The sequence below is a fragment of the Methylobacterium sp. WSM2598 genome (assembly GCF_000379105.1).
In the GTDB taxonomy this organism is placed as follows: domain Bacteria; phylum Pseudomonadota; class Alphaproteobacteria; order Rhizobiales; family Beijerinckiaceae; genus Methylobacterium.
The window spans coordinates 6,099,866-6,323,098 of the sequence record NZ_KB900609.1 but is presented as its reverse complement, the minus strand read 5'-3'; the positions used below and the strand labels follow the sequence as shown (position 1 = coordinate 6,323,098).

The window sequence follows — 223,233 nt, the reverse complement described above, 5'->3', positions numbered from 1 at the left end:
GCCCTCGGCGGCTGCCTCGTCACCGGCCTCGCCCTCGTGCTCCTCGGCCTCGCGGGCGCAGGCTCCGCCGCCCTGGCCGTGGCGCTCCTCGCCGTCATCGGCGCCGCCGGCCTCAGCTACGCCATCCTGATGGCCCATGCCCGGCGCTTCTTCCCGGCCCACCTGCTCGGCCGGGGCGTCTCCTTCATGAACATCCTGTTCATGGGCGGGGCGGGCGCCGCGCAGGGGCTCTCGGCCGCCTTCGTGCTGCGGGCCGAGGGGCTCGACCCGGCCGGGCTCTACGCCCGCCTGTTCGCCGGCTTCGGGGCGGCCCTGCTCGCCGCCACGGCCGTCTACGCCTTCGCGCCGCGGGCCCCCGCGCTCAGCGCGACGCTGCCGCCTCCGCCGCCTCCGCGGGCGTGCGCGCCCGCAGGGCGAGCGCGTGGAGGCCGCGCCTGAAGGCCTCGTCGAGCAGCGCGTTCACCATGCGGTGACGCTCGACGCGGCTCTTCCCCTCGAAGGCCTGCGACACCACATCGAGGCGGAAATGGGTTTCCCCACCCGGGGCGGCGCCGGCATGGCCCTCGTGCTGGTGCGATTCATCGATCACCGCCAGGGATTCCGGCCTTAACCGCTCCTCCAGCGTTTCCCTGATCCACTCCGCCAAGCTCATCGGGATTCTCCTCGCGCGCCGGGGTGATTCCCGGGGGGCGGATCCACCCGCCCGTGTCAATCCGTTCCGGGAGCCTGCGGCATCAGGCCCCCAGCCCTTGTGCCCCGCCCGGGCCCCCTCATAATCGCCCCGCCATGGATCTCAACTCGCCCCTGTTCGACCGCATCCGCATCAAGCCGACGTGCGAGGACACCACGACGGAGGGTCCGGTCTGCGAGCGCCCGGGCTGCACCCAGCCGGGGCTCCACCGCGCCCCCAAGGGTCGCAAGCAGGAGGGCCAGTACTGGCGCTTCTGCATGGCGCATGTCCGCGAATACAACGCCTCCTACAATTACTTCGCCGGCATGAACGACGCCGCCGTGCAGGCCTTCCAGAAGGACGCGGTGATCGGCCACCGGCCGACCTGGGCGATGGGCGTCAACGGCACCGCCCGCGGGGCGAGCCGGCCGGCCTCCGCGCCGCGCGACTGGGACTACGTCGATCCGCTCGGCGTCCTGCGGGCGGCGGGCGTCGCGCCCGAGGACGGGCGCGCCCGGGCCGAGCCGCCGCGGCCGCGCTACTCCGCCCCCGTGCGCAAGGCCTACGACGTGATGGGCCTGGAGGAGGGCGCCGACGCCGCCGCCATCAAGGCCCAGTACAAGGCCCTGGTGAAGCGCTTCCACCCCGACGCCAATGGCGGCGACCGCGCCTTCGAGGACCGCCTGCGCGACATCATCCGGGCCCACGACACCCTGCGGGCCGCCGGCCTCTGCTGAGGTCCGGCCCTCGCCGGGGCCGGGCACGGATCTCGCATCCGGGGGCCCGGCAGGGCTCGCATCCCGCGCGACCTCGCCTATATCAGGGGTGTTGGCACGTTTGCGCCGGCTCCCCCAGAACGATAAGGAAAGGCGGCGCCAGCCGGCACCCCCGCGCCGTCGCGACATCCGCAGGGCCGCCCTTCCCGAGGCACCCCTGCCCCGACGAGGCCCTTATGCTCGCTGAAGACACACCACCCGCTCTCCCGGACATGAAGGTGTCCGTGCGCCAGGTGTTCGGGATCGACTCGAACCTCGAGGTGCCGGCCTTCTCCAAGACGGACGAGCACGTCCCCGACCTCGACGCCGACTACATCTTCGACCGCGAGACCACGCTGGCGATCCTGGCCGGCTTCGCCCGGAACCGCCGGGTGATGATCACCGGCTATCACGGCACCGGCAAGTCGACCCACGTCGAGCAGGTCGCCGCGCGGCTGAACTGGCCCTGCGTGCGCATCAACCTCGACAGCCACGTCTCGCGCATCGACCTCGTCGGCAAGGACGCGATCGTCCTCAAGGAGGGCAAGCAGGTCACCGCCTTCCAGGACGGGATCCTGCCCTGGGCGCTGCAGAACAACGTCGCGCTCGTCTTCGACGAGTACGATGCCGGCCGCCCGGACGTGATGTTCGTGATCCAGCGCGTGCTCGAAGTGTCGGGCCGCCTGACGCTCCTCGACCAGAAGCGGGTGATCCGCCCGCACCCCGCCTTCCGGCTCTTCGCCACCGCGAACACCGTCGGCCTCGGCGACACGTCCGGCCTCTATCACGGCACGCAGCAGATCAACCAGGGTCAGATGGACCGCTGGTCCATCGTCACCACCCTCAACTACCTGCCGCACGACCGCGAGGTCGACATCGTGCTGTCGAAGGCGACGCACTACCGCGGCGAGGGCGGGCGCGACATCGTCAACAAGATGGTCCGGGTCGCCGACCTCACCCGCAACGCCTTCATCAACGGCGACCTCTCGACCGTGATGAGCCCGCGCACCGTGATCACCTGGGCGGAGAACGCCGAGATCTTCAACGACATCGGCTTCGCCTTCCGGGTCACCTTCCTCAACAAGTGCGACGAGCTGGAGCGGGCGCTCGTCGCCGAGTTCTACCAGCGCTCCTTCGGCAAGGAGCTGCCCGAGAGCGCGGTGAACGTCGCGCTGAGCTGACGGAGGCGCGCATGGCGGACCCGGCTCTCACGGAACGGCGCGGCGCGGCCGGTCCCGCCGGGGACCGGGCCGCGCGCGACCTCGACGCCCGGGCGATGCGGACGGCCCGAGCCGCGGGGACCAGCGCGACGCCGCGCGCGCCGAGGCCTGCGAGGAGGCCGGGCTCCGGGCAGCCGACGAGACCCACCGGCAGCCCGAGGCCATCCCGGACGCCTGCGCCGACTGCTGCCCCGACACCTGCCCCGACACCTGCCCCGACGCTTGGGACGATCTCCCGGAGCGCTCCTTCGATCTCGACGCGGTGAAGAAGTAGCCGGATGTCCATTTCCAACCGCAAGCCAGGCGAGAAGCGCGAGCCGGCCGCCGAGCCGCTGAAGCGCTCGCTCGCCGGAACGCTGCGGGCCATCGCCCGCAGGCCCGAGGTCGAGGTCACCTTCGCCTCCGACCGGCCCGCGCTGACCGCCGACAAGGCCCGCCTGCCCGAGCCGCCCCGCAAGCTCTCCGCCGCCGACGTGGCGATCCTGCGCGGCCACGCGGATTCGATGGCCCTGCGCCTCGCCTGCCACGACGCGGCGATCCACCGGCGGCTCGCCCCCGAGGGGGCGCCGGCCCGCGCGGTCTTCGACGCCGTCGAGCAGGCCCGGGTCGAGGCGATCGGCTCGCGGCGCATGGCCGGCGTGGCCGGGAACCTGACCGCCATGCTGGAGGACCGCTACCATCGCGGCGGCAAGTACGAGGAGATCACCGACCGGGCCGACGCGCCGCTGGAGGATGCCGTCGCCCTGATGGTGCGCGAGCGCCTGACCGGCCAGAAGCCGCCGGAGGCCGCCGGCCGCATCGTCGAGCTCTGGCGCGACTTCGTCGAGGCGCGCGCGGGCCGGAACCTCGACGGGCTCCTCGGCAGCCTCGAGAACCAGCGCGCCTTCGCGCGCGCGGTGCGCGACCTCCTCTCCTCCCTCGACATGGCGGACGACGCCCCCCTCGACCCCGAGGACGAGGAGAGCGAGGACGAGAACGAGGCGCAGGAGAACGAGCAGCAGGCCGGCGAGGGCGAGGCGGAGCAGCAATCCCAGGGCGACCGGGCCGAGGTCGACGTCTCGGACGAGGCCTCCGACGACCTCGACGAGGGCGCGACCGAGGCCGCCGACGCGCCCTCCGGCGAATTGCCGGACGATGCCGAGGACGCCGACTCGGAGGAGGCCTCCGAATCCTGGCGCCCGCCGACCCCGCGCCCCAACGAGGTGCGCGGTCCCGACTACAAGGTCTACACCGCCAGGTACGACGAGGTGATCCACGCCGAGGATCTCTGCGACGCGGACGAGCTCGGGCGGCTGCGCTCCTACCTCGACAAGCAGCTGGCCCACCTGCAGGGCGTGGTCGGGCGCCTCGCCAACCGCCTGCAGCGGCGGCTCCTCGCGCAGCAGAACCGGGCCTGGGAGTTCGACCTGGAGGAGGGCCAGCTCGACCCCGCCCGCCTGCCGCGGGTGGTCATGGACCCGTTCCAGCCCCTGTCCTTCAAGCAGGAGAAGGACACGAATTTCCGCGACACGGTGGTCACGCTCCTCCTCGACAATTCGGGCTCGATGCGCGGGCGCCCGATCACCGTGGCGGCGACCTGCGCCGACATCCTGGCGCGCACCCTGGAGCGCTGCGGCGTCAAGGTCGAGATCCTCGGCTTCACCACGCGGGCCTGGAAGGGCGGCCAGGCCCGCGAGGAGTGGCTGAAGGCGGGCAAGCCGCCCTCGCCCGGCCGCCTCAACGACCTGCGCCACATCGTCTACAAGGCCGCCGACGCGCCCTGGCGCCGGGCGCGCAAGAATCTCGGCCTGATGATGCGCGAGGGGCTGCTCAAGGAGAACATCGACGGGGAGGCCCTCGACTGGGCGCACAAGCGCCTGCTCGGGCGGCCCGAGCAGCGGCGCATCCTGATGGTGATCTCGGACGGTGCCCCGGTCGACGATTCGACCCTGTCGGTGAACCCGGGCAACTACCTGGAGCGCCACCTGCGCTACGTGATCGAGGAGATCGAGACCCGCTCGCCGGTGGAACTCCTCGCCATCGGCATCGGGCACGACGTGACCCGCTACTACCGGCGCGCCGTCACCATCATCGACGCGGAGGAACTCGGCGGCGTGATGACCGAGAAGCTGGCGGAGCTGTTCGACGAGGGCGGGGACGCCCCGCCGCGGCGGGCCGGGCAGCGGCGCTGACGCCCGCGGCGGCGATCCGGGCGATTGCGCCGGGCGCGGATCGGCGCGAGGATGACCTCGTCCGAACGGCGGGCGATCGGGTCCTGGCCCGCCGCCGGCCGCGGCGCTATGGTCGGCGCACGCGCCGGGCTCCCGGCGCGGCGGACGCATTCCTCAAGGTGAGGGTCACGCGGGGCCGAGCAGATCGCTCAGCCTTGCGTTGTAGGACGGAGATGGACCGGTGGTATCGATGACCAGTCGCCGCAGCCCCAAGTCCCGCGCCGCGTCCCGTGCTCCCTCCCGCGCCACTTGGTCGATGGGCGGCTTCGACCCGGTCTTCTACCTCGCCACCTATCCGGACGTGGCCGAGCACGGCTGCGATCCCCTGGAGCATTACCTGACCTTCGGGTGGAAGGAGGGCCGCGATCCCTCCGCGCAGTTCAGCACGTCGGGCTATCTCTCGGCGAATCCCGACGTGGCCGAGGCGGGCATCAACCCCCTGGTGCATTACCGCATGCACGGCCTCGCCGAGGGGCGCAGCGGCTGGCAGAAGACCCTGGATCCGGCCGGAATCGCGCTGCGGGCGCGCCGCGCGACCCGCAAGCCGGACTGACGGCCGCCCCGCCCGGGACGCCGCGCCGGCCGACCGCTGCCGGCCCTGCGGCGCGGCCCGCTGCGGTCCACTGCGGCACCGGGGCGGCCGCCGCCATTCCCCACGCCCTGAATTAAGCCGCGCGATCTATGCCGGTCGCCCGTGGCCCGGGCGCGACAATCCCAAGATCTTTGCCAGCACATCCGCCGGTGCCCCGCAGGTCATCGACCGGGCATTGACAGGGGTGCCGTCGCGTCACGGCGGCCGCAACACCTCGCCGCGCGCGCGCTTGGTGATTGGCGGGCCGTGTCCGCGTTTCGAGGTTAAAAATTGCTAAACCCTGTTAACCATTAATTAACCGCGCCCTCTCAAACATCGGCCCATCGCAAGCGCCTTGCCGCAATCGCTTTCCAGCCTCGATATCCGAGGCTGATCAGCAACGCGTGCAGCGAATGCGTGTGAACCGGCCGGGATCGAGAAGCGCCGAGCAACAGGCTTCGGTCCTGACCTTGCAAAACTGGCCAATGTCTTTTGGGGGCAAGGGCAGTGTATATCGTGATCGATGAGCGGCAGGGCGTCGCGGCCGAGTACGTGGCGGGCTTCAACGAGCATGGAGTCCCCTCCCGGAGCCTCGACGCGGACACCCTGCGGACCTGGCTCGACGCTCGGTCGCGCGATGACCTCGACCGCGTCGAGGGTTTCCTGATCGGCGACTACCAGCACCGCGCCGCCGACACCGCCATTCTGCGCAAGCTGTCGCGGGCACCGATCATCGCGCTCAGCGAGACGCGGTCCCTGGCGCAGACCCTGGACCTCTTCACTGCCGGCATCGACGACGTGGTCCGCCGGCCCGTCCACGTCCGGGAGATCCTGGCCCGGGCCGACGCGATCCGCCGCCGGATGAACAGGGGCGAGCCGCGCAGCGCGGCGCCCCAGCAGGCCGAGCGGCTCGTCGTGCACTTCGACGGCCGGGATCCCGAGATCGACGGCGAGAGCCTGATGCTGCCGCGCCGCGAGCGCCACATCCTCGAATACCTCGCCCGCAACCGCGGTCGCTGGCTCACCAAGACCCAGATCTTCGACGCGGTCTACGGCGATCACGCCAGCGACGTCGAGGAGAGCGTCGTCGAGGGGCACATCAGCAAGCTGCGCAAGAAGCTGCGGCAGCGCATCGGGCGCGACCCGATCGAGGCCAAGCGGATGGTCGGCTACAGCTTCGTCGGCTGATCCGCCGGATCGCGCCGGGCTCCCGAAGGATCCGGCGCGGACCCGCCTCGGATCCGCGAGGATCCGCCAGGGTCCGCCCCGGATCCGCGAGGATCCGACAGGAAGGCGAGGCCGGCGAAGTCGCCGCGCCGCCAGCGCAGGACCACCGTCACGCTGCGCAGGTCGTGTCCGGCGATATAGAGCGCGAAGCGCTCGGGCAGCGCGACCGCGCGGTCGATCCGGATCTTGGCGCCGCTGCGCGACAGGTCCCGCACCGTGCAGGGGACGAGTTGGTCGCTGCCCAGGACGATGCGGCCCTGCTGCAGCACCCGGTGCCGGCGGCCCGCGCCCGGATCCCGGTTCCGGCCCGCCGAGTGCTCCTTCGCGTCGTCCATTCCGACCTGTCCCCCCGGTCCCGCTGCGCGCCGGAACGCCGCTCCTCCCGAGCCTAGGGCGAGGCCGCGCCGGGGCAAAGCCCCTCCCGGGCGAGGCCCGGCGACCGAAGGTTAACGCGACCTTAACCAAATCCTTTCAAGTCTTGGCAACTGATCCTCGCCGAGCCGGTCATGCCCGTCGCTTCCCGCCCTCCCCGCCAGCCGCCGCGCGCCGCCAAGCTGCCGGCATCCGGGCCCCCGCCCTCCAGACCCCCGGCCCCGACCGGGACGAGCGGGCGCGCGTCCCTCATCCTCGAGTCCGGCCTGACCACCGCCGAGATCCGGCGCCGGGTGCGCGCGGCCGCCCTGGAGCGGGCGACCTTCGCGGCGGTGATCGGGCTCGGCATCGCGACGACCGGGTTCGCCGCCTACACCTTCGTCGGAGGACCGATGCCGGTCGAGCTCCGCCCGATCGTGCCGCCGACCGCCGGGCCGATGGCCTGGAAGCGCGGCATCACCGCCACGCCGCCGCAGGATCTCGACCCGCTGGTGACCGGCTCGCTGCCCGACCCGCGGACGCCGACGGCGCCCGGCCAGGGCGGCGCCAGGACCGAGCCGGCCGGGCGGGGCTACACGGTGCGGGGCGTGCAGGAGGGCGTCGCCCTGATCGAGGGGCCGAGCGGCCTGCGCCGGGTGGAGCCCGGCACCGAGCTGCCCGGCGCCGGGCGCGTCCTGTCGATCCTGCCCTCCGGCGGCGGCTGGATCGTCGTCACCTCCGAGACGATCATTCCCCCGGGCGGGTCGGTCGCGCGCCGGTAGCCCGGGTCGTCGAGCCTGACGCAAGGAAAGCGGTTTACCGGTTCCAGAGGATGCATGACGTAAGGTCGGGGCAGGCCGGGCAGGACCCGGCGGTGCCCTCCCGCATCCGCAGCCGGAGACGACGTCGTGACCTCGACCTTCACGAGCTATCAGCTCCTCACGCGCGACATCACCAAGACCCTCACGCGCAAGGCCAACGAGAAGACGGTCAGGCGCGACACCGACTATTTCACCGCCAATATCGGCAAGGTGAAGTCGATCGATGAGTTCATGAAGGATGACTGCCTCTACGCCTACGCCATGAGGGCGCACGGACTCGAGGAGATGATCTACGCCAAGGCGTTCATGCGGCGGGTGCTGACCGAAGGCGTGGCGTCGCCTTCGAGCTTCGCCAACCGCCTCGCCGACCAGCGCTACGTCGAGTTCGCGCGCCAGTTCCAATTCGCTACGGATGTCACGGCGCAGGGCGCCGACCCGGTGATGACCGGCAAGACCTACGCTGATTACAGGCTCGGACCGGCGATTCCGGCCCGGCTGAGCGGAGCTTTCCCGCTCGGCCAGGCGATGGACTTCTCGGACAAGGTCGAGGCCCGCTTCACGATCAGTTCGCGGGTCGATGCCACGACCACCAAGAGCGCCACCATCGTCCTCAACAAGTCCACGCTCAGGGACGCGGTGTCCGACCTCGCGCGCGTCACGCCCGCCGAGCTGGTCGCGGCGATCAACAGCCAGATCGCCGCCTCGGGCGAGGCGAACCTCGCCGGCGAGGTGTCGGCCAGCCTCGGCGCCAAGGGCGAGCTGTTCCTCGAGACGACCGCCTTCGCCTCGCTCGGGGCCGACGGCAAGCCCGGCGGCACGGGGGCCTACGCGGACGTCCTCTACGAGGGGGGCGGGCAGGTCCGCACCATCACGATCCAGAATCTGGCCCCGGCGGAGGGGCGGCAGTTGGCGGATGTCGGCTTCGGCTCCGCCCTGCCGATGAGCGCCCGGGCGCAGCGGGTCACGCTGGCCTACCTGAACCAAGCGATCGAGCGCGACGAGGGCGAGAAGGACACGGGCGTGCGCCTCGCGCTCTACTTCACGCGCATGGCCCCGACCCTCAGCAGCCCCTACGACATCCTGAGCGACCCGGCCCTGACCAAGGTCGCCAACGTGGTGCTCGGGCTCCCGGCGACGAGCGGCGCCGCGACGAGCGACGCGCTCGTGCGCCGCGCCGCGCTCATCAAGCAGAAGATCGACATCGCGAGCTTCCAGGACCCGGCCAAGGTCCAGGCCTTCGTCAAGCGCTTCGCGGCGATCTGGGACGCCACCAACGCGGACGCGGAATCCTCGCCGGTGCTGGGGCTGTTCCCGACGAGTCCGAACTCGCAGGCGGAGAACCTCGGCAGGCTGCAGCGCTCGCGCGCGAAGTTCTGACGCGGGGCGGGGCCGCGAGCCAGGAAGCCGCAAGCCAGGAGGCCGCAAGCCAGGGGCAAGCGTGCACCGTTACCAGTCCTTCAACCGCCACATCATAGGGTCGAGCGGGCTCACACCATGACACGTCGAGGCCATCCCGGCGGACCGCGCCGCCCTGCGCCCGACGCAGGAGACCGCGCCGTGACCTCGACCTTCACGAGCTACCAGCTCGTCGCCCGCGACCTGCCCAAGGCCCTCCAGCGCAAGGCCGCCGATCCCATCGTCGCCCGCGACACGGCCTATTACGAGGCCAATATCGGCAAGGTGAAGTCGGTGGACGACCTCATGGCCGACCAGCGCCTCTACGCCTACGCGATGAAGGCGTACGGGCTGGAGGACATGACCTACGCCAAGGCGTTCATGCGCAAGGTGCTGGAAGGCGGCGTCGCGGATGCGTCGAGCTTCGCCAACCGCCTCGCCGACCCGCGCTACGTCGCCTTCGCCCGGGCCTTCGACTTCGCGGCGGGCGCGGCCTCGGCGAGCGGGGCCGACGGCTCCATCTCCGAGAGCGGCGTCGTGCCCCCCCAGCCGGCGCAGCTCTCCGCGCCGGCCGCCCTGCCCGATTCCACCGACTTCTCGGGCGCCAACGAGGCGCGCTTCACCCTGACGAGCCGGCTCGACGCGACGACGACCCGCTCGGTCACGATCACCCTCAACGCCGCGACGCTGGCGGGGTCGGCGGCGGATCTCACCCGGGTCACGGGCGCCGAGATCGTCGCGGCGATCAACGCGCAGATCGCCGCCTCGGGCGAGGACGGCCTCGAGGACAGGGTGCAGGTCGGCCTGGGCGCGCGGAACGAGCTCTACTTCGAGACCACCGCGAGCGCGCCCGACGGATTCGGCACCGCGGTGGAGGCCGGGGGAACCGGCCGCACCCTCTCGGTCGAGAACGCCGCCCCCTCCGCCGCGGACCGCAGGGCGGTCGGCATCGGCTTCGGCACCGCGCTGCTCCCCGACGCGCAGGTCAGGACCGTCACGGACGCCTACCTGGAGCAGACGCTGGAATCCGACGCGGGCGAGGAGGATACGGGCCTGCGCCTCGCCCTCTACTTCGCCCGCATGGCGCCCACCCTCACGAGCGCCTACGACATCCTCGGCGACGCGGCCCTGTCCAAGGTCGCCAACACGGTCGCGGGCCTGCCGGCGACGAGCGGGGCGGCGACGAGCGAGGCCCTGGACGCCCGCGCGGCGTTCCTCGCCGCGAAGATCGACATCGCGGGCTTCCAGGACCCGGCCAAGGTCCAGGCCTTCGTCAGGCGCTTCGCGGCGATCTGGGACGCGCAGAATTCGAGCGGCGACTCCCCCATCCTGGCCCTGTTCACGACGGCCGGCGGCGGCGGCGCCGACCCGCTCGGCAGCCTCTACCCAACGAACGCGAGCAGCTGACGCACCATGCAGAACGGCCTCTACGTCTCCCTCTCGGCCCAGGTCGCGCTGCAGAAGCGCCTCGACACGGTCGCCAACAACATCGCCAACCTCGCCACGGTCGGCTACCGGGCCGAGGAGACGAAGTTCGAGGCGGTGTTCGACAAGGCCAGGACGGGGCCGGTGGCCTTCGCCAGCACCGGCGACACCTACATCTCGCGGCTCGCCGGGCCGACGATCAAGACCGACGCGCCCCTCGACGTGGCGGTGCAGGGCGATGCCTGGCTCTCGGTGCAGGGCCCCGGGGGCGCCCCGGTCTACACCCGCGACGGTCGCATGACGATGGACGCGAGCGGGCAGCTGCGCAGCGTGTCCGGCCAGCCGATCCTCGATCCCGGCGGGGCGCCCATCCTCCTCGACCCGAATGCCGGGCCGCCGACGATCGGGCGCGACGGCAGCATCCAGCAGAACGGCAGCCTCGTCGGCTCCCTCGGGGTGTTCACCCTCGATGCCAAGTCCCGCATCACGCGGGCCGGGCCCGGCGCCGTGACGTCGAACCTGCCCGCCCGCCCGGTCCAGGACTTCACCAAGATCGGCGTCGTGCAGGGCCATCTCGAGGGCGCGAACGTCAACCCGATCCTGGAGATGACGAAGCTCATCGCGATCCAGCGCGCCTTCGACAACGCGGTCGCGACGGCGAGCGAGGCGGATTCCTCGCTGCAGAGCGCGATCCGCACGCTCGGGCCGACGGGCTGAGCGATGACGGACGCGCTCGCGCGGCTCGACGCGGCCCTCGCGGCGGGGCTCGAATCGCTGCCGGTGGTACGGGTCGGCGGGCCGGTCCGCGAGGTGACGGCGAGCGCCTGCCGGGTCGCGGGCGTCGCCCCCTTCGTCCGCCTCGGCGACCGGATGGGGATCGAGGCGGACGGGCGCGTGCAGATCGCCGAGGTGGTGCGGGTCGACGCCGCCGGCGCCACCCTCAAGCCCTTCGAGGCGCGGATCGAGGCCGGGATCGGCACCCGCGCCTTCCGGATCGGCCCGGCGCGGGTGCGGCCCGCCCCGTCCTGGAAGGGGCGCGTCCTCGACGCGCTCGGGCGCCCCCTCGACGGGCTCGGCCCGCTGCCGCCCGGCCCCGACCTCGTTCCCCTCGACGCCGACCCGCCGGCGGCCCTCGGCCGGGCGCGGCTGCGCGCGCCCCTGCGCACGGGGGTGCGGGCGATCGACCTGTTCACGCCCCTCTGCGCGGGCCAGCGCATCGGCATCTTCGCGGGATCGGGCGTCGGCAAGTCGACCCTGCTCGCCATGCTGGCCGGGGCGCGGGGCTTCGACAGCGTGGTGGTGGCGCTGGTCGGCGAGCGCGGCCGCGAGGTGCGGGAATTCCTCGAAGGCCCGCTCGCGGCGAGCCGCGGGCGCGCCGCGATCGTGGTCTCGACCGGCGACGAGAGCCCGATGATGCGCCGCCAGGCGCCCCGCCTCGCCATGGCGGTCGCCGAGAGCCTGCGCGACCGGGGCGAGGCGGTGCTGCTGATCGTCGATTCGGTGACGCGCTACGCCCACGCGGCCCGGGACGTGGCGCTGGCGGCGGGGGAGCCGGCCGTCGCCCGCGGCTTCCCGCCGAGCGTCTTCTCGGACCTGCCCCGCCTGCTCGAGAGGGCCGGGCCCGGGCAGGACGGGCGCGGCAGCATCACCGGGATCTTCTCGGTCCTGGTCGACGGCGACGACCACAACGACCCGGTCGCCGACAGCATCCGCGGCACCCTCGACGGGCACGTGGTGCTCGATCGGGGCATCGCCGACCAGGGCCGCTACCCGGCGATCGACCTCCTCGGCTCGATCTCGCGGCTTTCCGACCAGGTCTGGACGCCCGAGCAGCGCGACGTCGTGCGCCGGCTCAAGGGCATGATCGCCCGCTTCGAGGAGACCCGCGACCTGCGGCTGATGGGCGGCTACCGCGCGGGCTCCGACGCGGAGCTCGATCAGGCCGTCGGTCTGGTCCCGCGCATCTACGAGTCCCTCCGGCAGGAACCCGGCCAGCCTCCGAGCGAGGACGCCTTCCTGGAACTCGCCCAATCCTTGCGCGGGTGACCCACAGCCCAGCCCCGCGCAAGCGTGCCCGCGTCTAGTACCCCGCAACCGGAATCTTCGAGGTCACACGATGAGTCTCCTTGGCGCCCTGCGCACCGGCATGTCCGGCATGAATGCCCAGTCCAACCGGATCAGCACCGTTGCCGAGAACGTGCAGAATGCCGGCACGACCGGGTACAAGCGGGTCTCGACGGAGTTCTCATCGCTGCTGCTGTCCTCGAGCGCGACCGGCGACTACAATTCGGGCTCGGTCGAGACGGTGCAGCGGCGCGCGGTCAGCGACGAGGGCGCGCGCGTCAGCACCTCCTCGAAATCCGACCTCGCGATCGCCGGCAACGGCTTCTTCGTGGTCAAGGACGCGAGCGGCGCCTCCTACCTGACCCGGGCCGGCAACTTCGTGCCCGACGGCTCGACCGGCACCTTCAAGAACGCCGCCGGCTTCACCCTGATGGGCTACAGCCTCAAGAACGGCCAGGCCAGCCCGACGCTCAACAGCCTCGACGGCATGGTGCCGGTCAACATCTCGGCGCTCGGCATGAAGGCGAGCGCCTCGACCAAGGGCGCCCTGACCGGGAACCTCGATTCGACCGCCGCCGCGGTGACCTCCGGCGCGGTGCCGGCCGGGTCGAACTACTCCAAGAAGACCTCGCTCGTCACCTACGACAATCTCGGCAAGGCGGTCACCCTCGACATCTACCTGACCAAGACCGGCGACAACGCGTGGTCGGCCTCGGTCTACGACGCGAGCAACAGCGCGAGCTTCCCGGCCTCGCCGCTCACCACGATCCCGCTCGGCTTCGTGAACGGCAAGGTCACCTCGGGCGGGACGGGCAGCGTGACGGTCCCGAACGGGCAGCCCGTCTCCCTCGACCTCACCGGCATGACCCAGCTCGCCTCGGCCACCGACATCAAGGGCAGCGCGGACGGCAGCAAGGCCAGCGCCGTGACGGGGGCCGAATTCGCCGCGGACGGCACGGTCTACGCGGTCTACGAGGACAACTCGAAGGTCGCCGCCTTCAAGATCCCGATCGCCGACGTCGACAGCCCGGACAACCTCAAGCCGCGCGCCGGCAACGTCTACGAGACGACCCTCGAATCCGGCGCGCTGCAGGTCGGCTTCGCCAACCAGGGCGGGCGCGGCGGAATCGTGTCGGGCGCCCTCGAACAATCCAACGTCGACGTCAGCACCGAACTCACCTCGATGATCGCCTCGCAGACCGTCTACACGGCGAATTCGAAGGTGTTCATGACCAGCAACGAGATGCTCGACACGCTGATGCAGCTCAAGCGCTGAGCCGACAGGGGCGCGGCCGCTCCCGGCGGGGGGCGGCGGCGCCCGGTTCCCGATCCCGGCGCGGGCTCGACCACGCCCCGGCCCACCGGCCGGTCCTTGCGCCAGCGCCGCCATCGCCTCTCCCGGCGCGGGCGTCGCGTCCCGCGCGTCTCCTCCGGAGCCTCCCGATGGGCCTCTCCCTCGCGCTTGCCACGGCGCGCTCCTCGCTCCTCGCCTCCTCGACCCAGATCGCGGTGTCGTCCCGCAACGTCGCGGGCGCGTCGAGCGCGGGCTATTCCCGCAAGATCGCCACCCTCGTGCCGGGCACCGGCGGCGTCACGGTCTCGATCACGCGGGCGAGCGACGCGGCGCTCTACGCGCGCATGATCTCCGCCACCTCGGACCTCGCGGGGTCGCAGCAGCTGCTCAGGGGCCTGCAGTCCCTGCAGCAGACGGTCGGCGACCCGCAGAGCACGACCTCGGCCGCCGCCCGCCTCTCCGCCCTGGCCGCCGCGCTCCAATCGGCGGCGAACAGGCCCGACGACGCCACGCTCGCCCGCGCGGCACTCGACAAGGCCCGGGACCTCGCCGCGAGCCTCAACCAGGCCGCCGGCGCCGTCGCGAGGACCCAGGCCGACGCGGACGCGGCCATGGGCGAGTCCGTCACGCGGATCAGCGATCTGCTGTCGCAGTTCGACCTCGCCAACAAGGCGGTGATGCGCGGCACCGCCCTCGGCGCCGACGTCACCGACGCGCTCGATTCCCGCGACCAGATCATCGCCAAGCTCTCGGAGGAACTCGGCGTCACCGTGGTGCCGCGCGAGGGCGGCGACGTCGCGCTCTACACCGACAGCGGCGTGCCCCTCTACGACCGCATCCCGCGCAAGGTCAGCTTCGCGGCGACGCCGACCTACCAATCCGGCACGACCGGCAATGCCGTGATCATCGACGGCGTGGCGGTCACCGGGCCGAACTCGCCGATGCCCCTGCGCTCGGGCACGCTCGCGGGCCTGAGCCAGCTGCGCGACGTGGCCGCCCCGGCCTACGCGGCGCAGCTCGACGAGATCGCCTCCGCGCTGATCGCGACCTTCCGGGAGACCTCGTCCTCGGGCGGGGCCGACCTCGCCGGCCTGTTCCGAAACGGCAGCACCTCCGCCCTGCCGAGTTCCAAGGCGGGGCTCGCCGCCGCGATCACCCTGAACGCCGCGGTCGATCCGCAGAGGGGCGGCGACCCGGCGCTCCTGCGCGACGGCGGCATGAACGGCGCCGCCTACCGCTCCAACCCGGCCGCCGCCGGCAGCGGCACCGCCTATGCGGGCCGGCTCACCGCCCTGGTCGCGGCCCTGTCCGTCAAGCAGAGCCTGGGCAGCGCCCCGGGCCCGACCGGGTCGATGGCGCTGGCCGAGTACGCGGGCGCCTCGGCGGGCTGGCTCGAATCCCAGCGCAAGGTCGCCTCCAGCACCGTCGACCAGCAGACGACGCTGCTCGGGCGCGCCTCCGACGCCCTCTCGAACGTCACCGGCGTCAATACCGACGACGAGACGGCGCTGACGCTGCAATTGGAGAGGTCGTACCAGGCCTCCGCCAAGCTGGTCACGCTGATCGACGAGCTGTTCAAAACCCTCATGAACGCGGTCTAGACACCATGCAGACGAGCTACATCTCGACGCAAAGCCTCTGGAACGCGCCGCGCAGCGCCACCGCCCGGCTCCAGGCCGAGAGCGCCAAGGCGACCCAGGAGGTCGCGTCCGGCCGCTACGGGGATGTCGGCCTCGAACTCGGGTCGCGCGTGAGCGTCTCCCTCGCGCTGCGCGGGCAGCAGGACCAGCTCGCCGCGCTGAAGCAGGACAACGGCCTCACCGCCCTGCGCCTGGACCAGACCCAGGCGACGCTCAAGCAGCTCCAGGCCGCGGCCGACGACACCCTCAAGCAGCTGCTCGGCGCCTCGATCGACAAGAAGGTCTCGACCATCTCGACGCTGGCCGCCACCCAGCTCGCCGCCCTCACCTCGGCCCTGAACGGCGCCGCCAACGGCCAGTACCTGTTCGCCGGGCTCAACACCGACAAGGCGCCGCTCACCGCCTATGCGGGCAGCCCGACCTCGCCCGCCAAGGCGGCGGTCGACCAAGCCTTCCAGGCGGCCTTCGGCAGCGCGGATCCCGCCACGATCACGCCGGCCCAGATGACCGCGTTCCTGAATGGGCCCCTGGCCCAGCTGTTCGACGAGGCGCACTGGACCGCGACCTGGTCGAGCGCGTCGAGCGACGCGCTGACGAGCCGGATCGCCCCGGACGAGACCGCCCGGACCTCCGTCAGCGCCAATGCGGAGCCGATCCGCAGCCTCGCCATGGCCTACGTCCTCGCCTCCGCCCTGAAGGCAGACACCATGTCGGCGGCCACGCAGACCGTCATCGCCGACAAGATCACGTCGCTGCTCAGCCAGGGGAGCCAGGGCCTCGTCGGCCTCCAGGCCGATCTCGGCACGGTGCAGGCGCGCATCAAGGACGCGAACACCCGCATGGACGCCCAGAAGAGCCTGATCGCCAGCCGGATCGACGATCTCGAAGGGGTCGATCCCGCCGAGGCCAAGACCCGGCTCGACCGGCTCAACGCTCAGATCCAGATGTCCTACTCGCTCACGTCGCAACTTCGGCAGCTCAGCCTCGTCAATTATCTGTAGTGATCGCCGGTTGCGGATCATCTTCCGCAGCTGCACTCAGCTTGGTTCTCCTTGCATGGGAAGGTTTTCACGGGCGCAGGCCAGGTCCCGCGCGCGTCATGGGCTCCCAAGAAAGGCCGCTCAGGAGTTTGTCGGTGTTAACCTTAAGCACAAACTCTCCTGAGATACTTCGCGACGGCCGCCCGACCCGGCGCGGATGGGGCTCCCGGGGCCCCTCCGACCGGCGGGCGGCCGGTTCGACGGTCCGGCTGACCGGGCCCGAGTCACACGAGGCATCAGCGACGATGTACCGTTTTTCCTACAACGAGATCCTGGAAGACGCGCCGGACCTCTGCCGCGAGCGGGAGCGCGCGGCCTTCGACAGGGCGCTCGCCCTGCTGCGGAAGGCCGATGCGGCGGACGCGAAGTTCGAGGATCGCGGCGAGGCGGTGAGCTTCCTGCAGCGACTCTGGGACGTCCTCATCGAGGACCTCCTCAACCCGGAGAACGGGCTGCCGGAGCCGTTGCGCACCGACCTCGTCTCGATCGGGCTGTGGAGCATGCGCGAGGCGAGCGAGGCCCTGCGCCTGCCCGAGCGCAGCCTCGCGCCGCTGATCGACGTGAACACGGCGATCCGCGACGGTCTGCGATGAGCCGGCGCATGCGGCTGTCCCTGCGGGCCGGCGAGCGGGTCTACGTGAACGGCGCGGTCCTGCGCGTCGACCGTCGGGTCTCGCTCGAGCTCCTGAACGAGGCCACCTTCCTGCTGGAGCAGCACGTGCTCCAGCCCGAACAGGCGACGACCCCCCTGCGGCAGCTCTACTTCGCCGCCCAGGTGCTGCTGATGGACCCGGCCGGGGCCGAGCCGGCCCGCAAACTCTATGAGGAGTTGCATGCCGGCCTGATGGCGGCGCTCACCAACGCGGAGATCCGGGAGGGCCTGATGGCCGCCTCCGCCCAGATCGCGGCCGGGCGGCCCTACGAGGCCCTGAAGCTCATCCGGAATCTCTACGCCGCCGAGGCGGCCGTCCTCGACGGCGGCGCGGCCCAGGCCGAGCTGCCCCCGCCGCGCCGGGTCGTCCGGAGCGCGGGCCGCGCGGCCTGAGGCCCGAGCGGCCCGAGATCCAACCGGCACGAGAGCCAACCGGCCCGGATCCAAGCGACACCGCGCCGCCGGCGCGGCAGCGGCGCCGCGGCGCCAGAGGAGAGACCAGCGATGAGCATCACCGGCATCAGTTCGTCCACGGCGGGGGCGTCGAGCGGCGCGACCGCGACGGGCGGCAGCGCTGCGCCCACCACCTCGAAGACCGCGACCTCGCTCAACACGGACGCCTTCCTGCAGCTGCTGCTCACGCAGCTCAAGAACCAGGATCCGACCAAGCCGATGGATTCGACGGCCTATATGGGCGAGCTCGCCACCTTCTCGGAGGTCGAGCAGAGCACCAAGATGAACAACAAGCTCGACGCGCTCCTGTCCTCGAACTACCTGGCGCAGGCCGAGAGCGCGATCGGGCGCACCGCGACCTCGGACGACGGCAAGATCACCGGCGTGGTCGCCTCCGTGAAGATCACCACGGACGGTCCGCTCGCCACCTTGAAGGACGGCCGGCAGCTGCTCCTCGGCAACGGCGTGTCGCTGTCGTGAACGAGGTCGACGCCCTCGAACTGGTGCGCACCGCGATCTGGACCATCCTGATCGGGGCCGGGCCCGCGGTCGCGGCCGCCATGGCGGTCGGCATCGCGGTCGCCCTGCTCCAGGCCCTCACGCAGATCCAGGAGGTGACCCTCACCTTCGTGCCGAAGATCGTCGTGATCCTGCTCGTGATGCTGATGACCGGCTCCTTCGTCGGCACCCAGCTCTACATGTTCACCGAGAACGCCTACGGGCGGATCACCTCGGGCTTCTGAGGAACGCGGAGAGGGCCCGGATGGCCGTCGCGCGAGGGCCGGCCCGGCCCTGGCGGCGCGGTCTCGCGCCGGCGAGACCCTCGGGGGCGGGCCGAACCGGGGCCGCGAGGGGAAGGGCGACCGCGCGCGGCGATCGCCACCACTTCACCGCCAGGTTCTACGCGAAGATGAAATCGCTCGCGTCCATCGCGGTCGGCGTCACCCCGGCCAGGAGCGCGTAGGTCGAGCCCCCATCGAACCTGAGCAGCGCGTTTCCATTATAGTTGAGCACGTCGACGGATGAGAGCGAGGGTCCGACGACGATCTTGTCGGTGCCGTCCTGCCAATCCATGATCAGGTCGATGCCTTGACCGGCCTCGAAGCGGAATTGATAAATCCCGCTGCCGCCGATCAAGGTGTCGTTGCCCTCGCCGCCGTCGAGCCTGTCGCTGAGATCGGAGCCGGTGAGTTCATCGTTGCCGCCGTATCCGGTGATCGTGATGCCCGTCCACGTGCCGGTCGCCTGGTGGTACACGCGTTCCCCGGTCAGATAATTGTTGCCTGCGCTGCCATTCAGCGCATCGATATCGACCAGTTTGACTCCTGTGAGATCAAGTGACAAATTTGGTTTTGATTGTTGTCGGGACGCTCGTGAGATTAATGATCGCCTCGATCGAAGTCATCGAGCTGATGCCGATCTCGACGTAATTCCATACATAGCTGACGCCTTTGAGAAAAATACTATCGGATCCGCTGCCGCCCTCGTAGAAATCGTTACCCTCCGATCCACTCAGGAGGAACACGTCGTCCCCGTCGTCGCCTTGCAGGACATCGTCACCGTATCCACCGTAGATGGTGTCATCGCCACCTTTTCCCTGGATGAGATCAGGTCCAGAGGTGCCCCCAAAGAACGTCGCGCCCGTCAGTTCCAACGACATTCGCCATCTCGGATCTCCTCATTGGAAAGCTGCAGATTCTCACCTGCGAAGCAGGCCTAGCGGCCTTCGATGCGGCGTCCTCTCCACGCCGCAGCGCCAACTCCTTTGAGTCAGCGACTAACCCTAGCGGGAACATATCGATCCAACTACCGACCGAAGGTTGTTTAAAGCCGCTTTGGTAATTCCTGTAATTCGTTTCCAGTTCGCTCTGTAGCAATAATTCAGGAATATATAAAATATTCACCTATAGCAATTTCAGTGCTACAGATCGAATTTGTACGCAGAAACAAGATAAGTGATTTCCATATATACAAAGTTCGTGCTGATATTTTTCTTTGTTTTACACAAACCTTTCTGGCTTGCTGAGTATCAAAAATGCAAGCATCGTTGAATTTCGGCGCTAAGAATGTCGTACAGAAATGATAGTATACTGGAAATATATTTGAATTCAGCACAAAGATCGGATCTCTCGGTGGAACGAGGAGATTTGTACTGGGCAGAAGTATGCAGATTGACATAATCTTAATCATCTTGCCCGAGCGTAACAGGGGCTTTCCTCGCAGCCATGGGCGAGCCCAACGCGCGTGCTCCGCAAGACCTCACCCGCGGCCAAACAGGTGTTCATGCCATGACGACCGTTTCTCTCACCAGCAAAACTCCGGTGCTCGCTTTGCTGCGCGGGACCGGAGCCGCAGCAAGTTCTCCCTCATCGCCGGCCGACGATCTCATCAAGACCGCGACCGGTATATCCAACAAGCCGAGTTACGCGACGAGACAGGCCGCGTCCGCGGCAGCGGGCCTCGCGATGGCCGCTGCGCTCAGCGACGGCAAGGTCATCTATGCGACGAAGATGATCACCATTGCGGATCTTGGCTCTTTCGATACATTCGATGAGGCCTTCGATTATGTGAGAAACAGCCCTGATGTGCCGAAGGAGAAAAAATCTGATTGGATTGAGACACTGCAAATTCATGAGAAGCTTTTTAAATTCGTAGCTGAATTTAGAGAGTCTGATTTGTACAAGAAGACAAAGTCCGGAGAACTGCAACCTCCGAAAGCCGAGACTCGGGCGTATTCGGTCGACGAGGCCTTTGCCCAACTGGATGCCGCGACGCGCTGATCCGACCGCGGAGCGAAGGTCACGGCGCGGGGCCGCCGCCCCGCCTGCCCGTCCGCGCCGGACGATTCCCCGGCCCTCCCGGCAGCCGACGATCGCACCGGACGCGGCGCCGCCCGTCCCGGGACGACCCGCCGCCCAGGCCGGGTCCGCACCCCCGGGCCGATCCGGGGTGCGGGCCTCGCCCCCGCCCGCACCGCCGGCGAGGCCCCGCCACCCTCGCGCAAGCTTCCGCGCCGACAAGGACCGGCGTCACCGGAGAGCGGGGAGCCGCGATGGCGTTGGTCGAGGCAATCGGGCTGGAGCGCAGGACGCAGCGGGATTTCGGCTTCGCGGCCGGCATCGTCGCCATCCTGGCCGTCCTCTTCCTGCCGATCCCGGCGGTCCTGATCGATGTCGGCCTCGCCTTCTCGATCGCGCTCTCGGTCCTGATCCTGATGGTGGCGCTCTGGATCCAGAAGCCGCTCGAATTCTCCGCCTTCCCGACCGTCCTGCTCATCGCGACGCTGCTGCGCCTCGCGCTCGGCATCGCCACGACCCGGCTGATCCTGGCCAACGGCCAGTCCGGCGTGAACGCCGCCGGCCACGTCATCCAGGGCTTCTCGCAATTCGTGATGAGCGGCGACTTCGTGATCGGGATCGTGGTCTTCGCGATCCTGATCACGGTCAACTTCCTGGTCATCACCAAGGGCGCGACCCGCATCGCCGAGGTCGGCGCCCGCTTCACCCTCGACGCCATCCCCGGCAAGCAGATGGCGATCGACGCCGACCTCAATGCCGGGCTCATCGACGACAAGGAGGCGCAGCGCCGCCGCCGCGAGCTGGAGGAGGAGAGCGCCTTCTTCGGCTCGATGGACGGCGCCTCCAAATTCGTCCGCGGCGAGGCGGTGGCGAGCCTGATCACCATCGCGGTCAACATCTTCGGCGGCATCATCATCGGCACGACCCGCCACGGCATGCCGCTCGCCACCGCGGCCGACGTCTTCACCAAGCTCTCGGTCGGCGACGGCCTCGTCTCGCAGATCCCGGCCCTGATCGTCTCGCTCGCCGCGGGCCTGCTCGTCTCCAAGGGCGGCACCCGGGGCACCGCCGAGCAGGCGGTGCTCGGCCAGCTCGGCGCCTATCCGCGCGCGCTCACCGTCGCGGCCGCCCTGATGGGCCTGTTCGCCCTGGTCCCGGGCCTGCCCTTCGTCCCCTTCATGGCCCTCGCCGCCCTGATGGGCTTCGTCGCCTACGCGATCCCGCGCCGCCTCGCCGAGAAGAAGGCCGCGGAGGCCGCGCAGCGCGCCCTCGAGGAGGAGCGCAAGGCCGCGGCCGCCAAGGATTCGGTCAAGGAATCCTTGAAAACCCCCGAGATCGAGCTCTGCCTCGGCCGCCACCTCTCGGCCCAGGCCAACACCGCCCGGATCGAGCTCGGCCACCGGGTCTCGAAGATGCGCCGCAAGTTCGCGCTGCAGTACGGGTTCGTGGTTCCCGACATCAAGCTGACCGACAGCCCCTCGCTGCCGCCCAAGACCTACCAGATCCGCATCCACGGCACCCTCTCGGCGAGCCAGGAGATCCGCCCCGGCGAGTCGCTCGTGGTGGTGGGCGACGGGCCGCGGCCCGACGTGCCCGGCGAGGAGGTGCGCGAGCCCGCCTTCGGCATGAGGGCGATCTGGGTGCTCGACGCCTACGCGGCCGAGGTGCGCCGCGGCGGCTTCGAGCCGGTGGACGGCACCTCGGTGCTGCTGACCCACCTGTCCGAGGTGATCCGCAACAACCTGCCGCATCTCCTCTCCTACAAGGACATGCGCAACCTCCTCGACCGGCTCGACCCCGAGTACAAGCGGCTCCTGGAGGAGATCTGCCCCTCCCAGATCTCCTATTCGGGGCTGCAGGCGGTGCTGAAGCTGCTGCTGGCGGAGCGCGTGTCGATCCGCAACCTGCACCTGATCCTGGAGGCGATCGCCGAAATCTCCCCCCACGCGCGCCGCTCCGAGCAGATCGCCGAGCACGTGCGGATGCGCATCGCCCAGCAGATCTGCGGCGACCTCGCCGAGGACGGGGTGCTGGCGGTGCTGCGCCTGGGCAGCCGCTGGGACCTGTCCTTCCACCAGAGCCTCAAGCGCGACGCCAAGGGCGAGGTGATCGAGTTCGACATCGACCCGCGCCTCGTCGAGCAGTTCGGCACCGAGGCCTCCGAGGCGATCCGGGCGCGGCAGAAGGAGGCGCACGTCTTCGCCCTGGTCACCGCCCCGGATGCCCGGCCCTACGTGCGCATGATCATCGAGCGGCTCTTCCCGACCCTGCCCGTCCTGTCGCACCTGGAGATCGCCCGCGGGGTCGAGATCCGCTCCCTCGGGACGATCTCGTGAGCGGGCCGGGCCCCTTCCTGCCCGGGCCCGACCTCTTCCTCGGGATCTTCCTGATGTTCTGCCGCATCGGCGGCTGCCTCCTGGTGGTCCCCGGCGTCTCCAGCGCCCGCATCCCCGTCCAGGTGCGCCTGTTCCTCGCGCTCTCGGTCACCTTCGCGCTCAGCCCCCTGATCCTGCCCCTGTTCAGGGGCCGGCTCGGCGCGCAGGAGCCGGCCGTCACCTTCCTGTGGATCCTCTCGGAGAGCCTGACGGGCTTCCTGATCGGGCTCCTGGGCCGGGTCTTCCTGTTCGTGCTGGAGACCGTGATGACCGCCGTGACCATGGCGGTGGGGTTCGGGACCATCCCGGGCACGCCGATGGAGGGCAACGAGCCCCAGGGCGCCCTCGTCTCCCTGGTGATGGTGGCGGCGACGGCCCTGCTCTTCTCCGCCGGCCTGCACTGGGAGCTGTTCCGCGGCCTCGTCGACTCCTACGCCCGCCTGCCGCCCGGCGAGGGGCTCGGCTCCCAGGCGGCGCTGGTGCAGATCGTCGATCAGATCACCAGCGTGTTCGTGCTCGGCCTGCGCATCACCTCGCCCTTCATCGTCTACTCGATCGTGGTGAACCTCGCCGTCGGCTTCGCCAACAAGCTGACGCCGACGATCCCGGTCTACTTCATCGCCACGCCCTTCGTGATGGTGGGAGGAATCCTGATGCTCTACCTGATCTCCGGGGAGGTGCTGATGCAGTTCCTCGGCTCCTACGCGATCTGGCTGCGGCAGGGCTGAGGCGTGCGCGCGCCCGACCGCCTCGCCCGCGCCAAGCGCCTGATGGCCCTGCAGGAGCAGATGCGGCGCGCCGCCGAGCGGGACCTCGCCGAGACCCGGCGCCGGACCGAGGCGGTCGGCGCCTCCGAGGCCGCCCTCCTCGCCGCCCTCGGCCAGGACGCCGCCGCGGGCCTCTTCCTCGAAGCCGCCGCGCGCCGCGTGAAGGCGCTGGCGGGCGAGAAGGCCGCCCTCGCCGCGCGCGCCGGAGCCGAGCAGGAGACCCTGCGCGAGCGCGCGCTGGCGCAGAAGCGCAGCGAGCGCCAGGTCGCCCGGCTCGACGCCGAGGCCCGGCGCGAGGCGGAGCGGCGCGACCTCGCCGAGCGCATCGAGGGGCTGGTCGCCCAAGGGACTGTCGCTCAAGGGACGGTCTCCCGCGGCGACGCAAGCCTCCCGTAAGCCAGCGGGGCTATCGCTCGCGCATCCTCTCCCGCAACGGCAGGATCCCCGGCAGTCGCCATGAGCATCAAGCCTCCCTCCGACATCGTGCTCGACGTCGCGCGGGCCGCCGACCCGACCCGCCTGCAGGAGGCCGCCGCCAAGCTCGGCACCGCCGGCGGGGCGGTGGACCCCTCCGCCTTCGCGGACGCGATGGCCTCGGCCGGCCTCTCGACGCACATGCCCCTCGACGCGCAGGGCGCGCTCACCGCGGCCAAGTCCGACACCGCGCTCTCGGCCAAGAAGGCGGCCGGCCCCTACCGGCAGTTCGAGTCCTTCGTGCTGCAGCACTTCGTCGAGACGATGCTGCCGTCGAAGGCAAGTTCCGTCTACGGCAAGGGCATGGCGGGCGGCTACTGGAAGTCGATGCTCGCCGAGCAGATCGGCGGCCAGATCGCCAAGGCCGGCGGCCTCGGCATCGCCCGGCTGCTCGCCAACGCCCACCCGGTCCAGACCGGCGAGACCAAGAAGTCCCAACTCTGACCGCGAGGCGCCCCATGCTGATCGCATCCCTGACCCGGCTCGAAGCCACGATCGACGAGGAGACGGAGGCGCTGCTGACGCGCCGGCCGATCGACCAGGACGAGGTCAACCGGCGCAAGAGCCAGAGCCTGCTCGAACTCACCCGCCTCGCCCGCCACCGGGACGAGCCGGCGGATCCCGACCTCGCCGCCTGCCTGACCCGCCTGCGCGACAAGCTCGCCCGCAACCAGGAGGTCGTCGCCCTGAACCTGCGGGCGGTGGAGGAGGTGTCCGAGGTGATCGCCGGCGCCCTGCGCGCGGCGGACTCCGACGGCACCTACGGCCCCGACCACCGCTGAGGCGCCGGGCATGCGCATCGTCGTCACGGGCATCTGGATCTGCGTCGTCACCCTGCTCTCGTGCTACGGCGTCGTCACCTGGGGCGCCGGCCTGTTCGCGCAGAAGACCGAGCCCTACCTCGAAGGGCTCCAGTACCAGAAGCTGCGCGCCATCAACGTGCCGGTCATCGCGGACGGCGCGCTCCAGGGCTACATCGTCACGGTCCTGGTCTTCACCGCGGATGCCAAGCTGATGCACACGGTCGCGGTGCCGCCCAATTCCTTCGTCATCGACGAGGCCTTCCGCCAGATCTACGGCGATCCGAGTCTCGATTTCCGCAGGATGGCCAAGTACAACATCAGCAAGCGCCTCGACGAGATCCGCGCCAAGGTCAACGAGCGGCTGGGCGCCGAGGTGGTCAAGGACGTGCTGGTGGAGGACTTCAACTTCGTGCCGCGCAAGGACCTGCGCTCGTGACGCGGGCTGATCCGGGATCCGGTTGATCGCAGCGGATCCCGGATCACGCGCCCGCGCGGCGCCTGAGCGAAGCCCGGATCCGCGAGACCCGACCCGGGCCGGTTCACGCCTCCCCGAGCAGCCGCTTCACCGCGGCGAGGGTCAGCCGCCCCGCCAGCGCCCTCTCGCGCCCCTCGTCGAGCGCGATGGCGACCCCGCCGCAGACCGCGCCCTGCCCGTGGAAGACGTAGCGCAGCGTGCTCGACGGGTGCAGCACGCCGGGCTTGAGCGAGAGGTAGCCCTGCAGGCCGCCCGGGCGGTCGCTGCGGCCGCTGACCAGGGCGAGGCCGCCGCGCTTGCCGTCCACGAGGCGCGGCACGACCCGCAGGCGCTGCGCCTCGCGGCTCGCCAGCACGAGGCGCGGCCCGGCGAGCGCCACCAGCACGTCGGGCGGGAAGTGCAGGAGCCCCTCGACCGAGAGCGGCCGCTCCTCGGTCTCGAAGCGGTCGAACACCGCCAGCGCGGTCAGGTCGTCGAGGGTCACGATCACCCGGCGGTGGCGGTAATCCGGCCCGTGCACGCTGGTGCCGATCGCGTAGGCGGTGGCCCCGTCGAGGCGTTCCACCTCGGCGAGCCAGCCGGTGCCCGCGCCGGGCTCGCGGCCGTCCGGCCAGGCCACGTTGTGGGCGCGCGCCGAGGTCAGGTAGTGGCGCACCAGCCCGCTCTCGACCTGGCCCGAGCCGCCGGCCTCGACGATCCAGCGCACCCCCTCCGCCGCGAAGACGAAGGAGGTGCAATCCGCGTGGCCGTGGGCGTGGCGCTGCTCGCCGAAGGCGCAGGCGAGGTGCGCCCGGCTCGCCCCCGGCCCCTCCGCCCGCGCGGCGATCAGGCCCGGCCCGCCCCGGGCCGGCACGAGGCTGCCGCGCGCGGCCGTCGCCCGCTCGCCGGGGCCGAGGAGGCGCCCGATCCAGGCCCGGTGGTCGATGCCGTGCGGCGCGTCGCCGAAGGGCGGCAGCCGCCCGCCCGGATCGAGGAGCCCCGCGAGCATGCGCAGGGCGGGCCCCACCCGCCGGCCGATCGCCGGCCCGGGCGCCTCCTCGCCGAGCGCCTCGGCCAGCAGCCGCCCGAGGCTCGCCAGTTCCAGCCGCTGGTGCAGGGACGGGTCCGTGAAGGTGCCGTCCGGGGCGCTGAGCGCCGCGAACCCCTCCTCCAGGGCGTGCCGGGCGAGCGAGAGCCAGAACGGCGAGAGCGGCAGGCGCGGCAGGGCGAGGGCGACCGCCCGCAGCGCCACGGCGGCCTGGACATGGTGCAGCGTGCGCGCCACGGCGTTCTGGCCGATGATCTCCGCGAGGGCGAAGCCGTGCCGCACCGCCTCGCCCGCCAGGGTGCGCAGGGGCTCGACCCGCATCGAGCCGATGCTGAACGGCGCGAGCAGGGCCACGAACACCTCGGCCCGGGCGGCGAGCGCCGCCGGATGCAGGCTGAGCCCGTCGGCCGGATTGCCCCAGGGATTGGCCCGCGACCACGACAGGGCGATCTCGGTCGCCCTTGCGGCATCCGCCGCGGCGAGGGGCAGGAGCCAGCCGAGGGATTGGTACTCGAGCCGCCACGCGGGCGACTGGAACGGGTCCTCGCTCCAGCTCGGCCCGGGCGGCAGGTCCCAGGCGGGGGCCCGGCCGAGGCGGAGCGCGGTCCCGGCCGGGTCCGGCGCCGCGTCCGGGCCGGCCTCGCCCGGCCCGGCGGGCCCGGATTGCAGCCGGCGCAGCCGGTCGAGGAGGAGCGGCACCCCCTCGGCGGGGGCGGGCGAGCCGCGCAGGCCCAGCGCCGCGTCGACCCGGTCGAGGAAGGTGCCGGCGTCGATGACCTCGTCGCCGCACAGGGCCTCCAGGCGCAGCCCGTCCTCCAGCCCGATCTCGACCGGGCCGGTCAGTTCCACCTCGGCCCCCGCCTCCCAGGTGGCGAAGCCGACCCGCACGGCGGCGGCCTTCGGCGGCGGGGTCAGGTCGAGGGTGAAGCGCCGGGCCTGCCGGTGGGCCGGCAGGTTGATGCCGGCCCCGAAATCGGGCGTCGAGACCGTGTCCGGATAGGGCGGCGGGATCGCCTCTCCGGCCGCGTTCCTGTAGGCGACCCGCGCCAGCGCCCCTTCCCGGCCGGTCCGCGCGGCGTGGATCTGCCCGCGCAGCACGAGCGGCCGGCCCGGCACCAGGGCGAGGTCGAGCCAGTCCGGTTCGAGGCCCAGGCGCCGCCGCCGCCGCGGGATGCGGGCCGGCCCGCCCTGGCGCAGCTCCGGCCGGATCACGCCGAAGGGGGCGGCGTTGCGCCAGGAGCGCACGCTCACCGTGGCGTGGCGGGCGGGATCGGGCACCAGGAAGCCGAGGCGCACCATCGCGGCGCGGGTGCCCTCCCCGGCATCGAGGTAGGCCGGCCCGGCGATCCAGGCGCTCTGCGGATCGAGGAGCGTGCGCGACAGGCCCGGCACGTGCTCGAAGTCGAGGCTCGACCTGTCCTCCGCCAGGAAATCCACCCCGACGAGCGCGAAGTCGAGGCTGGCGCCGGCGGTCTCGGCCTCGTCCCAGGCGAGCAGGAAGGCGAATTCCACCCAGGTCTCGGGCCGGAGGTCGGAGAAGGCGAGCACCGCCCGGGCGAAGCGGTTGTTGGCCGCCACGACGTGCTCGTCCGGGCGGGCGCCGGCCGCGGCGCCGCCGGCATAGCTCACCGAGACGGGCAGGAAACGGGGCGCGGCGGGCATGCTCGCGGGCGGGTGGAGGCGGGCGGGTGGAGGCAGGCGGGCGTCCTGGGGACGGGAGACCGCACCTGCCGGCTGGGCCGCCGGCCTGTCAAGCCGGCGCCGCCCTCCCGTCAGGCCGCGCGCCCCGCCACCGCCCGGTCGCGGATCTGGGTCAGGGTCTGGCCGGGCGTGATCGCGTCGGTGGCGATCTTGAGGTGGATGATCGCGGGCCGGCCGCAGGCGCTCGCCTCCCGGAACGCCGCCGGGAAGTCCTCGGTGCGCTCGACCGTCCAGCCGAGCCCGCCGAAGGCCCGCGCATAGGCGGCGAAATCCGGGTTGACGAGGTCGGTGGCGACGACGCGGTCGGGGAATTCGCGCTCCTGATGCATCCGGATCGTGCCGTAGCTGGCATTGTCGGCCACGATCACCACGAGCGGCAGCCGGTACTGCACGGCGGTCGCGAATTCCTGGCCGTTCATCAGGAAATCGCCGTCGCCGTTGATCGACACCACGGTGCGCTGCGGCCACAGGCGCTTCATCGCCACCGCGGCCGGCACGCCGTAGCCCATCGAGGCCGAGGTCGGGGCGATGTGGGAGGCGAGGCCGCGGAACCGGTAGAAGCGGTGGATCCAGGCCGCGTAATTGCCCGCGCCGTTGCACAGGACCGCGTCGCGCGGCAGCACCTCGCGCAGGTGGATGATCACCTCGCCGAGATTGACCCCGCCCGGCTGCGGCGTCGCCCGCTCGCCCCAGGCGAGGAACTCCGCGTGGGCGGCCCGGGTCTCCTCCCGCCACGGGATGCGGGCCGGGGCCGGCAGCCGCGCCAGGGCGGCGGCGGTGCGCGCGGGCGAGGCGTTGATGGCGAGGAAGGGCTGGTAGACGCGGCCCAGCTCCTCCGGGCCGGCATGGATGTGGACGAGGCGGGTCCGCGGCCCGGGCACGTCGAGCAGGCTGTAGCCCTGCGAGGGGATCTCGCCGAGGCGCCCGCCGAGCAGCACGAGCAGGTCGGCGGCCCTGGCGCGCGCCACCAGCTTCGGGTTGGGGGCGAGGCCGAGATCGCCCGCGTAGTTCGGATGCAGCGCGTCGAACAGGGGGCTGCGCCGGTAGCTGGTGGCGACCGGCAGGTCGAAGGCCTCGGCGAAGCGGGCGATGGCCGCGCAGGCGCCCTCGCTCCAGCGGCTGCCCCCGAGCAGCAGGAGCGGCCGCTCCGCCGAGGCGACGAGGTCGGCGAGCCGCGCCACGTCCTCCTCCCCCGGCGCCGCCTCGACCGGCCGGAAGGGCGGCGCGAGCGGGGCCGCCGTCGCCTCGGTCAGCATGTCCTTGGGCAGCGCCACCACGACCGGGCCGGGCCGCCCGGCCGTCGCCGTCGCGAAGGCGCGGGCCACGAATTCCGGCACCCGGTCGGGGTCGTCGATCTCGGTCGCCCACTTCGCCATCGGGCCGAACACCGCCCGGTAATCGAGCTCCTGGAACGCCTCGCGCTCGCGGAAGCGCCGCTCGATCTGGCCGACGAACAGGATCATCGGGGTCGAGTCCTGCTGCGCGACGTGCAGGCCCGCCGAGGCGTTGGTGGCGCCCGGGCCGCGGGTGACGAAGCAGATCCCGGGCATCCCGGTCGCCTTGCCGTGGGCCTCCGCCATCATGGCGGCCGCCCCCTCCTGGCGGCAGGTCGTCACCGCGATGCCGGAATCCCGCAGCGCGTCGAGGACGGGCAGGAAGCTCTCGCCCGGCACCGTGAAGACGTGGCGCACCCCGTTCGCCACCAGCTGATCCACCAGCACCCGGGCGGCTGTGCGCCCCGGCCTCGCCTCGTCCATCGTGCGGCTCCATGCGGTTGCGTCGTGTGGGCGCCCGGCGCCCGGGCGGGGCCCGTGCGGCGGCGCGGGCGGGCGGATCCCGGCCCGGTCAGGGCCGAAGGCCTCGTCAGGGGCCGAAGATCGCGCCCTCCGTGTAGGGGATCTCCCCCGGCCGGGGCGGGTTCGGGCCGCGGAAGTACCGGGTCTGCTGCCGGGCGAGCGACAGGCCGACGAGGCCCGGCAGCGGCCCGTCGGCGTCGATCAGCACGGTCGGATGGCCGCGCCCGAGGAGGTGGCGCCCGAGCGGCCCGGCGAAGCGCGCGAACTCGGCGAGGTCGCGGCAGTAGATCAGGTGGCGCGTCGGCACCAGCCGCTTGAGGATGCGCCGGGGGGCGAAGACGAAGGGGTGCAGCCCGTCCTGCGCCTCCGCCACCAGGCAGGTGCAGCCGTAGCCGGCATGGGCCTCCAGCAGGTCGCGCTCGGGCAGGTCCGCCAGGCATTCCGGCGCCCGCTCGCCCACCCGGTGGATGCGCACGCGCTCGTGCGGGTCGGCGAGCCAGGGCAGGCTGAGGAACAGCCCGCGGCCGAACGGCTGGAAGCCCTGCCGCTCGATGATCGGCTGGGTGTGCGGGGCCGGCGAGAGATTGAGGTAGGTGACGGTGGGGTCGCGCAGGACCGCGCCGACGAGCAGCGCGGCGTGGCCCGCGAAGGCGGGCTCGGACGACCAGCTCGACAGGTTGCAGCGCACGACCCGGCGCCCGTCCCGCACCGCTTCGGAGAAGATCGTCAGCAGCACCGCGACCGGCCGCCCCCCGGCCTCCAGCAGGTAGCCGAAGCGCGGATAGCCCTCCGGCACCGGCCGCGCCGCCTGCCGGGCGAGGCCGAGCCGCCAGTAGCTCTTCGGCCGGAACCGGAAGCCGCGGCTCAGCAGCCCGGCCACGGCGTCGAGGTCCGCTTCCGTGATCTGCCGCCGGCGCACCGGGCCGCGGACATCTGTAACCATTCCGTTCACCCTACGGAGGCGAAAACCTTGCTGGGCTTTCACGGCGGCTGGTATAGCGGATGAAGAGAACAGGAGATACGCCCGCATGTCCGTAAGGTTAACGATTCTCGATCAAATGAAGAAGATCGCCGAAGAGCAGCAGCGCAAGCTGGCTCCACTGTCGGACAACACGGCTCTGGTCGAGACCGGGCTGGATTCGCTGTGCTTCGCGATCCTGGTGGCGCGGCTGGAGGGCGAACTGAACGTCGATCCATTCACGATGTCGGACGAGATCACCTTCCCGGTGACGGTCGGCGAGTTCATCGCGCTCTACGAGGGCGCCGCCGTCGATGCCGCGGCCTGACCCGGGCTCCCTGCGCGAGGCGCTGGCGGGTGCCGGCGAGACCGGCGGCCGCCTCCTCGGGCGCGAGGCCGCGATCGACTTCGCGGCGCTCACCCGCGCGAGCGCGCTGGGACCGGCCCGCGACGGGCTCGCCGGGCGCGCCGTGCTGGTCGCGACCGCGGACCAGTTCGCGGCCGCCCTGGCGCTGATCGACCTCGACGGGCTCGCCCGCCGGCTCCTCCTCGCCCCGCCCGACCTCGACCCCGCCCACCTGCCGACCCTGCTGGACCGCGCCGGGATCGAGGCCGTGGTAACGGACCTCGCGCCCGCGGCGCGGCCGGATGTCGGCGGCCGCCCGGTCCACGCGATCGGCGCGCCCCGCCCCGCCGCGGCCCCGGCCGCGCCCCGGCTCGCCACCGAATGGGTGCTCCTCACCTCCGGCACCACGGGCGTGCCCAAGATGGTGGTGCACGACCTGGAGGGGCTCGCCGGCGCGATCCGCCCGCGTCCCCCCGGGGAGCCGGCGCCGGTCTGGTCGACCTTCTACGACATCCGCCGCTACGGCGGGCTCCAGATCTTCCTGCGCGCGGTCCTCGGCGGCGCCTCGCTGGTCCTCTCGGCCAAGGACGAGCCGGTGGCGGAGTTCCTCGCGCGCCTCGGGCGCCACGGGGCGAGCCACGTCTCGGGCACGCCCTCGCACTGGCGCCGGGCGCTGATGAGCGCGGGGCTCGGCGCCTTCCGCCCCTCCTACGTCCGGCTCTCCGGCGAGATCGCCGACCAGGCGGTGCTCGACGCCCTGCGCGCCGCCTTCCCGCAGGCCTCGATCGGCCACGCCTACGCCTCCACCGAGGCGGGGGTGGGGTTCGAGGTGACGGACGGGCGCGAGGGTTTCCCCGAGAGCTTCCTCGGCCCCCGCGCGGGCGGCGTGGAGCTGCGCGTGGTCGAGGGCGCCCTGCGGATCCGCTCCGGCCGCACGGCCCGCCGCTACCTCGGCGAGGGCGCGCCGATCCTGCTCGACGCGGAGGGCTTCGTCGATACCGGCGACATGATCGAGATCCGCGACGGGCGCTGCGCCTTCGTCGGGCGGCGCGGCGGCATCATCAATGTCGGGGGCCTCAAGGTGCACCCGGAGGAGGTCGAGGCGGTGATCAACCGGCATCCGCGGGTGCGGATGTCCCTGGTCGAGGGCCGCCGCAACCCGATCACGGGGGCGCTCGTCACCGCCACCCTGGTGCTCGATCCCGGGGAGGCCTCCGTCGAGGCGGTCAAGGCCGAGATCCTGGCCGCCTGCCGGGCGGCCCTGCCCGCCCACAAGGTCCCGGCCGTCCTGCGCGTCGCCGAGGCGCTGCCGGTGACCGGGGCCGGCAAGCTCGCCCGGGGACGCGGTGCGGGCGCCCAGGCCCCGCTTGCCCAGGCTCCCCTTGCCGAGACGCCCCTTGCCGAGACGCCGCCGGAGAGCCGCCATGCGTAACGTCCTCGTCACCGGGGCGAGCCGGGGCCTCGGCCTCGCGATCGCCGTCACCCTCGCCGGCGCCGGCTTCCGGGTCGCGGCGGTGGCCCGCCGCCCGAGCGAGGCGCTCGAGGCGGCGATGCGCGCGGCCGGGCCGGGCGAGCTCCACTTCGCGGCCGCCGACCTCGCGGAGATCGGGGCCCTGCCCGACCTGGTGCGGCGCCTGCGCGAGGCGCACGGGCCGCTCTACGGCCTCGTCAACAATGCCGGTCTCGGCACCGAGGGGCTCCTGGCGATGATGCCGCTCGCCGACATCGAGGCGCTGGTGCGGCTCAACACGCTCGCGCCGATCGTGCTCACCAAGCACGCGGTGCGCGCCATGATGGCCGAGGGGGCCGGGCGCGTCGTCAATGTCAGCTCGATCATCGCCTCGACGGGCTACAACGCGCTCTCGGTCTACGCCGCCACCAAGGCGTCGATGATCGGCTTCACGCGCTCCCTCGCCCGGGAGGTCGGCCCGCTCGGCATCACGGTGAACGCGGTGGCGCCGGGTTTCATCGACACCGAGATGACCGCGGGCCTCGGCGAGGCGGAGCGCCGCAAGATCGCCGGCCGCGCCGCCCTGCGCCGTCTCGCCGAGGCGCAGGACGTGGCGAACGCCGTCGCCTTCCTGATGGGCGAGAGCGGGCGCAACATCACCGGCACGGTGATGACGATCGACGCCGGCAGCACCGCCTGACCGCGCCGCGACGCAACCGCGCCCCTCCGGCTGGGTTAACGCACCGGAAGAGTCCGCGGGGCGCGGGAGGAGCGTGATGGGTCTGCTCGATCAGGTGATCGGTTCGGTGCTCGGCAACGTGCTCGGGGGCCAGGGCCGGGCGGGGGGCGGCGCCTCGGCCATGTCGCCCCTCGTCAAGGCGCTGCTGATGCTGCTCGCCTCGCGGGCGCTGCAGGGCGGCTTCGGCGACATCCTCGGCGGCGGCGCCCGCCCGGCGCCGCGCCCGCGCGGCGACGAGGGCTTCGCGCCGCGCCCCGGCCCCGCCGCCGATCCGAACAACCCCTTCTCCGACTTCTCCGGCATGCTCGACGGGCCGGGCGGCCCGGGCCCGCAGGCGGGCGGCAGCGTGCCCAACCCCTTCGACCAGCGCGCCGACCAGTATTCCGGCCTCGACCGCGAGATCCCGGACAATGCCGGCCCGGCCGGGCTCGACCAGCTGATCGACCGCTTCCGCCGCGGCGGGCTCGGCGAGGTGATCGAGTCCTGGATCGGCCCCGGGCAGAATCGCGGGATCGCGCCCCAGCAGCTCGCCCAGGCGCTCGGCCCCGACACGGTCGAGACGCTGAGCCGCGAGACCGGCCTCGAGCGCGACACCCTCCTGACCCAGCTCGCCGCCGTGCTGCCCGGGGTGATCGACGGGCTCACCCCCGGGGGCCGCCCGCCGAGCCGCGACGAGATGCGGAGCTGGTAGGCGGTGGCCTACGAGCTGTTCTACTGGCCGGGCATTCAGGGCCGGGGCGAGTTCGTGCGCCTCGCCCTGGAGGAGGCGGGGGCCGCCTACCGCGACGTCGCCCGGACGCGGGGCTTCGGCGCGCTGCACGACCTCCTGGCGGAGGACGGGCCGCGCCCCTCCTTCGCCTGCCCGATCCTGCGCGACGGCGACCTGATGATCGGCCAGACCGCCGCGATCCTGCTCTATCTCGGCCCGCGCCTCGGCCTCGTCGGCGAGGGTGAGGCCGAGCGGATCCGCACCCACCAGCTGCAGCTGACCGTGGCGGACGCGGTGAGCGAGGTGCACGACACCCATCACCCGATCGCCAGCAGCCTGTTCTACGAGGACCAGAAGCCCGAGGCCGCGCGCGCCGCCCGGATCTTCCGCGAGGCGCGCCTGCCGGCCTATCTCGGCTTCTTCGAGCAGGTGCTCGCCCGCAACCCGCGGGGCCCCGCGCAGCTGGTGGGCGAGCGGCTCAGCTACGCCGACCTCTCGCTGTTCCAGCTGGTCGAGGGCCTGCTCTACGCCTTCCCGCAGGCCGCCGCGCGGGGGCTCGCCGGCGCGCCCAAGCTGGCGGCCCTGCACCGGGCCGTGGGCGAGCGCCCGCGGATCGCCGCCTACCGGGCGAGCGACCGCCGGGTGCCGTTCAACGAGGACGGGATCTTCCGCCGCTATCCGGAGCTCGACGGGTGACGGCGCGGCGGCGCGCGGCCCGCCTCACCCCGCCAGCGCCGCCCGCTCCGCCTCGTAGGCCTCCCGCACCCGCTCCTTGCCGTAGCGCCGCTCCAGCCGCCGCACGGTGAAGTGGGCCCGGGCGATGGCCTGGAAATGGTCCATGAAGGCCGCGTTCACCGCCGCGCCGCCGAGGGCGCCCACCACCGGCACCGCCTGGGCGGCGGCCTTCTGCGACACGACGAGGCCGAAGCGTGCGGCGACCTGCGCCACGAAGCGCATCACCGCCGGGGCGCTCTCGTCGAGGAGCCCGCGGCCCGCCGCGTAGCGCGCCACCTCCGACATCGTCTTGGCCAGCATGCCGCGCACCGCGAAGTAGCCGCTGTCGGTGGGGCTCGGCTCCGGTCCGCCGCGGCCGCCGAGCGCGAAGACCTGCAGGCAGGCCAGCGCCGCCTCGGGCTCGCGCAGGTCCTCGCCCTCGCGCTGGGCGATCTCCGCGATGGAGCGCAGCATCAGGGTCGTGGTGAGCGGCAGCTCCACGGGGATCGTCGCCAGCCCGAAGGCGCCGCCGACCGCGCCCGACACCGCCGCCAGCGCCTTGTGGCCGAAATCCCCCGGCGGGTAGCGCTCCAGCAGGTCGAGGGCGCGGCTGCGCAGGGAGGGCCGCTCGGCCGCCTCGGCCGGCACCACGGCCTGCGCCTCCCCCGCCCGCGGCAGGGTCGCGACCGCCACCCTCAGCGCGCCCCGCATGGCGCCCTCGGTGGCCTGCGTGATGGTCTCGGTCACCGCCTCGGGCAGGGCCCGGCCCAGCATGTCGAGGGGGGCGCCCGCCATGGCCGAGAGCCGGGCCGCGAAGCTCGGACGCTCCAGCACCGCCACCGCCGCCCGCAGCGCCGCGCGGTCCGCGTCGCTGAGCGGTTCGGGCGCGGGAGGGGGGGCCGGCAGCGGGGCGGTCTCGACGGCGACGATCTCGGTCACGGCGCGAACCTCGGGATGGGACCAGGACGGATGAAAGCTGGCGATGCCGGGGCCGGTTCCGCAAGGGCCCGACGGCCGCCCCGCACCCCCCTCGGACGCCGGGGCGGTCGCCCTCGCGGCCGAGGTCGGTTACGAAGGGGCTCCTCACGCAGCCGAGAGACGCGGTCCCCATGGCCACCGACCCGCCCGCCAGCGTGCCCGATTGGGGCGCCCCGGTCATCCGCACCATCGCCATGCCGGCGGACACCAACCCGGCCGGAGACATCTTCGACGGCTGGCTGATGGCCCAGATGGACCTCGCCGCCGGCAACGTGGCGGCCCGCCGGGCGCGGGGGCGCTGCGCCACCATCGCGGTCGAGGGCATGACCTTCCTGCAGCCGGTCCTGGTGGGCGACGAGGTCAGCCTCTACGCCCGCATCGTCGCGGTGGGCCGCTCCTCGATCCGCATCCAGATCGAGGCGTGGCGCCGCGCCCGCGAGAGCGAGGAGACGACCAAGGTCACGCAGGCCCTCTTCACCTTCGTGGCCATCGACGAGAGCCGCCGGTCGCGGCCGGTGCCGCCCGAGCCGCCCGCCCCCGCCGATGACGGCAGCTTCGGCCCGTGGTCGGTCTGATCCGACATCCGACGGCTTGCGTCGCCATGCGGATGTCGGCTTCGCTCACGCCCGCTCACGCCCGCTCACGCCCGCTCAGGCGCGCAAGGTGACGCCCCCGCCCCCGAGATCCGCCTCGGGTGCGGCGGACGGCTCCTCGGGCAGGAAGCGGAGCGCGAGGCACAGGGCCACGACCGGGATGCCGGTCGCCGAGGTGAGGATGAAGAAGGTCGGGTAGCCGACGGCGTCGACGGCGAAGCCCGAGAGGCCGCCCACCCACTTGCCCGGCAGCGCGTAGAGCGAGGAGAGCAGCGCGTACTGCGTCGCCGCGAAGGCCGGCGAGGTCAGGCTCGACATGTAGGCGATCAGCGCCGTGCCCGCGAAGGCGCCCGCGAAGTTCTCGACGCTGATGCTGCCGATGAGGAGCGGCAGGTTGTGCCCGGCCACCGCCACCCAGGCATACATCAGGTTCGAACTCGCCGCCGCGATCCCCCCGATCAGGAGCGCGTTGAGGAGCCCGAGCCGGCTCACCGCGATCCCGCCCGCGAAGGCCCCGGCGATGCCGATCCACACGCCGTAGACCTTCGACACCGTGGCGATCTCGCTGAGCGAGTACTTCATGTCGATGTAGAGCGGGTTGGCCATGATCCCCGACACGATGTCGGGCAGGCGGTAGAGGGTGATCAGGAGCAGGATCAGGGCGAGCCCCGCGCCCTTGCGGGCGGCGAGGTCGGAGAAGGGCTCGACCACCGCCTCGCGCAGCGCCGCGCGCCAGCCGCGCCCGGCGGGCGGGTCGGCCGCCTGGACCTTCGGCGCGGCGAGGCAGCCGGCGATCGCGATCAGCATCAGGAGCGCCATGGTGCCGTAGGCCGGCTTCCAGCCGAACGCGTCGGCGAGGTAGAGCGCGCCCGCCCCCGCGCAGATCCGCGCGAGGCTGTAGCCGAGCTGGTAGGCGGCGAGCATCATGCCCTGGCGCTCGGGCGGCGCCGAATCGATCCGCCAGCCGTCGACCACGATGTCCTGCGTCGCCGACGCGAAGGCGATGGTCAGGGCGCAGACCACCATGTAGCCGAGGGAGCGCGTGGGATCGCCCTGGCTCATCGCGAGGAGCGCGCCCGCCACGGCGAGCTGCGCGGCCAGCATCCAGCCCCGCCGCCGCCCGAGCAGCCGCGCCAGGACCGGCAGGTCGAAGCGGTCGATGACCGGCGCCCACAGGAATTTCAGGGTGTAGGCGAGCGAGACGTAGCTGAGCAGGCCGATGCTGGAGCGCTCGATCCCGGTGCTGCGCAGCCACGCCGACAGGGTCGCGAAGACGAGCAGGATCGGCAGCCCCGCCCCGAAGCCGAGGAGCAGCATCAGGGCCATGCGGCGGTCGCGCACGACGTCGCGCAGGGTCTGGCGGGTGCCCTCGAGCCAGCCGGTGGTCATCGCAACCTCGTCCTCAGCCTTCGCGCCGCACTCCGCCAGAGGAGTGAGGCTGCATGATGGTTGCTGCGCCGTTAACGCGGACCGGGGGCGGCGGGACCATCCGGCCCGAGAGGCCGTCGGCGAAAAACCGTTGGCGAAAAACCGTTGGGAAGAGGCCGCTTGGCCCTGGAACCGAAGGTTGTCCGGGTGGTTCGCTCATGGAACAGTCGTGTTTCCGGAGGCGGCCCGCTCCGGATGGCGGGGCGCCGCGGCGCCGGGCAGCGCGGGCGGAGCGAGGCGATGGCCGGGGCGGCCCGACGATCGACCAGGGGTGCGGAGAAGCGGCCCGGGGCCGAGGCGCCCGGGCTCGACGACGCGTTCGCGGCTGCGATCCGCGCGAGCGGCGTGCCGATGGCGCTCGTCGAGGCGACGACGCCCGGCCACCCGATCGCCTTCGTGAACGAGGCCTTCTGCCAGCTGACCGGCTACGCGCCCGACGAGCTGCTGGGGCGCGGCTGCGGGCTGCTGCGCGGCCCGGGCACCGGGCGGCTCGCCGCGGCGCGGCTGCGCTCGGCGGCGACGCGCGGCGTGCGTGCGCGGGCGGAGGTGGAGGGCCTGCGCAAGGACGGCGCGCGGCTGCGCCTGTCGGTGGCGGTGAGCCCGGTGCGGAACGCGGCGGGGGCGCGCCACGCCTTCGCGGTGGTGAGCGAACTCGCCGCCCCGGTCCCGGCCGAGCGGCTCGCCGATCTCGAGGCGGCCCTGGAGCGGCGCACCGCCCTGCTGCACGAACTCGACCACCGGGCCAAGAACACCCTGCAGGTCGTCGCCTCGCTGGTGCTGCTGCGCGCCCGCCGGGCGCCGGACGCCGCCTCGCGGGCCGTCCTCGACCGGATGGCGGAGCGGATCGGCGCCCTGGCCGCGGTGCAGCGCCACCTCGCCGGCCCGGACGAGGACCGCCGCCTCGACCTCGGGGCCCTCGCCGAGGAACTGGCGGGCGAGGTCGCGGCGGGCGTCGAGCGGGACCGCGTGACGGTCGCCGCGGAGGTCGCGCCGGTGCTGGTCCCCGCCGTCCAGGCCGTGCCGGTCGGGCTCCTCCTGCACGAACTGGCGAGCAACGCCGCCCGCCACGCCTTCCCGGACGGCCGGCCCGGCCGGGTGCGGATCCGCGCCGCCCGCGAGGCGGACGGGCTGGTGCTGGAGGTCGCCGATGACGGGATCGGCTTCTCGCCCGAGGGCGACGGGCGGGAGGGTTTCGGGCTCAGCCTCGTCGCCATGCTGGTGCGCCAGCTGCGCGGCACGCTCACCTGGGACGCGACGCCGGGGGGTACGCGGGCCCGGATCGTGCTGCCGGACGGCGGATAGCTGACCCTGGATCGCCGCGCGGGTTCGAAGCGCATCGCCCGCGCGGCGCTTGAGCGACGCCCACATCCGTCATCCCGAAGGGATCAATCCAATTTAAAGACTATGTTCTGGCGATCCGATCAGCGCAGCCGAAATCGTGGCCGGCCCTGGCCGGATGCCATGCCGGACCGATTGCCAGCTCTCCGTCCGACGCCCACCCCGCGCACATCGAAACAAGACGCCGGAGGCCGAGATCGTGCCCAAGCGCGGCGCATGTCCGAACGGATCAGGCGGATGCCGGATCACGCCTTCCGCGCCGCCTTCAGCCGGTAGAGGGCGTCGAGCGCCTCGCGCGGGGTGAGCCCGTCCGGATCCAGGCTGTCGAGGAGGTCGCGCAGGGGATCGGCCTTCGGGGCAGGGGGCGGCGCGGGCGGTGCCGGCGGCAGCGCGGAAAACAGCGGCAGCTCGGCCGGGGGCCGCCGCCCGCGCCCACCCTCCCCCTTCTCCAGGTCGGCCAGGATGACCTTGGCGCGGGCGATCACCGAGGCCGGCAGCCCCGCGAGCCGCGCCACCTGCAGGCCGTAGGAGCGGTCCGCGGCACCCGGCACCACCTCGTGCAGGAAGACCACGTCGCCCTCCCACTCGGTGACCTTGAGGGTCGCGTTCGACAGCCGCTCCAGGCGCTTGGCGAGGCCCGTGAGCTCGTGGAAATGGGTCGCGAACAGCGCCCGGCAGCCCGTCACCTCGTGCAGGTGCTCCAGGCAGGCCCAGGCGATCGACAGCCCGTCGAAGGTCGCGGTGCCGCGCCCGATCTCGTCGAGAACCACGAGGGAGCGCCGCGTCGCCTGATTCAGGATCGCGGCGGTCTCCACCATCTCGACCATGAAGGTCGAGTGGCCCCGCGCGAGGTCGTCGGCCGCGCCGACCCGCGAGAACAGCCGGTCCACCAGCCCGAGATGGGCCGCGCGCGCCGGCACGAAGGCCCCCATCTGGGCCAGCACCGCGATCAGCGCGTTCTGGCGCAGGAAGGTCGATTTGCCGCCCATGTTCGGGCCGGTGACGACCAGGATCCTGCCGGCCTCGCGGCCGGAGCCGGCCTCGCGGCCGGGGCCGGCCTCGCGGCCGCCGCCGGCCCTCTCTCCCGACAGATCGCAGGAATTGGCGATGAAGGGTTCGCCCGCCTGGCGCAGGGCCGCCTCCACCACCGGGTGGCGGGCGCCCTCGACCCGGAAGGTCAGGCTCTCGTCGAGGACGGGCCGGACCCAGTCGAGTTCGACCGCGAGCTCCGCCTGCGAGGCCGCCACGTCCAGCGCCGCGAGCGCGGTCGCCGCGGCGGTGATCGCCTCCGCCCGCCCCATCACGGCGGCCGCGAGCGCCTCGAAGGCCGCGAGTTCCAGGGCCAGCCCCCGGCCCGCCGCGTTGGCGATCCGCGATTCCAGCTCCCCGAGCTCCACGCTGGTGAAGCGCATCGCGTCGACCATGGTCTGGCGGTGCACGAAGGTGCCGCGCCAGGGATCCTTGAGCAGGGTCTCGCCGACCGCCTGCGGCACCTCGATGAAAAAGCCCAGCAGGTTGTTGTGCTTGATGCGCAGGGTGCGGCAGCCGGTCTCCTCGGCGTAGCGGGTCTGCAGCCCGGCGACGAAGCGGCGGGAATCGCTCTGCAGCGCCCGCGCCTCGTCGAGTTCGGGCGAGTGCCCCTCGCGCACGAAGTTGCCGTCGCGCTTGGACAGGGGCAGGTCGTCGGCGAGCGCCCCCTGCAGGGTCTCGACGAGCCCGTCGCCGACGCTGGCGAGGAGCCGCGCCGCCTTGCCGATCTCGGCCGGCAGCGCGCCCGCCCCGGCGAGGCGGGTCGCGATGCTGCGCGCCGCGTCGAGCCCGTCGCGCAGGGCGGCGAGGTCGCGCGGCCCCGCCCGCCCGACCCCGACCCGGGACAGCGCCCGCGCCATGTCGGGCGCCCGGGCGAGGTCGGCGCGCAATTCGGCGCGCAGGCCGCCCTCGGCGACCAGGAAGGCCACCGCGTCCTGGCGGCGCCGGATCAGCGCGAGGTCGGTCGAGGGGCTGGCGAGGCGCTCGGCGAGGAGCCGGGCGCCGGCCGCCCCGACCGTGCGGTCGATGGCCGCCAGCAGGCTGCCGGCGCGCTCGCCCGAGAGCGTGCGGGTGAGTTCGAGATTGGCCCGGGTCGCCGCGTCGATCAGCAGGGTGCCGCCCGCGGCGTGGCGCGCGGGCGGGCCGAGCGGCACCTTGGCGCCGAGCTGCGTGCGGGCGATGTAGTGCAGCACGGTCCCGGCCGCTGCCACCTCGGCGCGGCCGAAGGCGCCGAACCCGTCCAGGGTGGCGACGCCGAACTGCACCCTGAGCGCCCGCTCGGCCGAGGCCGGGTCGGCCTCGCCGCGCCCGAGGGGCGTCACCGAGGCGGAGGTGTCGCGCCACAGCCGCGCGAGGTCGGGATCGGCGTGGATCGCCTCCGCCACCACGATCTCGCGGGGGTCGAGCCGGGCGAGTTCGGCGGCGAGCCCGGCGCCGTCCACCTCCGAGAGGGTGAAGCGGCCGGTCGAGATGTCGACCGCCGCGATGCCGTAGGTCCAGCCGGTCTCGGAGGCGCGCCGCCGGGCCAGCGCCACCAGCAGGTTGGCGCGGGCCGGGTCGAGCAGCCGCTCCTCGGTGATCGTGCCGGGGGTGACGAGGCGCACGACCTCGCGCCGCACCACCGATTTCGCGCCGCGCTTCTTCGCCTCGGCAGGGTCCTCGGTCTGCTCGCAGACCGCGACCCGGTGGCCGAGCGCGATCAGCCGCTGCAGGTAATCGTCCGCCCGGTCGATCGGCACCCCGCACATCGGGATGTCCGCCCCCGCGTGCTTGCCGCGCCGGGTCAGCACGATCCCGAGCGCCCGCGAGGCGATCTCCGCGTCCTCGAAGAACAGCTCGTAGAAATCCCCCATCCGGTAGAACAGGAGCGAGCCCGGATTGGCCGACTTGATCTCGATGTACTGCGCCATCATGGGCGAGGCCGCCGCCTCGGCGGGCGGCGGCGCGCCGCGCCGCCCGCGCGGGGGCGGGGCGTCCTGCGCCGGCTCGTGGGGCTCGTCGCGGGTCGGGCGCCGGCCGAAATCGCTGTCCATCGTCATCGGCCCGGACTCTAGCAGACGGTCCCGGTCCTTCCAGGCGAGGCCCGAGTTCTCCCCGGGGATCATCGGGTCCGCCTCAGTGCCGGGCGCCGCCCGCGATCTCGGCCTCCACCTCCGCCGGATCGAGGTCGTAGTGGCGCGAGCAGAACTCGCAGGTGATGCCGATGCGGCCGTTCTCGCCGACCATGTCGCGCCGGTCCTCGTCCGAGAACCGGCGGATCATGGTCATCACCCGCTCGCGCGAGCAGCGGCAGGCCTCGTGCACGCCCTGGGCCCCGAAGACCCGCACGCCGCGCTCGTGGAAGAGGCGGTAGAGCAGGCGCTCGCTCGACACGGTCGGGTCGACGAGTTCGTGGTCCTCGGTGGTGGCCACCAGGGACTTCGCCTCGACCCAGGCATCGTCCTCCGGCACCCCGCGCTCGTCGAGGCGCGCGTGGCCCTCCGGGACGTCGCCGGGCGGCAGGTCGGCGGCGCGGGCCCGCTCGGGGGATTGCGGCAGGAACTGCACCAGCAGCCCGCCGGCCCGCCAGCTGCGCGTCCCCTCCTCCAGCCGCTCGGCCACCGCGAGGCGCACCCGGGTCGGGATCTGCTCGGACTGGCGGAAATACTGGTGCGCCGCCTCCTCGAAGCCCTGGCCGTCGAGGGCGACCACGCCCTGGTAGCGGCTCTGGGCCGAGCCCTGGTCGATGGTGAGCGCGAGGTGGCCCTGGCCGAGGAGGTCCGCGGTGCCCTGGCGGCCGCCCAGCGCCGCGAGGCGCTCCGCGTCGAAGCGGGCGGTGGCGCGCAGGCGGTCGGGCGCCTCGAAATCCACCACCACCATGTCGACCGCGCCGTCGGTCTTGGTCTGGAGCTGGAAGCGGCCCTCGAACTTGAGCGAGGCGCCCAGCAGCACGGTGAGCGCCGCCGCCTCGCCGAGCGCCCGGGCGACCGGGTCGGGATAGCCGTGGCGGCGCAGGATCGTGTCGACCGCAGGGCCGAGCCGCACGATGCGGCCGCGCACGTCCAGGGGCTCGACCGCGAAGGGCAGCACCACGTCGTCGCGGCCCTCGGCCGGGAGATCGGTGTCGTGGGGGGTGTCGGAGCTCATGTCCTCTCCGGGGCCGGGGGCGGGACGCCGCGCCGGCGCGCTCGAACGGATCGATGGTCTCCCGGCGGCGCGGCTCCACGGCTCCGCGCCCGCCGGGGACGGCGGGGTCGCGGGAAGCGCTCGGGGTGGAACCGCCGCGTCGAGAGACCGGCCTGTCCACCCGATATGGGGAGCCGCCCGCCGCTTTTCACGCCTCCACGGCGCCGAGGCACCAGGCGAGGATGCCCTTCTGGGCGTGGAGGCGGTTCTCGGCCTCGTCGAACACCACCGATTGCGGCCCGTCGATCACCTCCGCGGTGACCTCCTCGCCGCGATGGGCCGGCAGGCAATGCATGAAGACCGCGTCCTTGGCGGCGGCCCGCATCAGTTCCCCGTTGACCTGGTAGGGCATCAGCAGGTTGTGGCGGTGCGCCTCGTCCTCGTCGCCCATCGAGACCCAGCAATCGGTCACGACCGCGTCCGCCCCGGCGGCCGCCTCGAAGGGATCGGCCGTGACGGTGACCTGGGCGCCCTCGGCCCGCGCCCAATCGAGGAGTTCGGGCTTGACCGGGAGCTCCGGCGGGGTCGCGATCCGCAGGCGGAACTCGAAGCGCGCCGCCGCATGCGCCCAGGAGGCGAGGACGTTGTTGGCATCCCCCGACCACGCCACGGTCCGGCCCCGGATCGGCCCGCGATGCTCCTCGAAGGTCAGCACGTCCGCCATGATCTGGCAGGGATGCGAGAGCTTGGTCAGCCCGTTGATCACCGGGACCTCGGCGTGGCGGGCGAGTTCCCGCATCATGTCGTGGTCGAGGATGCGGATCATGATCGCGTCGACGTAGCGCGACAGGACGCGCGCCGTGTCGGCGATGGTCTCGCCGCGGCCGAGCTGCATCTCCTTGCCGGTGAGCATCAGCGTCTCGCCGCCGAGTTCCCGCATGGCGACGTCGAAGGAGACGCGGGTGCGGGTTGAGGGGCGGTCGAACACCATCGCCAGGATCTTGCCGGCGAGCGGGCGCTCGGCCGGCGGCTGGCCCTTGCGGCGGCGGCTCTTCAGGTCGGCGCAGGCGTCGAGCACGCCGCGCAGCTGGCCGGCGGAGAGGTCCGTCAGGTCGAGGAAGTGCCGCGGACCGGTCGTGAAGGGGCCGTTCATCACTCGGCGGCTCCCCGCATCGTGGCTTCGAGGGAGGAGGACGCGGCCTCGAGGCGGTTCACCGCCTCGGCGACCTCGGCCTCGCCGATGATCAGCGGCGGCAGGAGCCGCACCACGTTGTCGCCGGCCGGGATCACCAGCAGGTGCTCGGCCCGCGCCGCCGCGGCGAACTCGGTGTTGGGGACCACGCAGCGCAGGCCCGTCATCAGGCCCTCGCCGCGCACCTCCGCGATCACGCCGGGATGCCGGTCCTTGAGCGCCGCGAGGCGCTGCTTGAGCAGCAGCCCGGTCCGGCGCACCTGCTCCAGGAAGCCCGGCGCCAGCACCACGTCGAGGACGGCGTTGCCCACCGCCATGGCGAGCGGGTTGCCGCCGAAGGTGGTGCCGTGGCTGCCCACAACCATGCCGCGCGCCGCCTCGCGCGTCGCGAGGCAGGCGCCCATCGGGAAGCCGCCGCCGATGCCCTTGGCGGCCGACAGGATGTCGGGGGTCACGCCCGACCATTCGTGCGCGAAGAGCTTCCCGGTGCGCCCCATCCCGGTCTGGACCTCGTCCATGATCAGGAGGAGCCCGTGCCGGTCGCAGAGGCCGCGCAGGGTGCGCAGGAATTCGGGCGACACGACCCGCAGGCCGCCCTCGCCCTGGATCGGCTCGATCATCAGGGCGGCGGTCTCGGGCGTGATGGCGTGCGCGAGCGCGTCGAGGTCGCCGTAGGGCACCTGGTCGAAGCCCTCGACCTTCGGCCCGAAGCCCTCGATGTACTTCTGCTGCCCGCCCGCCGCGATGGTGGCCAGGGTGCGGCCGTGGAAGGCGCCCTCGAAGGTGACGATCCGGAACCTCTCCGGGTGCCCGCCCGCCGCGTGGTACTTGCGCGCCATCTTGATGGCGGCCTCGTTCGCCTCCGCGCCGGAATTCGAGAAGAACACCACGTCCGCGAAGGTCGCGTCGATCAGGCGCTGCGCGAGGCGCTCGCCTTCCGGGATTTCGAACAGGTTGGAGACGTGCCAGACCTTGCGCGCCTGCTCGGTCAGCGCCTCGACGAGGTGCGGGTGGGCGTGGCCGAGCGCGTTGACGGCGATGCCGGCGCCGAAGTCGAGGTATCGCGAGCCGTCTCGGGCGACGAGCCACGCGCCCTCCCCGCGTTCGAACGATACCTTGGCCCTGGCATAGGTCGGCAAGAGGGCGGACGTCACGATTCCGTCTCCGTCGCGGCCGCCCCCGCAGAAAGGCGGCCAAAAAGAAAGCGCCGCCTCGAAGGGCGGCACGCGCGCGAATACTAGGGATCGGGGCCGGCCTGTCAACGCCGGGGCCCGCGCGGCGGCGGCGCCCCGCCGCTTGCCTGTGGCAGGCTTGCCATGAGGGCCCTCCTCGGGCGAGACAGCCGCCACCGATTCGACGCACATTGGGAGACCCGCATGAGCGCCACGCTCGACCGCCTGAAGGATCTCGGCCTCGTCCTGCCCCCGGCCGCCGCCCCGGTGGCGAACTACGTCCCGTTCAAGCGGGCCGGCAACCTCGTGGTGGTCTCCGGCCAGCTCTGCTTCGGGCCGGACGGCCAGCTCGATTCCCGCCACAAGGGCAAGGTCGGGGCCGAGGTGAGCCCCGAGGCGGCCACCGAGGCCGCCCGCTTCTGCGCCCTCAACGTGCTCGCCCAGCTCCAGGCGGCGGTCGGGAACCTCGACGACGCGGTGGTGAGCTGCATCCGCCTCGGCGGCTTCATCAACACGGCGCCGGGCTTCTCGGCCGTCGCCGGGGTGATGAACGGCGCCTCGGACCTGATGGTGCAGGTGCTCGGCGAGCGCGGGCGCCACGCCCGCTCGACGGTCGGCGTCGCCGAACTGCCCCTCGACGCGGTGGTCGAGGTCGAGGGCATGTTCGAAGTCCGATGACCCCGGCCCTCGCCCCCGCCTGGCTGACCGCGCGGCCGATCGCGCATCGCGGCCTGCACGACCGCGCCGCCGGCCTGCCCGAGAACTCGCTCGCGGCGGCCGAGGCGGCGATCGCCCTCGGCTACGCGATCGAGTGCGACGTCCAGCTGAGCCGGGACGGCGAGGCGATGGTGTTCCACGACGAGGCGCTCGGGCGCCTCTGCGGCGCGCCCGGCCTGGTGCGCGAGCGGGACGCCGCCGACCTCGCCGGGCTCTCCCTGCTGGGCGGCCCGGAGCGCGTTTCGACCCTGCCCGCCTTCCTCTCCCGGATCGCCGGGCGCACGCCCCTCGTCGTCGAGGTGAAGTCGCGCTTCGACGGCGACCTCGCGCTCGCCCGCCGCACCGCCGAGGTGGTGGCCGCCTATGCGGGGCCGGTGGCGCTGAAATCCTTCGATCCGGCGGTGGTGGCGGCCCTCGCCGACCTCGCGCCCGGTCTGCCGCGCGGCATCGTCGCCGAGAGCCGCCGGGAGAACGATGCCGAGGAGGGCGCCTATGCGGGGATGAGCCCGGAGGCGCGGGCGAGCCTCGCCCACCTCCTGCACTTCGCCGAGAGCCGGCCGGACTTCCTGTCCTGGCGGGTCGACGACCTGCCCAACGCGGCCACCCACCTCGCCCGGCTGCTGGGCGGGCGCCCGGTCATGACCTGGACCGTGCGCACGCCCGCGCAGGTCGCGCGGGCGCGGCTCCACGCCGACCAGATGGTGTTCGAGGGCTTCCGGGCCTGACGGGGCCCGCCCCTACACGAAGTGCTTCGAGAGTTTGAGGCCCTGGGCCTGGTAGTTCGAGCCGGCCTGCTCGCCGTAGAGGGCGGCCGGCCGCTCGGCCATGCGCTCGTAGACCAGCCGCCCGACGATCTGGCCGTCCTCCAGCATGAAGGGCACGTCGCGGGAGCGCACTTCCAGCACCGCCCGCGCCCCCGCCCCGCCCGCCTCGGCATGGCCGAAGCCCGGATCGAAGAAGCCCGCGTAGTGGACGCGGAACTCGCCCACCAGGGGGTCGAAGGGCACCATCTCGGCGGCGAAGTCCGGCGGCACCTGCACGCATTCCTTCGAGGCCAGGATGTAGAACTGGCCGGGATCGAGGATCAGCGTGCCCGAGCCGTCCGCCCGCAGGGGCTCCCAGAACTCCCCGACCGGGTAGGCGCGCGGCCGGTCGACGTCGACGAGGCCGGTATGGCGCTTGGCCCTGTAGCCGATCAGCCCGTCGAAGCCCGCGAGGTCCACCGACACCGCCACCCCGCCCTGGAAGGAGGGATCGGGCGCGCTGACGAGCGGGCTCTGCGCGTGCAGCCGCGCCAGCGCCTCGTCGCCGAGGCGCACGGACCCCTTCCGGAAGCGGATCTGGGACAGGCGCGAGCCGGTGCGCACCAGGACCGGGAAGGTGCGCGGCGAGATCTCGGCGAAGAGCGGCCCGGCATAGCCGGGCTCGACCATGTCGAACTCGCGCGCCTGGTCGGTGATCACCCGGGTGAAGACGTCGATGCGGCCGGTGGAGCTCTTGGGATTGGCGCTCGCCGCGAGGTCGGGCGGCAGGGCGAGGCCCTCCTGCAATTCGGCGATGTAGACGCAGCCCGTCTCCAGCACGGCGCCCTGGCGCAGGTCGATCTCGTGCAGCTTGAGCTTGGCGAGGCAGGCGGCGACGTCCCGGGTGCGGCCGGGCAGGAAGCTGGCGCGGACCCGGTAGGCCTTCCGCCCCAGGCGCAGGTCGAGGCTCGCGGGCTGGACCTGGTCGTCCGCGAAGGGCGCCTCGGTGCGGATCACCCCGGCCGCGCGCAGGCCCACGATGCTCTCCGCCGCCTGTATTCCGTCGCGCAACGCCACCATGACCGGTCCTCTCCGGGCGAATGTCGTAGACGGGCCTTTCGGATGCGTGAAGGTCCCGGCGGAATGCGCACGCGCCGCGCTGCCGATTGACGCGGGTGGCGGCGGACCGTACCACGGCGCGGCTGGGCGGCGGCTCCGGTTTTCGGGGCGGCCGCGACCCCGGAGGCTCCCGGATGTACAAGGCCGAGACCCGCGGCATCAGCGTGACCGTCACGCCCCGTTTCGTGGAGGAGGAATCCTCGCCGGACGAGAGCCGCTACTTCTTCGCCTACACGGTCGAGATCACCAATAACGGGCGTGACAAGGTGCAGTTGCGCTCGCGGCACTGGCGCATCGTCGACGGGCGGGGCGCCCTCCAGGAGGTGCGCGGGGCCGGGGTCGTCGGCAAGCAGCCGGTGCTCGGGCCGGGTGAATCGTTCAGCTACACGAGCGGCTGCCCGCTGCCGACGCCGAACGGCACCATGGAGGGCACCTACACGATGGCGACGGCGGACGGCGAGAGCTTCGAGGCGGCGATCCCGGCCTTCTCCCTCGACGTGCCGCACGTGCGCCGGGTCATGCACTGAGCGCATCGCCGCGCCGCTGGACGGGGGCCCGGAGCCGCGTAGGCTGCGCAGCGCCCTCGTTCACGTCTTCCGGATCCCGATGACCCATGCCGGCCCGACCCTGACGCCGCTCGCCCTGCTCGAGCGGCTCGTTGCCTTCGACACGAGCAGCGAGAAGTCGAACCTTCCCCTGATCGCCTTCGTGGAGGAGTACCTCGCGGGGCTCGGCGTGCCGTTCGTCCGCGTGCCCAACCGCGCCGGCGACAAGGCCGCGCTCTTCGCCACGATCGGCCCGATGCGGGACGGCGGCGTCGTGCTCTCCGGCCACACCGACGTGGTCTCCCCCGCCGGGCAGGACTGGACGAGCGACCCCTTCCGGCTGCGGCTGGCGGAGGGGCGCCTCCACGGCCGCGGCGCCGTCGACATGAAGGGCTTCTGCGCGCTCTGCCTCGGCCTCGTGCCGGAGATGCTCGCCGCCGACCTCGCCCGGCCGATCCACCTGCTCCTCTCCTACGACGAGGAGACCACCTGCCTCGGCGTCGTGGACGCGATCGCCCGGTTCGGCATCGACCTGCCGCGCCCGGGCGCCGTGATCGTCGGCGAGCCGACCGGGCTCGAAGTGGCGGACGCGCACAAGAGCGTCGCCACCTTCGTGACCACGGTGCTGGGCCACGAGGCCCACTCGTCGAAGCCCGCCCTCGGGGCGAACGCGGTGATGGCGGCGGCCGAACTCGTGGCCGAGCTCAACCGGATCGCCGACGAGCTCATCGCCCGCGGCGACCCGAGCGGCCGCTTCGATCCGCCCTACTCGACGGTGCATGTGGGGGTGATCGGCGGCGGCACCGTGCGCAACATCCTGCCGGGGCGCTGCACCTTCGAGTGGGAGTTCCGCGGTCTGCCCGACCTCGACCTCGACGAGGTCCCGCGCCGCTTCGCGGCCGCCGCCGAGACGGTGGCGCGCGAGCGCCTGAACCGCTTCGGGCCCTACGGGCGCATCGAGACGGTGCGGGACGCCTCCGTGCCGGGGCTGTCGCCGGATCCGGGCTCGGCCGCGGAGCGGCTGGGCCTGCGGCTCGCCGGGCGCAACCGCACGATCTCGGTGCCCTACGCCACCGAGGCGGGCCGCTTCCAGCGCGAGGGCCTGCCGACCATCGTCTGCGGCCCGGGCTCGATCGACCAAGCCCACCAGCCCGACGAGTACATCACGGTCGCGGCCTTCGAGGCGGGCGAGGCCTTCCTGCGCGGCCTCATCCGCGATTGCGCCGCCTGATCCCGACGCTCATGCCCGATGAGCGCCGGTTCCGGGCTCGGCCCTTCGCCAAGCCGCTGGCTTGCGTCGATGCGTCGAGAGTGTCGGCGGCCCGGGGCCGTGGCCACGGTCCCGCCCGCCGCGCCCTCACGCCGCCTCGGCCTCGGGCGGTCGCGGCGGGCGGGCCGCGCTGACCCGGTTCCGGCCCTCCGCCTTGGCGCGGTAGAGGGCCAGGTCGGCCTCGGCGATCAGCCGGTCGAGGGCGTCGCGGTCGACCGCTCCGGCGCTCTCGGCGACGCCGATGCTCACCGTGACGATCCCCTCCGGGGCGAGCGGGTGCGGCCGGTCGAGCCCGGCCACGGCGGCCCGCGTCGCCTCGGCGGCGCGCAGGAGCTCGCCGGGCGCCGGGTCGGCCAGCAGGGCGACGAATTCCTCGCCGCCGTAGCGCGCCACGAGCGCCGCCTCCGGCAGGCTCGCCCGGATCGCCGCCGCGACCGCCTCCAGGCAGCGGTCGCCGGCGGCGTGGCCGGCGCTGTCGTTCAGGCGCTTGAACGCGTCGATGTCGGCGAGGAGGATGCCGACGGGCCGGCCCCGCCCCGGCTCCCGCCACAGCCCGGCGGCGGCCGCGTCGAAGCCCCGGCGGTTCAGCAGCCCGGTGAGCGGGTCGGTGTCGGCCTGCACGGCGAGGCGCGCGTTGGCGGCGGCGATCTGCCGGCCCTGGATGGCGCTCTTCAGCCGCAGCAGGAAGGCGTGCTGGAGCAGGCTGTTGATCGCGTGCCGGGCCACGATCATGCCGTAGGTCACGCAGGCGCAGTAGAGCGTCACCCCGGCGGTCCGCGACCAGGGTTCCGGCCCCGCCAGCCCGAAGCCGAGGAACATCCCGATCGCCACGACGGCCGCCGCCACCGTCCAGCGCAGCTGGACCGGCACGATCACCAGCCCGGTCGCGATGCCGAACAGGCCGCAGAGCAGGTAGTCGTGGCTGCCCAGCCGCGTCAGCGGGCCGAGCAGGCCGGCCGTCACCATCATGGCGGCCACCGCGAGAGGCAGGGTCAGCCCCTCGATCCAGGCCGGCCGCGGGCGCCGCCAGACCCCGATCAGCGCCCCGTAGAGGGTCGGGATGACGAGGCCGCGCATCGCCAGCGACGGGCCGAGCAGGCCGGGATTGAACAGGATGTCGAGCCCGATCGTGACCAGGCTGATCGTCACCACCCCGGCCAGCCACGCCCGCGCGATGCGGCCGCGGGCCCGCCGCGAGCTCTCGGCGAACAGCCGCGCCAAGCGGCCGCGGAGGATGACGGCGCCCATGCGGCGGCGCAGGGCCTCGTCGGCCTCCTGAAGCAGGAGGCGTTGCTCCTCCGCGCCGAGCGCGTCGAGGAGCGCGGCCACGCGGTCGGAACGAATTCTCCCGGAGCGCACCATCGCCAGCCGTTCCGCCCCCACCATGAGCCCCGCGAGGGGCAATCCATCCCTCGGCCTGCTCTAAGGGCACGATCGGCCCTCCACCGTTAAGGCAGGATTGATGCGCGCTCGAAATAGTCTGCGGTCCTGAGGTTCTGCTTCGATAGATTGACCGAGGGTCGGACTGACCGAGCGTGCTGCTCGACGCGACGATGACGCCCGGTCCCTCCCCGGGTGCCGATCGGTCCGGCCGGATCGCCGCCCGCTCAGCCGGTGGGCCGGCGGGCGAGCGCGAGGCCGAGCCCGGCCCCGATCAGGCCGAGGCCGGAGAGGCGGTTGCGCCAGCGCCCGGGCAGGCGCAGCGCCCCGCGCAACCGCCCCGCGAGGACGGCCCAGAGACTGTCGAGGCCGGCCGCGATGGCCAGGAAGGTGGCGCAGAGGAGCAGGAGCTGGCCCGGGGCGTCGCCGTCCGGGGTCAGGAATTGCGGCAGGAAGGCCGCGTAGAACAGCAGCGTCTTCGGATTGACCAGCGCGACGAGGAACCCGCGCCCGATCATCGCGCGGGCGCCGCCGGGGGCGGGGCGGGCCGCCGCGAGGTCGAGGGGCGGCGCGCGCCACGCGCGCAGGCCGAGCCAGACCAGGTAGGCCGCGCCGAGGAGGCGCAGCCAGCCGAACCAGCCCGCCAGGGCGGCGAGGAGCGTCGTCGCGCCGAGCGCCGTCAGCGCGAGCTGCACCGCCATCGCGGCGCTCGTCCCCGCCACCGTGGCGAGGCCGGCCCGCGCGCCGTGCGCGAGGCTGTTCGCCACGATCAGCGCCACGTTCGGCCCCGGGATCAGCACCAGGACGACGCTCGCGGCCACGAAGGCGAGGTAGAGGTCGAGGGGCATCATCCCCCGCCCCGGCGCTCGCGCCCCGGCCGGACCGCGAAGGCCTCCCGCACCCGCGCCGCACCGTCCATCGCCGCCTCCGTGCCGCCGCCCGTCATCCGCGCGGGCGGCGCGGCGACGCCCGGGACCGCGCCCCTCAGGCGATCAGGCCGCGGTCCAGTTCGAGCACCTTGATCCGCAGCCCGTCCGGCCCGCGCAGCGTCAGCATACGGCCGAACGCCTCGTCGGCAACGCCCCGGGCGATGCGGTCGGGCGCCCGCAGCCGCAGATGCGCCTCCAGCCGCTCCAGCGGCTCCGCGCTGGCGAAGTGGCGCTGGCGAAGTGGCGCTGGCGAAGTGCAGCTCGACCGCTCCCGCCCCGGGACCGGGCGGATGCGCCAGCAGGCTGAGGAGCGAGCCGCCGAAGCGCACCAGCGCCCAATCCCCGTCCCGGCTGCCATACACCAGGGACCCGCCGAGCCGCTCGTAGAAGCCGATGGCGGGCGCGAGCTCCGCCACGTGCACCATCGGCGGGACCTGCAGACCGAACCGGTCCGCTGCCCCGTCACCCATCCCGTCCTCCTCGCTGCAAGTACGATTCCAGCGCGGCCGCGACGAGGTCCGAGAGGGACATCTGCGCGTCGAGGGCGCGGTACTTGACCCGCCGGACGAGGTCCGGCGGCAGGTACACGTTGAATTGCTGCTTGGTGCGGCCTTCCGGCGTGCCGCGGCCGTCGTTCCGTCCGGTCATGGCAATTTGCTAGCATGCTAGCACGGGCGGCGCAAGCCGCGGGGGCGGCGCGCCGCCCCCGCCCGGCCGCCAGGGCTTGGTTCAAGTCTTGGCCTCGCCCTTCCGGGCACCGGCCTTGGCTCAGGGCTTGGCCTCGCCCTTTCGGGCATCGGTCTTGGCTCAGGGCTTGGCCTCGCCCTTTCGGGCATCGGCCTTGGCGAGGTAGACGTATTCGGGGGCGGCGCGGAGCTGGTCGCGGTCGGTGTCGATCACGGCCTTGAGGGTGGTGTCGTCGACGCGGCTGATCTCGACCGCGCTGCGGGCGATCGAGACGTACTTGGTGCCGATGCCCAGGAAGCCGCCGACGCCGACCACGTAGGACTTCACCGAGAGGTCGGGGGCGAGGACGAGGTCGGCGACGGAGCCGATCGTCTCGTCGGCGCGGTTGCGGATCGACAGGCCGATGAGCTTGGAGGCCACCATCTCGTCCGGCTGCTGGGCCACGAAGGTCGGTCGCAGGGCGTTGTCGAGGGTGGCCGGGGCGGCGGGCACGGCCGTAGGCTCGCGGGCGGGCGCGGCGGAGGCCGGCGCGGGCGGGGGCTGGTCGGCGGGGGACGGGGTCTTGGCGTCCTGCGCGGCGGCGCAGAGTGCGCCCGCGACGAGAAGCGCGGCGGCGAGGGCGAGACGAGGCATTCGAGGGCTCCGAAACGGGCGGGCCGGCCGGATTCGACCGGCAAACGCCTGACAAGCGGGCGACCTTCCGCAAAGTTCCCGAGCGGCCGGCGGCGCCCGGGCGCGGCGGCGCCGGCCGGGCCGCCGCGCCCGCCGGTCGCGATCCCGCCCTTGAGCCGCGCCTCGCCCGGCCCTATGGACCATCTCCCGCAGTCACCCTCTCAGACTAAAGGCGAAGAAGGTCCCGGCATGAGCGAGTCCCGTCCCGTCACCCGCCGCGCGCGTCCGACCTTCACCGATCAGGAGGCGCTGCAGTTCCACGCCCAGGGGCGCCCGGGCAAGCTGGAGGTCGTCGCCACCAAGCCGATGGCGACGCAGCGCGACCTGTCGCTGGCCTACTCGCCCGGCGTCGCCGTGCCGGTCCTCGCCATCGCGGAAGATCCGGCGCTCGCCTTCGACTACACGGCCAAGGGCAACCTCGTGGCGGTGGTCTCGAACGGCACCGCCATCCTCGGGCTCGGCAATCGCGGGGCGCTCGCCTCGAAGCCGGTCATGGAGGGCAAGGCCGTCCTGTTCAAGCGCTTCGCCGACATCGACGCCTTCGACCTCGAGGTCGGGACCGAGGATCCCGAGGCGGTGATCAACTGCGTGCGCTACCTCGGCCCGACCTTCGGCGGCATCAACCTCGAAGACATCAAGGCCCCCGAGTGCTTCATCATCGAGGAGCGCCTGCGGGAGTTGATGGACATCCCGGTCTTCCACGACGACCAGCACGGCACCGCGATCATCGCGGCGGCGGGCGTGATCAACGCGCTGCACCTCACCGGCCGCGACATCGGCGAGGCCAAGCTCGTGGTGAACGGCGCCGGGGCGGCCGGCATCGCCTGCATCGAGCTCCTCAAGGCAATGGGCTTCTCCGACCGCAACGTGATCCTCTGCGACACCAAGGGCGTGGTCTATGCCGGCCGCACCGAGGGCATGAACCAGTGGAAGTCGGCCCACGCGGTCGAGACCAGCCGGCGCAGCCTCGCGGAGGCGATCGAGGGCGCCGACATCGTGTTCGGCCTCTCGGTCAAGGGCGCCTTCACGCCCGAGATGATCCGCGCGATGGCGGCCCAGCCGATCATCTTCGCGATGGCCAATCCCGACCCCGAGATCACGGCCGAGGAGGTGGCGCGGGTGCGCGACGATGCCATCATGGCGACCGGGCGCTCCGACTACCCCAACCAGGTCAACAACGTGCTGGGCTTCCCCTACATCTTCCGGGGTGCCCTCGACGTGCGCGCGACCACGATCAACATGGAGATGAAGATCGCGGCCGCGCAGGCGCTGGCGGCGCTCGCCCGCGAGGACGTGCCCGACGAGGTGGCGGCGGCCTATCAGGGCGCGCGGCCGCGCTTCGGGCGCGACTACATCATCCCGGTGCCCTTCGACCCGCGCCTGATCCACACGATCCCGCCGGCGGTGGCCAAGGCCGCCATGGATACCGGCGTCGCCCGCAAGCCGATCCCCTCGATGGACGCCTACCGGGCCCAGCTCTCGGCCCGGCGGGACCCGGTCGCCGGCACGCTGAACCGCATCTTCGAGCGGGTGCGCAAGTTCCCCAAGCGCGTCGTCTTCGCGGAGGGCGAGGAGGAGGTCGTCATCCGGGCGGCCATCTCCTTCGTCAACCAGGGGCTCGGCACCGCCATCCTGGTCGGGCGCGAGGAGCGGGTGCTGGCCAAGGCCGAGGCGGCCGGCATCGATCTCGCCGGGCGCGACCACATCGAGATCCACAACGCCGCGAAATCCGACCGCAACACGGTCTACGCGCAGTTCCTCTACGCGCGCATGCAGCGCAAGGGCATGCTGTTCCGCGACTGCCAGCGGCTGATCAACCAGGACCGCAACCACTTCGCGGCCTCGATGGTGGCGCTCGGCGACGCCGACGCGATGGTGACCGGCGCCACCCGCAACTACTCGGTCGCGCTCGACGACGTGCGCCACGTCATCGATCCCAAGCCCGGGCACCGGGTGATCGGCGTCTCGCTCTGCCTCGCGCGCGGGCGCATCGTGCTCGTCGCCGACACGGCGATCCACGAGATGCCCTCGGCCCAGGAGATCGCCGGGATCGCGATCGAGGCGGCCGGCGTCGCGCGCCGCCTCGGCTACGAGCCGCGGGTGGCGCTCCTGTCCTTCTCGACCTTCGGCCATCCCAAGGCCGAGCGCGCCGAGAAGGTGCAGGAGGCGGTCAAGATCCTCGACGGCATGCGGGTCGATTTCGAGTACGACGGCGAGATGGCCGCCGACGTGGCCCTGAACAGGGAGGTGCTGGCGCAGTACCCGTTCAGCCGCCTCAAGCAGCCGGCGAACGTGCTGGTGATGCCGGCCTTCCACTCCGCCTCGATCTCGACCAAGATGCTGCAGGAGCTCGGCGGCGCGCAGGTGCTCGGCCCGCTGATCGTCGGCCTCGACAAGCCGGTGCAGATCGTCTCGCTCGGCGCCACCGACACCGACCTCGTCAACATGGCGGCGCTGGCGGCCTTCAACATCGGGGGCTGAGGACGCCCCCGCCGGAGGCGGCCGTTTCCGGTCGGGACGGCCGCCTCGCCCCCGGACTTGCATCCCGCGCGCCGCGCGGCCATGCGGGCCGCATGCCCGCGCTCCCCGCCCTGCCGATCGACGCCGTCCTCGCCGACCTCCAGGCCGCCCTCGCCGGACGCCCGAACGCCGTGCTGGTCGCGCCGCCCGGCGCCGGCAAGACCACCCGGGTGCCCCTCGCGCTCCTCGACGCGCCCTGGCGGGGCGACGGGCGGATCATCGTGCTGGAGCCCCGCCGCCTCGCGGCCCGGGCGGCGGCCGAGCGCATGGCCGAGACCCGCGGCGAGCGGGTCGGCGACACGGTCGGCCTGCGGGTGCGGCTCGGCTCGAAGGTCTCCGCCCGCACCCGGATCGAGGTCGTCACCGAGGGCGTCTTCGCCCGCATGATCCTCGACGACCCGGAACTGACCGGGATCGCCGCGGTGCTGTTCGACGAGTTCCACGAGCGCTCCCTCGACGCCGATCTCGGCCTCGCGCTGGCCCTCGACGCGCAGGGCGGCCTGCGCGAGGACCTGCGCCTGCTCGCCATGTCGGCGACGCTCGACGGGGCCCGGGTCGCGCGCCTGATGGGCGGGGCGCCGGTGATCGCCTCGGAGGGCCGCGCCTTCCCGGTCGAGACGCGCTACCTCGACCGCGACCCGAACCGGCGCGTCGAGGAGGCGACGGCCGAGGCGATCGAGCGGGCGCTGCGGGCCGAGCCGGGCTCGGTCCTGGCCTTCCTGCCCGGCCAGGGCGAGATCCGCCGGGTCGCGGAGCTGCTCGCCCCGCGCCTCGCCGCCCATCCGGAGGTCGACCTCGCCCCGCTCTACGGGGCCCTCGACCGCGGCGAGCAGGACCGGGCCGTGCGCCCGAGCCCGCCGGGCCGGCGCAAGGTGGTGCTCGCCACCTCCATCGCCGAGACGTCGCTCACCATCGAGGGCGTGCGGGTGGTGGTGGATTCCGGGCTCGCCCGCGTGCCGGTCTACGAGCCGGATCTCGGCCTCACCCGCCTCGCGACGGTCCGGGCCTCGCGGGCCTCGGTCGACCAGCGCCGCGGCCGCGCCGGGCGCACGGAGCCGGGAATCTGCTACCGGCTCTGGGCGGAGGCGGCGACCGGGGCGCTGGAGCCCTTCACCCGGCCGGAGATCCTCTCGGCCGACCTCGCGGGCCTCGTCCTCGACTGCGCCGCCTGGGGCGTGACCGATCCCGCCACCCTGCCCTTCCTCGACCCGCCCCCCGGCCCGGCGCTCGCGGAGGCGAAGGCGCTGCTCGCCGGGCTCGGCGCCCTCGACGCCGGGGGCCGGCTGACGCCCGAGGGGCGCCGCCTGCGCGCCCTGCCGCTGCCGCCGCGGCTCGCCCGCATGGTGGTGGCGGCGGCCGAGGGACGGGCGGCGGCGCGGGAGGCGGCCGACCTCGCCGCCGTGCTGGTCGAGCGCGGCCTCGGCGGCGACGCGGTCGACCTCGCCGAGCGGGTCGAGCGCTTCCGCCGCGACCGCTCGGGCCGGGCGGAGGACATGCGCCGGCTCGCCTCCGGCTGGGCCCGCGCCGCCGGGGCGGGCCCGGCCGAGGGCGAGGCCCCGCCCCTCGGCGCGCTCCTCGCCCTCGCCTATCCGGACCGGATCGCCCGCGCCCGGGGCAGGCCCGGCGAGTTCGTGCTGGCGAACGGCCGCGGCGCCGCCCTCGACCCCGCCCTGGCGCTCGCCCGCGCGCCCTTCCTGGCGGTGGCCGAGATCGTCGGCAAGGCCGCCGCCGCGCGCATCCTGGCGGCGGCGCCGATCGGGCTCGAGGCGATCGAGGCGCGCTTCGCCGACCGGATCGAGGCGCGCGAGAGCGTCGCCTTCGACCCCGCCGCCCGCGCCCTGCGCGCCCGGGCCCAGCGGCGCCTCGGCGCGGTCACGCTCGGCGAGCGCGTCCTGCCGGTCCCGGCCGACGAGGCGAGCGCGCGGCTCCTCGCCCGCGGGATCGCCGGCCTCGGGCTCGCGGCCCTGCCCTGGTCGAGGGCGGCGGCGCAGTGGCGCGAGCGGGTCTCCTTCCTGCGCCGGGCCGAGGGCGAGCCCTGGCCCGACGTCTCCGACGCGGCGCTCGCGGCGGCGGCCGAGGACTGGCTCGCGCCGCACCTCCTCGGCCTCACCCGCCTCGACGAGATCGGGCCGGAGCGCCTCGCCGAGGCGCTGCACGCGCTCCTGCCCTGGACCCTGCGGGCGCGCCTCGACGCGGAGGCCCCGACCCACGTCGAGGTGCCGACCGGCTCGCGCCTCCCGATCGATTACGGGGCCGAGGAGCCGGTCCTGGCGGTGCGGGTGCAGGAGCTGTTCGGGCTCGCCGCACATCCGACGATCGGCGGCGGGCGGGTGCCGCTGGTGCTGCACCTGCTCTCCCCGGCCCAGCGCCCGATCCAGATCACCCGCGACCTGCCGGGCTTCTGGCGCGGCTCCTGGGCGGCGGTGCGCGCCGACATGCGCGGCCAGTACCCGCGGCATCCCTGGCCGGACGACCCGCTCGGCGCGCCGCCGACCCGGCGGGCGAAGCCCAGGGGCACCTGAGGAAGGGGCGGCCGGCAGGGCTCCCGAGGCCCGGGCGCGTCGCTCAGCCCCGCCCGGGCCAGCGCGCCTCGACCACGGCCGCCGCGGCCCGGAAGGCCGCCTCGGCGTCGAGCGCCGTCGTGTCGATCACCACCGCGTCGTCGGCGACGCGCAGGGGCGCCGCGGCCCGGTCGGCGTCGCGGGCGTCGCGGCGCACGATGTCGGCGAGCACCGCCTCGAAGGCCACCGGCTCGCCCCGCCCCCCGAGCTCCCGGTGGCGGCGGTGCGCCCGCTCCTCGGGCGAGGCCGTGATGAAGAGCTTCACGGGCGCGTCCGGGCAGACCACCGTGCCGATGTCGCGCCCGTCGAGCACCGCCCCGCCCGGCGCGGCGGCGAAGCGGCGCTGCCAGTCGAGGAGCGCCGCCCGCACCGCCGGGAGCGCCGAGACCAGGGAGGCCGCCTCCCCCATGGCGCGCTCGCGCAGGCGGGCGTCGCCGAGCGACTCGGCGCGCAGCGTGCGGGCCGCCGCCTCCGCCGCTGCCTCGTCCCGCAGGTCGCGCTCCGCGTCGAGGAGCGCCAGCGCCACCGCCCGATAGAGGAGGCCGGTGTCGAGATGCGGCAGGCCGTAATGCTGGGCGAGCCGCCGCGCGAGCGTGCCCTTGCCCGACGCCGCCGGCCCGTCGATCGCGATCACCATCCCGTCGTCCCCGCGCTCACCCGCACTCACTCGGCGAAGGCGGCGCCGAGGCCCCGCAGATCGGCCAGGAAGGCCGGATAGCTCGTCGCGATCATGGCGCCGTCGTCGACCGTCACCGGCTCCCCGGCGGCCAGCCCCATCACCAGGAACGCCATGGCGATGCGGTGGTCGAGGTGCGTCGCCACGGTGCCGCCGCCGGGGGCCGGCCGGCCGTCCCCGTGCACGATCAGGTCGTCGCCCTCGACCACGTGGGCGACGCCGTTGGCCCTGAGGCCGTCCGCCACCGCGGCGAGGCGGTCCGATTCCTTCACCCGCAATTCGTGCAGGCCCTGCATCCGCGTCGTGCCCTCCGCGAAGGCCGCCGCCACGGCGAGGACCGGGTACTCGTCGATCATCGCGGGCGCGCGCTCGGGCGGCACCGTCACCCCGGCGAGGCGGCTCGCCCGCACCCGCAGGTCGGCCACCGTCTCGCCGCCCTCGTCGCGCTCGTTCAGCCGCGCGATGTCGGCGCCCATCTCGATCAGCGTGGTGATGAGCCCGGTCCGCAGCGGGTTCATCATCACCCCCTCGATCACCACGTCCGAGCCCGGCACGATCAGCGCCGCGACGATCGGGAAGGCGGCCGAGGACGGGTCGGCCGGCACGATCACCTCGGCCGCCCGCAGGGTCGGCTGGCCCGTGAGCGCGATGGCGCGGCCGTGGCCCGCGGGCCCGTGCGCCGCGACCGTGACCTCGGCGCCGAACAGGCGCAGCATCCGCTCGGTGTGGTCGCGGGTCGCGGCGGCCTCGATCACCGTGGTGGTGCCGGGCGCGTTGAGGCCGGCGAGCAGCACCGCCGACTTCACCTGCGCGGAGGCGACCGGCGTCGCGTAGGTGATCGGGATCGCCTCCTCGGGGCCGCGCAGCGTCAGCGGCACGCGCCCGCCCGCCTGCTCGGACAGGATCTGCGCGCCCATCTGCACCAGCGGGTCGAGGATCCGCCGCATCGGCCGCTTGCGCAGCGAGGCGTCGCCGTCGAAGGTCGCGGTGACGGGCTGGCCGCCGACGACGCCCATCATCAGCCGCGAGCCGGTGCCGGCATTGCCGAAATCGAGCACGCCCTCGGGATCCGACAGGCCGCCGATGCCGACGCCGCGCACCCGCCAGCGGCCCGGCCCGTCGCGGTCGATCCCGGCGCCGAGCGCCCGGGCGGCGGCGGCGGTGCGCAGCACGTCGTCGCCCTCCAGCAGGCCCTCGACCCGGGTCTCGCCGAGGCTGAGCAGGCCGAGGATCATCGCCCGGTGCGAGATGGACTTGTCGCCGGGCGGGCGCAGCCGCCCCCGCAGGGGCGTCCCGGCCCGGGCGGTGATCGGCGAGGGAACGGAATCGTGGGACACGGACTCTTGCCTGGTCGAGGGAGTGTCGGGAGCGGCGGGTCGTTACCACGCGGGCGCTCCCGCGTCATCCGCCGGCCGGCTCCGGGCGGATGACGCCGGGAGCGCTCCGTCGATCGGCAGGGCCGCGCCGGCCCGCCGCCGGCGTCCGATTTGACACGGCCAACGCCCCCGACTAACGGGCCCTTTCCCGACGATATCTCGAAGGCTTTCGAACCGTGGCCAGACCGGAACTCGGCTTGAAGCGCCAGTGCATGAGCTGCGGCGCCAAGTTCTACGACCTCAACAGGGACCCCGCCACCTGCCCGAAATGCGGCACGGTCTACCAGATCGCGGCCCTCACGACGACGCGCGTGCCGCCCCCGGCGATCGCCAGCCGCGCCGCCGACGAGGAGCCCGACGACGAGGCGGGCACGCCCGAGATGATCTCCCTCGACGAGGTCGAGGCCGCCGAGGAGGGGGCCGACGCCGTCGTGGACGACGACGCCGACGTGGGCGGTGCCGGCGGCGACGACGACACCTTCCTGGAGGAGGACGAGGAGAGCGGCGACGACGTCGCCGACCTGATCGACGGCGACATCGAGACCGACGAGGAATCGTGATCGGCTAAGTCGCGGCCGCGCCTCGCGAATCCGGCGCGGTCACGAAAACTTCGCAAGACGGCGCCGCGGGGGCTTGTCTCCGCCGCGGCGCCCTCATATACAGCCGCCACCGAACGCGACCGCCCCGACGGGCCGGTCGGGCGGCACCGCGGGCGACCCAACCGCCGCGGTCTTGAGCGTGGGGCCATAGCTCAGTTGGGAGAGCGCTTGAATGGCATTCAAGAGGTCGGCGGTTCGATTCCGCCTGGCTCCACCAGAAATCTTCCGGGATGACCGGGTCGAGCGGGGCCGCGCAGCGCGGGACCGTCGATGATGCGAGACCCGCGGTGCCCCCATGCGCCGTGGATGGAACGGGGCCATAGCTCAGTTGGGAGAGCGCTTGAATGGCATTCAAGAGGTCGGCGGTTCGATTCCGCCTGGCTCCACCACCCCCTTCGCGTCCACTTCCCCTCGTAGGATCCGCCCGCTCCGTCGCGGGCCGGGCGCCCTCGTCAGGTCTCTCGACTCCCGACCGGCGTGGCTCTGCCGCGAAGGCGGGATGACGAGGCGGGTGCCGCGACGCTCCGCCACGCGCTGCCGCTGCTGGGCTCGGCGTGGGACTCGGGCGGGGCCGCGGCCGTACCGATGAGGGTGCGGCCGCACAACCGTCGATCCGGTCGGCGCCCCGCCGTCAGCGGCCCGTCGAGGCCGTCGCGATGTCGGCGTTCGGGTCGAGGGCCGTCGGCAGCCCGTCGCGGAAGGCCACCAGGCCGCTCGCGCCGACGTCGCGGAGGTCCGCCTCGGCGCCGGGCGCCAGCCGCGGCAGCGCCGCGAACAGCGGCATGCCCCGCGGGACGCTGTCGGAGAAGCCCACCACCGCGATCGGCGCGAGGCCGGCCGCCGCCAGGCCGTCATCCGCGGCGCGCGCCGCGCCCATCCCGGCCACCAAGAGACCCGCGATCACCAGAGATTTCGTCACCATGGCCAATCCTCCGCCGGATGCCTATCCCCAGCTTAACAACGCGCGAGGCGCGATTCGGTTCTCGGCCTGTGCTGATGCAATACTGCGCTCCCGCGCGCGACATTGCGGGTGAGGCGCGAGCCGGGCGCGCGAGGCCGGCCCGGGGCCGCCGCAGGTCCCGGTCAAAAGTACAAATTCCAAATTTTTGAACGAGATGGAAAGTTTTTTCAGTTTTCCTTCTGGTCCCGTCCGACCCATAGTCCGCCCCGACACGGAAGCGGGGCCCGCGGTCGGACGCGCCCCGCCCCGTGAACAACGAAGAACCGGATGGGAAGGCGCACCATGGAGTTCGGGTTCCGACGCTCCGCCCTCAGGGCACTCCAGAGCCAGCCCCTCCCCCGTCCGGGTCGGCGCGTCATCCGCGCCTGAGGCTTTCCCCCGCGGGCCCAACGAGGGCTCCCCAACGAGCCCGACCGGGTCTCGACCGACGACGGTCAAGGAAACTGGAGGACAACATGGCAGGATCGAGACGGCCGGGTCGCAACTTTCTCTTCGTGCCGGGTCCGACCAACGTGCCGGAGCGCGTCCAGCGCGCGATGATCGTGCCGATGGAGGACCATCGCTCGTCGTCGTTCCCGGACCTGACGCTGCCCCTGTTCGAGAACCTGAAGAAGGTGTTCAAGTCGAAGGACGGGCAGGTCTTCATCTTCCCGTCGAGCGGCACCGGCGCCTGGGAGGCCGCGCTCACCAACACCCTGTCGCCCGGCGACCGCGTGCTCGCCTCGCGCTTCGGCCAGTTCAGCACGCTCTGGATCGACCTCGCCCAGCGCGTCGGCCTCGACGTCGTCATCCAGGACGAGGAATGGGGCACCGGCGCCAATCCGGAGCGGATCGAGGAGGCCCTGCGGGCCGACCGCGAGCACCGCATCAAGGCCGTCCTCGTCGTCCACAACGAGACCGCCACCGGCGTGACCAGCGACGTCGGCGCCGTGCGCCGGGCCATCGACGCCGCCAACCACCCGGCGATGCTCTACGTGGACGGCGTGTCCTCGATCGGCAGCATCGACTTCCGCGCCACCGAGTGGGGCGTCGACTGCGCCATCACCGGCTCGCAGAAGGGCCTGATGCTGCCCGCCGGCCTCGGCATCGTCTGCGTCAGCCCCAAGGCGCTCGCCGCCTACAAGACGGCCGAGTGCCGCCGCGTCTACTTCGACTTCGGCGACATGTCGAAGGCGAACGCCACCGGCTACTTCCCCTACACGCCGGCCCTGCCCCTGCTCTACGGCCTGCGCGAGGCCATGGCCTGCCTGTTCGAGGAGGGGCTGGAGCGCGTCTTCGAGCGCCACCGCGTGCTCGCCGACGGCTGCCGCGCCGCCGTGAAGGCCTGGGGCCTGACGCTCTGCGCCAAGGAGCCCAAGTGGTACTCCGACACGGTGAGCGCCATCATGGTGCCGGAGGGCGTCAACGGCGCCGACGTGATCGACGTCGCCTTCCGGCGCTACAACCTCGCGCTGGGCGCCGGCCTGTCCAAGGTCGCCGGCAAGCTCTTCCGGATCGGCCATCTCGGCGACCTCAACGACCTGATGCTGCTCGGCGCGCTGGCGGGCGCCGAGATGGCGATGCTCGACGCCGGCATCCGGATCGAGCCGGGCAGCGGCGTCGGCGCGGCCCAGAAGCACTTCCGCGAGACCATCCTGGCCAAGGACAAGCGCCCGAGCGAGGCGGGCATCTTCGACCGCAACCACTCCGACGGCGTCGTCCGGGTGTGAGGAATAAGCCGCGGGTCTGGTATGCCAGGCCCGCGGCCCCGCTCCCCCGCGCAAGGCCAGCCGGAGATTCCCGCGATGTCCCACACGATCGTCTTCCTCGACCGCGAGACGCTCGATGCCCGCGTGCGCGAATTCAGCTTCCCGCACAGCTACAAGGAATATGACGTCACTGCGCCGGACCAGATCGTCGCGCGCTTGGCCGATGCCGAGATCGCGATCGTCAACAAGGTGCCGATGCGGGCCGAGACCCTGCGCCAATTGCCCAAGCTCAAGCTGATCGCGGTCGCGGCGACCGGCACCGACATCGTCGACAAGGCCGTCGCCAAGCAGCAGGGCATCACCGTCGTCAACATCCGCAACTACGCCTTCAACACGGTGCCGGAGCACGTCGTCGCGCTGATCTTCGCGCTGCGCCGCGCCATCGTGCCTTACGCGAATTCGACCCGTCGGGGTGATTGGAACAAGTCGCGGCAGTTCTGCTACTTCGATTATCCGATCCGCGACATCGCCGGCTCGACGCTCGGCATCGTCGGCTACGGCGCGCTCGGCAAGTCGATCGCCAGGCGGGCCGAGGCCCTCGGCATGAAGGTCATCGCCACCGACGTCTTCCCGCAGGAGGGCCTGGTCGATTTCGAGACGATCCTGCGCGAGAGCGACGTCATCACGCTGCACGTGCCGCTGACGCCCGAGACCCGCAACATGATCGGGCGGGACGAGTTCGCCAAGATGAAGCGCGACGCCATCCTCATCAACACGGCCCGCGGCGGGCTGGTGGACGAGGCGGCCCTCGCCGAGGCGCTCAGGAACGGCACGATCGCGGGGGCGGGCTTCGACGTGCTCACCACCGAGCCGCCGGTCGAGGGCAACATCCTGCTCGACCTCGACCTGCCGAACCTGATCGTCACGCCCCACGTGGCCTGGGCCAGCAAGGAGGCGATGCAGATCCTCTCCGACCAGCTCGTCGACAACATCGAGGCCTTCGTGGCGGGCAGGCCGCAGAACGTGGTCGAGTGACGCGCGGCGCGCCCCGCGGCGCGCTACAACGGGGCGGCCGGGGCGCCGGGCGCGTGGCGCGTCCGGCCGCCAGAGTAGCCGCGCGAGCGGCCAGAATCGTCAAGCCGCGCCAGCGGCCAGAGGTTGGATGATGAAGAAGCTCCTGTTCCAGTTCGACACCGACCCGATGCCGAGCGTGTTCGACACGGTGGTCGGCTATGACGGCGGCGCCGACAACATTACGGGCTACGGCGGCGTGACGCCGGAGAGCGTCGGCGCCCTCGTCGACGGCACGATCTACACCCGCGGCGGGTCGGAGAAGAAGTCGACGGCGATCTTCGTCGGCGGCGGCAGCATGGCGGCCGGCGAGGCGGTGTTCGAGGCGGTCAAGAAGCGCTTCTTCGGCCCGTTCCGGGTCTCGGCGATGCTGGACTCGAACGGCTCCAACACCACGGCGGCGGCGGGCGTCGCCCTCGTCGCCAAGGCGGCGGGCTCGCTCAGGGACAGCCGCGCGGTGGTGCTCGCCGGGACCGGCCCGGTCGGCATGCGCTCGGCGGCGCTGCTCGCCCGCGAGGGCGCCTCCGTGGTGCTGACCGGCCGCTCCCGGGCCAAGGCCGAGGAGGCCGCCCGCGCGATCGAGAAGCGCTTCGGCGTCGCCGTCGAGGCGCTGGAGACCCCGGACGCGGCCTCGCGCGCCGCCGTCGTGAAGGGCGCCCAGGTGGTGTTCTCGGCCGGGGCGATCGGCCTCGAACTCCTGCCCGAGGAGGCCTGGGCGAACGAGGCGAGCATCCGCTTCCTCGCCGATTACAACGCCCAGCCGCCGCTCGGCTTCGGCGGCATCGACGCCATGGACAAGGGCAAGGAGCGCCACGGCAAGAGGGCCTTCGGCGCGCTCGGGATCGGCGGGCTGAAGCTCAAGCTGCACCGCTCCTGCGTGGCCAAGCTGTTCGAGAGCACCGAGTCGCTGCTCGACGCCGAGCAGATCTACGCCCTGGCGAAAGAGATGGCGTGATGGCCGAGCACGAGACGATCGCCCATTTCCTCGACGGGCTGGCGAGCGAGCAGCCGACGCCCGGCGGCGGCGGGGCGGCGGCGATCTCCGGCGCCATGGGGGCGGCCCTCGTCTCCATGGTCTGCAACCTCACCATCGGCAAGAAGAAGTACGCCGAGGTGGAGGAGGAGCTGAAGGGCGTCCGCGAGAAGGCGGAGGCCCTGCGCGCCAGCCTCACCGGCATGATCGCGGACGACGTCGCCGCCTTCGACGCGGTGATGGGCGCCTACGGCCTGCCCAAGGCCACGGACGAGGAGAAGGCGGCCCGGGCCGAGGCGATCCAGGTCGCCCTGCGCCAGGCCACCGACGTGCCCCTCGCCTGCTGCCGCGCCTGCCGGCAGGTCATCGACCTCGCGGCGGTGACCGCCGAGAAGGGCAACCTCAACGTGATCAGCGACGCGGGGGTCGCGGTCCTGTCGGCCCAGGCGGGCCTGCGCAGCGCCGCCCTCAACGTCTTCGTCAACGCCAAGGCCATCACCGACCGCGACTTCGCGGAGGGGCGCCTGCGCGAACTGGACGATCTTCTCTCCGGGGCCGACGCCCTGACCGAGAAGACCTACGGCGTCGTCAAGGCGAAGCTGAGCTGAAGGGCCGCTCCCGGCCGTGGGCCGGGAGCCGCTCCCTTAGGGAAAACCGAAATCTGCTTCAACCGGGGCGCGGTCCGCTCCCGGAACGGGCGCTCGCGCCCGCACACGGACCCGAGGAGGCAACCATGGACGTCCACGAGTACCAGGCCAAGGAATTGCTGGCGAGCTTCGGCGTGCCGATCCCGAAGGGCGCGGTCGCCTTCAGCCCCGACCAGGCGGTCTACGCCGCCACCGAACTCGGCGGCTGGCACTGGGCCGTGAAGGCCCAGATCCACGCGGGCGCCCGCGGCAAGGCCGGCGGCATCCGCCTGTGCAAGACCTACAACGAGGTCCGGGACGCGGCCAAGGACCTGCTCGGCAAGCGCCTCGTCACCCACCAGACCGGCCCCGAGGGCAAGCCGGTGCAGCGCGTCTACATCGAGACCGCCGATCCGTTCGAGCGCGAGCTCTATCTCGGCTTCGTCCTCGACCGGAAGGCCGAGCGCGTGCGCGTCATCGCCTCGCAGCGCGGCGGCATGGACATCGAGGAGATCGCCGCCACCGATCCCGAGGCCCTGCTCCAGGTCGTGGTCGAGCCGGCGGTCGGCCTGCAGCAATTCGAGGCCCGCGAACTCGCCTTCCAGCTCGGCCTCAACATTAAGCAGGTCGGCGGGGCGGTGAAGACCATCATGAGCGCCTACCGCGCCTTCCGCGACTGCGACGCCACCATGCTGGAGATCAACCCGCTCGTCGTCACCAAGGACGACCGGGTGCTGGCCCTCGACGCCAAGATGTCGTTCGACGACAACGCGCTGTTCCGGCGCCGCACCATCGCGGACATGTACGACCCCTCGCAGAGCGACCCGCGCGAGGCGCAGGCCGCGGAGCACAACCTCAACTACATTGGCCTCGAGGGGGAGATCGGCTGCATCGTCAACGGGGCGGGCCTCGCCATGGCGACGATGGACATGATCAAGCACGCGGGCGGCGAGCCGGCGAACTTCCTCGACGTCGGCGGCGGCGCGAGCCCCCAGCGCGTCGCCACCGCCTTCCGCCTCGTCCTCTCGGACCCGAACGTGAAGGCGATCCTGGTCAACATCTTCGCGGGCATCAACCGCTGCGACTGGATCGCCCAGGGCGTCATCCAGGCCGCCCAGGAGGTCCAGATCGGCGTCCCGCTGGTGGTCCGGCTCGCCGGCACCAACGTCGAGGCCGGCAAGGCCATCCTGGAGAAGAGCGGGCTCGACCTCATCACCGCCGACACCCTGACGGAAGCCGCCCAGAAGGCCGTGCAGGCCGTCAAGGGCACCCGCGCGGCGGCCTGACCCCGAGATCCCGGAGACGTGTCATGAGCATCCTGATCGACGAGAAGACCCCGATCCTCATCCAGGGCATCACCGGGGACAAGGGCAGCTTCCACGCCAAGGAGATGATCGAGTACGGCTCGAACGTCGTCGGCGGCGTCACCCCCGGCAAGGGCGGGCGCAGCCACCTCGGCATTCCTGTCTTCGACACCGTCAAGGAGGCGGTGAGGCAGACGGGCGCCACCACCAGCATCACCTTCGTGGCCCCGCCCTTCGCGGCGGACGCCATCATGGAGGCGGCCGATGCGGGCATCCGGCTGATCTGCTCGATCACCGACGGCATCCCGGCCCAGGACATGATGCGGGTGAAGCGCTACCTGAAGCGCTACCCCAAGGAGCGCCGCTCGATGGTGGTGGGGCCGAACTGCGCCGGCATCATCTCGCCCGGCAAGTCGATGCTCGGCATCATGCCCGGCCACATCTACCTGAAGGGCAATGTCGGGGTGATCTCCCGCTCCGGCACCCTCGGCTACGAGGCGGCCTCGCAGATGAAGGCGGTGGGCCTCGGCATCTCGACCTCGGTCGGGATCGGCGGCGACCCGATCAACGGCTCCTCCTTCCTCGACCACCTCGCCCTGTTCGAGGAGGATCCGGAGACCGACGCGGTGCTGATGATCGGCGAGATCGGCGGCCCGCAGGAGGCCGAGGCCGCGGCCTGGATCAAGGACAACATGTCGAAGCCGGTGGTCGGCTTCGTGGCGGGCCTCACCGCCCCGAAGGGCCGCCGCATGGGCCATGCCGGCGCGATCATCTCGGCGGTCGGCGACAGCGCCGCCGAGAAGGCCGAGATCATGCGCTCCTACGGGCTCACCGTCGCCCCGAGCCCGGGCGAGTTCGGCTCCACCATGGCCAAGGTCATGGCGACCCGCCGCAAGGCGGCCTGAGGAAGTCCGCGCGGCCCGGCCCGCAACCCTCCCGGGTCGCCAGCGACCTTCCCGGGTCGCCAGCGACCTTCCCGGGTCGCCAGCGACCTTCCCGGGTCGCCGCGCGACCATTCGGGGCCGCCCCCTCGCCGCAGGCGGGGCGGCCCCGGCCCCCCTGTCCCGAGAGGCCGACGATGACCCTCGCGCTTTCCGTCCCCGCGGGCGCTCCCGATCCTTCGTTCGCGCCCCCCGTGATCACCGGCACCTCGTCCCGCGAGGCGACCGACATCCTGTTCCACTCCCTGCTGGACGTCTGCCGCCGCCACGAGCCGGAACTCGAATCCGTGCTGCACGGCAACGCCAACATCTCGGATTTCTCGCCGGACCTGATGGCCCGCGCGCTCCAGGTCCAGGGCATCTGGTTCCAGCTCATCTCGATCGCCGAGCAGAACACCGCGATGCGCCGCCGCCGCCACGTGGAGCGCACGCGCGGGCGCCACGCCCTGCGCGGCTCCTTCAGCGCGGTCCTGGCCGAGGCGGTGCACAACCGCGTCCCGGCGCGCGAGATCCACGCGCTCCTGAAGGATTTGCGCATCCGCCCGACGCTGACCGCGCACCCGACCGAGGGCAAGCGCGTCACCGTGCTGGAGAAGTTCCGGCGCATCTACCTGCTCCTGCGCGAACTCGAACTCCCCCGCTGGACCGAGCGCGAGCGCACCGGCCTGATGGCCGACCTGCGCGACCAGATCGAGCTCGTCTGGATGACGGGCGAACTCCACCTCGAGAAGCCGACCGTCGAGCAGGAGGTGGCCTGGGGCCTGCACTTCTTCGACGAGACCCTGTTCGAGATGCTGCCCGAGGTGATGGTCTCGCTGGAGGAGAGCCTGCGGGAATACTACCCGGACGAGACGTTCGAGGTGCCGGCCTTCTTCCAGTTCGGCTCCTGGATCGGCGGCGACCGCGACGGCAACCCCTTCGTCACGGCCGCGGTCACCCGCTCGACCCTGCGCCGCAACGCGCTCGCCAGCATGCGCCGCTACCGGGACGGGGTGATCCATCTCGGGCGGATGCTCTCGATCAGCGAGCGCTCCCTGCCCGCCCCCGCCTCGTTCAAGACCGAACTCGCCCGCCAGCTCGCGGCGAGCGGGGATGCCCGTGGCATCGCGCGGCGCAATCCCGGCGAACTCTACCGCCAGTACCTGACCTGCATCCTGCGCAAGCTCGAAGCCACGATCGCCCGCAACGAGGGCGACGCGATCACCGGCGCGCCCGACTACTCGGACGCGGACGACCTCATCAACGACCTGCGGGTGCTGGAGGCGGGCCTCACCGACGCCAAGTGCCCGTCCCTGGCCGTCGACCTGGTGCGGCCGGTGCGCCGCATGGTGGAGATCTTTCGCTTCTCGACCGTGCGCCTCGACATCCGCGAGAACACCACCCGCACGACGCGGGCGCTGCAGGCCCTCTGGCGTCAGGGACGCGGCGACGAGGCCGCGCCGCCGGAGGTGGACCAGCCCGCCTGGACGGCGTGGCTCACGGCGGAACTCGCCCGGCCCCTGGAGGGCCAGCGCTCGTTCCAGTCCCTGCCCGAGGAGGCCCGCGAGACGCTGGAGACCTTCCGGCTCGTCGGCGAGATGCGCAAGGAGCTCGACCGCGAGGCCTTCGGCAGCTTCGTCCTGTCGATGACCCACTCGGTGCCCGACATCCTCGGCGTCTACCTCCTCGCCAAGGAGGCGGGGCTGTTCCTCGACGCGGCCGGGATCGAGATCTGCCCGCTGCCGATCGTGCCGCTCTTCGAGACGATCGACGACCTGCGCGCCGCGCCGGCGATCATGCGGGAACTCCTCCAGATCCCCCTGGTGCGCCGCTCGACCCGCTGGCAGGGCGGGGTGCAGGAGGTGATGATCGGCTACTCCGATTCCAACAAGGACGGCGGCTTCGTGTCGTCGAACTGGGAACTGGCCAAGGCCCAGGCCAAGCTGACCGAGGTCGGCAAGCAGGCGGGCGTGCCGATCGCGTTCTTCCACGGCCGCGGCGGCTCGGTGAGCCGCGGCGGCGCCCCGACCGGCCGGGCCATCGCGGCCCAGCCGCCGGGCTCGATCCGGGGGCGCTTCCGCACCACCGAGCAGGGCGAGGTGGTCTCGTTCAAGTACGCCAACCGCGGCACCGCCGCCTACCAGATGGAGCTGCTCGCCTCCTCGGTCTTCGCGCACGCCCTGAACGCGGAGCGCGACCCCTCCTTCGCGCCGCGGCCGGACTTCGACGACGCCATGGAGGCGCTCTCGGGCGCCTCGCGGGCGGCCTACGTCAAGCTGGTCTCGCACCCGGACCTCGTCACCTATTTCGGCGCCGCGAGCCCCCTCGACGAGATCGCGCTGCTCAACATCGGCTCGCGCCCGGCCCGGCGCTTCGGCGCGCGCAGCCTCGCCGACCTGCGGGCGATCCCCTGGGTCTTCGCATGGTCGCAGAACCGGCACGTCATCACCGGCTGGTACGGGGTCGGCAGCGGCCTCATGAGCTTCCTCGACGTGCGCGGCGAGGCCGGCGAGGCGCTGCTGCGCCGGATGTTCGCGGAGTCGCGGCTCTTCCGCCTCGTCCTCGACGAGGTCGAGAAGACGCTGCTCACGGTCGACCTCGACATCGCCCGCGACTTCGCCGGCCTGGTGCCGGACGCGCGGGTGCGCGAGGAGATCTTCTCCATGATCGCCGAGGAGTACCACCTGACGCGGCGCATGGTGGTGCGGGTGAGCGGCGACGCCGAGGTGGCGGAGCGCTTCCCGCAATATCGCGGCCGGCTGACCGAGCGCCTGCCGGTGATCAACCAGGTCAGCCGCGAGCAGGTGGAGCTGCTGCGCCGCTTCCGCGGCGAGACCGACGAGGTGAGGCGGGAGACCTTCAAGTCGGCGCTCCTGCTCTCCATCAACTGCATCGCGGTCGGGTTCGGCGCGACCGGCTGATCGCTCCGTTCCCCCGCCCGTTTCCCCGAAGGAGTACCACCGTATGAGCTTCACCCTGATCCCGCAGGCCAAGGCCCGCCTGCACCGCTCCGAACTCGCGGTGCCGGGCTCGAATCCGACCTTCATGGAGAAGTCGGCGAAGTCGGCGGCGGACGTCATCTTCCTCGATCTCGAGGACGCGGTCGCGCCCGACGACAAGGAGCAGGCCCGCCGCAACATCATCCAGGCCCTCAACGACCTGGATTGGGGCAGCAAGACCATGATGATCCGCATCAACGGTCTCGACACCCACTACATGTACCGGGACGTGGTCGACATCGTGGAGGCCTGCCCGCGCCTCGACATGATCCTGATCCCGAAGGTCGGCGTGCCGGCGGACGTCTACGCGATCGACGTGCTGGTCACCCAGATCGAGCAGGCCAAGAAGCGCGACAAGCGGATCGGCTTCGAGGTGCTGATCGAGACGGCGCTCGGCATGGCCAACGTCGAGGCGATCGCGCAATCCTCGAAGCGCCTGGAGGCGATGTCGTTCGGGGTGGCCGATTACGCGGCCTCGACGCGGGCCCGCTCGACGGTGATCGGCGGCGTCAACCCGGATTACGCGGTGCTGACCGACAAGGACGCCGAGGGCGGCCGCCAGACCCACTGGCAGGACCCGTGGCTGTTCGCCCAGAACCGCATGCTGGTCGCCTGCCGGGCCTACGGGCTGCGCCCGATCGACGGGCCGTTCGGCGATTTCAGCGATCCGGACGGGTTCAAGGCGGCGGCCAAGCGCTGCGCGGTGCTCGGCTTCGAGGGCAAGTGGGCGATCCACCCCTCGCAGATCGAGCTCGCCAACGAGGTCTTCACCCCCACCGAGGCCGAGGTGACCAAGGCCCGCCGCATCCTGCAGGCGATGGAGGAGGCCGCCCGGGCCGGCCGCGGCGCCGTCTCCCTCGACGGCCGCCTCATCGACATCGCGTCGATCCGCATGGCCGAGGCGCTGATCGAGAAGGCGGACGCGATGAAGGGCTGAGGGCGCCGCCGCCGATCCTGGCGCCGGCGAAGCGGGAGGGCGCCGCGGCGCCCTCCCGCCCCCCGTCGTCAATGGCCGCCGCCGCCCGCCCCCGCCCGGGGGCGCCGGATCAGCGGCGTCGCGCAGGCCATGGCCAGGAAGAGCCCGGTCAGCATCAGGAACACGTCCGAGAAGCTCATCAGAAGGCCCTGGATGCGCACGGTGCCCATCATGGCCTTGAGCGCCATGGCGTCCGGATCCCCGGCGAGCCCCGAGAAGCCGCGCGCCATCGCGTCGAGCCGCTCCAGCACCAGCGGGTTCGTCCAGGTGAAGCGCTCGTGCAGGCGCGCGAGGTGGAGGTCCCAGCGGTCGTTCAGCGCCGTGTTGATCAGCGCCAGCCCGACCGCGCCGCCGAGGTTGCGGGTGAGGTTGTAGAGGCCGGAGGCGTTCTTCATCCGGGCTGGCGGCAGCGTGCCGAGGGCGATGTTGTTGATCGGGATCATGCAGAGCATCAGCGAGCAGCCGCGCAGCACCTGCGGCAGCAGCAGCTCCCCGAAATCCCAATCCTTGGTCAGGCCCGTGACCAGGAAGGTGCCCGCCGCGAAGCCGGTGAAGCCGAGCGCCATCATGATCCGCGGATCGACCCGGCCGGAGAGCCGTCCGGCGATCGGGGCGGTGACGAACATGCACAGCCCCGAGACGAACATCGTCTCGCCGATCTGCAGGGCGGAGTAGCCCCGCACCCGCCCGAGATAGACCGGGTAGAGGTAGGTGAGCCCGTAGAGCCCGATCCCGAGCACGAAGCTCGCCGCGCAGCCGGCCGCGAAGTTGCGGTCCGAGAAGGCGCGCAGGTCCACGATCGGCTGGTCCGCGCGCAGCGCCCGCCAGAAGAACAGCACCCCCGAGACCGCGCAGACGAGCGCGGCCACGAACACCGACTCCTCCTGGAACCAGTCGTGCAGCGGGCCCTCCTCCAGCACGTATTCCAGGCAGCCCAGGAAGCCCGCCATGAAGGCGAGCCCGGCCCAGTCGAAGCGGCGCAGGAGCGCGAGGTTCGGCTCGTCGAAATCGACGAGCGCCCAGGTCGAGACGGTGACGCACAGGCCCGGCAGGATGTTGACCAGGAAGAGCCAGTGCCAGTCGAACAGGTCGGTGAGGTAGCCGCCGACCGTCGGGCCGATGGTGGGGGCGAGCGTCGCCACGAGGCCGATCATCGGCGAGACGATGCCCCGCTTCGAGGGCGGGAAGATCGTGAAGGCCGAGGCGAAGACGGTCGGGATCATGCCGCCGCCGATGAAGCCCTGGAGGGCGCGCCACAGGATCATCTCGCCGATCGAGGACGAGGTCGCGCACATCAGGCTCATCAGCGTGAAGCCGCCCGCCGAGATCACGAACATCCAGCGGGTCGAGAGCACCCGCGAGAGCATGCCCGAGAGCGGGATCGAGATCACCTCGGCGATGAGGTAGCTCGTCTGCACCCAGGGGATCTCGTCGGCCGAGGCCGAGAGGCCGGCCTGGATCTCGGCGAGGGAGGCCGAGACGATCTGGATGTCCAGGATCGCCATGAACATCCCGAACACCATGGAGACGAACGCCACCATGCGGCGGCGGTCGAGGGGCGGCTCGGCGGCCGGCGGCGCGGCGGCCGAGGGCCCGGCGGCGATCGGCGCGGCGGCCACGGGCTCACTCCCGAGCGGCATGCCGCTGCGCGGCGGCGTGCGAGACCGCGCGCGGCTCCGGGGCCTCCGCGCCGAGGCCGCGCGTGTCGACCTTCGCCACCACCGAGAGGCCGGGGCGCAGCAGGCCCTCCCGGGCGATCTCGGCCGGCACCTTCACCCGCACCGGCAGGCGCTGGACGATCTTCGTGAAGTTGCCGGTGGCGTTGTCGGGCGGCAGCAGGCTGAAGACGGAGCCGGAGGCCGGCGAGAAGCTCTCGACCGTGCCGAGGATGTCGCGGTCGGGCCAGGCATCGACCCGGATATGAACCGGCTGCCCGACCCGCATGCGGGCGAGCTGCGTCTCCTTGAAGTTCGCGTCGACGCGCACGCTGTCGAGGGGCACCAGGGCGGCGACGCGCGAGCCGGGCTGCACGTAGGCGCCCGCCTCCACGGCCTTGTTGCCGATCACCCCGTCGAAGGGCGCCCGCAGCTCCGTGAAGGAGAGGTCGCGGGCGGCGCGGTCCACCCCGGTCCTGAGCTCGGCTGCGAGGCTCTCGGCCTCGCGGCCCTGCGCCTCCAGCACCGCCACGTTGGCCTTGGCGGCGAGCAGGGCCGCCTCGGCGGCCTTGACGTTGGCGTCCGAGCGGTCGCGATCGGCCTTGGCCTGCTCCAGGCGGGCGCGGGCGGCGAATTCGGACTGGGCGAGCTGCGTCTGGCGCTGGTAATCGGCCGCCGCGCGCACCTGGTCGGCGCGGGCCGCCTCGATCTGCGCCTCGCCCTGCGCCACCTGGGCGCGGGCCGCCTCGACCTGGCGGGCGATGCGCGCGATGGTGCTGCGCTGCGTCGCCAGCTTGTCCTCGGCCGCCCGCAGGGCGAGCCGGTAATCGCCGTCGTCGATGCGCGCGATGACGTCGCCCGCCCGCACCGCCTGCCCGTTCACCACCGGGACGGAAGCGAGGTAGCCCGAGACCTTGGCGGCGAGCGTCGCGATGTCGGCCTGCACGTAGGCGTCGTCGGTCGACACGAGGAAGCGGCCGGTCGTGTACCAGGCATAGCCCTCGCGGCCGCCCGCTCCGAGGGCGGCGAGCAGGGCGAGCGGCAGCAGGACCCGGCGCAGGCGACGCCGCGGCGTTCCCGGCGCGGCGTCCGGCGCAGCCCGGTCGCGCGCCGCGTCACCCTGCACGCCCTGACCCTGCGCGTACTCGTCCCGATAGGCCATTGCCCGATCCCCGATCGTCCCGACGCGGTTGACCGCCGCCGGCGCGCACCGATATAGATTGACCGAACGGTTCGGTCAACGGCGGCCTGGTCGGGGGCGCTTTCTCCCCCGTCCCGGCGCACCCTCGATCGACGGGCCGGCTTGACCGGCTTCGCGAAGGAGGAAATGGTTCTCGGATGGCCGATGGTCCCACCACCCTCGACGCGGCGGAGAGCGACAAGCGCCGCCAGATCCTCGACGGCGCGCGCGAGGTCTTCCTCGCCTGCGGCTTCGACGGGGCGAGCATGGGCAGCATCGCCAAGGCGGCGGGAGTCTCGAAGGGCACGCTCTACGTCTACTTCGACAGCAAGGAGGCGCTGTTCGAGGCGCTGACCGTCGAGGAGAAGCGCACCCTCGCCGAGAACCTCTTCCGCCTCGACGTCGACGACCCCGACGTGCCGGCGGTGCTGCGGCGGCTCGGCCTGAGCTTCCTCGACGAGATGTGCCGGTCCGACCACGTGGCCTCGATCCGCACGGTGATCGGCGCCTCGGAGAAGTTCCCGCGGCTCGGCCGCGCCTTCTACGAGGCGGGTCCGGTCCAGGGGGCGCAGCGGCTGCGGGCCTATCTCGACCGGCAGGTGGCGGCGGGGCGCCTGCGCCCGACCGACACGGCGCTGGCCGCGCGCCACTTCCTCGACCTCTGCGCGGCGGCGACGATGCGGCGCCTGCTCTTCGCGGTGGGCGATCCGCCGACCCCGGCGGAAGCGGCCTACCTGATCGGCGAGGCGGTGCGGGTGTTCTTCGCGGCCTACGGGCCGGCGCAGTCCTGATCGCCCGGGAGCCCCACGCAGATCACCGTGGCGTCGTCCTCCGCCCGCCCGAACCGGGCCAGCAGCCGGCCGGCGAGGCGCTGCGGGTCGCCGCGCAGGCGCCGCTCGTCCGCGTCGAGTTCGACGGGGGCGAGGCCGTCCGTCCACAGCACCAGCGCGTCCCCCGCCGCGAAGGCGAGATCGAGGGGGCGGACCTCGCGCGGGCCCGCCCCGACGATGCCGGGCGTGCCGTCGAAGCGCCGGGTCTCTTGCCCGAACAGGCCCGCCCGCACGTTGCCGACCCCCGCGAGGGAGAGCCGCATGGCGGCGGGGTCGATCCGCGCGAGGAGCGCGGCCCCGCCGCGGGTGCGTCGCACCGCCCGGTCGATGGCGGCGAGCCGCGGCGCCGGATCGAGCCCGGCGCAGTCCCGCGCCACGGCCAGGATGGCGCGCGCCGCGAGGTGGGCCTCGGCGCCGTGCCCGAGCCCGTCCGCGAGGCAGACCAGCGTCGCGCTCCCCTCGCCCCACCAGGCCGCCCCGTCGCCGCACAGGCTCTCGCCCGGATAGGTCCGGGATGCGGCGCCGATCCTCATGCCCGACGCACCGCGCAGGCGACGCGGGTCCCGATTCCCGGGGCCGAGGTGATCGCGAAGCGGTCGACGAGCCGGCGCGTCCCGGGCAGGCCGCAGCCGAGGCCGCCGCCGGTCGAGTATCCGTCCTCCAGGGCCTTGCCGAGGTCGGCGATGCCCGGACCGTCATCCTCGGCCGTGATCTCGATCACCGGCCGGTCCGCCTCGCGGCGCACCGCGAGCCGGAGGGTCCCGCCGCGGCGGGCGTGCAGCACCAGGTTGGTCGCCAGTTCCGACACGGCCGTGGCGAGGTCGTGCGCCCGGGCCGTCCCGAAGCCGTGGCGCTCGGCCAGGCGCCGGGCCTCCTGCCACGCCTCCACGGCGTCGATCTCGGCCCGGATCCGGAAGCCGAGGGCTTCGACCACCTCGCTCACGGCCGGCGCACCAGGCTGGCGCGGACCAGGGTGCCGCCCGGCCGCGTGTCGAAGGAAATCTCGTCCATCAGCCGCTGCACGGCGGGGAGCCCGAGCCCCAGCCCGCCCCCGGTCGAGAAGCCCGGCGTGAGGGCGGCGGCCACGTCGTCGATCCCCGGGCCGTGATCCTCGACCTCGACGGCGACCGTGACGGCGAGGGCGTTGGTCCGGGCGAGGATGCGGCACTCGCCCGCCCCGGCGTAGCGGAGCGCGTTGCGGGCCAGTTCGGAGACCGCGGTGGCGAGCCTCGTCTCGTCCACGGTGCCGAGCCCGACCAGCCGGGCCGCGTCGCGGGCGGCGTGGCGCGCCGCCAGGATATCCTCCTGGATCCGGACGGCGACGCGGACGGCCAATTCCCCCTCGCGGCCGGCCGGGCCGCCGCGCAGAGGCTGGGCGAAGGCGTCAGGGTGCGGGCGGGTCGTCATTCCGACCTCCGCGGGCGGCCATCGCGCGCCTGACCTTGGCGACGCCGCCTTCCAGGTCGAAGGCCGTCTCCATCCGGATCAGGTTCTGCCCCATCTCCACCAGCGTCAGCGCCACGGCGGGGCGCATCCCGGCCAGCACCGCGACGCCGCCCATGATGCCCACCATCCGGGCGGTCTCCGACAGGATGCGCGCCATGTAGGAATCGACCACGTCCACCGCCGTGATGTCGATGACGAGCCCGTCCGCCTGGCCGTCCCGCAGCCGCGCCAGGGCGTCGATCTGCAGGTCCATCACCTGCTGGTCGGTGAGGTCGGCGGGCAGCGACGTCAGCAGGACGCGGCCGTAGCGCAGGATCGGCACGCGCATCAGAGTCCCGCCTCGGTCGGATTCGGCCGCACCTCCTCGCGCAGGAGCCGGAACGCCTCGGCGAGGCCGGCCCGCAGCGTCCCCCGGGTGATCATGCTGGTGAGGGTCACGTCGAGCTTCACGAGGGTCTGGGCCGCGTCCGGGCTGATGCCCGTGACCACGACCCGGGCGCCGAGCAGGCGCGCCGCCTCGACGGTCCTGGTCAGGTGCAGGGCGACGCGGCTGTCGATGACCGGCACCCCGGTGACGTCGAGGATCGCGATCGAGGCCTCCTCCCGCCCGAGGGCGTCGAGGAGCCTCTCCATGATCTGCCGCGCGCGCTGCGTGTCGATGATCCCCACGAGCGGCATCAGCATGATGCGCTGCCAGATCGGCAGCGCCGGGGTGGCGAGGTCGAGGAGCGCCCGGCTCTGCCGCTCGATCAGCCGCTCCCGCGTCTCCACGAAGGCCGCGAAGGTCACGAGGGCCAGCCGGTCCACGGCGGCGCCGAAGGGAGCGAGGATCTCGGCCGGATGCTCGGGCCCCGCACCCGCCTCGCGCCGCACCACCTCGGCGGCCGCGTCCTTGAGGGACATCAGCAGGCTCGCCGTCTCCATCGGGGTGAAGCCGTCCCGGGCCCGCGCCGCGCTCATGGCGGTCGCCTGCGCCTCGATCGCCGCGAAGGGCTCGCCGCTCACCCCGCCCTCGCCGGCGAGGAAGGCGTCGGTCAGGGCTCGCAGCAAGGCCGCGAGTTCGACCCGCAGCAGCCCGGGCGAGGTCGTCCGGCCGGGCTTGGTCTCCCCGGGCGCGTCGAGGCGGCGGAGCCACGCGTCGAGCACCTGCTCGTGTTGCGCCGACAGGATCTGTCCGAGTCTGCCCACCGCCACTCCCCCCTAGCCGCGCGCCGGGAATGCGCCGCGGTGCAGGAGCTGCACGTCGCGCCCGCCCGGTTCGGAAACCGGCGCGCGCTCAGCGGCCCGATCGGGGTGTCGCCGACGAGGAGGCAGGGCCGAGATGTCGCCGCCGATCCACCGGGCGCGGCCGCCGGCCGCACACGCAACCGAACATGACCTAACGGTAGCATGCACGGCGTGCGCGCGCACCCCCGACTGGTTGGCCTAAGCAACCCGCGCCGGATTCGGGTAGCGAATCCTGCACAGGACGACGTCGCTGGGCGGAACCGCCCTGCGCCGTTCCGTCAAAGCAGGAGCGCGCGAGGCAAGTCTGCTTCGGCCCTCACGTCGGTTTCGCCGCCGAACCGGTGGCCGTCTCGGCGACCGGCACCGGCCGCCGCCGGCGCTCAGCCGTCCTCCCGCAGCGCCTCGGCGACCCGGGCTTCCAGCAGGTCGGGCCGGCGCAGGATCAGGGCGCCGCGGGTGCGGTCCACGAGGCCCTCCTGGGCCATCACGGTGAATTCCCGCGTCACCTGCTCGCGGCGGCAGCCGATCCGGGCGGCGAGCACGTGGTGGTAGGGCGGCGGGGTCACGACCCGCTCGCCGTCCGAGCCCGCCCGCGGCGAGGAGAGCCGCAGCAGCTCCGCGTAGAGCCGGTGGCGCAGGTCGAGGACCGCGTGCTCCATCAGGCGGCCGTTGAGCGAGCGCACCCGCTTGGCGAGGAGGCGCAGCAGGCGGTCCCCGATCGGCGGCGCCGCGAAGACGATCTGGCGGAAGACCGGCGCCGGCACGACGCAGAGTTCGCCGCGCGTCAGCGCCGTGACGTTGGCCGAGCGGCTCACCCCGTCGATCGCCGCGAGTTCCCCGAAGAACTCGCCGCCGCGCATCTCCCCGAGGATCACCTCCTTGCCCGATTGCGTGCGGTTGAGGATGCGCACTTCGCCCGCGGCCAGGAAATACACGTCCGTCGAGGCGTCGTCGAAGTCCACCAGGACCTCGTTCGGCTCGAAGCGTCTCCAGATGCAGCGGGTCTCGTAGGGGGCGAGGTCGACCCCCGCGTCCTTGAAGAACGGAAATACCCCCAGACGACCCATGACGACGCCCCGCAACCCCCGCACCTTGTTGTTCTTGCCACGATGCGGCCGGGCTTGCCAGGGTTGGGGATAACTTTGCGGCGGGTACCGTCGCGGAGCGGCTCCCGGGCCGGCGCCCGGCTTCCGCCGGCCGCGCGGTCGGGCTATGAGCGGCCGGCTCCCTCGACGACGCGGATGATGCAGGCATGGCGGCTTTTCAGGCGTTCCAGCCCGGGGCCTTCGTCGATTCCGCCCTCAGCCTCCTCGTCGCCTTCCTGCTCGGAACCCTGATCGGGGCGGAGCGGCAGTACCGGCAGCGGACCGCGGGCCTGCGCACCAACGTGCTGGTCGCGGTCGGCGCGGCGGCCTTCGTCGATCTCGGCATGCGGCTCAACGCCCAGGCCGGCGCGGTCAGCATCACCGCCTACGTGGTGTCCGGCGTCGGCTTCCTGGGCGCGGGCGTGATCATGAAGGAGGGCATGAACGTCCGCGGCCTCAACACGGCGGCGACCCTGTGGGGCTCGGCCGCGGTCGGGGCCTATTCGGGGGCGGATCTTCTCGGCGAGGCCGTGCTGGTCGCCGGCGCGGTGCTCGCCGGCAACACCCTGCTGCGCCCCCTGGTCAACGCGATCAACCGCATCCCGATCGACGAGCGCTCCACCGAGGCGACCTACGAGGTGCGCCTGACGACCGAGGGCGACGCCCTGGGCCGCACCCGCGACCTCCTCACCGAGCGGCTGGAGGGGGCGAACTACCCGGTAAGCGAGGTCACGGTCGAGGAGCCGGCCGAGGGCGAGGTCGAACTCGTCGCGACCCTGGTCAGCACCGCGGTCGATCCGGCGGAACTCGACGCGGTGGTGGTGAGCCTCGAACGCGCGCCCGGCGTGCGCCACGCCACCTGGACGGCCCGCACGGTGGATTAGAGGAGCATCGCGCTGCTCCGGCGGGCGGTGCCGTCCCGGCTCGGGCGGCTCACGCCTCCCCGGGCCCGCGACGCGGGGCGCCGCGCGGGCGCAGCCGGTCGAGGAGCCGTCCGTCGATGGCGGCGAGGCCCGCCCCGATCAGCCCCATCCCGGCGATCTGCCGCGCGTCGAGCCGCTCCCCGAGGACGAGCACGCCCAGGCCGATCGCCGAGACCGGGATCAGGAAGGTGACGAGGGCGATGTTGGTCGCCCCGGCCCGCGCCAGGATGCGGAAGAAGATCAGATAGGCGAGCGCGGTCGAGAGGCAGGCGAGGCCGAGCACCGCGCCCCAGGCGCCCGGGCCCGGCGGTGGCAGCGTCCAGGGCCGGTTCAGCGCGAGGGCGAGCGGCCCGAGGAGGAGCGCCGAGCAGGTCACCTGGCCGGCGGCGGTGACGAGGGGCGGCAGGCCCATCCGGCCGAAGCGCCGGCCGTAGACGCCCGCGAGGGCGTAGGACCAGGCCGCGGCGAGCACCGCCCCCTGCGCGAGCGCCGCCGCCCCGAGCCCGCCCAGCACCGCCGGGCCGACCATCACGGCGACGCCCGCGAGGCCGAGCCCGACCCCGGCGAGGCGCCGGCCGGTCATCCGCTCGTCGCGGGTGAGGAAGTGGGCGACGACCACCGTGGTGAGCGGCGTCGTCGCGTTGAGCAGCGCGGCGAGGCCGGAGGCGATCTGCGTCTGCCCCCAGGCGATCAGGCAGAACGGGATCGCGTTGTTGAGGATCCCCATGCCCAGGAAGGCGGCCCAGGTCGCGCGGTCGCGGGGCATGCGCGCGCCGAGGAGCGGCGCGAGGGCGTTGAGGATCAGGGCCGCCAGCGCGAGGCGCAGGGCGACGACGGTGAGCGGGGGCAGCGCGTCGAGGGCGACCCGCACGAAGAAGAACGAGCCGCCCCAGAGCACCGACAGGAGCAGGATCAGGCCCCAGTCGGAGAGGCTCATCGGACGGTTCACGGCGGGCGGCATGGCGGGTCCCCTGGCTGGCCTTCGGCGGCCCCCGTGATGGCACCGGGCGGTGCCTGGCGCGTCCCGGATCTTGCGCCGCGACCGGCGCGCCTCACGCCTTCAGGATCGTCGGCCCGGACAGGCCGCGCCGGGCCATGGCGTTGCGCGTGTCGACGACGAGGCGGGCCTCCGCCGCGACCAGCGCGTAATCGACCCCGTCGTGATCGGTGGCGATCAGCACCGCGTCGGCCGCGCGCAGCGTCCCGGCATCGAGGGGGGTCGAGCGGCGTCCCGCGAGGGAGGCGTACTCGCGCGTCGGCGGCAGCACCGGCACCAGCGGATCGTGGTAGAGGCAGGTCGCGCCGCGCGCCTCGATCAGCCGCATCAGCCGCAGGGCGGGGCTCTCGCGGGTATCGTCGATGTTGCGCTTGTAGGCGAGGCCGAGCAGCAGGATGCGCGATCCCGAGAAGGGGCGCCCCGTCCGGTCGACCGCCGCCGCGAGGCGCTCGACCACGTGGGCGGGCATGCGGGTGTTGACCTCGCCGGCGAGTTCGATGAAGCGGGCCGGCACCTCGAATTCCCGCGCCTTCCAGGCGAGGTAGAACGGATCGATCGGGATGCAGTGCCCGCCGAGCCCGGGCCCCGGATAGAACGGCATGAACCCGAACGGCTTGGTGGCGGCGGCCTCGATCACCTCCCAGACGTCGATGCCCATCGCGTCGTAGACGAGCTTCAGCTCGTTCACGAGGGCGATGTTGACCGCGCGGAAGATGTTCTCGGTGAGCTTCACGGCCTCCGCGCAGGCCGCGCTCGACACCGGCACGGTGGCGACCGTGAGGGCCCCGTAGAGGGCGGCGGCGAGGCGCCGCGAGGCGGGGTCGTCCGCGCCCACCACCTTGGGGATCTGCGCGGTCGAGAAGGCGGCGTTGCCGGGATCCTCCCGCTCGGGCGAGTAGGCGAGGAAGATCTCGGCCCCGACCCGCAACCCGCCGGCCTCCAGGAGCGGCCGCACCACCTCGTCCGTGGTGCCCGGATAGGTGGTCGATTCGAGCACCACGAGCTGACCCGGCCGCAGGGAGGCCGCCACGGCCCGGGCGCTCGCCACGACGAAGCCGAGATCGGGCTCCCGGTGCCGCGTGAGCGGCGTCGGCACGCAGATCAGGATCGCGTCGGGCTCGGCGAGCCGGGCCATGTCGCCGGTCGCCGCGAAGGTGCCGGCGCGCGCCGCCTCGGCCAGCGCATCCCCGGGGATGTGGTGGAACGCCCCCTCCCCGCGGTTGAGCGCGGCGACCCGCTCCGGGTTGGTGTCGAAGCCCAGGACGGAGAAGCCCGCCCGCAGGGCCGCGAGGGCGAGGGGCAGCCCGACATAGCCGAGCCCGACGATGCCGACGAGGGCGTCGCCGCCGCTCAGGCGACGCTCCAGTTCCTCAACGCGCGGCATCATATCCCGTCCCGCCTCACCTCTGCCGCGCCCGCATAGCCCGGCCCGGTGTCGGCCTGTCAACCGGCGGCGCCCTCGCGGGGCGGTGCCGGGCCCGCGCTCACCGCTCCCGGAACCAGGCGGGAAATTCCGTCGCGGCGCTCAGGTCGAGTTCCAGCCTGTTCTCGTCCGGGGGGTCGTTCTCGACGACCGCGCCGACCGTGAAGGCGCCGTAGGCGAAATCGATCGGGAGTTCGGCCGTGCCGTTCCGCGCCGGCACCACGACCTGCTCCCGAGGGAAGGTCGGGTGCAGGTGGAACCGCACCGGACCGGCGAGCGGAGGTCCGGCACCCGGCCTGCTCTCCACGACGAGCGTGAAGGCGGCGAATCCTTCGTCCTGATCCAGCCTGACGTCGCGGACGAGGAGCCGCCGGCGTGCCGTCTCGGCGGTGCCGCCGAACAGGCCCTTGTTCGGATCGACCTCGTCCGCCGGCTCCTTCGCGACGTGGAGCTCGGGCGCCGCGGCGGGCGCGGTCGGCGCGCCCGCCGCGGACGCGAGTCCGCCCGCCCCGATCCGGTCGAGGAGGGCCAGCAGGCCGGAATGGTCCTCCGCGTCTCCCGGCGCGCTCTGGATCCGGTAGAACACGGCCCGCAGGCCGAACTTGTCCCGCATGCGCCTCTCGATCAGCGCCCTCTCGTCCTCGGTCCGGTAGCCGAAGACCCCGAAATGCTGGCTGTCCTCCACACCCAGATTCGCCCGCACGCTGCGCATGATCTGCCCCAGATCGGGATCGCGCATCGAGAAGCCGAGGAACACGACGGGCTGTGTCATGAACACGGCGACGATCCGCCGCTGGAAGACGTCGTTGAGGTAGAGGCGCGCGTAGGACGTCTCGGTCAGCACGATGTCGGCCGGCCGGTCGAAGCGCCCGTGCAGATAGACGATGCAGGGCGGCGCGGAGCGGTCGGACAGGGCGCGGAAGAAGGTGCGGACGTCGGCCGCGTCGCTCCAGTGGATGGGGGTGAACGGCCTCCCGGCCCGCCGCATCGCCAGTTCGATGCAGGGATCGTAATTCGTCGTGATGATGTGCCGGAAGCCGAGGCCGGCGATCCGCAGGTGGGGCTCGCTCAGGGCATGCGGCGTCCGCGGCTCCTGGAACTTCCCCGAGATGAATGTCGCAAATTCCTCAGGCGACATTCTGACGTACATCTCCTCCGCTTGCCAGGCGGGGTCATCGATGCTGCGCAGAATGGCAGCGTATTTCGGAGGTATCTTATCGTCTCTCGACAGGATTTCATTCATCATCGTCATCAAGTCCGGCCATGAAGGATAGCCGGAAGCGACGCTGGCGCCTGCTCCAACCAGGGCGAGCAGGCGATTTGCGGCCATCGCCCGCGTGAGGTCGTCGAGACTCTTGCTCTCTTCGAAGAGGGGAAGCTGCATGACGGTGACATCCTTTGAGGACGAGCCGGCACGACTTTATGTAGCATGGAGGTTTTGCGAATTCTACCTGTGATCGCATTTCCGGTGCCGGCAGCCCCGGATTTCGCGCCGGCGCGATCGGCACGGGATGTGGGCGCGGCGGGATCCTCGCCTCCTCTTGCCTCCGCCCGACCCGCCCCCCACAAGACCGGCCATGCTCCGCGTCAACGACCTCACCTACCGGATCGGCGAACGCCTGATCCTCGACCGCGCCGGCTTCGCGATCCCCGACCGCGCGCGGGTCGGCCTCGTCGGCCGCAACGGGGCGGGCAAGACCACCCTGTTCCGCCTGATCCAGGGCGAGATCGCCACCGAGGGCGGCACCGTCTCGCTGCCGAAGGGCACCCGGATCGGCGGCGTGGCCCAGGAGGCTCCCGCCGGTCCCGAGACCCTGCACGAGGTCGTGCTCGCCGCCGACGTCGAGCGCACGCGCCTGCTGCGGGAGGCCGAGACCGCCGACGGCCTGCGCCGGGCCGAGATCGAGACGCGCCTCGTCGACATCGACGCCCACTCGGCCCCGGCCCGGGCGGCCGCGATCCTGCACGGCCTCGGCTTCGACGCGGCGGCGCAGGCCCGCCCCTGCGCGGATTTCTCCGGCGGCTGGCGCATGCGCGTGGCGCTCGCCGCCGTGCTCTTCTCCGAGCCCGACCTGCTCCTCCTCGACGAGCCCACCAACTACCTCGACATCGAGGGGACGCTCTGGCTCTACGATTACCTGGAGCGCTATCCCCGCACCGCGATCATCATCAGCCACGACCGCGACCTGCTCGACACGAGCGTCGACCACATCCTCCACCTCGACCGCGGCCAGCTCACCCTCTACCGGGGCGGCTACACCTCCTTCGCCCGCCAGCTCGCCGAGAAGCGCAGCCTGCAGGCCAAGGCGCGGGCGAAGCAGGAGGCCGAGCGCGCCCATCTCCAGAGCTTCGTCGACCGCTTCAGGGCCAAGGCCACCAAGGCGCGCCAGGCCCAGTCGCGCATGAAGCGACTCGCCAAGATGGAGCCGATCGCCGCGCTGATCGAGGACGACGTCCCGGTGATCCACCTGCCGAGCCCGCCCCGGCCGCTCTCCCCGCCCCTCGTCGCCATGGAGCGGGTGGCGGCGGGCTACGGCGAGCGCACCGTGCTCTCGGGCCTCACCCTGACGCTCGCGCCCGACGACCGCGTCGCGCTGCTCGGCGCCAACGGCAACGGCAAGTCGACCTTCTGCAAGCTGATCGGCGGGCGGCTCGATCCGCTCTCGGGCGAGGTCCGGCGCTCGACCAAGATCGAGGTGGCGTATTTCGCCCAGCACCAGCTCGACGAGCTGCGCCCGGCCGAGAGCGCCTACGCGCATGTCCGCGACCTGATGCCGGAGGTGCCCGAATCGAAGGTGCGGGCCGCCGCCGCCCGGCTCGGCTTCCCGGGCCAGAAGGCGGACACGCCGGTGGCGCAGCTCTCGGGCGGCGAGAAGGCCCGGCTGCTGATGGGGCTGGCGGCCTTCGCGGGTCCCCACCTGCTGATCCTCGACGAGCCGACCAACCACCTCGACATCGAGAGCCGTCAGGCGCTGGTGGAGGCGATCAACGACTACGAGGGCGCCGTGATCCTGGTGAGCCACGACCGCTTCCTGGTCGAGGCCTGCGCCGACCGGCTCTGGCTGGTGCGGAACGGCAGCGTGAAGCCCTTCGACGGCGACATGGACGATTACCGCCGCCTCGTGTTGGCGGGACCGGAGCCCGAGGCGCCGCGGACCAGCGAATCGGCCGGCGGGGCCAAGGCGGTCGAGCGGCGCAGCAACGCCGAGCGTCGGGCGGCCCTGGCGCCCCTGCGCAAGCGGCTGGAGGCGGTCGAGGCGCGGATGACCAAGCTCTCCGAGGCCATCGCCAAGATCGACGCGGCGCTGGAGGACGGCAGCGCCTTCCGGACCGATCCGGCCAAGGCCGGGGACCTCGCCCGGATGCGGGCCGAGGCCGCCGCCGCCCTCGCCGCCGCCGAGGAGGATTGGCTGGCCCTCAGCGGGGAATTGGAGACCGCCGAGGGGTGAGCGCGGCGCCCGCGGCCGGGCGGCGGCTTCCGTCGCGCGACGCCGCCTCGGCGCGACCCGCCCGGCCGCCGCACCATGGCTCGGCCCGGGGAGCGCGGCGGCTCCCGCCCGCGGCCGAACCGTCCGGGGTGGTTCTGGCCGCTGGACCAGGGCCGACGCCGTCGCCTCACGGTCGGCCACCGCGAGGCGGGAGGCGCGCCGCGGCGGGCGATGGCGGAACAAGAACCCGTAACGCTCGCGAGGGCGGTCCCGCCGGAACCGCCCTCGCGATGCCGCGGCGCGACCGTTCAGTTGCTGGCGAGCTTCGGGATCGGGTCGACCGGGGTCGCGCCCTTGCGGATCTCGAAGTGCAGCTGCGGCGAGGTCACGTTGCCCGAGGCGCCGGACTTCGCGATCACCTGCCCGCGCTTGACCTTGTCGCCCGGGCGCACGTCGATCTCGCCGTTATGCGCGTAGGCCGAGACGTAGCCGTTGGCGTGGCGCACCAGCACGAGCTTGCCGTAGCCCTTCACGTCGCTGCCCGCGTAGGCCACCGTGCCCTCCTCGGCGGCCTTGACCGGCGTACCCTCGGGCAGCGCGATGTTGATGCCCTCGTTGCCGCTCGATCCGTAGCCCGCGATGACCCGGCCGCGGGCCGGCCAGCGGAAGGCCGAGGCATCCTCGGCCGGGGCCGGGGCAGGAGCCTGGGCCGGCTCGGCCGGCTTCTCGGCCGCCTTGGGCTCGGCCGCCTTGAGCTCGGCCGCCTTGGGCTCGGCCGCCTTGGGCTCGGCCGCCTTGGGCTTGACGGGCTCGGGCTTCGGCTCCGGCTTGGGGATCTCGGCCTTGGCCACCTGCTTGGGCGCCTCCGCGGGCTTCTTCGGCTCCGGCTTGGCCGCGACCTTGGGCTCGGGCTTCGCGGCGACCTTGGGCTCGGGCTTCGCGGCGACCTTGGGCTCGGGCTTCGCGGCGACCTTGGGCTCGGGCTTCGGCTCGGGCTTCGCGGCGACCTTGGGCTCGGGCTTCGGCTCCGGCTTGGCCGCGACTTTGGGCTCGGGCTTCGGCGCCGGCTTCGCCGCCGCCTTCGTCTCCTTGGCGTCGCGCTTGGCCTCCTGCCGGGACTCCGCCTTCCCCTCGTGCTTCGCCTCCGCCTTCCGCGGCTCCGGCTTGGCCGCCTGCTTCGGCTCGGGCTTCGGCTCGACCTTGGCGGTCCTGACCGGCTCGGCCGGGCGGGCGTTCAGCTTGGCCGCCCGCTCGACAGCCGCGGGCTTCGCCGGCGCCGCGGCGGCCTGGCCCGGCCGCGGATGCGGCTTGGGGGCGGGCGCGGGCTCCTCGCGCAGCTCCGCGACCTTGCGCGGCGGCTCCGCCGGCCGGGCCGCCTGCGCCACCTCGCGCGGCGCGGCCGCAGGCGTCACCCGCGGCGTCACCGCGGCGGAGCCGCCCGCGTGATAGACCGGGATCACGATCTGGCGGCCCGGCGTGACCTCCTTGGCGCTCGACAGGCCGTTCGCCGACAGGATCGCGGCGGCCGGCACCCCGAAGCGCGTCGACATCTGGTTCAGCGTGTCACCCTGGCCGACCGTGACGGTGGTGCCGCCCTGGGCGGTCCAGCCCGCCGCCCCGCCGGTGGCCGGGGCCGCCGCGACGGCCCGCGTGCTCTGCGCGGCGGCGGCCGGCGCGGCCCGGCTCGACAGGGGCAGCGGCCCCGGCTGGGAGGCCGCGCCCTGCGGCGCCGCGAGGGCCTGCGAGCGGATCGGCGCGGTCCGCACCGGCGCAGTCGGCTCCTCCGGCAGGCTGCCGGTCGCGCCCGGCTCCGTGCCGCTCGACGAGAAGGGGTTCGAGAACGGATCCCCGAACCGCATCGTATCGGAACTGCAGGCGGCGGATGCACCTCCGATCAGCCCGATGAGAGCGACGCGCGACAGCGTCCGCATCCCGTAGCCAGCCCCGCGATCCCGCATCGACGCACCCACACATCCACGCAACCCGATAGGCGAGATTCAAATCCCATTCAGGTTAAGCTTCCGTTGCGGGGAGCGCGGCCGGGATGCCCGCGCGGGAGTCGAGCGGTCCCGGGAACCGCCCGCCTGCCGGGGCGCTGCGCCGTGTCCGGCTACAGCACCGCCGCCCGGCCCGCCGTCAGCGGCGCGATCCGCGTCGCGCCGTCGAGCAGGCGGCGGGCGAGCCCTTCCGGGCCGCGCTCGATCACTGCGAGGCGCGGGCCCGCCTCGGTGACGACCGCCCCGACGAGGCGGCCCCCCGGCGCGAGGCGCTGGCCGAGGTGATCCGGGATGGCGGGCAGGACCCCGTTGACCAGGATGCGGTCGAAGGGGGTGACGTCCTTCTCCCGGGCGCAGCCATCCGCGATCCGCAGGCGCACCGCGCCGCCGAGTCCGGCCGCGTCGAGGCGGGCCTGCGCGTCGGAGGCCAGGGTGGCGTAGCGCTCCAGGCTCTCGACCATCGCGCAGCCGAGGCGCAGCAGCAGGGCCGTGGCGTAGCCCGAGCCGGTCCCAATCTCGAGGGCGCGGCTGCCGGGCCGCGGTTCCAGGGCCGTCAGCATGGCGGCGACCACGCTCGGCGCCGTCATGGTCTGGCCGCAGGCCAGCGGCAGGGCGACGTCGCGCCGCGCGAGGTCGCGCAGGGCCTCCGGCGCGAACCGGTCGCGCGGGACCCGCTCCATGGCGCCGAGCACCGCCGCGTCGCGCACGCCCCGCGCCCGCAGGGCGAGCGCGAAGCTCGCCGCCTCGACGGCCCCGCGCCCCTCGGGATCCTCGTCCACCGGCTCAGCCGAGGGCCTGGGCGAAGCGCGTCAGCGTCGGCTCATCCGTGAGGTCGAGGCGCAGCGGCGTCACCGCGATGCGGTTCTCCGCGATGGCCTTGAGGTCGGTGCCGTGGCCGGGCTCGAACCGCGCCTTCGCGAAGGCGAGCCAGAAATAGGGGTTGCCGCGCCCGTCCACGCGCTCGTCGATGGCGAGGAGCTGCTGGTTGCGCATGCCCTGGGCCACGACCGCGATCCCCTCGACCGCCTCCGGCTCGCAATCGGGGAAGTTCACGTTGACGAGGATGCCGGGCTCGATCCCCGCCTCGAGGATGCGCCGGATCGTGCGCGCCCCGTGATGGGAGGCGGTCTGCCACTTCACGTGGGCCCGCCCGCCCGCCCCGTAGGCCTGGCTCAGCGCGATCGAGCGCACGCCCAGGATCGTCCCCTCCATGGCGCCCGCGACCGTGCCCGAATAGGTCACGTCCTCGGCGACGTTCTGGCCGCGGTTGACGCCCGAGAGCACGAGGTCCGGCCCGCGCTCCTTGAGGATGTGGCGCACCCCCATGATCACGCAATCCGACGGGGTGCCCTTCACGGCGAAGCGCGTCTCGGCGACCTTGCGCAGGCGCAGGGGATCGTTGAGCGAGAGCGAGTGCGACACCCCGCTCTGGTCGGTCTCGGGCGCGACGACCCAGACGTCGTCGGACAGCCCCCGGGCGATCTCCTCCAGGACCTTCAGGCCCGGCGCGTGGATGCCGTCGTCGTTGGTGACGAGAATGCGCATCAGGCGTGTGGTCCCTCGATTCGCGTGACGCCCCCCATGTAGGGCGCGAGCGCGGACGGCACCGTGACGCTGCCGTCCGGGTTCTGGTAATTCTCCATCACGGCGATGAGGGCGCGGCCGACCGCCACCCCCGACCCGTTGAGGCTGTGCACGTAGCCGAGGCCGCGATCCTCCCGGCGGCGGAAGCGGGCCTCCATGCGCCGGGCCTGGAAATCGCCGCAGACCGAGCAGGACGAGATCTCCCGGTAGGTCCCCTGCCCCGGCAGCCAGACCTCGATGTCGTAGGTCTTCTGCGAGGCGAAGCCCATGTCGCCGGTGCACAGCGTCATCACCCTGTAGGGCAGGTCGAGCCGGCGCAGCACGGCCTCCGCGCAGGCGAGCATGCGCTCGTGCTCCTCGGCGGATTGCTCGGGCGCCGTGATCGAGACGAGTTCGACCTTGGTGAACTGGTGCTGGCGCAGCATGCCGCGGGTGTCGCGCCCCGCCGCCCCGGCCTCGGCCCGGAAGCAGGGCGTCAGCGCGGTGAAGCGCAGGGGCAGCTCGTCCTCGGACAGGATGCTCTCGCGCACGAGGTTGGTGAGCGGCACCTCGGCGGTGGGGATGAGCCAGCGCCCCGGCGCCCCGGGCTCGACCGCGCCGGGCTGCGCGGCGAACTGGTCGTCGCGGAATTTCGGCAATTGGGCGGTGCCGAACATCGCCTCGTCGCGCACCAGGAGCGGCGGCGCGACCTCGGTGTAGCCGTGCTCGGCGGTGTGCAGGTCGAGCATGAACTGGCCCAGCGCCCGCTCCAGCCGGGCGAGGCGGCCCTTCAGCACGACGAAGCGCGAGCCCGACAGCCGGGCGGCGGCCTCGAAATCCATCAGGCCCGCGGCCTCGCCGAGTTCGAAGTGCTGGCGCCCGCTCTCGGCCCGGCCGCGCCCCTCGAAGCGGCGAAGCTCGACGTTGTCGTGCTCGTCCCTCCCCTCCGGCACCTCGGGCCCGGGGGTGTTCGGGATCGCCGCGAGGCGGGCGTCGAGGGCCCTCGCGGCGGCGTCGGCCGCGGCGTCGAGGCCCGGCGCCTGCTCCTTGAGCCGCGCGACCTCCGCCATCAGCGCCCGGGCCCGCTCCTCGTCCCGCGCCTTCTTGGCCGCGCCGATCTCCTTCGAGAGGGCGTTGCGCCGCTCCTGGGCGACCTGCGCGGCCGAGATCGCCGCCTTGCGGGCATCGTCGAGGGCGACGAGCTCGGCGGCGAGCGGTTCCAGCCCGCGCCGGCGCAGCCCGGCGTCGAAGGCGGCGGGATTGTCGCGGATGACCCGGATGTCGTGCATCGGCAGAACCGTCTCCGACGGCGGGCGGCCCGCCGTCCCTGCGTGAGGCCCGACGCTTTGCCGCATCGGGCGGGCCGGGACAAGGGCGCCCCTCTCAGCCCGCCGGCTCCGCGACCGCGAGGGCCGCGACCAGGGAGGCGACCTCCCCGGGCCGCAGGATGTGGCCGCTCGCCGTGATGATCCAGGCGCGGCGCTCGCCCGTCGTCGCGCGGGCAGCCAGCACCGCCTCCCGCAGGGTCACGCACGGGCGCTCGTCGGGTCCGTCGGCCTCCCCGGGCCAGAACAGGAGTTGTACCGGTGCCGTCCAGTCCGTCATGCCCGGCACGAGACCACCCGATTCGGGCGGCCGCGCGGCGGACGCGATCACGGATGCGTGGTCGCGGGCGGGCGACGGTCCTGCCCGGGATCTCGGCCCGTTACCTTGGCCCGGGATCTCGGCCCGGGATCTCGGCCCGCGACCCTCCGCCCCGGCGCGCCGCTCAGTCCTGCATCCGGGCCATCAGCGCGTCCGAGACCGCGAAGTTCACGAAGACGTTCTGGACGTCGTCCTGGTCCTCGATCATCTCGACGAGGCGGATCAGCTTCTCGCCGGTCTCGTCGTCGACCTCGACGGTGTTCTGCGGGCGCCAGACCAGGGCGGTGCGGCGGGGCTCGCCGAAGCGGGCCTCGAGGGCCTTGGCGACCTCCCCGAGGGCGCCCTGCTCGCAGGTGACCTCGTGGCCGCTCTCGTCCGACTTGACGTCGTCGGCGCCCGCCTCGATGGCGGCCTCCAGCATCGCGTCGGCGTCCGCCACCTTCGCGTCGAAGGCGACGAGCCCGACCCGGTCGAACATGAACGAGACCGCGCCCGTCTCGGCGAGGCTGCCGCCGGCCTTGGTGAAGGCCGAGCGCACGTCCGAGGCCGTGCGGTTGCGGTTGTCGGTCTGCGCCTCGACGATCAGCGCCGCCCCGCCCGGGCCGTAGCCCTCGTAGCGGATCTCCTCGTAATTCTCCCCTTCCCCGCCGGTCGCCTTCTTGATCGCGCGCTCGATGTTGTCCTTGGGCATGTTCTCGGCCCGGGCCGCCAGCATCGCGGCGCGCAGGCGCGGGTTCATGGCCGGGTCCGGCACGCCGAGCTTGGCGGCCACCGTGATCTCGCGCGCGAGCTTGCCGAAGACCTTGGAGCGGACCGCGTCGACGCGGCCCTTGCGGTGCATGATGTTCTTGAACTGCGAATGTCCGGCCATGGCACTCCCCGGGGCGACGGGCCTGGCGGAACCTCCGCAGCGGAAGCGCTCGACGCCGGGCCCTCGGTGAAACGGGACCGCGTTATAGAGGGGCTGCCCGCGAAAGCACAATCGGGCGCCCGCGCGGGCCGGTCGAATCCGGCCCGCCCGGATCCCGGCGCGCCGGGCTTCCGCTGCAATGGCTGTATTACCTCAGCGCATGGCCGAACAACACCGTTCCGGCTCCGCCGCGCCGCCCTATGTCTCCGTATCGGAGTGTGGCTGAAGCGTTTCCGTGGTGTAAGACTGTCGCATTCGCTAAAATGAATATTGACGTCTGCATCTCGGGAACGCATGGGGCTGGCACTCTGCGAACCGGAGCATATGAATGCAGGACCAAGATCAAGAAATCGGTCTGATCGAGCAGGCCACGGACATTGTCGCGGCCTACGTGTCGAACAACTCCGTGCCCGTGGCGGACCTGCCGAGCCTGATCAGCGCCGTCCACACCTCGCTCGTGCGGCTCCGCAACCCCGCCCCGGCCGAGCCGGAGAAGCCGGTCCCGCTGATGCCGATCAAGAAGACGATCACGCCGGACTTCCTGATCAGCCTGGAGGACGGGCGCCAGTACAAGTCGCTGAAGCGTCACCTCTCGACCCGGGGGCTGACGCCCGAGCAGTACCGGCAGAAGTGGGGCCTGCCGCCGGACTACCCGATGGTGGCGGCGAACTACGCCGCGCAGCGGTCGGAACTCGCCAAGTCGAGCGGGCTCGGCCGTCGCCGGGCCTGAGCCGGGGCGCTCCCTCCCCGGCGGCGAGGAGGGAGCGGCCTTCCCGGGGCGCGCCCCGGGCGCCGCCCCCCTCAGGTCACCTCGAACGAGGTCCACAGCCCGGTGTCGAACCGCTCCAGCGCCGTCGCGCTCACGAGCCAGCGGCCGGGATTGTCCGCCAGGAAGGCGATCCGGGCCGTGCGTCCCTCCAGGAGCTGGAACGTGTCGAGCCAGTAGGGCTCCCAGCCGTCGTCGAGCGGGTGCAGCAGCCGGAAGACGTGGCCGTGCAGGTGGAGCGACTGCGGGAAGGCGGTCTGGTTGGTCAGCGCCAGCACCACCACCGAGCCCCGCTTCACCGAGAAGAGCGGCGCCGCGCCGGCCGTCCCGGCCGCCCCGTTCACCGTCCAGATCCGGGCCGGGTCGCCCGCGTAGGCCGGCGGCGCCTCGGGCCTCGCCTTGTCGAGGGTGGCGCCCCCCGCGAGGGTCAGGTCGCGCCGCACCGCGTTCTGGAGCTTGATCTCCGGCGGCAGCAGCGGGTTCTCGCCGATCGCCGCGACGGGCGGGCGGGCCGGCAGCGCCTCCCCCTCCGGCGTCACCACGGCGAGCGGGATTCCCGGCCCGATCAGCGCCGTCACCGTGCCCCCGCCCTCCTTCCCGGAGGGCACGTCGAGGAGCACGTCGTAGCGCGTGCCGGGCGGGAAGGGCAGCGTCGCGCGCAGGGGCTCGAACGTGTCGGTGGGCTGGCCGTCCACCGCGGCCACCCAGACCTTGAGCTTGTCGAAGCGCAGGCGCGTCGCCCGCGCGTTGCAGGCATTGGCGAGCCGCAGCCGCAGCCGCGCCCCCGGCGGCGCCGCGATCGCCTCCGGCCCCGGCCGCCCGTTCACCGTGAGCGTGTTGCCGAGCCGCCCGGAACTCGCCGCGAAGGGCAGCGGCCCGAAACCCGCGAGCGTCCCGTCCGGCTCGAGCCGCCAGTCCTGCAGGACGAGCGGCACGTCCCGGTCGACGACGGGGGGCTTGGCCTCCTCCACCACCAGCAGCCCGGCGAGGCCGCGCCCGGCCGGCTCGCTCGCGCCGCCCACGACCAGCGGCCGGATCAGCGCGGTGCCCGCGTCCGGCGGCGTGAAGGCGTAGAGGAAGCTCGCCCCCGGGGCGACCGGCGCCTGCGTGACGCCGCCGACCCCGTCCATGGCGTTGGCGTTGCGCACCCCGTGCCAGTGCAGCGAGAGCGGCTTGTCGGTGCGGTTGTCGAGGCGCAGCCGCACGGCCTCGCCGCGCTTCACCCGCAGCACCGGCGGCACCGATCGGCCGTCGAAGGCCCAGACCGGCGTCTCCGCGGGCGCGTCGGGCCGCAGCCGGGCGGTGGCCGGCGCCGCCGTCAGGATCCGGGGTTCCGGCGCCGGAGCCGGGCCTCCCGGCGCGGCCGGCTGGGGCGCCTGCGCGCGGGGACGGGCGGGCACCAGGGCGAGGGCGGCGCCCGCGAGGAGCGCCCGGCGCGTGGGCGGGGAGGACGGCGTCATGACACCTCGGCAGGTTGCGGTTGCGGGCCGGCGCGGCGCTGGCCTTGTAGCGGGCGCCGCCCGGGCAGGCGAGCGCCCCCGAAAATCGCTCCCGGCGCGGCCCCCGGGCGGTTCCGGCGGCGGCCCAAAATTCTTGCTGCGCGCCCGCGAGACCATGCTATAGAGCGCCGCCCGAGCGCCGCGGCGATCCCGGGGGCGCGCGTTGCGGGCGTGGCGGAACTGGTAGACGCGCTGGATTTAGGTTCCAGTGACGAGAGTCGTGGGGGTTCGAGCCCCTCCGCCCGCACCATTCCGCCGGGCTTTCGGCGCCGCGGGGGACATCCGCCGCAAGGCGACACGACGGTTTGGCTTTTCACATCAGGGCCGGCCCGCCAGACTGACGGTTTCCGTCGCACGGTGCCTCTCGACGCCGTCCGGAACCCGCGGGCGGACCGGATTCGAAAGAGGCGGAACGACGACGATGCAGGTGACCGAGACCAAGTCCGAGGGGCTGAAGCGCGAGTTCCAGGTGGTGCTCGCCGCGGCCGAACTCGAGGATCGGCTGACGACCGAACTCGCCGGCATGAAGGACAAGGTCCAGCTGAAGGGCTTCCGCCCCGGCAAGGTGCCGGTCGCCCATCTGCGCCGGGTCTACGGCCGCTCGATCATGGCCGACGTCGTCCAGAACGCCGTCAACGAGGCCAACCAGAAGATCCTCGAGGAGAACAAGCTCAAGCTCGCCCTCGAGCCGCAGATCAAGATGCCGGAGGACAAGGCCGAGATCGAGAAGGCCCTCGACGCCAAGGCCGACCTCGCCTTCCAGGTCGCCCTCGAGGTGATGCCGACCTTCGAGCTGCAGGACCATTCCGACATCACGGTGACGAAGCCGGTCGCCACGGTCTCCGACGAGGAGGTCGAGACCGCGCTCAAGCGCATGGCCGAGCAGAGCCGCTCCTACGCCGACCGCCCCGAGGGCAGCGCCGCCGAGACCGGCGACCGCGTCGTCATCGACTTCGTCGGCCGCATCGGCGGCGAGACCTTCGAGGGCGGCAGCGCCGAGGATGCCGACCTCGACCTCGGCTCGAACACCTTCATCCCGGGCTTCGAGGACCAGCTCCTCGGCGCCAAGGCGGGCGAGGCCCGCACCGTCACGGTGACCTTCCCGGAGGGCTACCCGGCCGAGCACCTCGCCGGCAAGGAGGCGGTGTTCGACGTTACCGTGAAGGCCGTGAAGGCGCCCGGCGAGGCCCAGATCGACGACGAGCTCGCCAAGACCTTCGGGCTGGAGAACCTCGACGCGCTCAAGGACGCCGTGCGCAAGTCGCTCGCCAACGAGCTCGACGCGCAGTCGCGCCGCCGGGTCAAGAAGGCGCTCCTCGACGCGCTCGACGCCCGCTACGCCTTCGACCTGCCCCCGACCCTGGTGCACCAGGAATTCGCCGCGGTCTGGGCGCAGGTCGAGGCCGACCTGAAGTCCCGCGGCAAGACCTTCGAGGACGAGGGCACCACCGAGGAGAAGGCGCAGGGCGAGTACCGCCGCATCGCCGAGCGCCGCGTGCGCCTCGGCCTGGTCCTTGCGCAGGTGGGTGAGACGGCCGATATCAAGGTGCCGGACGAAGAGGTGAATCAGGCGCTGATCGCCCGGCTGCGCCAGTTCCCCGGGCAGGAGCGCGAGGTCTACGACTTCTACCGCAAGAACCCGCAGGCGATGGCCGAACTGCGCGCTCCCCTGTTCGAGGAGAAGGTGGTTGACCACGTCCTCGGTCAGGTCAAACTCGTCGAGGAGCCCGTCTCCAAGGAGGCGCTCTTCGCCGACGACGAGGACGAGGCGGCCGAGGCCGCCGCGCCCGCGTCCGAGGCCGGGGCCTCCAAGGGGGTGACCTCCGAGGGGGTGACCTCCGAGGGCTCCGCGCCCAGCCACGAGACCGGCGCGGCCTGATCCGGCCCGCGGCCCTGACAGGGGCGGCGGACCGGACGACCCGCGGGCTCACCGATTCGCCGTGACCCCGGCCGCAGCGGCGCGGCCGGGCCTACCAGAACCAGGGCCACCCGATGAGAGACCCCGTCGAATTCTACAACAGCGCGCTCGTCCCCATGGTGGTCGAGCAGTCGAGCCGCGGCGAGCGCGCCTTCGACATTTACTCGCGCCTGTTGCGCGAGCGCATCATCTTCCTGACCGGGCCGGTCGAGGACTACTCCGCCTCGCTCATCGTGGCGCAGCTGCTGTTCCTCGAAGCCGAGAACCCGAAGAAGGAGATCTCCTTCTACATCAACTCGCCGGGCGGCGTGGTCACGTCGGGCCTGTCGATCTACGACACGATGCAGTTCATCCGCTGCCCGGTGGCGACGCTCTGCGTCGGGCAGGCGGCCTCGATGGGCTCGCTGCTCCTCGCCGCGGGCGAGCCGGGCCACCGCTTCGCGCTGCCGAACGCGCGCATCATGGTCCACCAGCCCTCCGGCGGCTTCCAGGGCCAGGCCACCGACATCCTGATCCACGCCCGCGAGATCGAGGCCCTGAAGCGCCGCCTCAACGAGATCTACGTGAAGCACACCGGCCGCGACTACGACGCGATCGAGCAGGGGCTGGAGCGCGACAATTTCATGACCGCCGACGCCGCCAAGGAGTGGGGCCTCATCGACGAGGTGCTGCAGAAGCGGGCGGAGACGCCCGCCGCCTGAGCCGGGACGCCGACCGCCCATCCGCGGGCCCGCCCGGAACGGGCCGGGGCCCTGGCGGATTAACCACCCCGCGGGCGATGCGGCCTTTTGGCGAGGCCGCGTCGCTTTCGCGGGATTGATCCGGAGGTGGCTGCGTGTTTGCATCAGCGTTCTGCGTCGGACACCCGACGCACGTGCGGCGAAGGCGGTGACTGTTTCTTTAGTCGGGTGTCACTATCTAGAGGGACGCGGCCTCGCCCTCGCGGCGTGGGCCCGTCGGGGACTTGGAGACCCATATGAGCAAGGCTGGCGGCAACGACTCGAAGAGCACGCTGTACTGCTCGTTCTGCGGCAAGAGCCAGCACGAAGTCCGCAAGCTGATCGCGGGACCGACCGTCTTCATCTGCGATGAGTGCGTCGAGCTGTGCATGGACATCATCCGCGAGGAATCGAAGTCCTCGCTGGTGAAGTCGCGGGACGGCGTACCGACCCCGAAGGAAATCCGTCGCGTCCTCGACGATTACGTGATCGGGCAGGATTTCGCCAAGAAGGTGCTGTCGGTCGCGGTGCATAACCACTACAAGCGGCTGGCGCACGCGGCGAAGCACAACGACGTCGAGCTCGCGAAGTCCAACATCCTGCTGATCGGGCCGACCGGTTCCGGCAAGACGCTGCTGGCGCAGACGCTCGCCCGGATCCTCGACGTGCCCTTCACGATGGCGGATGCGACGACGCTGACCGAGGCCGGCTACGTTGGCGAGGACGTCGAGAATATCATCCTTAAGTTGCTCCAGGCCTCCGACTACAACGTGGAGAGGGCCCAGCGCGGCATCGTCTACATCGACGAGATCGACAAGATCTCGCGCAAGTCCGACAATCCGTCGATCACCCGCGACGTGTCGGGCGAGGGCGTGCAGCAGGCCCTGCTGAAGATCATGGAGGGCACGGTGGCGAGCGTGCCGCCCCAGGGCGGACGCAAGCACCCGCAGCAGGAATTCCTGCAGGTCGACACCACCAACATCCTGTTCATCTGCGGCGGCGCCTTCGCGGGGCTGGAGCGGATCATCTCGGCCCGGGGCAAGGGCACCTCGATCGGCTTCGGCGCCACCGTCCAGGCCCCGGACGACCGCCGCACCGGCGAGATCTTCCGGGCCGTCGAGCCCGAGGACCTGCTGAAGTTCGGGCTCATTCCCGAATTCGTCGGCCGCCTGCCGGTGCTCGCCACCCTGGAGGACCTCGACGAGACCGCCCTCAAGCGGATCCTGCAGGAGCCCAAGAACGCCCTGGTCAAGCAGTACCAGCGGCTGTTCGAGATGGAGAACGTCGACCTCACCTTCCAGGAGGAGGCGCTGACGCTCGTCGCCCGCAAGGCAATCGAGCGCAAGACCGGCGCCCGCGGGCTGCGCTCGATCCTGGAGAGCATCCTGCTGGAGACGATGTACGACCTGCCGGGCCTCGACTCGGTCGAGCAGGTGGTCATCGGCCCCGAGGTGGTCGAGGGCAAGGCGAGGCCCCTCTACATCCACGGGGACCGCGCCAAGGACGCCCCGGCGAGCGTCAGCGCCTGAGCCCTCCGAAGGCCGCCGCCCCGCGGCGGCCTTTCGCGTCTCGAGTTCCCATGTCGAGTTCCCATGCGGCCGGGGTGGCACGGCGCTTGAAAGTCGCAGCGCCGGAAACCACCTGAGAGCAGAACGCGGCGGCCGCATGCTCACTCGGAGGTGCGGTGCCGCGGCCCGGCCGCCACTCCCTCCGACCCCTGCGGCCCGGTCGGCCCCCCGTTCCGCGTGCTTTCCCCTGATCCTCGAAGGCGCGGAGCGTCGGGAGTCACCATCAAGGAAGTCAGTCAATGACCCAGCCGAAATCGCGCCAGCCCGTCGTTCCCGGGTCGACCGGGACCTACGCGGTCCTGCCGCTGCGCGACATCGTGGTCTTCCCGCACATGATCGTCCCGCTCTTCGTGGGACGCGAGAAGTCGATCCGGGCGCTCGAAGAGGCCGTGCGCGCCGACCGGCACATCCTGCTCGCCACCCAGGTCAACGCCACCGACGACGACCCGGCGACGGACGCGATCTACACGATCGGCACCCTCGCCTCGGTGCTCCAGCTGCTCAAGCTCCCGGACGGCACCGTGAAGGTGCTGGTGGAGGGCGCGGGCCGGGCCAAGATCCGCAGCTTCGTGCGCTCCGACGAGTACTACGCCGCGGAGGCCGAGGCCCTGCCGAACGACCTCGGCGACCGCATCGAGGCCGAGGCCCTGGCCCGCTCGGTGATCTCGGAATTCGAGAACTACGTTAAGCTGAACAAGAAGATCTCCCCCGAGGTGGTCTCGGCGGTGATCCAGATCGACGAGCCCTCCAAGCTCGCCGACACGGTCGCCTCGCACCTCGCGGTCAAGATCTCCGACAAGCAGGCGATCCTCGAGATCCCGACCGTCGCCGAGCGGCTGGAGCGCGTGCTCTCGCTCATGGAGAGCGAGATCTCGGTGCTCCAGGTCGAGAAGCGCATCCGCACCCGCGTCAAGCGGCAGATGGAGAAGACCCAGCGCGAGTACTACCTGAATGAGCAGATGAAGGCCATTCAGAAGGAACTCGGCGACGAGGACGGCCGCGACGAGCTGGCCGAGCTCGAGGACAAGATCGAGAAGACCAAGCTGTCGAAGGAGGCCCGCGACAAGGCGATGGCGGAGCTGAAGAAGCTGCGCCAGATGTCGCCGATGTCGGCCGAGGCGACGGTGGTGCGCAACTACCTCGACTGGATGCTGGGCATCCCGTGGGGCAAGCGCTCGAAGATCAAGAAGGACCTCGTCGGCGCGCAGAACCTGCTCGATTCCGATCACTTCGGGCTCGACAAGGTCAAGGAGCGCATCGTCGAGTACCTCGCGGTCCAGCAGCGCGCCAACAAGCTGACCGGCCCGATCCTGTGCCTCGTCGGACCGCCCGGCGTCGGCAAGACCTCGCTCGGCAAGTCGATCGCCAAGGCCACGGGGCGCGAGTTCGTGCGCATGTCGCTCGGCGGCGTGCGTGACGAGGCCGAGATCCGCGGTCACCGCCGGACCTATATCGGCTCGATGCCCGGCAAGATCGTCCAGTCGATGCGCAAGGCCAAGACCTCGAACCCGCTCATCCTGCTCGACGAGATCGACAAGATGGGCATGGACTTCCGCGGCGACCCGTCCGCGGCGCTGCTCGAGGTGCTGGATCCGGAGCAGAACGCCAGCTTCAACGACCATTACCTGGAGGTCGATTACGACCTCTCGAACGTGATGTTCGTGACGACGGCGAACACGCTCAACATCCCGCCGGCCCTGCTCGACCGCATGGAGGTGATCCGCATCGCCGGCTACACCGAGGAGGAGAAGCTCGAGATCGCCCGCCGCCACCTGATCCCGAACGCGCTCAAGAAGCACGGTCTGGCTGAGAAGGAATGGTCGATCGACGATGACGGGCTGCTGCTGCTGATCCGCCGCTACACCCGCGAGGCGGGCGTGCGCAACCTGGAGCGCGAGCTCTCGAACCTGATCCGCAAGGCGGTCAAGGAGATCCTGATCTCCAAGGTCGTCCGGGTGGCGGTGACGGACGAGAACCTCGACACGTTCCTGGGCCCGGCGCGCTTCCGCTACGGCGAGGTGGAGACGGACGATCAGGTCGGCGTGGTCACGGGCCTGGCCTGGACCGAGGTCGGGGGCGAGCTGCTCACGATCGAGGGCGTCATGATGCCCGGCAAGGGCAAGATGACGGTCACCGGCAACCTGCGCGACGTGATGAAGGAATCGATCTCGGCGGCGGCGTCCTACGTCCGCTCGCGGGCCGTCGATTTCGGCGTCGAGCCGCCGCTGTTCGAGCGCCGGGACATCCACGTCCACGTGCCGGAGGGGGCGACCCCGAAGGACGGGCCCTCGGCCGGCATCGCCATGGCGACGGCGATCGTCTCGGTCATCACCGGCATCCCGGTGCGCCGCGACATCGCCATGACCGGCGAGGTCACGCTGCGGGGCCGCGTGCTCCCGATCGGCGGGCTGAAGGAGAAGCTCCTGGCGGCGCTGCGGGGCGGCATCAAGACGGTGCTGATCCCCGAGGAGAACGCCAAGGACCTCGCCGACATCCCGGCGAGCGTGAAGAACGGGCTGGAGATCGTGCCGGTCTCGCGCATGGACCAGGTGCTGCAGAAGGCCCTGGTGCGGCTGCCGGAGGCGATCGAGTGGGACGAGACGCTCCCCGCCACGCCGGCCCGGGGCGAGGACGACGCCTCGGGGCTGGTCGCCCACTGACGGCCGCGGCGCCGATCTGAGCGGATGAGAAGGGCCCCGGACGGTGACGTCCGGGGCCCTTCCGCTTGAACGGGTGCGGGCGCGCCGCGCAGGCTTGTGATCCGGGATCCGCTTTGATCAAGCGGATCCCGGATCACGCCCCCGGAGGCTCCCAGCCCAGCAGCCCGGCCAGCACCCGGGGCATCAGCTCCGGCAGGTCCTCGGCGATCAGCCCCGGCCCGTGCCGCCGCCCCGCCTCGGCATGCATCCAGACCGCCGCGCAGGCCGCCTCGAAGGCCGGCATCCCCTGGGCGAGGAGCCCCGTCACCAGCCCGGTGAGCACGTCGCCCGAGCCGGCCGTGCCCAGGTAGGGCGTGCCGTTGCGGTTGATCGCCGCCCGTCCGTCCGGCGCGGCGATCACCGTGTCGGCGCCCTTGAAGACCAGGACCGCGCCGAGGAAGGAAGAGGCCGCCCGCGCGCGCTCCAGCTTCGAGCCCGGCGGCACCGCCGCGACGTCGTCGAACAGGCGCCCGAACTCCCCCGCGTGCGGGGTCAGCACCGCCCGGGCGCCGCCGTCGCGCAGGTGCCGGGCGAGGTCCCCGGCGCGGCCCTTGAAGCTCGTGAGCGCGTCCGCGTCGAGCACCAGGGCGCGGCCCGCCTCCGCGGCCACCCGCACGATGTTGCGCGTGGCGCCCCCGGTGCCGAGGCCCGGCCCCGCCGCGATGGCGTTGAGGCGCTCGTCCACGAGCAGGTCCTCGAGGTCATCCGCCCCGTTGCAGACCCGCAGCATCACCGCGGTGAGCTGGGCCGCGTTCTCGGCCAGCGCCGCCTGGGGCGAGACCAGCGTGACGAGCCCGGCCCCGATCCGCAGCGCGCCGCGCGCCGCCAGCCGCGCCGCGCCCGTGCGGGTCGCCGGTCCCGAGACCACGACGGCGTGGCCCCGCGTGTACTTGTGGCTGGCCTCGGTCAGCCGCGGCAGCTGGGCGCGCCAGAGGTCCGGCCCGTTCGCGAAGGTCCGGGCCCCGAGCCCCGCCACGACCGCGTCCGGGATGCCGATCTCGGCGAGCGTCACCGGCCCGCACAGGGCGCGGCCCGGCAGCAGCAGGTGCCCCGGCTTGAGCCGCGCGAAGGTCACGGTCTCGCTCGCCTGGACGGCGACGCCGCGCGGCGCGCCGCTGTCGCCGTCGAGGCCGGAGGGCACGTCGACCGCCAGCACCGGCACGCCCGCGCCGTTCACCCGCTCGATCAGGGCCCTCGCCTCCCCGTCGACCGGTCGCGACAGGCCGGCGCCGAACAGGGCGTCGATCACGAGGTCGAACCCGGCCGGATCCGCCGCCGCGGCCTCCCCGACCGCCCCGCCCCACTCCGCCGCCGCCCGGGCCGCGTCGCCCGAGAGCGCGTCGCGGCTGCCGAGCAGCGCCACCGCGACGCCGCGCCCCGCCGCCGCCAGCCGCGCGGCCGCCACGAAACCGTCGCCGCCGTTGTTGCCCGGCCCGCACAGGACCAGGATCCGGGTGCCGGGCGGCGTCCGCGCCAGCGCCCGCGCGGCCACCGCCTCCCCGGCCCGGCGCATCAGCGCGAAGCCCTCGGTCCCCGCCGCGATCGTCGCCGCGTCGGCCCGACGCATCTCCGCATTGGTCAGCAGCTCGGTCATCGCCATACCGGCCTTCCCCCGACATCCAGGCAGGTCTCAGGACGCAGCAGCTGCACAACAATCGCGCAGGATGCGCCTTTTCGTTGAGCACTTCTCACGGCACGCCCTGGAAATCCTCGTGGCGGTCGTCGCGGCGCGATGGTAGGAATGCGGCCGGAACCGTTGCAGAACCAGGCCCGCCCGGCATGAAGAAGATCGAAGCGATCATCAAGCCCTTCAAGCTCGACGAGGTGAAGGAAGCCCTCCAGGAGGTCGGCCTCCAGGGGATTACGGTGATCGAGGCGAAGGGATTCGGCCGCCAGAAGGGCCACACCGAACTCTACCGCGGCGCGGAGTACGTGGTCGATTTCCTCCCCAAGGTGAAGCTCGAGATCGTGCTGCCCGACCACCTCGTGGACGGGGCGGTTGACGCCATCCGCAAATCCGCGCAGACCGGCCGCATCGGCGACGGGAAGATCTTCGTGTCGTCGATCGAGGAGGCCATCCGGATCCGCACGGGTGAAACGGGCGCCGACGCGATCTGATTTCCCTTGACCGTCTGACCTCCTCCCGGAATGAGATGGCGCGGCCGCGCGTGCGGTCCGCGGCGTTGCGACGGCCGCGTGCCGGCACTAGGAAGGGGTCCAAACGGAATGGCCAAGACCGCCACGGAAGTCCTTAAGGAAATCAAGGACAACGACGTCAAGTACGTCGACTTCCGCTTCACCGATCCGCGCGGCAAGTGGCAGCACGTCACCTTCGACGTGTCGCTCGTGGACGAGGACATCTTTGCGGAAGGCACGATGTTCGACGGCTCGTCGATCGCCGGCTGGAAGGCGATCAACGAATCCGACATGCTGCTGATGCCCGACCCGGCGACCGCCTGCATGGACCCGTTCTTCTCGGCCGCGACGATGTCGATCGTCTGCGACGTGCTGGAGCCGTCCACCGGCGAGCCCTACGGCCGCGATCCCCGCAGCATCGCCAAGAAGGCCGAGGCCTTCGTGAAGGCGAGCGGGATCGGCGACACCATCTTCGTCGGGCCCGAGGCCGAGTTCTTCGTCTTCGACGACGTCCGCTTCTCGGCGGATCCCTACAATACCGGCTTCAAGCTCGACTCGATCGAGCTGCCGATCAACGGCCAGACCGAGTACGAGGGCGGCAACCTCGGTCACCGGGTCCAGACCAAGGGCGGCTACTTCCCGGTTCCGCCGCAGGATTCGGCCCAGGACATGCGCGGCGAGATGCTGGCCGCCATGCAGTCGATGGGCGTCAAGGTCGAGAAGCATCACCACGAGGTGGCGAGCGCGCAGCACGAACTCGGGATGAAATTCGACACGCTGACGCTGATGGCCGACCAGATGCAGATCTACAAGTACTGCATCCACAACGTCGCCCAGAGCTACGGCAAGACCGCTACCTTCATGCCCAAGCCGGTCTACGGCGACAACGGTTCGGGCATGCACGTCCACCAGTCGATCTGGCGGGAAGGCAAGCCGGTCTTCGCCGGCAACAAGTATGCCGACCTGTCGCAGGAGTGCCTGTACTACATCGGCGGCATCATCAAGCACGCCAAGGCGCTCAACGCCTTCACCAACCCGTCGACGAACTCGTACAAGCGGCTGGTGCCGGGCTACGAGGCGCCGGTGCTGCTGGCCTACTCGGCCCGCAACCGCTCCGCCTCCTGCCGCATCCCGTGGACGACCTCGCCGAAGGCCAAGCGCGTCGAGGTGCGCTTCCCCGACCCGATGGCGAATCCCTACCTCGCCTTCGCGGCCATGCTGATGGCGGGGCTCGACGGGATCATCAACAAGATCGATCCCGGTCCGGCCATGGACAAGGACCTCTACGACCTGCCCCCGGCGGAGCTCAAGGAGATCCCGACCGTCAGCGGCTCGCTGCGCGAGGCGCTGACCTCGCTCGATGCCGACCGCGAGTTCCTCAAGGCCGGCGGTGTCTTCAACGACGACTTCATTGACTCCTTCATCGAGCTGAAGATGACCGAGGTGCTGCGCTTCGAGATGACGCCGCATCCGATCGAGTTCGTGCACTACTACTCGCTCTGATCCGCCAGGGATCGGGTTGATCGAGGGGCCGGAGCGATCCGGCCCCTTCTTTGTTTGGTCCGCCGATCGACGCCGGGACGGCGCGGCCGGCCGCGCCTGAGCTTGAATTCAGGCACTGTCGATTGACTGTGCGATAAGTTGTCTTGTTGCTGTGCGGTGCGAGATTTAAAGTATTCGATGTGTCATCTTATCGTTGCCGAAAATTCCTGTCTCGGTAATCGTATACGATCTCTTAAGATAATTGATGCCTTTATTGGCACGCACTCGATTGACTCAAGGGGAAGACGATGCGGCTCACGCTCAAGGTCGTCCTGGTTGGTTTGTTCGGGATCTCTCTGCTCTGCGCGGTCGTGGCTGGCGTGACGACCCAGCTCACTCTCGACACGATCGGCGCCAAGATGGACACTTTGCTCATAGACTCGATGCCGTCGATGAGCAAAGCCAATGATATTAATACTCTCCTCCTTCGTGTAAGAACGACCGAACTTCGTTTCGTCGTCGCCGACAATGAGACCGCGCGGGAGGTCGACCTCGCGCTGCACAGGCAGCTCTCCGCGGAGCGGGATAAGGCGATCGAGGAGTACAAGCCGCTGATCGCCGGCGAGCGCGAGCGGGCGGAGTACGACCTCATGGCCGAGAAGATCGCGATCGTGCGCCAGGACTGGGAGCGGCTGCGCTCCTACAAGCTCGATGAACAGAGCGCGGCGTTGGCCTATTTTCGCGGCCAAGGCTTCGAGAACTTCCAGGACGCCGCGGCTGTCGTGCGCAAGCTCGTGGAGTTGAACAACCACGTCGGGGTGGCGGCAGGCCAGGCCGTGCGGGAGGCGCAGACCAGCGCGGCGCGCACCATGATGGCCGTCTCGGCGGTCAGCGTCCTCCTGGCCTGCGGCGCGATGGCGTTCTCGTTCCTGGGCGTGTCGCGCCCGATCGAGCGCATGACGGCCGCCATGGGCCGCCTCGCCGCCGGCGACGCCGCGACCGAGGTTCCCTGCCGGCACCGCCGCGACGAGATCGGCGCCATGGCGGGGGCCCTGCAGGTGTTCCGCGACAACCTGATCCGCAGCCGCGCGCTCGAGGAGGAGACTGCCCTCGCCCGCGCCTCGGCCGAGGAGCAGCGCCGCGCCGGCATGCGCCAGATGGCGGACGGGTTCGAGGCGGCGGTGGGCGGCATCGTCGCGCAGCTCTCCGGCTCCGCCGCGACGCTGCAGACCACCGCCGACGCGATGACAGCGACGGCGGGCGTGACCGCCAGCCAGTCGAGCAACGTGGCGGTGGCGGCCGAGCAGGCGGCCTCGAACGTGAACACGGTGGCGGCCGCCGCCGAGGAACTGGGCACCTCGGTCGAGGAGATCGGCCGGCAGGTCCAGGGCGCGACGCATCTGGCGCGGGCGGCGGTGCAGGAGGCCGACCTGACCACGCAGCTGGTGCAGGCCCTGAGCCAGGCGGCGAGCCGGATCGGCGACATGGTGGGGCTGATCACCTCGATCGCCAGCCAGACCAACCTTCTTGCCCTGAACGCGACCATCGAGGCGGCGCGCGCCGGTGCGGCGGGGCGCGGCTTCGCGGTGGTGGCCGCCGAGGTGAAGGAGCTCGCCAGTCAGACCGCGAAGGCCACCGAGGAGATCTCGGCCCAGATCGGCCAGATTCAGGCGGCGACGGGCCAGGCGGTGTCGGCGATCGGCACGATCACCGATCGGATCCGGGAGATCAACGAGGTCGGCGCCGGGATCGCGGCGGCGGTGGAGGAGCAGGGGGCGGCGACGCGGGAGATCGTGCGCAACGTGGCGCAGGCCGCGGCGGGCACCTCGGAGGTGACGGTGAACATCGCCGGGGTGGCGGGGGCGGCCGGGGAGACCGGCACTGCGGCGAAGGAGGTCCTGACTGCGGCCTCCGCCCTGTCTCAGCAGGCGGAGCATCTCGGGCAGGAGGTCGCGCACTTCCTGTCGACGGTGCGGGCGGCCTGACGGCGCTCGGCGGGTCGGCCCGGACGGTCCCCTTCCCGGGGCGCCGCCCGCCCGGGGCGCCGCGGGCGCGTCAATGCGCCTCCACCGGTCCGCCGGCCCGCGCCGGCTTGCGCAGCACGGCCACCACCGCGAGGCTCAGCACCAAGCTCGCGCCCACCAGCCAGAACCCGTCCGCGTAGGCCATCACGGTGGCCTCGCGGCGCACCTGCCGGGCCAGCATCGCCAGCGCCGCCCCCTTGGCGGCCGTCGGGTCGGGCATGTGAGCGTGCAGCCCCGCCGCCAAAGCCGCGAGGCGCTCCTGCGTGCGCGTCCCGTTGCGGGTGATCGCCTCGGCCAGCACCGAGAAGTGCAGGTGCTCGCGCCGGTCGATCACCGTCGAGAGCATCGCGATGCCGATCGAGCCGCCGAGGTTGCGCATCATGTTCGACAGGGCGGAGGCGTCCGCCGTGTCGCGCGGGGCGAGGCCGGCCGTCGAGAGCTGCGAGAGCGGGATCGTGAACAGCGGCTGGCCGATCGCCCGCAGCAGCTGCGGCAGGATCAGCTGGTCCATCCCGACGTCGTGGCTCAGCCCGACATTGATCCAGCAGCTCGCGACAAAGAACAGCGTGCCGGAGATGACGAGAAGCCGGGCGTCGACGGCCCGCATGATCAGCGGCATCGCGGGGAACAGGAGCAGCTGCGGCAGGCCCGACCACATCACGACGGTGCCGATCTGCTGCGCGTTGTAGCCCTGGATCTGCGCGCAGTAGAGCGGGATGATGTAGATCGAGCCGAACGAGACGGCGCCGAGCACGGTCATCAGCAGGCAGGCGCCGCCGACCGAGCGGTGGGCCAGCACGCGCAGGTTGATGAAGGGCCGCTCCGCCGTGAGTTCGCGGATGATGAAGCCGGCGATGCCGCCCGCCGCCAGCAGCGCGGCCTCGACGATCACCGGCGAGCCGAACCAGTCCTTGCGCTGCCCCTCCTCCAGCACGAAGGTCAGGGCCGGCAGGCCGGTCGCCATGAAGCCGATGCCGATCCAGTCGCCCCTGAGCAGCTCGCCCCAGCGGGCGGGGGCCGGGTCGAAGGCGGCGAGCTGGATTACCACCGCCGCCGGCCCGAACAGCAGGTTGAGGTAGAAGATGTAGTGCCAGGACAGGTGGTCGGTGAGCCAGCCGCCCACGGTCGGGCCGATTGCCGGCGCGAAGGTGGCGGTGAGCCCGAACAGCGCGATGCCCACCGCCTGCTGCGCCCGCGGCAGCCGGGTGCGCACGATCACGATGGCGGTCGGGATCAGCACGCCGCCGGTGAAGCCCTGCCCGGCACGGAAGACGATCATCTGCGGCAGGCTCGTCGAGAGCGCGCAGGCGACCGAGAAGCCGATGAAGAGCAGCGTGTTGGCGGCGAGGTAGCGCCGCAGCCCGATCACCGAGGACAGCCAGCCGGTGAGCGGGATCACGATGATCTCCGCCATCAGGTAGGCGGTGGAGATCCAGCTCCCCTCCTCGGCCGAGGCGCCGAGCGCGCCCTGGATGTCCGCGAGCGACGCGTTGGTGATCTGGATGTCGAGGATCGCCGTGAAGGCGCCGAGGATCGCCCCGAACACCGCCAGCCAGTCGCGGGCGCTCGCCCGCCCGGCCGCGGTCGCCGCCGCCCCGCTCACCGGGCGAGCGCCTGCCGCGCGGGGCGGGCCGGGGCCGCCGCCTCCGTGTGCACCGTGGCCTCCACCGAGAGGCCCGGCCGCAGGCGCGCGAGGAGCGGGTCGTCGCCGTCGAGGGCGACCCGCACCGGCACCCGCTGCACGACCTTGGTGAAGTTGCCGGTGGCGTTCTCGGGCGGCAGCAGCGCGAATTGCGAGCCGGTGCCCGGCGCGAAGCTCGCGATCCGGCCCTCGAAGGCGTGTCCCCCGTAGGCGTCGACCGTGAAGCTCACCCGCTGGCCCTCCGCCATGGCGCCGACCTGCGTCTCCTTGAAATTCGCCACCAGGTAGATGTCGCGCGCCATCGGCACGATCGTGAGGAGCCCGGTCCCGGCCGGGACGAACTGCCCGACCCGCAGGGCCCGGTCGCCGACCACGCCGTCGATCGGGGCCGTGATCGTGGCGTAGGACAGGGTCAGCCGCGCCTGCTCGACCTTGGCCTCGCCCCCCTCCAGGCTCGCCCGGGCGCTCGTCTCCAGGGCCCGGAAGCTCTCGACCTGCCGCTGCGCCGCGTCGAGGGCGGCCGCCGCCTTGTCGCGCGCGGCCCGGCGCTGGCGCAGGTCCGCGTCGGCCTGCTGCTGGCGCTGCACCGTGCCGGAGCCGCTCTTCACGAGGTCCTGGGTGCGGGCATATTCCTGCTGCGAGAAGGTCAGCGCCGCCTCGGCGTTGACGAGGTCGGCCCGCGCGGAGGCGACCTGCGCCTGCTGCTGCAGGATCGCGGCCGAGACGCCCACGAGCTGCGTCCGGCCCTTCTCGACCTCGGCCTCCGCCTGCTTCAGCGCGACGCGGAATTCGCGATCGTCGAGCCGGGCCAGGACGTCCCCGGCCCGCACGGCCTGGTTGTCGCCCACGCTCACCCCTTCCACGTAGCCGGCGACGCGCGGCGCCACCGCCACCTTGTCGGCCTGCAGGTAGGCGTCGTCGGTGGTCTCGCGGAAGCGCCCGACCGTCCACCAGTGCCTGCCATAGGTGCCGCCGCCCGCCACGATCAGCAGGGCGAGGAGCGGCACCGCCAGCCGCCGATGGCCCCGGCGGCGCGGCGTCGGCGGCTCAACCGGCGTGGCGGTCTCGAAACTGTCGGTGCGCCGTGCGTCCATGACCCTGGCCAGAATCAAAACCATACTGTATCGTTTTATTAATCGGGCCGAGGCGCGGTGGCAAGGAGGCCGTGGGATGACGAGCGCGGTGACGGAGCGGCCCGACGGCGTGCGGCGCGGCCGCGGCGGACGCCCGACCCGCGAGGAGGCGGCGCGGCGCGACGCGCGGCTCGTCGAGGCGGCGACGCGGCTGTTCATGGAGCGCGGCTTCGAGGGCACCTCCATGGACGCGGTGGCGGAGGCGGCGGGCGTGAGCAAGCCGACGCTCTACGGCCGCTACCGGGACAAGCGGGCCCTGTTCACGGCGGTGCTGCGCGAGCGCGTCGCGGCCTGGCTCGCGCCCCTCTCCGCCGCGGCGGAGGCGCAGGCGCGGCGGGCCGGGCCCGCCGACGTGGAGGGGGTGCTGCACGACCTGAGCCGGGCGCTGCTCGCCGAGGCGACGCTGCCGGGTGCCGAGGCGCTCAAGCGCTGCATCGTCGCGCAGGCGATGGACTTCCCCGAGATCGCGCGGCTCGCCCATGAGGAGGGCTGGCTGCGCGGCGTGCGCGCGGTGGCGGCGCTGCTCGCCGGCTTCGCGGATCGCGGCCAGATCGTGCTGGAGGACCCGGAGATCGCCGCGGACCTCTTCCTCAACCTCGTCCTGGGCCGCCAGTCGCGCCTCGCGCTCTACGGCATCCGGACGGACCCGGAGACGCAGGAGCGCCGGCGGCAGGCCGCCGTCCGCCTGTTCCTGAACGGGGTGCGGGTGCGCTGAGGGCGCCGCCGCGGGGCGGGCCGGCGGTCAGTTGGTGCTCTTCGGCTTGCCGGCCCCCGCCTTGGCGGGGCCGGCCTTGGCGGCGACGGCCACCGCCTTGGGCGTCTCGGCCTTCCCCGGCTTGGCGGCCGCCTTGGCCGCCGCCTTGGCGGCTGGCTTGCCGGCAGGCTTGGCCACCGGCTTCGCCGCGGCCGGCCTGCCGCCCTTGCCCTCGGCGATCACCGGCGTGGTGCGGGGCGCCGGCGCGTAGGCCGAGGCAGCGGCCGGGGCGGCGGCGCGCGCGCGGGCCAGGAGCTTCGGTTGGGGCACCGTCGCGCCCGTCGCCGCGATGGCGCGGCTCGGCGCCGGGCCGGGCTTCGCCCGCGCCGCACGGATCCGCGCGGCGGGCCGCGGCGGCTTCGCCTCGCTCTCGTCCACCGCCGCGACGGCGCTCTCGGCCGGGTCGCGGCCGGTCCAGACCAGGACCGGTTGCAGGGGCGCGCGGGGCGGCAGGGTCCGCCCCTTCAGGGCCGCGCTGCTCATCGTGGCGAAGGCCAGGGCCGCGGAGGGCGGCGCGGTGGCGCCCAGGAGCTGCGCCGCCGTGGTGTCGTTGGTCGAACTCGCCGACACCGCCGTCGAGTCGGAATCCGTCGGCATCGGCTTGCGCCGGTCGCAGACGTAGGGGCGCAGGTCCGGCGGGGCCGGCATCGCGGAGGCGGGCAGGTCGGCGAGACCGCTCCCGCCCCAGCTGCTCTGGCCGAAGCCGTAATCGAACAGGTCGGCGGCCTTGAGGTCGCGCTCCCGGGCGGTGGGCTGGCCCATCACCACGGTGATGATCCGCCGGCCGTTGCGGGTCGCGCTCGCCACCACGTTGAAGCCGCCCGCGCAGATGAACCCGGTCTTCATCCCGTCGACGCCCGCGTAGCGCCCCAGCAGGCCGTTGTGGTTCGCCATCACGGCGCGGCCGAACTGGATCGCCGAGATCGAGAACAGGTCGCGGTTCTCGGGGAAGTCGCGCAGGAGCGCCCGGCCGAGGATCGCCATGTCGCGCGCCGAGGTCCATTGCCGCGGGTCGGGCAGGCCGTTCGGATTGTACCAGTGGCTGTCGCGCATGCCGAGCCGCTGGGCGGTCTCGTTCATCAGGGCGGCGAAATTGTCGATCGAGCCGCCGAGATTCTCGCCGATCGCCCAGGCGACGTCGTTGGCCGACTTCACCATGATGATCTTGAGGGCGTTGTCGAGGGTGAGCTGGGTGCCGGGCCTGAAGCCCATCTTGGAGGGCGGCTCGGCGGCGGCCTCGGCCGAGATGGTGAGGAGCTGGTCCATCGAGGCCCGGCCCTGGCGCACGAGGTCGAGGGCCACGTAGGTGGTCATCAGCTTGGTGATCGAGGCCGGATACCAGGGGTCGGTCGCCGCCTGGCTGTAGAGCACCTTGCCGGAATCGACGTCGACCACCAGCATCGGCTGCGTCACGGCGCCGGCCGCGCCCGCGGCCAGGAGGCCGGCGATCCCCACGAGACGCCCGAGCAGCCGCGCGAGCGGGGCAGGTTTCATCATCAGTCGCATCCCCGTCGGACCGATCCCGCCACGCGAAGCCCGCGCGGCCCGGGACCGGCCGCGCCCCCGTTCAGACATCCCATGGCCGGTGGACCCAGAGTGTAAGGCAAGGGCGGCTCCTTTGACAGCGCCGCTCCGCTCGCATCAACGCGCCATCCGTGGCGGCAGCATGGCGGCGTCCCCGTCATCCCGATACTCCACAGCAGCCCGCCCGTCGGCCGTGCCGCGGCGCGCCGGGGATGCGGTTGCGCGGCCCCCTCCCCATCTGGCAGGGGCTGGAGAGCCCGGGCGGAGCCGGGCGCGGGGATCCGATGAGCTACGCCGTCAAGGAGATCTTCCACACCCTGCAGGGCGAGGGCGCCCAGGCCGGCCGCGCCGCCGTGTTCTGCCGCTTCGCCGGCTGCAACCTGTGGAGCGGGCGCGAGGCCGACCGGGCCGAGGCCGTCTGCCGCTTCTGCGACACGGATTTCGTCGGCACGGACGGCGCGGGCGGCGGGCGCTTTCCGGACGCGGAGGCGCTCGCCGCCGCCATCGCGGCGGCCTGGGAGGGCGGGCCGCGCAACCACTTCGTGGTCTTCACCGGCGGCGAGCCCCTGCTGCAGCTCGATGCCGCCCTGCTCGCGGCCGTGCGCGCCCGCGGCTTCGCGGCCGCGGTGGAGACCAACGGCACGCAGGAGGCGCCCGAGGGCCTCGACTGGATCTGCGTGAGCCCCAAGGCGGGCGCCCCCCTGCGCCTGACCCGCGGCGACGAGCTCAAGCTCGTCTACCCGCAGGCCGGCCTGGCGCCCGAGGACGTGGCCGGGCTCGACTTCCGCCACTTCTTCCTGCAGCCGATGGACGGGCCGGACCGGGCCGCCCACCTGGCCGCCGCGGTCGCGCATTGCCGGCGCGACGCCCGCTGGCGGCTCAGCCTCCAGACCCACAAGCTGATCGGCATTCCCTGACCGGCCCCGGTTCCACGGGTTTGGGTCCCCGGCCGGCCGGTGCTATGGGGGCCCATCCGCGCTTGCGCCGAGCGCCCCATCGTCCCGACGAACACCCATGAAGATCACCCAGGCCTTCACCTTCGAGGCCGCGCACTGGCTGCCGAACGTCCCCGAGACCCATCGCTGCCGCCGCATGCACGGCCATTCCTACCGGGTGGAACTCACCCTCGACGGGCCGGTCGACCCGCGCACCGGCTGGGTGGTGGACTTCTTCGACGTGGAATCGGCCTTCGCGCCCCTCCTCGCCGAGCTCGACCACCATTGCCTGAACGAGGTGCCGGGCCTGGAGAACCCGACCGCCGAGCACATCGCGATCTGGATCTGGCGGCGCGCCCGCCCGGCCCTGCCGGCGCTCGCCTCGGTCAAGGTGTTCGAGACGCCGATGTCCTGGGCGGAGTATGACGGGGCGTAGGCGTTCCGGCCGCGGCCGCCTCGCGCCCGGCCGCTACAGCCCGTTGCGCTCGGCCACCGCCGCCGCCATCGCGGCCCCCTCCCCGCCCATCGCCCGGTAGCCGGCGAGCACGCCCGCCCGGTCGGCCTCGGGCCGGTTCTGGCTCATCTTCCACTTGCCCTCGATCCGGGTGATCGGGATCTCGATCCCGACGATGCCGCGGATCTGGGCCGCGATGAAGGGCTCGGGCGCGTCGCCCACGGCCCAGGGCGCCGGGCGCCCGGCCTCGCGCAGGCGCGTCAGATCCTCGATCTGCCGGCGCAGCCAGCCCGCCTCCTCGATCACCCGCGGGGCGCCCCAGGCATGGACCGTGGCGTAGTTCCAGGTCGGGACGACCTTGCCGGTCTCGCGCTTGGTCTCGTACCAGGAGGGCGTCACGTAATCCTGCGGGCCCTGGAAGACCACGAGGCATTCCGCGACCGCGCCGAGATCCCGCCATTGCGGGTTGGCGCGGGCCAGATGCGCGCGCAAGGTCCCGCGCTCCGAGGCCTGCCCGTCGATCAGGAACGGGATCGGGTTCGCCATCAGCCCGCCGGGCCCGGCCGTCACGAGGAGCCCGAGCGGATGGGCGCGGATGAGGTCGTGCTGGACGCCGAGGCGGTCCTCGCGGAAATGGGGCGGCTGGTACATCGGCGGCGATCCTGGAGACGACCCGCCTCGTCGCACGGTTGCAGCCCGGCATCAATGACGCGACCGACGACACTTCGTGATCGGGCGCATCGCGCACCGTGATGGCACGCCCGCTTGCGGCGCCGCGCGTCCCGGTCCACTGAAACCTGCTCCCGGGAGACGAGACGATGACGGTCGACGAAGGCGCGCTGGTGCTGTTCTCCGGCGGGCAGGATTCCACCACCTGCCTCGCCTGGGCCCTCGACCGCTTCGCGCGGGTCGAGACCCTCGGATTCGATTACGGCCAGCGCCACCGGGTCGAACTCGATTGCCGGGACCGCCTGCGGGCGGGCCTCGCGGCGCTGAAGCCCGAATGGGCGCGGCGCCTCGGCGAGGACCACACCCTGCCCCTCGGCGTCCTCGGGGACATCTCCGAGACGGCGCTCACCCGCGACGGCGCCATCGCGCTGGCGGAGAGCGGGCTGCCCAACACCTTCGTGCCGGGCCGCAACCTCGTCTTCCTCACCTTCGCGGCCGCGCTGGCCTATCGCCGGGGCCTGCGCCACCTCGTCGGCGGCATGTGCGAGACCGATTACTCGGGCTATCCCGATTGCCGCGACGACACCATCAAGGCGCTCCAGGTGGCGCTCAACCTCGGCATGGAGCGGCGCTTCGTGCTGCACACGCCGCTGATGTGGATCGACAAGGCCGAGACCTGGCGCCTCGCGCGGGACCTCGGCGGCGAGGCGCTGGTCGACCTGATCGTCGAGGACAGCCACACCTGCTACCTCGGCGAGCGCGGCGCGCGCCACGCCTGGGGCCGCGGCTGCGGCACCTGCCCGGCCTGCCGCCTGCGGGAGGCGGGCTACGCGCGGTTCAGGGCGGCCTGAGGCGCGCGCCAGGGCTTCCCGGCGCGCGCTTGTGCGGGGCCGTGACCTCACGCAAAAGGGGCGGAACAGCGCCGAACCGGCCCCCGGGCCGCGGACCGGCCCCGGGAGGAGACACGCCATGACCGCCTGCATCGTCGGCTGGAGCCACACGCCCTTCGGCAAGCACGACACCGAGACCGTCGAGAGCCTCGTCGTGAGCGCCGCCGAGGAGGCGCTCGCCCATGCGGGGCTCGCCGCGCAGGAGGTGGACGAGATCGTCCTCGGCCATTTCAACGCCGGCTTCTCGCCGCAGGACTTCACCGCCTCCCTGGTGCTGCAGGCGGACGACGCCCTGCGCTTCAAGCCGGCGACGCGGGTCGAGAATGCCTGCGCCACCGGTTCGGCGGCGGTGCACCAGGGCATCAAGAGCATCGAGGCGCGCCACGCCCGCATCGTGCTGGTGGTCGGCGTCGAGCAGATGACCCGCACCCCCGCCGCCGAGATCGGCACCAACCTGCTCAAGGCCTCCTACCTGCCGGAGGACGGCGACACGCCGGCGGGTTTCGCGGGCGTGTTCGGCGGCATCGCGGCCCGCTACTTCCAGCGCCACGGCGACCAATCCGACGCGCTTGCCATGATCGCCGCCAAGAACCACCGCAACGGCGTCGCCAATCCCTACGCGCAGCTGCGCAAGGATCTCGGCTTCGAGTTCTGCCGCACGCCCTCCGACAGGAACCCGATCGTCGCCGGCCCGCTCAAGCGCACCGATTGCTCGCTGGTCTCGGACGGGGCCGCCGCCCTGGTCCTCGCCGACACCGAGACGGCTTTGCGCCTGCGCCGGGCCGTGGCCTTCCGGGCAACCGCCCACGCCCAGGATTTCCTGCCGATGTCGAAGCGCGACGTGCTGCGCTTCGAGGGCTGCGCGACCGCCTGGGCGCGCGCGCTCTCCCGGGCGGGCGTCACCCTCGACGACCTCTCGCTCGTCGAGACCCACGATTGCTTCACGGTGGCGGAACTCATCGAGTACGAGGCGATGGGCCTCACCCCCGAGGGCCGCGGCGCCGACGCGATCCGCGAGGGCTGGACCCTGAAGGACGGCAAGCTCCCGGTGAACCCCTCCGGCGGCCTCAAGGCCAAGGGCCATCCGATCGGCGCGACCGGCGTCTCGATGCACGCCCTCTCGGCCATGCAGCTTTGCGGCGAGGCCGGCGGGATGCAGATCCCGGGCGCGACGCTGGCCGGCGTGTTCAACATGGGCGGCGTCGCGGTCGCCAATTACGTGAGCGTGCTGGAGCGCATCAAGTAGCGCCGCAAGCCGCGCCGGGAGGCCCCCGCATCACGCGCCGAAGCGGTCGCCGGTTCGGCGGCGACCGATGATGCGACACCAAGAGACCAAGCGGAATGGCCGCACGCCGTCCGGCTTGGGATCCGCCGCCCGCACCGGGCGGCAACCGGACCTCCCGTCTTATCGCACCCCCGTCCCCGCCTCCCCGGAGCCGCCCCATGTCCGCCGCCGCCGCCCTGCCCGCCTCTCCCCGCACCGTGCGCCTGAGCCCCGAGGACAACGTCGTGGTCGCGGTCGACGCCATCGCGGCGGGCGACCGGGTCGAGGGCGTCGCGGCGGGCGGGCGCGTGCCCCGGGGCCACAAGATCGCCACCGCCCCGATCCCGGAGGGCCAGCCGATCCGCAAGTTCGGCCAGGTGATCGGCTTCGCGAGCCGCCCGATCGCGCCCGGCGAGTGGGTCCACGAGCACAATGTCGGCCTCGGCGAGGCCAAGGGCGACTTCGCCCGCGACTACCGGTTCGCCGAGGAGGCCCGCGAGACCCCGATGCGGCCGCTCGCCGAGCGGGCGAGCTTCCAGGGCTACCGCCGGGCGGACGGCCGCGTCGGCACCCGCAACTACCTCGGCGTGCTCACCTCGGTGAATTGCTCGGCCTCGGTCGCCCGCTTCATCGCCGAGGAGGTGCGCCGCGCCGGCCTCCTCGACGCCTATCCGAGCGTCGACGGCATCATCCCCCTCGTTCACGGCACCGGCTGCGGCTACGACCTCCAGGGCGAGGGCGCCGAGATCCTCAAGCGCACGCAGTGGGGCTACGCGGCGAATCCCAACATGGGCGGGATCATCATGGTCGGCCTCGGCTGCGAGGGTTTCCAGATCGACCGCTGGAAGCGCGCCTACGGGATCGCCGAGAGCGACACGTTCCGCAGCTTCACCATCCAGGAGACCGGCGGCACCCGCCGCAGCGTCGAGGCCGGGGTCGCGGCGATCCGCGAGATGCTGCCCGCCGTCGCGGCGGCGCGGCGCGAGACCGTGCCGGCCTCCGAACTCGTGCTCGCCCTGCAATGCGGCGGCTCGGACGGCTATTCGGGCATCACGGCCAACCCGGCGCTGGGCGCCGCGGTCGACCGGCTCGTCGCCGAGGGCGGCACCGCGATCCTGTCCGAGACCCCCGAGATCTACGGCGCCGAGCACCTCCTCACCCGCCGCGCGGCGACCCGCGAGATCGGCGAGACACTCGTCGGCATGATCCGCTGGTGGGAGGCCTACACGGCCCGCAACGGCGGCGAGATGAACAACAATCCCTCCCCCGGCAACAAGGCGGGCGGGCTCACCACCATCCTGGAGAAATCCCTCGGCGCCGCCGCCAAGGGCGGCACGACGCGGCTCAACGGCGTCTTCCGCTACGCCGAGCCGGTGACCGCGCGGGGCTTCGTCTACATGGACACGCCCGGCTTCGACCCGGTCTCGGCCACCGGCCAGGTGGCGGGGGGGGCCAACATCCTCTGCTTCACCACCGGCCGCGGCTCGGCCTATGGCTGCAAGCCGACGCCCTCGATCAAGCTCGCCACCAACAGCGAGATCTACCGCCGCATGGAGGAGGACATGGACATCGATTGCGGCGATGTCCTCGACGGCGTCCCGATCCAGCGCAAGGGCGATGAGATCTTCGCCAAGATCCTGGCGGTCGCCTCGGGCGAGCGCTCGAAGTCGGAGGCCCTCGGCTACGGCGATGCCGAGTTCGTGCCCTGGCAGATCGGCGCGGTGATGTAGGCGCGCGCGCCGAACCGGGCTATGGGGCGCCGGGCCCTCGACGGGAGGCCCGGCGAGAGGCTCAGGAGCAAGAGGCCCGAGACCAGCTGGCCCAAACCAGCTGGCCCAAGACCGGCAGGTCCAAGACCGGCAGGTCCAAGAGCGCGGCAGGCCCGAGACCAGGAGGCCCAGGAGGAGGATGATGACACCCGATGCCGTCGGCGGGAGCGACCTGACCCGCCGCCAATGGAGAATGACGCTGCTCGCGAGCCTGGGCGGCGGACTCGAGTATTACGACTTCATCGTCTACGGCATCTTCGCCAAGGACATCGCCGCCGCGTTCTTCCCGCAGAGCGACCCGATCGCGGCCCTCTCGCTCTCCCTGGCGGTCTTCGCGGTGGGCTACCTCGCCCGCCCGCTGGGCGGCATGGTGCTGAGCCATTTCGGCGACCGCTACGGGCGCAAGACCGTCTTCGTGGTCACGGTCTTCACCATGTCGGCCTGCACCCTCGGGATGGGGCTGGTGCCCGCCTATGCCAGCTGGGGCGTGGCGGCGACGCTCCTCCTCGTCGCCCTGCGCTTCGTGCAGGGTCTGTGCATCGGCGGCGAGTTGCCCGGCGCCATCACCTTCGTGGTCGAGACCGCCTCGCGCCGGCCCGGCCTCGCCTGCGGCATCGTGTTCTGCCTCGTGAACGGCGGCGTGCTGCTCGCCGCCCTGGCGAACCTCGCCCTGCAATCCTGGCTGCCCCCCGCCGTGATGGCGGAGTACGGCTGGCGCATCGCCTTCCTGATCGGCGGCCTCTTCGGCCTCGTGAGCTTCTGGCTGCGGCGCAGCCTGGAGGAGACGCCGGAATTCCTGCGCCTGCAGCACCTCGCGGCGCGCAGCCCGGTCGGCGAGGTGCTGCGGCTGCACCGCCGCGCCGTCCTCGCCGGGATCGGCATCGTCGCCCTCACGGCGGGCTTCAACGGCATCCTGTTCGCCCACATGCCGGCCTACCTGATCCAGGTGCTGCACTACCCGCCCAAGACCGTGGCGCTGGCGATGAACCTCGCCCTCCTCGCCATGTCGGCCTCGCTGCTGCTCGCCTCGTCCTTCGCCGACCGCGTTGCGCCGCGGCGGCTGATGCAGGGCTCCGCCCTCCTGCTCCTGCTCGGCGTCGTGCCGGCCTACCAGGTGCTGGCGCGGGGCGACGCCAACCTGTTCCTGGTCCTGCCGCTCCTCACGGTCGCGGTGGCGGGGGCGAACGGCACCTTCGCGTACCTGCTCGCCGGGCTGTTCCCGACCCGGGTGCGGTTCAGCGGCGTCGCGCTCTCGCTCAATCTGGGCTTCACGCTGCTGAGCGGCCTCGGCCCGCTCGCCGCCAACGCCCTGATCGGCGCGACCGGCTGGACGGCGGCGCCCGGCCTCATCATCGCGGCGGTCGCCCTGGTCGGGCTCGTGGTGGCGGGCCGCCTCGCCGACCGGCCGGCCACCCTCGGCGCCGCATTGCCGGTCTCCGGCTGATCGGGCACCGGCGGCTCATCCGCCGGTGGATCCCGCCCGGACCGCCCTGGAACGGCGGCCCGGGCGGCGTTAAGCGGGAGCGTGGTCAACGTCCGGTTGGGTAGAGACGTGACGGACGCGCTCGATGACATTGCCGCCGTCCTGGAGCGGACCGGGGAGTACCGGGTGCTGCGACGCCTGAATCCGCTCGTGCCCGCCCCCGCGCCCCCGGACGAGCCGACCTATCTGGGGCTGGTCCTCGACACCGAGACGACCGGGCTCGACCCCGCCTGCGACGAGGTGATCGAACTCGGCATCGTCGCCTTCACGTACGGGCAGAGCGGGCGGATCTACCGGGTGCGCCACCGCTTCAACCAGCTCCACCAGCCCGGCAAGCCGATCCCCGAGGCGGTGACGCGCCTCACCGGCATCACGGACGCGGACGTGGCCGGCAAGCGCATCGACGACGCGGCCGTCGCCGCGCTCGCCGCCAAGGCCCGGGTGGTGATCGCCCACAATGCCCGCTTCGACCGGCGGATGTGCGAGGTGCGCTGGCCCTTCTTCGCCGAGCTCAACTGGGCCTGCTCCTGCCACCAGATCGACTGGCGCGACGAGGGCCACGAGGCGGCCCGGCTCGGCGGGCTGCTGGCCGATCACGGCCGATTCCACAACGGCCACCGGGCGATCGACGATTGCGAGGCGCTGCTCTGGCTCCTCGCCCAGCCGCTGCGGCGCTCCGGGCGCCTCGCCCTCGCGGCGCTGCTGGAGGCGGCCCGCCGCCCGACCGTGCGGCTCTGGGCCTCCGACGCGCCCTTCGCGCTCAAGGACCGGCTGAAGGACCGCAATTACCGATGGTCGAGCCGGCGCCGCTGCTGGTACATCGACCTCGACGAGGCGCAGATCGAGATCGAGCGCTCGTTCCTGTCGCGGGAGATCTACGGCGGCAGCCTGCCCGGCCTGCCCGCGGACCGCTTCACCGCCCGCGACCGCTTCTCCCGCCGGGCCGACCCGGAGGCGTGACGCCGGCGGGGAACCCGGCGCTGGGCACCGGGTTCCGGATCGTCGCGGCGGGCTCATCCGACATCCGGTAGATGGCTTCGCCATCTCCGATTTCGGCAATGCGGATGTCGGCTTCGCTCAGGCGCCTGCGCGGAGCCCAAATCCGCCATCCCCAAATCCGCCATCCCGAAGGAACCAAGCGGATTTGGTATCAGTAGCCGTAGTAGAACCGCCGCGGCCCGTAATAGGGGCGACGCCAGTACGGGCGCGGGCCGTAATAGTAGGGACGGGGTCCGTAGAAGGGGCGCGGCCCGTAGAACGGTCGGCAATAGCCGAAGCGGTTCGGGGCGAAGCCCGGGCCGCAGCCGCCGAGCACCGGGATCGTCACCGGCTCGCCGGCCACCGCGCCGGCCGCGCCGAGCCCGATCGGGGCGGCCTGCGCCGCACCGGGCAGTCCGAGCCCGCCCGCCACGAGGGCGGCGAGGCCGAGCAGCTTGACGTAGCTCATCGTGTGGACACTCCAGACAGGGCCTGGACGGCCGAATGGCCGGCCAGGCTACCCGCCCGGCCTATCCGCGGCGGGCTGAATGCCCGATGAGCGGTGCCGCGGCCCGCCGTTCAGGTGCGGGCCCACCCTCAGCCGCCCTTGCGCGGGCGGCCGCGACGCGGCGCCCCCTCGGATCCGGGTCCCGAGACGGTCGGGTCCGGCGCGGCGCTGCGCGCGGCGCTGCGCGCGCCGCCGTGGGCCCGCCGGCTCTGGCCGAGGCCGCTCGTCTTGGCGAGTTCGGAGCGCTGCGCGGCGTAGTTCGCCGCCACCATCGGGTAGTCGGGCGGCAGACCCCATTTCTGGCGGTACTGGTCGGGGGTGAGCCCGCGCCCCGCCAGGTGACGCTTGAGCGTCTTGTAGGGCTTGCCGTCCTCCAGGCTGATGATGTGGTCCGGCGTCACCGTCTTCCTGATCGGGATCGGCGGCACCGGCTTCTCCGCCTCCGGCTCCGGCGGCGCCACCAGCTGACCGAGCGAGTGGTGGATGGAACTGATCAGCCCGGCGACCTCGGACGCCGGCACCGAGTTGTTGGAGACGTAGGCCGACACGATGTCGGCCGTGAGCCCGACCAGGTCGAGCGGGGAGGCTGCGTCGTCGGTTGTCATGGCGCACCACATTGTTGATCTATGAGAGGATGTATATCACTTTGTCCGAAGGTCAACTTAGACCTGATGTAGGGGTTTTCGTGCGCATTTGATAGTTTTCATCGTCACAAACCTATTGTGCGCGATCGGCTGACAAAGCAGCAGGTATGTGCCGGCCGCGGGGCTGGTCCGAGCCGCCGTCGCCCGCCCACCTTGACGGGAGCCGCTTGGGGTCTCATTTCGGCCGTCAAGCCCTTGCAAAGCCTTGCGGCAAACCCCGCGGAAGGCGTCCGTCCCGGCCGCCCGACGATCCTCCCGAGCGACCATGACCGACCAGACCCGCCGCTCCCTCGTCGCGTGCACCGCCACGGGCCTCGCCTCCGCGCTCCTCAGCGGCGCGCTGCCGGGGGCGGCGGCGGCTTGGCCGCAGCGCGCGCCGGTTCCCGCCCCGGAGCCGGAGGACGGCTGGCTGTTCGGCCCGCGCCGCCGCCCGGTGGAGCCGGAGCCGGACCCGTTCTGGGGCTCGCCGCGCCGGGCGCCGGCGCCGGAGGAGCCGGCCCAGGTGGTGGATGACGGCCCGATCGACTACGCCCGCGCCTACGCGGCGGTGACGACCGAGCCGTTCCCGATCCCGGCCTTCCGCTGGCAGCGGGCCAATCCCGCCTTCCTGCGCCAGGACGTGGCCTATGGCGGGCGCTACGAGCCCGGCACGGTGGTGATCGACCCGCGGGCGCACCACCTCTACCTCTTGCAGCCGGGCGGGCGGGCGCGCCGCTACGGCGTCGGGGTCGGGCGCCAGGGCTTCGCGTGGTCGGGCAACGCCACGATCAACTCGAAACAGGCCTGGCCGGACTGGTACCCGCCCAAGGAGATGATCGCCCGCCAGCCGGCCCTGGCCCGGCAGGTGAGCCAGCTCCAGAGCGGGCTCGGCGTCCCGGGCGGCCCGCACAACCCGCTCGGCGCCCGGGCCATGTACCTGTGGCAGAACAACAAGGACACGCTCTACCGCATCCATGGCACCACCGAGCCGGAGAGCATCGGGCGCAGCGTCTCGTCGGGCTGCATCCGGATGATCAACCAGGACGTGATCGACCTCTACGCCCGCGTCGCCGTGGGGGCGCAGGTCGTCGTGATCGGGTGAGGCTCGCGGGGCCGCTGCAATCGGATTAGGCCGTCAGGAGTAGCCTGCCCTCTGTGCCACTTTGGGTTGCGCTGCCGCTGCGCCACGTCGGGCCGAAAATACGTCGATTCGTCAATGTTGTAGCCGATCATCGGGGGACCCTCGGCGATCTCGGAGGCGGCCTCGGCCGTGTCCGGCGAGGTTGCAGACTCATGTCCCGTTAACGGAAAGCGAGCCTGATGAATGGGCCACCAGCGCCGGGAGGGGCGGCGTTCGGCCCTCCTGGCAGGTCCCGACAGGTAAACCGATGCGTGCGTTCAACAACCTCAAACTGCTCGCCAAACTCGCCATACCGGCCGCGCTGCTGATCGCCGTCTCGGCCGGCTTGGTGCTGCTGGCGCAGGTCAGCCTCGCGACCCTGGCGGAGAACACGCGGCAGATCGTCGACCTGCGCGCCGCGCGCGCCATCCTGGCGCTGCAGGCCGCGCTGGCGGTGGACGAGGCGACCATCCGCGAGAAGAACATCATCCTGGAGAGCGACGCGGCGCTGATGTCCGCCCTGAACCGGCAGTTCGAGGAGGACCGGCAGCGCGCGGCAAACCGCATCGACCAGCTCATCGCCCTCGCCGACACGCCCGAGCGCCAGGCCGCCAACCAGGGGGTCAAGGCGCTGATGGAGGCGTATTTCGCCACCGCCGACCGCACGATCCGGTACGCCCTGAGGAACGAGGACGCGGAGGCGAAGCGGATCTCGGGCGGCGAGGGGCGCGAGGCGCGCCTCAAACTGGTCGAGGCGGCGAACCAGCGCGTCGAGGTCAACCTGCGCGACCTCGACGAGGCCAAGGCGCGGGCGGCCGGGGTCGCGGCCTCCGCGGGCGTGACCCTCGCGGTCGTGGCGGTCGGCGGATTGCTGGCGGCGATCGGCGTGCTCGCGGCGATCGCGGTCCTGGGCGTCACCCGCCCGCTCGGCGCCATGGCGGCCGCCATGGGCCGGCTGGCCACGGGCGACCTCGCCGTGATGGTGCGGGGCACCGAGCGCCGCGACGAGATCGGCTCGCTCGCCCGCTCGCTGCAGGTATTCAAGGACGACGCCGTCGCGGCGCGGGAGATGGCGCAGGCCCGGGACGCGGAGAACCTGGCCAAGATCCGCCGCGCCGCCCTGCTCGACGACCTGACCCGCGGCTTCGAGCGCAGCGTCTCGGCCCTCACCCAGGGTCTCTCGGCGGCGGCGACCGAGATGGAGGCGACGGCGGCGGGGATGGCCGGCACCGCCGACGAGACCACGCAGCGCAGCGTGACGGTGGCCGGGGCCGCCACCCAGACCTCGGCCAACGTGCAGACCGTGGCGGCGGCGAGCGAGGAGATGGCGGCCTGCGTGCAGGAGATCGTGCATCAGGTCACCCAATCGGCGCAGATCGCGCAGGTCGCGGTGGCCAAGGCGGCGCACACGGACGCGACGGTGCAGCGGCTGAACGCCACCGCCGAGGGAATCAGCACGATGGTGGCGATGATCTCGGGCATCGCCGCGCAGACGAATCTGCTGGCGCTCAACGCCACGATCGAGGCCGCCCGGGCGGGCGCGGCGGGGCGCGGCTTCGCGGTGGTGGCGAGCGAGGTGAAGGACCTCGCCGGCCAGACCGCCAAGGCGACCGACGAGATCGGGGGGCGCATCGGCGAGATCCAGGGCGCGACCCAGGAGGCGGTGCGCGACATCCAGGAGATCGGCCGGGTCATCGCCGAGATGTCGAGCTACGCGGCGAGCGTGGCGGCGGCCATGGAGCAGCAGGGGGCGGCGACCCAGGAAATCACCCGCAACGTGCAGCAGGCGGCGCAGGGGACCGAGCAGGTGACGGCCACCATCGCGGGTGTCCGCGAGGGGGCCGGCCAGACCAGCGCCGCCGCCTCGCAGGTGCTGAGCGCGGCCCAGGACCTGGCCCGCCACTCCGAGGGTCTGGCGCAGGAGGTGGCGGGGTTCCTCGCGCGGGTGAAGGCGGCCTGAGGGCGCGCCCGGGGCGGGGCCGGTTGCCGTCCCGCCCCCGCCGCGCGGGGCGCGGCGGCGCCCGGGGCCGCTGGCGCGGCGGACGGCGCATCTGGCTGGTGCCCGCAGAGGGAATCGAACCCCCACGCCTTGCGGCTGACGATTTTGAGTCGTCCGCGTCTACCAATTCCGCCATGCGGGCACGCCCCCGCTGTGCCGCGCCGGCCCGGTGGTGTCAATCCCGCGCTCAGGCCGGGGCGGCACCGGCGCCGAGGCGCCGGCGGGCTTGGCGCGGACCACCATGGCGTTGCCGCGCCAGACGACGTCGCGGGCGACCCAGGCGGCCAGCCAGACGCCGAGCTGCATCGCGTCCCGGGCGAGGCAGACCGCCGGCCAGCGCCAGGAGCGGTGCCAGCCGTTGCGGGCCGCCAGGATCCACTCCCCTCCGTACCAGAGCGCGCCGGTCGCGAGGACGGCCAGGAGCCCGGCAAGGCCGCCCCCCGCCGCCGGGGCCGCGCAGGCCATCGGCACCAGGGCCCCGATCCCGATCTCCGGCGCGAAGAAGAGCGGGAAGGTCACCCGGCGCAGCCGCGCCCAGCGCAGCTGGCGCGCCCAGACCTCCGCCGCCCGGCGCCGCCCCAGCGGCTGCGGGAAGGGGGCGCCCACGAGGTGCACCCGGCGGCCGGCCGCGCGCACGAGCTTCGTCGCCGCCGCGTCCTCGGCGATCTCGGCGCCGAGCGCCCGGATCCCGCCATGCGCCTCCAGGAACGGCTTGTGCCAGAGCATGCTCTTGCCCTGCGCGAAGCCGAGCCCGAGGCTCTCGCCGACATATTGCCAGCGCGCCTGCAGGGTGTTGAGGAACGCGCATTCCACCTCGGCCCAGAAGCCCAGCGGCGCGGCGCCGACCGGGGTCGAGCAGACGAGGCCGGTGTCGGGCCGCCACGCGGCGACGAGGCGCTGCACGTAATCGGCCGGCATCAGCACGTTCGAATCGGCCAGGATCACCCATTCGTGCCGGGCGGCCTCCCAGCCGCGCACGCAGTTGTTGAGCTTCGGGTTCTCGCTCACCCGCTCCTCGCCGAGGATCAGCCGGGCCGGGATCGCGGGATGCGCCGCCATCAGCCGGCGCACCAGCGGCACGATCGGGTCGCTCGCCCGCGCCACGCAGAAGATCAGCTCGTAGCACGGATGCGCGAGCCGGAAGCCCGAGGCCAGGGTCTCCTCGCTGAAGCGCTCCAGGCCGCAGAGCGGCCGCACGATCGAGACCGGCGCCGCCGCGTCCCGCCCGCCGCGGCGGGCCCGGCCGATCCGCCACAGGCCGATCGCCAGGCTGATGAGGTTGATCGCCGTCAGCGTGAGGCAGAGGGCGGCGAGCCAGGAGCCGGTCATGGATGTCCCGTCGGCACGAAGGCCGGTCCGCGCGCGGCGGCAGCCGGACGCAGCGCGTTCAAACCGCCGGCGTGTTTCAACCGTGTGACGGCGCGGATCGGTTGCGGGCCGGCCGCGGTCCGCGGCGCCGGGCCATCCCGCTCAACTGCGGGGATCTGGACGGCGCGCGGCGGGCGGTTAGGCTCGGGCGCGACGCCCTCTGCCGGACCCCGCCATGACCCCCACGCCCGATCCCCGCCCGACCCTCGCGGCGCCCGACGACGATCCCTACCTGTGGCTGGAGGAGATCGACGGGGCGCGGGCCCTGGCCTGGGTCGAGGCGCAGAACGCCGCCACCCTCGAGGCGCTGGCGGACGGGCGCCTCGCCGCCGACCGGGACGGGCTGAAGGCCGCCCTCGACCGGCCCGACAAGATCCCGGGCGTCACGCGGCGGGGCGGGCTGCTCTACAATCACTGGCAGGATGCCGACCATCCCCGCGGCCTGTGGCGGCGCACCACCCTCGCCTCCTACCGGGCGCCGGACACGGAGTGGGAGCTCCTCCTCGACCTCGACGCCCTCGCCCGCGAGGAGGGCGAGGACTGGGTCTGGGCCGGGGCCATCAGCCTGCCGGGATCGCACGACCGGGCGCTGCTCAAGCTCTCCCGCGGCGGCGGCGACGCCGCCGTGGTGCGCGAATTCGACCTGCCCTCCCGCGCCTTCGTGCCGGACGGCTTCGTGCTGCCGGAGGGCAAGAGCTATCCGGCCTGGCTCGACCGCGACACGGTGCTGCTGGCGAGTCCCCTCGGCGAGGGCATGGCGACCCTGTCGGGCTACGCCCGCACCGTCCGGCTCTGGACCCGCGGCGCCGATCCCCTGGCGGCGCCGGTCATCTTCGAGGCGCCGCCCGAGAGCATGGCGGTCTATGCCAGCCACGACCGGGAGGCGACGCCCGAGCGCGTCGTCTTCGTCGAGCGCACCGGCTTCTTCGACGGCGTGACCCATCTCGGCGACCGGTCCGGCGCCAAGATCCGCCTCGACCTGCCGACCGATGCCGACGCGCAGTGGAGCCGGGGCGTCCTGGTCGTGCGGACCCGCTCGCCCTGGACCCTCGGCGGCGCGACCCACCCGCCCGACACCCTGCTCGGCATCGGCCTCGACGCCTTCCTGGCCGGCGCGCGCGATCTCCGCGTGCTGTTCGAGCCCGGTCCCCGGCGCGCGCTGCAGGGCTTCTTCTGGTCCGGCCCCTTCCTGGTCCTCTCGGTGCTCGACGACCTGCGGTCCCGGTTCCCGGTCTTCCGGCCGGACGAGGATTGGGCGCGCGGCGAGGTCGGGGGCCTGCCGGAACTCGGGATGGTCGGCGTCTGGTCCCTCGACGGCGAGGAGGACGAGGCGAACGGCGACCTCCTCGCCGCCGCCAACGACCCGGTCACGCCGGCGACCCTGATGCTGACCCGGCCCGGCCCCGGCGCGCCGATGATCCTGCGGCAGGCGCCCGCCACCTTCTCGGCCGAGGGGCTGGTGGTGACCCGGCACGAAGCGGTCTCGGTCGACGGCGAGCGCATCCCCTACGTGCAGGCGGGGCCGCCGGGCGAGACCGGCGAGGCGCCGGTCCACCTCTCGGGCTACGGCGGCTTCCAGGTCTCGAACCTCGCCGGCTACTCGGCGGTGCTCGGCCGGCTCTGGCTGGAGAAGGGCGGCACCCGGGTGGTGGCCAACATCCGCGGCGGCGGCGAGTTCGGCACGACCTGGCACGAGGCCGGCCGCCGCGAGGGCAAGGCGCGCTCGCACGACGATTTCGCCGCGGTCGCGGCCGACCTCGTGCGCCGCGGCGTGACCCGGCCCGACCGGATCGCCGCCGAGGGCGGCTCGAATGGCGGCCTGCTCGTCGCCAACATGCTGACCCGCTACCCCGAGCGGTTCGGGGCGCTGCTCTGCACGATCCCCCTCATCGACATGCGCCGCTACCACCGGCTGCTCGCCGGGGCGAGCTGGGTGGCCGAGTACGGCGACCCGGACGCGGCGGAGGATTGGGCCTTCCTCCGGCACATCTCCGCCTACCACGTCGCCGCGCCCGGGCGGCCCTACCCGCCGATCCTGATCGCCACGACGCGGCGGGACGACCGCGTCCATCCGGGCCACGCCCGCAAGATGGCGGCGAAGCTGCAGGCCATGGGCTATCCGGCCCGCTTCTACGAGCCGGAGGCGGGCGGGCATTCCTACGGCAAGAACAGCCAGGAGACCGCGACCTTCGCGGCGCTCGGGGCGGCCTTCCTGCGGCGCGCCATCGGCTGGGAGCCGGAGGTGGCCTGAATCTCCTCCCGCGCCGGCCCGTCAGTGGTGGGTGCGGCGCAGGGCGGCCTCGACGGCGCCGCGATGCCACGCGCCGCCCCGCGGGCCCGGCACCCCCCGGGCGGTGAGCGCCCGGGCGATCCCCGCCACGCTGGTGATCCCCTCCGCCCGGATCGCCGCCAGGACGGGGGCGACCTCGCTCGCCCGCTGATCCGCGAGGGCGCGGGTCGTCGCCATGGCCTTCGCGGCCGAGGCCTTCCGGATCCGATTCAGGCTCATCGCCGCCTCACGACTCCCACCGCGAGAGGGGCGGCTCGCGGCCGGCGGGCCCGGGCGAACCGCGCGAGATGCCGGACCGGCTCGCCCGGCCCGGCCGGTGAGGAGTCGCGCCGGCTTGGTTAAAGGGGCGTTAACGACCGGGTCCGCCTCGGGACGGGCGAATACAAGGGCGTGTTCCTTGGAACAGTGTCGCTGAACGTGCGATTGCCCGGTCTGCGAAAAGGAGCAATTCCAGCGTTGCCCTCCACGGGCTTCCCGGTCACGCACCGGGCCAGGCTGCACGCGACCGCCCCGCCGGAGTGGCGCGACGGCGAGATACCGCGCCGCACCGAGGTGATCGGCACTTCCCCGACAAGGCGGCGATCCGGCAGCGCGCGGGGGGGCGCTCCTGCTGGAGCGGACCGACAAGTCGGTGGTGCGATGCCGCCGCTCGATGACCACGGAAAGCACCGACCTGATCGGCGAGGATTCTGACCGAGCCGGTCCGGCCGTTGCCCTGGTGGATGATCTACCAGCGACACCACGCTCCGGGTGACGATCGTGAGTGCGTCTGAAAGCAGGGTGTTGGCCAGATACATATGTGGAGTATATGGAATTTGTCGAGGACGTATGCTTTTTTCTTTGCCGCTCCACAATTCGGTTATACGGTCTCCATCACAGCAGGATATCTCATTGTACATCTTGGGCGACATGGGTGCATCTTAGCTCGCTGTGCGGTTGTATTATCGATACCTTTCATATCACTCTCTATGTTTCCCGGCAGAGTTTATGCGGACATCGGTGCGAACACCCTGTCATCCAATCCATCATGAACAAACGCAGGAAATGGCCAAAGTTCGACTTCATATTTGCTGGCTGTTTGCTTGTTGATGCGGAATGCGCCATGTGGGTATGATTGTACTGACGGTACGGCATATAATAAGAGAAATAATGTTCGTTGTAGAACATTAGGTAAGCTCGCATCATTTTGTGATGCCCGAATGGCAGGGGTGGTGCCGAACTGGAGGATAGGTCTATGAACAGAATGCTGTGCAGTTCTCCGACTCTCTTTATAAGCGGTCGTGCTGCCGAATTTGTCCAGCAGTCTTCCAAGCAATTTAGAGGTGTTAGTGAAGCGGATATCGAAAAAATATTTTCGAGAGATTTGAAAGAGGTAGATCTAGAGAATCTTGAGTGCATCATATATTTTTAGAAGGAGATTTTTATACTGAATCAGGGCTCAGATCCAAATTCATTTCCGAAAAAGAACGCAAGAAATTGCAAGCAGAATGTGGAGAAATGGTTAGCTAAGAACACTACAAAAAAGACAAACTTGGTGCAAGTTTGTTTCAATAAACCAAGCGCAGATCAACGTCAAAATATGGTGAGGATAGGTGATATAGATGTTTTTGTTGATATTGAGTCGTTCCCGCATGACATGATTGTGCATACGCCTCTTATCGATATAGATCAAGATGGTAAACTTGTCCTCGTGTCAATCTCTGACGACAGGGTGAGCTGTTGTCAGTGAGCCGCACGGCAATCATTTGCAATCCGCAATGAGGAGTATTTCTGGAAGATGGTTTTTTAGGACTCTTTTTTGTGGCAAGATGTCTTCTCGCGAAGATCGTCGGTTATGCGATTTCCGAAGTTCGAACATGCCGCCGACAAATCCTGCTGTCTGAATGGCGCGATATGATCAAATCGCTCGGATTGCTACTAACGCTTATTATTGCCGCTTTGGCTCTGTGGTTCGCAGTGCGCCCCAATTTTAGTGAGAGGACACCTTATATATCAGCACCGGTGCGCCGCGGAAATATCGCGCAGACCATTGCTGCAAGCGGTTCAATCGAACCCGTGCGCATCGTCAGTGTCGGCGCGCAGGTCTCCGGCCGTGTCGTGGCGCTCCACGTCCGGGTCGGACAGCAGATCGCCCGGGGCCAGATCATTGCAGAAATTGATTCCCTTCCCCAGATGAATGACTTGCAGCGTAGCGAGGCAGCCCTGAACGCCCTGCGGGCCCAGCGCGACCGGGCAGGGGTGATGCTGCACCAGGCCGAGCTCGCGTTCCACCGCCAGCGGGAGATCGCCGCGGGCAAGGCCGGAGCCCGTGCGGATTACGAGGCGGCCGAGGCCGCCTACGGGAGCGCCCAGGCCGACCTCGCGACCCTCGACGCGCAGATCGAGGGGGCGGCGGTCAGCGTCCGCAGCGCCCGCACCAACCTCGCCTACACGCGGATCACCGCCCCGATCGACGGGACCGTCGTGGCGATCGTGACCAAGGAAGGACAGACCGTGATCGCGTCGCAGACCGCGCCGACGATCATCCGCCTCGCCGATCTCGGCACGATGTCGGTCAAGGCCAGGATCTCGGAGGCGGATATCGGCCGCGTCAGGCCGGGCATGCGGGTCCGTTTCACCACCCTGGCGCAACCCGAGCGACTCTACGAGACGATCCTGCAAGCGGTCGATCCGGCCCCGGACCAGATCGCCGTCGAGACCAACGGCGCCGGTCAGGCCTTGGGCAGCGCCTCGGCCGCGAATGAGAACCCGGCCATCTCCTTCAACGCGCGCCTCGCGGTCGCGAACGAGGACGGCGCCCTCAAGCCCCTGATGACGGCGCTCGTCAGCATCGTGCTGGACGAGGCGCGGGACGCCGTCCTGGTGCCGGCCGCCGCGGTGACGCGGGCCGGGGCGCAGCAGGGGCGCCTGAGGATCCTGAACCCGAATGGCCGGCCCGAGGAGAGGCGGGTCCGCACCGGCCTCGCGAACGGGGTCGAGATCCAGATCCTCGACGGCGTCGCCCCCGGCGAGGCGGTGATCGTCGCCGGGCCGGAGGATGGCGCGCGCTTCGCCGCGTCGCGGGACCGGGCGCGATGATCCGGGCCGGCTCCGCCCACGGCGCCGAGACCGTCGACGGTCCGGGCAATTCGGCCCTGATCGAGCTGCGGGGCGTGCACCGCACCTACCGGATGGGCGACCAGGTCGTCCGGGCGCTCGACGGCGTCGACCTCGCGATCGCGGCCGGCGAGTTCGTGGCCATCGTCGGGCAATCCGGGTCCGGCAAGTCGACCCTGCTCAACCTTCTCGGCTGCCTCGACCGGCCGAGCCTGGGCCACTACCGCATCGACGGGCGCGACACGGCCGGGATCGACCCGGATGGGCTGGCGGCCCTGCGCCGCCACAGCTTCGGCTTCGTCTTCCAGAGCCACAACCTCCTGCCCCGCCTCTCGGCCGTGGCCAACGTCGCGCTGCCCGCGGTCTTCGCCGGGGAGGCCCCGGCGGAGCGCCGGAGGCGGGCCACCGCCCTGCTGGCCCAGCTCGGGCTCGGCGAGCGCCTCGACCACCGCCCGGCCCAGCTCTCCGGCGGCCAGCAGCAGCGCGTCGGCATCGCCCGCGCGCTCATGAATGGCGGGCGGATCATCCTGGCGGACGAGCCGACCGGCGCCCTCGACAGCCGCACGAGCGCGGACCTCCTCGGCCTGCTCCGGGGCCTGTGCGACGAGGGCCATACGGTGGTGATCGTGACGCACGATCCCCAGGTCGCCGCGACGGCCGACCGCGTCGTCGAGATCGCCGACGGGCGGATCCGCTCCGATCGCCGGCAGCGGATCCGCCGGGACGCCCGTCCGTCCCTTCCCCGGGCTTCGGGCGGAACGCACCGCCGGACCGATCAGGTCCGGGACGCGGCGACGAGCGCGGCCGCCACGCTGCTGGCCCACCGCCTGCGCAACCTCCTCACCATGCTGGGGATCGTGATCGGGATCGCCGCCGTGATCCTCGCGGTGGCGATCGGCCAGGGCGCGCAGCAGGAGGTGCTGGCGCGGATGAGGGATCTCGGCAACAACCTCACGGAGGTGATCTCGCAATCGGCCTTCCGCGCCGGGCCGGCCGCGCAGAGCGGAGGGCTGCGGCAGGAGGATGTCGAGCGGCTCGCGGCTCTGCCCTTCGTCACCGGCGTCAGCCCGGACGCGCAGACATCGATCCTCCTGCGTCATCGCGGCCGCGGCGCCTACGCCTCGGTCTACGGCGTGGCACCGGCCTTCTTTCGCCTCCACCAGCTGCCGATCACCTCCGGTCGGCCTCTGGAGGAGGAGGCGGCGCGCCGGGCCGATGTCGAGATCGTCATCGACGCGGCCGTGCGCGCGGCCTTGTTCGAGCCCGATCAGGATCCGCTCGGGGCCGTCATCCTGGTCGGGACGGTTCCGGCGCGGGTCGTCGGCGTCGCCCAGGTCGCCGATTCGTCGCGGTACGGGCGCCGGCCCTTCGCGGCCCTATCCTACGCGGCCTTCGGCCAGCGCATCTCCGGCCAGCCCTCCTTCGCGAGCGTCACGCTGCAGCTCGCCGAGGACGTGGATCGCGACGTCGCCCTGGCCGCCGTGGAGAAGCTGCTCTCGGCCTGGCGCGGCACCCCGGACGTCGTCCTGTTCGACAACGAGACGCAGCGCGAGACGATCCTGCGGGCCAGGACGGTCCTCGGGCTGGTGACCGTCTCGATCGCGGGGATCGCCCTCGTCATCGCGAGCGTCGGCGTGATGAACATGATGCTGGTCGCGGTGACCGAGCGCACCCGCGAGATCGGCCTGCTCATGGCGCTCGGGGCACGCCGCTCGGACGTGATGCTGCACTTCTTCGTCGAGGCTTTCACGCTCTGCGCCCTGGGCGGGGCGCTCGGGGCCGCGCTCGCCCTCGGGCTCGGCGAGGCGGGCCAGGCCCTCGGGCTGCCCTTCTCCCTCGTCTTCGGCTGGCGCAGCGTCGCGGCCGCGATCCTGAGCGCCGGTCTCTCGGGCCTGGTGGCCGGGCTCGTGCCGGCGCGCCGCGCCGCGCGGATCGACCCGGTCGAGGCCCTGGCCCGATGAGCCGGGCCGGTTCCGGCCTCGCCCGCATCCTCGCGCGGGCCCGCCGCCTCGCCCGGCGCGCGCACGGCCGGGGCTGGGCCGCCCTGCTCCTCTGCGGCGGCTGCGTGGCGGGGCCCGATTTCGTGCCGCCCGCCGCCCCCGTCATCCTCCGGTACGGGGAGCGGGCGCCCCCGCGCCGCCTGCCCGCGCCGGGCCCGGACGGGACGCAGGTCCTGCGGCCCGGGGCCGACGGCCCGCATGCGTGGTGGCGCCCGTTCGGCTCGCGCCGGCTCGACCGGCTCGTGCGCCGGGGGCTGGCGGCGAGCCCGACGGTCGAGCAGGCCGAGGCCGCCCTGCGCCAAGCCCGGAGCGACACCGAGGCCGCGCGGGCCAGCCTCCTGCCGAACTTGTCCCTCGACCTCGCGCGCCGGGGCGGCGGGGGCATCGGCCCGGCGGGGGGCGCGCTCTACGGGCTCTACGGCGCCAGCGTCGCGGCGAGCTACACGCCCGACCTGTTCGGCGGCATCCGCCGCGCCGTCGAGGCCCAGGAGGCCCGCGAGGCGGTGGCGGCCGCGCATCGCGACGCCGCCGCCCTGGCCCTGAGCGGCAACATCGTGGCGGGCGCGATCCAGGAGGCGATCCTGTCCGAGGAGATCGCCGTCTCCGAGGCGATCCTGCGCCAGGACCGGGACCAGCTCGCCCTGGTGAAGGTCCGCCACGCCGCCGGGTCCGAGCGCATCGTCAGCGTCCTGAACCAGGAGAGCCTGATCCGCTCGCAGGAGGCGGCTCTCATCGCGAGCCAGATGGCGCGGGTGCAGGCGCGCCACCGGCTCGCCGTGCTGATCGGCCTGCCTCCGAGCGCCTATGCGGAGCCGAGCTTCCGCCTCGGCGAGCTGACGCTGCCGCGGCGGGTCCCGCTCAGCCTGCCCTCCCGGCTGCTCGCGCGGCGGCCGGACATCCGCGCCGCCGCGGCCCAGCTGCACGCCGCCTCGGCCGAGATCGGCGTCGCGGCCGCGGACATGCTGCCGCGCGTCACCCTGACGGCGAATCTCGGCGCCAGCACCGCGACGATCGCGGCCCTGGCGGCGTCGAGCGCCTGGGGGGCCGGGCTCGGCCTCGCGCAGCCGCTCCTCGACGGAGGCGCCCAAGCCGCCCGCCGCCAGGCCGCGGTCGAGGCCTACGCCGCCGCGGCGGCCGCCTATCGGGCGACGGTGCTGGCGGCGCTCCAGACCGTCGCGGATGCGCTGGCCGCGCTCGAAGCCGATGCGGGGATCCTGACCGCCGCGCTGGAGGCCGAGGCGCTGGCCCGCGACGCCCTCGCGGCCGCCCGGGTGCAGTACGAGGCCGGCGCGGTCACCTATGCCGACCTGCTGCTGAGCCAGACGCGCGCCGCCTCCGCGTCCCTGACGCGCATCGCCGCGCAGGGCCGGCGCCTCGTCGACACGGCCGCGCTGCAGCAGGCCCTCGGATGGGAGCGGGATGGGGGCGAGGCCGGACCCATGTCGCCGAAGGAAATTCGGGAGGGAGTCGAGGAGCCGGGCTGATCCGGGATCCGCTCGATCGAAGCGGATCCCGGATCACCAGCCTGCGCGGCGCCTGAGCGCGGCGCCTGAGCGAAGCCGACATCCGCATGGCCGACATGGGAGACGGCGACGCCATCAATCGGATGCCGTATGACCCATCCGCGGTCCCGATCCCGCCTCGGGTTGGCTCGGCCGCGACGATTCGTCGAGGGGCGGGCGCCGCTCACCCGCGCGGGAAGTCCAGCCCCATCTCGCGGTAGCGCTCGGGATCGTCGGCCCAGTTCTCGCGCACCTTCACGTAGAGGAACAGGTGCACGGGCGCCTCCGCCGCCTCGGCGATCTCGACCCGGGCCGCCTGCCCGATCGCCTTGATGGTCTGGCCGCCCTTGCCGAGCACGATCTTGCGCTGGCTCTCGCGCTCCACGAAGATCGTCTGCTCGATCCGCACCGAGCCGTCCGGCCGCACCTGCCACTGATCGGTCTCGACGGTCGAGGAATAGGGCAGTTCCTCGTGCAGGCGGTCGTAGATCTTCTCCCGCGTGATCTCGGCCGCGAGCATGCGCAGGGGCGCGTCCGAGACCTGATCCTCCGGGTAGAGCCAGGGCCCCGGCGGCATCAGCCCGGCCAGCACCCGCCGCAGGTCCGCCACCCCGTCGCCGGTCAGCGCCGAGACCATGAAGGTGTGGTCGAAGGGCAGCCGCCCGTTCAGGGCGGCGGCGAGGTCGAGCAGCCGCTCCCGGGCGATCACGTCGATCTTGTTGAGCACCAGGATCTTGGGCCGGCGCAGCTCGGGCAGCCGGCCCAGCACCGCCTCCACCTCCGGGTCGACGCCCTTGCGGGCATCGACGAGCAGGCAGACCGCGTCCGCGTCCGCCGCCCCGCTCCAGGCCGAAGTCACCATCGCCCGGTCGAGGCGGCGCTTGGGCGCGAAGATCCCGGGCGTGTCCACGAACACGATCTGGGCCGCCCCCTCGATGGCGATGCCGCGCACCAGCGCCCGCGTCGTCTGCACCTTGCGGGAGACGATCGAGACCTTGCTGCCGACGAGGCTGTTGAGGAGGGTCGACTTGCCGGCATTCGGCACCCCGATCAGGGCGACGAAGCCCGCCCGGGTCTCGGCGGGGCCCCCGGACGGGTCGGGGGCGGGGGAAGGCGCGTGGGTCTCGGACATGGGATCACTCCGTAGCCGGCGTCCCCTCCTCGCGCCAGACGCCCTCGCGCCTCAGGAGCAGGCGCGCGGCCTCCTGCTCGGCGAGGCGCTTGGAGCCGCCGACGCCGAGGCTCGGCGCCACGCCGGCGACCTGCGCCTCGATGCGGAAGATCGGCGCGTGGTCGGGGCCCGCGCGCTCCACCACCGCGTAGGTCGGGGTCGGCAGGCCGAGACCCTGCGCCCATTCCTGCAGGGCGGATTTGGGGTCGCGCCCGCGCGGGCCCTCGGCCTCCTCCGCCGCCGCGAAGGCGCGGTCGATCACGGCCTTGGCCGCGGCGTAGCCCGCGTCGAGGAAGATCGCCCCCAGGATCGCCTCGCAGACGTCGGCCAGGATCGCCGGGTTGCGCCGGCCGCCGCCATGCACCTCGCCGGCCCCGAGCCGCAGGTGCGGCCCGACTTCCCAGGCCTGGGCCACCGCCGCGCAGCTCTCCCGGCGCACGAGGCCGGAGAGGCGGCGCGACAGGTCGCCCTCGTCGGCCCCGGGCAGCGCGCGCAGGAGCCCCTCGGCCACCGCCAGCCCGAGCACCCGGTCGCCCAGGAATTCGAGGCGCTGGTAGCTCTCCTCCCCGGCCCCCGCGCTCACGTGGGTGAGCGCCCGCGCCAGCAGGTCCTTGTCGTCGAAGGCGTGGCCGATCCGCCCCTCCAGGGCGGAGAGGTCGGGCCGCTCGGCCCTGCGCCGGCCCCGGCGGAGCGCGCCCATGGCGGCGGTCAGTGGATCGTGTGGAACAGGCGGCTCCAGCGCACCGTCCAGGGCCAGTTCCAGATCTGGAGCGGCGAGGCGCCCTCGTCGATCGAGAAGAAGATCACCTCGGCCCGCCCGACCAGGTTCTCGAAGGGCACGTAGCCGACGCTGCCGAGGTCGCGCGAATCCGTGGAATTGTCGCGGTTGTCGCCCATCATGAAGAAGTGGCCGGGCGGCACCGTGTAGACGTTGGTGTTGTCCCACAGCCCGCGGTCGCCGTCGCGCTCGATGATCTGGTGCGACACCCCGTTCGGCAGGGTCTCGACGTATTGCGGCACCTGGGTGGGCTGCCCGAACGCGTCGGTGGTGACGTAATCCTGAACCTGCTCGCGCTTCACCGGCTTGCCGTTGATGTTCAGGAGGCCGTTGATCATCTGGATCCGGTCGCCCGGCAGCCCGATCACCCGCTTGATGTAGTCGGTCGCGTTGTCCTTGGGCAGCTTGAACACCACGATGTCGCCGCGCTTCGGCTCGGCGCCCCAGATCCGGCCGTGCATCTCGAAGGGCAGGTAGTCGCTCAGCGGCAGCGAGTACTTCGAGTAGCCGAGCGAGTACTTCGAGACGAAGAGATAGTCGCCGATCAGCAGGGTCGGCACGAGGGAGCCGGAGGGGATGTTGAAGGGCTGGAACAGCAGGGTGCGCACCACGACCGCGATCAGCAGCGCCTGGAGGCCGACCTTCACGAACTCCTTGACCGACTCCCAGGGGCCCGCCTCCTTGGCGGGCTTCAGGTCCGGGTTGATGCGCACGCGATCCATATTCCTCGTCTCCGGCGGTCCGTCATCTCGCCGTGGCGACCGCCGAGACGCGGGCGAGCTAGCCGCGGTGCGCGGGGTCTAGACCAACGCCCGACCGCCCGCAACGCGCCGCGCGCCGCGGGTGAATCGCCTCAACACGATTCGTCCCGCAGGGCCTCGATCACCACGAAGGCCTGGGCGAGGGGCGGGTCGTCGGTCAGGCTGACGTGGAGCCGCGCCCGGTGCCCCGGCGGGACGAGGGCGGCGAGGCGCGCCGCCGCGCCGCCCGTGAGCCGCAGCGTGGGCGCCCCCGAGGGCAGGTTGACCACCTCCATGTCGCGCCAGAACACGCCCTGGCTCAGGCCGGTGCCGAGGGCCTTGGCGCAGGCCTCCTTGGCGGCGAAGCGCCGCGCGTAGGAGGGCGCGCGGGCCGCCCGGCGGTCGCTGCGCGCCCGCTCGCCCGGCGTGAAGACCCGTTGCGTGAAGCGCTCGCCGAACCGCTCCAGGGAGCGCTCGATGCGGCGGATGTCGCAGAGGTCGGAGCCGATGCCGACGATCACGCCGCCGCCCCGGCCCGGGCCGCGTCCATGGCGGCCCGCATCGCCCGCACCGCCTCGGCGAAGCCGACGAAGACGGATTCGGCCACGATGGCATGGCCGATGTTCAGTTCGCGCAGCTGCGGGATCGCCGCGACCGGCCCGACGCTGTCGAGGGTGAGCCCGTGCCCGGCATGGACCTCCAGGCCGAGGTCGCTGCCATGGGCCGCGGCGCGGGCGAGGCGGGCGAGTTCGCGCCGGGCCTCCGCGGCATCCCCGGCCGCGACCGCCTCGCAGTAGCGGCCGGTATGAAGTTCGACCACCGGCGCCCCGAGGCCGCGCGCCGCCTCCATGATGTGCACGTCCGGCTCGACGAAGAGCGAGACCCGGATGCCGGCCTCGCGGAGCCGCACCACCGCGGCGCGCACCGGCTCGCGGGCCGCGACGATGTCGAGCCCGCCCTCGGTGGTGCGCTCCTCGCGCCGCTCGGGCACGAGGCAGGCGGCGTGGGGGCGAAGCCCGACCGCGATCCCGACCATCTCCTCGGTGATCGCCATCTCCAGGTTCAGCGGCCGGTCGATCTCGCGCTTGAGGCGTTCCACGTCCTCGTCGCGGATGTGGCGGCGGTCCTCGCGCAGATGCGCGGTGATCCCGTCCGCCCCGGCCGCGACCGCCAGGTGGGCGGCGCGCAGGGGATCCGGGATCACGCCGCCGCGGGCGTTCCGCAGGGTGGCGATGTGGTCGATGTTGACGCCGAGGCGAAGGGGGGACGGGGACATCGGTCGCGGGCTCCCGGGATCGGCGCGGTGTAGCGGAGCGCGGGCGGCGGGGCCAGGGCCCCTCTCCCTGCCTTTCGTCTCCCAGCCCCCCGAATCCGGGCGCGCCGCCTGGACACCTCGCGGGGGCCTCGCCAAGGATGGCCGTGCGGCGGCGCGGGAGGACGGCTCATCCGAGATTCCTCCGGCGCGCGCGAGACGCCACGATGAGGCTGGGCCGGCCGCATGCCCGCCCCGGAGACGGTATCACCATGCTTGCTCGACGGCCCGGCCGCGGCGGTCGCCCGAATGCCCGGCTGCCCCGACCCCACAACTTCGCCCCGATCACCGGCTACGCACTATCCGTCGGCACCGCCGCGGAACCGAACGGAACCGTGGCGGTTGCCGGTCGAACGGCGGCCGCAGCCAGACGAGGAGCACGCGTGGTCACGATCCTGAGGATGGCCGTCCCGGCGCTCGCGGCCCTCTGGGCCGTGGCCGCTTCGGCACAGACCGGGTCAGCGCCGCAGGCCCCGCTCCCCTCGGCGCCCGCTGCCCCTGCCCAGGTGGCCCCTGCCCAGATGGCCCCTGCTCAGGTGGCCCCTGCCCCGGCTTCTCCGCCTCCGGCCGCCCAGGTCCAGGAGGCGCCCGCCCCGGCCAAGGCCCCAGAGGCCGGCCCCGGGGCGCCGTCCCCGGCCGCGCCGCCCGCGGCTCCGGCCGCGCAGGCTCCCGCCGCGCCGGTGCCGGCCCCGCCTCCGGTTCCGGCCGGGACGCCCGCGACCGTCCTCGATACCAAGGATTACGACGGCGTGCTGGGCAAGCCGGTGCGCAGCGCCGCCGGCGAGGACATGGGCCGCATCATCGACATCATCGTCGACAAGGACGGGCGTCCCCGCGCGGCGATCATCGATTTCGGCGGCTTCCTCGGCGTCGGCTCGCGCAAGATCGCGGTCGACTGGCGCGCCCTGCACTTCGCGGCCGACAACAAGCCGGGCCGCGCGGTGCTGCAGCTCACCCGCAACCAAGTGCGCGTCTCCCCCGAGTACAAGCCCGGCGATCCGATCGTGGTGCTGGGGCCGGCCTCGCCGGCGCCCGACCCCGACCAGGCCGCCGCACGCAATCCCCCCGAGAAATGACGGCGGCGCGACGATCCCAGCGCCGGGCCGCCGGCCACCGGGAGGTGCCCCGCTACGAGCCGCGGCCGGAGGCGGGCCGCGAGCCGGCGCGCGCGCCCTCGCCCGCGCCGCTCCCGGCCACGCGGCGGGAGAAGCACGCCCCCTCGGCGGCGAGCGCGCGCGGGCTCGACGCCTTCACGTTCTTCGTGGCCAACCTCCAGACCGGCTTCGGACCCTTCGTGGCCGTGCACTTCACGGCCCACCAGTGGACGCAGGCCGATATCGGCCTCGTCCTCACCATCGGCGGCCTGTTCAGCCTGCTCGGGCAGGTGCCCGGCGGCGGCTTCGTCGATTGGGTGCGCTCGAAGCGCGCCGTGGCGGCCCTCGCGGTGGGGGTGATCGGGGCGAGCGCGGCGGGCCTCGGCCTCTACCCGACCTTCCTTGTCGCGGCCCTCGCCATGGCGGCCCATTCGCTCGCCAGCTGCGTGCTCACGCCCGCCATCGCGGCGATCAGCCTCGGCCTCTCCGGCCATGCCCGGCTCGGCGAGCGCCTCGGCCGCAACGCCCGCTTCTCCTCGATCGGCAACGCCCTGGCGGCGGCCGGCATGGGGGCCTGCGGCTACTACCTGTCGAACGCCGCCGTGTTCTACGTGACCGCGGCCCTGGTCGTGCCGACGCTGGTGGCGCTCTCCACGATCCGCGCGGGCGAGATCGAGGTGGTGCGGCCGCAGGGGCGCGACGGTGCCCCGCCCCCGAGCGGATGGGCGGGCCTGCGGCTCCTCCTCACCAACCGAGCCCTGCTCTGCTTCGGCGCCTGCATCCTGCTGTTCTACGTCGCCAACGCGGCGATGCTGCCCCTGGTCGGCAGCGTGCTGACCATGCGGGCGAGCCAGACCGCCACCATCCTGATCGCCGCCTGCATCATGGCGCCCCAGATCGTCCTCGCGCTGATCGCCCCGGCGGTCGGCCGGGCGGCCCAGACCTACGGGCGGCGCCCGCTCCTCGTCCTGGGCTTCGCCGCCCTGCCCCTGCGCGGGATCCTGTTCGCCTACGCGCAGGAACCCGAGGTGCTGGTGCTGATCCAGGTGCTCGACGGCGTCTCGGCGGCGGTGATCGGCGTGATGGTCCCGCTCGTGGTCGCGGACGTGACCCGCGGCACCGGGCGCTTCAACCTCGCCCTCGGGGCGGTCGGCACCGGCATGGGGATCGGCGCGGCGCTCAGCACGACCCTGTCGGGTGCGATGGCGGACCATCTCGGCACCCATGCGGCCTTCCTGGGGCTCGCCGGCGTGGCCGTCCTGGCCCTGCTGCTGCTGCTCCTCGTGATGCCGGAGACCCGGCGCGGGCGCGGGGCCTGAGCGTCTCCGGCCGGAGGGCGCCTCGCCGGCGCCCCGTCGCCCGACCGCTGCGTGGCCCGCGCGTCACAGGAGAGCCCGGTTCGCTGCCCTGCGGCAGCGCCTCCCGCATCGCGGCGAGCCCGCTCAACTCCCGTTCATGTACGCGCGCTATAAAACCGGACGGCCGATATTTTTTGCCTGCAACATAAGGCGACGCTTCCGCGTTGCGGCTTTGGCGGATGGCCGGGAGCGCCCGGCCCATTCCCGTCCGTTTCACGACCGGCCGCACGCGGGCGAAGAACCGGGATCGATCGTCACGATGGATGACCTCTGCGCCTACGCTGAACGGCCCTGGGCCTTCGTGGCCCGCTACCTTCGCCGCCGCGTGGTTCCCCACGCGGCCATCGTCGTGTCGGTGCTCGCCGCCGTCGCCTGCTCGGTGAGCACGCAGTACGGGCTCAAGGGCGTGGTCGATGCGCTCGGCAAGGGGCCGCAATCGGGCGAGATCTGGGGGGCGCTCGCCGTCCTGATCGCCTTCATCGGCGCCGACAACATGCTCTGGCGGGTGGCGAGCCTGATCGCGAGCTTCACCTTCGTGGCGGTGACCGGCGACATCCGCCGCGACCTGTTCCGGCACCTGACCGGCCACTCGCCCTCCTACTTCGCCGACCGGCAGCCCGGCACGCTGGCGAGCCGCATCACGGCGACCTCGAACGCGATCTTCACCGCCGAGAACATGTTCGTCTGGAACGTGATGCCGCCCTGCGCGGCCGCCTTCGGGGCGATCCTGTACGTGGGCGCGGTCTCGCTGCCGATGGCGGCGGGGCTCCTGGTGATCTGCGGCGGCGTCGTGGTGCTGATGTTCCGCATCGCCGCCGCCGGCAAGCCGCTCCACCACGAATTCGCCGAGAAGGCGGCCGCCGTCGACGGCGAGATGGTCGACCTCGTCAGCAACATGCCGCTGGTGCGCGCCTTCTCGGCCTTCAAGCGGGAATTCGTGCGCTTCGACGGCACGATCGGCACCGAGATGCGGGCGCGCCGCCGCAGCCTGCTCTACCTGGAGAAGCTGCGCATCATGCACGCGGTCATCACCGTGGTGGCGGTGCTCGGCCTTCTCTACTGGGCGGTGCGGATGTGGGAGGTGGGTTCGGCGACCGCCGGTCAGGTGGTGCTGGTCTGCACCCTCGGCATCACGATCCTGGCCGCGACCCGCGACCTCGCGGTCGCCCTGGTCGACGTCACGCAGCACACCGCGAGGCTCTCGGAGGCGCTCACCACCCTGCTGCAGCCCCACGACCTGCGCGACCACCCGGAGGCGAAGCCCCTCGTCGGCGAGGGCGCGCGGCTGGATTTCGAGCACGTCGGCTTCAGCTACCCGGACGGGCGCGAGGTCTTCAGCGACTTCAACCTCACGATCGAGCCCGGGCAGAAGGTCGGCCTGGTCGGGCGCTCGGGGGGCGGCAAATCGACGCTTTTCACCCTGCTGCAGCGCTTCTACGACCCGCAGAGCGGGCGCATCCTGATCGACGGCCAGAATATCGGCCGCGTCACGCAGGAGAGCCTGCGCGAGGCGATCACCGTGGTGCCGCAGGACATCTCGCTGTTCCACCGCTCCCTGCGCGAGAACATCCGCTACGGCCGGCCGGATGCGACGGACGAGGAGGTCTGGGCGGCGGCCGAGGCCGCGCGCTGCACGGATTTCATCAGTGACCTGCCGCAGGGCTTCGACACGATCGTGGGCGACCGCGGCGTGAAGCTCTCGGGCGGCCAGCGCCAGCGCATCGCGGTGGCCCGCGCCATCCTCAAGGACTCGCCGATCCTCCTCCTCGACGAGGCGACCTCCGCCCTCGACACCGAGTCGGAGGAGGCGATCCGCGAGGCGCTGCACAACCTGATGCAGGGCCGCACGGTGATCGCCATCGCGCACCGCCTGTCGACCCTGAAGGATTTCGACCGGATCGTGGTGCTCGACGGGGGCCAGGTGATCCAGGACGGCTCGCCCGAGCGGCTGATCCATCTCGACGGCTTCTACCGCGACCTGATCCAGCGCGAGACGCTCAAGCTGTCGCGCGAGGCGGCCTGAGCGGGGCGGCGCGAGGGCGAGCTGCGAATCGCGAGCGGCCGCAACCGGTTCCGAGGGCGGTCCGCATCCGTTTCATCAATCCCGGCCCGTGACGGTCGCGTGCGCGGCCCCTTTCGCGCGCAGCGCCGGAACACCGGCGCAAGTCCCTGGCCCAAGTCCCTGGCGCAAGTCCCTGGCTCAAGTCCCCGGGCGCGTCGCGCTCCGCCCCTACGCCGCCCCGGCGAGGTCCTGCGCCAGCATTCGCACCCGGCGCAGATCGTCCACGAAACCCGCATAGGCCTCGGCCTTCGCCTCCTCGGGCAGGCGCAGCAGGTAGGAGGGGTGCACGGTGACGAAGCCCGCATAGGGTTTGCCGTCGAACCGGGCCGGGCCGCGGGCCCGGGTGATCGGGATCGCCTTGCCGGTCAGCGCCAGCACCGCCGTCGCCCCGAGCGCGACGACGAGGCGCGGATGCACGAAGCCGAGCTCCCGGTCGAGCCACCAGCGGCCATGCGCGACCTCCCCGGCGGTCGGCTTCTGGTGGATGCGCCGCTTGCCGCGCTCCTCGAACTTGAAGTGCTTGACCGCATTCGTGAGATAGCAGGAACCGCGCGCGAGGCCGGCCTCCTCCATCGCCCGGGTGAGGAGCTGCCCCGCCGGGCCGACGAAGGGCCGCCCCAGCCGGTCCTCCTGGTCCCCGGGCTGCTCGCCCACGAAGGCGATCGCGGCGCCGACCGGTCCCTCGCCCAGCACCGCCTGCGTCGCCCCCGGCACCAGCGGTTCGGAGCGCCGGATCAGGGCGTTCAGGGCCTCGAGATCCTCCGGTCCCTGCGCCGCCATGGCGTCGAGGGCGCGGGTGGGCGTGCGTTTCCGCGGCATGGCGGGCTCCCTCTCGATCATCGCGGCGACGCGGCGGCGCGCGTTGCGCACGAGGTCGGGAATCGCCGCCGCCTCGGGCAGGTTGCGCCAGTACTTCTTGGGCATCTCCGCCCGCATCGCCGCGAGGTTGGTCCGGGCCGGGTTGAAGGTGCTGGCGTAATAGGCGCTCCAGCCGGCCTCGAAGGCGTCGCCGGCGGGCAGCGCCTCGCGCCGCTCGGGTGGGCCGAAGCGCAGGCGCGCGCCGTCCCAGTGGGCCGAGCCCTCGGGCGTCAGGATCGACCAGTCGAAGCCCGGGAAGCGCGCCACGAAGAACGGCGCGGCCGCCTCCAGGATGTGGTGGTCGGGCTCGAACCACGCGGCGAAGCGCTCCCGCTCTCCCTCGCCGGGCACGCGCCGGAAGCGCAGGAAGGCGTGCATCTTGTGCAGGTCGCGCGCGACCGCTCGGCGCATGCGCGTCAGCCGGTGGACCAGGGGATCGCTCGCCACCTCGGGGAGGTGGCGCTCGCCCCGCCGCACCCGCCAGATCAGCTGGTAGAGCAGCGCGTAGCGCGCCTCGTCCCGGTGGGGCACGATCGCGGGCACCAGCGCCGCCACGGCCCGCGGCAGGGCGAGCGGGGGCGCCGGCCCGGCCTCCTCGGACGCGCGCGCCGCCTCGGCCCCGAACAGGCCGGGCTCGGCCCCGAACAGGCCGGGTTCGGGCCCGAACAGGCCGGGGGCCCCGCCCTGCGTGAAGGTCACCGCCTCGGGAGAGCACTCCTCCGCCGCGAGGCGGCGCACCGCGGCCCGGAACCCTTCGAGGTCGGCGCCGGGCCTCAGCGGGATGCTGCGCACGGCCTCACCCGAACAGGGAGAGCTGGCGCGGCGGCTCGGCGAGGCGCGCCCGCAGGTCGGACCGGTCGGTCAGCCGGGTCGGGGCATGGTCGGCGGCGATCAGGAAGGGCCGCGCGCGCTTCAGGCCCGAGGTCAGCCGCGCCACGTCCGCGAGGCGAAGCCGGGTGTGGCGGCGCGCCGCCACGATTCGGTCCACCGCCCGCACGCCCAGGCCCGGCACCCGCAGCAGCAAGTCCCGGTCGGCCCGGTTGACGTCGACGGGGAACCGCTCGCGGTGCTTGAGCGCCCAGGCGAGTTTGGGGTCGATGTCGAGGGCGAGCATGCCCGCCTCGGTGGCGTCCGCCACCTCCTCGGGGGCGAAGGCGTAGTACCGCAGGAGCCAATCCGCCTGGTAGAGCCGGTGCTCGCGGGCGAGGGGCGGCGCCTGCGGCGGCAGGATCGCGGAGGCGTCCGGGATCGGGCTGAAGGCCGAGTAGTAGATGCGCCGCAGGTCGTGGCTGGCGTAGAGGGCGGCGCTGCGGCGGATCAGGGCGGCGTCGGTCGAGGAATCGGCCCCGACGATGACCTGGGTCGATTGCCCGGCCGGGGCGTAGCGGCGCTTCTCCGCCCTGCCCTGCGCGATGCGCTCGCGCATCTGGCCCATCGCGGCCTCGATCGCGGCGCCGTCCTTCTCGGGGGCGAGCCGCTCCAGGCTCGCCTCGGTGGGGAGTTCGAGGTTGATCGAGAGCCGGTCGGCGTAGAGGCCCGCCTGCTCGATCAGCCAGGGGCTGGCCTCCGGGATCGTCTTGAGATGGATGTAGCCGCGGAATCCGTGCCGCTGGCGCAGGCCCTTCGCCGCCCGGATCAGCTGCTCCATCGTGTGGTCGGGCGAGCGGACGATCCCCGAGGACAGGAACAGCCCCTCGATCATGTTGCGCTTGTAGAACTCCACCGTGAGGGTGATCACCTCCTCCACCGTGAAGGCGGCCCGCCGCACGTTCGAGGAGCGCCGGTTCACGCAATAGGCGCAGTCGAACAGGCAGTAATTGGTAAGCAGGATCTTCAGCAGCGAGACGCAGCGCCCGTCCGGCGTGTAGGCGTGGCAGATCCCCGCCCCCGTCGTCGAGCCGAGTTCCCCGGCCGCCGCGCGGCGCTTCGGCGCCCCCGAGGAGGCGCAGGAGGCATCGTACTTCGCCGCGTCGGCGAGGATGGTGAGCTTCTTGGCGAGCCGGTCGTCCATGCGCCGAGACTGCGCGCTGTTCCCTGTTTGTTCAAGGCGACCTTTTGGCGCCCGCGCCGCGGGCGCGGTCGCGCAGCGCCGCGGAACCGGCCGGCCGCGGCGTCCGTTCTCTGGAAGAATTCCAATCACGGAGATGCAGATGGCGAGTTTCGAGACCGGCATGGCCTGCCAGAGCTGCCGCTACTACGACACCCGCAAGCTCAATGCGGGCCGGCCCCAGGGCGACGAGGGCCTGTGCCGCTTCAACCCGCCGGTGAGCCAGCCCGAGCCGCAGGGGCACGGCCTCTGGCCGGTCGTCTCGGCCTCCGACTGGTGCGGCCACTACTCGCCCCAGATGATGGCCGGCGAGTAGGCCGCCCGCCCGCGAAGCGGAGTTGCGCCCGGCAACTCCGCTCAGCTCTTGTTCTTGCAACATTTTCGCTGACGCGGTCCTTCGGTTCGCCGCCGAAAAGGTGACCGCTCCGGCGCATGATGCTCAGGACCGAAGGACCGCCCCCGGGCGGTCCTTCGCGCGTCCGGAGCGGCGCTCCGCGCGGCCGGAACCGCGCCCGTCGGGGGGACGTTGGCCGCCGATCCCGCAACCACCATGGCGAGCCGCATGCCGGACGACCTGACCCTCCTCTCGCGCCGAACCCTGATGCTGGCCGGGGGCGCGACGCTCGCCGCGATGGGCGGCGCGCAGGGCGCCGAAGTCCCCGTCGATACGGGCCGGGTGGAGAACGGCCGCGTCACCTTCCCGAACTGGCGCGGGCCCTCCGACCGGCCGGGCGCACCGCCGCCCGCGCCGCTGCCGCCCGCCGAGCGGGTCGGATTCGCGGTGGTCGGCCTCGGGCGGCTCAGCCTGGAGGAGATCCTGCCGGCCTTCGGCGAGACCCGGAAGGCGCGGCTGGTGGCGCTGGTCTCGGGCAGCCCCGACAAGGCCAAGCTCGTCGCGGCCCAGTACGGCGTCCGGCCCGAAGCCGTCCACGGCTATGACGGGTTCGCGGCGCTGCGGGCCAATCCCGAGGTGCAGGTGGTCTACGTGGTGACGCCGAACGGGCTCCACCGCGACCACGTGCTGGCCGCCGCCGCGGCCGGCAAGCACGTCCTGTGCGAGAAGCCGATGGCGGCCTCCTCGGCCGAGGCCCGCACCATGATCGACGCCTGCGCCACGGCCGGCGTCAAGCTGATGATCGCCTATCGCTGCCAGTACGAGACCCACAACCGCGAGGTCACGCGCCTCACCCGCGGCGGCGCGCTCGGCCGGCCGAAGCTGATCGAGGCGATCAACACCCAGACCATGAGCCTGCCCGAGCAGTGGCGCCTCAGGCGGGCGCTGGCGGGCGGCGGGGCGCTGCCGGATATCGGCCTCTACTGCCTCAACGGGGTGCGGGCGCTCACCGGCGAGGAGCCGGTCTCGGTCCAGGCGCAGATCCACTCGCCGCCGGACGATCCCCTCTACCGCGAGGTCGAGGAGACGGTGGCCTTCACCCTGCGCTTCCCGTCGGGCGTGATCGCGCAATGCACGACGAGCTACGGCGCCCACGAGACCCGCCGCCTCTCGGTCCAGGGCGAAACCGGGGCGATCACCCTCGAGAACGCCTTCGCGTATGAGGGCCAGCGCCTGATCCTCCACCATCGCGAGGGCCGCGCGGAGGCCCGCGAGGAGCGCGCGCTGCCGGTCCACAACCAGTTCGCCCGCGAGATCGACCACATGGCGACCTGCGTGCGCGAGAACCGCACGCCGCACACGCCCGGGGAGGAGGGTTTGCAGGACCACCTCCTGATGGAGGCGATCTACGAGGCGGCCCGCAGCGGCGGGACGCTGACCCTGAAGCCGCCCGAGCGCCCGCTGCGCAAGGGGCCGCTCGACCTGACCCGCGGGCCGGAGCCCGACGAGGCGAGCTGAGGCGGGCGATCGCGGCTCCCCCGTCGCCGGACCGCCGGGCGGCGGTCGCGCGCGGCCGCCCGCATGCCTATATTCCGCTCATGCTCGCCGCGCCCCCCGCCCGCCCGGTCGTCCGCCGCCTCGATCCGGTCCTCGTCGACCGCATCGCGGCCGGCGAGGTGGTCGAGCGGCCCGCTGCCGCCGTCAAGGAACTGGTCGAGAACGCCATCGATGCCGGCGCCACCAGCATCGAGGTCACGATCCAGGCCGGGGGGCGCCGCCTGATCCGGGTCGTCGACGACGGCATCGGCATGAGCGCGGAGGATCTCGCCCTCGCGGTCGAGCGCCACGCCACCTCGAAGCTGCCGGACGGCGACCTCGACCGCATCGACACGCTCGGCTTCCGCGGCGAGGCCCTGCCCTCGATCGGCGCCGTGGCGCGGCTCTCCCTGGTCTCGCGCACGGCGGAGGCCGCGAGCGGCCACGGCCTGGTGGTCGATGCGGGGATCAGGGGGCCGGTGCGGCCGGTCGCGGCCGAGCGCGGCACCCGGGTCGAGGTCACGGACCTCTTCGCCGCCACGCCGGCGCGGCTGAAATTCCTGAAATCCGACCGCGCCGAGGCCGGCGCCGTGGCGGAGATCCTGCGGCGCCTCGCCGTCGCCCACCCGCAGATCCGCTTCACCCTGCGGGGCGAGAGCGGCGGAGGCGGCTTCGTGCTGCCGGCCGAGACCGGGCCGGGCTCCTGGCTCCGGCGCCTCGCGGCCGTGCTCGGCCCGGACTTCGCCGAGAATTCCGCGCCGCTCAGCCTGGAGCGGGAGGGCTTCGCCCTCGACGGCCATGTCGGCCTGCCGACCTTCCACCGGGCGGCGGCGACCCACATGCATTTCGTGGTCAATGGCCGGCCCGTGCGCGACCGCCTGCTCCTCGGCGCCGTGCGCGGCGCCTACGCGGACGTGATGGCCTCCGACCGCCACCCGGTGCTGGCGCTCGCCCTCACCTGCGACCCGACGCAAGTCGACGTGAACGTGCACCCGGCCAAGACCGAGGTGCGCTTCCGCGAGCCGGGACTGGTGCGCGGCCTGATCGTCAGCGCGATCCACGAGGCGCTGCGCCGCGAGGGCGGGCGCAGCGCCGCCAGCGTCGCGGCCAGGACCCTGGAGAGCCTGCGGCCGGCCCAGACGCCGCTGCCGATGCAAGCGCCGCTGCCGATGCAAGCGCCGCTGCCGATGCAGGCGCCGCTGCCGATGCGGGCGCCGCTGGCGGCCCGCAGCGCGTCCCCCGACGCCCGCCGGTCGGATCCGCCGCGCGGCGGCCGGGCCGAGGCCTTCGCCCAGGACGGGCCGGGCCCGAGCCCCGACGGTCGGGAGCCCTTCGGCGCGCAGGCCGGGCCGCCGCCCGGCTTCGCGGAGGCCGCCCAGGCGAGCTTCGCCGCCGAGGCGCTGCCGCCCGCCGCCGAGGCCCGGCCGCCCGCGCCGGAGACCCCCGCCCATCCCCTCGGGGCCGCCCGGGCGCAGCTGCACGAGACCTACATCGTGGCGCAGACGAGGGACGGCATCGTCATCGTCGACCAGCACGCGGCCCATGAGCGCCTCGTCTACGAGCGCCTCAAGCGCGAGCGTGAAGCGGGCGGCATCGCCCGCCAGCTCCTGCTGATCCCCGAGGTGGTGGAACTCGACCCCGCCGAGGCCGACCGCCTCGCCGAGGCGGCCGAGGACCTCGCGGCGCTCGGCCTGGTGCTCGAGGGTTTCGGGCACGGGGCGGTGCTGGTGCGCGAGGTGCCGGCGGCTCTGGCCGGGGGCGGCGTGCGGGCGCTGCTCACCGACGTGGTCGACGTGCTGCAGGAGGGCGGCGCCGACCCGCTGGCGCGCCGCCTCGACGCGGTGCTGTCGCGGATGAGCTGCCACGGCTCGATCCGGGCCGGGCGGCGCCTGCGGCCCGAGGAGATGAACGCGCTCCTGCGCGAGATGGAGGCGACGCCCCTGTCGGGCCAGTGCAACCACGGCCGCCCGACCTACGTGGAGTTGAAGCTCCACGACATCGAGCGCTTGTTCGGGCGGCGCTGATCCGCGCGGCGCGTGAGCGACGCCGACATCCGCATGGCGACGCAATCCGTCGGATCTCGGATCACGGGATCACCCGCGCCCGCCGCAGGGCCGCGAAGAGGTCGAAGAAGGAGTCGTCGCTCGGCTGGTAGTCGAGGAAGCCGAGGCGGCGGCTCTTCGCCATGTCGGTCACGACCTCGATCGGCCGGCCGAGATCGGCATCCGTGTGCCAGGCCGAGGCCAGCCGCCCGAGATCCGGCTCGACGAGGTCGTGCCGGCGGGCGATCTCGGCCCAGAGCGGGCCCGCATCGGCGAGCTGGCGGGCGAGGGGCGTGACCTCGCCGGGGAAGGGCGCCGGCGCGATCCCGAACCAGCCGGCGATGCGCTCCCACATCCAGCTCCAGCGGAAGACGTCGCCGTTCACGACGTTGAAGGCTTGGTCGCGGGCGGCCGGGTTCGTGGCGGCCCAGGCGAGGTGACGGGCGAGCAGCCGGGCGTCGGTCACGTCGGTGAGCCCGTTCCACTGCGCGGCCGAGCCCGGGAAGACGAAGGGGCGGCCGGTCTCGCGGCAGAGCGTGGCGGTGACCGCGAGCGTCACGCCCATGTTCATGGCGTTGCCGAGGGCGAAGCCGATGATCGTGTGCGGCCGGTGCACGCTCCAGCCGAACCCGTCCCGCGCGGCGGCGGCGAAGACCTCGTCCTCCTGCGCGTAATAGAAATTCTCGACGGGAAGCCGCGGCTGCTCCTCCCGGAAGGGCGTCGGCGGCAGCCGGCCCGTCCCGTAGGACTCGAACGGGCCGAGATAGTGCTTGAGGCCGGTGACGAGGGCGACGTGCCGCAGGCCCCCCGCGGGGCGCAGCGCGTCGAGGAGGTGGCGGATCATCGCGGCGTTGACCCGGATATTCTCGGCCTCGGTCGCCTGCCGCAACCAGGTGGCGAAGAAGACGTGGCTCGGGCGCAGATCCGCCACCGCCGCCGCGAGGCCGCGCGGGTCGAGGAGGTCGGCGGCGACGGGGCGCAGCCCCGCGATCTCGCCCGGCGGATGGCGGGCGAGGCCCGCCACCGACCAGCCCTCGCCGAGGAGGTGCCGCGCGAGGTTGCTGCCGACGATGCCGCTGGCGCCGACCACCAGTGCCGAATGGGTCATGGATCCTGCCGAGCGTTCGGGGGAATGCCCCGACAACGCGGGGTGCGGCGGATGGGTGCCGGGTCCGCGGCCGGAACGGGGCCGCCCGCCTGCGGTTGCCCGTCACGACCTCACGGAGTCCCGCAGATGACGAAGCCGATCCTCGTTGCCCTCGCCGCCCTCCCCCTCCTCGCCGCGCCGGTCCTGGCGCAGGGCATCAACAACGGCTCGGGCGCCGCCCCGGCGGCGCCGAGCCACACGGGTTCGGGCATGTCGAGCCAGCCGCCGGGCAGCGGCATCGGCGGCAACAATCCGGGCAGCATGGGCTCGACCGGCACCCAGGGCGCGAGCGGCGGCAATATGGGGCCGAACAGCACCTCGGTGAGCCAGCACCCGACCGGCAGCGGTGCCCCGGGCACCGGCCCGGGCAGCGCCTCGGGCAACCCGCACAAGTAGGCGGCGGCCCGCGCGCCGCGGGGGGCTTGCCCTCCCGGCGCGGGCCTCGTCCCGGCGTGAGCGGAGCCCGCGCTCACGCAAACGCGTCCCCCCGCCGCCTCGCCGCGGCCACGGAGTCCGGCTATCTGAACCGCGGAAGGTTCCGATGCACCGTCTCCCGTCGCTGCTCCTCGCCCTCGCGGCCCTCACCCTCCCCGCCGCCGCCCAGGCGCCGCGGGCGAACCCGCGATACGCCGACCTCGTGCGGGCCGAACTCGTGGCCGAGCCGAGCGCCGTGGCGCCCGGAGAGCCCTTCACGGTGGGCGTGCGGCTCACCATGAAGCCGCACTGGCACGTCTACTGGCGCAATCCCGGGGATTCCGGCCTCGCCCCCGAGATCGCCTGGACCCTGCCGGAGGGCTTCGAGGCCGGGCCGATCGCGTGGCCGGCGCCGTCCCGCATCCCGGTCGGCGACCTCGTCAATTTCGGCTACGAGGGCGAGACCGTCCTGACCACGACCCTGACCCCGCCCGCGCGCCTCGACGGCGCCGGCGTGACGGTGCGGGCGAAGGTCTCCTACCTCGTCTGCGAGCGGGAATGCATCCCGGGCGAGGCGCTCGTCGCCGCGACACTGCCGGTGGCCCCGCCCGGCATCAGCCCGCGGCCCGACCCGCGCCAGCGCGACCGGTTCGCGGCCGCCCGCGCCGCCCTGCCGAAACCCTCGCCCTGGCCCTCCCGCCTGACCGAGGACGGCGACGCCCTCACCCTCCACCTCGACGCGCCCGGCCTGAAGCCGGGCTCGATCCGCGACCTCGCCTTCTTCCCGTACGCGGAGGCCGCGATCACGCACGCCGCGCCCCAGAAGGTCGCGGTCGACGCGGCCGGGCTCCACGTCGCGCTGACGCGCAGCAACCTCGCGCCCGCCGGGCCTCTCGGGCGCCTCGACGGCGTGCTGACCCTGACCGAGGACGCGCCGGACGGCCCGGTCCGCCACGCCTTCGCCCTCGGGGAGGCGCCCGCCGCGCCCGTCAGCGCGGCGCCCGCAAGCGCCGCGCCCGCCCCCGCCGCCCCGCCCGAGGCGGCGCCGCGGCCCGCCGGGGAGGCGCCGGCCGGCCTCTGGCAGGCGGCCCTGCTCGCGTTCCTCGGCGGCCTCCTCCTCAACCTGATGCCCTGCGTCTTCCCGGTCCTGTCGATCAAGGTGCTCGGCCTCGTGCGGCAATCGGGCGAGAGCGCCGCGCAGCTGCGCCGGCACGGGCTCGCCTACACGGCGGGCGTGCTCGGGGCCTTCCTGGGCCTCGCCGGGCTCCTGATCGCGCTGCGGGCCGGCGGCGCGCAGATCGGCTGGGGCTTCCAGCTGCAATCGCCCCTGGTGGTGGCGGGCCTCGCCTACCTGCTCTTCGCGATGGGCCTGAGCCTGTCGGGGGCGCTGCCGATCGGCGGCGGCATCGTCGGGCTCGGCGACGGGCTGACCCGGCGGGCGGGGCTCGAAGGCTCGTTCTTCACCGGCGTCCTCGCCACGATCGTCGCCACGCCCTGCACGGCGCCGTTCATGGCGGCGGCGGTCGGCTTCGCGCTGACCCAGGGCGCCGCCCTCGGCCTCGCGATCTTCGCCGCGCTCGGCCTCGGCCTCGCCCTGCCCTTCCTGCTCCTCACCCTGTGGCCCGCCGGCCTGCGCCGCCTGCCGCGGCCCGGCGCCTGGATGGAGACCCTCAAGGGCTTCCTCGCCTTCCCGCTCTACGCGACGGTGGCGTGGCTGGTCTGGGTGCTGAGCCAGCAGGTCGGCCCGGCCGGGCTGTTCCTCGCGCTCATCGGCTTCGTGCTGATCGGCTTCTGCGCCTTCGTCCTCGATCGCGCGCGCGCCGCCGGGCCGGTCGGGCGGAGGCTGGCGCAGGCGGCGGCCCTCGTCGGCGTGGTCGCCCTCGGCATGATCGCCGCCGCCCTCGACCGGGACCGGGCGGTGGCCGCCCCGGTGACGGTCGCCGGCGGGCCGGAGCCCTTCACCCAGGCGCGGCTCGACGGGCTCCTCGCCGAGGGACGACCGGTCTTCCTCAACGTGACGGCGGCGTGGTGCATCACCTGCCAGGTCAACGAGCGCACCTCGCTCGCCACCGCCGCCGTGCGGGAGGCCTTCCGGGCCCGGAACATCGCCTACCTGAAGGGCGACTGGACCAACCAGAACCCCGAGATCACCCGCGTGCTGGAGGCCCATGGCCGGTCGGGCGTGCCGCTCTACCTGCTCTATCGCGGCCCCGGCGAGGCGCAGGTGCTGCCGCAGATCCTGACCGAATCCAGCTTGCTGGCGGCCCTCGACGGGGTCGCGCCGCCGCGGCGCGCCGCCGCCCTCGGCGCCGCCTCCCCCGCCAAGGAGTGACCCGACCGATGCAGCCGACGACCCGCTTGGCCGCCTGCGCGCCGGCCGCTTCCGCGGTGCCCGCTCTCGCGGCGGCCGCCTTGGCGGCCCTGCTGACCCTGGCAGGCCCGGCCGCCGCCGCCCCGGTGGTGGACAGGCCCGCCCCCGCCTTCCAGGCGAGCGATGCCGACGGGCGCACCGTCTCCCTCGACGACTTCAAGGGCAGGACGGTCGTCCTCGAATGGACGAACCACGAATGCCCCTTCGTGCAGAAGCACTACGGGGCGAAAGCGATGCAGGCCCTGCAGAGGAAGTGGACCGGCCAGGGCGTGGTCTGGCTCGCGGTGATCTCCTCGGCCCCCGGCGAGCAGGGCGCGCTGGACGGTGCCGGCGCCAAGCGCCTGAACGCGGAGCGCGGCGCCGTCCCGACTGCCGTGCTGCTCGATCCGCAGGGGCGGATGGGGCGCGCCTACGGGGCGCAGACGACGCCCCACATGTTCGTCATCCGGGGCGACGGCAAGCTGGCCTACATGGGCGGCATCGACGACAAGCCCTCCGTGAACCCCGCCGATCTCGGGACCGCGCACAACCTCGTCGACGCGGCGCTCACCGAGATCGCGGCCGGCAAGCCGGTCACGGTGAAGACCGCGCGGCCCTACGGCTGCTCGGTCAAGTACGCCTCCTGAGGTGACGCGCCCGCGGCGATGACGGCCTGGGTGGCGGGCGTCGACGGCTGCCCGGGCGGCTGGATCGCCGCCTTCCAGCCCCTGGCGGCCGGCGCCCCCGTGCGCCTGCGCGTGCTGCCGGATCTCGCGTCGCTCTGCGACGGGCCCGAGGCGCCCGCCATCGTCGCCATCGACATCCCGATCGGCCTGCCGGAGCGCGTCGGCGCCGGCGGCCGCCTCGCCGAGCAGCTGGTCCGGCCGCTGCTCGGGCCCCGCCGGGCCTCGGTCTTCCCGACCTCGTCCCGCGCGGTGGTCCAGGCGCCGGACTACGCGGCGGCGATCGCCCTGTCCCGGCAGGGGGATCGCCAGCCCTTCGCGCCCTCCCCGCCCGCCAACGCCCTGTTCCCGCGCATCCGCGCCGTCGACGCGCTGCTGCGGGCGCGGGCGGAGCTGCGCGAGCGCGTCCGCGAGGTGCATCCCGAACTCGCCTTCGCGGTGCTCAATGGCGCGCCCCTGCCGGAGGCGAAGCGCACGAAGGGCGGCGCGGCCCTCCGGCGGGCCCTCCTCGCCCGCGCCGGGCTGCCGGAGGCGGCGATCGCCGGCCCGCCGCCGCGGGGCGCCAGGGCCGACGACCTCCTCGACGCGCTGGCGGCGCTCGTGGTGGCGCGGGGGATCGCGCGCGGGCGCGCCCTGTCCTATCCCGATCCGCCGGAGCGCGACGCGCACGGCCTGCCCGCCGCGATCTGGACCCTCCTGCCCGACGAGCCCTCGCCATGACCCTGCCGACCCGCGACATCGCCCGCGCCCTGGTCTTCGACCCGCAGGACCGCCTGCTGCTCATCGCCTACCAGGCGGTGCGGGACGTCGATCCCGCCCGGCCCGGGGAGCGCCGCTTCTGGTTCATGCCGGGCGGCGGCATCGAGCCCGGCGAGACGCCCGAGGAGGCCTGCCGGCGGGAGCTGCACGAGGAGATCGGGGTCGAGAACGCCCCGCTCGGCCCCCTCGTCGCGCGCTGCGACGGGCCCTTCACCCTGTTCACCAAGCCGCGCATCGCCCATGAGCGCTACTTCGTGGTGCGGCTGCCGAGCGACGCGATCGACACCGCGCGCCTCGCCGAGACGGAGGACAACCCGGTGCTCGGCACCCGCTGGTGGTCCCTCGACGCGCTGGAGACGACGCGCGAGCGCGTGGAGCCCGCCGGCCTCGCGGCCCTGGCCCGCCGGATCCTGGCGGGCGAGGCGGTGACGGAAGTCCACCTCGCCTGGGGGCCGGGGGCCGCCTAGTTGGGTTTGGACAGGGAGAGATCCCTCCGCCGGGTCCCGGGGCGGCGCCCCGGGCAGGCGTGCCACTTGCATCCCCCCTCTTCGACGACGAGCCCGCCCATGCTTCCCGAAATCCTCACCCAAGGCTACCGCGCCTTCCTGGACGACCGCTTCGCGCGGGAGCGGGGGCGCTACGAATCCCTCGCGGAGGGCCAGAGCCCCGAGATCATGGTGATCAGCTGCTGCGACAGCCGGGTCTCGCCCGAGGTGGTCTTCGACGCGCGCCCGGGCGAGCTGTTCGTGGTGCGCAACGTCGCCAACCTCGTGCCGCCCTTCGAGACGGGCGGCGAGTATCACGGCACCTCGGCGGCGCTCGAATACGCCGTCCAGGCCCTCAAGGTGAAGCACATCGTGGTGCTGGGGCACGCCCGCTGCGGCGGCGTGCGGGCCTTCGCGGACGACGCGGCGCCGCTCTCGCCGGGCGACTTCATCGGCCGCTGGGTGTCGCTGATCGCCCCGGCCGCCGAGCGGCTCGGTCCCGGCGACGGGGGGGATTACCTGGAGCGGCTCGAATACGCCACGGTGGCGAACAGCCTCAAGAACCTGATGACCTTCCCTTGCGTGAAGATCCTGGTCGAGCGGGGACGGCTCCAGCTGCACGGGGCGCATTTCGGCATCGCGACCGGCCAGCTGCGGGTGCGCGACCCCGAGACCGGCGCGTTCCGGCTGGCGGTGCCGGAGGCGGAGGTGAGCCCGACGCGGCTGATCCGCTGCCAGGAGACGGAGACCGGCGCCTGAGCGCAACGGCTCGCGGGGATCTGGCTGAGGCTCGCGTTCCCGCCTCAATCCTGCCGCCGGACCGGTGATCCCCTCGGCGGACGATGCTTGGCCGGCGGGGGCTGGCCGGCGGGGGCTGGCCGGCGGGGGCTGGCCGGCGCGGGCTGCCCGGCGGCGGGCCGCTCCCAGGTGTCGCGAGAGCGTTTCGGCGGAGGACCGAGCGATGCCCCAGCTTCCCGTGGCGGTGATCGGTGCCGGCTTCAGCGGCACCATGGCGGCCCTGCACCTGAGCCGGCTGCTGCCGCCGGGGCGGCAGGTGCTGCTCTGCGAGAAGTCGGCGGTCTTCGCCCGCGGCCTCGCCTACGCGACGGGCTGTCCGGACCACCTCCTCAACGTCCGCGCCGCCAACATGAGCGCCTTCCCGGACGCGCCGGAGGATTTCTCGCGCTGGCTCGAACGCTGCGGCCTCGACGACCTCGCCTGCATCCGCGCGACGCCGGCGGGGGTGTTCGCCGCGCGCGGCCTCTACGGGCGCTACCTGACCGAGCTCCTCATCGGGGCGCTGACCGGGGAGGCGTCGCCGCGCCTGCTCCTGGAGAACGACGCGGTGGTCGACCTTGCCCCCGCCCCCGAGGGTTTCCGCCTGACCCTGGCGGCCGGGCGGGTGAGGGCCGTGAGCGGGGTCATCCTCGCCTGCGGCAATCTCCGCGGCGGCCGCGACTGGACCACGCGCTACCGCCTCGATCCCTGGGACGAGGCTCCCCTCGACGGGCTGCGGGCGGACATGCCGGTGCTCGTCGTCGGCACCGGGCTCACCATGGTGGACGCGGTGGCGGCGCTCCGGCGGCGCGGCTTCCCCGGGCCGGTCCTCGCCCTCTCCCGCCACGGCTACCTGCCGCAGGTCCACGCGCCGGCCGCGCCCTGGCCGGCCCCCGCCCTGAGCGAGGCGGAGCGGCTCTCCGCGCGGCTCCTGCTCCGCCGCCTGCGCGCCGAGGCGGCGCGGGCGGCCGCGGGCAGCGACTGGCGCGGCGTGATCGACGGGCTGCGCGCCGGCAGCGTCGCGCTCTGGCGCGGCCTGCCGGAGGCGGAGCAGCGGCGCTTCCTGCGCCACCTGCGCAGCGTCTGGGACGTGCATCGCCACCGGATGGCGCCGCCCGCGGCCGAGATCATCGCGCGGGAGCGCGAAGCCGGCGGGCTGTCGATCCTGCGGGGCCGGGTCGAGGCGGTGGCGGATCAGGCCGGCTTCGCGCTGGTGCGGATTCGGGAGCGGGGCGCGCCGACGCCGCGCGACCTGGCTGTGCAGCGGATCCTCGACGCGTCGGGCGTCGCCAGCGTGGCGCGCAGCGACGACCCGCTCCTGCGCCGCCTGATGCAGCGCGGCCTCGTCCGGCCCGACGCGCACGGCCTCGGCCTCGCCGCCGCGGAGGATCTCGCGCTCATCGGGGCCGACGGCACGGCCGGGCGACCGCTCTGGACCCTGGGACCGCTCCTGCGCGGCACGCTCTGGGAATGCACCGCCGTGCCCGACATCCGCGGCCAGGCGGCGGCCCTGGCTGCGACCGTGGCGGCGCGGCTCGCGGCCGAGGCCGCGCACGAAAAACCCCTCGCCCGGGCGGGAGAGGGGTGATGCGCGATCCGGGATCCGCTTCGATCAAGCGGATCCCGGATCAGAACTTCAGCGTCTCCTTCGACTCCCGCAGCTGCGCGATCTGCATGTCGAATTCGCGGCGCTTGTCGAGGTCGTCCGTGGCGTCGCGCAGGGTCTCGACGTTGGCGATCTCCGCGTCGATGCTCGCGGGCGTGAGCTCCTCCACCGGCGTCGCGCGCTCGGCGATCACGATCAGGCCCGTCGCGTTGATCTCCGCGAAGCCCCCGCGCACCAGCACGCGCTTGCCGTGCTGAGGGCCCTCGGTGATGACCAGCACGCCGGTCTTGAGGGTGGTCAGGACCGGGGCGTGGCCCGGCAGGACGGTCATCTCGCCCTCGGAGCCGGGCAGCTGCACGGCGTCGACCGCGCCCGAATAGATGACCCGCTCGGGGCCGACGAGATCGAACTGGAAAGTGGCCATGGGATGAGGTCAGTTCCGGTTGGGGCGGGCCCGGGTTTCGGTCGCGGAACGGGGACCGGGCGCGAGCCCGATCCCCGTTCGGTCAGGCGAACCGTGGCGATCAGGCCGCGGCGAGGCGCTGGGCCTTCTCGACCGCCTCCTCGATCGTGCCCACCATGTAGAAGGCCGCCTCCGGCAGGTGGTCGTACTCACCCTCGACCAGGCCCTTGAAGCCCTTGATCGTGTCCTCGAGGGCCACGAGCTTGCCGGGCGAGCCGGTGAAGACCTCGGCCACGTGGAAGGGCTGGCTGAGGAAGCGCTCGATCTTGCGGGCGCGGGCCACCGTCAGCTTGTCCTCCTCGGACAGCTCGTCCATGCCCAGGATCGCGATGATGTCCTGGAGCGCCTTGTAGCGCTGCAGCACCTGCTGCACCCGGCGGGCGGTGGCGTAGTGCTCCTCGCCCAGGATGGTCGGCGAGAGCATGCGCGAGGTCGAGTCGAGCGGGTCCACCGCCGGGTAGATGCCCTTCTCGGCGATCGAGCGCGACAGCACGGTCGTGGCGTCGAGGTGGGCGAAGGAGGTGGCCGGGGCCGGGTCGGTCAGGTCGTCGGCCGGCACGTAGATCGCCTGGACCGAGGTGATCGAGCCCTTCGTCGTGGTGGTGATGCGCTCCTGCAGGGCGCCCATGTCGGTGGCGAGCGTCGGCTGATAGCCCACCGCCGAGGGGATGCGGCCGAGCAGCGCCGACACCTCGGAACCCGCCTGCGTGAAGCGGAAGATGTTGTCGACGAAGAACAGCACGTCCTGGCCCTCGTCGCGGAAATGCTCCGCGACGGTGAGGCCGGTCAGCGCGACGCGGGCGCGGGCGCCCGGGGGCTCGTTCATCTGGCCGTAGACCAGGGCGCACTTGGAGCCCTCGGCGGAGCCGTGCTCCTTCGGGTCCATGTTGACCTTGGACTCGATCATCTCGTGGTAGAGGTCGTTGCCCTCGCGGGTCCGCTCGCCCACGCCCGCGAAGACCGAGTAGCCCGAATGGGCCTTCGCGATGTTGTTGATGAGCTCCATGATCAGCACGGTCTTGCCGACGCCGGCGCCGCCGAACAGGCCGATCTTGCCGCCCTTGGCGTAGGGCGCGAGCAGGTCGACGACCTTGATGCCGGTGACCAGGATCTGCGCCTCGGTCGACTGCTCGGCGTAGCTCGGGGCCGGCTGGTGGATGGCGCGGAAGCTCTGGGCCTCGATCGCGCCGGCCTCGTCGATCGGCTCGCCGATCACGTTCATGATGCGGCCGAGCGTGTTGGCGCCGACCGGGACCTTGATCGGGGCGCCGGTGTCGATGACCTCCTGGCCGCGCACCAGACCCTCGGACGTGTCCATGGCGATGCAGCGCACGGTGCTCTCGCCGAGCTGCATCGCCACTTCGAGGACGAGGCGGTGGCCCTGGTTCTTGGTCTCGAGCGCGTTCAGGATCTCGGGCAGGTGGCCCTCGAACTGCACGTCGACGACCGCGCCGATGACCTGGGTGATGTGGCCGACCTTGTTCGAGCCGACGCCGGGAGTCGCAGTGTTCGCCATCTGATGAATTCCCTGGAATGAGCGGTCAGAGCGCCTCGGCGCCGGAGATGATCTCGATCAGCTCCTTGGTGATCTGGGCCTGACGGGTCCGGTTGTAGACCAGCGTCTGCTTCTTGATCATCTCGCCGGCGTTGCGGGTCGCGTTGTCCATGGCGCTCATGCGCGCGCCCTGCTCGGAGGCGGCGTTCTCCAGGAGCGCCCGGAGGATCTGGACGGTGAGGTTCTTCGGCAGCAGCGCCGCCAGGATCTCGCCCTCGTCCGGCTCGTACTCGTAGGCGGCGTCGGTCTGCGCAGCCTCGCCGGCCGGCGGGATCTCGGCCGGGATGATCTGCTGCGCGGTCGGGATCTGCACGATCACCGACCGGAAGCGCGAGTAGAACAGGGTCGCGATGTCGAACTCGCCCGCCTCGAAACGGCCGAGCAGGTTCTGGGCGATCGTCTCGGCATTGTCGAAGCCGAGCTGGCGCACGCCGCGCAGCTCGATCAGCTCGACGATCTGGTCGCGGAACTCGCGGCGCAGGATGTCGTAGCCCTTCTTGCCGACGCAGATGATCTTGACCGTCCGGCCCTCCGCGGTGAGGCGGCGGGCGTGATCGCGCGCGAGGCGCGCGATCGAGGAGTTGAAGGCGCCGCAGAGGCCGCGCTCCGCGGTGCAGACGAGCAGCAGGTGGACCCGGTCGGCGCCCGTGCCCGACAGGAGCCGGGGCGTCTCCGCCCCGGGCGTCAGGTTCGTGGCGAGGTTGCCGAGGACGGCGGCCATCCGCTCCGCGTAGGGCCGGGCGTTCTCCGCCGCATTCTGCGCGCGGCGGAGCTTGGCCGCCGCCACCATCTGCATCGCCTTGGTGATCTTCTGGGTCGCCTTCACCGAGGCGATGCGGTTGCGCAGGTCCTTCAGACTCGGCATCGGGGGTCCCTCAGGGCTCGTGCCGGGTTACGAGAAGGACTTGGCGAAGGACTCGACCACGCCCTTCAGCTTGGCCGCCGCGTCGTCGCCGAGGTCCTTGGAGGTCCGGATCGTCTCCAGGAGGTCGGCGTGCCGGCCGCGCAGGGTCGAGAGCAGCCCGTCCTCGAAGGCGCGCACCCGGTTGACCGGGATCGCGTCGAGGTAGCCGTTCACGCCGGCGTAGATCACCGCGACCTGCTCCTCCATCTTGAGCGGCGAGAATTGCGGCTGCTTCAGGAGCTCGGTCAGGCGCGAGCCGCGGTTCAGCAGGCGCTGGGTCGCCGCGTCGAGGTCGGAGCCGAACTGCGCGAAGGCCGCCATCTCGCGGTACTGCGCGAGCTCGCCCTTGATCTTGCCGGCGACCTTCTTCATCGCCTTGGTCTGGGCCGCCGAGCCGACGCGCGAGACCGAGAGGCCGACATTCACCGCCGGGCGCACGCCCTGGTAGAACAGGTCGGTCTCCAGGAAGATCTGGCCGTCGGTGATCGAGATCACGTTGGTCGGGATGTAGGCCGAGACGTCGTTGGCCTGCGTCTCGATGACCGGCAGGGCGGTCAGCGAGCCGGCGCCGGCGGCGTCGCCCATCTTGGCGGCGCGCTCCAGCAGCCGGGAATGCAGGTAGAACACGTCGCCCGGATAGGCCTCGCGGCCCGGCGGGCGGCGCAGCAGCAGCGACATCTGGCGGTAGGCGACGGCCTGCTTGGACAGGTCGTCGTAGATGATCACGGCGTGCATGCCGTTGTCGCGGAAGAACTCGCCCATGGCGCAGCCGGAGAACGGCGCCAGGAACTGCATCGGCGCCGGGTCGGAGGCGGTGGCGGCGATCACGATCGAGTAGTCGAGCGCGCCGTTATCCTCCAGCACCTTGACGAACTGGGCGACGGTCGAGCGCTTCTGGCCCACCGCGACGTAGACGCAGTAGAGCTTGGCCTTCTCGTCGGTGCCCTCGTGGGCCGGCTTCTGGTTGAGGATGGTGTCGAGCGCGATGGCGGTCTTGCCGGTCTGGCGGTCGCCGATGATCAGCTCGCGCTGGCCGCGGCCGATCGGGATCAGCGCGTCGACCGACTTCAGGCCGGTGGCCATCGGCTCGTGCACCGACTTGCGCGGGATGATGCCGGGAGCCTTGACGTCGACGCGGCGGCGCTCGGTCGAGACGATCGGGCCCTTTCCGTCGATCGGGTTGCCGAGCGCGTCGACGACGCGGCCGAGCAGGCCCTTGCCGACCGGGACGTCCACGATGGCGCCGGTGCGCTTGACGGTCTGGCCTTCCTTGATGTCGCGGTCGACGCCGAAGATGACGACGCCGACATTGTCCTGCTCGAGGTTCAGGGCCATGCCGCGCACGCCCGACTCGAACTCGACCATCTCGCCGGCCTGGACGTTGTCGAGGCCGTAGACGCGGGCGATGCCGTCGCCGACCGACAGGACCTGGCCGACCTCGGTGACCTCGGCCTCCTGGCCGAAGTTCTTGATCTGCTCCTTCAGGATCGCGGAGATCTCAGCGGCTCGGATGTCCATCGTCGGACCTTCTCTCGTTCGAGTGTGTGTCAGGGGCGGATCGCGCGGGGGCTCGGTGCCCTCAGCGCGCGTCCCGCATCGCGAGGCGGATGCTGTTGAGCCTGGTGCGCAGCGAGGCGTCGACCATGCGGCTGCCGAGCTTGACCACGATGCCGCCGATCAGGCTCGGGTCGACGCGCAGGTCGAGCTCGACCTCCGCGCGGGCGACGTCGCGCAGGGAGGCCTTGATCTCCTCCAGCACGGCGTCGGAGGGGGGTTCGGCGAGCCGCACCTCGGCCCGGACGATGCCCTTGGCCTCGCGCACCAGCACCCGGTAGGCCCGGATCATGTCGGGGAGCACGAACAGCCGGCGGTTGGCGGCCGCGAGGCGGATGAAATTGGCCGCCAGGCCGGTGATGCCGGCGCGGGCCAGCACCGCCTCGACCGCCTTGACCTGCTCCTCGGTGCTGAAGACGGGGCTGCGCACCAGGCGCTGCAGGTCGGCGCTCTCGCGCAGCAGCGCGTCGAACCGGTCGAGCCCCTCGGTGACTGCGTCCACGGCGCGCTCGTCGCGCGCCAGTTCGAACAGGGCCGAGGCGTAGCGCCCCGCGACGCCGCCCAGGGTGGAACCCGATTCCGATCCGTTCTGAGCCACCAGCGCTCTCTCTCTACCTGGGCCGCCGGGTCCCGCTTCCGCCCCTCGCCGGCTCGGCGGCGCGGCCCGTCGATGATGGGAAGGCGCCGGACCGGAAGCCCCCCTCCCCGGCGCGGCGCGGGCCTAGCATGGGTTCACGGGGGGCGCAAGGCGACGCCTGGGGCCGGGCCGGGGCGCTTCCGGCAACCGGTTCAGCGGGTTGGAGAGGGCCGGCCGGGGGCGCTCAGCCGGGACTTTCCGTGTTGCACACAACGGTGTCGCAGGTCTCGACGCTGGCCAGGATGCGGGCGAGGGTCCGCCCGCCGGGATGGCCGAGGAGCGCGGTCGTCCCCACCACGTAGGACGGGGTAGCCGAAAGGCCAAGGTCGGCGGCCAGCCGCATCTGGGTCGCGAGCGCCCGCCCGACCAGGGTCGAATCGGCCTCTTCCGCCAGGGCGGCGCGGTCGTGGCCGAGCGCGCGGGCGGCGTCGAGGGAGGCCGGCCCGTCGATCGCGCCGGGGCGGCCGAGGAGGTCCCGGTAGAGGGCGAAGGACGCGGCCGGGCCGGCCCGCCGCTGCAGGGCGAGCGCGACCTTGGCGGCCTGCGCCGAGCGCGGCGACAGGATCGGGTTCTGGACGAGGCCGATCCGCAGGGTCGGGCGGGCCCGGAGCAGGGAGTCGAGGTCGCGGGAGGCCGCCCGGCACCAGGGGCAGTTGAAGTCGAAGAACTCGTAGAGGGTGATGTCGGGCGTCGCGCTGCCGGCCAGCACGATCCCGGGCAGGGCCTCGATCTCGGAGACGAGTTCCCCGGGCAGGCGGCGGTTGGCGACCGGGCGCCCGTCATCCCCGGTGAGCGGGTACCATTGGCCCTCGCCGGCGGGGTCCTCCTGCGCCCGGGCCGGGGCGGCGGAGGCGGCGAGCGCGGCGAGGAAGGAGCGGCGGGAGAGACGCATCGGGGGAACCGGTTCGGACCAGGACGGCAGGGGTGCCGCCCCAGCTTGGCCGAAACAAGGCGCCGCGCGCCCGTCCCGGAGGGCTCCCTGCGGCTCCCGGCCCCGGATCAGGTGAAGCCCGGCGGGCGCTCCCCCACCGCCCAGGCCAGGGCCTGTTCGAGCCTGTCGTTGCCCCAGAACAGCTCGCCGTCCTCGGTGAGGAAGGTGGGCGCGCCGAAGATGCCGCGCGACTTCGCCTCCTCGCCGATGACGCGCAGCCGGCTCTTGTTCGGCTCGGCGGTCGCCGCCTTGACGATGCCCGGGCCGTCGAGGGAGAGGCCGTTCAGCAGGGCCGAGATGCTGCCGGGCTCGGCGATCGACTGGCCTCGGGCGAATTCCGCCTCGAAGACGGCGCGGGTGAAGGCGCCGATCCAGGGCTCCTCGGCCCCGTAGGTCGCCACCCGCGCCGCCGCGAGGCTGTTCTGCGGGAACTCGGCGGGCCGCCGGATCGGCGGCAGGCCGAGCCGCGCCGCCTCGCGGGCGAGGTCGCGCCACATGGCGCGGCCCTTGGCCGGGTAGAGGTTGAAGGGCGAGGTGGACCAGCCCTGGCCGGCGAAGAGCGGCCCGAGCAGGAAGGGCCGCCAGCGCAGGGAGACCCCCGCCGCCTCCGCCAGCGCCTCGATCCGCATCGCCGCGAGGTAGGAGTAGGTCGACGCGAATTCGAACCAGAATTCGAGGGTGGGCCGGCGCGCCATCAAGGCTCCTCCTGCGCATCATCCAGGCAGCTTCGCTCCGCCCCCGCCCTGCCACAAGCGCCAAGGCCGAAGCCAAGGCCGCAGCCGAGGCCGATGCCGGGCGGGGAGCGCCGCGCGGGGAAAGCGCCGGGGCGCCGCCGCGGTTGCACGCGGGCGGGCGCGGCTGATAGAGCCGCGCGTCCCTTCCTGCCGGCAGCCGAGGCCCGTTCCCATGGCACACCCAACCCAGAAGCGCGTGCAGAAGGTCGTGCTCGCCTATTCGGGCGGGCTCGACACCTCGATCATTCTCAAATGGCTCCAGACCACCTACGGCTGCGAGGTGGTGACGTTCACGGCCGACCTCGGCCAGGGCGAGGAGCTGGAGCCGGCCCGGCGCAAGGCGGAGCTGCTCGGGATCAAGCCCGAGAACATCTTCATCGAGGACCTGCGCGAGGAATTCGTCCGCGACTACGTCTTCCCGATGTTCCGGGCGAATGCCCAGTACGAGGGCGTGTACCTCCTGGGCACCTCGATCGCCCGGCCCCTGATCGCCAAGAAGCAGATCGAGATCGCCGACCGGGTCGGGGCCGACGCGGTCGCGCACGGCGCCACCGGCAAGGGCAACGACCAGGTCCGGTTCGAGCTCGGCTACTACGCCCTCAAGCCCGACGTGACGGTGATCGCCCCCTGGCGCGAGTGGGATTTCAAGAGCCGCGAGGCGCTGCTCGCCTTCGCCGAGCAGCACCAGATCCCGATCGCCAAGGACAAGCGCGGCGAGGCGCCCTTCTCGGTCGACGCGAACCTGCTGCACGCCTCCTCGGAGGGCAAGGTGCTGGAGGATCCGGCGCTGGACGTGCCGGACTACGTCTATTCCCGCACCCTCTCGCCCGAGGAGGCGCCCGACAGCCCGACCGTGATCACGATCGGCTTCGAGCGCGGCGACGCGGTCTCGCTCGACGGGGAGCCCCTGTCGCCCGCCACGCTGCTCGCGCGGCTCAACGACCTCGGCCGGGCCAACGGCATCGGCCGCCTCGACCTCGTCGAGAACCGCTTCGTCGGCATGAAGAGCCGCGGCATGTACGAGACGCCCGGCGGCACGATCCTGCTGCCGGCCCACCGGGCGATCGAGTCGATCACCCTCGACCGCGGCGCGGCCCACCTCAAGGACGAGCTGATGCCGCGCTACGCCGAGCTGATCTACAACGGCTTCTGGTTCTCGCCCGAGCGCGAGATGCTGCAGGCGCTGATCGACAAGAGCCAGGAGCTGGTGACCGGCACGGTGCGCCTGAAGCTGTACAAGGGCGGCGTCTACGTGATCGGCCGCGAGAGCCCGAACTCCCTCTACGACCAGGACCTCGTCACCTTCGAGGAGGGCGCGGTGGCCTACGACCAGCGCGACGCGGCCGGCTTCATCAAGCTCAACGCCCTGCGCCTGCGCACGCTGGGGCAGCGCAGGCGCAAGATCGGGGGTTGAGAGGGCGGGGCCCCCCACCCCCTCACTTGATCCCGAGCGCCTCCGGGTCGCGCGACACGAACAGCACCCGCAGGTCCTCGTCCGGCACGTAGTCGCGGGCCTCCCACCGGAAGGTGGTGGGGCCGGTCTTCGTCACGCCGCTCCGGCAGAAGCTCACCAGCGTGTCGGGGCGGCCCTTGTCGACGGTCAGGGTGAAGCGGCCGATGCGGCCGGCCCAGTTCCGCGCCGTGGTCACGATGTAGGGGACCACCGCCGACGAGACGACGCCGCCCGATTCCTTGCCCTGCCCGATCAGGCGCCGGATCCCGCCGAGCCCCGCCTCGTCGAGGCAGTAGCGGGTTCGGTACTCCCGGCGCGACGCCTCCTTGGCGTCGAGGAGGTAGGTCCCCTTCACGGGCACGTAGGCGTGCGACACGGCGACGTCCCGGCCCGGAGGAAAGGTCTGCTCCCAGTGGAACTTGGCCTCAAGCCGCCACTGCCCCCATTCGGGGCCGTCCTCGGCCGGCAGCGGGCCCTCCGCGGCGAGGCGCCGGCGCGCCTCGGGCGAGAGCGCCTTGACGGCCTTCTCCAGGTCGGCCCGGCGCAGCGGGTTGAGGGGCAGGCCGTGGCGCCTGAGGAGGTCGGTGACCTCGCGCGCGCCGAGATAGGCCCGCTCCTCCAGGGCCGGACGGATCGCCGCCCCGTCCACCGTCACGGTGAAGCCGACGAAATTCGCCCGGTCCTCGAAGGGCAGCGAGAGCGGCGAGGAGCTCAGCGCCGCCCCGTCGACCGAGGGGAGCGGGAAGGCGACCCGGAGCCGGCGCGGCGCCTCGCCCGTGTTGCGGAACACGTAGTCGACCGCGATGCGGTCGAGGCCGAGGCGCAGGTCCTCGCTCAGGAGCGCGACCGCCGGATCCTTGACGAGGACGAGGCCGCCCGCGTCGAGTTCCGCCGCGCTGTCGTTGGCCCGGGCCGGCGCCCCGGCCAGACCCAGGAGCGCGAGGGCGATCCCGCCGCACGCCCGCAACCGACCGATCCGCATCCAGCCCCCCGCTTGCCCGAGCCCGGGAGGCCGTATCGCGAAAACCCGCCGTAAGGGAAGGCCCTCCGGCGTTCCGGCTCAGTGCTCGGCCTCGTCGTCGATGTCGATGAGGAACAGGATGTCGACGTCGTCCGGCTCCTCCTCGTCGGACGTGCCCGACGCCGCGGTCGCGCCCGAATCGTCCGGCTCCTCGTCGAACTCCTCGTCCTCCTCCATCGCCTCGTCGAAGGTGTCGACCTCGTCCTCGGTCGAGGGACGCAGCTTGAGCGCGGAATCCTCGCCCGACCAGAGCGGGCGCCCCTCGGTGGTCATGGTGCGCAGGTCGTCCTTGAACCCCTCCACGTCGAGGAGCTCGCGGGCCTGGGTCTCGGTGGCCCGGATGACGGCGACCGGGGTTCCGTTGATTTCGAGTGTGAACATGCTGCCTCCTGCGCGGCCAGGCCCGCTCTCTACGCGGGGAATGGACGGCGCGCCACCCGCGTTCCCGGGCGTCGCGCCGCAGCGTCAGGGCCGGACGCAGGCGGCGAGCGAGCCGATGCGCGCCAGGCGCGCCTGCAGGCGCCCGGCGAGCGCCCTCAAGCCCCGCGACGGGTGGGCCGGGCTGCGGGCCGCCGGGTTGGGCAGGGCGACGACGAGGAGCGCCGCCTCGCTCCGGGTGAGGTCGCGGGCGCCCTTGCCGAACCAGTGACGGGCGGCGGCCTCCGCGCCGTAGATGCCGTCCCCCCACTCGGCCACGTTGAGGTAGATCTCCATCGTCCGCCGCTTGCCCCAGACCAGGTCCGCCAGCAGCGCGAGGGGGATCTCCATCGCCTTGCGCAGGTAGGAGCGGCCGGGCCACAGGAAAACGTTCTTGACCGTCTGCATGGTGACCGTGGAGGCGCCGCGGCTCGGCCCGTCCTCGTCGCTCACCACCTCGCCGAGCGCCTCCCAGTCGACGCCCCGGTGCAGGCAGAAGCGCTGGTCCTCGGAGGCGATCACCGCCTGGACCAGGACCGGGGCGATGCCGGCGAGCGGGACGCGGTCCCGCTCGACCGGCCGGCCGGTCAGCCAGCGGCCGAGCATGAGGGTTGAGGGCGGATCGACCGCGCGATAGACGAGCGCGAGGCACAGGACGAGGATCACCGCGATGAAAGGCAGCAGCACGAGCAGGCGCAGCGCGCGGGCGAGCCGGCGCGCGGGCGCCGCGGCGGACCGGCCCGCCTCCTGCCCCGTGATCGCGCCGCGCGGCTCCTGAATCCCGTCCTCCCCCGCTTCCTCGACCGAGGCTTTCCCCATGACGTCACCGCAGGCCGGCCCGGCCGAGACACGCAAGCCCGCCGCGGCTTCCCCCGGTCCTTCGCACGGAACGGCCGGCGGCTTCTATCCGGAGGGCGCCGATTTCCCCGCCCGGCTCGCCGCGGTCGCGGAGGCGGTGGAGGTCTTTCTCGACGAGCGCCTCGGCGACGCGACCGGCCCGGGCGAGATCACGCGGCCCCCGCGCCTGATGCAGGCGATGCGCCACGCGGTGCTCGGCGGCGGCAAGCGCCTGCGCCCCTTCCTGACCATCGAGACCGCCCGTCTCCTCGGCGGCCCCTATCCGGGAGCGCTGGCCGCGGGCGGGGGCATCGAACTCGTCCACTGCTACTCGCTGGTCCACGACGACCTGCCGGCCATGGACGACGACGACCTGCGCCGCGGCAAGCCCACCGTCCACAAGGCCTTCGACGAGGCGACGGCGATCCTGGCGGGCGACGCGCTGCTGACGCTCGCCTTCGAACTCTTGGCCGACCCGGCCTGGCAACCCGACGCGGGCATCCGGGCCGACCTCGTGCTCGGGCTCGCCCGGGCGGCCGGTCTCGGCGGGATGGTCGGCGGCCAGCTCCTCGACCTCGGCGCCGAGGGCCGCTTCGGCGAGGCGGCGCTCGACGTCGACGCGACCCTGCAGCTCCAGGCGATGAAGACCGGCGCGCTCCTCGCCGTCTCGGTCGAGGCCGGGGCGATCGTCGGCGGCGCCGACGCGGAGCAGCGCGCCGCCCTCCTCGCCTACGGCCGCGCCCTCGGCCAGGCCTTCCAGGTCGCCGACGACATCCTCGACCGCGAGGCCTCCGCCGAGGCGATGGGCAAGCGCACCGGCAAGGACGCGGCGGCCGGCAAGGCGACCCTGGTCGATCGCCTCGGCCTCGACGGCGCCCGCGCCGAGTGCGAGCGCCTCGTCGGCGTCTGCGAGGCCGCCCTGCGCCCCTGGGGCGAGGCCGCCGCGACGCTGCGCGAGGCGGCCCGCTTCACGGTCGCGCGCAAGACCTGAGCGGGCGCGGCGCGCCCCTCGTCCCCTCGTCCCCTCCCCCGGAACCCATCCCATGGCCACGCACAAAATCCTGCTCCTTCCCGGCGACGGCATCGGCCCCGAAGTGGCGCGCGAGGTGGAGAAGGTGCTGGCCTGGCTGTCGGCCCGCGGCATCGCCGCTTTCGAGACCGAGACCGACCTCGTCGGCGGCGCGGCCCTCGACGCGCACGGCGTGCCCCTCACCGAGGCCGCGCTGGAGCGCGCCAGGGCGGCGGACGCGGTGCTGTTCGGCGCCGTCGGCGGGCCGAAATGGGCGGAGGTCGCCTACGCGAAGCGGCCCGAGGCGGGCCTCCTGCGCCTGCGCAAGGATCTCGGGCTGTTCGCGAATCTGCGCCCGGCGATCTGCTACCCGGCGCTCGCCGAGGCCTCGGCGCTCAAGCGGGAGCTGGTCGAGGGGCTCGACATCGTGATCGTCCGCGAACTGACGGGCGGCGTCTATTTCGGCGAGCCCAAGGAGATCGTCACCCTGGAGGACGGCACCAAGCGCGCCGTCGACACCCAGATCTACACGTCGGGCGAGATCGAGCGCATCGCCGCGGTGGCCTTCGACCTCGCCCGCAAGCGGAGCAACAAGGTCTCCTCGGCCGAGAAGCACAACGTGATGAAGACCGGCGTCCTCTGGAAGGAGGTGGTCGGCCGCGTGCACGCCGAGCGGTTCTCCGACGTCGCGCTGGAGCACGTGCTGGCCGACAATTGCGCGATGCAGCTGGTGCGCAACCCCAAGCAGTTCGACGTGCTCGTCACCGACAACCTGTTCGGCGACATCCTGTCGGACGTGGCCGCGATGCTGACCGGCTCGCTCGGGATGCTGCCCTCGGCCTCGCTCGGCGCCGTCGAGAACGGGACGCGGCGCGCCCTCTACGAGCCGGTCCACGGCTCGGCGCCCGACATCGCCGGCCAGAACCTCGCCAACCCGATCGCCATGATCGGCTCGCTCGCCATGGCCCTGCGCTACTCCTTCGACCTCGGCGAGGCCGCCGACCTCGTCGAGGGCGCGATCACCCGGACGCTCGCCTCCGGCACCCGCACCCGCGACATCGCCGGCCCGGGGGCGAACGCGGTCGGGACGCGCGAGATGGGCGACGCGATCCTGCGCGAACTCGCGGCGCTGGCCGGCTGACGGGCGCCGGCCCGGGGGATCTCCCCCGCCCGGTGTCGGTGCGCGCCGCGCGCCCTATCTCCGCAGCCGGGTGGTTGCGGAGCGCATGCACGTCTTCGAATGGATCGTCGGCGTCCTGCTGGTCGCCGTGCTGCTGGCGGCGCTGGCGCGGCGCCTCGGGGCGCCGTTTCCGGCCTTCCTGGCCCTCGGCGGGGCGGCCCTCGCCTTCGTGGACGCGGTCCCGAGCCTGCGCCTCGACCCCGACCTCGCCCTCGCCCTGTTCGTCGCGCCGGTCCTGCTCGATGCCGGCTACGACACGTCCCTGCGCGACCTGCGCGTCAACTGGCTGCCCATCGCCGGCCTCGTCCTCGGGGCGGTCGGCATCACCACGGTGGCGGTGGCCGCGACCCTGCGCTGGCTCGTGCCCGACATGCCGCTCGCGGCCTGCATCGCGCTCGGCGCGATCGTGGCGCCGCCCGACGCGGTCGCGGCCCTCTCGGTGCTGCGCCACGTGCCGCTGCCCCACCGGCTCGTCACCATCCTCAAGGGCGAGAGCCTGTTCAACGACGCCTCGGCGCTGCTGATCTACCGGCTCGCCGTGCCGGCGGCCGTGAGCGGCAGCTTCGCGGCGCGGGACGTGGTGCCGACCTTCCTGATCGGGGTGGTCGGCAGCCTCGTGGCCGGGCCGGTCCTGGCCTGGATCTACGTGCGGGCGGTGCGGGGCATCGCCGACGCGCCGAGCAGCATCGTGCTGCAATTCGTCGCCACCTTCGGGATCTGGGTCATGGCCGAGCGGGCCGGGCTCTCCGGGGTGCTGACGGTGGTGAGTTACGCCATCACCGTGGCACGGATCTCCCCGGCGACGATGCCCGCCCATCTGCGGGTCCCCTCCTACGCGGTCTGGGAGACGGCGGTCTTCGTCCTCAACGTGCTCGCCTTCGTGCTGATCGGGCTGCAGGTCGGGCCGATCCTGGAGGGGCTGACGCCAGAGGACCGCAACCGCTACGCCGTGGTGGCGGCGGCCCTGTTCCTCACCGTGGTGCTGGTGCGCCTCGCCTGGGTGATGGGCGCGGCGGCTTTCGGGCGGCTGTGGCGCCGATACGGGGGGGCGATCGGGCCCGAGCCCGCGAGCCTGTCGGGCAGCGCCACGGTGGCGTGGTGCGGCATGCGCGGCGTCGTCACGGTGGCGCTGGCGCTCGCCCTGCCGGAGGGCGGAGAGCGCGCCTTCCCGTACCGCGACCTCGTGGTGCTCACCGCCTTCGCCGTGGTGCTCGGCACGCTGGTGATCCAGGGCCTCACCCTGCGCCCGCTCCTCGCCTGGCTGGCGCTGCGCGACGACGACCCGGTCGGGCGCGAGGTCGGGCTCGCCCGCGCGGAGGCCTACCGGGCGGCGGTCGCGAGCCTGTCGCGCGAGCGCTCGCCGCACGCGGCGGCCCTGCGCCACGAATTCGCGGCGGTGCTCAACGAGGCCGAGCGCGACCGCGAGGGCCGCGCGCCGGGCAGCCTGCCCTCCGACGCGCCCCGCCGCCGGGCGATCGAGGCCGCCCGCCAGACCATCCTCGACCTGCGCGACAGGGGCGCCATCGGCGACGACGCCTTCTTCCGCCTGGAGGAGGAGCTCGACTGGGCCGAGCTCAGCGCGACGCCGCGGGAGGAGATCGACCAGATCTAGCCCGAAGGCCCCGGGCGGGGCGGGCCAGGGAGCCGCAAGGGGGGTGGGCAAGGGCGCGAGCCTCGGGGTATGGCGGGCACGACGGCCCATCGCGGCGGTGCCCCCGCCGGGACGCCGCGCGAGGAAGCCCCAGAGACCACCCCAGAGGACGCCCATGAGTTCGACCCGGATGCCGTCGTCGCGGCCGCCTTCCCCGATGTCGCGGTTCTTCTCCTCGGCGCCCGCGACCTGCATCGAGGACCTGCGCGTGCTCGCCGAGCGGCGGGTGCCGCGGATGTTCTACGACTATGCCGATTCCGGCTCCTACACCGAGGGCACCTACCGGGCGAACGAGGCCGATTTCGCCGCGATCAAGCTGCGCCAGCGCGTCGCCGTCGACATGACGAACCGCACCCTCGCCAGCACCATGGTCGGCCAGCCGGTCAGCATGCCGGTGGCCCTCGCGCCGACCGGCCTCACCGGCATGCAGCACGCGGACGGCGAGATCCTGGCGGCCCGGGCCGCCGCCAAGGCCGGCGTGCCCTTCACGCTCTCGACCATGAGCATCTGCTCGATCGAGGACGTCGCCGAGAACACCGACCGGCCGTTCTGGTTCCAGCTCTACGTCATGCGCGACCGGGACTTCATCAACCGGCTGATCGACCGCGCCAAGGCGGCCGGCTGCTCGGCCCTGGTGCTCACCCTCGACCTGCAGATCCTCGGCCAGCGCCACAAGGACATCAAGAACGGGCTGTCCACCCCGCCCCGGATGACCCTGCCGAACATCCTCAACCTCGCCACCAAGCCGCGCTGGTGCCTGGACATGCTGCGCACGCAGCGCCGCACCTTCCGCAACATCGTCGGTCACGCGAAGGGGGTGAGCGACCTCTCCTCGCTCTCCTCCTGGACCGCCGAGCAGTTCGACCCGACCCTCAACTGGGACGACGTGAAGCGCATCCAGGACCGCTGGGGTGGCCCGCTCATCCTCAAGGGGATCCTCGATCCGGAGGATGCGGAGCTCGCGGCGCGCAGCGGCGCCCAGGCCCTCATCGTGTCGAACCACGGCGGGCGTCAGCTGGACGGGGCGCCCTCCTCGATCACGGCCCTGCCGGCGATCGCCGAGGCGGTCGGCAGCCGCATCGAGGTGCTGATGGACGGGGGGATCCGCTCGGGGCAGGACGTCATCAAGGCGCTGGCGCTCGGCGCCAAGGGCGTCTTCATCGGCCGCGCCTTCCTGTACGGGCTCGGGGCCGGCGGCGAGGCGGGCGTCACCCAGTGCCTCGACATCATCCGCAAGGAACTCGACACCACCATGGCGATGTGCGGCCTGCGCGACGTCAAGGCGGTGACCTCGGACATCCTGGCGACGCGCTTCGCGCCCGTCGCCGCGTGACCGGATCGCCGCGGAGCGCTCGGGGCTCCGCGGCGCGCGGCCCATCCCACATCCGCTTGATCCCTCTGGGATGGCGGATGCGGGCGTCGCTCAAGCGCCGCGCGGGCTCGTGATCCGACATCCGACGGATTGCTTCGCCATGCGGATGTCGGCCTCGCTCACGCGCCGCGCGGGCTGGTGATCCGGGATCCGCTCGGATCGACCGGATCCCGGATCACATCCGGTGCATGCGGTGCATGCGGTGATGCATCATCCGGTGGCGCATCATCCGGCGGTGGTGCATCTCGCGGTGCATCATCCGGTGGCGCATCATGCGGCGCTCCGTGCGGGTCATCTGCACGTAGGCGGTCGGGGCATGGCCCAGCGCCACCTCGGCGGACGCGGCCGAGGCCGAACCGGTGCCGAGGCCGCCCAGCACCAGGGCGGCGGCCAAGCCCAGAATCGTCTTCTTCATCGTCGTCGTCTCTCCTCGGGGTCCCCTCCGGAAGCGGGGAACGGCCTCATCGACGGATGAGCGGGTGGGAAAGTTTCATCCTGCGGCGGAGGTTCCTCGCAAAAAATCGTTTCGGCCGCGATTGCATCGGGCGCGCCGACGTGCCGGGCGCGGGATCCGCCGACCGGCGGGACCTCGCGCGGCGGAGTACCGAAAGTGCGGCCGCGCTTGCGACCTTCGCGGCGGCTCGCGCGTTGTGCGCTGGAACGGCCGCGGCGAGGCTTCGCGGCCGGCAGACGGGAGGAATGCCGCGTCATGGCAGAAGGCATCCGGATCCAGGCCGACGCGGACGGCACCTTCACCCTCTACAGCGACGACCGGGTGATCCTGCGCGGCCTCACCCGCGCCAAGGCGTACCAGCTCGCGTCGCGGCTCGGCGGCCTCGCCGTCTGCTACTGAAGGGACTGCCCCGCGCCGGGCGCAGCTCTCGGGCAGGATCCTGGTCCGAAACTTGAAACCGCCTCACCGGATCGGCCCGACCGGCAAGGTGGCAGAATGCAGGCATTCCTCTTCGCGCTGGCGCTCGTCGCGCTCCTGGTCGCCCTCGGCGTCCTCGCCCGGCACGCCGACCACGCCGCTTCGGCCGCGCGCCGCGACCCTTCGGGCCGCTGAGGCACGCGCGGCTGAGGCACGCGCGGCCGGGCTCCCGGCCCCGGGGGAGGTTCCCGCGCCGCCCCTGTCCGGAGAGGCGCGGGTGTCCGAGGACGCTACTTGTCGAGGTTCTGCGCCATCTTCAGGTGCTCGGCGAGCGCCGGCTCGGTCTTGCCCGCCCAGGCCTTCAGCTCGTCGTTGTCGCCGCCCTTGGCGTAGCGCTGGAACAGGTCCACCGCGTCCTTGTGCGCCTTCACTTGGTCGCTGTGATACTGCTTGGTGAAGTCGGCCCCGTTGAGGCCCTTCAGCTTGTCGAGCATGCTCTGGTGCGAGGAGTCGAGCGCGGTCGGGATCTCGGCCTTCACCTTGCCGGACTGCACCATGGCCTTCATCTCGGTGCTGGTCTTCTGGTGGTCCTCGATCATCTTTGTGGCGAACTTCTTGGTCGGCTCGTCGGCGCGCTCGGCGGCGAGCTGGCTCGACTGCATCTCGAACATGTCGCTGATCGCCGCCTCCTTGATGAAGTCGGCCGTCGAGGGTGCGGTCCCGATCAGCGAGTTGAGGCCGCTCTTCTCGCTCAGCGACTGGGCGAGGACGGGGCTGGCGAGCATCAGGCCCGCCAGGACGAGGATGGGGCGTCGCATCGTGATCTCCCTTGAGGTGGGGCAGCCGCGCGGCCGCGGCCGGCTCAGCCGGTCGCGCGGCCGGGCGGCGTCGCGCGTGTGCCGGAGGAACTGGCCGTGACCGCCGGGGTTCCGCGGCCGGGGCTTGCGCGGCCGGGGCTTGCGCGGCCGGGACTTGCGCGGCCGGGGCTTGCGCCGCCGGGACTTGCGCGGCGGCGCCGGGCGCGGGAGATGTCGGGGTCGCCATCCGGGTGTCTCGCCCCCATGATCCTGTCCCGCGCCGCCCTCCTGCTCCTCCTGTCCCTCGCCGCGGCCCGGGCCGACGAGTGCGACGCCCTCGCGTCCCGGATCGCCGCGGCCACCGGCACCCGCATCGCCCACCGCGAGGGGCCGGGCGTGGACTTCCGAGGGCCGGGCGGGCTGTCGCTCGACGTGACCTGCCGGGCCGATCCGATCGTGGCCGCCCGCTCCAGCGAGCGCAGCCCCTCGGCCGCCTATTTCGAGGCCATCGCCCGCGCGGCCGCCCTCGCCATCGGCGAGAGCCCCGAGCGGCTGAGCGCCGCCTTCCGCAGCGCCTACGGCGAGGCCCAGGGCCGGCCGAATGGTGGCGTGGTGCGCGAGAACGGATGGCAGGCGAGCTGCTACGTCGATCCGCGCGGCAGCGTGCGCACCTTGTGCTCGGCCGGGCGCATCCCGCGCGAGTGACCGAGTGATCCGGCGAGTGACTCGGGTCGGAAGGCTCGGATCGCACCGCCGGCCCGGCCCTTTCCGGATCGCGGCGGCACTCTACCTCAGGTCGCCCATTGAGGAGATCACAGCCATGGCTACCAAGGCCCGTCGGCGTCCATCCTGGAAGAAGCCCAGGAATCGCAAGCCCGAGAACCGCAAGCCCGAGGCGGAGACGCGGAGCGTCGCGCGGGCGATCGCCGACACGGCCGCGCAGGTGGCCGGCAGCGTGCGGGAGGCGGTCGGCGGCGTGGTGGCCCGGGTGACGGGCTGACCGGTCAGAGCCGGTACGTTACCCCGGTCAGTGCCTCGGAGTCGCGCCAGAGCCGCGCCGCCGCCTGCGCGTCGCGGGCCTGCGCGGCGACCTGCGCCGGGGCCGGATGGCCCCGCGCCTCCCAGATCCCGTCCGGGCCGTAGTAGCGGCCGCTCTCCGCCTCCGGCGCCGTCGCCGCGTAGAGGAGCGGCCAGGCGCCCTGGGCCGCGCTCTGGCCGATCACCGCGAAGATCGCCCGGCCGGCGAATTGCTGGATCGCGCCCGCCCGGTCGCCGCGCCGGAAGATGTCGGTGCGCGCGATGCCGGGATGGACCGGGATCGCCCGCATCGGCGAGCCGGCGGCGCGCAGGCGCCGGTCGAGTTCCAGCCCGAACATCAGCATGGCGAGCTTGGACTGCCGGTAGGCGTCCTGCGGGCCGTAGCCCTGCCGGCGCTGGAGGTCCTCGAAGTGGATCCTCGCCTGCCGGTGGGCGAGGCTCGCGACCGGCACGATCCGCGCGGCCGGGGCCTCCCGCAGCCAGGGCAGGAGCAGCCCGGTGAGCGCGAAATGCCCGAGATAGTTGGTGCCGAGCTGCCGCTCGAACCCGTCCGGGGTCTCCTCCCGGGTGGGCACGGCGGCGATGCCGGCGTTGAGGATGAGGCCGTCGATCCCCAGGCCCCGCGCCTGCCAGCGCTCCGCGAAGGCGCGCACGGAGGCGAGCGCGGCGGTGTCGAGGGGCTCGACGGCGAGGTCGGCGCTCGGGGCGGCGGCGCGGATCGACGCGACGGCGCGCTGCGCCTTGGCCTCGTCGCGGGCCGCCAGCACGACCCGCGCCCCGGCCCGCGCCAGGGCGAGCGCCGCCTCGTAGCCGATCCCGCTCGTCGCCCCGGTGACGATGACGAGTCGGCCGGTCTGGGGCGGGATGGCGGCGGGGGTCCAGGGATTGGCGGGCAAGGACGGCTCGGGCATGGAACTCTGAGGCATGGAACTCTGAGGCATGGCCGACCAATCCGCCGGCGCCGCGGACGTTCCGTCCGCGGGCGGCGCGCCCCGCCCGCCCCGCGCCGCGTTGTCCGCGTTGATCACCCAACTCTCAGTGGATCACCCCACGCTCAGGAGACGGCCGTGACGGACGTGCCCGACGACCACCTCGACCACTACGCCCTCGGCTACTTCGCGCCGACCAAGGGCCTGAGGCGGGAGAATTGCCCCTACGCCGCCGGGACCCCGGCGAATGCCCTCTGGCTCGCGGGCTACGACGCCGCGCGGGCGGGAGAGGCCCCGCCGGAGCGCCCGGCGCCTCCGCCGGGCGAGGCCGGCGGGCGCTGACGGGGGCTCAGCCGCGCCGGGACTTCCTCGCCATCGCGCTCCGGCAGGCCGGGCTGAGGCTGCGGCGGTTCTGGCGCAGGCAGGCCGCCACGCGCTGGGGATCGCTCCCGGCCGAGCTGCACAAGCGCTGCGCATCGGGCGAGCAGGCCTGCCGCGCCGCGTCCGACTGGGCGAAGCTCTCGCTCGACGCGACGCAGGTCATCAGGGTGAAACAGGCGAAAATGGCCACTCGTCCCACGGAAAGCCTCCCTGTCTTTCGCCGAATCTGCGGCGTGATCAAGATACGCGGTGTCGTCACTGAATCCAGCGCCGAATTCGCCAAGTCACGCGGGACTCCCGGCCGGCCCGGCGGGGCCGCCGCGCGCGGCCTGGCGCTCCGCTCCGGGGCGTGCTCGGGTCCAGGCCGCCCGCCGCGCGGGTTCGGGCGCGGGTTCGGGCGCGGGTTCGGGCGCGGGTTCGGGAACGCGGGCGGCGTCCGCGCTTTGCGTCACGACGGGAGGCCGGCATGGAAGCGAAGCTCGTCAGCCTGATCAGGGCGGCCGCCGGGGCGGCGCGGGACCGGGCGCGGACGCATCCGGGCGCCCTCACGCCGGACCAGCTCCCCTGGGCGGTGATCAAGGCCTGGGACGACGACGTGCGCGGCCACGTGGAGCGGGATCCGCGCATCGAGGATGCCCGCGACCACGTGCTGATCACCGCGGTCGACTTCGCCGAGACGCCGCCCGAGACCGAGCCGGAGCGGGTCGGCCCGGCCCGCGACCGGCTCCTCGCCGCGATCGACCGGCTCGAGCGGACGGTGCTGCGCCTCGGGATCGTCAATCGCCGCGCCGCCGCCCTCGGCTACGGCGAGGCCGGGCAGCGCCTCGACGAAGGGTGAAGGGCGCCGCGTGGCGCCGCTTCGGGCTCCGCGCGTTATGCTCCCGGTTCTCTCCACCACGCGGGACACCCGATGGCGACCGGCCTGATCGCGCTCCTCGACGACATCGCCGGCCTGGCGAAGCTCGCGGCCGCCTCCCTCGACGACGCGGCCTCGCAGGCCACGCGGGCCGGCGCCAAGGCGGTGGGGGTCGTCATCGACGACACGGCCGTCACGCCCCGCTACGTCACCGGCTTCTCGGCCTCGCGCGAATTGCCGATCATCGGCAAGATCGCGCTCGGCTCGCTTCGCAACAAGCTGCTCTTCCTGCTTCCCGGCGCGCTGGCGCTGAGCTTCCTGGCGCCCTTCCTGCTCACCCCGCTGCTGATGCTGGGCGGCGCCTACCTGTGCTTCGAGGGGGCCGAGAAGGTGGTGGAGGCTCTGTGGCCCCACGGCGGGGGCGAGGAGGCCGAGCCGGCGACCCCGCGGGACGCCGGGGCGGTGGAGGACCAGAAGGTCGCGAGCGCCATCAAGACCGACTTCATCCTCTCGGCCGAGATCATGGCGCTCACCCTCGCGGGCGTGGCGGAGGCCGGGCTCGCCACCCAGGTCTTCGTGCTGGCGGCGGTGGGCATCGGCATCACCGGACTCGTCTACGGGGTGGTGGCGCTGATCGTGAAGGCGGACGATGTCGGGCTGGCCCTCGCCCGCGAGGAGCGCCCGGCCTCGACCCTGTTCGGCCTGCGCGCGCCTTCGGGGCCCGCCCCGACCCCGGGCGACCGGCGGCTTCGCCCGCTCACCCGGGCAGTCGGGCGCGGGCTGGTCCGCCTGATGCCGGCGCTGCTGCGCGGGCTCGGGATCGTCGGCACGGCAGCCATGATCTGGGTCGGCGGCGGCATCCTGGTGCACGGGCTGGAGGGGTTCGGCCTCGCCGCGCTCGGCCACGGCATCGCGCATGCCGCCGAGGCGGTCGGCGATCGGGTGCCCTTCGGCGAGGCCGCGGCCGAGTGGGTGGTGACGGCCGCGCTCTCGGGCGTGGTCGGCCTCGTCGTCGGCGCGCTGCTGATCCCGGTCGCCCGCCACCTCGTCACGCCGGCCCTCGCCAGCCTGCGGGCCTGACGGGCCGCGCCGGGCCGCCCTACGCCGGCGCGGCGCCCTCGCGTCCGTCCGTCTCGCGGGCGAGCAGGTCGACCACGGCCGCGAGGGCCGCCTCCTCGCTCGCCCCGGCGCCGCGGGCGGCCTCGTAGGCGGCCACCTGACGGTCGGCGCTCGTCCCCTGCGCCAGGATCCGCCGCGGCCCCTCCAGCGCCTCGGGGCAGCCGAGCGCCTCGGCATCCTCCGCCACCAGGGCGAGGACCGCCTCCAGGGCCTCCGCGAACGGCACCGCGGCCTCGCGCGCCTCGTCGATCAGCGCGGCCCGCGCGCCGTCCGCCTGCGCCCGCCAGAGGTTCTCCCGGGCGAGCGCGCGGGAGACGCCGTCGAGGTCCGCGTTCAGGTCGGGGCGGCGCTCGACCGCGCGCACCAGGCAGCGGTAGAGCGCCGCCACCGCGAGCGCGTCGTCGAGGCGCGGGATGCTGTCGGCGACCCGCAATTCCAGCGTCGGGTAGCGCAGGGACGGCCGCAGGTGCCACCACAGGAAGCTCGCGTCCCGTATGGCGCCCGCCCGCTCCATGATCCGAATGTAGCGCGCGTAGGCGTCCGGCCCGGCGAAGAAGTCGGGCAGCCCGGTCCGGGGCAGCTCGCCGAAGACGCTGAGCCGGTAGCCCGCGAGGCCGGTCGGGCGGCCCTGCCAGAAGGGCGAGGAGACCGAGAGCCCGAGGAGCAGGGGCAGGAAGGGCGTCAGCCGGGTCAGCAGGTCGATGCGGGCCGCCGGATCCGCCACCTCCACGTGGACGTGCAGCCCGCTCACCACGCTGCGCCGCCCGACCATCCGCACCGCGTCGAGGATCGTCCGGTAGCGGGCGCCGTCCGTCGGCCGCTGCCGCTCCCAGGCGGCGGTCGGGTGGGTGCCGGCGGCGAGGACCAGGAGCCCGTGCACCCGCCCGATCTCGGCGAGGCCCCGGCGCAGGCCGGCGAGGGAGGCGCGGGCCGCCGCGGCCTCGGTCGCAGGCGGCGAGGCGATCTCGACCTGGCTCTCCAGCAACTCGCGCTCGGCGGCGGGCAGGAGCGCGCGGGCGGCGGCGTGGAAGCCCGCCACGCCCTCGCCGGGCGTGCCGCGGGTCGCCGCGTCGGCGAGGAAGAACTCCTCCTCGATGCCGAACGGGTAGGCGTGGTCGCGCATCGCAGCCTCGTGTCGAGCCGTCAATGGGAGAGCGCGGCGGCGATGAGCAGCCCGAGGACGATCGCGCCGAACCCGGCGAGCGCGATCGCCCGATCCTCCCGGGCGGCGGGCCGGGCCGGCGCCGGCCGGGGTGCGGCGGCGGCGGAGGCCGCGCCGGCGCGCGCCGCCGGGCCGGGCGGGGCCGCCCGCGGCGCCTCGCGCCCCGCCGGCAGCTCGGCGGCCGGCGGCGGCGCGGCGGAGAATCCCCGCCCCGGCGCGAGCAGATCCTCCTCCAGCTCGACCGGCACGCCGGCCTCCTCGAGTTCGATCAGCACCAGGGCGATCGCGTCCGGGCTCATCCCCGAGATCGGAAGCGCGGCGCGCAGGTCCGCGCTGGTGAGTTCGCCCCGCTCCCTGCCTCGGGCGATCAGCCGGTCGAGGGTCGCGCGGTCGATGGCGGGCTGCATGGAATCCTCCTCGCGGCGACGGTCCGTCCCGGGCAGGGTCTCCCGTCCCGGGCGGTCCTGAGTGAACCGCGGGCGGGCGCCTCGCCGCGCGCCCGGCCGCCGCGGCGCGGAGCATCAACGTGGCGCGCGCCCGGGCGTTGCGTCCGCGCGGCCACGCTGCCGCCCAGGTCTGCCCGCAAGGACGGGGCTCGGTCGCCCGGGGCCTTGATGCCGGCCCACCGGGTGACGAGGTTCAGGAGCGCGCCGCGACCCGGGGCGCGGGGCGCCCTCGCGGGCGCCGGAGCGCCGCTGGGCGCGCAGGCGCCGCTTCGGGCGCGGAGGACGGCCGAGCCATGACCGCGCAACCGACGCTCCCGCTGGACTGGCCGACGACGGCCCGCCTCGACCCGCCCGAGACCCCGCTCGCGCCCCTGCGCTACATCCGCACCGTGGTGCGCAACCCGGTCGAGACCTGGCCGCGCGCGGTCTACCGCGACCGCGTCTACCAATCGACCTTCCTGGGCCGCGCGACCCTGTTCGTGATGGATCCGGGCCTCGTGCGGACGGTGCTGGTCGATCGGGCCGAGTCCTTCGAGAAGTCGGAGGTGCTGCGCCGCTCCCTCTCGCCGGCCCTCGGCGACGCGATCCTGACCGCGGACGGGGCGCGCTGGCGCTGGCAGCGGCGGGCGGCGGCGCCGATCTTCCGCAACGAGCGCATCCTGGGCTTCCTGCCGGCGATGATCGCCGCCGCCGAGCGCACCCGCGAGGCGCTGAAGGGCCTGCCGCCCGGCACCGAGGCCGACCTCGCCCAGGTGATGATGCGCACCACCTTCGACATCATCGCCGCCACCATGCTCTCCAGCCACGGCCGCATCGACGTGGCGCGGGTCGAGCGCGGCATCACCGACTACCTCGAATCGACCAGCTGGATCTTCGCCCTGACCCTGCTGCGGGCGCCGGCCTGGATGCCCTTCCCGGGCCGGCGGCGCTCCGAGGCGGCGCGGACCTACCTGCGGGACGAGCTCCTGCGCCTCGTGGCCGAGGGCCGGGCCGGCGGCGTCGAGGGCCGGGACGACCTGCTCAGCCTGCTGGTCGCCGCCCGCGATCCGGAATCCGGCCGGGCGATGGACGACCGCGACGTCGCCGACAACCTGCTCACCTTCGTCACCGCCGGGCACGAGACCACGGCGCTCGCCCTCGCCTGGACCCTCTACCTCCTGGCCCTGCATCCCGCGATCGAGGCGCGGGTCGTGGCGGAGGTCGAGGCGGTGACGGGCGGCGGGCCCCTGGCGCCGCACCACGTCGAGGCGCTCGGCTTCACGCGCCAGGCCATCCAGGAGGCGATGCGCCTCTACCCCCCCGCCCCCGTCCTGGTGCGGGCGGCGCTGGAGGAGGTCGATGTCGGCGGCCACCGGATCGGCCCCGGCACCCCGGTGACCGTGCCGATCTACGCCATCCACCGCCACGCCCTGCTCTGGGACGAGCCCGACCGCTTCGACCCGGACCGCTTCGCCCCCGAGGCCGCCAAGGCCCGCGACCGCTACGCCTACCTGCCCTTCGGGGCGGGGCCGCGCATCTGCATCGGCATGAGCTTCGCGCTCATGGAAGCGGTGGCGATCCTGGCGGTGCTGATCCGCGACCTGCGCTTCGCCCTGCGCCCGGGCTTCGTGCCGACGCTCAAGCAGCGCATCACCCTGCGGCCGGCCGAGGGCATGCCGATGCGGGTGGCGCCGCGGGCGGGGTGACGCCTCGGGCGCGGCGCCTTCATTCCCCTGTCATCGAAGCCCCCGATGACGGCGCCGTCGACGGTTTCGGCGGATCCCGGTGTCGCAGGCGCTCGAACAGACGCGGACCAGTGCTCCGGCGGCTCCCCCGCCACGGATGCGGCCGTCGCTCCGCCCGCTCCTGCCCTACGGGCTCCTGCTCCCCTCGCTGATCTTCCTCGCCCTCTTCACCTACTGGCCGGTCGCCGAGGTGCTGTGGGACGCCACCCACGCGGTCTCGCGCCGGACCACCCGCTTCGTCGGGCTCGACAATTTCGCGGCGCTGTTCGCCGATCCCTCGTTCCGGACCTCGCTCCTCCAGACCGGGCTCTACGCCCTCCTGACGGTGGTCCCGAGCCTCGTCCTGGCGGTCGCCCTCGCCCTCGCCCTCGACGGCGGCGGGCGCCTGCGGGCGCTCCTGCGCGCCGCGTTCTTCCTGCCGGTGATGATCCCGCTCGTCGGCGCGGCGGCCCTGTTCCTGTTCCTGTTCCTGCCCGGCACCGGGCTGATCGACTACCATCTCGCCAAGCTCGGCCTCTCGGGCGCCAACTGGCTCGGCGACCCGGACCTCGCGCTCCTGTCGATCGCCGCCCTGACGGTGTGGAAGAACGCCGGCTACTACATGCTCTTCGTCCTGGCGGGCCTGCAGGCGATCCCGGCGGAGCTGCGCGAGGCCGCGCTCCTCGACGGGGCGGGGCCCTGGCAGCGCCTGCGCTTCGTCATCCTGCCCGCCCTGCGGCCGACGCTCGCCTTCGTCCTCGTCATCGCCCTCCTCAACGTGGTGACGCAGGTCGACCACGTCTTCGTGCTCACCAGGGGCGGGCCCTCGGACGCCACCAAGCTCTTCCTGTTGTACATCTACGAGCAGGCCGTGGAGCGCTACGACGGCGGCCGGGCCGCCGCCGCGACCGTGGTGATGCTGGCGATCCTGATCGCGCTCACCGCCGCCTCCCTGCGCCGGGTCGAGCGCCGGTCGGAGGAGGCGCCGTGACCCGGGAGCGCCTCCCCGCCCTCGGGCGCGCCGCGGCGGGGCTCCTCGCCCTCGTCTGGGTGATCCCCTTCCTGTGGATGGGGGTCGCGACCCTGCGCCCGCCCGGGGCCGCGGGCGCCGCGGCCTCCCTGGTGCCGGGTGGAGCGCCCAGCCTCGCCAACCTCGCGGAGGCCTGGGCCTCGGCGCCCTTCCCGCTCTACGCCCTCAACACGCTGCTGATCTGCGCCGGCATCCTGGCGCTGCAGCTCGTCACCGCCTCGCTCGCCGCCTACGCGTTCGCGCGCCTCGACTTTCCCGGCCGCACGGCCCTGTTCTACGCCTTCCTGGTCCAGCTGATGCTGGTTCCGGTGGTGCTGATCGTCCCCAACCTGAAGACGGTGGCGATGCTCGGCCTCTACGACACGCTGCCGGGCGTGATGGCGCCCTACTGCGCCACCGCCTTCGGGACCTTCCTGCTGCGCCAGAGCTTCCGCGAGGTGCCGCGCGAACTCGAGGACGCTGCCCGAATCGACGGGGCCGGCCTCCTCCAGCGCATCCGCCACGTCTACCTGCCGCTGACCAAGCCGACCCTGATCGCCTTCTCGATCGTCTCGGTGACGACCCACTGGAACGAGTTCGTCTGGCCGCTGATGGTCGTCACCTCCCCCGACCGGCGGCCGCTCACCCTCGGCCTCGCCACCTTCACGCTCAGCGCCGAGGGCACCCAGGCCTGGGGCGTGATCGCGGCCGGGACGCTCCTCGTCAGCACGCCGCTCCTCGTCGCCTTCCTGCTGTTCCAGCGCCGCTTCGTGAACAGCTTCCTCGACTCCGGCCTCAAGTGATGAGGAGGGCAAATCATGAAGAGGAAAAGTCATGAAGAGGGCAAATGATCACGCGCAAGCGCGTGCCGCGACCTCCTGGTGGAGGGCCGCGCGCCTCGCGGCCGCACTCCTCCTCGGCGGCGCGGCCGGCGCGGCGGCGGCGGACCTCGACTTGTTCTTCCCGGTGCCGGTCGACGGGGCCCTGGCCAGGACCATGACGGGGCTGGTCAAGGAGTTCAACGAGGCCCATCCCGGCACCCGGGTGACGCCCGTCTTCACGGGCTCCTACGACGACACGCTGCTGAAGACCCGGGCGGCGATCAAGGCCGGCAAGCCGCCGGGCGCCGTCATCATGTCGGCGAACTTCCTCACCGACCTCGCCATCGAGCGCGAGATCGCGCCCTTCGACGACCTGATCGCGGCCGAGGGCGGGACCCCGGACGCCTTCATGGACCAGTTCTTCCCGGCGCTGAAGGGCAACGCCGTCGTCGAGCGCAAGGTCTACGGGGTGCCGTTCCACAACTCGACCCCCCTGCTCTACTACAATGTCGAGCAGTTCCGCGAGGCCGGCCTCGACCCCGACGCGCCGCCGCGGACCTGGGACGAGCTCGCCGCCGCCGCCCGCAAGCTCACGCGGCGCGAGGGCGGCCGGGTCACCCGCTGGGGGATCATGATGCCGTCCAACTACGATTACGGTGGCTGGATCCTGCAGGCGCTCACCCTGTCGAATGGCGGGCGCTGGTACAACGAGGAGTATGGTGGCGAGGTCTACTACGACACGCCGACGGTGCTGGGCGCCCTGAGCTTCTGGGCCGACCTCGTGCACAGGGCCAAGGTGCATCCGGCCGGCGAGATCAAGGGCCCGGCGGTCACGGCCGCGTTCCTGTCGGGCCAGGCCGCGATGATGATCATCTCGACCGGTTCCCTCACCTTCATCCGCGACAGCGCCAAGTTCCCGTTCCGGGTCGCCTTCGTGCCGATGAACGTGCGCCCGGCGGTGCCGATCGGCGGCGCCTCCCTGGTCCAGCCGACCGGCCTCGACCCCGAGACCCGCAAGGCCGGCTGGACCCTGATCCGATGGCTGACCTCGCCGGCGATCTCGGGCCGCTGGAGCCGGGCGACCGGCTACTTCGCGCCGAACCGGGCCGCCTACGACCTGCCCGAGATGCGGGCCTTCCTCGCCGGGAACCCGGACGCGAAGATCGCCGTCGACCAGCTCGCCAACGCCAAGCCCTGGTTTGCCACCTACCGCACGGTGCCGGTGCGCAAGGCGATCGAGGACGAGCTGCAGGCGGTGCTCGCCGGCAAGCGCCAGCCGAAGGAGGCCCTCGCCGCCGCCCAGACGAGCGCCGACGCGATCCTGCGCCCCTACGTCGAGGACACGGCGCTGCGGCTGCCGGGCGCGGAGTGAGCCGATGCTGATCGCCCAGATCACCGACCTGCACCTGCGCCCCCGCGGGCGCCCGGCCTACCGGGTGGCCGAGACCAACATGCTGGTCGAGCGCGCGGTCGACGCGCTCGCCAGCCTCCAGCCCCGCCCGGACGTGGTCCTGGTCACCGGCGACCTCACCGATTGCGGGCTGCCGGAGGAGTACGCGCTGCTGCGCGGCCTGCTCGGGCGGCTGCCGCTCCCGGTCTTCGTGGTGCCGGGCAACCACGACCGCCGCGAGGCGCTGCGCGCCGCGCTCCCGGCGGCTTGGCTGCCCGGCGCGATGGAGGAGTTCGTCCAGTACGTCGTGGACGACTGGCCGGTGCGTCTGATCGGCCTCGACACGCTGGTCGCGGGGGCGAGCCACGGGGCGCTCTGCGCGCGCCGCCTCGCCTTCCTGGAGGAGGCGCTGGCGGCGGGCGGCGACCGGCCGACGCTCGTGTTCCTGCACCACCCGCCCTTCGCGTGCGGGATGGAGGGCATGGACCGCATCCGCCTCCTCGACGGGGAGCCGCGCCTGCGCGCCCTGATCGAGGCGCATCCCAACGTCGAGCGGATCCTCTGCGGCCACCATCACCGGCCGATCCAGATGCGCTACGCCGGGACCATCGCGCAGGTGGCGCCAAGCGTGGCGCATCAGGTCGCCCTCGACCTGAATCCGGGCCGGGAGAGCGGCCTCGTGCTGGAGCCGCCGGCCTTCCAGCTCCACCGCTACGCGCCCGAGACCGGGATCGTCTCCCACATGGTCTACGTGGAGCGCTATCCGGGGCCGTTCCCCTTCGTGCTGGACCCGGACTATCCGGGCCGGGCCTGATCCGGGATCCGCTTGATCGACGCGGATCCCGGATCACACGCCTGCGCGGCGCCTGAGCGAAGCCCAAATCCGCATGGCCGAGAAGGGAGATGGCGAAGCCATCAACCGGATGGCGGATGACGGGCGGGAGCGCCGCGATCGTCTGCGGGGCGCGCCCGTCGGCCTCGGCTCGCCCCGCCGGGGCCGGCGGGGTCACCGCCGGCTCAGCGCGGACGGAAGTAGAAGGCCTCGCCGGGGAGCGACCCGTAGGTGAAGGGCTCCTGCGCGCGGTTGGTGGCGGCGTAGACCTCGTCGCGCACGCGGCGGAACAGCATGTTGATCTCCAGCCCCGGCTCCATGACGTTCTTGACGAACGAGGCCGCGAAGGGGCTGTTGCTGCCGGTGCCGTCCTGCGCCACCTGCCCGTCGCGGGCCGCGAAGGCGACCAGGGTGCCGCCCTCCGGCTCGATCTTGGCGAGACCCCGCCCGATCGCGCGCGTCGCCACTTGGCGGCGCATCCGCGGGATGAAGGGGTTGTCCCGGCAGGCATCGAGCACGATCAGCCGCAATTTGCGCGCCCGCTCGGTGGCGGTGAGGATGCGCTCCACCGTCACGGCCTCGTCCTGCACGTCGCGGTCGGCCTTGAGGGAGGCGTCGACCGGGATGACGTAGTTCATGCCCGCGACTTCCAGCCCGTGGCCGGCGTAGTAGATCACCGCCCAGTCGGCGGTCTCGACCTCGTCCTCGAAGGCGCGCAGGGCCTTGATGAAGCCGGCCCGGTCGAGGTCGCTGTGGGCCATCACGGTCTGGAAGCCGAGGCGCCGGAACGCCTCGGCGACCGCCTGGGAATCCCGCCGCGGGTTGATGAGGGGCGAGAAGTCCCGATAGGCGGCGTTGCCGACCACCAGCGCCACCCGCCGGCCCGGATCCGCGGGGACGGGCGGCGGCGGCGCCTCGGCCAGCTTGCTCTTGAGCTTCTGGAGCACCTTGCGGGCCTCCGCCTCGGCCGCGCGGGCGCGGTTCTCGGCGGCGTCGGCGCTGCGGCGGGCGGCCTCCTCGGCGAGCCGGGCGCGCTCGGCCTCGGCGCGGGCGCCGGCGAGCGCGGTGTTCGAGGCCGCGATCTGCGCCAGCAGGTCGGCCCGGGCCGCGGCCTCGCGCTCGGCCTTGCGCCTCACCTCCTCCTCGGCGGCGATGCGCGCCCGCGTGGCGGCCTGCACCGCCTCGGCGGCGGCGGCCCGGGCCTGCGCCGCCTCGGCGAGCGCCGTCTTGCGATCCTGGTCGGCCGACTGGATCCGGGCCAGGGCCTCGGCCCGCGCCTCGGCCTTCGCCCTGGCCTCGAACTCGGCCCGGGCCCGGCTCTCCGCCTCGCTGCGGGCCTGCGCCTCGGCCTCCGCGCGCAGGCGGGCGTCGCGGGCATCCTCGGCCGCCTGCGTGGCGGAGGCGCGCTTGGCCGATTCCTCGGCGATCCGCGACTCGGCGGCCCGCGTGGCGCTGCGTGCCCGCTCGGCCTGGAGGCTCGCCAGCGCGGCGATGCGCTCGTGGGCCAGCGCCTGGGCGGGCCGCGCCAGGGCGGCGTCGCGGTCCGGCGAGAGGCCCATCGCCCGCTCGAAATCCGCGCGGGCGAGGGAGGCCTCGCCCCGCTGCTCGCGGGCGAGGCCGCGCCCCGCAAAGGCCGCCACGAAGTCCGGCACGGCCCGCAGCGCCTCGTCGTAATCGGCGATCGCCCGGTCGGGCTGGCCCGCCTGCCGGTACGCGTCGCCGCGGAAGGTCAGGGCGACGGGCGATTTCGGGTTGAGGGCGATCGCCCGGGTCAGGTCGTCGATCGCCCGGCCGACCTCGCCGCGCAGGCGCAGGATCTCGCCCCGGTTGGCCAGCGCCAGCGCGAAGCGCGGATTGTGCAGCAGCGCCTCGTCGCAATCGGCCAGCGCCCTGTCGAGCTGCCCCGTCTGTTTGAACACCAGCGCGCGGTTGGTGTAGGCCTCCGGGGCCCGGCCGAGCTCCACCGCCCGGTCGTGGTCCGCCAGCGCCCGCTGCACCTCGCCCTTGAGCCGCCACGCCTCGCCGCGCTGGCTATAGGCCTGCCAGTTGCGCGGGCGCAGGCGGATCGCCGTGTTGTAATCGGCGATCGCCCCGTCGAACTCGCCCCGGTCGATCAGCAGGGCGGCGCGGTTCTCGTACCCGATCGGCTCGTTGGGCTGCAGCCTGATCAGGGCGTTGAAATCGTCGAGGGCCCGGTCGAGCTGGCGCTTGGCGAGGTGCGCGAGGCCGCGATTGGCGAAGGCGCGGAAGAAGCCGGGCTCGCGGGCGATGGCGGCCGTGAAGTCGGTGATGGCGCGGTCGTACTCCTCCTTGCTGAGGAGGGCGGCGCCGCGGGCGTTGAGCGTCGCGGCCGAGCGCGGGTCGAGCCGCAGGGCCTGGGTGAGGTCCGCGACCGCCCGGTCGTAATCCCCCAGCATCTGCCACGCGATGCCGCGGTTGCGCAGGGCGTCGAGGAAGCCGGGCTTGCGGTCGAGGGCGCGGGTGAAGTCCTCCACCGCGCCGCGCTGGTCGCCCGCCTGCACCTTCGCGACGCCGCGGTTGTTGTAGAGGCCCGGAACGACCTCCGGATTGCGCTCCTGGTCCAGCAGCCGCGTGCAGGCCGGGATGCCGGCATTCGGGTCCGCCATCGACCGGTTGCAGCTCTCCCGGTCCCCCGCGGCCGCGGGGCCGGCGAGGCTCCCGGCCAGCCCCGCGAGGAGCAGCACCCAGCAAGTCAACCGGCGGTTAAGAGACATGCTCTACCCCTTCAGACTCGGATTACCATAGCACGGCGGCGCAGGCCGCGACCTTGCTTCGCACCGCGCGCCTTGCCCGGAGGTGCCGTCCCGCACTTGTGCTGCGGGCCGGTCCGTGCCGCGCGCGGGCGTCCCGGCGCACGCAGTCGCCGCGAGTTGCCAAGCCGTCACAGCCAAGGTTCGGCGCAGCATCTACGGTCCGGGCTCGGTGAGGAAAACGCATGATTCGGCCAGCTCATCCACTTGTCGGCTCCGCGCTGCTCGGCGCGACGGCCCTTCTGCTGGTGCAGGCGGCGCCCGCGCAGGCCCAGCGGGCCTTCTGCCCGACCGTGGTGGCGGGCACGGCCGGCACGCCGGACCAGGCCGGCTTCGCCCTCGACAACGGCGCCTGCACCAACGGCACGATCGGCGCCTTCTCGGGCGCGGCGCTCGGCAGCCAGGCGCTCAGCAACCTGTCGCAGACCTCGACCCAGGAGACCTCCCGGGCCACCACGGACGCGATCGGCGCCCGGCGCAACGCCGAGGCGCAGCGCGACCGCTCGCCCGCCGCCCGCCAGGGCAGCCGCGAGCCGGATTCGTCGCAGCGCGCCGCGGAGCGCGGCCAGCGCGAGGGCGGCCGCGACCGGACCACCGCGGAGCGCGGCGAGCGTTCGCCCGCGACGCGCGGGCGCGAGCGGGACGCGGCGCGCAGCCCATCCTCCCGCCGCGGCGCGGCGGCCGGCCCGCGCGCCCGGGCCGACGGGAGCGCCGAGCCTCGCGCGCGCGGGCCGGCCGCCGCCCCCGAGCGCGAGGAGGCGGCGCCGTCCCGGCGCGCCGGCCCGGCGGGGCGGCGGCCGCCGCCCCGCCGGGCCGGCGCGCCGGCGCGCGCGGAGACCGATGCGCAGATCCTGGAGCGGCGCGGGGCGCCCCGCCGGCCCGCGCCGGAGCCGCGGGAGGAGCCCGTCTTCGCCGAGCCGGCTCCCCGCCCCGCCCGGGTCGTGAAGGGCTACGACGCGCCCCTGCCGGTCGAGGCCGTGCCCCTGCCGGAGGGACCGCGCTACGCGGCCTGGGCCCTCGGCTTCGGCGATTACGAGGAGCGGTCCGGCCGGGGCCAGAACAACATCAATTGCTGCACCAATGCGGCGCCCGGCGGCTTCCCGACCCCGCTCTTCATCTCGATCGAGAGCCGCACCACCAGCGCGGGCTTCGTCGGCGGCGTCGACGTGACGCTGCGCGATGTCGGGCGCTCCGGCGACGGCGTCATCCTCGGCCTCCTCACCGGCTACACCTCGGCCTCGGTCGACATCACCAGCCGCGCCCTCTCCTCCAATGCCGGGCAGGTGCCGAACGGCGCGGGCTCCCTGCGGGCGAACCTCGCCGGTCCCTCGGTCGGCGCCTTCGCGACCTACTTCGACGGCCCCTTCTCGGCCGACCTGACCGTCAAGGCCGACCTCTACGCCCTCGACGAGCGCTTCCTCGACCAGCTCGGCTTCTCGGCCAACATCATCGGCGGCGTGCTGCGCCCGCCGAGCGTGGTGCCCTTCGCGGGCAGCGCCTCCACGGGCCTGACCAACACCTCGGTGATCGCCAACGCCAATTACCGCATCCCGGTCGGCGTCGACATCTGGCTCGAGCCGACCGTGGGCCTGCGCTACACGGCCTCGGTCTACGACCGGAACGCCCTGGCGCTCGGCCTCGACGACGGCCACCTGCTGCGCGTGCAGGGCGGCCTGCGCCTCGGCACCGACATCCTGTTCGGGCCGACCACCCGGCTCACGACCACGCTCACCGGGCTCGCCTACTCGGACGTGATCGTCACCGGCGGGTTCATCCCGGGCGCGGGCTTCGTGGCCGCCGACATCCTGGCGCGCTCCGACGAGGGCAAGCTGCGCGGCCAGGGCATCCTCGCGGCCAATCTCGACTTCGGCAACGGCGTCTCGACCTTCCTGCAGGGCGAGGTGCGCGGCGGCGAGAACCTGTTCGGCGTCGGCGGCAAGGGCGGCGTCCGCGTCCGGTGGTGAGGGCGGCGCGGGCCGCCGCCGCGATGGGGCGGGCGGCCCGCCTCGCCCTCGTGACGCTCGCCCTCGCGGGGGCGGGGGGCGCCGAGGCGGCCTGCGGCGGAAGCGACCTCTTTCCCCGCATCCGCGCCGAGGCGCCCGGGCTCTGGGCGACGATCGAGGCCGGGCGCGGCCTGCCCCACGCGGGCGGCATCCTGTTCCGGCTCAGCCGGCCCGGCCGGGCGCCCTCCTACCTGCTCGGAACCCTTCACCTCAACGATCCGCGGGCCGTCGCCGTCCCGCCGGCCCTCGCCGGGATCTGGCCGGGCCTGCGCCGGGTCGCGCTCGAACTCGCCGAGACGCCGGCCGCCCTGCGCGCGCGCCGCGCCGCCCGCGTCCCGGCGGCGTTCGCGGCGCCGGCCCGCCACCGGGCCGCCCGGCTCCTGCCGCGGGCCGACCTCGCCCGCCTGCGCCGCCTCGTGGCCGAGCGGGGCTTCCCGGTCGAGACCGCCCTGGCGCTGCGCCCGGCGGTGCTGGCCCTGATGCTCGACCTTCCCGCCTGCGCGCGGCCGGCCGCGGACGGGAGCGGCGCCTACGCGGAGCAGGTCCTGGCCGCGCAGGCCGGGCGGGCCGGGATCGCGGTGGTGGGGCTCGAGACCCTGGAGGAGCAGGTCGGCGCGGTCGCCCGGCTGCCCGTGCCGGTCGAGCGGGCCCTGCTGCGCGCCGTGCTGCGGCAGGCCCCCGCCGCCGAGGACATCGTGGAGACGACGCTCGCCCGCTACGCCGCGCGCGACACCGGGGCGCTGCTCGCCTGGATGCGCGCGCCCGCGCTCCTGCCGGGCGATCCCGCGACCCGGCTGCCGCCCGCCTTCCTCGACCGGCTCCTCGACGGGCGCAGCCGCCGCATGCACCGGCGGCTGCGGCCCCTCCTCGACCAGGGCGGGATCCTGGCGGCGGTCGGCGCCGCGCATCTGCCCGGGCCCGCGGGCCTGCTCCGGCTCCTGGAGCAGGACGGCACGCTGGTCGAGCGCGTCGAGTGAGGCCGGCGGCGGGCGAGGGGCGCGGTCGCCCGCGTCAGCGCTCGTGCCCGGATTCCTTCCAGCCGGCCAGGACCGGATCGACGAGGGAACGCGATCACCCGGCGACGGCCGGTCATGATGTCGGCCTGGACCGCCATGCCGGAGCGCAGGGCGACGGCACCGCCCTCCGTCGGGACGCTCGCCCGGTCGAGGCTGACGCGCACCCGATAGGCGCTCTCCTCACCCGCGCCGCTCCCCCGCGGCTCCTCCCCCGGGCGCGTCGGCATCGCCCCGCCCTGCGCGCTCGCCTCGCGGCCCACGAGGCGCACCGTGCCCGCCACCGTCCCGTAGCGGGTGAACGGGAAGGCTTCGAGCTTCACCTCCGCCCGCTGACCCTCCCGCACGAAGCCCATCTCGCGATGGGCCACCGATGCCTCTACCTCCAGCGGCATGTCGTCCGGGACGAGGGTCAACAGGGTCTCGGCGGCGCTCACGACTCCGCCCAGCGTGTGCACTTTCAGGTCCTGGATCGTGCCGGACACGGGTGCCGTCAGGTGCCGCTCCGCTTCGCGCTCGCGCTCCTTGCGCAGGGTCTGGTCGGCCACCGCCACCTTCCGCAAAGCCGTCACCCGCTGCTCCGCCGCCTCCTTCAGGAAATCCGCCCGCGCCTGTGCCAGCCTCTGCTCCAGCCCGGCGATCTCCGCCTGCAGCTGGCGGGCCTGCTCCGGCAGCGCGCGCGCGTCCGCGCGCTTGTCGATCAGGTCGACCTCGGCCTGAAGAAGGGTCAGCTTGCACGTGTTGCCCCGCGCGAACAGACCCTTCTGGGTCGCGTAGCGGTCCTCGGCGAGCGGCACGAGCTCTGCGTTCCGGCTCTCCTCCACCCGCTTCGACGCCAGCGCCGCCTGCTTGTCGGCGATCTCGCTGCGCAGCGCGCCCATGGTCGCGCGGTGCGCCGCCACCTGCAGGCGGAGCTGGACCTGCGTCGCCGCCTGCAGCGCCTCGTCCACCTCGGGCAGGCGCGCGATCACCGGATCCTCCGCCTCGCTCAGGAGGAGCCGCGCGGCCTCCGCGTCGAGCAGGGCCTGCATGCGCTCGGTGCGCGTCGCTTCGAGATCGGCGGAGACTTCCGTTGGGTCGAGGTCGATCAGTCTCTGGCCGGCCGCCACGTGGTCCCCCTCCGCGACGTGGATGCCCCTGACCACGCTCGTCTCCAGGGGCTGCACCACCTTCACCTCGCCCACCGGCGCGAGGCGGCCGGGCGCGGTCGCGACGATCTCGATCTCGCTCCCGCAGGCCCAGGCGACCGTTCCCGCCACCAGCGCGATCAGCGTCCAGGCCGTCGCCCGCAGGGTCGGCGAGGGCGGCGTCTCCAGCAATTCGAGCTCGGCCGGCAGGAAGGCCCGGTCCAGGCTCCCGCCCTGGGGCGCCGCCGGGGCGAGCGCGGTCACCTCAGCCATGGCCGTTCGCCCCCCGGACCAGCGCCGCGTAGAGCCCGTCGGGAAGACCCGCGAGCTCCTGGTGCCGGCCCTCCTCGGCGATGAGGCCGCGATCCATCACCAGGATCCGGTCGGCGCCCCGCACCGTCGAGAGGCGGTGGGCCACGATCACGACCGTGCGGCCTCGGCAGATCGCCCGCATGTTGGCCTGGATCGCCCGCTCCGACTCGTAGTCGAGCGCGCTCGTCGCCTCGTCCAGGATGAGGATGCGCGGGTTCGTCGCCAGCGCGCGGGCCAGGGCGATGCGCTGGCGCTGCCCGCCCGACAGGTTGGCGCCCCGCTCCTCCAGCACGGTGTCGTAGCCCTGCGGCAGGTCGAGGATGAAATCGTGCGCGCCGGCGAGGCGCGCCACCGCGATCACTCGCTCCAGCGGCAGGGACGGGTCGGCGAGCGCGATGTTCTCGCGCACGGAGCGGGCGAAGAGCACGTTCTCCTGCAGCACCACGCCGACCTGCCGGCGCAGCCAGGCCGGTTCGATCAGGGCGAGGTCGATCCCGTCCACCAGCACCTTGCCGCGCTCCGGGACGTGGAGCCGCTGGATCAGGCGGGTCAGCGTCGACTTGCCGGAGCCCGAGCGCCCGACCACGCCCACCACCTCGCCGGGCCGGATCGCGAGATCGATGCCGCGCAGGATCTCGGGGCCGTCCGGCCGATAGCGGAAGCGGACGCCCTCGAATCGGATCGCCCCCGCGAGCGCCGGCAGGTCGAGGCGGGGTGCGGCGAGCGCCGTCTCGGCGGGGGTGTTCAGGATGTCGCCGAGCCGCTCGACCGAGAGGCGGAACTGCTGGAAATCCTGCCAGAGCTGGGCGAGCCGCAGCACCGGCTGGTTGACCTGGCCGGCCAGCATGGTGAAGGCGACCAGTGCCCCGATCGAGAGGCCGCCCTCCATGACCGTCCGCGCGCCGAACCAGAGCACGGCGGCGGCGGTGAGCTTGGCCACGAGCTGGATCGCCTGGCTGCCGGCGGCGAGCGAGACCACCCGGAACGAGGCGGCGATGTAGCCGGCCAAGCCCTCGTCGAAGCGGCGGCGCGCCTGCGGCTCGACCGCCATGGCCTTGAGGGTCTCGATGCCCGCGAGGCTCTCGACGAGGAAGGATTGCTGCGCCGCGCCGTAGCGGAACTTCGCGTCGACCCGCGCGCGCAGCAGGGGCGTGAGCGTCAGGCTCAGGCCGACATAGAGCGGCAGCCCGAGCGCCACGATCAGCGTGAGGGACGGGCTGTAGGCGAGCATCACCGCCAGGAACAGGCCCGAGAAGACGAGGTCGACCGTCAGCGTCATGGCCGAGCTGGTCAGGAATTGGCGGATCGTCTCCAACTCGCGCAGGCGGGCGACGGTCTGGCCGGTCGGCCGCGCCCCGAAATAGGCGATCGGGAGCGCCAGCAAGTGCCGGAAGACCTGCGTGCCGAGGAGGGAATCGAGCCGGCTGGTCGTCTGCGCGAACAGGATCGTGCGCAGGTAGCCGAGCAGCGCCTCGCACGTGGTGACGGCGACCAGGGCCAGCACGAGGACGTCGAGGGTGGTGAGGCCCCTGTGGACCAGCACCTTGTCGACGACGACCTGGAAGAACAGGGGCGTGACGAGACCGAGGACCTGGAGGACGACGGAGATGACCAGCACCTCGCCGAAGAGCCCCTTGAAGCGGGCCGCGCTGGGCAGGAACCACGCGAGGCCGAACCGGCGTCCCTCGGTCCCGGGCGCGGCGTCGCGCGGGGTCAGGAGGATGAGGTCGCCGGTCCAGGCATCGGCCAGTTCCGCCTCGCCCCACAGGCCGGGCGCCTGACCGGGCCGCTGGATCAGCGTGCGGCCGGGCTGGTGCCGGGCGAGGACGAAGAAGCGCCCCTCGCGGTCGCGGCCGATGGCCGGCAGGGGCAGCCTGAGCAGGCGGGCGGGCCCGACGCGCACGGCGCGGGCGCGAAAGCCGGCGCGGCGCGCGGCGAGCACCAGTTCGTCGCGCGAGAGCGGCTCACCCGGGCGCCCGTTCTCGTGGGCGATGCGGGCCCCGTCCACGGCGCGCTGGCACAGGGCGGCGATCAGGACGAGGGAGGCGACCCCGGTATCCAGGGCCTGCGGCGGCTCGGTGCCGTCGCGGGCGGGGCCGTGCGGGGGAGTGCCGGAGGGGTGCAAGGCAGGCTCGCGCGGGAGTGGCATGGGCCGTCGCGCCGGCGCGGCCGGGTGGGGCCGTCGCCGCGCGCGGGGTGGCGCGGCCGGCCCTGCCGGAAGGCGGGCCGGCCGGTCTCGGGGCGCGGCTCAGGCCGCGAGGCGCATCGGCGGGTGCAGGGTGGGATCCACGGCCAGGGAGGGCGCCGGCGGCGGGACCGAGGCGGCCGGGCTCGTCGCGCCCGCTGCGCCCGCCCCGAAGCCCGCCATCGCGGCGGCCAGCCGCGACACGTGGCCGGCGAGGGAGGACGGGGACGCGTCCGCGGTGCCCTGAGACGAGACCTCCGGGGCGATGCGCAGGGCGACCCCCGCGAGGCTGCCGGCTTTGCCGTCGCGCCAGTGGAACTGGCTGTCGTCCAGGATCAGGTTGCCCTGGTCGACCCGGCGGTTCGGGGTGGCGTTGACGTCCAGCGAGGCGATGCCGAGGTCGGAGAGCGAGACGAGTTGGCCCTGTCCGGGATCGGCGTGGCCGGTCGGGTCGATCCAGACCTTCAGCTCGGCATAGGCCGGGTCGTGCGCGTCGACGCGTCCGTCGCCGTTGGCGTCGAGGCGGCGCAGGGCCATGAAGCTGGGGACGAGCGGCGTCCTGGGTCACGGCCTGCTTGCCCGGGGCGAGGTGGACGAGGTAGCCCTCGCCGGGAGTCCCCCAGCCGAGCGCGACCTTGCGGCCGTCGTCGCGCGCGTCGAATCGGGCGCCGGCCTGCGCGGCGGCGACGGTGCGCACGGGTTGGCCGCTCAGGTTGAGCACGATGGGATCGTCCCAGCCGCCGCCCTCGTCCCAGCCGCCGTCGTCCCCTTCGCCGTCCCATTCGCCGTTGTCGCCGGAGCCGCCGATGTAGCGCCCGTCCTCGAAGACGGAATCGTCGTCGCCCCAGAAGCGGTCGCCGTAGGTCGGTCCGTCGATCTCAATGTCGCCGTTGCTGATGTTGATGGTCTCGTTGTGGCCGGCGAAGGTGATGACGTTCTGACCCTGGACTCCGGTGATGGTGTCGAAGGAGCCGCGAACGCTGCCCCTGTCGGCCTGGGCGAAGTTGATGGTGCCGTCGTCGCCCGCGACGGTCTCACCGGCCTGGCCGGGGAGCATGTCGGTGGTGAAGCCGCCATCGGTGAGGGTGAGAGTCTGGTTGCTGTCGCAGAGGCCGACATAGCCTCCGCCGGACACCGTGGCCGAGGTGCCGTTGCCGCCGAGGTTGACGGTGTCGTTTCCGGTGTCGCCGGTGACGGTCTGGTTCTGTCCGTAGACGCCGGCATAGTCGCCCGCGTTGGGGTTGAGGTGGATGGCGTCGCCGTTGCCGCGGATGTTGGCGCTGGCATTCGCCCCGTAGCCGATCGTGGAGTTGCTGGCGGTGACGCTCTCGCCGGTGACGTTCGCGGCGGTCTGGGCGGTGGAGCCCCAATCGGCGAGGGTGAGGGTCTGGCTGCTGCCGCAGAGGCCGACATAGCCTCCGCCGTAAACCGTGGCGGAGGTGCCGTCGCCGCCGAGGTTGATGGAGTTGTTGCCGCTGTCTCCGGTGACAGTCTGGTTCTGGCCGAAGACGCCGGCGTAGTCGCCCGCGTTGGGGTCGAGGTGGATGCCGTCGCCGGCGCCGCGGATGTTGGCAGTGGCGTTGGCACCGAAATTGACGGTGGAGTTCGTCGCCGTGACGTCCTCGTCCGTCACGCCCGCGGCGGTCTGGACGGTGGAGCTCCAATCGGCGACGGTGAGGGTCTGGTTGCTGTCGCAGAGGCCGACATATCCCCCGCCCGCGACGGTGGCGGAGGTGCCATTGCCGCCGAGATTGATGGAGTTGTTGCCGCTGTCTCCGGTGACAGTCTGGTTCTGGCCGAAGACGCCGGCATAGTCGCCCGAATTGGGGTTGAGGTGGATGCCGTCGCCAGCGCCACGGATGTTGGCGGTGGCGTTCGTGCCGAAGTTGATGGTGGAGTTCGTCGCCGTGACGTCCTCGCCGGTTACGCCCGCGGCGGTCTGGACCGTGGAGCCCCGATCGGCGAGGGTGAGGGTCTGGTTGCTGTCGCAGAGGCCGACATATCCCCCGCCCGCGACGGTGGCGGAGGTGCCGTTGCCGCCGAGATTGATGGAGTTGTTGCCGCTGTCTTCGGTCACGGTCTGGTTCTGGCCGAAGACGCCCACATAAATCCTGCTGTTATCCAGAAGTATTATCGTGTCCGTGCTTCCTTGCACGTTGCCACTAGAATTTTGTTCGAAAGCAAGGAGGGCTCCATCTCCCGATATATATTCATTTTGCGCGTCATGCATTATATTCAATCTCTGTCCTTCGGATATTGGCAGATTCATTCCCGATAAAATGATGTTAATGACGACGTTTTGATCTGAAGAAATGCCTATGCAATCCATTTGATTTTGCCCTAAAAAGCTGGAAACTTGGCCATAAACTTGGCCTGTGGAGGTATTATCACTGCTGAATACTGTTGAAGTCCCATCGTCATTGCTGAGCTTGGCGTATGGTAATTCATTTTTTCTTATTTCGTAGTAAGCATCCTCGCTATTTATAGTAGAATGTAATCGAAATATGCTATTATTCTTGTCGAACGACAGCTGTGAATGAATTTTATCTCCATCTTTGTCGAAGTCGATCTGCTCAAGGGCAATCACTCCACTCTCATTCGAATTGATGATATTGTCTCTGTCCTCCATGCTTGAGCGATCGTACTGAAAGATGCCGTTATTTTGATCATTAAAGCCCTTTTCGATGGCGTTTACGTTTCTCGGATTATTCCCATATTTTCCGCTCACATCTTGCGCGTTCCCGAAATAATTCTGAATTTTGTTAACAATCCCTCCGCCCCATTCGGTGAATTGTGTCGAGAAGCCGGCTGCTTGTGCTGCGACGCCTAATGCGTACGATGCGATCTCTCGGTACGCAGGAACATTATTGCCGCTCGTTCCATTGTAATGGGTTTGTACGTCGTAAGATCCGCCCGGTCGGAACGCGTTGGCGAAGAGCAGTAGTCCCGGAAGTTGTGCGTATCCCTCAGAATCATCGGAATTCATGTATTAATGCGTGATTACACCGAGATTTTGGAATTTCTTAATATCAAAATCCTGCAGCACAATGATATAATTATTTACGTTAGTTCCAGTCTGGTTACCCAATACATCGTAAATGCGATAATTTGCATTCTCAGAGTTGGAAGCGATAACCGGGTGACCGAACGAGTCTGTCAAGAATTTAGATGCAACGAAGTTGGGATTTTTAGAGGAATCTTTTACATAGAAAATTTCAGACATGGCTGCCTCCTCATTAGCATGAAGCTACGATCAGGTAGTAGCTTCCTCTTAGATGTGATCTCTCTAGCGTGCATCCTGTATAAGGATCTAGGCTATTGCGTAAGAAATCGTCTAGAAGCACTTCGCGATCGCGTGAATTGTTCGGTATTCGCAGAACGATCTTATGAAAATTTATAATGTCTTTCTGCGAAACTATGCTGATCTGCTCGTTCGCGGCAGCAGCTGGTCTAATAATCTCTAACGCCGTAACGTAGGCACTGTTTTCGATCGTACCTTGCATGGACGTGTTGATCCATGCTGAAAAGAAAATCGGTGGGAGTGTTGCCAGAAAGTAAATTATGCCGTAAACTCTCATTACGAGTATGGCTAAATACATGTTTATGGCGAAGTATAACGCAAAGCATATTAGTAATTGATAGAAATAATCCTGTTGAAGGTGGAAGCTAGCAAATGTCGTCGCAAAAATGACTAATGGAGGAAACAAAAATGAGAATAAAAGTTGTGATACTACCAATTTAATCCTGGTCATGATCGATCTTTCTAGGGCTAAAGATCGCTAATTTAAGATCCATAGATCCTCACAGATTTTTATGACAATATTATCTTCCATTATAGAACTCATCAGAATCATGTAAAAGCAGTAATCTGCATGGCAATGTCGATACATCTTACCTGAATATCGAACTGATATTTTGTGGCATCTCATTACGTCGACAGTACTTACCTTAGGTCAGATGACGCCGATGGTCAAGCGGACGCAGGTCATGAAAGTATTTCCAGAACGTTTCCATACCGTGTCCAACCGAACACCGCTCGGGCCGGGATAGGGGTGATGCGACCAAGCCGATACCGCCGACCTGCATGACGCGGACAGGGCAGGCTGGCGAATTCGCCCCACACCCCGCCCATTCGCCCTCACGGCGCCCGCCCGGGCTCGCCGGCGCCGCCGCAATCGCCCTGCGTTATGCTCCACCGCCGCCTGCCCGCCGCGGTTGCCCGCGCGCGGCCGCAATCCCATATCGGACGAGAGGGTGAGACCCGCGCGGGGCCGGAGGGTGTCGCCGAGCCGGTCGTCGCTCGCCCGTCCCGCCGCCCCATTCCCCGGGTCTCCCCCTTGGCCAAACGCTACTCCCCGCCCTCCGACCACGCCGCCCTGCCCTCCCGCGAGGCGGTGCTGGCCTTCATCGCGGAGGCGACCACCAAGGTCGGCAAGCGCGAGATCGCCAAGGCCTTCGGCCTCAAGGGCGCCGACAAGGTCGAACTCAAGCGGATGCTCGCCGAGCTGAAGGACGAGGGCGCGGTCGAGAAGGACCGGGCGGGCCTGCGCAAGGCCGGCCGCCTGCCGCCGGTCCTCGTCGCCGACATCGACGCCCGCGACCGCGACGGCGAGCTCCTCGCCCGCCCCGCCCAGTGGGACCCGGAAGCCGGCCCGGCCCCGAAGATCCTCGTGATGGCGCCGCGCGGCCGGCGGACCGGCAGCCTGCCCGCGCCCGGGATCGGCGACCGGGCGCTCCTGCGCGTCGAGCCCGACCGCGAGGCGCCGGGCCGCTATCTCGGCCGCGTCGTCAAGGTGATCGGCCGCAACAAGGCGGAGATGCTCGGGATCTACCGCGCCCTGGAGAAGGGCGGCGGGCGCGTCCTCCCGGTCGAGAAACGCGCCCAGGGCCGCGAGATCGAGATCCCGCCCGGCGAGGAGGGCGAGGCCCGCGACGGCGACCTCGTCAGCGTCGCCCTCACCCGCGACAGCCGCCTCGGCCTGCCCCGGGGCCGGGTCAAGGAGCGCCTCGGCGCCGTCGCCTCCGAGAAGGCCGTGAGCCTGATCGCCCTTCACGCCCACGGCATCCCGCACGTCTTCCCCCCCGCTGTGCTGGACGAGGCCGCGCGGGCGCGGCCGGCCGGGATGGAGGACCGCGAGGATTGGCGCGACGCCCCCCTCCTCACCATCGACCCGCCCGACGCCAAGGACCACGACGACGCCGTGATGGCGCTGCCCGACCCGGACCCCGCCAACGCGGGCGGCTTCGTGGTCACGGTCGCGATCGCGGACGTCGCCGCCTATGTCCGGCCCGGCAGCGCCCTCGACCGCGAGGCGCTGCTGCGCGGCAACTCGGTCTACTTCCCCGACCGGGTCGTGCCGATGCTGCCCGAGCGCATCTCGAACGACCTCTGCTCCCTGCGCCCCGGCGAGGACCGCCCGGCCCTCGCCATCCGCCTCGTCATCGGCGCGGACGGCCGCAAGAGGCGCCACAGCGTCCACCGGGTGATGATGCGCTCGGCCGCCAAGCTCGCCTACGCGCAGGCCCAGGCCGCGATCGACGGGCAGCCGGACGCCGTCACGCAGCCCCTCCTCGACCCCGTCCTGCGCCCGCTCTGGGCGGCCTACCGGGTGCTCGCCGCGGCCCGGGACGCCCGCGGCCCCCTCGCCCTCGACCTGCCCGAGCGCAAGGTCGTCCTCGACGCCGAGGGCCGGGTCGACCGGGTGGTGGTGCCCGAGCGCCTGGAGGCGCACCGCCTGATCGAGGAATTCATGATCCAGGCGAACGTCGCCGCCGCCGAGACCCTGGAGGAGAAGGCGCAGGCCCTGATCTACCGGGTCCACGACGAGCCCTCGCTCGACAAGATGCGGGCGCTCGGCGAGGTGCTGGCCTCGATCGGCATCAAGCTGCCGAAGGAGGGCGTGCTCCGGCCCTCCCTGTTCAACCGCATCCTCGGCATGGTCCAGGGCACCGAGCACCAGACCTTCCTGCACGAGGTGATCCTGCGCGCGCAGGCCCAGGCGGTCTACGCGCCGGAGAATGCCGGGCATTTCGGGCTCGCCCTGCGCCGCTACGCGCATTTCACCTCGCCGATCCGGCGCTACGCCGACCTCGTCGTCCACCGCGCCCTGATCCGGGCGCTGCGGCTCGGGCCGGACGGGCTGCCCGACATGGGCGCGGCCGAGCTCGCCGAGATCGGCCAGCAGATCTCCAACGCCGAGCGCCGGGCCATGGCGGCCGAGCGCGAGACCATCGACCGGCTCATCGCCCAGCACCTCGCGGACCGGGTCGGCGCCAGCTTCGCGGGCCAGATCTCGGGCGTGACCAAGTCGGGGCTGTTCGTGAAGCTCACCGAGACCGGGGCGGACGGCTTCGTGCCGGTCTCGACGCTCGGGGCCGACTATTTCCGCTACGAGGAGGGCCGCCACGCCCTGGTGGGCGAGCGCAGCGGCGAGACCTTCCGGCTCGGCGACCGCGTCACCGTGCGCCTGGTCGAGGCCGCGCCCGTGGCGGGCGCCCTGCGCTTCGACGTGGTATCGGAGGGGACGCGGTCGAGCCCGGCGCCGCGGCGCGGCGGCCCGCGCAAGGGCCGCCCGGCGGCCGAGCGCCGCGAGGGCCTCACCAAGCGGAGGGGGAAGCGGGCGTGATCGAGATCGACGGGCGGGACGCCCCCGCGCAGCCCCCAGCCGAGGTGCCCTGGCACCTCGCGATGCTGCGGGGCTTTCGCAACCGCTGCCCCCATTGCGGCGAGGGCCGCCTGTTCGGGCGCTTCCTGAAGGTGCGCGAGGCCTGCGAGGCCTGCGGCACCGAACTCCACCATCACCGGGCCGACGACCTGCCGCCCTACCTGGTGATCTTCATCGTCGGCCACGTGGTCGGGCTCGCCATCCTGGAGAGCCAGATGCGCCTCGACGAATTGCCGCTCTGGTTCGAGCTGACCTTCTGGCCCGCCGTGACCCTGATCATGGCGCTCGCCCTGCTGCAGCCCGTGAAGGGCGCGGTCGTCGGGCTGCAATACGCCCTTGGCATGCACGGCTTCTCCGCGATACGCCGCGCACGCACCGGGACCGGACAGGGCGGGGAGGCACGGGATGGCGCGCGCGACGGCGGGGACGATCGAGAGCGGGGCCGCGCCCCCGGCCTCCGCGGCGCCTGAGCGCAGACCCGCGCTCAGGCCGCGCAATGCCGCGACCCTGATCATCCTCGACCATGCCGGCCGGACCCCGAAGGTGCTGATGGGCCGCCGCCACGACGGCCACACCTTCATGCCGGGCAAGTACGTCTTCCCGGGCGGCCGCATCGAGCTCGCGGACCGGCACATGCCCGTCGCCGGCACCCTGAACGACCGCGCCGAGGCCGCGCTCGCGGCGCGCGTCTCCCGGCCGCCCCACCATCTCGGCCGGGCGCTCGCCCTCGCGGCGATCCGCGAGACCTACGAGGAGACCGGCCTGATGATCGGGACCCGGGATTACGGGCCGCCCGAGACCGCCCCCGACGGGCCATGGGCCGCCTTCCGCGAGGCCGGCGTGATGCCCGACCTGGAGGCCGTGCAGTTCATCGCCCGGGCCATCACGCCCCCCGCCCGGCCCAAGCGCTTCGACACCCGCTTCTTCGCGGTGACCCGCGACGCCGTCGCGGGCGAGACGCCAGGCATGGTCGGGCCGGAGGCGGAACTCACCGAACTCGCCTGGGTGAGCCTCGCCGAGGCGCGCCGGCTCGACCTCCCCCGCATCACCCACATCGTCCTCGACGAACTGGAAACCCGCCTCGCGGCCGGCTTCAGCCCCTTCCTGCCGGTGCCGTTCTTCCGCGAGATCCGCGGCCGGCACACCCGCGAGGAGATCTGATCCGGGATCGGCTCGATCGCAGCGGATCCCGGATCACCAGCCCGCGCGGCGCCTGAGCGACGCTGACATCCGCATGGCCGAAATGCGAGATGGCGAAGCCATCACCCGGATGGCGCATGAGCCGCCGCGCCCGCGGGCAAACGCCGGTCCGGCGGCGAAGATCGGGCGCGGCCGAGGGCCTAGATAAACTCGCCGAAACAAGTTCCGCCCGCGCTCACGTCGCGGTCAAGCGGATTAGGCCACCCGAGATCGGCCAATAGAACAGCATAACATATGTTTATCAGAGGTCTCTAAGTCGGGAAGATAGCCGTCAGAACTGTGATGTACTCACGGGTTTCGACGAAAGCGGTGAGAAACAGGAAAGAACCGGATGTCAGAACGGCGGTGATCAGACGTGGGCGGCCGGGCGCAGCGGCGCGCACGTGCTTCGCCCGCCTGCGCCGGATCCGCCATGCGCCCCACGCTCAAGTCCATCCTGGTCGGCCTGTTCGCGCTGACCGCCGCGATCTCGGCCGTGCAGGGCACCATCGGCCTCGTCAAGCTCGCGACGATCCGCGCCGAGATCGACCAGATGGCGACGAACTGGCTGCCCTCGGTCGACCTCGTCCACCAGCTCAACACGGCCTCGCGGGAGTACCGCGTGCGGGTCTACCGGCTGATCGTCGCCTCGGACGGGCCGGCCGCCCTGGCGGAGAACAAGGCCGCCCTCGCGGCGGTGAGCGAGACGATCGGGCGGCTGCGCCGGAGCTACGAGCCCCTGATCTCGCCCGGCGCGGAGCGCGCCGCCTACGACGCCTACGCCTCCGTCTGGGAGAGGTACATCGCCGCGCAGGCGCCGCTCCTGGCGGCGGTGGAGGCCGGCCGCCGGGACGAGGCCCTCGCCCTGGTGGCGCGGCCCGGCATCGCCGAACTCGGCGGGGAGATCTCCCGGCAGCTCCAGTCCCTGGCGGAGTTCAACAAGCGGGAAGCGTCCGAGGGCGCCGAGACCGGGCGGCGCAGCGCCGAGGCCGCGACCGAGACCGCGTGGCTGGCGATGGCCGCCTCGCTGGTCACCTCGGTCGGCGCCATGCTGTTCGGGCTGTTCGGCATCTCCCGTCCGCTCGCCGCGACGGCCGCCGCCATGCGGCGGCTCGCGGAGGGCGACGCCGCGGCCCCGGTGCCGGGGCTCGGGCGCCGCGACGAGATCGGCGCGATGGCGGCGGCCCTGGAGGTGTTCAAGGCCAACCTCCTGCGCAGCCGCGACCTCGAGGCCCAGGCCGAGGCCGCCCGCGCCGAGACCGAGACCCGGCGCCGGGCCCTGCTGCGCGAGATGGCGGCGGGCTTCGAGCGGGCGGTCGGCGGCATCGTCGGCACGGTCTCGTCCGCCGCCACCGAGCTGCAGACGACCGCGCAGACCATGAGCGGCGTGGCGGGCGAGGCCGCGCAGCGGTCGCGGGGGGCGGCGAACGGCGCGGCGCAGGCCGCCGCCAATGTCGGGATGGTCGCCGCCGCCGCGGAGGAGCTCGGCACCTCCGTGCGCGAGATCGGCCGACAGGTCGACGGCTCGGCGGAGCTCGCCCGGGCCGCGGCCGAGGAGGCCGTCGAGAGCGCCGCGCTCGTCGGACAGCTCAACGACGCGGCCGCGCGGATCGGCGACGTGGTCGGGCTCATCGCCTCGATCGCGAGCCAGACCAATCTCCTGGCGCTCAACGCGACGATCGAGGCGGCGCGGGCCGGCGAGGCGGGCCGCGGCTTCGCGGTGGTCGCCGCCGAGGTCAAGGAACTCGCCAACCAGACCGCCAAGGCGACGGGCGAGATCGGCGCCCAGATCGACCGCATGCGCGGCTCGACCGACCGGGCCGTGACGGCGATCGGGACCATCACCGGGCGCATCCAGGAGATGAGCGGCGTGGCGACCTGCATCGCCGCGGCGGTGGAGCAGCAGGCGGCGGCGACCCAGGAGATCGTCCGCAACGTGACCGAGGCCGCCGACGGCACCACGCAGGTGAACGGCCACATCGCGGGCGTCGCCTCCGCCACCGAGGAGACGGGCGCGGCCGCCGCGCAGGTGCTGGCCTCGGCCTCCGACCTCTCGCGCCAGGCCGAGCAGCTGCGGGCGGAGGTGGAGCGCTTCCTCTCCGACGTCCGGGCCGCCTGACTTCGGCGGGCGCGCCCCTCGGGTGCGCCCGCCGCGGCCGCGCCCTGGCCCCGGCGGTCCCGACGCGCCATATCGGGGCGCCCGACGGCAGCCGGCAGGGACAGGATGGACGCGGTCACGACGGAGTTCGGCAGGAGCGAGGTCGCCTCGATCGGGGCGGCCATCACCTGTGTGGCGGTGGTGGGGATCGGCCTCAGCCTGTCGATCCCGCTCCTCTCCCTGGAGATGGAGCGGATGGGCGTCTCCAACACGATGATCGGCGTCAACACCGCCGTGGCCGGGGTGGCCAGCATCGCGGTGGTGCCCTTCGTGCCTCGGATCGCCGCCCGGCTCGGCGTGCTGCCGCTCCTGCTCGCGGCGATCGCGGTCGGGGCCGTCTCGCTCCTCGGCTTCAAGCTCCTGTTCGACCTCGCCTGGTGGTTCCCCCTGCGCTTCACCTTCTCGGCGGCGCTCGGGGTGCTGTTCGTGCTCTCGGAATTCTGGATCAACCAGGCGGCGCCGCCGGCCCGGCGGGGCCTCGTGATGGGCGTCTACGCGACGATCCTGGCCCTCGGCTTCGCGGTCGGCCCGGCGCTGCTCGGCCTCCTCGGCACCGCCGGCTGGCTCCCCTACCTCGCCGGGGCGACCCTGTTCGGAGCAGCCAGCATCCCGCTCCTCCTCGCCCGCGGGCTGTCGCCGGAGATCCCCCGCAAGGGCGGGCGGGGCTTCCTCGGCTACCTGCGGGTCGCGCCCTCCGCGACCCTCGCGGCCCTGGTCTACGGCGCCGTCGAGACCGGGGGCTTCGCCATCCTGCCGATCTACGGCCTGCGGCTCGGCCTCACGCCCGAGGCGGCGGCGGGCCTCGTGAGCCTCGCGGCCCTCGGCAACGTCCTGTTCCAGATCCCGGTCGGCCTGCTCTCGGACCATGTCGACCGGCGCAAGGTGCTGCTCGCGGCCGGCGCCGGCGGGGCGCTCGGCGCCCTGCTGCTCCCCGCCGGGGCGGGGCAGCCCTGGCTGCTCGGCACGATCCTGTTCGTCTGGGGCGGGATCGCCGGCACGCTCTACACGGTCGGGCTCGCCCATCTCGGTGCGCGCTTCGAGGGGGCGGCGCTCGCCGGGGCGAACGCGGCCTTCCTGGTGCTCTACAATGTCGGCCTCGTCCTCGGCCCGCCCCTCGTCGGCGGCGGCATGGACCTCGCCTCCCCGCACGGCTTCGCCTGGGCCCTGGCGGGGCTCTTCCTCGCCTACCTGGCGGTGGTCGGGGCCCGGGTGATCCGCCCCTCCCCGGCCTGACCGGTCCCGCCCGGCCTGACCGGTCCCGCCCGGCCTGACCGGTCCCGCCCGGCCTGACCGGTCCCGCCCGGCTTGACGCCGCCCACGCCTTCGGGCAGGAAGGCGGCGCGTTTCGGCCGGGGTCATCCCGGCCCTTTTGCGTTTCGGTCACCCGGACGCATCCCCAGCCCAACGAGGTCGCGTCATGGCCAAGGCCGTCACCGTCAAGATCAAGCTCGTCTCGACCGCCGACACCGGCTACTTCTACGTCACGAAGAAGAACTCGCGCACGCAGACCGACAAGCTGTCGTTCAAGAAGTACGACCCCGTGGCGCGCAAGCACGTCGAGTTCAAGGAAGCCAAGATCAAGTGAGCGGCGCGGCGGCCCGCGGCCGCCGGCCGGTTCTGTGGGCGGCCGAGGGCCGCTGGAAGGCCGCCCCCGGGGCGGCCTTCGTCGTCTCGGCCGAGTCGTCTCACCCCAGCAGGTACAGGAGCCCCGGCAGGGCCGCGACCCCGGCCGCGCAGCCATAGGCCAACCACAGGCCCGGGCGCTTGGCCGCGAGGCGGCGCAGGCGGCGGGCGGTGGCGGAGCCGGTGACGCTGCGGCCGTTCACGCAGGAGCAGAGCAGGTGGTGGGCCTCCCCGGTGCTCAGCTCGAAGAAGCGGCGCGCCTCCCCGAACGTGTCGCCCGCGAGCCCGCTCGCCCGCAGCACCGGGTCCGCGTAGGCGTAGGCGAGCGGGGAGTTGTCGGCCCGGATCGCCGCCCGCATCCGGCGCGGCACGAACTCGATCTCCTCGAGCGTGGTGAAGGCCCGGGTCGGTTCGCGGTCGAGGATCTCGGCCCAGCGTTCGAGCCGGGCGCGCCGGCCTTCGAGCAGGCCCGGGACCGGCTCGACGTCGGCGATGTCGCGGAGGTGACGGAGCGGCTGATGTTCCATGCTGAGCATCCTGTCGATGCGCGGCTCTTTTCTCGCGCGCTGCGATCGAAGCAGGATGCAACAGACTTCGCGACGATGCATTCGCGAAGATCGACGCCGATTTACGCGGTTTGACTGCCAAGGTTGGCGGATCATCGGCGCCAAGACATGGCCGAAATCAACGGCCTGCAGCCTGGCCGCGGGCCCGTCGGCCGAGCGCCGGGACCGCTCCCGGCTCGCTCTGCGTCATTCTACCGCACCTCTCGGCCGGGTTCAGGCCGCGGCCGCGACGACCCGGTTGCGCCCCTCCTGCTTGGCCCGGTAGAGCGCCACGTCGGCGCGCTTGAGGAGGTCGGCGGGGAGTGCGTCGTCCGGGTGGCGCACCGCCAGGCCGATCGAGACCGTGACGTCGATTCCCCGCGTGCCCCCGTGCACCAGGAAGGGCGTCGCCTCGATCCGCTCGCGGATGCGCTCGGCGACCTGGCCGGCGCCGTCGAGCCCGGTATCCGGGACCACGACGACGATCTCCTCGCCGCCGAAGCGGGCGACGATGTCGATGCCCCGGGTATGGGCGCGGATCCGGTCGGCGAACTGGCGCAGCACCTCGTCGCCCGCGTCGTGGCCGAAACTGTCGTTGATCGCCTTGAAGCGGTCGATGTCGAGGAGGAGCAGGGCGAGCGGCCGCCCGCGCAGGGAGGTCTCGCGGAACAGCCCGGCGAGGTGGCTGTCGAAGTAGCGGCGATTGTGCAGGCCGGTGAGCCCGTCCGTGACGGCGAGCTCCATCGAGGCCTGGACGGATTCGCGCAGGGAATGCGCGAAGCGCCGGCGCCGCACCTGGGTGCGCACCCGGGCGACGAGCTCGTTGCGGTCGATCGGGCGCACCAGGTAGTCGTGCACGCCGAGGTCGAGCCCGCGCATGATCCGGGCGCGGTCGCCCGCGTCGGCGAGCATCACCACCTGCATGCCGCGCGTCCGGTCGAGGGAGCGCAGCTGGCTGCACAGGCGCAGCCCGTCGAACCCGTCGAAGTCGAGGCTGACCAGCGCCACGTCGAAATTGCCCTCGGTCGCGGTCTCCAGCGCCCGGTGCGGATCGGCCACCACCTCGACGCAATGGGACTGGCTCAGCGCCGCGGCCATGCGCTCGGCCGAGGCGCGGCGGTCATCGGCGATCAGCAGGTGGGCGTTGAGCCCGGTCTCGGCGGCCGCCGCCGCGAGCGGGTCCGCGAAGCCGAGGTCCCGCGAGGCGAGCGCGCGGTTGCGCAGCTCGTCGGTCATCGCCTTCAGCCGCACGAGGCTGCGCACCCGCGCGAGCAGGGCCGTGTCGTCGATCGGCTTGGTCAGGAAATCGTCGGCCCCGGCGTCGAGGCCGCGCAGGCGGTCGCTCGGCTGGTCGAGGGCGGTCACCATCACCACCGGCAGATGCGCCGTGGTCGGCGTCGTCTTCAGCCGCCGGCACACCTCGAACCCGTCCATGCCCGGCATCATCACGTCGAGGAGGACGATGTCGCACAGGCCCTGCTCGCAGATCGCGATCGCGTCCGGCCCGTTCATGGCCGAGATCACGTCGAAATACTCCAGCGACAGCTTGGTCTCGAGGAGCTTGAGGTTCGGGAAGAGGTCGTCGACGATGAGCACGCGTGCCGACATGGAGGGGGGCCCTCAGCTCTGGCGCTCGTCGCCGAGATAGGTCCTGACGGTGGCGAGGAACTTCGCCACCGAAATGGGCTTCGACAGATAGGCCTCGCAGCCGCCCTCCCGGATGCGCTCCTCGTCCCCCTTCATGGCGAAGGCGGTGATCGCGATCACCGGAATGCTCTTGAGTTCGTCGTCCTCCTTGATCCACTTGGTGACCTCGAGTCCCGACACTTCCGGGAGCTGGATGTCCATGAGGATCAGGTCGGGGCGGTGCCGGCGCGCGAGCTCGATCGCCTCGATCCCGTTGGCGGTCTTCAGGGTCGCGTAGCCATGCGCCTCCAACAGGTCGTTGAAGAGCTTCATGTTGAGCTCGTTGTCCTCGACGATGAGCACGGTCTTCGTCATGGCTCACTGTCTCCGGCGCCGACGAGACGCATCCGAACCTCCGACGACGCCTGCCCGTCCCGTTTAAGCGGCACAAGTTGATGAAACGCAAATCGCCGAGTTTTACCAGAGGGAAGCCTCCCCAGCGAGGATTACCGAGTCGCAGCGAGGCCGAGGGGATCGCCGCCGCGGTCTTCGCCTTCGTGACGGCCGATCCGGGGCGCCTGATGCGCTTCATGGAGGGGGCGGGCCTGAGCCCGTCCGCCCTGCGGGAGGCGGCCGAATCGCCCGAGCTGATGCTCGGCCTCCTCGACCACGTGGTGTCGGACGAGGATCTCCTCCTCGCCTGCGCCCGGGCGGTCGGGGAGCCGCCCGAGCGGATCACGCTGGCGTGGCGCCGCCTCGGTCCCCCGGATCCGGATTCCTTCGGCGCGGATCCCTTCGACGCATGAGCGCGGGCGCCCCGGCGCTCTGCCGCGACTGCGCCCGGCTCACCGGCGGGGGCGCCGCCCGCCCGGGCGGCCCGCGGCGCTGCGCCGCCTGCGGCTCGCCCCGCCTCGTCGCGCACCCCGAGCGCGACGCGCTCAGCATCGCGCACGTGGATTGCGACGCCTTCTACGCGGCGATCGAGAAGCGGGACGATCCCTCCCTGCGCGACCGCCCCGTCATCGTCGGCGGGGGGCGGCGCGGCGTGGTCGCGACCGCCTGCTACCTCGCCCGGACCCGCGGGGTGCACTCGGCCATGCCGATGTTCAAGGCCCTGCGGGCCTGCCCGGACGCCGTGGTGATCCGGCCCGACATGGAGAAGTACGCCCGGGTCGGGCGCGAGGTGCGGGCGATGATGCGCGCGCTCACCCCGCTCGTCGAGCCGGTCTCGATCGACGAGGCCTTCCTCGACCTCTCCGGCACCGAGCGCCTGCACGGGGCGAGCCCCGCCGTGACGCTGGCGCGCTTCGCGCGGGCCGTGGAGGCGCAGCTCGGCATCACGGTCTCGATCGGGCTCGCGCCGAACAAGTTCCTGGCCAAGATCGCCTCGGACCTGGAGAAGCCGCGCGGCTTCTCGGTGATCGGCCGGGAGGAGGCGCGGGCCTTCCTGGCGCCGCGGCCGGTCGGCATCCTGCCGGGGGTCGGGCAGGCGGCCGCCGGGCGGCTCGCCGAGATCGGGATCCGCCGCGTCGGCGACCTCGCGCGGGCGGATCCGGCCCGGCTCCGGGCCGCCCTCGGCCGCGACGCGGCCCGGCTCGCGCGCCTTGCCGGCGGCGAGGATCCGCGCCCGGTCGAGCCGCACCGCGCGGCCAAGAGCGTCTCGGGCGAGACCACCTTCGCGGAGGACCTGCGGGATTTCGCAGCCCTGCGCCCGATCCTGTGGCGGCTGTGCGAGACGGTGGCGCGGCGCCTCGTGCGGGCCGAGCTCGCAGCGGCGAGCGTGACCCTGAAGCTGAAGGATGCCGGGTTCCGCCTGCGCACCCGCACCCGGTCGGGCCTCGCGCCGACGCAGCTCGCCGAGCGCCTGTTCCGCCCCGCCGAGGCGATGCTGCGCGAGGCCTGCGACGGCACCGCCTACCGGCTGATCGGGGTCGGGGCCGGCGACCTCTGCGCCTCCCTCCACGCGGATCGCGGCGACCTCGCCGACCAGGGCGCGCGGCGCGAGGCGAGCCGGGCCGCGGCGGTCGACGCCCTGCGCGCCCGCTTCGGCGAGGCCGCGATCCAGCGCGGCCTCGCCTTCACGCCGGCGGACAAGGACGCGAAGGGGTGATCCGGGATCCGGTCGATCCAAGCGGATCCCGGATCACGCGCCCGCGCGGCGCCTGAGCGAAGCTCTCATCCGCCATCCCGAAGGGATCGATCGGATCTGGGATGAGACCCGACCGGCGCCCGCGGGGGCGGCTCGCCCGCCCGGGGGCACGGCTCAGGGCTTGCACTCCTTGCTCTCGCTGCCGAGGTCGATCCGCGACAGGTCGCCCTTGAGGGTGAAGTCCCCGTAATCGAGGCGCAGCGCCCCGCTCACCCCGTTCTCGTAGAGGTCGAAGGACAGCACGTAGATCGGCGTGCGCTCCCCCTCGCCGGTGGAGAAGTAGCTGAGCGTCACCGGCCAGCGCGGCATCGCCGCCATCGCCCCCTCCTGCAGCGGGGGCTCGGCCCGGGGCGCCCCGTCCTTGCCGGCCTCGGCGCTCGCCGGGACCGCCTTGCGCGGGCCGATCACCGCGAGCGTGTCGTAGATCTTGCGGCCGTCGTCGGACCCGTCGAACACCTTCACCGAGACGGTGTGCTCGCCCGCCTGCGCCGCCTCGATCAGGCGGCGCATGTGCGCGGCCGGGAACAGCACCTCGCCCGGCGCGCTCACCCGGGCCCGCTGCGGCTGCTTGAGGGTGACGGCGAGGCCCTTCTCGTCGCGCTCGGCATCGCCCGCCACCGCCGGCTGCTCGCTGCCGTTCAGGTCGGATTGCGTGCGGAAATGGAAGGCCTTGCCGTCGCCGCTCTCGAAGGTGTTGTTGCGCAGGTCCGAGGTGCGCGCGCCGCTCTCGGCGCTCTCCAGCACCGTCACCTGACGGTACTGGAGCGCCCAGCCCTTGCAGGGATCCCCGGAGAAATCGAAGACGATGCGCCCGCGCGCGCTCTCGACCGCGCGGGCGCCGGTGCTGCGCAGGAGCGAGAGGTCGTAGACCGCCCGGTGCGGGGCGAGGCGGATCCCCCCGGCCGGCTCCGCCGCGAGACCGGTGGGCAGGAGAACGACGAGCGGCAGCAGGGACGCGAGGAGTGTCCGCATGGAATTTCCCGTGTCGGGCACGCGCGGCCCGGGGCGGAACCATAGGTGCAGGGCGCCGCCCGGGCAACGCGACCTCTCGCACGGGATGCAGCGTGGCGCGGATGCCACTCTGTCCCGCTCGCCCTCGCCCGGGGCGGGCCCTCCGGGGCCGCCCGCGGAGTGCGCGGCGGCCGCCTCGGGGCGCCGGCGCGCGCCCGCCCCGGCGCGTGACAAGCTGTTGATACGCTGTGGATTTCCTGGCCTCGCCGCCCCCCCGGAGGGGACCCCGCCGGGCGCCTCTCCCCCCAGTCCGCGGCCCTGCGCGAACCCGGCCCGGCGCGGGGAAAACGGGTCCGGCGGGGCCGTGGGACTCTTGCGCGGAGAACGGCCGCTCCTGTAGGTTCACCCCCGTCGCAAGCGCTGTCACGAAGCGGCGATCATCAGCAGCAGAGAGGCACTGGACGCGCGGTCGCACGGCCGAACGCAGACGGCTGCGTGCGTCCGTGCCGCTGATGGGTGGGGGAATTCGGAGGCGGCGATGACGGATGCGGGCCCGAGCTGGACGAAGGAACGGGTCGAACTCCTGAAGCGGCTGTGGGGAGAGGGGCGCAGCGCGAGCCAGATCGCGGCCGAGATCGGCGGCGTCTCGCGCAATGCGGTGATCGGAAAGGTGCATCGGCTCGGCTTGGCCGGCCGGGTGCTGAAGTCGAACGGGGCGCCCGCGCCGGTGCCGCGCAGCCGCGCGCCGAGCGAGGAGGAGCGCCCGCCCGCCCAGGCGCCGGTCCCGACCATGGTGGCGCCCGCGCCGGCCTCGCTGGCGCTGGTGCGCGCCGAGCCCCCGCCGTCGGCGGAGGCGGCGCTGCCGCTCTCGGAGCGGGTGACGATCATGGAGCTGCGCGAGTTCATGTGCCGCTGGCCCATGGGCGACCCGGCCTCGCCCGATTTCCGCTTCTGCGGCGCCCGCTCGATCACGGGCCTGCCCTACTGCACCCACCACGCGCGCATCGCCTACCAGCCGGCGACCGAGCGCAAGCGCAGCGACCGGCGGGTCGTGGCCTTCCGCTGAGCCCCGTTCGCCGAACCCGTCACCGGTTCGGCGGCGACGACCCGGCGGCGAGGCCCCGGCGGGCCTGCGCGGCGCGATCCTGCCGGGATCGCGTCCTGGGAGGGTCGTCCTGGGAGGGTCAAGCGTGCCGTCGCCGCGCGCAGGGCGGACCCTCGCGGCCCACGACGCCGCGATGCCGTCCGCCGATGCCGGGCCTCGATGCGGCCGGGGCGCTCAGGAGGCGCCGTTCGCGAACATCTCGTCGAAGGAGTAGCCCGAGCCGCGCACGGTGCGGATCGGGTCGGGGCGGCGCGGCCGGTTGATCGCCTTGCGCAGCCGGCCGATATGCACGTCGACCGTGCGCTCGTCGATGTAGACGTCGTGGCCCCACACGCCGTCGAGGAGCTGCTCGCGGGAGAAGACCCGGCCCGGGCTCTGCATCAGGAATTCGAGCAGCTTGAACTCGGTCGGGCCGAGATGCAGCTCCCGCCCCTCGCGCCGCACCCGGTGGCTGACCCGGTCGAGCTCGATGTCGCCCGCCACCAGGAGATGCGCCACGTGGGCCGGCTTGGCGCGGCGCAGCAGCGCCCGCACCCGCGCCAGCAGCTCCGGCACCGAGAAGGGCTTCACGATGTAGTCGTCGGCGCCGGTGGCGAGGCCGCGCACCCGGTCGCCCTCCTCGCCGCGGGCGGTGAGCATGATGACCGGCAGCCGCTCGGTCTCCCGGCGCGCCCGGATCCGGCGGCAGAGCTCGATGCCCGACAGCCCCGGCACCATCCAGTCGAGGAGGACGAGGTCCGGCACCTGCTCGCGCAGGCGGATATCCGCCTCGTCGCCGCGGGCCACGGCATCCACCGTGAAGCCCTCGGCTTCGAGGTTGTAGCGGAGCAGGAGCGTCAGCGGCTCCTCATCCTCGACGATCAGGATCCTTGTGCTCATCGACAATGCGGGTCTCCGGTCCGGTCACGCCTCCGGCGCCGGCGGCGCCACCGTGGCGAAGCTCGACCGGTCGTTCTTCGGGCGCTCGGTCGGCAGCGTCTCGCCGCTGACGAGGTAGTGGATCGTCTCGGCGATGTTGGTGGTGTGGTCGCCGATCCGCTCCACGTTCTTGGCGCAGAACAGGAGGTGCGTGCAGAAGCTGATGTTGCGCGGATCCTCCATCATGTAGGTGAGGAGCTCGCGGAACAGGGACGTGTAGAGCGCGTCGATGCCGCCGTCGCGCGCCCAGACGTCGAGGGCCACGGCGACGTCCTGGGTCGCGTAGGCGTCGAGCACGTCCTTGAGCTGCTCCTGCACGAGGTCGCTCATGTGCTGGACGCCGACCACCACCTTCTGGAGCTGGGGCTGATCGCTGATCGCCACCACCCGCTTGGCGATGTTCTTGGCGAGGTCGCCGATCCGCTCGAGGTCGCCGGAGACGCGGATCGCCGAGATCGTCTCGCGCAGGTCGATCGCCATCGGCTGGCGCTTGGCGATGAGCAGGATCGCCCGCTCCTCGATCTCGCGCTGGAGCCCGTCGAGGCGGGCATCCGCCGCGATCACGCTCTGGGCCAGGGTGCCGTCGCGGCGCACCAGGGCGGTCGCCGCATCCGCCATCATCTTCTCGGCGATCCCGCCCATCTCGGCGATGCTGCGGCGCAGGTTCTGCAGGTCCGCGTCGTAGGAACTGACGATGTGATCCGACATGGCGCTCGTCCTGCTCGCAAGGGGGAGGGTCAGCCGAACCGGCCGGTGATGTAGTCCTGGGTCTGGCGCTTTGTCGGAGTCATGAACAGCCGGTTCGTCGGCCCGAACTCGATCAGCTCGCCGAGATACATGAAGGCCGTGAACTGCGAGATGCGGGCCGCCTGCTGCATGTTGTGGGTGACGATCGCGATGGTGAATTCCCCGCGCAGCTGCTCCAGCAGCTCCTCGATGCGGCCGGTCGAGATCGGATCGAGGGCCGAGGTCGGCTCGTCGAACAGGATCACCTCGGGCTTTTGGGCGACCGTGCGGGCGATGCAGAGGCGCTGCTGCTGGCCGCCCGACAGGCCCATGCCGGATTGCTTGAGCTTGTCCTTGACCTCGTCCCAGAGGGCGGCCTTGCGCAGGGCCTCCTCGACGCGCTGGTCGAGGTCGGCCCTGCCGAGCCGCTCGTAGAGCCGGATGCCGAAGGCGATGTTATCGTAGATCGACATCGGGAAGGGCGTCGGCTTCTGGAACACCATGCCGACGCGGGCGCGCAGCTCGTTCAGGTCGATCGCCGGGTCGAGGATGTTGCGCCCGTCGAGCAGGATCTCGCCCTCCGCCCGCTGGTCGGGATAGAGCGAGTAGATCCGGTTGAAGGTGCGCAGCAGCGTGGACTTGCCGCAGCCCGACGGCCCGATCAGCGCGGTGACCTGCCGGTCGTGGAAGTCGAGGTTGATGTTCTTCAGGCCCTGGAAGGTCCCGTAGTAGAAGTTGAGGTTCTTGACCGCGAGGCGGACCGGGGCGGTCTCGTCGGCCGCGCCGGATTTGACGACCGGTGCGGCGGTGGCGGAGGCGCTCATCGGGGTTCTCCGGAGGATCGTCGGCGGGGGGCGGCGCGGTCTCAGCGGCCCCTGCCGCCGCGCAGGAACAGGCGGGCCGCGATCGACAGGCCCAGGATGGTCACGGTGATCAGCAGGGCGCCCGCCCAGGCGAGTTGGCGCCAGTTCTCGTAGGGCGAGAGGGCGAATTGGTAGATCATCACCGGGAGGTTGGCGACGCCGCCCATCAGGTTGGGGCTGAACCAGGAATTGTTGTTGAGCGCCGTGAACAGGAGCGGCGCCGTCTCGCCCGCGATGCGCGCCAGGGCGAGCAGGATGCCGGTGACGATGCCGGCCTGCGCGGCCTTCCAGGTGACGGCGCGGATCACGATCGAGGGCGGCGCGCCCAGGGCCGCGCCGGCCTCGCGCAGGGAGCCCGGCACGAGGCGCAGCATGTCCTCGGTGGTGCGCACGATCACCGGCGTCGCGATGATGGCGAGCGCCACGCCGCCGGCCCAGCCCGAGTAGCCGCCCATGGTGCGCACCATCACCGTGTAGACGAAGAGGCCGATCAGGATCGAGGGCGCCGAGAGCAGGATGTCGTTCAGGAACCGGATCGCGTCGGCGAGCTTGGCCGTGCGCCCGTACTCGGCGAGGTAGGTGCCGGCGAGCACCCCGACCGGGGTCGCCACCACGATGCCGATCAGCGTCATGACCAGGCTGCCGAGGATGGCGTTGGCGATCCCGCCCCCCTCCGAGCCGGGACCCGGCGTCACCTCGGTGAACAGGGTCGGCGAGAGGCCGCGCAGGCCCTCGACGATCAGCATCAGCAGGATCGAGCCCAGCACGATCGCGCCGAGCGCCGTCGCCGCCGTGCAGAGGATGATCAGCAGCCGGTCGGCGGTGCGCCGGCCGGCGCGGACGCGGCCCCAGGCTTGGCGCGCCGGTTCGGCGGTCGCGGCCTGGCCTGCCGTGGCGAGGGTGGTCCGGGCGTCCATGGCATCAGAGCTCCGTCGGGCGGGATCAGGCGACCTTCACGCGGCGCACGAGCAGCCGGGCCACGATGAGGACGATGAAGGTGACGACGAACAGGATGCAGCCGAGCGCCAGCAGGGCGTGCAGCTGCATCCCGTCCGCCTCGTTGAACTCGTTGGCGATGCGCGACGCGATGGTCGAGCCCGGGTCGAAGATCGAGGGCGACAGGCGGTTCGCGTTGCCGATCACGAAGGTCACCGCCATGGTCTCGCCGAGCGCCCGGCCGAGCCCGAGCATGATCGCGCCGATGATCGAGACCGAGGCCTGCGGGACCAGCACGTGGCGCACGACCTCCCAGGTGGTGCAGCCGATGCCGTAGGCGCTCTCGCGCAGGACGGTCGGGATCTGGTCGAGCATGTCGCGGGTGATCGAGGCCACGAAGGGCACGATCATGATGGCCAGGATGATGCCGGCGGTCAGGATGCCGACCCCCGAGGGCACCTGCGCGTAGAGCAGCGTGCCGACGACAGGCAGGCCCTCGACGAGGTTCGAGACCGGCACCTGCACGAAGCGGGCGAAGAGCGGGGCGAACACGAACAGGCCCCACATGCCGTAGATGATGCTCGGCACCGAGGCGAGCAGCTCGATCGTCATCGCCACGGGCTTGCGCGCCCAGCCGGGGCAGAGCTGGGTGAGGTAGATGGCGATGCCGAGGGAGATCGGGACGCCGATCACCAGGGCCAGGAAGGCCGAGACCAGGGTGCCGATGATGGCGACGAGGGCTCCGTACTCCTCGCGCCCGACATTCCAGGCGCTCGAGGTGATGAAGCCGGGCCCGAAGGCCTGGAAGGCCGGCCAGCCGCCGTAGACGATCGAGGCGAGGATGCCGGCGAGCACCAGCAGCACCAGCAGCGCCGAGCCGAAGGCGGCGGCCTGGAAGAGGCGGTCCGCCAGGGGGCTCGGCGCGCCGCGCGCGGCCTTGGGGGCGGTGGCGAGAGCGAGGTGTTCGGACAACGCGACCATCCGGATTTCCCTTCAGTGAGCCGCCTGTAGCGCGCGGAGCCGCCCGACGCGAGCCGTCGATGGGGCGCCCCCTCCGGCGCGAGGGCCGGAGGGGGCGCCGGGTTGCGGCTCACATGCCGAGGACCGGCTTGCCGTCCTTGCCGGTGACCTTCTTCCACTCGTCCTGGATCAGGCCGACGACGGCGTCGGGCAGCGGCACGTAGTCGAGGTCGCTGGCGAGCTTGTCGCCGTTCTTGTAGGCCCAGGAGAAGAACTTCAGCACCTCGGCGGCGCGGGCCGGGTCGCTGGGGCTCTTGGGCACCAGGATGAAGGTGGCGGCGGTGATCGGCCACGCCTTCTCGCCGGCCTGGTTGGTCAGCGCGATGCCGAAGCCCGGGGCGGACTTCCAGTCGGCGTTGGCGGCGGCGGCCTGGAAGGCCTCGTCGCTCGGCTCGGGGAACTTGCCGGCCTTGTTCTGGAGCAGCGCCACCGGCAGCTTGTTCTGCTTGGCGTAGGCGTACTCGACGTAGCCGATCGCGTTCGGCACCTGCTTCACGACGGCGGTGACGCCCTCGTTGCCCTTGCCGCCCTGGCCGGCCGGCCAGCTGATCGTCGTCGAGGCGCCGAACTCCTTCTTCCAATCGGCCGACACGTCCGACAGGTAGGTCGTGAAGATGCTCGTCGTGCCGGACGCGTCGGAGCGGTAGACCGGCGTGATCACCGCGTCGGGGAGCTTCACGCTCTCGTTCAGCTTGGCGATCCTGGGGTCGGACCACTTCTTGATCTTGCCGGCGTAGATCTCGGCGAGGAGCTCGCCGGTGAGCTTCACCTCACCCGACTTCACGCCCTGGATGTTCACGACCGGGACGACGCCGCCCATCACGGTCGGGAACTGCACGAGCCCGTCCTTCTCGAGGGCCTCGCCCTTCAGGGGCGCGTCGGTGGCGCCGAAATCGACCGTGCGGGCCTGGATCTGCTTGATGCCGCCGCCGGAGCCGATCGACTGGTAGTTCAGGCCGACGCTGGCCTCCTTGCGGTAGGCCTCGGCCCACTTCGAGTAGACCGGGAACGGGAAGGTGGCGCCGGCGCCGGTGATGTCGGCCGCGAGGGCGGCGGTGGCGATCTGGGCGGTCGCGAGCCCGATGGCGAGCGCGGTGGCGAATCGTTTCACGAAAGCTCTCCGTGTTCCGTCAATCTGACGCGCGGTCTGGGTCTCGCCTCGGGGCGAGAGGCTGTCCATCGCGGCGCGAGCGGTAGCCCCGCACGACGCCGCCCCTATGACGGTTGCATGACGGTTGCATGACATCGCCCTCGCCCTCCGCTCGAAGTCGCCGGGAGCATGGGACGGTCCGGGGGGCTCGCGCGTTATCCTGCCATGGCAAGCTGGGAGCAGGTGAGGACCCCGCCGTGCAGGAGGCATCGACGACCGGGAGCGGGAACGGGCACGATTCGGAGCGCGCGGCGCTGCTCGCGCTGCATGCGGAGCGGGAGGGGCTGGAGCGCCGGCTCGCCCTCGCGCGCCAGCAGCGGCTCTACCTGTCCGATCCGGAGGCGATCGCGGCGGCCGAGGCGGAGGAGCGGGACCTCCTGGTGGACCTCGACCGGCTCCTGACGCGGATCCGGGCGGCGGAGTACCGGCGCCGGCCCGGCGGCCGGCCCTGGTAGGAGCGCCTCGGGGGATCCGGCTCGGGAAAGAGTCCGGCTCGGGAACCTTGGCCGTGCTTCGGCCGTTGCCCCGGCGCGAGGCCAGGTTGCGGCCTCGCGCGTCACACGGGGTAGAGGAGGAGCCGATGGCGATCGAGCAGGCGGGAGGCGCGGCGAGGGGCGGGCCCGGGGGGACCGCGCCGGAGACCGCTCGCGGCGGCGACCGGCGCCCCGGGCGCGCCTGACCTCCCCCGCCCCCCTCGTCCCCGGGCGGAACCGTCCGCCCCCGCCCCTCCAAGCGAAGAGTCCCCCCATGCTCTACCCGAATGCCGCCACCCTCGCCCCGGCCGAGCCCAAGCCCTCCCTGCCCTCCACGGTGCAGCAGCACCTCGGGCGGCAGCTGCGGGAGGCCTACGCGGCGATCGAGACCGCCACCCCGGACACGGTCCTGGCGCTGATCGAGCGGCTCGAAGCCGCGCTCGCCGCCCAGGGGCGCAGCGTCGAGCCGGAGTTCCGCGACGGGCTCCTCTCCGCCCTGCCCTCGCTGCGGGCCTTCGCGCTCTCGCTCACCAACAATTCCGCCCGGGCGGACGACCTCGTGCAGGACACGATCCTGCGCGCCTGGCAGAACCAGCACCGCTTCCAGCCGGGCACGAACCTCAACGCGTGGCTGTTCACCATCCTGCGCAACGCCTTCTACTCGGAGCAGCGCAAGCGCATGCGCGAGGTGCAGGACGAGGACGGGACCTACGCGGCGCGGCTGTTCTCGGCCCCCGACCAGGGCCACCGCCTGGACGTGCAGGACCTGCGCGCCGGCCTCGCCAAGCTGCCGCCGGACCAGCGCGAGGCGCTGATCCTGGTCGGGGCCGAGGGCCTGTCCTACGAGGAGGTCGCCCGGATCTGCGGCGTGGCGATCGGGACCATCAAGAGCCGCGTCAACCGCGCCCGCAACCGGCTCGCCG

General features: G+C 72.6%; 200 protein-coding genes, 4 tRNA genes and 1 pseudogene (1 of these 205 running past the window's edge). 117 read left to right on the top strand and 88 right to left on the bottom strand.

The window, feature by feature from the left end; all coding sequences use genetic code 11:
• Positions 1-438: the final stretch of an MFS transporter gene (locus MET2598_RS0129490; RefSeq protein WP_018263294.1), read on the top strand. Its footprint begins 816 nt before the window's first position; 438 of the gene's 1,254 nt are visible here — the last part of the coding sequence; its start codon lies beyond the left edge, outside the window; the stop codon is at positions 436-438.
• On the opposite strand, the gene MET2598_RS0129485 is transcribed toward MET2598_RS0129490, so the two are convergent.
• Positions 362-652 carry a BolA family protein gene (locus tag MET2598_RS0129485; RefSeq protein WP_012336128.1) on the bottom strand — a complete coding sequence of 97 codons (291 nt, stop codon included), beginning with the start codon at positions 650-652 and terminating at the stop codon, positions 362-364. The genes MET2598_RS0129490 and MET2598_RS0129485 overlap by 77 nt on opposite strands.
• 134 nt (positions 653-786) lie before the next feature.
• Here MET2598_RS0129485 and MET2598_RS0129480 point away from each other — a divergent pair, with 134 nt between their 5' ends.
• The 5 genes from MET2598_RS0129480 to MET2598_RS0129460 all read left to right on the top strand — a co-directional run bounded on the left by MET2598_RS0129480 (position 787) and on the right by MET2598_RS0129460 (position 6,614).
• Positions 787-1,407 (top strand): J domain-containing protein, encoded by a 621-nt coding sequence (locus MET2598_RS0129480; RefSeq protein ID WP_012336129.1) that lies wholly within the window; start codon positions 787-789, stop codon positions 1,405-1,407.
• A gap of 215 nt (positions 1,408-1,622) precedes the next feature.
• Positions 1,623-2,606: a cobaltochelatase subunit CobS gene (gene cobS / locus MET2598_RS0129475; RefSeq protein WP_012336130.1), complete on the top strand. Its 984-nt coding sequence runs from the start codon at positions 1,623-1,625 to the stop codon at positions 2,604-2,606.
• 317 nt (positions 2,607-2,923) lie between these two features.
• Positions 2,924-4,816: a cobaltochelatase subunit CobT gene (gene cobT, locus MET2598_RS0129470; protein ID WP_012336131.1), complete on the top strand. Its 1,893-nt coding sequence runs from the start codon at positions 2,924-2,926 to the stop codon at positions 4,814-4,816.
• A gap of 229 nt (positions 4,817-5,045) precedes the next feature.
• A complete protein-coding gene (locus MET2598_RS0129465; RefSeq protein ID WP_012336132.1) occupies positions 5,046-5,408 on the top strand; it encodes a hypothetical protein in 363 nt (120 codons plus the stop codon).
• Positions 5,409-5,933: 525 nt separating this feature from the next.
• Entirely contained in the window at positions 5,934-6,614 is a 681-nt protein-coding gene (locus tag MET2598_RS0129460) for a response regulator transcription factor (RefSeq protein ID WP_018263291.1), read from the top strand.
• On the opposite strand, the gene MET2598_RS0129455 is transcribed toward MET2598_RS0129460, so the two are convergent.
• Positions 6,596-6,988, bottom strand: a complete 393-nt coding sequence (locus MET2598_RS0129455; protein WP_018263290.1) for a PilZ domain-containing protein — start codon at positions 6,986-6,988, stop codon at positions 6,596-6,598. The two genes, MET2598_RS0129460 and MET2598_RS0129455, sit on opposite strands and share 19 nt — an antisense overlap.
• A 171-nt stretch (positions 6,989-7,159) precedes the next feature.
• Here MET2598_RS0129455 and MET2598_RS0129450 point away from each other — a divergent pair, with 171 nt between their 5' ends.
• From MET2598_RS0129450 to fliQ, 12 genes are all read left to right on the top strand, one after another.
• The gene (locus MET2598_RS0129450; protein WP_018263289.1) at positions 7,160-7,786 is read left to right on the top strand and encodes a hypothetical protein; all 627 of its coding nucleotides are present in this window, start codon (positions 7,160-7,162) and stop codon (positions 7,784-7,786) included.
• Between the two features lie 126 nt (positions 7,787-7,912).
• Entirely contained in the window at positions 7,913-9,202 is a 1,290-nt protein-coding gene (locus MET2598_RS0129445) for a DUF1217 domain-containing protein (protein WP_018263288.1), read from the top strand.
• 180 nt (positions 9,203-9,382) lie between these two features.
• Positions 9,383-10,627: a DUF1217 domain-containing protein gene (locus MET2598_RS0129440; protein WP_018263287.1), complete on the top strand. Its 1,245-nt coding sequence runs from the start codon at positions 9,383-9,385 to the stop codon at positions 10,625-10,627.
• 6 nt (positions 10,628-10,633) lie between these two features.
• Complete coding sequence (flgF, locus tag MET2598_RS0129435; protein ID WP_012336138.1) at positions 10,634-11,362, top strand: flagellar basal-body rod protein FlgF; 729 nt, start codon at positions 10,634-10,636, stop codon at positions 11,360-11,362.
• Positions 11,363-11,365: 3 nt separating this feature from the next.
• Positions 11,366-12,691 (top strand): flagellar protein export ATPase FliI, encoded by a 1,326-nt coding sequence (fliI, locus tag MET2598_RS0129430; RefSeq protein WP_012336139.1) that lies wholly within the window; start codon positions 11,366-11,368, stop codon positions 12,689-12,691.
• Between the two features lie 70 nt (positions 12,692-12,761).
• Positions 12,762-13,985: a flagellar hook protein FlgE gene (locus MET2598_RS0129425; RefSeq protein ID WP_012336140.1), complete on the top strand. Its 1,224-nt coding sequence runs from the start codon at positions 12,762-12,764 to the stop codon at positions 13,983-13,985.
• A gap of 167 nt (positions 13,986-14,152) precedes the next feature.
• A complete protein-coding gene (gene flgK / locus MET2598_RS0129420) occupies positions 14,153-15,604 on the top strand; it encodes a flagellar hook-associated protein FlgK (RefSeq protein WP_018263286.1) in 1,452 nt (483 codons plus the stop codon).
• Between the two features lie 5 nt (positions 15,605-15,609).
• Positions 15,610-16,644, top strand: coding sequence for a flagellar hook-associated family protein (locus tag MET2598_RS0129415; RefSeq protein WP_018263285.1), 1,035 nt, complete (start codon positions 15,610-15,612; stop codon positions 16,642-16,644).
• 284 nt (positions 16,645-16,928) lie between these two features.
• Complete coding sequence (gene flaF / locus MET2598_RS0129410; RefSeq protein ID WP_012336143.1) at positions 16,929-17,276, top strand: flagellar biosynthesis regulator FlaF; 348 nt, start codon at positions 16,929-16,931, stop codon at positions 17,274-17,276.
• A gap of 8 nt (positions 17,277-17,284) precedes the next feature.
• A complete protein-coding gene (gene flbT / locus MET2598_RS0129405) occupies positions 17,285-17,728 on the top strand; it encodes a flagellar biosynthesis repressor FlbT (RefSeq protein WP_018263284.1) in 444 nt (147 codons plus the stop codon).
• 111 nt (positions 17,729-17,839) lie between these two features.
• Entirely contained in the window at positions 17,840-18,268 is a 429-nt protein-coding gene (gene flgD / locus MET2598_RS0129400) for a flagellar hook assembly protein FlgD (protein ID WP_018263283.1), read from the top strand.
• Positions 18,265-18,531 carry a flagellar biosynthesis protein FliQ gene (gene fliQ, locus MET2598_RS0129395; RefSeq protein ID WP_018263282.1) on the top strand — a complete coding sequence of 89 codons (267 nt, stop codon included), beginning with the start codon at positions 18,265-18,267 and terminating at the stop codon, positions 18,529-18,531. The genes flgD and fliQ overlap by 4 nt, the downstream gene beginning before the upstream one ends.
• A 157-nt stretch (positions 18,532-18,688) precedes the next feature.
• Here the strand turns inward: fliQ and MET2598_RS0129390 are convergent, their stop codons facing one another.
• Entirely contained in the window at positions 18,689-19,132 is a 444-nt protein-coding gene (locus MET2598_RS0129390; RefSeq protein WP_157182279.1) for a hypothetical protein, read from the bottom strand.
• Complete coding sequence (locus tag MET2598_RS38280) at positions 19,122-19,448, bottom strand: hypothetical protein (RefSeq protein WP_018263280.1); 327 nt, start codon at positions 19,446-19,448, stop codon at positions 19,122-19,124. The genes MET2598_RS0129390 and MET2598_RS38280 overlap by 11 nt, the downstream gene beginning before the upstream one ends.
• 565 nt (positions 19,449-20,013) lie before the next feature.
• On the opposite strand from MET2598_RS38280, the gene MET2598_RS41625 reads away from it, so the two are divergent.
• The 7 genes from MET2598_RS41625 (at position 20,014) to MET2598_RS0129355 (ending at position 25,441) form a co-directional block, all read left to right on the top strand.
• Positions 20,014-20,568, top strand: a complete 555-nt coding sequence (locus tag MET2598_RS41625) for a hypothetical protein (RefSeq protein WP_157182278.1) — start codon at positions 20,014-20,016, stop codon at positions 20,566-20,568.
• A gap of 272 nt (positions 20,569-20,840) precedes the next feature.
• On the top strand, positions 20,841-22,922 hold the full coding sequence (gene flhA / locus MET2598_RS0129380) for a flagellar biosynthesis protein FlhA (protein WP_018263279.1): 2,082 nt from the start codon (positions 20,841-20,843) through the stop codon (positions 22,920-22,922).
• Positions 22,919-23,689 (top strand): flagellar biosynthesis protein FliR, encoded by a 771-nt coding sequence (gene fliR / locus MET2598_RS0129375; RefSeq protein WP_018263278.1) that lies wholly within the window; start codon positions 22,919-22,921, stop codon positions 23,687-23,689. The genes flhA and fliR overlap by 4 nt, the downstream gene beginning before the upstream one ends.
• Before the next feature lie 3 nt (positions 23,690-23,692).
• Positions 23,693-24,124, top strand: coding sequence for a hypothetical protein (locus MET2598_RS0129370; RefSeq protein ID WP_018263277.1), 432 nt, complete (start codon positions 23,693-23,695; stop codon positions 24,122-24,124).
• Positions 24,125-24,184: 60 nt separating this feature from the next.
• Entirely contained in the window at positions 24,185-24,646 is a 462-nt protein-coding gene (locus MET2598_RS0129365; protein WP_012336151.1) for a rod-binding protein, read from the top strand.
• Between the two features lie 14 nt (positions 24,647-24,660).
• Entirely contained in the window at positions 24,661-24,984 is a 324-nt protein-coding gene (locus MET2598_RS0129360; RefSeq protein ID WP_012336152.1) for a flagellar protein FlgN, read from the top strand.
• A 10-nt stretch (positions 24,985-24,994) separates the two neighbouring features.
• Positions 24,995-25,441 carry a hypothetical protein gene (locus tag MET2598_RS0129355; protein ID WP_018263276.1) on the top strand — a complete coding sequence of 149 codons (447 nt, stop codon included), beginning with the start codon at positions 24,995-24,997 and terminating at the stop codon, positions 25,439-25,441.
• Between the two features lie 103 nt (positions 25,442-25,544).
• Here the strand turns inward: MET2598_RS0129355 and MET2598_RS0129350 are convergent, their stop codons facing one another.
• From MET2598_RS0129350 to MET2598_RS0129340, 3 genes are all read right to left on the bottom strand, one after another.
• Positions 25,545-28,169, bottom strand: a complete 2,625-nt coding sequence (locus tag MET2598_RS0129350) for a heparinase II/III domain-containing protein (RefSeq protein ID WP_018263275.1) — start codon at positions 28,167-28,169, stop codon at positions 25,545-25,547.
• A 110-nt stretch (positions 28,170-28,279) separates the two neighbouring features.
• Positions 28,280-29,965 carry a thiamine pyrophosphate-binding protein gene (locus tag MET2598_RS0129345; RefSeq protein WP_018263274.1) on the bottom strand — a complete coding sequence of 562 codons (1,686 nt, stop codon included), beginning with the start codon at positions 29,963-29,965 and terminating at the stop codon, positions 28,280-28,282.
• Between the two features lie 106 nt (positions 29,966-30,071).
• On the bottom strand, positions 30,072-30,947 hold the full coding sequence (locus MET2598_RS0129340) for a hypothetical protein (protein ID WP_026191001.1): 876 nt from the start codon (positions 30,945-30,947) through the stop codon (positions 30,072-30,074).
• Between the two features lie 85 nt (positions 30,948-31,032).
• Between MET2598_RS0129340 and MET2598_RS0129335 the strand changes: the two genes are divergently transcribed.
• The 5 genes from MET2598_RS0129335 to MET2598_RS0129315 all read left to right on the top strand — a co-directional run bounded on the left by MET2598_RS0129335 (position 31,033) and on the right by MET2598_RS0129315 (position 34,902).
• Positions 31,033-31,290, top strand: coding sequence for a phosphopantetheine-binding protein (locus tag MET2598_RS0129335; protein WP_012336157.1), 258 nt, complete (start codon positions 31,033-31,035; stop codon positions 31,288-31,290).
• Positions 31,277-32,740, top strand: a complete 1,464-nt coding sequence (locus tag MET2598_RS0129330) for an ANL family adenylate-forming protein (protein WP_018263271.1) — start codon at positions 31,277-31,279, stop codon at positions 32,738-32,740. Before MET2598_RS0129335 ends, MET2598_RS0129330 begins: the two co-directional genes overlap by 14 nt.
• Positions 32,733-33,458 carry an SDR family NAD(P)-dependent oxidoreductase gene (locus MET2598_RS0129325; protein ID WP_018263270.1) on the top strand — a complete coding sequence of 242 codons (726 nt, stop codon included), beginning with the start codon at positions 32,733-32,735 and terminating at the stop codon, positions 33,456-33,458. Before MET2598_RS0129330 ends, MET2598_RS0129325 begins: the two co-directional genes overlap by 8 nt.
• A 76-nt stretch (positions 33,459-33,534) precedes the next feature.
• A complete protein-coding gene (locus tag MET2598_RS0129320) occupies positions 33,535-34,188 on the top strand; it encodes a YidB family protein (protein ID WP_012336160.1) in 654 nt (217 codons plus the stop codon).
• A gap of 3 nt (positions 34,189-34,191) precedes the next feature.
• Positions 34,192-34,902, top strand: coding sequence for a glutathione S-transferase (locus MET2598_RS0129315; RefSeq protein WP_018263269.1), 711 nt, complete (start codon positions 34,192-34,194; stop codon positions 34,900-34,902).
• A 24-nt stretch (positions 34,903-34,926) separates the two neighbouring features.
• Here the strand turns inward: MET2598_RS0129315 and MET2598_RS0129310 are convergent, their stop codons facing one another.
• Positions 34,927-35,859 carry an EcsC family protein gene (locus MET2598_RS0129310; RefSeq protein WP_012336162.1) on the bottom strand — a complete coding sequence of 311 codons (933 nt, stop codon included), beginning with the start codon at positions 35,857-35,859 and terminating at the stop codon, positions 34,927-34,929.
• A 170-nt stretch (positions 35,860-36,029) separates the two neighbouring features.
• Here MET2598_RS0129310 and MET2598_RS0129305 point away from each other — a divergent pair, with 170 nt between their 5' ends.
• Entirely contained in the window at positions 36,030-36,473 is a 444-nt protein-coding gene (locus tag MET2598_RS0129305; protein WP_018263268.1) for an acyl-CoA thioesterase, read from the top strand.
• 75 nt (positions 36,474-36,548) lie between these two features.
• On the opposite strand, the gene MET2598_RS0129300 is transcribed toward MET2598_RS0129305, so the two are convergent.
• Positions 36,549-37,880, bottom strand: coding sequence for an AmpG family muropeptide MFS transporter (locus MET2598_RS0129300; protein ID WP_018263267.1), 1,332 nt, complete (start codon positions 37,878-37,880; stop codon positions 36,549-36,551).
• A 279-nt stretch (positions 37,881-38,159) separates the two neighbouring features.
• Here MET2598_RS0129300 and MET2598_RS0129295 point away from each other — a divergent pair, with 279 nt between their 5' ends.
• A complete protein-coding gene (locus tag MET2598_RS0129295) occupies positions 38,160-39,221 on the top strand; it encodes a sensor histidine kinase (RefSeq protein ID WP_236728835.1) in 1,062 nt (353 codons plus the stop codon).
• 281 nt (positions 39,222-39,502) lie between these two features.
• Here MET2598_RS0129295 and mutS read toward each other — a convergent pair whose 3' ends face one another.
• The 4 genes from mutS to MET2598_RS0129275 form a co-directional block, all read right to left on the bottom strand.
• The gene (gene mutS / locus MET2598_RS0129290; RefSeq protein WP_018263265.1) at positions 39,503-42,391 is read right to left on the bottom strand and encodes a DNA mismatch repair protein MutS; all 2,889 of its coding nucleotides are present in this window, start codon (positions 42,389-42,391) and stop codon (positions 39,503-39,505) included.
• A 10-nt stretch (positions 42,392-42,401) separates the two neighbouring features.
• Entirely contained in the window at positions 42,402-43,412 is a 1,011-nt protein-coding gene (locus MET2598_RS0129285; protein ID WP_012336167.1) for an Hsp33 family molecular chaperone, read from the bottom strand.
• A gap of 187 nt (positions 43,413-43,599) precedes the next feature.
• Positions 43,600-44,544 carry an ornithine carbamoyltransferase gene (gene argF, locus MET2598_RS0129280; RefSeq protein ID WP_012336168.1) on the bottom strand — a complete coding sequence of 315 codons (945 nt, stop codon included), beginning with the start codon at positions 44,542-44,544 and terminating at the stop codon, positions 43,600-43,602.
• The gene (locus MET2598_RS0129275) at positions 44,544-45,737 is read right to left on the bottom strand and encodes an aspartate aminotransferase family protein (protein ID WP_012336169.1); all 1,194 of its coding nucleotides are present in this window, start codon (positions 45,735-45,737) and stop codon (positions 44,544-44,546) included. The genes argF and MET2598_RS0129275 overlap by 1 nt, the downstream gene beginning before the upstream one ends.
• A 222-nt stretch (positions 45,738-45,959) precedes the next feature.
• On the opposite strand from MET2598_RS0129275, the gene MET2598_RS0129270 reads away from it, so the two are divergent.
• Complete coding sequence (locus tag MET2598_RS0129270; protein WP_018263264.1) at positions 45,960-46,433, top strand: RidA family protein; 474 nt, start codon at positions 45,960-45,962, stop codon at positions 46,431-46,433.
• Positions 46,430-47,197: a glycerophosphodiester phosphodiesterase family protein gene (locus tag MET2598_RS0129265; protein ID WP_018263263.1), complete on the top strand. Its 768-nt coding sequence runs from the start codon at positions 46,430-46,432 to the stop codon at positions 47,195-47,197. The genes MET2598_RS0129270 and MET2598_RS0129265 overlap by 4 nt, the downstream gene beginning before the upstream one ends.
• A 12-nt stretch (positions 47,198-47,209) precedes the next feature.
• Here the strand turns inward: MET2598_RS0129265 and MET2598_RS0129260 are convergent, their stop codons facing one another.
• On the bottom strand, positions 47,210-48,295 hold the full coding sequence (locus MET2598_RS0129260) for a 2'-deoxycytidine 5'-triphosphate deaminase (protein ID WP_012336172.1): 1,086 nt from the start codon (positions 48,293-48,295) through the stop codon (positions 47,210-47,212).
• Between the two features lie 173 nt (positions 48,296-48,468).
• On the opposite strand from MET2598_RS0129260, the gene apaG reads away from it, so the two are divergent.
• Positions 48,469-48,861 carry a Co2+/Mg2+ efflux protein ApaG gene (apaG, locus tag MET2598_RS0129255; RefSeq protein WP_012336173.1) on the top strand — a complete coding sequence of 131 codons (393 nt, stop codon included), beginning with the start codon at positions 48,469-48,471 and terminating at the stop codon, positions 48,859-48,861.
• Positions 48,862-48,940: 79 nt separating this feature from the next.
• Positions 48,941-50,110: an acetylornithine deacetylase gene (argE, locus tag MET2598_RS0129250; protein WP_012336174.1), complete on the top strand. Its 1,170-nt coding sequence runs from the start codon at positions 48,941-48,943 to the stop codon at positions 50,108-50,110.
• A gap of 126 nt (positions 50,111-50,236) precedes the next feature.
• On the opposite strand, the gene MET2598_RS0129245 is transcribed toward argE, so the two are convergent.
• The 5 genes from MET2598_RS0129245 to MET2598_RS0129225 form a co-directional block, all read right to left on the bottom strand.
• A complete protein-coding gene (locus MET2598_RS0129245; RefSeq protein WP_236728834.1) occupies positions 50,237-51,511 on the bottom strand; it encodes a GGDEF domain-containing protein in 1,275 nt (424 codons plus the stop codon).
• 245 nt (positions 51,512-51,756) lie between these two features.
• Complete coding sequence (locus tag MET2598_RS0129240; RefSeq protein ID WP_018263261.1) at positions 51,757-52,380, bottom strand: LysE family translocator; 624 nt, start codon at positions 52,378-52,380, stop codon at positions 51,757-51,759.
• 133 nt (positions 52,381-52,513) lie between these two features.
• The gene (locus tag MET2598_RS0129235; RefSeq protein WP_018263260.1) at positions 52,514-52,816 is read right to left on the bottom strand and encodes a hypothetical protein; all 303 of its coding nucleotides are present in this window, start codon (positions 52,814-52,816) and stop codon (positions 52,514-52,516) included.
• 104 nt (positions 52,817-52,920) lie between these two features.
• On the bottom strand, positions 52,921-53,106 hold the full coding sequence (locus MET2598_RS0129230) for a ribbon-helix-helix protein, CopG family (protein ID WP_018263259.1): 186 nt from the start codon (positions 53,104-53,106) through the stop codon (positions 52,921-52,923).
• 159 nt (positions 53,107-53,265) lie between these two features.
• Entirely contained in the window at positions 53,266-53,778 is a 513-nt protein-coding gene (locus MET2598_RS0129225) for a PRC-barrel domain-containing protein (protein WP_012336177.1), read from the bottom strand.
• Positions 53,779-54,006: 228 nt separating this feature from the next.
• On the opposite strand from MET2598_RS0129225, the gene MET2598_RS0129220 reads away from it, so the two are divergent.
• Both MET2598_RS0129220 and hrpB read left to right on the top strand, forming a co-directional pair.
• Complete coding sequence (locus tag MET2598_RS0129220; RefSeq protein ID WP_012336178.1) at positions 54,007-56,298, top strand: NADP-dependent malic enzyme; 2,292 nt, start codon at positions 54,007-54,009, stop codon at positions 56,296-56,298.
• Between the two features lie 92 nt (positions 56,299-56,390).
• Positions 56,391-58,859 carry an ATP-dependent helicase HrpB gene (gene hrpB / locus MET2598_RS0129215; RefSeq protein WP_018263258.1) on the top strand — a complete coding sequence of 823 codons (2,469 nt, stop codon included), beginning with the start codon at positions 56,391-56,393 and terminating at the stop codon, positions 58,857-58,859.
• A 43-nt stretch (positions 58,860-58,902) separates the two neighbouring features.
• Here the strand turns inward: hrpB and cmk are convergent, their stop codons facing one another.
• Together cmk and aroA are read right to left on the bottom strand one after the other, a co-directional pair.
• Entirely contained in the window at positions 58,903-59,535 is a 633-nt protein-coding gene (gene cmk / locus MET2598_RS0129210) for a (d)CMP kinase (RefSeq protein WP_012336180.1), read from the bottom strand.
• 26 nt (positions 59,536-59,561) lie between these two features.
• Entirely contained in the window at positions 59,562-60,911 is a 1,350-nt protein-coding gene (aroA, locus tag MET2598_RS0129205) for a 3-phosphoshikimate 1-carboxyvinyltransferase (protein ID WP_018263257.1), read from the bottom strand.
• Between the two features lie 215 nt (positions 60,912-61,126).
• Between aroA and MET2598_RS0129200 the strand changes: the two genes are divergently transcribed.
• From MET2598_RS0129200 to MET2598_RS0129190, 3 genes are all read left to right on the top strand, one after another.
• Entirely contained in the window at positions 61,127-61,510 is a 384-nt protein-coding gene (locus MET2598_RS0129200; protein ID WP_012336182.1) for a TIGR02300 family protein, read from the top strand.
• A 180-nt stretch (positions 61,511-61,690) separates the two neighbouring features.
• A tRNA-Ala gene (locus tag MET2598_RS0129195) sits at positions 61,691-61,766 on the top strand.
• A gap of 96 nt (positions 61,767-61,862) precedes the next feature.
• Positions 61,863-61,938 (top strand) — tRNA-Ala (locus MET2598_RS0129190).
• Between the two features lie 242 nt (positions 61,939-62,180).
• Here the strand turns inward: MET2598_RS0129190 and MET2598_RS0129185 are convergent.
• Entirely contained in the window at positions 62,181-62,471 is a 291-nt protein-coding gene (locus MET2598_RS0129185) for a hypothetical protein (protein ID WP_012336183.1), read from the bottom strand.
• A 494-nt stretch (positions 62,472-62,965) separates the two neighbouring features.
• On the opposite strand from MET2598_RS0129185, the gene MET2598_RS0129180 reads away from it, so the two are divergent.
• From MET2598_RS0129180 to MET2598_RS0129145, 8 genes are all read left to right on the top strand, one after another.
• On the top strand, positions 62,966-64,219 hold the full coding sequence (locus tag MET2598_RS0129180) for an aminotransferase class V-fold PLP-dependent enzyme (protein ID WP_026190999.1): 1,254 nt from the start codon (positions 62,966-62,968) through the stop codon (positions 64,217-64,219).
• Between the two features lie 75 nt (positions 64,220-64,294).
• A complete protein-coding gene (locus MET2598_RS0129175) occupies positions 64,295-65,233 on the top strand; it encodes a D-2-hydroxyacid dehydrogenase (RefSeq protein WP_018263254.1) in 939 nt (312 codons plus the stop codon).
• 127 nt (positions 65,234-65,360) lie between these two features.
• Entirely contained in the window at positions 65,361-66,224 is an 864-nt protein-coding gene (locus tag MET2598_RS0129170) for an NADP-dependent methylenetetrahydromethanopterin/methylenetetrahydrofolate dehydrogenase (RefSeq protein ID WP_012336186.1), read from the top strand.
• Positions 66,224-66,850, top strand: a complete 627-nt coding sequence (gene fchA, locus MET2598_RS0129165; RefSeq protein WP_012336187.1) for a methenyltetrahydrofolate cyclohydrolase — start codon at positions 66,224-66,226, stop codon at positions 66,848-66,850. Before MET2598_RS0129170 ends, fchA begins: the two co-directional genes overlap by 1 nt.
• Positions 66,851-66,975: 125 nt before the next feature.
• On the top strand, positions 66,976-68,154 hold the full coding sequence (locus MET2598_RS0129160; protein ID WP_012336188.1) for a malate--CoA ligase subunit beta: 1,179 nt from the start codon (positions 66,976-66,978) through the stop codon (positions 68,152-68,154).
• A 23-nt stretch (positions 68,155-68,177) separates the two neighbouring features.
• Entirely contained in the window at positions 68,178-69,077 is a 900-nt protein-coding gene (sucD, locus tag MET2598_RS0129155; protein WP_018263252.1) for a succinate--CoA ligase subunit alpha, read from the top strand.
• Between the two features lie 173 nt (positions 69,078-69,250).
• A complete protein-coding gene (locus tag MET2598_RS0129150) occupies positions 69,251-72,013 on the top strand; it encodes a phosphoenolpyruvate carboxylase (RefSeq protein WP_012336190.1) in 2,763 nt (920 codons plus the stop codon).
• A gap of 43 nt (positions 72,014-72,056) precedes the next feature.
• Positions 72,057-73,028 (top strand): HpcH/HpaI aldolase/citrate lyase family protein, encoded by a 972-nt coding sequence (locus MET2598_RS0129145; RefSeq protein WP_012336191.1) that lies wholly within the window; start codon positions 72,057-72,059, stop codon positions 73,026-73,028.
• Positions 73,029-73,096: 68 nt separating this feature from the next.
• Here MET2598_RS0129145 and MET2598_RS0129140 read toward each other — a convergent pair whose 3' ends face one another.
• Positions 73,097-74,707 (bottom strand): DHA2 family efflux MFS transporter permease subunit, encoded by a 1,611-nt coding sequence (locus MET2598_RS0129140; RefSeq protein WP_018263251.1) that lies wholly within the window; start codon positions 74,705-74,707, stop codon positions 73,097-73,099.
• Entirely contained in the window at positions 74,691-75,884 is a 1,194-nt protein-coding gene (locus tag MET2598_RS0129135; protein WP_018263250.1) for an HlyD family secretion protein, read from the bottom strand. The genes MET2598_RS0129140 and MET2598_RS0129135 overlap by 17 nt, the downstream gene beginning before the upstream one ends.
• Positions 75,885-76,060: 176 nt before the next feature.
• On the opposite strand from MET2598_RS0129135, the gene MET2598_RS0129130 reads away from it, so the two are divergent.
• On the top strand, positions 76,061-76,693 hold the full coding sequence (locus MET2598_RS0129130; protein ID WP_018263249.1) for a TetR/AcrR family transcriptional regulator: 633 nt from the start codon (positions 76,061-76,063) through the stop codon (positions 76,691-76,693).
• On the opposite strand, the gene MET2598_RS0129125 is transcribed toward MET2598_RS0129130, so the two are convergent.
• The 6 genes from MET2598_RS0129125 to MET2598_RS0129100 all read right to left on the bottom strand — a co-directional run bounded on the left by MET2598_RS0129125 (position 76,672) and on the right by MET2598_RS0129100 (position 80,472).
• Positions 76,672-77,265, bottom strand: coding sequence for a SpoIIE family protein phosphatase (locus tag MET2598_RS0129125; protein WP_018263248.1), 594 nt, complete (start codon positions 77,263-77,265; stop codon positions 76,672-76,674). The two genes, MET2598_RS0129130 and MET2598_RS0129125, sit on opposite strands and share 22 nt — an antisense overlap.
• Positions 77,262-77,675, bottom strand: a complete 414-nt coding sequence (locus MET2598_RS0129120; RefSeq protein ID WP_051086537.1) for an ATP-binding protein — start codon at positions 77,673-77,675, stop codon at positions 77,262-77,264. The genes MET2598_RS0129125 and MET2598_RS0129120 overlap by 4 nt, the downstream gene beginning before the upstream one ends.
• Positions 77,672-78,139: an ATP-binding protein gene (locus tag MET2598_RS0129115; RefSeq protein ID WP_018263246.1), complete on the bottom strand. Its 468-nt coding sequence runs from the start codon at positions 78,137-78,139 to the stop codon at positions 77,672-77,674. The genes MET2598_RS0129120 and MET2598_RS0129115 overlap by 4 nt, the downstream gene beginning before the upstream one ends.
• The gene (locus MET2598_RS0129110) at positions 78,117-78,506 is read right to left on the bottom strand and encodes an STAS domain-containing protein (protein ID WP_012336198.1); all 390 of its coding nucleotides are present in this window, start codon (positions 78,504-78,506) and stop codon (positions 78,117-78,119) included. Before MET2598_RS0129110 ends, MET2598_RS0129115 begins: the two co-directional genes overlap by 23 nt.
• Positions 78,506-79,366 (bottom strand): STAS domain-containing protein, encoded by an 861-nt coding sequence (locus MET2598_RS0129105; RefSeq protein WP_018263245.1) that lies wholly within the window; start codon positions 79,364-79,366, stop codon positions 78,506-78,508. The genes MET2598_RS0129110 and MET2598_RS0129105 overlap by 1 nt, the downstream gene beginning before the upstream one ends.
• Positions 79,367-79,785: 419 nt before the next feature.
• Positions 79,786-80,472 (bottom strand): Crp/Fnr family transcriptional regulator, encoded by a 687-nt coding sequence (locus MET2598_RS0129100; RefSeq protein WP_018263244.1) that lies wholly within the window; start codon positions 80,470-80,472, stop codon positions 79,786-79,788.
• Positions 80,473-80,657: 185 nt separating this feature from the next.
• On the opposite strand from MET2598_RS0129100, the gene MET2598_RS0129095 reads away from it, so the two are divergent.
• A complete protein-coding gene (locus MET2598_RS0129095; protein WP_018263243.1) occupies positions 80,658-81,374 on the top strand; it encodes an MgtC/SapB family protein in 717 nt (238 codons plus the stop codon).
• A 49-nt stretch (positions 81,375-81,423) separates the two neighbouring features.
• Here the strand turns inward: MET2598_RS0129095 and MET2598_RS0129090 are convergent, their stop codons facing one another.
• From MET2598_RS0129090 to MET2598_RS0129080, 3 genes are all read right to left on the bottom strand, one after another.
• Positions 81,424-82,374 carry a DMT family transporter gene (locus tag MET2598_RS0129090; protein ID WP_012336202.1) on the bottom strand — a complete coding sequence of 317 codons (951 nt, stop codon included), beginning with the start codon at positions 82,372-82,374 and terminating at the stop codon, positions 81,424-81,426.
• Positions 82,375-82,465: 91 nt separating this feature from the next.
• Positions 82,466-83,797 carry a nucleotide sugar dehydrogenase gene (locus MET2598_RS0129085; RefSeq protein ID WP_018263242.1) on the bottom strand — a complete coding sequence of 444 codons (1,332 nt, stop codon included), beginning with the start codon at positions 83,795-83,797 and terminating at the stop codon, positions 82,466-82,468.
• 97 nt (positions 83,798-83,894) lie between these two features.
• A complete protein-coding gene (locus MET2598_RS0129080; protein WP_018263241.1) occupies positions 83,895-84,971 on the bottom strand; it encodes an SIR2 family NAD-dependent protein deacylase in 1,077 nt (358 codons plus the stop codon).
• Between the two features lie 439 nt (positions 84,972-85,410).
• Between MET2598_RS0129080 and MET2598_RS0129075 the strand changes: the two genes are divergently transcribed.
• A complete protein-coding gene (locus MET2598_RS0129075) occupies positions 85,411-87,282 on the top strand; it encodes an ABC-F family ATP-binding cassette domain-containing protein (RefSeq protein ID WP_018263240.1) in 1,872 nt (623 codons plus the stop codon).
• Positions 87,283-87,569: 287 nt separating this feature from the next.
• On the opposite strand, the gene MET2598_RS0129070 is transcribed toward MET2598_RS0129075, so the two are convergent.
• The 6 genes from MET2598_RS0129070 to MET2598_RS0129045 form a co-directional block, all read right to left on the bottom strand.
• Positions 87,570-89,120 (bottom strand): peptidoglycan DD-metalloendopeptidase family protein, encoded by a 1,551-nt coding sequence (locus MET2598_RS0129070; RefSeq protein ID WP_018263239.1) that lies wholly within the window; start codon positions 89,118-89,120, stop codon positions 87,570-87,572.
• A 251-nt stretch (positions 89,121-89,371) separates the two neighbouring features.
• On the bottom strand, positions 89,372-90,037 hold the full coding sequence (locus tag MET2598_RS0129065) for a protein-L-isoaspartate O-methyltransferase family protein (RefSeq protein ID WP_012336207.1): 666 nt from the start codon (positions 90,035-90,037) through the stop codon (positions 89,372-89,374).
• Between the two features lie 4 nt (positions 90,038-90,041).
• Positions 90,042-90,803: a 5'/3'-nucleotidase SurE gene (gene surE / locus MET2598_RS0129060; protein ID WP_012336208.1), complete on the bottom strand. Its 762-nt coding sequence runs from the start codon at positions 90,801-90,803 to the stop codon at positions 90,042-90,044.
• Positions 90,803-92,110, bottom strand: a complete 1,308-nt coding sequence (serS, locus tag MET2598_RS0129055; protein ID WP_012336209.1) for a serine--tRNA ligase — start codon at positions 92,108-92,110, stop codon at positions 90,803-90,805. The genes surE and serS overlap by 1 nt, the downstream gene beginning before the upstream one ends.
• A 94-nt stretch (positions 92,111-92,204) precedes the next feature.
• Positions 92,205-92,477, bottom strand: a complete 273-nt coding sequence (locus MET2598_RS0129050; protein WP_236728833.1) for a hypothetical protein — start codon at positions 92,475-92,477, stop codon at positions 92,205-92,207.
• Between the two features lie 112 nt (positions 92,478-92,589).
• The gene (locus MET2598_RS0129045; RefSeq protein WP_018263237.1) at positions 92,590-93,336 is read right to left on the bottom strand and encodes a YebC/PmpR family DNA-binding transcriptional regulator; all 747 of its coding nucleotides are present in this window, start codon (positions 93,334-93,336) and stop codon (positions 92,590-92,592) included.
• 367 nt (positions 93,337-93,703) lie between these two features.
• Here MET2598_RS0129045 and MET2598_RS0129040 point away from each other — a divergent pair, with 367 nt between their 5' ends.
• The gene (locus MET2598_RS0129040; RefSeq protein ID WP_012336212.1) at positions 93,704-94,105 is read left to right on the top strand and encodes a MucR family transcriptional regulator; all 402 of its coding nucleotides are present in this window, start codon (positions 93,704-93,706) and stop codon (positions 94,103-94,105) included.
• A 71-nt stretch (positions 94,106-94,176) separates the two neighbouring features.
• Here MET2598_RS0129040 and MET2598_RS0129035 read toward each other — a convergent pair whose 3' ends face one another.
• Positions 94,177-95,601, bottom strand: a complete 1,425-nt coding sequence (locus MET2598_RS0129035; protein ID WP_018263236.1) for a multicopper oxidase family protein — start codon at positions 95,599-95,601, stop codon at positions 94,177-94,179.
• Positions 95,602-95,805: 204 nt separating this feature from the next.
• On the opposite strand from MET2598_RS0129035, the gene MET2598_RS0129030 reads away from it, so the two are divergent.
• The 5 genes from MET2598_RS0129030 to lon all read left to right on the top strand — a co-directional run bounded on the left by MET2598_RS0129030 (position 95,806) and on the right by lon (position 102,505).
• A tRNA-Leu gene (locus MET2598_RS0129030) sits at positions 95,806-95,890 on the top strand.
• Positions 95,891-96,061: 171 nt separating this feature from the next.
• Positions 96,062-97,519 carry a trigger factor gene (gene tig / locus MET2598_RS0129025; protein ID WP_018263235.1) on the top strand — a complete coding sequence of 486 codons (1,458 nt, stop codon included), beginning with the start codon at positions 96,062-96,064 and terminating at the stop codon, positions 97,517-97,519.
• Between the two features lie 113 nt (positions 97,520-97,632).
• Positions 97,633-98,259 (top strand): ATP-dependent Clp protease proteolytic subunit, encoded by a 627-nt coding sequence (locus MET2598_RS0129020; protein WP_012336215.1) that lies wholly within the window; start codon positions 97,633-97,635, stop codon positions 98,257-98,259.
• A gap of 275 nt (positions 98,260-98,534) precedes the next feature.
• The gene (clpX, locus tag MET2598_RS0129015) at positions 98,535-99,806 is read left to right on the top strand and encodes an ATP-dependent Clp protease ATP-binding subunit ClpX (RefSeq protein WP_012336216.1); all 1,272 of its coding nucleotides are present in this window, start codon (positions 98,535-98,537) and stop codon (positions 99,804-99,806) included.
• A 278-nt stretch (positions 99,807-100,084) separates the two neighbouring features.
• Entirely contained in the window at positions 100,085-102,505 is a 2,421-nt protein-coding gene (lon, locus tag MET2598_RS0129010; protein WP_012336217.1) for an endopeptidase La, read from the top strand.
• A 133-nt stretch (positions 102,506-102,638) separates the two neighbouring features.
• On the opposite strand, the gene MET2598_RS0129005 is transcribed toward lon, so the two are convergent.
• The gene (locus MET2598_RS0129005; RefSeq protein ID WP_012336218.1) at positions 102,639-104,144 is read right to left on the bottom strand and encodes a bifunctional ADP-dependent NAD(P)H-hydrate dehydratase/NAD(P)H-hydrate epimerase; all 1,506 of its coding nucleotides are present in this window, start codon (positions 104,142-104,144) and stop codon (positions 102,639-102,641) included.
• A gap of 179 nt (positions 104,145-104,323) precedes the next feature.
• Here MET2598_RS0129005 and MET2598_RS0129000 point away from each other — a divergent pair, with 179 nt between their 5' ends.
• The 3 genes from MET2598_RS0129000 to MET2598_RS0128990 all read left to right on the top strand — a co-directional run bounded on the left by MET2598_RS0129000 (position 104,324) and on the right by MET2598_RS0128990 (position 108,147).
• A complete protein-coding gene (locus tag MET2598_RS0129000) occupies positions 104,324-104,662 on the top strand; it encodes a P-II family nitrogen regulator (RefSeq protein ID WP_012336219.1) in 339 nt (112 codons plus the stop codon).
• Positions 104,663-104,770: 108 nt separating this feature from the next.
• Positions 104,771-106,183 carry a type I glutamate--ammonia ligase gene (gene glnA, locus MET2598_RS0128995; RefSeq protein WP_018263234.1) on the top strand — a complete coding sequence of 471 codons (1,413 nt, stop codon included), beginning with the start codon at positions 104,771-104,773 and terminating at the stop codon, positions 106,181-106,183.
• Positions 106,184-106,470: 287 nt separating this feature from the next.
• The gene (locus MET2598_RS0128990; RefSeq protein WP_018263233.1) at positions 106,471-108,147 is read left to right on the top strand and encodes a methyl-accepting chemotaxis protein; all 1,677 of its coding nucleotides are present in this window, start codon (positions 106,471-106,473) and stop codon (positions 108,145-108,147) included.
• 70 nt (positions 108,148-108,217) lie between these two features.
• Here the strand turns inward: MET2598_RS0128990 and MET2598_RS0128985 are convergent, their stop codons facing one another.
• Positions 108,218-109,789, bottom strand: coding sequence for an MDR family MFS transporter (locus MET2598_RS0128985; RefSeq protein ID WP_018263232.1), 1,572 nt, complete (start codon positions 109,787-109,789; stop codon positions 108,218-108,220).
• Positions 109,786-110,922 (bottom strand): HlyD family secretion protein, encoded by a 1,137-nt coding sequence (locus tag MET2598_RS0128980; RefSeq protein ID WP_018263231.1) that lies wholly within the window; start codon positions 110,920-110,922, stop codon positions 109,786-109,788. The genes MET2598_RS0128985 and MET2598_RS0128980 overlap by 4 nt, the downstream gene beginning before the upstream one ends.
• A gap of 76 nt (positions 110,923-110,998) precedes the next feature.
• On the opposite strand from MET2598_RS0128980, the gene MET2598_RS0128975 reads away from it, so the two are divergent.
• On the top strand, positions 110,999-111,676 hold the full coding sequence (locus tag MET2598_RS0128975; protein WP_012336224.1) for a TetR/AcrR family transcriptional regulator: 678 nt from the start codon (positions 110,999-111,001) through the stop codon (positions 111,674-111,676).
• 27 nt (positions 111,677-111,703) lie between these two features.
• Here MET2598_RS0128975 and MET2598_RS0128970 read toward each other — a convergent pair whose 3' ends face one another.
• A complete protein-coding gene (locus MET2598_RS0128970; protein ID WP_018263230.1) occupies positions 111,704-113,212 on the bottom strand; it encodes a D-alanyl-D-alanine carboxypeptidase family protein in 1,509 nt (502 codons plus the stop codon).
• A gap of 311 nt (positions 113,213-113,523) precedes the next feature.
• Between MET2598_RS0128970 and queE the strand changes: the two genes are divergently transcribed.
• The gene (gene queE, locus MET2598_RS0128965; protein ID WP_018263229.1) at positions 113,524-114,156 is read left to right on the top strand and encodes a 7-carboxy-7-deazaguanine synthase; all 633 of its coding nucleotides are present in this window, start codon (positions 113,524-113,526) and stop codon (positions 114,154-114,156) included.
• Between the two features lie 97 nt (positions 114,157-114,253).
• Entirely contained in the window at positions 114,254-114,610 is a 357-nt protein-coding gene (queD, locus tag MET2598_RS0128960) for a 6-carboxytetrahydropterin synthase QueD (protein ID WP_012336227.1), read from the top strand.
• 33 nt (positions 114,611-114,643) lie between these two features.
• Here queD and MET2598_RS0128955 read toward each other — a convergent pair whose 3' ends face one another.
• Positions 114,644-115,279 carry an FMN-binding negative transcriptional regulator gene (locus tag MET2598_RS0128955; RefSeq protein WP_012336228.1) on the bottom strand — a complete coding sequence of 212 codons (636 nt, stop codon included), beginning with the start codon at positions 115,277-115,279 and terminating at the stop codon, positions 114,644-114,646.
• 167 nt (positions 115,280-115,446) lie between these two features.
• Here MET2598_RS0128955 and queC point away from each other — a divergent pair, with 167 nt between their 5' ends.
• The 5 genes from queC to MET2598_RS0128930 all read left to right on the top strand — a co-directional run bounded on the left by queC (position 115,447) and on the right by MET2598_RS0128930 (position 121,663).
• Positions 115,447-116,148 (top strand): 7-cyano-7-deazaguanine synthase QueC, encoded by a 702-nt coding sequence (queC, locus tag MET2598_RS0128950; protein ID WP_018263228.1) that lies wholly within the window; start codon positions 115,447-115,449, stop codon positions 116,146-116,148.
• A 118-nt stretch (positions 116,149-116,266) separates the two neighbouring features.
• Positions 116,267-117,433 (top strand): acetyl-CoA acetyltransferase, encoded by a 1,167-nt coding sequence (locus MET2598_RS0128945; RefSeq protein ID WP_018263227.1) that lies wholly within the window; start codon positions 116,267-116,269, stop codon positions 117,431-117,433.
• Positions 117,434-117,630: 197 nt separating this feature from the next.
• Positions 117,631-119,181 carry a UxaA family hydrolase gene (locus MET2598_RS0128940; protein ID WP_018263226.1) on the top strand — a complete coding sequence of 517 codons (1,551 nt, stop codon included), beginning with the start codon at positions 117,631-117,633 and terminating at the stop codon, positions 119,179-119,181.
• 181 nt (positions 119,182-119,362) lie between these two features.
• Entirely contained in the window at positions 119,363-120,664 is a 1,302-nt protein-coding gene (locus MET2598_RS0128935) for an MFS transporter (protein WP_018263225.1), read from the top strand.
• Positions 120,665-120,772: 108 nt separating this feature from the next.
• On the top strand, positions 120,773-121,663 hold the full coding sequence (locus MET2598_RS0128930) for a 3'-5' exonuclease (RefSeq protein WP_018263224.1): 891 nt from the start codon (positions 120,773-120,775) through the stop codon (positions 121,661-121,663).
• Positions 121,664-121,853: 190 nt separating this feature from the next.
• Here MET2598_RS0128930 and MET2598_RS0128925 read toward each other — a convergent pair whose 3' ends face one another.
• On the bottom strand, positions 121,854-122,150 hold the full coding sequence (locus MET2598_RS0128925; protein WP_018263223.1) for a GCG_CRPN prefix-to-repeats domain-containing protein: 297 nt from the start codon (positions 122,148-122,150) through the stop codon (positions 121,854-121,856).
• Positions 122,151-122,278: 128 nt separating this feature from the next.
• Complete coding sequence (locus MET2598_RS0128920; RefSeq protein WP_018263222.1) at positions 122,279-122,794, bottom strand: MucR family transcriptional regulator; 516 nt, start codon at positions 122,792-122,794, stop codon at positions 122,279-122,281.
• Positions 122,795-123,098: 304 nt separating this feature from the next.
• Here MET2598_RS0128920 and MET2598_RS0128915 point away from each other — a divergent pair, with 304 nt between their 5' ends.
• On the top strand, positions 123,099-123,914 hold the full coding sequence (locus MET2598_RS0128915) for a L,D-transpeptidase (protein WP_018263221.1): 816 nt from the start codon (positions 123,099-123,101) through the stop codon (positions 123,912-123,914).
• Between the two features lie 286 nt (positions 123,915-124,200).
• The gene (locus tag MET2598_RS0128910) at positions 124,201-125,892 is read left to right on the top strand and encodes a methyl-accepting chemotaxis protein (protein ID WP_018263220.1); all 1,692 of its coding nucleotides are present in this window, start codon (positions 124,201-124,203) and stop codon (positions 125,890-125,892) included.
• Positions 125,893-125,988: 96 nt separating this feature from the next.
• Here MET2598_RS0128910 and MET2598_RS0128905 read toward each other — a convergent pair.
• Positions 125,989-126,073 (bottom strand) — tRNA-Leu (locus MET2598_RS0128905).
• A complete protein-coding gene (locus tag MET2598_RS38435; protein ID WP_084673947.1) occupies positions 126,052-127,260 on the bottom strand; it encodes a ceramide glucosyltransferase in 1,209 nt (402 codons plus the stop codon). Before MET2598_RS38435 ends, MET2598_RS0128905 begins: the two co-directional genes overlap by 22 nt.
• Before the next feature lie 214 nt (positions 127,261-127,474).
• On the opposite strand from MET2598_RS38435, the gene MET2598_RS0128895 reads away from it, so the two are divergent.
• Positions 127,475-129,550 (top strand): prolyl oligopeptidase family serine peptidase, encoded by a 2,076-nt coding sequence (locus MET2598_RS0128895; protein ID WP_018263219.1) that lies wholly within the window; start codon positions 127,475-127,477, stop codon positions 129,548-129,550.
• A gap of 21 nt (positions 129,551-129,571) precedes the next feature.
• On the opposite strand, the gene MET2598_RS37535 is transcribed toward MET2598_RS0128895, so the two are convergent.
• The gene (locus tag MET2598_RS37535; RefSeq protein WP_018263218.1) at positions 129,572-129,808 is read right to left on the bottom strand and encodes a hypothetical protein; all 237 of its coding nucleotides are present in this window, start codon (positions 129,806-129,808) and stop codon (positions 129,572-129,574) included.
• A gap of 1,581 nt (positions 129,809-131,389) precedes the next feature.
• Here MET2598_RS37535 and MET2598_RS0128885 point away from each other — a divergent pair.
• From MET2598_RS0128885 to MET2598_RS0128875, 3 genes are read left to right on the top strand one after another with little or no spacing between them, the layout of a single operon-like run.
• Entirely contained in the window at positions 131,390-132,667 is a 1,278-nt protein-coding gene (locus MET2598_RS0128885; protein ID WP_236728831.1) for an efflux RND transporter periplasmic adaptor subunit, read from the top strand.
• Positions 132,664-134,646, top strand: coding sequence for a MacB family efflux pump subunit (locus MET2598_RS0128880; RefSeq protein ID WP_018263215.1), 1,983 nt, complete (start codon positions 132,664-132,666; stop codon positions 134,644-134,646). Before MET2598_RS0128885 ends, MET2598_RS0128880 begins: the two co-directional genes overlap by 4 nt.
• A complete protein-coding gene (locus tag MET2598_RS0128875; protein ID WP_018263214.1) occupies positions 134,643-136,169 on the top strand; it encodes an efflux transporter outer membrane subunit in 1,527 nt (508 codons plus the stop codon). The genes MET2598_RS0128880 and MET2598_RS0128875 overlap by 4 nt, the downstream gene beginning before the upstream one ends.
• A gap of 202 nt (positions 136,170-136,371) precedes the next feature.
• On the opposite strand, the gene era is transcribed toward MET2598_RS0128875, so the two are convergent.
• The 5 genes from era to MET2598_RS0128850 all read right to left on the bottom strand — a co-directional run bounded on the left by era (position 136,372) and on the right by MET2598_RS0128850 (position 140,152).
• On the bottom strand, positions 136,372-137,319 hold the full coding sequence (gene era / locus MET2598_RS0128870; protein WP_012336243.1) for a GTPase Era: 948 nt from the start codon (positions 137,317-137,319) through the stop codon (positions 136,372-136,374).
• 4 nt (positions 137,320-137,323) lie between these two features.
• Positions 137,324-138,058 (bottom strand): ribonuclease III, encoded by a 735-nt coding sequence (gene rnc / locus MET2598_RS0128865; protein WP_018263213.1) that lies wholly within the window; start codon positions 138,056-138,058, stop codon positions 137,324-137,326.
• Between the two features lie 8 nt (positions 138,059-138,066).
• Positions 138,067-138,858 carry a signal peptidase I gene (lepB, locus tag MET2598_RS0128860; RefSeq protein ID WP_012336245.1) on the bottom strand — a complete coding sequence of 264 codons (792 nt, stop codon included), beginning with the start codon at positions 138,856-138,858 and terminating at the stop codon, positions 138,067-138,069.
• A 131-nt stretch (positions 138,859-138,989) separates the two neighbouring features.
• The gene (acpS, locus tag MET2598_RS0128855) at positions 138,990-139,397 is read right to left on the bottom strand and encodes a holo-ACP synthase (protein ID WP_012336246.1); all 408 of its coding nucleotides are present in this window, start codon (positions 139,395-139,397) and stop codon (positions 138,990-138,992) included.
• Positions 139,394-140,152 (bottom strand): pyridoxine 5'-phosphate synthase, encoded by a 759-nt coding sequence (locus tag MET2598_RS0128850; RefSeq protein WP_012336247.1) that lies wholly within the window; start codon positions 140,150-140,152, stop codon positions 139,394-139,396. Before MET2598_RS0128850 ends, acpS begins: the two co-directional genes overlap by 4 nt.
• 557 nt (positions 140,153-140,709) lie before the next feature.
• On the opposite strand from MET2598_RS0128850, the gene MET2598_RS0128845 reads away from it, so the two are divergent.
• The 3 genes from MET2598_RS0128845 to MET2598_RS0128835 all read left to right on the top strand — a co-directional run bounded on the left by MET2598_RS0128845 (position 140,710) and on the right by MET2598_RS0128835 (position 144,663).
• The gene (locus MET2598_RS0128845; protein WP_085984474.1) at positions 140,710-141,264 is read left to right on the top strand and encodes a PRC-barrel domain-containing protein; all 555 of its coding nucleotides are present in this window, start codon (positions 140,710-140,712) and stop codon (positions 141,262-141,264) included.
• Positions 141,261-142,601 carry an MFS transporter gene (locus MET2598_RS0128840; protein ID WP_012336249.1) on the top strand — a complete coding sequence of 447 codons (1,341 nt, stop codon included), beginning with the start codon at positions 141,261-141,263 and terminating at the stop codon, positions 142,599-142,601. Before MET2598_RS0128845 ends, MET2598_RS0128840 begins: the two co-directional genes overlap by 4 nt.
• 298 nt (positions 142,602-142,899) lie before the next feature.
• The gene (locus MET2598_RS0128835) at positions 142,900-144,663 is read left to right on the top strand and encodes an ABC transporter ATP-binding protein (RefSeq protein WP_012336250.1); all 1,764 of its coding nucleotides are present in this window, start codon (positions 142,900-142,902) and stop codon (positions 144,661-144,663) included.
• Positions 144,664-144,870: 207 nt separating this feature from the next.
• Here the strand turns inward: MET2598_RS0128835 and MET2598_RS0128830 are convergent, their stop codons facing one another.
• Together MET2598_RS0128830 and MET2598_RS0128825 are read right to left on the bottom strand one after the other, a co-directional pair.
• Positions 144,871-146,352, bottom strand: coding sequence for a UdgX family uracil-DNA binding protein (locus tag MET2598_RS0128830; protein ID WP_018263211.1), 1,482 nt, complete (start codon positions 146,350-146,352; stop codon positions 144,871-144,873).
• Positions 146,353-146,356: 4 nt separating this feature from the next.
• Complete coding sequence (locus tag MET2598_RS0128825) at positions 146,357-147,571, bottom strand: putative DNA modification/repair radical SAM protein (protein ID WP_012336252.1); 1,215 nt, start codon at positions 147,569-147,571, stop codon at positions 146,357-146,359.
• Between the two features lie 139 nt (positions 147,572-147,710).
• On the opposite strand from MET2598_RS0128825, the gene MET2598_RS0128820 reads away from it, so the two are divergent.
• The 3 genes from MET2598_RS0128820 (at position 147,711) to mutL (ending at position 151,501) form a co-directional block, all read left to right on the top strand.
• Positions 147,711-147,923, top strand: a complete 213-nt coding sequence (locus MET2598_RS0128820) for a hypothetical protein (protein WP_018263210.1) — start codon at positions 147,711-147,713, stop codon at positions 147,921-147,923.
• Positions 147,924-148,169: 246 nt separating this feature from the next.
• Positions 148,170-149,459: a Gfo/Idh/MocA family protein gene (locus MET2598_RS0128815; RefSeq protein ID WP_236728931.1), complete on the top strand. Its 1,290-nt coding sequence runs from the start codon at positions 148,170-148,172 to the stop codon at positions 149,457-149,459.
• Between the two features lie 80 nt (positions 149,460-149,539).
• Positions 149,540-151,501 carry a DNA mismatch repair endonuclease MutL gene (mutL, locus tag MET2598_RS0128810; RefSeq protein ID WP_018263208.1) on the top strand — a complete coding sequence of 654 codons (1,962 nt, stop codon included), beginning with the start codon at positions 149,540-149,542 and terminating at the stop codon, positions 151,499-151,501.
• A gap of 61 nt (positions 151,502-151,562) precedes the next feature.
• Here mutL and MET2598_RS0128805 read toward each other — a convergent pair whose 3' ends face one another.
• A complete protein-coding gene (locus MET2598_RS0128805; RefSeq protein WP_012336256.1) occupies positions 151,563-152,627 on the bottom strand; it encodes an SDR family oxidoreductase in 1,065 nt (354 codons plus the stop codon).
• Positions 152,628-152,753: 126 nt separating this feature from the next.
• Here MET2598_RS0128805 and MET2598_RS0128800 point away from each other — a divergent pair, with 126 nt between their 5' ends.
• From MET2598_RS0128800 to MET2598_RS0128770, 7 genes are all read left to right on the top strand, one after another.
• Entirely contained in the window at positions 152,754-153,062 is a 309-nt protein-coding gene (locus tag MET2598_RS0128800; protein ID WP_012336257.1) for a hypothetical protein, read from the top strand.
• 145 nt (positions 153,063-153,207) lie between these two features.
• A complete protein-coding gene (locus MET2598_RS0128795; RefSeq protein WP_018263207.1) occupies positions 153,208-155,412 on the top strand; it encodes a protein-disulfide reductase DsbD family protein in 2,205 nt (734 codons plus the stop codon).
• 8 nt (positions 155,413-155,420) lie between these two features.
• Entirely contained in the window at positions 155,421-156,077 is a 657-nt protein-coding gene (locus MET2598_RS0128790; protein ID WP_018263206.1) for a thioredoxin family protein, read from the top strand.
• A gap of 18 nt (positions 156,078-156,095) precedes the next feature.
• Positions 156,096-156,833 (top strand): DUF429 domain-containing protein, encoded by a 738-nt coding sequence (locus MET2598_RS0128785; RefSeq protein ID WP_012336260.1) that lies wholly within the window; start codon positions 156,096-156,098, stop codon positions 156,831-156,833.
• The gene (locus tag MET2598_RS0128780) at positions 156,830-157,339 is read left to right on the top strand and encodes an NUDIX hydrolase (RefSeq protein ID WP_012336261.1); all 510 of its coding nucleotides are present in this window, start codon (positions 156,830-156,832) and stop codon (positions 157,337-157,339) included. Before MET2598_RS0128785 ends, MET2598_RS0128780 begins: the two co-directional genes overlap by 4 nt.
• Positions 157,340-157,438: 99 nt before the next feature.
• Positions 157,439-158,116: a carbonic anhydrase gene (locus MET2598_RS0128775; protein ID WP_012336262.1), complete on the top strand. Its 678-nt coding sequence runs from the start codon at positions 157,439-157,441 to the stop codon at positions 158,114-158,116.
• Between the two features lie 202 nt (positions 158,117-158,318).
• Positions 158,319-159,722: an FAD/NAD(P)-binding protein gene (locus MET2598_RS0128770; protein ID WP_018263205.1), complete on the top strand. Its 1,404-nt coding sequence runs from the start codon at positions 158,319-158,321 to the stop codon at positions 159,720-159,722.
• Between the two features lie 40 nt (positions 159,723-159,762).
• On the opposite strand, the gene atpC is transcribed toward MET2598_RS0128770, so the two are convergent.
• From atpC to MET2598_RS0128735, 7 genes are all read right to left on the bottom strand, one after another.
• The gene (gene atpC / locus MET2598_RS0128765; protein WP_018263204.1) at positions 159,763-160,164 is read right to left on the bottom strand and encodes an ATP synthase F1 subunit epsilon; all 402 of its coding nucleotides are present in this window, start codon (positions 160,162-160,164) and stop codon (positions 159,763-159,765) included.
• A 100-nt stretch (positions 160,165-160,264) separates the two neighbouring features.
• Entirely contained in the window at positions 160,265-161,719 is a 1,455-nt protein-coding gene (gene atpD / locus MET2598_RS0128760) for a F0F1 ATP synthase subunit beta (protein WP_018263203.1), read from the bottom strand.
• 25 nt (positions 161,720-161,744) lie between these two features.
• Complete coding sequence (locus MET2598_RS0128755) at positions 161,745-162,623, bottom strand: F0F1 ATP synthase subunit gamma (protein ID WP_012336266.1); 879 nt, start codon at positions 162,621-162,623, stop codon at positions 161,745-161,747.
• 27 nt (positions 162,624-162,650) lie between these two features.
• A complete protein-coding gene (gene atpA, locus MET2598_RS0128750; RefSeq protein WP_012336267.1) occupies positions 162,651-164,180 on the bottom strand; it encodes a F0F1 ATP synthase subunit alpha in 1,530 nt (509 codons plus the stop codon).
• 61 nt (positions 164,181-164,241) lie between these two features.
• Complete coding sequence (locus tag MET2598_RS0128745; protein WP_012336268.1) at positions 164,242-164,814, bottom strand: F0F1 ATP synthase subunit delta; 573 nt, start codon at positions 164,812-164,814, stop codon at positions 164,242-164,244.
• Between the two features lie 223 nt (positions 164,815-165,037).
• Entirely contained in the window at positions 165,038-165,745 is a 708-nt protein-coding gene (locus tag MET2598_RS0128740; RefSeq protein WP_018263202.1) for a DsbA family protein, read from the bottom strand.
• Positions 165,746-165,852: 107 nt separating this feature from the next.
• Positions 165,853-166,479, bottom strand: a complete 627-nt coding sequence (locus tag MET2598_RS0128735; protein WP_012336270.1) for a 2-hydroxychromene-2-carboxylate isomerase — start codon at positions 166,477-166,479, stop codon at positions 165,853-165,855.
• Positions 166,480-166,690: 211 nt separating this feature from the next.
• Here MET2598_RS0128735 and MET2598_RS0128730 point away from each other — a divergent pair, with 211 nt between their 5' ends.
• Positions 166,691-167,932: an argininosuccinate synthase gene (locus MET2598_RS0128730; protein ID WP_012336271.1), complete on the top strand. Its 1,242-nt coding sequence runs from the start codon at positions 166,691-166,693 to the stop codon at positions 167,930-167,932.
• A gap of 22 nt (positions 167,933-167,954) precedes the next feature.
• On the opposite strand, the gene MET2598_RS0128725 is transcribed toward MET2598_RS0128730, so the two are convergent.
• From MET2598_RS0128725 to MET2598_RS0128715, 3 genes are all read right to left on the bottom strand, one after another.
• Positions 167,955-168,953 (bottom strand): DUF4424 domain-containing protein, encoded by a 999-nt coding sequence (locus tag MET2598_RS0128725; protein ID WP_157182277.1) that lies wholly within the window; start codon positions 168,951-168,953, stop codon positions 167,955-167,957.
• 78 nt (positions 168,954-169,031) lie between these two features.
• A complete protein-coding gene (locus MET2598_RS0128720; protein ID WP_012336272.1) occupies positions 169,032-169,373 on the bottom strand; it encodes a hypothetical protein in 342 nt (113 codons plus the stop codon).
• 84 nt (positions 169,374-169,457) lie between these two features.
• Complete coding sequence (locus MET2598_RS0128715) at positions 169,458-170,228, bottom strand: transglycosylase domain-containing protein (RefSeq protein ID WP_018263199.1); 771 nt, start codon at positions 170,226-170,228, stop codon at positions 169,458-169,460.
• Between MET2598_RS0128715 and MET2598_RS0128710 the strand changes: the two genes are divergently transcribed.
• The 4 genes from MET2598_RS0128710 to MET2598_RS0128695 all read left to right on the top strand — a co-directional run bounded on the left by MET2598_RS0128710 (position 170,227) and on the right by MET2598_RS0128695 (position 175,419).
• The gene (locus MET2598_RS0128710) at positions 170,227-171,237 is read left to right on the top strand and encodes a polyprenyl synthetase family protein (RefSeq protein WP_018263198.1); all 1,011 of its coding nucleotides are present in this window, start codon (positions 170,227-170,229) and stop codon (positions 171,235-171,237) included. The genes MET2598_RS0128715 and MET2598_RS0128710 overlap by 2 nt on opposite strands.
• A gap of 52 nt (positions 171,238-171,289) precedes the next feature.
• Positions 171,290-172,396, top strand: a complete 1,107-nt coding sequence (leuB, locus tag MET2598_RS0128705) for a 3-isopropylmalate dehydrogenase (protein ID WP_018263197.1) — start codon at positions 171,290-171,292, stop codon at positions 172,394-172,396.
• A gap of 85 nt (positions 172,397-172,481) precedes the next feature.
• Positions 172,482-174,047 carry a cation:proton antiporter gene (locus tag MET2598_RS0128700; RefSeq protein WP_012336276.1) on the top strand — a complete coding sequence of 522 codons (1,566 nt, stop codon included), beginning with the start codon at positions 172,482-172,484 and terminating at the stop codon, positions 174,045-174,047.
• 196 nt (positions 174,048-174,243) lie between these two features.
• Positions 174,244-175,419: an alpha-hydroxy acid oxidase gene (locus MET2598_RS0128695; protein WP_012336277.1), complete on the top strand. Its 1,176-nt coding sequence runs from the start codon at positions 174,244-174,246 to the stop codon at positions 175,417-175,419.
• Between the two features lie 214 nt (positions 175,420-175,633).
• Here the strand turns inward: MET2598_RS0128695 and MET2598_RS0128685 are convergent, their stop codons facing one another.
• The gene (locus tag MET2598_RS0128685) at positions 175,634-175,873 is read right to left on the bottom strand and encodes a hypothetical protein (protein WP_012336278.1); all 240 of its coding nucleotides are present in this window, start codon (positions 175,871-175,873) and stop codon (positions 175,634-175,636) included.
• A 294-nt stretch (positions 175,874-176,167) separates the two neighbouring features.
• Here MET2598_RS0128685 and MET2598_RS42405 point away from each other — a divergent pair, with 294 nt between their 5' ends.
• A complete protein-coding gene (locus MET2598_RS42405; RefSeq protein ID WP_012336279.1) occupies positions 176,168-176,311 on the top strand; it encodes a hypothetical protein in 144 nt (47 codons plus the stop codon).
• 308 nt (positions 176,312-176,619) lie between these two features.
• Here the strand turns inward: MET2598_RS42405 and MET2598_RS0128670 are convergent, their stop codons facing one another.
• Positions 176,620-177,147, bottom strand: coding sequence for a DUF4142 domain-containing protein (locus MET2598_RS0128670; RefSeq protein ID WP_012336281.1), 528 nt, complete (start codon positions 177,145-177,147; stop codon positions 176,620-176,622).
• Between the two features lie 243 nt (positions 177,148-177,390).
• Between MET2598_RS0128670 and MET2598_RS0128665 the strand changes: the two genes are divergently transcribed.
• Both MET2598_RS0128665 and MET2598_RS0128660 read left to right on the top strand, forming a co-directional pair.
• A complete protein-coding gene (locus MET2598_RS0128665) occupies positions 177,391-177,831 on the top strand; it encodes a hypothetical protein (RefSeq protein WP_012336282.1) in 441 nt (146 codons plus the stop codon).
• A gap of 115 nt (positions 177,832-177,946) precedes the next feature.
• Positions 177,947-178,126 (top strand): hypothetical protein, encoded by a 180-nt coding sequence (locus tag MET2598_RS0128660; RefSeq protein WP_018263195.1) that lies wholly within the window; start codon positions 177,947-177,949, stop codon positions 178,124-178,126.
• Positions 178,127-178,130: 4 nt separating this feature from the next.
• On the opposite strand, the gene MET2598_RS0128655 is transcribed toward MET2598_RS0128660, so the two are convergent.
• Complete coding sequence (locus MET2598_RS0128655) at positions 178,131-179,075, bottom strand: oxidoreductase (protein ID WP_036271042.1); 945 nt, start codon at positions 179,073-179,075, stop codon at positions 178,131-178,133.
• Positions 179,076-179,231: 156 nt separating this feature from the next.
• Between MET2598_RS0128655 and MET2598_RS0128650 the strand changes: the two genes are divergently transcribed.
• Positions 179,232-179,435: a ribosome modulation factor gene (locus MET2598_RS0128650; RefSeq protein WP_018263193.1), complete on the top strand. Its 204-nt coding sequence runs from the start codon at positions 179,232-179,234 to the stop codon at positions 179,433-179,435.
• A gap of 7 nt (positions 179,436-179,442) precedes the next feature.
• Here MET2598_RS0128650 and MET2598_RS0128645 read toward each other — a convergent pair whose 3' ends face one another.
• Positions 179,443-179,673, bottom strand: a complete 231-nt coding sequence (locus MET2598_RS0128645; protein WP_150108775.1) for a cysteine rich repeat-containing protein — start codon at positions 179,671-179,673, stop codon at positions 179,443-179,445.
• A gap of 267 nt (positions 179,674-179,940) precedes the next feature.
• On the opposite strand from MET2598_RS0128645, the gene MET2598_RS0128640 reads away from it, so the two are divergent.
• Both MET2598_RS0128640 and MET2598_RS0128635 read left to right on the top strand, forming a co-directional pair.
• The gene (locus tag MET2598_RS0128640) at positions 179,941-180,312 is read left to right on the top strand and encodes a hypothetical protein (RefSeq protein WP_018263191.1); all 372 of its coding nucleotides are present in this window, start codon (positions 179,941-179,943) and stop codon (positions 180,310-180,312) included.
• 72 nt (positions 180,313-180,384) lie between these two features.
• Positions 180,385-181,410 (top strand): DUF808 domain-containing protein, encoded by a 1,026-nt coding sequence (locus MET2598_RS0128635; RefSeq protein WP_018263190.1) that lies wholly within the window; start codon positions 180,385-180,387, stop codon positions 181,408-181,410.
• 19 nt (positions 181,411-181,429) lie between these two features.
• Here the strand turns inward: MET2598_RS0128635 and MET2598_RS0128630 are convergent, their stop codons facing one another.
• On the bottom strand, positions 181,430-182,572 hold the full coding sequence (locus MET2598_RS0128630) for a carboxylate-amine ligase (RefSeq protein ID WP_018263189.1): 1,143 nt from the start codon (positions 182,570-182,572) through the stop codon (positions 181,430-181,432).
• Between the two features lie 20 nt (positions 182,573-182,592).
• Positions 182,593-183,018 carry an RNA polymerase sigma factor region1.1 domain-containing protein gene (locus MET2598_RS0128625; protein ID WP_018263188.1) on the bottom strand — a complete coding sequence of 142 codons (426 nt, stop codon included), beginning with the start codon at positions 183,016-183,018 and terminating at the stop codon, positions 182,593-182,595.
• A gap of 332 nt (positions 183,019-183,350) precedes the next feature.
• Between MET2598_RS0128625 and MET2598_RS0128620 the strand changes: the two genes are divergently transcribed.
• The 5 genes from MET2598_RS0128620 (at position 183,351) to MET2598_RS0128600 (ending at position 188,794) form a co-directional block, all read left to right on the top strand.
• Positions 183,351-184,742: a cytochrome P450 gene (locus MET2598_RS0128620; RefSeq protein WP_018263187.1), complete on the top strand. Its 1,392-nt coding sequence runs from the start codon at positions 183,351-183,353 to the stop codon at positions 184,740-184,742.
• Positions 184,743-184,878: 136 nt separating this feature from the next.
• The gene (locus MET2598_RS0128615; protein WP_018263186.1) at positions 184,879-185,751 is read left to right on the top strand and encodes a carbohydrate ABC transporter permease; all 873 of its coding nucleotides are present in this window, start codon (positions 184,879-184,881) and stop codon (positions 185,749-185,751) included.
• A complete protein-coding gene (locus tag MET2598_RS0128610) occupies positions 185,748-186,572 on the top strand; it encodes a carbohydrate ABC transporter permease (RefSeq protein WP_018263185.1) in 825 nt (274 codons plus the stop codon). Before MET2598_RS0128615 ends, MET2598_RS0128610 begins: the two co-directional genes overlap by 4 nt.
• Before the next feature lie 31 nt (positions 186,573-186,603).
• The gene (locus MET2598_RS0128605; RefSeq protein WP_018263184.1) at positions 186,604-187,962 is read left to right on the top strand and encodes an ABC transporter substrate-binding protein; all 1,359 of its coding nucleotides are present in this window, start codon (positions 186,604-186,606) and stop codon (positions 187,960-187,962) included.
• 4 nt (positions 187,963-187,966) lie between these two features.
• Entirely contained in the window at positions 187,967-188,794 is an 828-nt protein-coding gene (locus MET2598_RS0128600; RefSeq protein ID WP_018263183.1) for a phosphodiesterase, read from the top strand.
• A 203-nt stretch (positions 188,795-188,997) separates the two neighbouring features.
• Here the strand turns inward: MET2598_RS0128600 and MET2598_RS0128595 are convergent, their stop codons facing one another.
• Positions 188,998-191,547, bottom strand: a complete 2,550-nt coding sequence (locus tag MET2598_RS0128595) for a tetratricopeptide repeat protein (RefSeq protein WP_236728830.1) — start codon at positions 191,545-191,547, stop codon at positions 188,998-189,000.
• Between the two features lie 221 nt (positions 191,548-191,768).
• On the opposite strand from MET2598_RS0128595, the gene MET2598_RS0128590 reads away from it, so the two are divergent.
• Complete coding sequence (locus MET2598_RS0128590) at positions 191,769-193,547, top strand: autotransporter outer membrane beta-barrel domain-containing protein (protein WP_026190993.1); 1,779 nt, start codon at positions 191,769-191,771, stop codon at positions 193,545-193,547.
• Positions 193,541-194,563: a TraB/GumN family protein gene (locus tag MET2598_RS0128585; RefSeq protein ID WP_157182276.1), complete on the top strand. Its 1,023-nt coding sequence runs from the start codon at positions 193,541-193,543 to the stop codon at positions 194,561-194,563. Before MET2598_RS0128590 ends, MET2598_RS0128585 begins: the two co-directional genes overlap by 7 nt.
• Positions 194,564-194,661: 98 nt before the next feature.
• On the opposite strand, the pseudogene MET2598_RS43120 reads toward MET2598_RS0128585, so the two are convergent.
• The 3 genes and pseudogenes from MET2598_RS43120 to MET2598_RS43920 form a co-directional block, all read right to left on the bottom strand.
• Positions 194,662-195,999 (bottom strand): annotated as a pseudogene (locus MET2598_RS43120) (HlyD family type I secretion periplasmic adaptor subunit); the annotation flags it as partial.
• Positions 195,992-198,061, bottom strand: a complete 2,070-nt coding sequence (locus MET2598_RS0128575; RefSeq protein ID WP_442919016.1) for a type I secretion system permease/ATPase — start codon at positions 198,059-198,061, stop codon at positions 195,992-195,994. The gene MET2598_RS0128575 and the pseudogene MET2598_RS43120, both read right to left, overlap by 8 nt.
• Positions 198,003-201,209: a hypothetical protein gene (locus tag MET2598_RS43920; protein ID WP_442918998.1), complete on the bottom strand. Its 3,207-nt coding sequence runs from the start codon at positions 201,207-201,209 to the stop codon at positions 198,003-198,005. The genes MET2598_RS0128575 and MET2598_RS43920 overlap by 59 nt, the downstream gene beginning before the upstream one ends.
• Before the next feature lie 1,351 nt (positions 201,210-202,560).
• Between MET2598_RS43920 and rnr the strand changes: the two genes are divergently transcribed.
• The 6 genes from rnr (at position 202,561) to rpmG (ending at position 209,810) form a co-directional block, all read left to right on the top strand.
• Positions 202,561-204,849: a ribonuclease R gene (gene rnr / locus MET2598_RS0128550; protein WP_018263174.1), complete on the top strand. Its 2,289-nt coding sequence runs from the start codon at positions 202,561-202,563 to the stop codon at positions 204,847-204,849.
• Positions 204,846-205,358 (top strand): DUF983 domain-containing protein, encoded by a 513-nt coding sequence (locus MET2598_RS0128545; protein ID WP_012336300.1) that lies wholly within the window; start codon positions 204,846-204,848, stop codon positions 205,356-205,358. The genes rnr and MET2598_RS0128545 overlap by 4 nt, the downstream gene beginning before the upstream one ends.
• Complete coding sequence (locus tag MET2598_RS0128540) at positions 205,294-206,049, top strand: NUDIX hydrolase (protein WP_012336301.1); 756 nt, start codon at positions 205,294-205,296, stop codon at positions 206,047-206,049. The genes MET2598_RS0128545 and MET2598_RS0128540 overlap by 65 nt, the downstream gene beginning before the upstream one ends.
• A gap of 451 nt (positions 206,050-206,500) precedes the next feature.
• Complete coding sequence (locus tag MET2598_RS0128535; protein WP_018263173.1) at positions 206,501-208,186, top strand: methyl-accepting chemotaxis protein; 1,686 nt, start codon at positions 206,501-206,503, stop codon at positions 208,184-208,186.
• A gap of 105 nt (positions 208,187-208,291) precedes the next feature.
• Positions 208,292-209,458: an MFS transporter gene (locus MET2598_RS0128530; protein WP_012336303.1), complete on the top strand. Its 1,167-nt coding sequence runs from the start codon at positions 208,292-208,294 to the stop codon at positions 209,456-209,458.
• 184 nt (positions 209,459-209,642) lie between these two features.
• Complete coding sequence (gene rpmG / locus MET2598_RS0128525) at positions 209,643-209,810, top strand: 50S ribosomal protein L33 (protein ID WP_012336304.1); 168 nt, start codon at positions 209,643-209,645, stop codon at positions 209,808-209,810.
• Between the two features lie 100 nt (positions 209,811-209,910).
• On the opposite strand, the gene MET2598_RS0128520 is transcribed toward rpmG, so the two are convergent.
• From MET2598_RS0128520 to MET2598_RS0128510, 3 genes are all read right to left on the bottom strand, one after another.
• Positions 209,911-210,375: a hypothetical protein gene (locus tag MET2598_RS0128520; protein ID WP_012336305.1), complete on the bottom strand. Its 465-nt coding sequence runs from the start codon at positions 210,373-210,375 to the stop codon at positions 209,911-209,913.
• A gap of 252 nt (positions 210,376-210,627) precedes the next feature.
• Positions 210,628-212,001 (bottom strand): PleD family two-component system response regulator, encoded by a 1,374-nt coding sequence (locus MET2598_RS0128515; RefSeq protein ID WP_012336306.1) that lies wholly within the window; start codon positions 211,999-212,001, stop codon positions 210,628-210,630.
• Positions 212,002-212,013: 12 nt separating this feature from the next.
• Positions 212,014-212,394, bottom strand: coding sequence for a response regulator (locus tag MET2598_RS0128510; protein WP_012336307.1), 381 nt, complete (start codon positions 212,392-212,394; stop codon positions 212,014-212,016).
• 80 nt (positions 212,395-212,474) lie between these two features.
• On the opposite strand from MET2598_RS0128510, the gene MET2598_RS0128505 reads away from it, so the two are divergent.
• Both MET2598_RS0128505 and MET2598_RS0128500 read left to right on the top strand, forming a co-directional pair.
• The gene (locus MET2598_RS0128505) at positions 212,475-212,825 is read left to right on the top strand and encodes a DUF3572 domain-containing protein (protein ID WP_063824146.1); all 351 of its coding nucleotides are present in this window, start codon (positions 212,475-212,477) and stop codon (positions 212,823-212,825) included.
• Positions 212,822-214,129, top strand: coding sequence for a DNA polymerase IV (locus MET2598_RS0128500; protein WP_012336309.1), 1,308 nt, complete (start codon positions 212,822-212,824; stop codon positions 214,127-214,129). Before MET2598_RS0128505 ends, MET2598_RS0128500 begins: the two co-directional genes overlap by 4 nt.
• Before the next feature lie 153 nt (positions 214,130-214,282).
• Here the strand turns inward: MET2598_RS0128500 and MET2598_RS0128495 are convergent, their stop codons facing one another.
• Positions 214,283-215,140: a cell envelope integrity EipB family protein gene (locus MET2598_RS0128495; protein WP_012336310.1), complete on the bottom strand. Its 858-nt coding sequence runs from the start codon at positions 215,138-215,140 to the stop codon at positions 214,283-214,285.
• 517 nt (positions 215,141-215,657) lie between these two features.
• Here MET2598_RS0128495 and MET2598_RS0128490 point away from each other — a divergent pair.
• On the top strand, positions 215,658-216,185 hold the full coding sequence (locus MET2598_RS0128490) for a GcrA family cell cycle regulator (RefSeq protein ID WP_012336311.1): 528 nt from the start codon (positions 215,658-215,660) through the stop codon (positions 216,183-216,185).
• Between the two features lie 213 nt (positions 216,186-216,398).
• Here MET2598_RS0128490 and phoB read toward each other — a convergent pair whose 3' ends face one another.
• From phoB to pstS, 6 genes are all read right to left on the bottom strand, one after another.
• Positions 216,399-217,103, bottom strand: a complete 705-nt coding sequence (phoB, locus tag MET2598_RS0128485) for a phosphate regulon transcriptional regulator PhoB (protein WP_012336312.1) — start codon at positions 217,101-217,103, stop codon at positions 216,399-216,401.
• Between the two features lie 24 nt (positions 217,104-217,127).
• The gene (gene phoU, locus MET2598_RS0128480) at positions 217,128-217,850 is read right to left on the bottom strand and encodes a phosphate signaling complex protein PhoU (RefSeq protein WP_012336313.1); all 723 of its coding nucleotides are present in this window, start codon (positions 217,848-217,850) and stop codon (positions 217,128-217,130) included.
• Positions 217,851-217,879: 29 nt separating this feature from the next.
• Positions 217,880-218,692: a phosphate ABC transporter ATP-binding protein PstB gene (pstB, locus tag MET2598_RS0128475; protein ID WP_012336314.1), complete on the bottom strand. Its 813-nt coding sequence runs from the start codon at positions 218,690-218,692 to the stop codon at positions 217,880-217,882.
• A gap of 41 nt (positions 218,693-218,733) precedes the next feature.
• Complete coding sequence (gene pstA, locus MET2598_RS0128470; protein WP_012336315.1) at positions 218,734-219,648, bottom strand: phosphate ABC transporter permease PstA; 915 nt, start codon at positions 219,646-219,648, stop codon at positions 218,734-218,736.
• A 25-nt stretch (positions 219,649-219,673) separates the two neighbouring features.
• Positions 219,674-220,648 carry a phosphate ABC transporter permease subunit PstC gene (pstC, locus tag MET2598_RS0128465; RefSeq protein WP_012336316.1) on the bottom strand — a complete coding sequence of 325 codons (975 nt, stop codon included), beginning with the start codon at positions 220,646-220,648 and terminating at the stop codon, positions 219,674-219,676.
• Between the two features lie 109 nt (positions 220,649-220,757).
• Complete coding sequence (pstS, locus tag MET2598_RS0128460; RefSeq protein WP_012336317.1) at positions 220,758-221,798, bottom strand: phosphate ABC transporter substrate-binding protein PstS; 1,041 nt, start codon at positions 221,796-221,798, stop codon at positions 220,758-220,760.
• 236 nt (positions 221,799-222,034) lie between these two features.
• Between pstS and MET2598_RS0128455 the strand changes: the two genes are divergently transcribed.
• Both MET2598_RS0128455 and MET2598_RS37530 read left to right on the top strand, forming a co-directional pair.
• Positions 222,035-222,292 carry a hypothetical protein gene (locus MET2598_RS0128455; RefSeq protein WP_012336318.1) on the top strand — a complete coding sequence of 86 codons (258 nt, stop codon included), beginning with the start codon at positions 222,035-222,037 and terminating at the stop codon, positions 222,290-222,292.
• A 292-nt stretch (positions 222,293-222,584) separates the two neighbouring features.
• Positions 222,585-223,233, top strand: a 649-nt coding sequence (locus tag MET2598_RS37530) for a sigma-70 family RNA polymerase sigma factor (RefSeq protein WP_018263170.1), incomplete at its 3' end; no start/stop codon positions are given.

Coding starts and splice junctions, on each gene's coding strand:
- argE (WP_012336174.1), top strand. CDS start 48,941: ATGACCCATGCCGGCCCGACCCTGACGCCGCTCGCCCTGCTCGAGCGG.
- lon (WP_012336217.1), top strand. CDS start 100,085: ATGACCCAGCCGAAATCGCGCCAGCCCGTCGTTCCCGGGTCGACCGGG.
- apaG (WP_012336173.1), top strand. CDS start 48,469: ATGTACAAGGCCGAGACCCGCGGCATCAGCGTGACCGTCACGCCCCGT.
- MET2598_RS0129160 (WP_012336188.1), top strand. CDS start 66,976: ATGGACGTCCACGAGTACCAGGCCAAGGAATTGCTGGCGAGCTTCGGC.
- MET2598_RS0129135 (WP_018263250.1), bottom strand. CDS start 75,884: ATGGCCTATCGGGACGAGTACGCGCAGGGTCAGGGCGTGCAGGGTGAC.
- MET2598_RS0129270 (WP_018263264.1), top strand. CDS start 45,960: ATGAGCGCCACGCTCGACCGCCTGAAGGATCTCGGCCTCGTCCTGCCC.
- pstC (WP_012336316.1), bottom strand. CDS start 220,648: ATGGTCGCGTTGTCCGAACACCTCGCTCTCGCCACCGCCCCCAAGGCC.
- MET2598_RS0128720 (WP_012336272.1), bottom strand. CDS start 169,373: ATGTTCACACTCGAAATCAACGGAACCCCGGTCGCCGTCATCCGGGCC.
- MET2598_RS0129350 (WP_018263275.1), bottom strand. CDS start 28,169: ATGCCCGCCGCGCCCCGTTTCCTGCCCGTCTCGGTGAGCTATGCCGGC.
- MET2598_RS0129085 (WP_018263242.1), bottom strand. CDS start 83,797: ATGATGCCGCGCGTTGAGGAACTGGAGCGTCGCCTGAGCGGCGGCGAC.
- MET2598_RS38280 (WP_018263280.1), bottom strand. CDS start 19,448: ATGTCGTTGGAACTGACGGGCGCGACGTTCTTTGGGGGCACCTCTGGA.
- pstA (WP_012336315.1), bottom strand. CDS start 219,648: ATGGACGCCCGGACCACCCTCGCCACGGCAGGCCAGGCCGCGACCGCC.
- MET2598_RS0129180 (WP_026190999.1), top strand. CDS start 62,966: ATGGCAGGATCGAGACGGCCGGGTCGCAACTTTCTCTTCGTGCCGGGT.
- queC (WP_018263228.1), top strand. CDS start 115,447: ATGACGGTCGACGAAGGCGCGCTGGTGCTGTTCTCCGGCGGGCAGGAT.
- flhA (WP_018263279.1), top strand. CDS start 20,841: ATGGCGTTGGTCGAGGCAATCGGGCTGGAGCGCAGGACGCAGCGGGAT.
- MET2598_RS0128735 (WP_012336270.1), bottom strand. CDS start 166,479: ATGGCGCGCCGGCCCACCCTCGAATTCTGGTTCGAATTCGCGTCGACC.
- MET2598_RS0128975 (WP_012336224.1), top strand. CDS start 110,999: ATGACGAGCGCGGTGACGGAGCGGCCCGACGGCGTGCGGCGCGGCCGC.
- lepB (WP_012336245.1), bottom strand. CDS start 138,858: ATGGATCGCGTGCGCATCAACCCGGACCTGAAGCCCGCCAAGGAGGCG.
- MET2598_RS0129340 (WP_026191001.1), bottom strand. CDS start 30,947: ATGGTTACAGATGTCCGCGGCCCGGTGCGCCGGCGGCAGATCACGGAA.
- MET2598_RS0128505 (WP_063824146.1), top strand. CDS start 212,475: ATGAAACGCAAATCGCCGAGTTTTACCAGAGGGAAGCCTCCCCAGCGA.
- MET2598_RS0129260 (WP_012336172.1), bottom strand. CDS start 48,295: ATGGTGGCGTTGCGCGACGGAATACAGGCGGCGGAGAGCATCGTGGGC.
- MET2598_RS0129300 (WP_018263267.1), bottom strand. CDS start 37,880: ATGACCACCGGCTGGCTCGAGGGCACCCGCCAGACCCTGCGCGACGTC.
- MET2598_RS0128530 (WP_012336303.1), top strand. CDS start 208,292: ATGGACGCGGTCACGACGGAGTTCGGCAGGAGCGAGGTCGCCTCGATC.
- MET2598_RS0129225 (WP_012336177.1), bottom strand. CDS start 53,778: ATGCCTCGTCTCGCCCTCGCCGCCGCGCTTCTCGTCGCGGGCGCACTC.
- MET2598_RS0129095 (WP_018263243.1), top strand. CDS start 80,658: ATGGCGGCTTTTCAGGCGTTCCAGCCCGGGGCCTTCGTCGATTCCGCC.
- MET2598_RS0129045 (WP_018263237.1), bottom strand. CDS start 93,336: ATGGCCGGACATTCGCAGTTCAAGAACATCATGCACCGCAAGGGCCGC.
- fliI (WP_012336139.1), top strand. CDS start 11,366: ATGACGGACGCGCTCGCGCGGCTCGACGCGGCCCTCGCGGCGGGGCTC.
- argF (WP_012336168.1), bottom strand. CDS start 44,544: ATGAACGGCCCCTTCACGACCGGTCCGCGGCACTTCCTCGACCTGACG.
- MET2598_RS0128915 (WP_018263221.1), top strand. CDS start 123,099: ATGACCGACCAGACCCGCCGCTCCCTCGTCGCGTGCACCGCCACGGGC.
- queE (WP_018263229.1), top strand. CDS start 113,524: ATGAGCTACGCCGTCAAGGAGATCTTCCACACCCTGCAGGGCGAGGGC.
- MET2598_RS0128880 (WP_018263215.1), top strand. CDS start 132,664: ATGATCCGGGCCGGCTCCGCCCACGGCGCCGAGACCGTCGACGGTCCG.
- MET2598_RS37535 (WP_018263218.1), bottom strand. CDS start 129,808: ATGAGCCTGAATCGGATCCGGAAGGCCTCGGCCGCGAAGGCCATGGCG.
- MET2598_RS0128520 (WP_012336305.1), bottom strand. CDS start 210,375: ATGGAACATCAGCCGCTCCGTCACCTCCGCGACATCGCCGACGTCGAG.
- MET2598_RS0129110 (WP_012336198.1), bottom strand. CDS start 78,506: ATGCGCGTGCCGATCCTGCGCTACGGCCGCGTCCTGCTGACGTCGCTG.
- MET2598_RS0128820 (WP_018263210.1), top strand. CDS start 147,711: ATGGCGAGTTTCGAGACCGGCATGGCCTGCCAGAGCTGCCGCTACTAC.
- mutL (WP_018263208.1), top strand. CDS start 149,540: ATGCTCGCCGCGCCCCCCGCCCGCCCGGTCGTCCGCCGCCTCGATCCG.
- MET2598_RS0129185 (WP_012336183.1), bottom strand. CDS start 62,471: ATGGTGACGAAATCTCTGGTGATCGCGGGTCTCTTGGTGGCCGGGATG.
- MET2598_RS0128595 (WP_236728830.1), bottom strand. CDS start 191,547: ATGTCTCTTAACCGCCGGTTGACTTGCTGGGTGCTGCTCCTCGCGGGG.
- MET2598_RS0129090 (WP_012336202.1), bottom strand. CDS start 82,374: ATGCCGCCCGCCGTGAACCGTCCGATGAGCCTCTCCGACTGGGGCCTG.
- MET2598_RS0129365 (WP_012336151.1), top strand. CDS start 24,185: ATGAGCATCAAGCCTCCCTCCGACATCGTGCTCGACGTCGCGCGGGCC.
- MET2598_RS0128790 (WP_018263206.1), top strand. CDS start 155,421: ATGCAGCCGACGACCCGCTTGGCCGCCTGCGCGCCGGCCGCTTCCGCG.
- MET2598_RS0128785 (WP_012336260.1), top strand. CDS start 156,096: ATGACGGCCTGGGTGGCGGGCGTCGACGGCTGCCCGGGCGGCTGGATC.
- MET2598_RS0129285 (WP_012336167.1), bottom strand. CDS start 43,412: ATGAGCTCCGACACCCCCCACGACACCGATCTCCCGGCCGAGGGCCGC.
- MET2598_RS0129000 (WP_012336219.1), top strand. CDS start 104,324: ATGAAGAAGATCGAAGCGATCATCAAGCCCTTCAAGCTCGACGAGGTG.
- atpA (WP_012336267.1), bottom strand. CDS start 164,180: ATGGACATCCGAGCCGCTGAGATCTCCGCGATCCTGAAGGAGCAGATC.
- MET2598_RS0128600 (WP_018263183.1), top strand. CDS start 187,967: ATGCTGATCGCCCAGATCACCGACCTGCACCTGCGCCCCCGCGGGCGC.
- MET2598_RS0129100 (WP_018263244.1), bottom strand. CDS start 80,472: ATGGGTCGTCTGGGGGTATTTCCGTTCTTCAAGGACGCGGGGGTCGAC.
- tig (WP_018263235.1), top strand. CDS start 96,062: ATGCAGGTGACCGAGACCAAGTCCGAGGGGCTGAAGCGCGAGTTCCAG.
- cobS (WP_012336130.1), top strand. CDS start 1,623: ATGCTCGCTGAAGACACACCACCCGCTCTCCCGGACATGAAGGTGTCC.
- MET2598_RS0128800 (WP_012336257.1), top strand. CDS start 152,754: ATGACGAAGCCGATCCTCGTTGCCCTCGCCGCCCTCCCCCTCCTCGCC.
- MET2598_RS0129450 (WP_018263289.1), top strand. CDS start 7,160: ATGCCCGTCGCTTCCCGCCCTCCCCGCCAGCCGCCGCGCGCCGCCAAG.
- MET2598_RS0128730 (WP_012336271.1), top strand. CDS start 166,691: ATGGCACACCCAACCCAGAAGCGCGTGCAGAAGGTCGTGCTCGCCTAT.
- MET2598_RS0128840 (WP_012336249.1), top strand. CDS start 141,261: ATGACGGCGGCGCGACGATCCCAGCGCCGGGCCGCCGGCCACCGGGAG.
- MET2598_RS0129005 (WP_012336218.1), bottom strand. CDS start 104,144: ATGGCGATGACCGAGCTGCTGACCAATGCGGAGATGCGTCGGGCCGAC.
- MET2598_RS0128910 (WP_018263220.1), top strand. CDS start 124,201: ATGCGTGCGTTCAACAACCTCAAACTGCTCGCCAAACTCGCCATACCG.
- MET2598_RS0128490 (WP_012336311.1), top strand. CDS start 215,658: ATGACGGATGCGGGCCCGAGCTGGACGAAGGAACGGGTCGAACTCCTG.
- MET2598_RS0129240 (WP_018263261.1), bottom strand. CDS start 52,380: ATGATGCCCCTCGACCTCTACCTCGCCTTCGTGGCCGCGAGCGTCGTC.
- MET2598_RS0128980 (WP_018263231.1), bottom strand. CDS start 110,922: ATGGACGCACGGCGCACCGACAGTTTCGAGACCGCCACGCCGGTTGAG.
- MET2598_RS0128770 (WP_018263205.1), top strand. CDS start 158,319: ATGCCCCAGCTTCCCGTGGCGGTGATCGGTGCCGGCTTCAGCGGCACC.
- MET2598_RS0128795 (WP_018263207.1), top strand. CDS start 153,208: ATGCACCGTCTCCCGTCGCTGCTCCTCGCCCTCGCGGCCCTCACCCTC.
- MET2598_RS0129035 (WP_018263236.1), bottom strand. CDS start 95,601: ATGACGCCGTCCTCCCCGCCCACGCGCCGGGCGCTCCTCGCGGGCGCC.
- MET2598_RS0129020 (WP_012336215.1), top strand. CDS start 97,633: ATGAGAGACCCCGTCGAATTCTACAACAGCGCGCTCGTCCCCATGGTG.
- MET2598_RS0129305 (WP_018263268.1), top strand. CDS start 36,030: ATGGCCACCGACCCGCCCGCCAGCGTGCCCGATTGGGGCGCCCCGGTC.
- pstB (WP_012336314.1), bottom strand. CDS start 218,692: ATGAGCGCCTCCGCCACCGCCGCACCGGTCGTCAAATCCGGCGCGGCC.
- MET2598_RS0129145 (WP_012336191.1), top strand. CDS start 72,057: ATGAGCTTCACCCTGATCCCGCAGGCCAAGGCCCGCCTGCACCGCTCC.
- leuB (WP_018263197.1), top strand. CDS start 171,290: ATGGCCACGCACAAAATCCTGCTCCTTCCCGGCGACGGCATCGGCCCC.
- flgK (WP_018263286.1), top strand. CDS start 14,153: ATGGGCCTCTCCCTCGCGCTTGCCACGGCGCGCTCCTCGCTCCTCGCC.
- MET2598_RS43920 (WP_442918998.1), bottom strand. CDS start 201,209: ATGAATTCCGATGATTCTGAGGGATACGCACAACTTCCGGGACTACTG.
- mutS (WP_018263265.1), bottom strand. CDS start 42,391: ATGATCCCCGGGGAGAACTCGGGCCTCGCCTGGAAGGACCGGGACCGT.
- MET2598_RS0128500 (WP_012336309.1), top strand. CDS start 212,822: ATGAGCGCGGGCGCCCCGGCGCTCTGCCGCGACTGCGCCCGGCTCACC.
- MET2598_RS0129230 (WP_018263259.1), bottom strand. CDS start 53,106: ATGACCGGACGGAACGACGGCCGCGGCACGCCGGAAGGCCGCACCAAG.
- MET2598_RS0129140 (WP_018263251.1), bottom strand. CDS start 74,707: ATGCCGCTCGGGAGTGAGCCCGTGGCCGCCGCGCCGATCGCCGCCGGG.
- MET2598_RS0129455 (WP_018263290.1), bottom strand. CDS start 6,988: ATGGACGACGCGAAGGAGCACTCGGCGGGCCGGAACCGGGATCCGGGC.
- MET2598_RS0129325 (WP_018263270.1), top strand. CDS start 32,733: ATGCGTAACGTCCTCGTCACCGGGGCGAGCCGGGGCCTCGGCCTCGCG.
- MET2598_RS0129080 (WP_018263241.1), bottom strand. CDS start 84,971: ATGTCGCCTGAGGAATTTGCGACATTCATCTCGGGGAAGTTCCAGGAG.
- MET2598_RS0129415 (WP_018263285.1), top strand. CDS start 15,610: ATGCAGACGAGCTACATCTCGACGCAAAGCCTCTGGAACGCGCCGCGC.
- queD (WP_012336227.1), top strand. CDS start 114,254: ATGAAGATCACCCAGGCCTTCACCTTCGAGGCCGCGCACTGGCTGCCG.
- cmk (WP_012336180.1), bottom strand. CDS start 59,535: ATGGTGATCGCGATCGACGGGCCGGCGGCGTCGGGCAAGGGCACGCTC.
- surE (WP_012336208.1), bottom strand. CDS start 90,803: ATGCGCATTCTCGTCACCAACGACGACGGCATCCACGCGCCGGGCCTG.
- MET2598_RS0129330 (WP_018263271.1), top strand. CDS start 31,277: ATGCCGCGGCCTGACCCGGGCTCCCTGCGCGAGGCGCTGGCGGGTGCC.
- MET2598_RS0129040 (WP_012336212.1), top strand. CDS start 93,704: ATGCAGGACCAAGATCAAGAAATCGGTCTGATCGAGCAGGCCACGGAC.
- MET2598_RS0128970 (WP_018263230.1), bottom strand. CDS start 113,212: ATGATGAAACCTGCCCCGCTCGCGCGGCTGCTCGGGCGTCTCGTGGGG.
- MET2598_RS0128715 (WP_018263199.1), bottom strand. CDS start 170,228: ATGGGGAAAGCCTCGGTCGAGGAAGCGGGGGAGGACGGGATTCAGGAG.
- MET2598_RS0128495 (WP_012336310.1), bottom strand. CDS start 215,140: ATGCGGACACTCCTCGCGTCCCTGCTGCCGCTCGTCGTTCTCCTGCCC.
- MET2598_RS0128510 (WP_012336307.1), bottom strand. CDS start 212,394: ATGACGAAGACCGTGCTCATCGTCGAGGACAACGAGCTCAACATGAAG.
- fchA (WP_012336187.1), top strand. CDS start 66,224: ATGGCCGAGCACGAGACGATCGCCCATTTCCTCGACGGGCTGGCGAGC.
- phoU (WP_012336313.1), bottom strand. CDS start 217,850: ATGTCGGATCACATCGTCAGTTCCTACGACGCGGACCTGCAGAACCTG.
- MET2598_RS0128665 (WP_012336282.1), top strand. CDS start 177,391: ATGATCCTGTCCCGCGCCGCCCTCCTGCTCCTCCTGTCCCTCGCCGCG.
- MET2598_RS0128655 (WP_036271042.1), bottom strand. CDS start 179,075: ATGCCCGAGCCGTCCTTGCCCGCCAATCCCTGGACCCCCGCCGCCATC.
- MET2598_RS0128850 (WP_012336247.1), bottom strand. CDS start 140,152: ATGTCCCCGTCCCCCCTTCGCCTCGGCGTCAACATCGACCACATCGCC.
- MET2598_RS0128660 (WP_018263195.1), top strand. CDS start 177,947: ATGGCTACCAAGGCCCGTCGGCGTCCATCCTGGAAGAAGCCCAGGAAT.
- MET2598_RS0128710 (WP_018263198.1), top strand. CDS start 170,227: ATGACGTCACCGCAGGCCGGCCCGGCCGAGACACGCAAGCCCGCCGCG.
- MET2598_RS0128775 (WP_012336262.1), top strand. CDS start 157,439: ATGCTTCCCGAAATCCTCACCCAAGGCTACCGCGCCTTCCTGGACGAC.
- MET2598_RS0129485 (WP_012336128.1), bottom strand. CDS start 652: ATGAGCTTGGCGGAGTGGATCAGGGAAACGCTGGAGGAGCGGTTAAGG.
- MET2598_RS0128635 (WP_018263190.1), top strand. CDS start 180,385: ATGGCGACCGGCCTGATCGCGCTCCTCGACGACATCGCCGGCCTGGCG.
- MET2598_RS0129150 (WP_012336190.1), top strand. CDS start 69,251: ATGACCCTCGCGCTTTCCGTCCCCGCGGGCGCTCCCGATCCTTCGTTC.
- flaF (WP_012336143.1), top strand. CDS start 16,929: ATGTACCGTTTTTCCTACAACGAGATCCTGGAAGACGCGCCGGACCTC.
- MET2598_RS0129070 (WP_018263239.1), bottom strand. CDS start 89,120: ATGCGGTTCGGGGATCCGTTCTCGAACCCCTTCTCGTCGAGCGGCACG.
- phoB (WP_012336312.1), bottom strand. CDS start 217,103: ATGAGCACAAGGATCCTGATCGTCGAGGATGAGGAGCCGCTGACGCTC.
- MET2598_RS0128630 (WP_018263189.1), bottom strand. CDS start 182,572: ATGCGCGACCACGCCTACCCGTTCGGCATCGAGGAGGAGTTCTTCCTC.
- MET2598_RS0128725 (WP_157182277.1), bottom strand. CDS start 168,953: ATGCGGATCGGTCGGTTGCGGGCGTGCGGCGGGATCGCCCTCGCGCTC.
- MET2598_RS0129345 (WP_018263274.1), bottom strand. CDS start 29,965: ATGGACGAGGCGAGGCCGGGGCGCACAGCCGCCCGGGTGCTGGTGGAT.
- MET2598_RS0128640 (WP_018263191.1), top strand. CDS start 179,941: ATGGAAGCGAAGCTCGTCAGCCTGATCAGGGCGGCCGCCGGGGCGGCG.
- flbT (WP_018263284.1), top strand. CDS start 17,285: ATGCGGCTGTCCCTGCGGGCCGGCGAGCGGGTCTACGTGAACGGCGCG.
- MET2598_RS0128625 (WP_018263188.1), bottom strand. CDS start 183,018: ATGCAGCCCGCCATCGACCGCGCGACCCTCGACCGGCTGATCGCCCGA.
- MET2598_RS0129220 (WP_012336178.1), top strand. CDS start 54,007: ATGAGCGAGTCCCGTCCCGTCACCCGCCGCGCGCGTCCGACCTTCACC.
- atpD (WP_018263203.1), bottom strand. CDS start 161,719: ATGGCGAACACTGCGACTCCCGGCGTCGGCTCGAACAAGGTCGGCCAC.
- MET2598_RS0128535 (WP_018263173.1), top strand. CDS start 206,501: ATGCGCCCCACGCTCAAGTCCATCCTGGTCGGCCTGTTCGCGCTGACC.
- MET2598_RS0128740 (WP_018263202.1), bottom strand. CDS start 165,745: ATGCGTCTCTCCCGCCGCTCCTTCCTCGCCGCGCTCGCCGCCTCCGCC.
- MET2598_RS0128540 (WP_012336301.1), top strand. CDS start 205,294: ATGGCGCGCGCGACGGCGGGGACGATCGAGAGCGGGGCCGCGCCCCCG.
- MET2598_RS0128700 (WP_012336276.1), top strand. CDS start 172,482: ATGCACGTCTTCGAATGGATCGTCGGCGTCCTGCTGGTCGCCGTGCTG.
- MET2598_RS0128895 (WP_018263219.1), top strand. CDS start 127,475: ATGACCCCCACGCCCGATCCCCGCCCGACCCTCGCGGCGCCCGACGAC.
- MET2598_RS0128620 (WP_018263187.1), top strand. CDS start 183,351: ATGACCGCGCAACCGACGCTCCCGCTGGACTGGCCGACGACGGCCCGC.
- MET2598_RS0129465 (WP_012336132.1), top strand. CDS start 5,046: ATGACCAGTCGCCGCAGCCCCAAGTCCCGCGCCGCGTCCCGTGCTCCC.
- MET2598_RS0128815 (WP_236728931.1), top strand. CDS start 148,170: ATGCCGGACGACCTGACCCTCCTCTCGCGCCGAACCCTGATGCTGGCC.
- MET2598_RS0128515 (WP_012336306.1), bottom strand. CDS start 212,001: ATGTCGGCACGCGTGCTCATCGTCGACGACCTCTTCCCGAACCTCAAG.
- MET2598_RS0129265 (WP_018263263.1), top strand. CDS start 46,430: ATGACCCCGGCCCTCGCCCCCGCCTGGCTGACCGCGCGGCCGATCGCG.
- MET2598_RS0128825 (WP_012336252.1), bottom strand. CDS start 147,571: ATGGACGACCGGCTCGCCAAGAAGCTCACCATCCTCGCCGACGCGGCG.
- MET2598_RS0129320 (WP_012336160.1), top strand. CDS start 33,535: ATGGGTCTGCTCGATCAGGTGATCGGTTCGGTGCTCGGCAACGTGCTC.
- MET2598_RS0129360 (WP_012336152.1), top strand. CDS start 24,661: ATGCTGATCGCATCCCTGACCCGGCTCGAAGCCACGATCGACGAGGAG.
- MET2598_RS0129425 (WP_012336140.1), top strand. CDS start 12,762: ATGAGTCTCCTTGGCGCCCTGCGCACCGGCATGTCCGGCATGAATGCC.
- flgD (WP_018263283.1), top strand. CDS start 17,840: ATGAGCATCACCGGCATCAGTTCGTCCACGGCGGGGGCGTCGAGCGGC.
- MET2598_RS0128990 (WP_018263233.1), top strand. CDS start 106,471: ATGCGGCTCACGCTCAAGGTCGTCCTGGTTGGTTTGTTCGGGATCTCT.
- MET2598_RS0128940 (WP_018263226.1), top strand. CDS start 117,631: ATGTCCGCCGCCGCCGCCCTGCCCGCCTCTCCCCGCACCGTGCGCCTG.
- era (WP_012336243.1), bottom strand. CDS start 137,319: ATGTCCGAGACCCACGCGCCTTCCCCCGCCCCCGACCCGTCCGGGGGC.
- glnA (WP_018263234.1), top strand. CDS start 104,771: ATGGCCAAGACCGCCACGGAAGTCCTTAAGGAAATCAAGGACAACGAC.
- sucD (WP_018263252.1), top strand. CDS start 68,178: ATGAGCATCCTGATCGACGAGAAGACCCCGATCCTCATCCAGGGCATC.
- MET2598_RS0128685 (WP_012336278.1), bottom strand. CDS start 175,873: ATGAAGAAGACGATTCTGGGCTTGGCCGCCGCCCTGGTGCTGGGCGGC.
- MET2598_RS0128955 (WP_012336228.1), bottom strand. CDS start 115,279: ATGTACCAGCCGCCCCATTTCCGCGAGGACCGCCTCGGCGTCCAGCAC.
- MET2598_RS0128925 (WP_018263223.1), bottom strand. CDS start 122,150: ATGAGCTACGTCAAGCTGCTCGGCCTCGCCGCCCTCGTGGCGGGCGGG.
- MET2598_RS0128755 (WP_012336266.1), bottom strand. CDS start 162,623: ATGCCGAGTCTGAAGGACCTGCGCAACCGCATCGCCTCGGTGAAGGCG.
- MET2598_RS0129295 (WP_236728835.1), top strand. CDS start 38,160: ATGGCCGGGGCGGCCCGACGATCGACCAGGGGTGCGGAGAAGCGGCCC.
- MET2598_RS0129125 (WP_018263248.1), bottom strand. CDS start 77,265: ATGAGGATCGGCGCCGCATCCCGGACCTATCCGGGCGAGAGCCTGTGC.
- MET2598_RS0129335 (WP_012336157.1), top strand. CDS start 31,033: ATGTCCGTAAGGTTAACGATTCTCGATCAAATGAAGAAGATCGCCGAA.
- MET2598_RS0128605 (WP_018263184.1), top strand. CDS start 186,604: ATGAAGAGGGCAAATGATCACGCGCAAGCGCGTGCCGCGACCTCCTGG.
- MET2598_RS0129115 (WP_018263246.1), bottom strand. CDS start 78,139: ATGACGACCCGCCCGCACCCTGACGCCTTCGCCCAGCCTCTGCGCGGC.
- MET2598_RS38435 (WP_084673947.1), bottom strand. CDS start 127,260: ATGACCGGCTCCTGGCTCGCCGCCCTCTGCCTCACGCTGACGGCGATC.
- cobT (WP_012336131.1), top strand. CDS start 2,924: ATGTCCATTTCCAACCGCAAGCCAGGCGAGAAGCGCGAGCCGGCCGCC.
- hrpB (WP_018263258.1), top strand. CDS start 56,391: ATGCCCGCGCTCCCCGCCCTGCCGATCGACGCCGTCCTCGCCGACCTC.
- MET2598_RS0129355 (WP_018263276.1), top strand. CDS start 24,995: ATGCGCATCGTCGTCACGGGCATCTGGATCTGCGTCGTCACCCTGCTC.
- MET2598_RS0128935 (WP_018263225.1), top strand. CDS start 119,363: ATGACACCCGATGCCGTCGGCGGGAGCGACCTGACCCGCCGCCAATGG.
- serS (WP_012336209.1), bottom strand. CDS start 92,110: ATGCACGACATCCGGGTCATCCGCGACAATCCCGCCGCCTTCGACGCC.
- atpC (WP_018263204.1), bottom strand. CDS start 160,164: ATGGCCACTTTCCAGTTCGATCTCGTCGGCCCCGAGCGGGTCATCTAT.
- MET2598_RS0129480 (WP_012336129.1), top strand. CDS start 787: ATGGATCTCAACTCGCCCCTGTTCGACCGCATCCGCATCAAGCCGACG.
- flgF (WP_012336138.1), top strand. CDS start 10,634: ATGCAGAACGGCCTCTACGTCTCCCTCTCGGCCCAGGTCGCGCTGCAG.
- MET2598_RS0129235 (WP_018263260.1), bottom strand. CDS start 52,816: ATGGCAGCCGGGACGGGGATTGGGCGCTGGTGCGCTTCGGCGGCTCGC.
- MET2598_RS0128875 (WP_018263214.1), top strand. CDS start 134,643: ATGAGCCGGGCCGGTTCCGGCCTCGCCCGCATCCTCGCGCGGGCCCGC.
- rpmG (WP_012336304.1), top strand. CDS start 209,643: ATGGCCAAGGCCGTCACCGTCAAGATCAAGCTCGTCTCGACCGCCGAC.
- MET2598_RS0128920 (WP_018263222.1), bottom strand. CDS start 122,794: ATGACAACCGACGACGCAGCCTCCCCGCTCGACCTGGTCGGGCTCACG.
- MET2598_RS41625 (WP_157182278.1), top strand. CDS start 20,014: ATGGGCGAGCCCAACGCGCGTGCTCCGCAAGACCTCACCCGCGGCCAA.
- MET2598_RS0129175 (WP_018263254.1), top strand. CDS start 64,295: ATGTCCCACACGATCGTCTTCCTCGACCGCGAGACGCTCGATGCCCGC.
- MET2598_RS0128615 (WP_018263186.1), top strand. CDS start 184,879: ATGCGGCCGTCGCTCCGCCCGCTCCTGCCCTACGGGCTCCTGCTCCCC.
- rnc (WP_018263213.1), bottom strand. CDS start 138,058: ATGGGCGCGCTCCGCCGGGGCCGGCGCAGGGCCGAGCGGCCCGACCTC.
- MET2598_RS0128590 (WP_026190993.1), top strand. CDS start 191,769: ATGATTCGGCCAGCTCATCCACTTGTCGGCTCCGCGCTGCTCGGCGCG.
- MET2598_RS0128805 (WP_012336256.1), bottom strand. CDS start 152,627: ATGACCCATTCGGCACTGGTGGTCGGCGCCAGCGGCATCGTCGGCAGC.
- MET2598_RS0129170 (WP_012336186.1), top strand. CDS start 65,361: ATGATGAAGAAGCTCCTGTTCCAGTTCGACACCGACCCGATGCCGAGC.
- MET2598_RS0128945 (WP_018263227.1), top strand. CDS start 116,267: ATGACCGCCTGCATCGTCGGCTGGAGCCACACGCCCTTCGGCAAGCAC.
- MET2598_RS0128780 (WP_012336261.1), top strand. CDS start 156,830: ATGACCCTGCCGACCCGCGACATCGCCCGCGCCCTGGTCTTCGACCCG.
- MET2598_RS0129075 (WP_018263240.1), top strand. CDS start 85,411: ATGCTCCGCGTCAACGACCTCACCTACCGGATCGGCGAACGCCTGATC.
- MET2598_RS0128670 (WP_012336281.1), bottom strand. CDS start 177,147: ATGCGACGCCCCATCCTCGTCCTGGCGGGCCTGATGCTCGCCAGCCCC.
- MET2598_RS42405 (WP_012336279.1), top strand. CDS start 176,168: ATGGCAGAAGGCATCCGGATCCAGGCCGACGCGGACGGCACCTTCACC.
- MET2598_RS0128845 (WP_085984474.1), top strand. CDS start 140,710: ATGGCCCCTGCTCAGGTGGCCCCTGCCCCGGCTTCTCCGCCTCCGGCC.
- MET2598_RS0129130 (WP_018263249.1), top strand. CDS start 76,061: ATGGCCGATGGTCCCACCACCCTCGACGCGGCGGAGAGCGACAAGCGC.
- MET2598_RS0128695 (WP_012336277.1), top strand. CDS start 174,244: ATGTCGCGGTTCTTCTCCTCGGCGCCCGCGACCTGCATCGAGGACCTG.
- MET2598_RS0129245 (WP_236728834.1), bottom strand. CDS start 51,511: ATGGTGCGCTCCGGGAGAATTCGTTCCGACCGCGTGGCCGCGCTCCTC.
- MET2598_RS0128835 (WP_012336250.1), top strand. CDS start 142,900: ATGGATGACCTCTGCGCCTACGCTGAACGGCCCTGGGCCTTCGTGGCC.
- clpX (WP_012336216.1), top strand. CDS start 98,535: ATGAGCAAGGCTGGCGGCAACGACTCGAAGAGCACGCTGTACTGCTCG.